The organism is Plesiomonas sp. ISS29, from assembly GCF_056522795.1.
Window position 1 is genome coordinate 1,441,789 of the sequence record NZ_JAWRZQ010000001.1, and the last position, 230,686, is coordinate 1,672,474.

Genomic DNA, 230,686 nt, shown 5'->3' on the forward strand with positions numbered 1-230,686 from the left:
AACCGCTGCGCGATATTGAACAACAACTAGAACTGCAATTAGTTGACATGCTGGTGACACTGACCGAAGAGGTGACTCGCTGCGAAGTCACACAAAATCCGGCGGTACTGCTAGATACAGTGCGTCAGGCTATTGCAGCCCTGCCGATTGCCGCAGAACAACCGTTGATTATGTTGCATCCTGATGATTTGCATTGGGTAGAGTCATTATATGGTGCACAAGCAATTAGCGAACGCGGCTGGCGTTTACGGGCAAAACCAACTTTACAACGTGGCGATATTCAGGTCAGAGAGCATGTTTCGCAGGTTGAATTTCGTATGCAAGATCGCCTTGCTGCGGTGATCAGCCAATTCCGCCATACCAATCATGCACATGTTGAACCGGTCGCACAGGCGGTGCAAAACCGGCTGGCAACCCTGCCTGCCGTATCGCCGGAACAGGCTTTGTCTGAGACTGATCTTGGTACGGGTACCCATATTGATGGGAATAATGAAATAAGACCAGAGTCAGCAGAACCTGAGTCTGTTTCGTTATCAGAACCCGATCTTCGTACAACTGATGAGCCGTTGTATGCATGAAAACGGCTAACTCTGCTTCAGAATTGAACCCACCTGCTACCTATTTGCCACCGAGTTTGCCCGTATCGGCATTACAACAGCGTCTGTCTGCCTACCAATTACGCGGCTTAAGCACTCGTGCGGTTGCAGCCGGAAAGCTGGTACGGGTTGTTGGGTTGACACTCGAAGCTGTGGGTTGCCGCGCTTCGGTTGGTAGCCTGTGCATGATAGAGACCCTCAGCGGTGAAATGGAAGCCGAAGTGGTCGGTTTTAGTGATGAAACCCTATTTTTGATGCCGACCGAACCCTTGACCGGTGTACTGCCGGGCGCACGGGTAACACCCATTATCAGCAAACAAGGTATTCCGGTCGGCCCAGAATTGCTAGGGCGGATTATCGATGGCGTTGGTCGGCCGCTCGATGGGCTTGGCCCATTGCGCTGTCAGCAGAGTGCCGATTTTTCTGCCGCGCCGATTAACCCACTACAGCGCAAACCAATTCACGATGTGCTTGATGTCGGCATTAAAGCCATCAACAGCATGCTGACGGTTGGAAAAGGCCAGCGGATTGGTTTGTTTGCCGGATCAGGTGTGGGTAAATCGGTCACATTAGGCATGATGACACGTGGTACAACCGCCCAAGTTGTGGTGGTGGGGCTGATTGGTGAACGTGGCCGTGAAGTGCGTGAGTTCATCGAAGAGATCCTCGGTGATGAGGGGCGACAACGTGCCGTGGTGATTGCCGCGCCTGCCGACTCCTCGCCGTTAATGCGGCTAAAAGGCTGCCAGACGGCGTTAACCGTGGCGGAGTATTTTCGCGATCAGGGGCAGGATGTGCTGCTGCTGATGGATTCACTGACCCGTTTTGCTCAGGCGCAGCGTGAGATAGCCCTGTCGGTGGGTGAGCCGCCGGCGACCAAAGGTTATCCGCCGTCGGTCTTTGCCAAACTGCCCGCACTGGTCGAGCGGGCGGGTAATGGCGCAGATGGGCAAGGTTCGATCACCGCATTTTTCACCGTTCTCAGTGAGGGTGATGATCTGCAAGACCCGATTGCCGATGCCTCGCGCGCTATCCTTGATGGCCATATTGTGCTGTCGCGCCAGCTTGCCGATGCTGGGCACTATCCGGCCATCGATGTGGAGCGCTCGGTCAGCCGGGTGATGCCGTCTATCACCAGTGATGAGCATCAACTGATGGCGCGTGCGGTCCGACAGATTTGTGCTACCTACAACCGGAATCAGGATCTGATCGCTATCGGTGCTTATCAGCGCGGGAATGATCCGCGTGTCGATCAAGCTATCGATATCAAACCGAAGGTGGATGAGTATCTGCAGCAGCGTATGAAAGAGGTCTGCCCGTTTGATGAGTCGGTCAGCCAGTTAAAACAGGTGCTGCTGGGGGGATAATACCGTCACAGTGCTATATAAAACCGACGCAATAAACACCTTACACGATAAATCACTCACACGATAAATAACCTGCGCAATAAATAACCGATGTTCGGCAATTGTGGCACAACAAATGCTGATGTGTGTAGATGATGTGTAGAGAGTGATATGCAGATAATGCATATCAGAGACATTCAAACACGGGGATCACGCATGCAGATCACTATGATGACGCTGCCTGTTATCAAGATACTCCGTCGGGAATGATAAAGAGAAAAGGTGACGGGATGAAAGCATTCGAGCTGTTGCTAGAGCAGGCTGAACAAAAAGAGCAGAGCGCCTCGGGTTTTTTGTCGCAAGCTCGTCAGCAACTGAGCAGCCATCTGGCGCAGATGGATATGATCCATGATTACCGTTTTGATTATTGTCAGCAACTGTCGGTACGTGGTTCAACAGGGTTAAATGCCCATGAGTACACGCATTTACAGCAATTTATCGGCCATCTTGATCAGAATCTGACTAAACAAAATTATGCCCGCCGTTCATTTGAGGAGCAGGCTGATCGGGCGCGCGATCAGTGGCTGGAAGCAAAGAAAAAGCACAAATCACTGGCGATGTTAATGGAAAAACGTGCGCTGCAAAAACAGCAAAAAGCTGCGCGTGAAGAGCAAAAACTCAATGATGAGATGGCCGAGCAATTACTGCGGCGTAAAGCGACCGCGCGCTGAGTCAATTTATTGTCACTGCGGATGTTTATTTCTTGGCGTTAACCGCCAGCCAGACCGTGATAGCGGCAGAGTATGCGGAAAAAGGAGATTTCGAGATGACGTTAAGTGCGATACCGACAGCCTCACCCTCTGTACCAGCGCAGCACTCTGCGAGCAGCAGTAACACAAAATCTGGTTCAGCGGCCTCAGCGTCGCCCGAGCGTGGGCGCGATTTCTCCGATTGCCTGAATCAGTCTGACTCAAGCGCCGTAAAGTCTTCGAGTACCAGCAATAAGCCAGCGGCAGAAAAAAATAGCGATAAAAAATCAGCCAATCCAGATACTGACAGTGCGCAGCCGGCAACGCTCAGCGCGGAAGCGGCTTTATCCCCCGAAAATACGGCAAAAACGGACTCATCGGGTAGCCAGTTTTCTGCTGAGGTAACTACGGCAGGCTCTGAGACACAAACTGCCGAGGAACAAGAGTCGGAAGGTAGCTCTGCAGCCAATAATGCCAGTGCTCTGGTAAGTGGTACGGGAGGCGGTTCTGTACTGCCTAGCAGCATGATCAATGCACAGGATGACCCGTGGTTGCAGCAGCTCGATGCTAGCCGTAAGGCTCTGCAATCACCTATTGCCAGCTCTAGCAGCCGTGGTGATACGGATACCGTAAGTAGTCAGGATACCGTCAACAGTACCGGAAAAGCCGGCGCGATGGGGCTTGTTGATCAAGCACTGGCCGCAAGTCGCAGCGCACAAGGCGTGGACGGAGATGCACAATCGACAGAGGCTTTATCTACAGAAGATCTGTCTACAAAGGCTCTATCCACCGAAAAAGAGCAGTCTGCTGACGCGCGTTCGGAAAAAATGGCATTGCGGGCTGACAGTGCTAGTAAGCTGCATACTGAAATCGATCTGGCGCGGCACAGTGCGCTGTTATTTACCGAAGATAGTCAGCAAAAATCGGCTGACCAGAGTACACATTCGGCAGATCGGTTATCACGGTTAAGCGCACTTAGCGCGATGGGAAATGAAAACGCTGTGGTTACGCTGCCTGCTCAGGGGCACGATTTACTGGCTGCATTGCGCCAGCAAAACGCAGCGTCAGCACGGATACCTGAACATGTTCAGGCCCCGAATACCCCGTTACCGCTGCGTAATTCTGAACAAAGTGCGCAGGTTTTGCATGAACAGGTACAATTCTTGCTTAACCGTAAGCTGGATAAGGTGGAAATCCGGCTTGATCCCCCTGAACTGGGTAATTTGCAGATTAAATTGCAGTTAAATCAGGATCAGGCGCAGGTCAGTATTACCGTACACAACACGCAGGCGCGTGAATTGCTGGAGCAGACACTTCCGCGTTTGCGCGAGATGCTCGCGCAGCAGGGCGTAGTGCTTGGCCAGACGCAGATACAGCAACAAGGTCAGGCACAGGATCAACAGGCGCGTGGTGGGCAGGCTGGAAGTGGTGATCAGGCAGCGCAAGCGCAGGTTTTGCATGCAACGGGTGATGCTGAAACTGAACCATTGCTACAAAAAGCGGTATCCATTTCACCTTATCAGGTTGATTACTACGCATAATTAATGATTTTGCATAGTTGAATATACGGCATTGTTGATGATTACCCGTAAATATTATTACCCGTAAATGGAGGCGTAGAGCCTTCGTCAGAACAGATCAGGATTAGAGACAATGGCAGAAAACCTTACGCTCGATGGTCAGCGTCGCGGCGGTACTCAAAAACGAAAGAAAATCATGCTGGCTGTTGTTGTTGTGATTTTGCTGGCTGCGCTGGTCGGCGGTTATTTCTATCTGTCCGATAAACCTGCCAAAGAGAGTGCATTTAAAGCCGATTTTGTTCCGGCACTGGGTACGATGGCGTTGTATGTAAACACCTCGCGCCCGTTTGTGTTTAATGTATTGGGTGAATCGCGCGATCGGTTAGTTGAGATCCGTGTTCAGCTCTTGGTACGCAATAAAACCGATCAAGCGCTGGTACAGGCTAATCTTCCGTTGATTGAGAGCCAGATCCTCACCTCATTTGCAACCGCGACCACAGAACAGTGGCGTGATCCGCGCAGCCGTGAAGCGCTGCGCGCACAAGCGCTGGCAGAGGTACGAGACTCCTTGCAAAAGCTGCTGAAAACTCCGGCAGTCGAGCAAATTTTGTTAACCAGTTATGTTATGCAGTAATTCAGTAGGGTGACCCTGTGAGCGATATCCTATCCCAAGATGAAATCGACGCGTTATTACACGGGGTTGATGATGTACCGGAAGACTCCCCGCAGCCTGTGCGCGCAGGGGGAATACAAGCTTTTGATTTCTCATCTCAAGACCGCATTGTCCGCGGACGGATGCCGACCCTTGAGCTGATCAATGAACGCTTTGCCCGCCATATGCGGATCAGCCTGTTTAACATGATGCGCCGTACGGCAGAAGTGTCGATTAATGGCGTGCAGATGCTGAAGTTTGGTGAATATGTGCACACGTTGTTTGTGCCGACCAGCCTGAATATGGTGCGTTTTCGCCCGTTAAAAGGCACGGCGCTGATCACGCTTGAAGCCCGGCTGGTTTTTATTCTGGTAGAGAACTTTTTCGGCGGAGATGGCCGTTTTCCCAGCAAAGTTGAGGGGCGTGAGTTTACCCCTGCCGAGCGCCGGATTATTCAGATGCTGCTTAAGCTGATTTTCGGTGACTACAAAGAGGCGTGGGGGCCGGTCATGGAGATCGAGTTTGAATATCTTGACTCCGAAGTTAACCCCGCGATGGCCAATATTGTCAGCCCGACCGAAGTGGTAGTGGTCAATTCATTTCATATTGAACTCGATGGTGGCGGTGGTGATATTCATATCGCGATGCCGTATTCGATGCTTGAACCGATTCGTGAATTGCTCGATGCCGGTGTTCAGGGTGATAAAAGTGATACCGATATGCGCTGGGGCAAGGCGCTGCGTGAAGAGATCATGGAGATCAACGTTGATCTGCGCGCCAAGCTACTCGATGTTGATTTGCCACTGCGCGATCTGATGAATATGCGTGCGGGTGACATTATTCCGGTGGATATGCCGGAAAACCTGCTGGTATATGTGGAAGATTTGCCAACGTTTCGCGCGAAATTAGGGCAGGCCAATGAGAATCTGGCGTTAAAAATTACCGAGCGGCTAAAACGCCCTGAGGTGATGAAAAGTGAACTCTCGTTGATCCGAGATAACGATAAATTACTTGATGAAATTGTGGTGCTAGACGATGAGTGACATGACAACAGATCAAGACCTGCTGGCCGAACAGTGGGCTAACGGGGTGGGTGATGATGCTGAGGCTAATAGCCCTATAAAGCGTGCCGAGCTGGAAGAGTTGAGTGATGATAGCCTGGCTATGAACGCCTCGGAGCGCAAACGTCTTGACAGTATTCTCGATATTCCGGTGACGATTTCGATGGAAGTTGGGCGCAGCCAGATCAGCATCCGCAATCTGCTGCAACTGAACCAAGGCTCAGTGGTTGAGTTGGAACGTATCGCCGGAGAGCCGCTCGATGTTATGGTCAATGGCATACTGATTGCTCACGGTGAAGTTGTGGTAGTGAATGATAAATTTGGTATCCGTCTGACCGATGTCATCAGCCAAACCGAACGCATCAAGAAGCTTAAATAGTCTATGTTTAGGATTTTTTACACGCCGAATCGGTCGGTGATCGTCTCTTCATGTCGGTGGCTATCGCGACGAGTGCTGTTACTCGCCGCTGTATTTACACATCCTCTGTTTGCCGCGCCCGTTGCGGCAAACTCGGCAACATTGACCTCTGCCGGTCAGCCGCCGGTGAGTATTGGCATGGCATTGCTGTCACTGCTGCTGGTACTGGCGCTGATTATCGGTCTGGGCTGGCTGGCAAAACGGCTTCGTCTGCCGTTTCACAGTAAAGGCAGTATCCAGATTGAGCAGCAACAGGCGCTGGGCCAGCGTGAACGCCTGCTGATTGTGAATGTGGAAGGGCAACGTTTGCTGATAGGCGTTACGCCGCAGAATATTTCACTGCTTAGTACCCTTAATTCAGCCGCACAGGAAAACGGACAATCGGAAAATTGTAGCGCTGCAACAAGCAGTGCTGTTGCAACCACAGCGGCAACGGCAACAATTATCCCACGCGGCGGATTTGCTCAACAACTGCGGGCAGCTATGCAAAGTCGGGTGAGTGGTACTGCACCGGCTGCCAACAGAAACGCGGCCTCAGATTCGGCAGCAACTTCTTTTCACGCCAAGCATCAAAGTGAGTCAGATGAGCGATCTTGAGTCTTCTGTTTTTCCGATCACTTTGCGCAGCACCTCTTTAGGCCATATTGCATCGCGAGCAATACCGTGGCTGTATCGCGCTTTTGCAAAGCGATTAGGCAAACCTTACTTGTTGGGGATGAGCCTATTATTTGTGGTCGTTCCGCAGGCACTGGCAAGCGCAGGCGGTGCTACGGGCATTCCGGCACTCACTATGAGCAATAATGCTGCCGGTGGCGCTGATTACTCAGTGTCACTGCAAGTGCTTATCTTAATGACGATGCTGAGTTTTTTACCGGCTATTGTCATTATGATGACCTCGTTCACCCGCATTATCGTGGTGCTCTCTATCTTGCGGCAGGCGATTGGTTTGCAGCAAAGCCCCTCGAACCAGATTTTGGTCGGCATCACCCTGTTTATGACGCTGTTTATCATGTCGCCGGTGCTGGATAAGATCAATCAGCAGGCGTTGCAGCCCTATATGCGTGAAGAGCTAACCGCGCAGCAAGCGTTGGAAGAGGCCGGTAAGCCGCTACATACTTTTATGCTGGCTCAGACTCGTGAAAGTGATCTGGCCACCTTTGTGCAAATATCAAAACAGCAGTTCAATACCCCGCAGGATGTCAGCATGACAGTGCTGATCCCCGCGTTTGTCACCAGTGAATTGAAAACCGCATTCCAGATAGGTTTTATGCTGTTTTTACCGTTTTTGATTATCGATCTGGTGGTAGCCAGTGTGCTAATGGCAATGGGGATGATGATGCTTTCGCCAATGATTGTCTCGCTGCCGTTTAAGCTGATGCTGTTTGTGCTGGTAGATGGCTGGAGTTTAGTGTTGGGCACATTAGCGGGCAGTTTTGGTCTCTGACTTCCCTCGTGGCTTGGTGTATAACCGCGTTAATCAGCGTTAATCTTCATTAGCTATCGTTCGCTCATAGCGGCTCGTTCACAACAGTTCATCAGCAGCTGTTTTTTATAACAGGGAGCACACAGTGTCACCAGAATCGTTTGTCGAGATCTTCCAACATGCTCTATTCCGAGTATTGTTGCTGGTATCTGTGATCATGGTGCCCGGATTGCTGATTGGTTTGCTGGTGGCGGTATTTCAGGCAGCCACCTCAATCAATGAGCAGACATTGAGCTTTTTGCCCCGGTTGGTCGTGACGCTGCTGGCACTGATTTTTCTTGGCCACTGGATGACCAGCCAGCTGATGGATTTCTTTTTCAGCATGATTGATGAGATCCCACGGGTGATCCGCTGATGACACTGGCGGCAGACACAGTGCTGCAATTTTGGGCGAGCTTCTTATGGCCGTTTGCCCGAATTGCCGGCATGTTGATGACGATGACCGCCATCGGTGCCGCCTTTGTTTCTGCCCGAGTCAGGCTACTGTTAGCTGTCGCCATTACCCTTGTGGCATTACCTTCTATTCCCGCTATGCCACAAGATATTGCGCTATTTAGCTTTGCTAGTGTGGTGATTACTGCGCAGCAAATTGCCATTGGTGTTGCTATTGGCATGCTCTCACAATTTGTCAGCCAGACCTTTGTGATCCTCGGGCAAATCATCAGTATGCAGTCGAGCCTTGGCTTTGCCTCAATGGTCGATCCTGCCAGCGGTCAGAGCACACCGCTGCTCGGGCAGATTTACATGATGCTGACACTGCTGGTATTTCTGACCCTCGATGGGCATTTGATCATGATAGAGATGCTGGTGCGCAGTTTTAGCACCCTGCCGGTGGGGGAGTCTGGCATTACGCCCGATGGCTACCGCCTGCTGGCACAGTGGTTTGGCACGCTCTTTTTGGGTGCGGTAAGCATGTCGTTATCGGCGATAATCTCACTGTTAACGGTCAACATTGCTATGGGGATCATGAACCGCGCCGCGCCGCAGCTCAATGTTTACAGTCTGGGTTTTGGTATCATCCTATTGTGTGGATTATTTTCATTGTGGTTTTTGCTCTCGGCATTTCCGCGCCACTACAATATCTACTGGCGGCTGGCGGTGAACGATATGTGCACTCTGCTTAACCTGTCTTGTTCGGGGGGATAACCGCATGATTTGTGCTCTTTCCCCTAGATATTTTTCTCTTTTTTATCGATTTTCTGTCGCTGTTTTTGCCTTGGGGTTCATCCGCAACATGCTGGTAAATTACCGTAAGCAGGGCTCTGATGGCCGAGTCTGACGGGCAGGAGCGCAGTGAACAGGCCTCTGAGAAACGGTTAGCCGACGCCCGCAAAAAAGGGCAAGTTGCCCGCTCGCGTGAGTTCGCCACCGTGATTGTGCTGGTCACCGGCTCTGTGGCACTGCTTTGGTTCGGACAAAAACTGGCGGTTGCGCTGGCCAACATGATGCACCGGCTGTTCAGCTTCACCCGTGATGAAGTGTTTGATGCCGATGCTCTGCTCACCATTGCCGGCAAAGCCCTGTTGTCAATTATTCCCTCTTTCAGCCTGATTTTACTGCTGTTGTTTGTGGCCTCTATTCTGGGTGCATCGCTGATTGGTGGTTTTAACGTCTCGGCAGAAGCCATGATGCCTAAGTTTAACAAACTCAACCCAATGTCGGGTTTTAAGCGCATGTTTGGGATGCAGAGCTGGGTTGAGCTGGGAAAATCTATCCTCAAAATTTTACTGCTTGGCATCACTACATGGCGTTTATTGCTTAATACACGTGATGATCTGGCGCAGCTGAGTATGGAATCCTTCCCGCAGAATATGATCCATGCGGTAGATACTCTGTTGTGGTTTGTTCTGCTGCTCAGTTGCACCCTGATTCTGGTAGCGGCAATTGATGTGCCGTATCAGCTGTGGAATCACGGGAAAAAACTGATGATGACTAAGCAAGAGCTGAAAGAGGAGTACAAAAACAGCGAAGGCAACCCGCAAATTAAGGGCCGGATTCGCCAGTTACAGCGTGAAATGGCCAACCGCCGCATGATGGGTGAAGTGCCAACCGCTGATGTTATCGTTACCAACCCCGAGCACTTCTCGGTTGCCCTGCGTTATCAGCGCGATAAAGATAAAGCGCCGGTGGTGGTGGCCAAAGGGGTGGATATGATGGCAATGAAAATCCGCGAAATTGCCAATGCGCATGATATTCCGATTGTTGCCGCGCCGCCGCTGGCACGGGCGCTGTACCATAGCGCAGAGCTGGAGCAGCCGATTCCCGACGGGCTATTTATGGCCGTTGCCCAAGTGCTGGCATACGTGTTTCAGTTGCGCCAGTATCAGGCCGGCCGAACCTTCCGCCGCCCAGTCCCTTTACCAGAAACCTTACCTATCCCTGATGATCTGCAACGCTGATATCCCTTTACCCCAAGCGTTGTTGGGTCTGACTTCTTGTGTAAGTAAAAATAGGGGATAACTCACCCCATTTCCAAGAGAGTGTGTTATCCCTCTAAGCATGTGCGCACTTAATCTGCCTCGCAAATTTTTGTGCTACATCGCCTTCCTGCTGCGATTGGCCACCTAACTACCGCGATTGGCACTTATATTGCTTTGTTACGTGATATTGACGGTATTCAGCCAAATTACTGTCACTCTGCTTTTATCATCGGTTGGTGAGGGGCGGCGTGAAAAATGCGATCAGGGCTGAGTGACCAGTGGCATGCGATCAGGTCTATTGTTCATGAGCTTCCAAGCAGCACTAGCAAAATTTCCGACAGAAAAATTACAGCGCTTACAGGGGATAGGCACACCTGCACTGGTGCTGGCAACGCTGGCGATGGTGGTATTGCCGATGCCGCCAATGCTGCTGGATATGGCTTTTACCTTTAACATCGCACTGGCGCTGGTGGTGCTGATGGTCTCGGTTTATACCTTAAAACCGGTCGACTTTGCCGCCTTCCCAACCGTGCTGCTGATTGCCACTTTGCTGCGTTTAGCACTGAACGTGGCCTCAACGCGGGTGGTGCTGCTTGAAGGGCACAATGGGCCGGAAGCCGCCGGACAAGTGATTGAATCATTTGGTAATGTGGTGATCGGCGGTAACTATGCGGTCGGTATTGTGGTGTTTGTGATTTTGATGATCATCAACTTCATGGTGGTCACCAAAGGTGCTGGGCGGATATCTGAAGTCAGCGCCCGTTTTACGCTCGATGCGATGCCCGGAAAGCAGATGGCGATTGATGCCGATTTGAATGCGGGGTTGATTGACCAAGATCAGGCGCGTATCCGCCGTGAAGAGGTTACCCGTGAGGCAGATTTCTACGGTTCGATGGACGGTGCATCAAAGTTTGTAAAAGGTGATGCTATCGCCGGGATCATGATCTTGTTTATCAACATTATCGGCGGATTTTTTATCGGCATGATGCAGCACGGGCTGTCGGTTGATGAAGCGCTGGCCATTTACACCCTGCTGACTATCGGTGATGGTCTTGTTGCTCAGATCCCCTCGCTGCTGCTGTCGATAGCTGCCGCGATTATGGTTACACGGCAAAACCGTGCCGAGAACATGGGGGATCAGCTGGTCGAGCAGATGACCGGTAACCCGAAATCACTGATGATTGCCACTGGCATTTTGTTTGTGATGGGTATCGTGCCCGGCATGCCGCATCTGGCTTTTTTGTCATTGGCACTGGTATTTGCCGGTGTGGTGTACTGGAGACTTGAGCAGCAAAAGCAGCAGGCTAAACAGGCTGAAAATACCGCCAATACCACACCCGATGCGCTGCCTGCTCCGCAAAAAGATCTCTCGTGGGATGATGTACAGCCGATTGACATTATCGGGCTTGAGGTGGGTTATCGCCTGATCCCGCTGGTTGATCGTGGCCAGAACGGTGAGTTGTTAGAACGAATTAAAGGGGTACGTAAGAAGCTATCGCAAGATCTGGGCTTTCTGCTTCCCTCGGTACATATTCGCGATAATTTGGAACTGCAACCTAGCACCTACCGCATCATGCTGATGGGTGTAAATTACGGTGAAGCTGAAATTCGCCATGATTGCGAACTGGCGATTAACCCCGGTCAGGTATTTGGCAACATTGAGGGGCAGGCCACGCGTGACCCCGCTTTTGGGCTGGAGGCAGTATGGATAACACCCGATCGTCGTGAGCACGCCCAAGCGCTTGGCTATACCGTGGTTGATGCTGCCACCGTGGTGGCCACTCATATCAGCCAGATCTTGATTAACCACGCTTCGCAGCTGATTGGTCATGAAGAGGTGCAAAATCTGCTGCAAATGCTCTCACGTAGCGCGCCGAAACTGATTGAGAACTTCTCGCCCGACACGTTACCACTCGGTACGGTGGTGAAAGTACTGCAAAACCTGCTCAGTGAAGCTATTCCGGTGCGTGATATCCGCACCATAGTTCAAACGTTAACCGAGTATGCGCCGCGCAGCCAAGATCCCGATGTATTAACTGCCGCCGTTCGTATTGCTCTGCGCCGGATGATAGTGCAAGAGATCAACGGCAACAGCCTTGAGCTGCCGGTGATCACCCTTGCTCCTGAACTGGAACAGATGTTGCATAAGACCATGCAGGCAGCAGGCGGTGATGCGGGCGGTATTGAACCCGGATTGGCCGAACGTTTACAGCAGTCAATGCTGCAGGCTGCACAAGAGCAAGAGCTGCAGGGTGAGCCGGCAGTTCTGCTTACCTCCGGGGTATTGCGCTCAACTATGGCGCGCTTTGTTAAAAATGCTATACCCAGCTTACGGGTACTCTCTTATCAGGAAGTACCGGATGATAAACAGATCCGCATTGTTAATTCAGTCGGTCGATAACGCCGTCAGGGGCCAGTGTTGAAAATCAAACGTTTTTTTGCCAAAGACATGCGTGAAGCGCTCGATCAGGTTAAAGATCATCTGGGGCCGGATGCGGTCATCATGTCGAACAAAAAAGTGGAAGGCGGTGTTGAAATTGTTGCCGCATTTGATGATGCGGTTTCACCTGCACCTGTCAGCCGTGCCGAGGAAGATGAAGCGATCAAGCGTGAGCTGGTAGTACAACTGACAGCGGCTCGTAAGCGGATTCAGGAAGAGAAGCAGAGCGGTACTTCAGCACTATCTGCGCAGCCGGCCAACCCGCTCTCTTTTTCTGCAAATGCGGAAGATAAGCCAGTTTCCTCTGCTCCGCGCAGCGGATTACGTGGTGCATCATCTTATCTACTTCCGGAAAACCGTGTAGCGTCGGCAGGCGGTACTGCGACCGGCGCTGAACCTGACAGTCATCACCAGATTGTTGAGGGCATAGCTCCCCGTACGGATGTGCAAAAACCTCCGGCTGACTCGCTCAGTGCTCTGCTTGCGCGTCAGCAACGTCAGCGTCACGATGGCATAAGCGAACAACCGCAGGCCAAGCGTCAGCCGCAAACTTCCAAGGTTCAGGCGCACAGTAGCAACTCAACCCGCTCACGCTCGCGTTCACACGAGAACCACCGTGCTATCGAACAGATGCGCGCTGAAATGTCATCGATACGCCGCTTGCTCGAACATCAGGTCTCTAATCTGATGTGGCAAGAGATGGAGCGTAAAGAGCCGGTACGTGCAATGCTGATTGACCGTTTACTGAAAATGGGCTTTCCGGCCGAACTCTCTGAGCAGTTGATCTGCTATATCCCTGAAAATACCGGTCTGGCTGAAGCCTGGTCACTGGTGTTGGCCTTGCTCGAAGAGCAGCTGACCATTTCCGAAGATGATCTGCTTAAACGCGGTGGTGTAGTTGCGCTGATTGGCCCAACCGGCGTAGGGAAAACCACCACCATTGCCAAACTCGCGGCGCTGTATGCCATGGAGTACGGTGCAGAGCATATCGCACTGGTCACTACCGATAACTACCGTATTGGCGCGCATGAACAATTGGCAACATATGGCCGTATTTTAGGCTGTCCGGTACGGATAGCTAAAGATGCCGATGAACTGGCCGCTGTACTGTATCAGTTGCGACATAAACGCTTTATTTTGCTCGATACCGCCGGTATGGGGCAGCGCGATCTGCGCTTAACCGAGCAGTTAAATACCTTGATGCAGACCCAAGGTGAGCGGATACGCAACTTTTTGGTGCTGCCAGCTACGGCACAGCGCAGCGTACTTCAAGAGACGGTAGAGCATTTTCGCCGTATTCCACTGGCCGGAACTATTCTGACCAAGCTGGATGAGAGCTTAAGTTTAGGCGAAGTGATGAGTGTCACAATTCAAAATGCTTTACCGATCAGTTATATCACCGATGGTCAGCGCGTACCGGAAGATATCCGTATCGCTAACCAGCAATATTTAGTGAATCGGGCGGCAGAATTGCTGGATAAGCACACCTCTACTCAGCATTTTTGGACGAGTGAAAGAACGGACTCTAACTCAGGCAGTAGATTTTTATGACTAACGCGGTGTTGAACGATCAAGCCAGTGGCTTGCGTAGCCTAGTACAGCCAGCCCGAACCAAAGTGATTGCCGTTACCGGCGGCAAAGGCGGGGTGGGGAAAAGCAATATCACCCTGAACATGGCAGTCGCGCTGGCACGCCAAGGGGTACGGGTCATGATTTTTGATGCCGATCTTAGCTTGGCGAATGTTGACCTGCTGCTGGGTTTGCGGGTTGGCAAGAATCTTTCGCATGTACTGGCTGGGCTTTGTGAGTTGGCCGATATCATTGTCGAAGGGCCATATGGGCTGAAAGTGATTCCGGCTTCATCTGGAACACAATCTATGACCGATCTCTCAGCCGCGCAGCATGCCGGATTAATCCGCGCTTTTAGCGCGCTGCAAGATCAGGTGGATGTGTTGCTGATTGATACCGCAGCAGGTATCTCCGACATGGTGATGAGCTTCTCGAAAGCTGCACAGGATGTGCTGATCACCGTGTGCAATGAGCCAACCTCGATTGCCGATGCCTACGCGCTGATCAAGATTTTGAACCGTCAGCACGGTATTTCACGCTTTAAAATTGTGGTGAATATGGTGCTGAGTTATCGGGAAGGGCTTGAGCTATTCAGTAAACTGAGCAGTGTCACCGAGCGTTTTCTCGATGCCAATTTAGAGCTGGTGGCCTGTATTCCGCTCGATGATCACGTGCGGCAAGCGGTACGTAAACAGCAGGTCGTTGTGGAAGCCTATCCACAATCACCGGCTGCACTAGCCCTGAACACTTTAGCAAATCGGGTTCGTACATGGCCTACGCCGAACCATCCGAACGGGCAGCTCGAGTTTTTTGTCGAACGCTTGCTGCGTCGGCCGATTAGTCTAAGGGAGGAGCGCGGTGAGTAAAACTCTTGCCTATCGCCAGTGTCAGGATCGCGATAGCGAACTGATGCGCTATGTGCCGCTGGTCAAACGCATCGCCTGCCATCTACTTGGGCGTTTGCCTGCCAGCGTATTGCTGGAAGATTTAGTGCAGGCTGGCATGATAGGCCTGCTTGAAGCGTACCAAAATTACGATGCTAGCAAAGGGGCAAGTTTTGAAACCTATGCCGGTATCCGTATTCGCGGGGCAATGCTCGATGAGATCCGTCGTGGTGACTGGATCCCCCGTTCAGTGCACCGCAACAGCCGCAGCATTACCGAAGCGATTAGCCAGCTTGAAAAGCAGCTCGGGCGTAACCCGCGCGACAGCGAAGTGGCTGACTATCTGCAGGTATCGGCTGATGTCTATCACCAGATGCTGCAGGATGTGAACGGCGGGCGGATTATCGGTTTTGATGATCTGGGCGTGCCTGAAGATATCGCTTTTGCACCGGAGGCTCGCCATCAAGACTTGCCTTTTCAGGGCGTTGAAGAGGGGAATTTCCAGCAAGCGCTGGCCGATGCTATTCGCACACTCCCTGAGCGCGAAGCCCTGATTTTGTCACTTTATTATGATGAAGAGCTGAATTTAAAAGAGATCGGCGCGGTACTGGGAGTCAGTGAATCCCGTATCAGCCAGATTCTCAGCCAGACGATGCACCGTTTACGTGCCAAATTACAGGCATGGTCAACAGTGTAAATTCCACCCTATTTAGCCAGTAAAACCTCACCGGAGGCTCCTTTGGACAAAGAGATAAAAATCCTGATCGTTGACGACTTCTCCACGATGAGACGCATCATTAAAAATCTGTTGCGCGATTTAGGATTCAACAACACACATGAAGCGGATGACGGCACATCGGCATTACCGATGCTGCGTGGTGGCAATTTTGACTTTGTGGTGACCGACTGGAATATGCCCGGCATGCAGGGGATTGACCTGCTAAAAGTGATCCGCGCTGATGAAGATTTATGTCATTTACCGGTGATGATGGTCACCGCAGAAGCCAAGCGTGAGCAGATCATTGAAGCGGCGCAAGCGGGTGTAAACGGTTATATCGTTAAGCCGTTTACCGCTGCAACACTGAAAGAGAAACTCGACAAAATTTTTGTACGGATGCAGTAACGCTGCGGATGCACAGTGACAGCGCCATAAAACGGAAGAGATCAATGATCACCCTTGAACAAGCCCGAGAATTGGTGAGTTTACTTGAAGCTGGCCAGCAAGATGAGGCTAACCAGGTTCTCACCACGCTGGCCGCCAATAACTATAACACCCTGTTTAACGAAATCGGAAAAGTGACCCGCGTGCTACACAGTGGGCTGTCTGAATTTAAGCTTGACCCGCGTTTAAATCAGCTGACACAGCAGGAGTTGCCTGATGCACAAGGCCGCCTGAACTATGTGGTCAGCATGACAGAGAGTGCGGCAAACCGCACCATGGATGCGGTTGATGCTGCGTTTCCGATTGCAGATGGTCTGGCACAACAGATTGAAGCTATTTTACCGGTCTGGCAGAAACTGTTTAACCGTGAAATGGAGTTGGGCGAGTTTAAAACGCTCTGTATCGAACTTGATACCTTTCTAAAACTGACCCAGCAACAGAGTGATCAGCTGCGCACGCAACTGACTGAAATCCTGATGTCGCAAGACTTTCAAGACTTGACCGGTCAGATTATCCGCCGCGTGACAGGGCTGGTGGGCGAAGTTGAGCAGCACCTGATCACCATCATGAAATCGTTCGGTATGCCGGAAAACGAGCAACACGAAGAGATCACCCGTGAAAAAGCGATCAGTGCCGAAGGGCCGATTCATGATCGTGAAAAGCGCAGTGATGTGGTGCAAAACCAAGATGATGTTGACGATCTGCTCTCTAGCTTAGGATTTTAACTACCAAGCCGCCCCGCGTCTGCGCCATGTTCAGGAGTAAGTGATGAGTTTTGAATTAGATGAAGAGATCCTGCACGATTTTCTGATTGAAGCCGGTGAAATTATTGAACGGTTATCAGAACAATTGGTTGAGCTTGAGCAACAACCCAATGATAAAGAGCTGCTCAATGCTATCTTTCGCGGATTTCATACCGTGAAAGGGGGTGCCGGTTTTCTTTCATTAACCGCATTGGTTGATACCTGTCACGGCGCAGAAAATGTGTTTGACGTGCTGCGTAACGGCAAGCGCAGTATTGACTCCAATCTGATGGATGTCATTTTACTGGCACTTGATACCGTGGTCGCCCAGTTTCAGCAGATTCAGCAAGGCGATGAACCTGAGCCTGCCGCTCCGGCATTGCTGCATGAATTGCATCAGCTGTGTGATCCTGAATCCACCCTTGATGTTGAGATTGCTGCGAGTGCGCAGTCTGCAATAAAAACAGAGCTATATGCCGTATCGGCTGACAATACCCGTCATATAGCCGCCGCGAGCTTATCACCCGCGAACTCATCCAATACCAGCACATCTCATGGGAGTGCGGGTGGTCTACTGGCTGATCGTCAGTTTGGGTTGGATGATATCTCTGATGATGAGTTTGAAAGCCTGCTTGATGTGCTGCACGGTGTTGGGCAATCGCCAACACCTGATGCGCTTGGTAACCTCGTAGCCAGTTCTGCCGAGTCTGATGTCATAACATCAGCCGGAAAAAAAGCAAGCCCAGCACCTGTCGTGCCAACATTTCAGCCAGACACTGCATCAACAAGCAGTGCTAACGGTTCAGAAAGCGAAGGCATTTCAGATGATGAATTTGAGCGCTTGCTTGATGATCTACACGGTGTAGGTCAAGCGCCAAACAATATTGCAGTGCCCGCTGTTGCACCTAAATCAGCAACAGAATCTAATGCGATTTCCGATGATGAATTTGAGAGTCTGCTTGATGATCTGCACGGCATAGGTAAAGGGCCGGTGCTGGGTGGGGTAGTTGCAAAAGCATCCGAATCGGCACATCCGCTACCGGCAGCAGCACACAGCGAACCGGCTCATATCGTAGAGGTTCATGCTGCCGTACCTACCGCTATCGTGCAATCTTCCGGCAACAGCGTGCCGCCTCAGGCGGTTAAAAATGCTACCGCAGCCGAAACAACACTGCGGGTTGATACCAAAACACTCGACGAAATCATGAACATGGTGGGTGAGCTGGTACTGGTGCGCAATCGTCTGGTGAGTTTGGGGCTGAATAGCGAAGATGAAGAGATGGCAAAAGCCTGCGCCAACCTTGACGTGGTCACGGCTGATCTGCAAGGCGCGGTAATGAAAACCCGCATGCAGCCCATCCGTAAAGTTTTTGGTCGCTTCCCACGCGTGGTGCGCGATCTGGCTCGCAGCCTGAAAAAAGAGGTACAGCTTGAACTGAGCGGTGAAGATACTGATTTGGATAAAAATCTGGTTGAGGCACTGGCCGATCCGCTGGTCCATCTGGTACGCAACGCCGTTGATCACGGCATTGAAATGCCTGATGTTCGTCAGCAGGCGGGTAAGCCGGCACAAGGCTCAGTACGTCTTTCCGCCTCGCAAGAGGGGGATCATATCCTGCTGATTATCGAAGATGATGGCGCGGGAATGGATGCCAACAAACTGCGCAGCATCGCGGTCAATCGCGGCATGATGGATGAAGAGACTGCAGCACGGCTGAGTGATAGCGAAGCTTATGCCCTGATTTTTGCCCCCGGTTTCTCAACTAAAAAAGAGATCTCCGATATCTCGGGGCGCGGTGTTGGGATGGATGTGGTGAAAACCAGTATCACCAAACTCAACGGCGCAATTCATATCGATTCCGAACAAGGGCGCGGTACACGCTTAGAAATCAAAGTGCCACTGACGCTGGCTATTTTGCCGACCCTGATGGTAGGCGTTGCCGAACAGACATTTGCACTGCCGTTGGCCTGTGTGAATGAGATATTCCACCTTGATCTGCGCCGCACCAATAAAGTTGATGGGCAGTTGACCACCATAGTGCGGAATAAAGCCATTCCGTTGTTTTATCTGCAAGACTGGTTGGACAAAACACAGAGCAGCGAACCAAGACCGCAATTTGGCCATGTCGTCATTGTCCAGATAGCACATCAGCGAATTGGCTTTGTGGTCGATACCTTGATTGGTCAGGAAGAGGTGGTGATCAAAGCACTCGACAAGCTGCTACAGGGTACGCCGGGTATGGCGGGAGCTACCATCACCAGTGATGGTGGTATTGCTCTGATCCTCGATGTTCCCGGTCTGCTGAAACACTATACCGGCCGATAATCATGATGGCGGTCGCGGTTCAGGCCGATACCGCCAATAAGCATAAAAGATGCCGGCAAGGTTGCCCGACAGAGAATAATAAGTAGAGGCATAATGAGTATCAAAGTGTTGGTGGTGGATGACTCGGTATTTTTTCGCCGTCGTGTGAGTGAGATCCTCAACAGTCATCCGCGAATAGAGGTGATTGATACCGCAAGCAATGGCCGTGACGCGCTTGAGAAAGTGCAGCAATTGAAGCCCGACGTGATCACCATGGATATCGAAATGCCGGTGATGAACGGTATTGATGCTGCGCGCGCTATTATGCGTGTCAGCCCAACCCCGATATTGATGTTCTCTTCGCTGACCCACGAAGGGGCAAAAGCGACACTTGATGCGCTTGATGCCGGTGCGGCTGACTTTTTGCCGAAAAAATTTGAGGATATTGCCCGTGATCGGGAAGAGGCCGTCGCGGTGCTGCAACAGCGGGTGATCTCGATTGCCCGTCGTCGGCGTTTGCCTGCGCAACGCCCGGCTGCAGCATCAACCGCTCCGGCAGTGAATTCGGCGCGTACGCCATTTGGCGCGGGTCAGAAACCGTCTGTTGGGGCTGCGGGGGCTGCATCATCACTTGCCGGTACCGTAGGCGGACAGGTTGCCCAAGGTAGCACGGCACGTGGAGTACTATCGGTGCCACATTCGCCGCGCAGTAATGCTCACCCGCGTCGCAGCGGCAAAAGTTATCAATTACTGGCAATTGGCACATCAACCGGCGGGCCGGTGGCATTGCAAAATTTGCTGACCCAGTTTCCGGCCAACTTTGCACAGCCTATTTTACTGATTCAGCATATGCCGGCCACGTTTACTGCCGCGTTTGCTGCCCGCTTAAATAACCTGTGTCAAATCAGTGTCAAAGAGGCCGCTGATGGCGATCTGTTGCAGGCTGGTGTGGCTTATCTGGCTCCAGGTGGTAAGCAAATGGTGCTTGATGGCCGCCCAGGGTCTATGCGTATTCGTATTCTCGAAGGTGGCGAACGCATGAATTACAAGCCTTGCGTTGATATCACCTTTGCATCTTGTGCGCGCCAATATAAAGACAAAGTTTTGGCCGTGGTACTGACCGGTATGGGTGCTGATGGGCGTGATGGCGCAATGTTGTTGCACGCACAAGGTGCAACCCTCTGGGCGCAAGATGAAGAGAGTTGTGTGGTATACGGTATGCCGCAAGCAATAGTTAAAGCCGGTATTGCCAGCGAAATTTTGCCGCTGAGTAAAATAGGCCCGTATATTTTAACGGAAATGGGCGCAGTTTAGCCTGCTTACCGTCATCGAGCCTCTCTCTTAAGTGATTCACTACATCTTAAGAGAGCGGTATATTTAAGAGATTAGTACACCCTACTTTATTACTCAGGGCGCCGATTTTTCTCGCATCCCGAAATAAAAAAATAGTAAGAAAACAGGTTGAGGAACCGAACATGAGCCACATCAAAACGATGGAATCAGGCAGTCAGCGCGATCAGGTATTGCAGTGGGTGACCTTCAAGTTGGGGGATGAAACCTTCGGCGTGAATGTAATGCAGGTGCGTGAAGTGCTGCGTTACAGCGAAATTGCTCCGGTACCGGGTGCACCGGCCTATGTGCTGGGCATCATTAACCTGCGTGGCAATGTGGTGACGGTGATTGATACTCGTGCCCGTTTTGGTTTATACCCGAATGTGATTACTGACAATACCCGTATTGTGATCATTGAAACCGAACAACAGGTGATCGGTATTCTGGTAGATAGCGTGGCAGAAGTGGTCTATCTGCGCACCTCTGAAATTGATAAAACGCCAAGTGTTGGTACTGATGAGAGTTCGCGCTTTATTCAGGGTGTATCGAACCGTGAAGGTGAGCTGCTGATTTTGGTTGATTTAAATAAACTGCTGACCCACGATGAGTGGGATGATCTGAGCGGTTTATAATGACTATCGTAATCATAGCGCTGCTTAGCGTACAGGGCGTTATTCTGCTGGGTTTACTGTGGGGGTCATGGCGTTTACGCCAGCAACACCAGTTAACTCTGCGGCGCGTTGAAGCCAGTGAAGTACTGCTAAAAGCAGCCAGACGCCAGTTTGAAACCATGGATAAAACGCTTGAAGAGCTGCGTGGTGGCTATATTGGCTTAGGCAACGAACTGCATCAGCTAGCGGATAAGCAAGAGCGCTTTACTCAAAAGCTGACTGAAGTCACTTACGCTGATCCTGAACAGCGCTTATACAGCCGTGCCACTAAACTGGCTGAAATGGGTGCGGGGCTGGAGGAGCTGATGAGTGAGTGTGAGCTGCCAAAAGCGGAAGCGGAACTGTTGCTGAACTTGCAGCGCCAAATCAAAGAGCGCCGTGGATAGACGCTACCACCATGCCGACACAAAGTCACATCAAGATAAATGGCCACAGATGATCCTGCTTGCGCTGGATCATCTTTCCTCGCATTTTTACCCTCAAAGGGGATAAAGCGCATAATTTGCGCTTGAATTCGTTTCCCGTTCACGTAAGAATTCACGCTAACTTGCTGAAGTTACTAGCTTTTTAATAACTAGAAAGAGTTATTGTGTTGTATGCCAAAACACAGTAATAGCAAGTGTTGAAATAACCGATTGTGCTACTGATTGTGTTATTATTGTGTATTCTTTATCAATGTGTTTACAAAAGCCATGCTGGAAGCCTGTGAATTAAGCTGTATCCGGGGCGAGCAGTTGCTGTTTTCCGGACTCAATTTCACTGTAACACCGGGAGAACTGGTACAGATCGAAGGCCCTAACGGTGTCGGAAAAACCAGCTTGCTGCGTATTCTGGCGGGTCTTTCACATTCCGCATCCGGTGTGGTGCGCTGGCAAGGTGAGTCAATTACCCGCACCCGCGAAACCTATCATCAAAATTTACTTTATCTTGGCCATCAAGCCGGTATCAAACCAGAGCTGAGCGCGTGGGAGAATCTGGCGTTTTACCACAAAATTAACTTTGCGCAGGCAGGGGCGTCGGCCGATGACATCTCACCGGCACTGCCGGATATCACCTCTGATGACCTGTTTGAGATCCTTGCCCTTGTCGGGCTGGCGGGGCGTGAAGATCTGCCGGTTTGGCAGCTCTCTGCTGGGCAACAACGCCGTGTCGCATTAGCCCGTTTGTGGCTAACATCCTGCCGATTATGGATTCTAGACGAACCGCTGACCGCGATTGACCGCCACGGCGTACAGGTGCTGACTCGCCTGTTTGAGCAGCATGCAGAGAAAGGCGGTATCGTCCTGCTGACCACCCATCAAGAGATGCTTACCCAACGTTCAACCTTACTGCGTAAAATCAGGCTGCAAGCACTGACGGAGTGTGCTGACCAATATCAGATACAGGCACAGGCTCAAACATCAGGAGAGAAGCACGCATGATTTTCACTGATATTATCCGTCGTGAGTTGCATATCGCCATGCGCCGCAGAGCCGACATCGTCAACCCACTGTGGTTTTTCCTGATGGTGATCACCTTGTTTCCGTTGGGTATCGGCCCCGAGCCTGCGGTGCTGATGCGCATTGCACCCGGTATTATCTGGGTTGCTGCACTGCTCTCGGCCCTGCTTTCACTCGAACGGCTGTTTCGGGATGATTTTCTTGACGGCTCGCTCGAACAGATGATGCTACTACCGATTCCCTTACCGCTTGTGGTGCTGGCCAAGGTGTGTGCTCACTGGTTACTGACCGGGTTACCCCTGCTGCTGCTCTCACCGCTGGCCGCACTGCTACTTTCGCTCGATACCGCCACATGGCGGGCGATGGCCCTGACACTGCTGCTGGGTACGCCAACACTGAGCCTGTTGGGAGCCATCGGGGTTGCGCTGACAGTCGGCCTGCGCAAAGGCGGTGTACTGCTCAGTTTATTACTGTTGCCGCTGTTTGTGCCGGTACTGATTTTTGCCACCTCGGCGATAGATACCGCCAGTATGCAGCTGCCGATTAACGGCCAACTGGCTATTCTTGGCGCAATACTTGCCGCGACCCTGACGTTTTCGCCTTTTGCGACCGCGGCAGCATTACGCATTAGTGTTAACTGATTTACGTTGATTTACCGGTGCAAATTTGCAGACTGTGGAAAGCAAAATGTGAATTGATGGAAGGCCATGTATCCTCACGGTGGCCGACACATATATGTACCTCTATTTGAATGATTTTTCTGAACAATGTTTTTAAGTAATGTATCTAAATAATATTTCTGAACCGGTTTTTTAGACCATTTTTTGAATCTTTTTTTTGAACCATTTTGTGAGCAAGGGTACCTAGAATGTGGAAATGGTTACACCCGCTGGCTAAACCTGAAGTGCTGTATCGCCTGTGCGGTAGGCTGTTACCCTGGTGTGGCGCGGCAACTGTGCTAACACTGCTGCCCGGTATTATCTGGGGGCTGGCTTTTGCTCCGGCTGATTATCAACAGGGTGACAGTTTTCGGATTATGTATATCCATGTTCCGGCTGCAATTTGGTCAATGGGCGTGTATGCCAGCATGGCTGTCGCCGCATTTGTCGGGCTGGTATGGCAAATTCGGCAGTCAGATATGGCGGCAGCAGCCATGGCCCCGATTGGCGCGGTATTTACCTTTATCGCCCTGTTTACCGGTGCGGCATGGGGAAAACCCATGTGGGGTGCATGGTGGGTATGGGATGCTCGTCTCACCTCTGAGCTGGTGCTGTTGTTCCTCTACTTGGGGGTGATGGCGCTCTACAATGCTTTTGATGATCGCACACTGGCGGCGCGTGCGGCCGGTATTTTGGCGCTGGTGGGGGTGGTCAATCTGCCGATTATTCACTTCTCGGTGGAGTGGTGGAATACCCTGCATCAGGGCGCGAGCATTACCCGCATGGCAAAACCTGCTATTGATAACCGCATGTTGTGGCCATTACTGCTGTGCATCGCCGGATTTTTGTTTTTCTTTATTACGCTAACGCTGATGCGTTTGCGCAATGCCCTGTTACAGCGCGATAGCCAGCGCCCGTGGGTACATGCACTGGCACATTCACAGGCGTATTCACAAGTACATTCAGATTCACAGCCATCTGCTGGCGTAACCGACAAGGAGTGTTGAGATGACCCCTGCCTTTAGCTCATTGGCTGACTTTTTTGCGATGGGAGGGTACAGCTTTTATGTCTGGCTCTCGTTTGGTCTGACCGCACTGTGCATGGCCGGCTTGTGGTTTAGCAGTTGGCGTGAACGCCGAATTATTTTACGTGATGTGTTGCAGCGTAGTGCGCGAGCGCGTCGTATGCAGCAAGCTCACCCACGGGAGAACCAGTTATGAATCCACGCCGTAAAACGCGCTTATACATTATCTTGGCTGTGGTGCTGGGCATCTCATTAACCACTGCGCTGGTGCTGTATGCGTTGCGCCAAAATATCGATCTTTTTTACACCCCAACCGAACTGGTACAAGGAAAAGGGGCTGATCACCGCAAACCGGAAGTCGGGCAGCGCTTGCGTATCGGTGGCCTTGTCGTGCCAGGTTCGATAAAGCGTGATCCTGAATCACTGAAAGTCTCTTTTAAGGTGATCGATATCGGCCCGATGGTTACGGTTGAATTTGAGGGCATTTTGCCTGATCTGTTTCGTGAAGGGCAGGGCATCGTGGCACACGGCACATTGAAAGATGCGACCACTATTTCAGCCTTTGAAGTACTGGCCAAGCATGACGAGAACTATATGCCACCGGAAGTTGCAGAAGCGATGCAAAAAGGCGGACACCAGCCAGCCACGGCTGCGCCGCAACAAACCGCGCCACAACAGCGAAGTCAACAACAAACTAGCTCACAGCAAAGCAGCGGGGAAGTGAAATGATCCCTGAGATTGGTAACTACGCTCTGAGTCTGGCGCTGGCTGTCTCACTGCTGTTGAGTGTCTACCCGCTGATCGGTGCATCGCGACAAGATACTCGCCTGATGGCTGTCTCTCGGCCACTGGCTTGGGCGCTGTTTGCAACGGTTGGGATCTCGTTTCTTTGCCTGACCTATGCCTTTATCTACAACGATTTTACTGTGGCTTATGTAGCGAATAACTCCAACAGCCAGTTGCCTATCTATTACCGGATCTCTGCGGTATGGGGGTCGCACGAAGGCTCACTGCTGCTGTGGGTGATGCTGCTGGCCGGCTGGACAGCCGCCGTAGCACGCTTTAGCCGACAAATGCCGGCCGATGCGGTAGCCCGCGTGTTAGCGGTGATGGGCATGATCAATGCCGGATTTTTGCTGTTTATCATCATTACCTCTAACCCGTTTACCCGCACACTGCCGTATTTCCCCACTGACGGGCGCGATCTTAACCCGCTGTTGCAGGATATCGGGCTGATTTTCCATCCGCCGTTACTGTATATGGGCTATGTCGGTTTCTCGGTGGCCTTTGCCTTTGCCATTGCCTCACTGATGACCGGGCGTTTAGATACCGCATGGGCGCGCTGGTCACGCCCGTGGACACAAGCGGCGTGGGTTTTCCTGACAGTAGGCATCGTACTGGGCTCATGGTGGGCTTACTATGAGCTGGGTTGGGGCGGCTGGTGGTTCTGGGATCCGGTTGAAAACGCCTCATTTATGCCGTGGCTGGCAGGCACAGCGCTGATGCACTCACTGGCGGCTACCGAAAAACGCGGTACGTTTAAAGCATGGACAGTGCTGCTGGCCATCAGTGCATTTTCGTTAAGCCTACTGGGCACATTTTTGGTGCGCTCTGGCGTGCTGGTTTCCGTGCATGCGTTTGCCTCTGATCCGGCTCGTGGCATGTTTATTCTCGGCTATTTGGTGCTGGTGATCGGTAGCTCATTGCTGTTGTATGCCATCAAGGGCGGGCAGGTGCGCAGCCGTGTACGCAACGAGCTCTATTCTCGGGAGAGTTTCCTGCTCGGCAATAACGTTATGCTGGTGGCCGCACTGATTGTGGTGCTGATTGGCACTTTGTTCCCGCTGGTGCATAAACAACTGGGTTTGGGCAGTATCTCAATTGGTGCGCCGTTCTTCGATACTCTGTTTACTTGGCTGATGGCACCGTTTGCCCTGTTGCTGGGTGTCGGGCCGCTGGTACGCTGGCGCAGAGATGAGCCTTCCGCGCATATCAAACGGCTGATGATAGCCCTGCTGATCACCTTGGCTGCCTCTGTTGCACTGCCGGCTCTGATGATGGATCAGATTAAAGCGATGACCGTTGTCGGCCTGCTGATGTCGGTCTGGGTGATTGTTTTGACGCTGATGGAGCTGCACGAACGTGCAACCCATCGCCACCGCTTTTGGGTTGGGTTGACCAAGTTACCGCGCAGCCATTGGGGAATGGTGCTTGGCCATCTGGGGCTTGCTGTTACCGTGATCGGCATTGCGTTTACCCAAAACTACAGTGTTGAGCGCGATGTACGCATGGTTGCGGGGCAATCCATTGATATTGGTCAGTATCACTTTACCTTTGAAGGGGTGCGTGATGTTAAAGGCCCGAACTACGAAAGTGCTCGCGGTACGCTGCGAGTCTCTGAAAATGGCAAACAAGTGGCCACACTGCATGCTGAAAAACGGTTTTATCCAGTCACTCGCGCGGTGATGACAGAAGCGGGTATTGATGCGGGGATTACCCGTGATCTGTATGCCGCTCTGGGTGAAGATTTGGGTGATGGTGCGTGGGCGGTGCGGGTTTATTACAAACCGTTTATTCGTTGGATCTGGTTTGGCGGCCTGTTTATGGCACTTGGTGGCGTGCTCTGTATGCTTGATCCGCGTTATCGCTTGCGTAAATCGGCATCAGCCAGCAGCGCGTCAGCAAAAAGTGAGGCTGAATAATGAAACGTAACCTGCTGTATATCCCCCTTGTTCTGTTTTTAGCTGTTGTGGTGGCGTTTTTAGTGCAGTTGATTCGCAATGCTGGCGGAGAAGACCCGACCACCTTGGAATCAGCCCTGGTAGGGAAACCGGTGCCTGAATTTACACTTGAGTCACTCAATCAGCCGGGTAAAGAGTACGATCGCAGCCTGTTTGTGACTGGTCAGCCGATGCTGCTCAATGTGTGGGCAACCTGGTGCCCAACCTGCTATGCCGAACATAAGTACCTGAATCAACTGGCCGCAAACGGTGTACGGATCATTGGTCTTAATTATAAGGATGACCGCAGCAAAGCGGTAAAATGGCTGAATGATTTGGGCAACCCTTATCAGTACAGTTTGTTTGATGGTAGTGGTTTGCTAGGAATGGATTTGGGTGTATACGGCGCGCCAGAAACTTTTGTGATCGATGGGAAAGGCATTGTGCGTTACCGCCATGTGGGTGATGTGAATGAACAGGTCTGGCAGAGCACCTTAAAACCGTTGTATGAAAAATTACAGGAAAAGCAATCATGATCTTGCGCAACATGTCGCGCCGGAAGTTAGGCTTTAGTGGCCGATTTATTGCGCAGTGCAGCGCATTACTTGCCGGATTAGTGCTGGCTGGCAGCGTATGGGCAACGGTAGATACGTTTGAATTTAGCAGCCCACAGCAAGAGCAAGAGTACCGCAGCCTGACAGAAATGTTGCGCTGCCCAAAATGTCAGAACAATAACATTGCCGACTCAACCGCCATTATCGCAACGGATATGCGGCAAAAAGTGTATGAGTTACAGCAAAAAGGCTACAGCAAAGATCAAATCGTACAATATATGGTTGATCGCTATGGTAATTTTGTCACCTATGACCCACCGCTAACCCCCGCAACCCTGATTTTGTGGGTAGCGCCGCTTTTGTTTGTGCTGGTAGGGGCGGGTGTGATTGTCGCACGTAGCCGTAATGGTCGCCTGCGCCACAAGCGTGCTAGCGTGCAGGGGGCTGAGAATAACGGCTCAAAAGATCATGAGGCTCAGAGTATTGATTTAGTGATACTGAGCGCAGAAGAGCAGGCGCGATTGGACGATCTGTTAAAACCGGTTGCCGCAAAAAAGGATGAATCATGATGCTATTTTGGATGACAGCCGCACTGTTATTGCTGCTGGTTTGTTTGGCATTTGTGTTGCCGGTGTTCAGACAACACCGCCATATCGACAACACTTCGCGTGATGCACTAAATAAAGCTTACTTCAATGATCGTTTACGTGAGCTAGACAGTGATGATGATCAGGGGCTGCTGCCACAGCGTCAGGAGATGGTTAGCGAGCTGCAACAAACGCTACTAGATGATATTCCGCTAGCCAGTGCCACGCCTGCCGTACCATTAAGCCGTTGGGTACTGCTGCCCGGTGTGCTGATACTGGCGGGGCTGAGTGTTGGTTTGTATTGGGGATCAGGCGCATATTCTGAGGTAAGTGCATGGCAGCAGGTAGCGAACAATCTGCCGGCACTGTCAAAACGGGTAATGGAAGAGGATAAAAACCCGCTAACACAAGAGGAACTCACTCAGTTTGCACTGGCGCTGCGTACCCGTTTGCAGCAAGAGCCGGATGATGCACAAGGCTGGCTTTTATTGGGGCGTGTTGGTTTGGCGCTGGGCGATGCCTCAATGGCCACTCACTCACTGGCAAAAGCTAATACTCTTAGCCCGAATGACCCTAATACGCAGCTAAGCTATGCACAAGCCCTGATTTTATCAACGGATGAGCAAGATAACCAGCAAGGTCGCAGCCTGTTGGCTGATGTACTACGTGCTGATCATACCAATATTCAGGCACTCAGTTTACTGGCATTTAGCGCTTATGAACGCGGTGATTATCCACAAGCCATCAGTGCGTGGAAAATTATGCTAAAATTATTGCCAGAAGGTGATAGCCGGATCACAGTAGTGCAACGCAGTATGGCGCAAGCCGAGCAACAGATCAGTGCGCCGAAGACCTCGGTGAGCGTGAATGTGGCTATTTCACCGCAAGCACAAGCGGTTCTGTCAGAAGCAAAAGTGCTCTACGTGTCAGCGTTAGAAGCGGGTTCACCGATTCCGGTTGCCGCTAAGCAGATACCGATTAGCCGTTTTCCATTACAGGTGACTCTAAGCGGCGCTGATGCGATGATAGCAGACCGCCCACTTAGCGAAATAAAGAATCTGGTGGTGCGTGCGCGTTTATCGCTTGACGGGCAGGCAATGCCGCAATCAGGTGATTGGTATGGCGAAAGCCAGCCGCTGGTTTTTGATGGTCAGGCGCAGGTTAATATCACCATTGATAAACAGAAACCTTAATAACGAATTTAATGTGGGCTGATGTTCACTCAATGGAACAACATGGATAACAAAATCGCGCTTAGTTTGCTTTTGGCCACCAGTTTATTGGCTGGTTGTTCAACAACGGCTGAAAAAGCCGACGCCACAAAAGCAAATACACAGGCAACAGACTCAAATTCAGAGATTAATGATCCGTTTGAGGGGTTTAACCGCACAATGTGGAATTTCAACTACACGGTGCTTGATCCCTATTTTTTACGTCCGGTTGCTGTGGGGTGGGATAGCATTCCAAAACCCGTGACAGCAGGGGTACGTAATATGCTCAGTAACCTTGATGAGCCAGCCAGTGCGGTAAACTATTTGCTGCAGGGAAAACCCAAGAAGGCAATTATCCATTTCAACCGTTTCTGGATTAACAGCACCTTTGGTTTGCTCGGGTTAGTTGATGTTGCCACGCCAGCCGGATTACCAAAACAAGATCAGCGTGAGTTTGGCCATGTGCTGGGGCATTACGGTGTGGGATATGGCCCGTATGTCATGGTCCCTGCTTATGGGCCGTTTACACCGCGTCAGGATCTCGGGGGTATTGTTGACTCAACGTACGTACCGCTGGCATTGCTGACGCCGTGGGGTTCACTGGCAAAATGGGCTATTGAAGGGGTAGATACCCGTGCGCGCTCATTGAACAAAGATGCTTTGTTGAAGAACTCGTCAGATTCGTACATTCTGATCCGTGATGCTTATTTCCAGCATCAAGACTTTATTGTTAATGATGGCCATGCATCGCAAAAAGAGAATCCGAATGCAAAAGAGCTCAGCGATGTGCTCGATGAAATTGATTAATTTTTGCATTCGTTACTAATCGGTAAGCTGAAAAATGCAGAGATACCGATAGGTACTCACCGATAAATAGATACTCACCGATAAAAAGGCGCTGATCTTAGATCAGCGCCTTTTGTTTAGATAGTTTGTTGAGCGTGCTTCTATTTAGACGTACTTCTATTTAGATTAAAGCAGCTCTATCGGGGCATTAACTCATCAGGGGTATATATCCCATCAAAAAACGTACGACAACTGAACACCCGTCAGCCAGATATCACCGTTCGCCTGACCGATAAAACTTTCTTTGATTTGATGTTCACTCGGGTCAGTAATATGGCTACGCGGCTCACTCACATCCGCTTTTTTACCCATAATGTAGGTCAGACCCAGATCAACGGTCATCGCGGGTGTTACTGCATAACCTACACCGGTACTGAGCCAGTAGCGGTCAGTTTCTGGAATACTCAGTGTACGGTTGGCATCGTTTACTGCAGCTCTATCGTAGGCAACACCGGCACGCCAAGTGGTTTGCTGATCCATCTTCCATGTTGTACCCACCGCTAAACGGTAGGTATCGCGCCAGTTCTCAATTTTTACCGTATCACTGCCGATACCATCAATATTTGCTACCAGAGAAGCGAACTTACTCCACTGTGTCCAGTTGATGCTTGAGTGAATCGCCCATTGTGCATTGAGTGCGTGAACGGCGGCCAGCTCAGCGGTTGCTGGCAGTGTTAGCGGCAAAACACCAGCATGCTTTTCGTTCGGATTATGATCATTTGAATACATTAATCCACTAGCATGCCCAGTTAAATCCAGCTTTACTTCTGACCGATAGCTTGCGCCAATACGGGTTTGCTCTGTCGGCTGCCATACTGCGCCCACATTCCATGCAAAGTCATGATCATCACCTTCCATGTATTTTAAGCTAGTGCCTCTTGCTGGTATTACTATTGGCGTATTTTTATTAGGGATAATTGTTGTTTTATCTGGGAAATAGCCGGGGATTGTCGCGCCAATAGAACCTTCACCGGTGATATAACGAATACCCGCACCTAACTGCCACTGATCATTGAGCTTATAGGCAATATTGGGGTTAATTTCTACAGTGGTGACAGATGTGTGATTACCAAACTGCGTTGCGGCAAAACCACTTTCAACATCAGTGGAAAGGCCATAGTTAGAGTTAATCGCTAGCCCAGCATACCAGCGATCATTTAGCGGCATAGCAAAATAGGCATTCGGAACCCAAGCATCACCGGCAACATTATTGGCGCGGGTTGCAAACTGTTGTGATTGCCCTGAAATGGGATCTGGGAATGAAGTTGCAGTGCCTTCAAGTGTGATATCGGGTTTGACATAAATCGCACCGGCAGAGAGTTGTGGTGCGGTAAATTGTGTCAGTAATGCGGGGTTTCGTGTCTGTGCCGACGCATTATCTGCCATTGCCGCTTCACCGGCAAATGCCCGCCCTAAACCTGTTGCCGAGTATTCAGCTAATTGAAAACCGGCGGCCTGCGCATGCAAAATAAACCCGGTAGAGAGTGCACCACTGATAAATCGTGTAATTATTTTATGTTTCATTTAAGTTTTGTTTAGATTAAGTATGAAAGCGGACAAAAAAAGCATGGTAAAGGCTTGATGAGGGAATACAAAGCTGTAGTGCAGCAGGGTATTATATTAAACATAAATGCTAAAAATTCTATTTTAACGATATTTAATACTGCTTAATTAGGGAGTTAGTCATACTCCGAAACAGTTTCAGCGTACAACTGTTTTTCATGCTGTACGCTGAAACTGATTGATATTAAAGCGTTTATTATTTGATTGGATAGATGACTAAAAAGCATATTTACTGTGAAGAGAGAAGAGAATAAAAAAGCCCTGCTCAGAGTGAGCAGGGCTGATATTATGTTAACTGTTACCACATTCTTGAATGATTTAGGCTTAAATTAACTCAGATATTGATTAGTCTGGTTTAATTAGAAGCTGTAGTTCATACCAATGCTGTACAGGTAGGCGTCGCCTTTTGCTTCGAAAGCGGCAACGTTATCTTCTTTGAAGCTAGCGCCACGGCCATTCAAGTAAGCAAAACCAGCATCCACACTCATATTGCTGTCAAACGCATAGGTTGTACCCAGCGTGTACCAGATACGGTCTTGGTCAGGAATAGAGATTGACGGGTGCTTGTTTGAGGCTTTCTCGTCGTACGCAAAACCGGCACGGAAAGTCCACTCAGGGCTGTGGTAATAAGTACCACCTACAGAGTAACGGTATGCAGTTTCAAAGCTTTCATTTTTCTGTAAGCAAACACCTTTAGCACAGCTATCACTGGTTGCTTTTAGCTCTTCAAACGCATTCCAGCCAGTGCGCATTACGCCATAGCTCAGTGCAAATTGTGGGCTTAAACGGCTGTAACCAGAAATTTCCCAGATATCAGGCAAATCAACTTTCAGGTTAGCATCAACATCTTTTCCGCTTGTTCCACCTAGAACAGCAGGTAACTGACTGCTATATGTACCATCAAAGTCTAGTTTTACTTTTGAACGATAAGTTAATGCTAAGCGGTTAGCTTCATTAATTTCCCACATCGCACCAATATTCCAACCAAAGGCCCAAGTATCACCTTTTAGGTTGGCAATTTCAGTTGATGGTTTTTGTTGGATTAATGCACCTGCATGGCGCACTAACTTAGCATCAGCATAAACTGCATTTAGACCTAAGCCAAAGCTAAATTGTTGGTTCAAGCGGTATGCTGCGCTCAGGTTGGCGTTGATGGTCGTCAGGTCAGTTTTACCACCAAACATCCCTGCACTGTAATCAGTTGGGAACTCAGTGGCCAAACCATAGTTAGAGAACAGAGAACCACCAAGTGCCCACTGCTCATTGATTGGGTAAATTACTGCGCCAAATGGAACGACTGCAGTTGGTGCAATATCTTTTGCACTTGAATTTGGAATAGTTTTACCGGTTACATCAACCGCTGGGTCAATGTAGGTAAAGCCACCGGAGATAGCCGGTGCATCAAACATCATCATGGCAGCAGGGTTACGGATAACCACGGCAGCGTTGTCAGCAACAGCACCTTCACCGGCAAAAGCACGACCCAGGCCTGCGGCCGAGTGCTCACCGACTTGATAACCTGCTGCGCTGGCTTGAGCTGATAGCAGTGCCACTGTCGTTGCTAATACAGATTTTTTTAACAAGCTCTTCTTATTCATATTACAGATTCTCTGTCTGTGATTATTATGTGCGGTCCCACCTTCATGGTGAGTTGCGCCGAATTGTAGGGGCTTACTGACAGGTCTGAAATCAGACCAGTGGTCAATATAGGCCTAAAATAACTTTTTGTTAACACTGTTTTGTGTGGATACAGAATAAATTTACTCTCTGAGCGTATAAATAGACCGCTTTTGGACTCAGATTTTGTTAGGTGTAAAAATAAAAACAATATAAAACAGCTGTTTACATTTTTATTTTATATTAGTTTAAAAAAATGAGCGATCTATCGCACGTTTTTGGAATTTTTTTGAAAAATATCGGTCAACAAACCCTGTTTTTAACATTTCGATTACCTGTTTGCGCGTATTCTTGATCTCAATAAGTTGTATCAACAATTACAGTTGGGCGGGCTGGCTGAGCCGTGTATGATTAATCCATACCTTTATCAAGGTTTTGGCTGTTTGATTGATTTGGCTTACAAGAGGACCTATTAATGTCTAACGAAAATATCTGTCGCGTACAAGAAACCGCAGCCTGCTGCTGTGTTGATGTGGGTACTATTTTGGATAATACCGATTGTACGGCCAAGGTTGAGCAACAATTTGCTACCCGTGCCGATGCTGAGGCATTTTTAGCGAAACTGACTAAAAAAGCGCGCGATATCGAGTCTGATGCGTGTGAAATCACCAGCTCGTTGACAGATAATGCCGAAGGTGCACAGCTTAACGCTGATTTCACTTTCTCTTGTCAGGCTGAAACCATGATTTTCCAACTGGCACTACGCTAAGTTAGCTGTTTATCGTTAATGTGCTATCGTGTATACGCCGTAGTTGATTTAGATAGATATACATAATAGAAAAAGCCGCCATCGCCTTTATTGTATTACAGGCTCTCTGGCGGCTTTTTTATTGGTGTGGATACGGTTTTTGTCTTTTTGTATCCTAATTACGCAATTTTCTCGTTACTCGATTTTAAAGTTAATTTGTGGGTAATCATCATGCTTGCGTGTTTTGTTGGTCGGCGCATTGGCGGTTGGCGGTGCATCAGCACGCCGGATCCCGCGAATACGGTAGAGTAACTGGCGCAGCGGCGCACTGTCCCACGCGGTTGCGTTGCCTTTACTGTTTGGGTTATCGGTGCTGCGCTTGAGCTTGGTTAGCTCTCTATCTATTGCATCACCGTTTGGCAGTTCGGCAAAATGGGTGAATTTTCTTCCCGGCCAGCGCAGGCGTGCCCACTGGCTGAATGCACGGGTGATCTGTGCCGGATCATGCTGGTTCAGTGCATACTCTAGCTCTTGCCACGCTTTATCTTCCGGTTCGGGTTCATTAGGCATCATCAGCGAAAGCTTACTCAGCTCATTACGCAAGTTCCGTTTCTGGCTCATGTGCCAGTAGATAAAGCCGCCAGTGAGTAACACCGCAAACAGTGCCAGATAGCCGAAAATATTGGCATAGTTCTCTTTGGGTTTGACCATCGGGACTACCGGCTGGCTCAGTGCTGGGTTGATGCTGATATTCAGTGGCTGGGCAGCCAGTACTGCATTTTCAGCTTTCTCGGTCTGGGTATTCCACCAGCTAATCGTGATCTCCGGCAGGGTGACTGCTGCAGTGCGTTTTGGCATCAGAATGTGGCGGATCTCTAGCTCGGTCTCATCATTGAGCGTGCGTCGCTGTTCAACCGGCTGGGCATGTAAACTCAGTTCATTCGGATACACAATGGCCGGCATCACTAGGGGTTTATTGCCTAACCCGCGTGCGCGCAGACGAATGGTTCTGGTCAGCGGTTCGCCTACTTTGGCGGCAGATGGCTGCGGAAACCAAGTCTCTTCCAGCGTCACTTTTTCAGCTGGAAGCCAGTTATTACGCAAATCTTTGGGCAGAGCTTTGATATTTAAGATAACCGGCAGTGATTCAGCATAACTGTTGAGCGGCGGCTGCCGTAGGCTGCTGCCGCGTACCGTGCCCCGAAAGCGAATGCTGCCGATGGTGACATTTTCACTGTCGGTGGCAGTAATTTGATAGCGGCGGCTGATGATCTGATAACGGTTGCCATCACGCATTAAGCTCCACGCCCGATCTTGCCCTATCTGCCGCAATGTTCCGCCGCTGATATCGGGTGTTGAGAGCACGCCATCAAGCAGCTCACTGGCCAGCTCAAGGTCGACATCCAGATAAACGGCTTCGTCGGGATAAGCAATCGGTTTTGAGAGGCGAGTGCTCAGCACTGCCTGATCAAGCGTAATAACCGGCTCAGGTTCAGGAGCTGGCTGTGGCGGCTCTTCAGGGGCGGCGGCTGGCGGTGTAATGGTTAATGTCAGTGGTTGGCTTGAGACATTATCAATGGTGAGCGCGGGGATCTCATAACGGCCAGCCTGATCGTGTAACAGGGTGGTTTTCCACTGTGTCTGTGCCGGATTTTTTTTATCCGCCGGAATTTGGTTGTATTCGGTATTGCCAATGACAAAAGACTGACCAAACAGCGGGGAGAGATCCAGCGCATCATTGGGCAGCGTATCGTCAGCACTGACGGTTAAAGTAAAAGGCTTTCCCTGCTCAACGGGGTCATTATCAATACTGATATTGAGTGTGTTTAGCGCTATTGCTTGCGGGCTAAGCGCCGCACAGCATAAAGCAATGCTTAGGGTAAGCGGAGTAAAGAGACGCGAGTGAAATCGGCGCAACGTATCGCGTGTCATCAGCATAGTGGTGATCTTTTCCAACAGAGAGTGAAATAACCGTAGGTGGCACGTTAATGCAGAAAGTAAATGCAATAACTGTGCCTTATCTGTGTGGCTTTGTAGTGTGTAGCTTTGTGGCCATTACTACGGTTGATGTGTAGTCAACAAAACAATTCAAAGCACAGCCTAAAGCACAGTCAAAAAAATGGCAGCAGAGTCAGATTATTGGTGTGTGGGTATGTGTGGTTATTCTTGTATCGGGATCTGCAAGTTCTTGTGGCCAAATATCAAACACAACCGTTAACCTCCTGCCGGAAAAACGTGCCAATAATCACTCAAACACTTGTTTGAAAAATGTGAACAAGAGGTTACACTCAAGGTATTCAGGTCAGACCAGACCGGTATTTATCCCCCGTGAATCTTCAGGAAGGAGTACACATGAAAGCGGCGCAAAATCTTACCACCCGTAACGGGGAACGCATTGCTGTGGTGGCGGGGTTACGAACACCGTTTGCCCGCCAAGCAAGTGCATTTCATGGTGTGCCAGCGCTGGATTTAGGGAAGCTGGTGGTGAATGAGTTAGTACTCAGAACGGGGATTGACCCTGCATTAATTGATCAACTGGTTTTTGGCCAAGTAGTGCAAATGCCGGAAGCGCCGAATATTGCTCGTGAAATTGTACTGGGCACGGGAATGAGTGTGCATACCGATGCTTACAGTGTTTCACGCGCTTGCGCGACCAGTTTTCAGGCGGTGGCCAATATCACCGAAAGTATTGTGTGTGGCCATACGCAGGTAGGTATTGCCGGAGGCGCTGACTCATCATCTGTACTGCCGATTGGGGTATCAAAGACGCTTGCGCGGGCCTTGGTTGATCTGAATAAAGCCCGTTCACTGAGCCAGCGGTTGAAGGTGATCAGCCGTTTACGTTTGCGGGATTTAATGCCAGTTCCTCCGGCAGTAGCCGAATATTCAACTGGCCTTTCAATGGGGCAAACTGCCGAGCAGATGGCAAAAACCTACGGTATTAGCCGACAGGCGCAGGATGAGCTGGCGCTGCGTTCGCACCAGCGTGCGGCACAGGCGTGGGAGCAGGGGCTGCTTGATGATGAGGTGATGACTGCATATGTCGCGCCGTATAAAGCGCCGTTTGCAAAGGATAATAACATTCGTCACGATGCTACACTGGCCGGTTATGCCAAGTTGCGCCCTGCATTTGATCGCAAACACGGCAGTGTCACCGCCGCGAACAGTACGCCGCTGACCGATGGTGCTGCCGCTGTGATGCTGATGTCAGAAGGGCAGGCAAAAGCGTTGGGGCTGACACCACTGGGTTATATTCGTAGCTATGCGTTTGCCGCGATTGATGTGTGGCAGGATATGCTGATGGGCCCGTCGTATGCAACACCGCTAGCGCTTGATCGCGCGGGGATAACGCTGGCTGATTTAACCTTAATTGATATGCATGAAGCCTTTGCTGCCCAAACACTGGCGAACGTGCAGATGTTTGCCAGCCAGAAATTTGCGCAGGAAAAGTTAGGCCGCAGTCAGGCTATTGGCGAAATTGATATGGATAAGTTTAATGTGCTGGGCGGATCGCTGGCGTATGGCCACCCGTTTGCTGCCACCGGTGCTCGGATGATCACCCAAACGCTGCGCGAGCTGCAGCGTCGTGGTGGTGGTTTGGCGTTAAATACCGCATGTGCGGCCGGTGGGCTGGGCGCCGCAATGATATTGGAGAGTGAATAATGACAACGCAAAGCGCATTTTCAGTCACCGTTAGGGATGATGGCATCGCGGTACTGACTATTGATGTTCCCAACGAGAGCATGAATACCCTGAAGGCCGAGTTTGGTCAGCAAATTCGAGCTATTTTACAGCAACTACAACAACCCTCAGATCTGGCGCAACCCGCGGTAAAAGGGCTAGTACTGATCTCAGGTAAACCCGACTCGTTTATTGCCGGTGCCGATATCAATATGCTGGCGGCTTGCCGTAACAGCGCTGAAGCACAGCAACTTTCGCGTGAAGGGCATGCGATTATGGCCGAGCTGGCCGCCCTGCCGTTTACGGTGGTTGCAGCAATTCACGGCGCTTGTTTGGGCGGCGGGCTTGAGTTGGCACTGGCCTGCCATGCGCGGGTCTGTTCGCTGAGTGATAAAACTGTGCTCGGTCTGCCGGAAGTGCAGCTAGGGTTACTGCCCGGTTCTGGTGGAACACAGCGTTTACCCGCGTTAGTGGGTGTGGCAAAAGCGCTTGATCTGATGCTCACAGGGCGGCAGGTGCGTGCCAAACAAGCCCTCAAAATGGGGCTGGTGGATGATGCGGTGGCGGCTACCGTACTGCTTGATGTTGCAGCAGCGCTGGCATTGAAACCCAAACCCACTCGCGTGCACCCAAACGGTAAAATGGGTTGGTTAATGGATGGTAACCGCATTGGGCGCAATATTATTCTGACGCAGGCACTCAAACAAACGCTGAATAAAACCCGCGGAAACTACCCTGCGCCAGAGCGGATTATTGATGTGGTGCGTATCGGCCAGACTGATGGGTTTGATGCCGGATTAGACGCAGAAGCGCGCCATTTTGGTGAGCTTGTGATGACTCCGGAATCGGCTGCTCTGCGCTCGATTTTCTTTGCCACCACCGAGATGAAAAAAGAGTCGGGTGCTGACGCGCAAGCGCGACCACTCCAGAATATAGGTATTTTGGGTGGCGGGCTGATGGGCGGTGGTATCGCGTTTGTGACTGCCACCAAAGCGGCGTTGCCGGTGCGGATAAAAGATGTTGCCGAAACGGGGATTAATCACGCGCTGCGCTACAGTTTTGATCTGCTTAATAAGCGGGTGAAAAAGCGGATTTTGCTACGATCCCAAATGCAAAAACAGATGCTGATGCTTAGCGGTGGTTTGGATTATACCGCTTATCAGCATCATGATCTGGTAGTTGAAGCGGTATTTGAAGATTTGAATCTGAAGCAAAAAATGGTGCAGGATATTGAGCAGAACTGCAAACCTGAAACCATTTTTGCCTCGAATACCTCATCACTGCCGATTCACCAGATTGCTGCTCATGCACAGCGGCCGGAAAATGTGATCGGCCTGCACTATTTTAGCCCGGTAGACAAAATGCCGCTCGTTGAGGTGATCCCGCATGCCGGTACATCGGCAGAAACGGTAGCCACAACGGTGGCGTTTGCCAAAATGCAGGGCAAAACGCCGATTGTAGTGGCCGATAAAGCCGGTTTTTATGTTAACCGCATTTTAGCCCCGTATATGAATGAGGCGGCGCGCTGCCTGCTGGCGGGCGAAGCGATTGAGCATATTGATGCTGCGTTGCTCGATTTTGGTTTTCCGGTTGGCCCGATTACGCTGCTTGATGAGGTTGGCATTGATGTAGGCGCTAAGATATCGCCGATTCTTGAGCGGGAGTTAGGTGAGCGTTTTGCTGCGCCAGAAGCGTTCACCGCCTTACTGGGTGATGATCGCAAAGGGCGTAAAAATGGCCGCGGGTTCTATCTGTATAACAGTAAAAAGAAGCTGTATCGCCTAAAAGGGCAAGAGAAAAAAGAGCCGGATAACAATGTCTATAAAGTGCTGGGGGTTCAGCCAAACTCATCACTTGATCCACAAGCACTGGCCGACCGTTGTGTGTTGATGATGCTTAATGAAGCGGCCCGCTGTCTGGATGAGGGCATAATTCGCAGTCCGCGCGATGGTGATATCGGCGCGATTTTTGGTATCGGTTTTCCACCGTTTTTGGGTGGGCCATTCCGTTACATGGATCGCATTGGGGCTGTACAATTGGTGCAGCAACTTCAAGAACATGCGAAGCGCTTTGGCCAACGTTTTGAACCTTGCAATGCGCTATTGCAACGTGCTGAAACTAATGCGAAATTCTATCCACAATAACAATATAACCTCCTTATGTAATCACTCCTCTTAACCAGCCGTCAGGCTGGTTTTTTTATGCGTTCAACACCCTCGCTTGGCGGTATGTTATCCTGCGTGGTATACCAACGGAAAAATATAAACTGATTGAGTGAACGTTATTATGCAAATTTGGGTTGATGCGGATGCCTGTCCGAAAGTGATTAAAGAGATCTTATTTCGAGCCGCTGACAGGGTCGGGGTGCAGGTAACCTTGGTGGCCAACCAACCTCTTGGCATTCCACCCTCTAAATTTGTGCAAGCGGTACAGGTGAGTGCTGGGTTTGATGTGGCTGATAACGAAATTGTGCGCCGTGTAGAAGAGGGGGACTTGGTGATTACCGCTGATATTCCACTGGCATCAGAAGTGATCGAGAAAAAAGGCATCGCCCTGAATCCGCGCGGTGAGCGGTATACCACTGAGAATATCCGGCAGCGCCTGAATATGCGCGATTTTATGGATACTCTGCGCTCCAGCGGTATCCAGACTGGTGGCCCTGCGGCACTTAATCAGCGTGATCGGCAGGCGTTTGCCAATGAGCTCGATCGCTGGCTTCTGGCATTCCAGCGTAGCCAAAAAACGGCGCGATAAGCTCACGTACTCACTGTTCTACTGAGATTACGCAACTGAAGCCAAACCACACAGGCTACACCACTTATGCGGGCTATTTATCAGTAGTGCCGTAAAACCCCGTCCTTTATGGCGGGGAGAATGTCAATGTGCCGCGTATTAGCACTTAGCATCAGTGATGATATGTCACGCCAGATGCAGCTTTTGGCTGGCTAATAAAAATGCTTGTGGATCGGTGATCCAGTGCCCGATATTCAGCCTCTCCTGATTCAGATGCGCCTCACCGTGGCTGCATAGAATCAACCTATCTGCCGTGCGTGGGCGCAGCATCTCGATAATAAAGCGGATAACATCCGCCCGCCGCACCTGAGTTAGCTCTTTCGCAATACGCTGGCGCTGATCAAAGGCCCAATCTTTATTCCCGATACTGACCCATGCCCGTTGTGCGCGGGTACGCAGGTTGGTATCGGGTTCGGTGATTTGTGCCAGTAACCCGTTTTTGCTGGCTTGCCACTGCGCTTCACTCAGCTCGAGCAGTACGAGCGGAAACTCATTAATAAACTCATCAACCGATTCAAGCAGATGCGTTGGCCCAGCCACCGGTGATTGAACATAAAAAATCAGCCCCGGAAAACGGTTGAGCGGCAGGTTGCCTGATCCCAGCATATAACCGAGCTGTTGGCGTGTGCGCAGCTCATGGAAGAAGGTAGCCGACATTAAGTGGTTGGCAAAAATCGACAACATAATATCTTTCGGCGCACAGTGATCAGCCTGATAATAGACCAGCAGTGCCGAGTCTTGGTGCGGGCAGTCATACTGGCGCATCAGGGTGCTGCGCCCCTGAATGCTGACCAGTTGGCGCAAGGTCTCCGCCCCTGAATTGTTGGTGGTTAGTAGGGCATCGGTCAGTTGTTTACCCAGTGCTTTGGCTTGCTCTGCCGGCCAGTCACCGTAGACCAGCATTTCGATATGCACCTGTGAAAACATCTGCTCAACAAAGGCGGGCAGTTCACTGAGCGTCACTGTTTCAAGTGCCGGAAGCAGTTTCTCATACGGCGGATTATTCGGCTGCAGTAAACCGGTCAGTTGATTAAACAGCTGTGAAATCGGTTTATCTTCGGCCACATTGCGCCAGTTTCGCAACAGTTGTTCCCGAATAGTATCAAAGCGTGCCTGCGTGAACTCACGGTGGGTAAAGCGGTGCAAAATGGTGGCCAGCAACAGCGGCTGTTTGGCACTGAAACCAGAAAGATGCAGCGTAACGCCGCCCTGATGAGCATAAATATTGTAGCCGATACCGGCCAGCTCTGCGGGGTAGGTCTCTTCGGTCAGTGAATCAATGAGCATTTCAACACACAAACGGGTCAGCGCCACATGGCGTGCAGAGCTGACTGCATTAAGGCTATCGATAGCGATATACAGATGCCCTTTAGGCAGATGAAACTCCGGCTCTTGGCAGTGCCACAAGCGAAAACCGCTGCTGTCACTCAGCAATTGTGGATGTGGCATGGCATTTTCCAGCGTTTGCGGCTGTAAATGCTCGATAAGATACGGGTTGGGTTCGGGCAGATAGAGCGCACTGTTGTGCACGGGCTGATCGCGTAACTGTTGCCAGTGCGCAATCCATTCTGCTGGCAGCGGTGTCACCGAGTAGGGGGTAAAATACCACTGAGCCTGTTTATCGGTGCTGACTTCTGGTGCAATCAGAGTTACGCGGCAGCGGGTCGGCTGCATCAGATCAAGGAAATGGCTAATTTGCTCGGCATCGAATTGTTGCATCATATAATCGCCAGAAATCAGATCTTCGGCGGAATAGACAAACATATTCATAACCAAATGGCTGACCAGATCAATCGGTTTGCACGGCTCTTGAAAGTGAAACGCCGCATCGAGTACGGTGCGCTTTTCGGCATAGCGCCAAGCGTGTAACCCTTGCTGCGCTATCAGCGATAAATACGAAAATACTGCGCCGATAATCGCTTGAACCTGGTCAACCCCTTGGGGGGTAAGCAGCACGCTGACTGTGAAATCTTTAAAATTTGCGCCGCTGATCCCACCGCCTGCTGACAGTGTATTCACCCAGCCCTGCTGTTTTAGCCAAGATAATAGGCTGCCTTGCCCCTCATAACCCAGTAAGTGGGCAATAAATGAAAGTGGTTTTTGCGGATACAAAGCATCGACATTAGGAAGAGGCAAGGTCAGCGTCAGCTTACGCATCTCTTTTTTGGGCTCAATCTGAATCAGGGTTTGCAGATCTTCAGGCCGGTACAGTGGCGGTAATGCGGTTTCTGGTGGATAAAAAAGCTGATCAGGCTGGGCTGTGATCTCTGAAATAGCCGTTGAATCTGGAATCGCCGAAAAGTAGGTTTCAACCCAGCTCTGCAACTGCGCCAGAGAGTGCGGCCCGATTACCGCAAGGCACATCCGTGATGCCTGATAGTGGGTGCGGTAAAAGGCCAGCAGATCATCACGTACCGTGCTGTTTTCACGGTCGGCCAGCGTATCTTCCGAACCGACCGAGAATTTGGCAAACGGATGATCCGGATTTACTGTCTCTTTATGCACCTGATACAAGCGGCGCACATCATCATTAATCTTTAATTTGTATTCTGCATCAATGGCCTGACGCTCTTTATCCACTAATTCTGGGTGAAACAGTGGAGCGGTAAAAAATTGAGCAAAGCGATCAAGCCCTTCGGTAAAAAAATCTGCCGAGATATCAAAAAAATAGCTGGTATGCTCAGTGCCTGTCCACGCATTGTTGCTGCCGCCGTGACGATTGATAAACTGCTGGAAATCGCCCGCGTGCGGATAGGCTTCTGTCCCTAAAAAAAGCATGTGCTCAAGGAAGTGAGCCATACCTTGACGATCAAGCGGATCATCAAAATGCCCCGTTTGTACTGACAATGCCGCCGCTGCACGTGCAGTAGATGCATCATGAATCAGCAATACCCGTAGTTTGTTGGATAAAATTAGAGAGCGATATTGTTTATGATCATTGGGGCTTTGGTGCACGGCAGTGCCTCGGTCAGTCAAATAAAATATAAGGAGTATCGCAACACGCGTAAAATCATGCAGGGGCTGCGCTGTACAGACGATTATCATGTGTATTTTTGTATACAGCGTGTTCACATTATGGTGCGTGAGCAGACAGTGTGCAATTTTCTTTCTGCGCTTTTTATTGAGGTTGTTGGGGCAATATATCCCAAATTATTTATCGGTATAGCAAAGATGCAGCTTAGGTTTACAGCCAGACTTGCGAGGGGCTATTGGCTAAAACACAGGGTTTATCGGGTATTGTAGGGCAGAAAAAGGGATGAATACCCTATTGCGCAACATGCGGTGAGTATCACGTTCATCGGCTCAGGCGTTTAGTTCTTAGACATATTCAGGCACAATATCATCTTTAGGCTTAACGATTCATGATCGCGTAACAGGTTTGTTCTACTGCTTATCCTGTTGCGGCATGCCGTGCATCATCTCAATGCAGCAATGGAAAAATTGCGGTTCGCTTTTTTCCGGCGAGTGAGTTTGCCTTCGGATAAACCGATTAAAACAGAAGATTACAGTTATTATGCAAGTATTTATTATGCGACACGGTGAGGCTGGTCATCAGGCCGCTACCGACGCCCAGCGAGCACTGACACCGCGCGGACGTGAAGAGTCCCAATTGGTTGCAACATGGCTGGCCGCACAATATAGCAAGATAACCGAGGTGGATACCGCCGGCATTGAGCGTGCGCTTGTCAGCCCCTATCTACGCGCGCAGCAAACCTTTGATGTGGTAAAGCCGTTGCTTCCGGTGATTAAAGAAACGGAAATCTGGGATGCTCTAACACCCGATTGTAACCCACGAACGGTAGCCGATTACCTTACCGCACTGGCGGCCAGCGGCCTGAGCAGTGTGCTGGTGGTTTCACACCTGCCACTGGTGGGCTATCTGGTGGCTGATCTGTGTACTGGAGAAGTTCCGCCGATGTTTGCCACCTCTGGGCTGGCACATCTGCAGATTGATGCCAGCACCGGTCAGGGAAAACTGCTGCGTCTGATACAGCCAAGCCAGCTTTTGTAGGTGGTGCAGGCTTAAAAGAGGGAGTAACCTGCACGTGCCACCTTGTATGTTTACCGTGCGGTGCGGTTACTCCACCACATCCAGCAATACCAACAGCGCCGCATCACCGCCCCACTCTTTGGGGGCTTGATAAAACGCCCTCACTTCCGGATGCTGTGCCAGCCACAACGGGGATTGCCGCTTCAACACATGGCGGCCATAGCCGTGCATTACACAGGCACAGGAAACATGTTCACGCCGACAAGCTGCCAGCAGCGCGCCCAGCTCTTTTTTTGCCTCTTCCTGCGTTAATCCATGCAGATCAAGAAACAACTCGGGTGTAAAATCACCGCGCCGTAACTGCTTGAGCTCATAATGGCTTACATCCGCCCTGACATAGCGGACTGGCCCGTCGTGCTCAATCAGTGGCTGGAACTCGTCAGAGAAGTAGAAGCTGGCATCTTTTTGCTCCTGACGTAGGCGAATTTGCGCACGTTCAGGGCGCTGAATGCGTGGCGGGATTATGGTATCCTGCACAATCTTTTTCGCCCCTTGTATGGCTTCTTTAAACAAGGTGCAATCGTCTTCGGACAACGTATTTTTTTTCTTCATGTGATATCGGGTCAGTATCAGTCATTAATTATATAGTGAAACTACCACGAGATTATCACGTTGCGAGGTTTTACACGTGGATAAGATTTTTATTGATGAAGCCGTCAATGAGCTGCATACCGTACAAGATATGCTGCGCTGGACAGTCAGCCGCTTCAATGCTGCCGGTATTTATTATGGTCACGGTACTGATAATCCGTGGGATGAAGCGCTGTCATTAGTGCTGCCAACCCTCTATCTGCCGTTGGATTTACCGCAAGAAATGCGTAACTGCCGCTTGATCCCAAGTGAGCGCCATCGCGTTATCGAACGTGTTGTGCGCCGTATCAATGAGCGTATTCCGGTAGCGTATATCACCAACAGCGCTTGGTTTTGTGGCATGGAATTCTATGTGGATGAGCGGGTATTAGTGCCACGTTCACCGATTGGCGAGCTGATCCAGAATCGTTTTGCCGGCTTATTACCACGTGAGCCAAAGCGTATTTTGGATATGTGCACTGGTAGCGGCTGTATCGCCATTGCTTGTGCCGCACAATTTCCTGATGCAGAGGTTGATGCTGTAGATATTTCACCGGATGCACTATCCGTTGCCGAGCATAATATCTACGAACACGGCTTAGAGCAGCAGGTTACGCCGATTCGCTCTGATGTTTTCCGTGATCTGCCGCAAGATAAATATGATCTGATCGTTACCAACCCGCCGTATGTTGATGCCGAAGATATTGCCGATATGCCTGATGAATATCGCCATGAGCCAGAGATTGGTCTGGCATCGGGCCGCGACGGGCTGAAACTGACCAAACGCATTCTGGCTTGTGCACCGGATTATCTGAGTGATGACGGTGTGCTGATCTGTGAAGTGGGCAACAGCATGATCCATTTAGAAGCACAGTATCCGGATGTGCCATTCACGTGGTTAGAGTTTGAACACGGTGGTTTAGGTGTCTTTATGCTGACGCGTCAGCAGATTGTCGATCACTACCACCATTTTGCGATTTACCGAGACTAATCGGCGCAATCTGACTGAAAATGTGAAATTTCCGAACGGGTAGCCTTGAGCTGCCCGTTTTTATTGCGCATTATCAGGGAAGGTAAAAACGCAAAAAATAAAGCGTAAAACACCAAAACAGCACAAGAACCCCAATAATAACGATGAATATAAAACGGATGGACTGATGGCAGGGAACAGTATCGGACAACTTTTCCGGGTGACGACCTTTGGTGAATCACACGGCATAGCATTAGGGTGTATTGTAGATGGCGTGCCGCCGAATATCAGCCTGACCGAGGCCGATTTACAGCATGATCTGGATCGCCGTCGCCCCGGAACGTCACGCTATACGACACAGCGCCGAGAACCGGATGCGGTGAAAATTCTCTCGGGTGTTTTTGAGGGAAAAACCACCGGCACGAGCATTGGGCTGTTAATCGAAAATACCGATCAGCGCTCGCAAGATTATTCGGCGATTAAAGAGCAGTTCCGCCCCGGTCATGCCGATTATACCTATCATCAAAAATATGGCCTACGTGATTACCGCGGTGGTGGCCGCTCGTCTGCCCGCGAAACCGCGATGCGTGTCGCTGCCGGTGCGATTGCTAAGAAATATCTACAACAACAGTTTGGTGTGCAGGTGCGCGGTTATTTATCCCAAATGGGGGATATTGCGCTTGATCTGGTTGATTGGCAGCAGGTTGAGCAGAACCCCTTCTTTTGCCCTGATCCCGCAAAGTTAGAGGCTTTAGATGCACTGATCCGTGATCTGAAAAAAGAGGGTGACTCGGTCGGCGCAAAAGTCACGGTAATTGCCGAACATGTGCCGGTTGGCTTGGGTGAGCCGGTTTTTGATCGTTTGGATGCCGATTTAGCCCACGCACTGATGAGCATTAATGCGGTGAAAGGGGTCGAGATTGGCGATGGCTTTGCCGTAGTCAGCCAGCGTGGTAGCGAGCACCGTGATGAGATCACTCCGCAGGGTTTTTTGAGCAACCATGCGGGCGGTATTCTGGGCGGGATCAGCAGCGGCCAGCCGATTGTGGCGCATTTGGCTCTGAAACCGACCTCTAGCATTACCATTGCGGGGCGCTCGATCAACACGCAAGGCGAGGCGATTGAGGTGGTGACGAAAGGGCGGCACGACCCTTGTGTTGGCCTTCGCGCCGTGCCGATTGCCGAGGCGATGATGGCGATTGTGCTGCTTGATCACCTGCTGCGCCATCGCGCGCAGTGTGCCAATGTGCAGACTTCCACACCTGCATGGTCAGTATGAACAGAGGCAAGCATCGGGTAATCACGCCGCTGTGCATGGCTGCGGCGTTGGCCTGTTTTACTTCGGCGGTTGCCGCCTCGCCGTGGAGCCAGTTCACCGCACCGGTACGCGGCACGCCGCAGGCTATTGGTGGGTACGCTAATGGCTGTGTGGTTGGTGCTATGCCTTTGCCGTTATCGGGCAAGGGGTATGAGGTGATCAGAACCGAGCGATTGCGTTATTTCGGGCATCCGGAGCTGATCCGCTTTGTGACACGGCTGGCCGAGCGCAGTCAGCAGGCTGGTCTGGATAATTTTTGGGTCGGCGATATGGCAATGCCGGTGGGCGGGCGCTTTAACTCTGGCCATGCCAGCCACCAAAACGGGCTGGATGTGGATATCTGGCTGCGTTTTAGTCAGGGAAAACTGAGCGCTAAGCAAAGACAAAATCCAGCCGCTGTCAGTTTGGTGGATTTCTCTGCCAGAAAAATTAAACCCGCATTGTGGGAAGCGGACTATGCGCGTTTAGTTGAATTGGCGGCAACTGATCCGAAAGTAGCACGTATTTTTGTTAATCCGGCGATAAAAAAGCAGTTGTGCGAAACGGCTCAGGCTGCCGGTGATACCCGTTGGTTGCACAAAGTGCGGCCATGGGGCGGGCACGATTATCACATGCATGTTAGGCTTGATTGCCCACCGGGTTCTGCTGGGTGCCAAGCACAGCTACCGCCTCCGGCCGGAGATGGCTGCGGACAAGAGCTGACCGATTGGCTGCGCCCGCCACCGCCGGTAAAACCGAGCCACCCCAAAAAGCCTTCTTTACCGAAAGCTCCGCCAGTTATGCCTGCGGCATGTCAGGCTTTATTGCCTTAGTGGGGTGTTTCCCCAAAACAGTGTTTAAGAGATAACAAGATACAAAAAACGGCCGGTACAGCATGCACTGTTCCGGCCGTTTTTTACTGCCATCGACCTAGGGTATTTGATGGCGGTTAATGGTCATCGTATCAATGTATTAATGTATCAATGTATGCGGAATGACACCGCGATTATACGTAGAAAATCAGTGAGTACAGGGTGGTAACCACCAGTGCGCCGAGCATTGGAATGGCGGTTCGTTTGACCAGATCAAACGGTGATACCCCTGCTGCGCCGGCAACGGCGACAATCACGCCGGTAATTGGGGAGATGGTGCGGCCAATACCGGCAGCTAACTGCATTGGCAGCAGCATGGAAACAGCATGGATACCCACTTTACCGGCAATATCCGGCACCATGGCGGCAAATGAGAAGAAAGGCGCGTTACCTGAACCCATCAGGAATGCCGCAACAGTAATAATCACCACCATGAGCAGCACCAAGAAAACCGGCGAGACATTGGATGCAATCGCCCCGTGGATCACCATATCCAAAATGCCGATAGCTTTCAGGCCGTGCGCCAGTGTTTGGCCAGCAATAATCAGGCTGACAACGCGCGCAAAAGCCTTACCCATAGCATCAAAGAACACCAGTATATCTTTGAAGACTTTTTTACCGCCAAAACGCACAGTTTCGACAGCCATAGCCACCGCAAAGCTGATTAGCATGGCGGTAACAACATCAATTTTAACTGTTGAGATGATCATTTTGCTGAATGTGAAAATCAGGATCAGCGGGATCATTGGGAACAGGGCATACCACAGTGGCGGAGTGCTGAGGGTTTGTTCGGTATTTTCAGTTTCTTCATAGGCAACCGGATTTTTCGCTTCGCGCATATCAAACCAGCGCTGTACTACCATATGTAAAACGGCAATGGTCAGCATTCCGGCAATAGCCACAGGGCCTTGATAGGTCAGGAAGTATTCGGTGACCGGCATCTCAGCAATTTTAGATGCCAGATTAACGTTACCCGATGCTGGGCCAAGATCAAGACATGCGGTGGTGGCGATGACTGCCGCCGCAGACATGCGGCTGACACCTAAATTGATCATGATAGGGTACATGGTTACCATCAGTAACAGACCCAAACCCGCCGCACTTGGAATAAAGATATTCAGCAACTGGCCTAAGATATAGCCCATCGCCATCACTAAATATGGGTTACGAATGATTGAAAGCGGGCGGGTTGAAATCGCCACCAGTGCGCGGGATGCACCGATATGATCCATATACTTAGCAAAACCACCCACGGCCATGATAATCAGACCCAGATCAGCAACGGTGCTGCCCATCATCCCTTTGATGTAATAGAAAATATCGAGCCAGACAGAGCCGCTTGATTTCGCTTCAGGGAGTGGTGTTCCTACGCCAAGTAAAATAGCAGACGCTAATAAAATAATACCCGCTATAAAAAGAACCATTTGTGGATTATATTTCTTAACAATCAGATAACCGGTTGCAAATACAACAACCAAACTGATGAGAGCTACCATATAGGATATCCTTGTAACAAAAATGATATATGCCGCCATTAAGTACAACGTAATAATAGCGAAACATTGGCATGTATTAATCTACGTTAGGCTGAGCTTGTAATAAAAATTCGTTTAGGTACGGTATATGCTCAGCATAATCTGGTTATTTTAAGAGCGGTGACTTTCGCATAAATAGATAAATAAGGTCAATCACTCACACTCAGGTTACGTGAAGTTGATCTGCATGGTGGTTATTAAAAAGGGGCTGGTCACAAAACCGCGCCAAGTTGATATGAATTAAGGCTCTTATAGTTATTAACTAAATGATAAATTGTGTGATATTTATCAGGGAGATATACGTATTTATAAAGCATGTTTATTTATATTTTTGTTTCTATTTATAATGTGTATTTAATGTGGCATGTTAAGTTAATGTAGAATGCTGTATTTTGTGTGATTAATTCATTATGTTCTTATTTCATAAAAATGGTTTTATATTTTACAATATAAATCATTTTAATTAACTTTAAATAAAGAACCCACCCTCAACCCTATTCTATAAATCACCACAATAAATCAGACCGTTTTATTTATTGCCGTGAGTGGCCGTATGCAGCCCGCAGAAATAGTCATAAATGATATATAACATGCGATCCAGTTCCTTTGTTGGGGTTTCATTACGCGCTAAAATAGCGATCTTGCCCCAGAAATAGAAGTAAGGATGCCAGTTGGAATTCGGGTTTTCGGTTGAAATTATCGCATTGTTGTTTGCGGCGGCCATGCTGTCAGGGTTTATTGATGCCATCGCCGGTGGTGGTGGGTTGATTACCGTTCCAGCACTGCTGGCAGCAGGGTTGCCGCCGGCCATGGCACTGGGGACGAATAAATTACAAGGAACAGGGGGCTCATTTTCTGCCAGCTGGTATTTTATCCGGCAGGGGGCGGTAAAATTAACCGATATCAAGTTTATGATTGGTTGCACCTTTATCGGCTCGGTATTGGGTACTCTGTTGGTGCAAACCATTGATACATCAATGCTACGGCAGGTATTACCTTTTCTAATTGTTGCGGTCGGGCTCTATTTTCTGCTAACCCCGACACTGGGCGCTACCGACAGGCATAGCCGACTTTCGTATGTGGCATTTGGTTTAACGGCAGGTTTTAGCGTTGGCTTTTATGATGGTTTTTTTGGCCCGGGAACAGGCTCATTTTTTGCCGTAGCCTTTGTTACGCTGCTTGGGTTTAATTTAGCTAAAGCCACTGCACACACAAAAGTGCTCAACTGCACATCAAACATCGCTTCGTTACTGTTTTTTGCGCTGGGTGGAAAGGTGGTGTGGAGCATTGGGTTGGTGATGATGGCGGGGCAATTTATTGGTGCCCGTTTGGGAGCTGGCATGGTGATGACTCGCGGGCAAAAGCTGATCCGCCCGATGATTGTGACAGTTTCAGTATTGATGACCGGAAAAATGCTGTTTGACAGCCATGGCGCGCAGTTTTCACTGTGGTTTAGTTCGCTGATGAGTTAGTTAGCTAACGGGCTAATAAGTGAGTGATGAGTTATTCATCATTAATGACAAATAAGAAAGGCCGGATTAATCAATCTTCGGCCTTTCTTATTTTTGCTTGCACTGTACTTGTACTGTATTTGTGGCTACCTATATTTATCCATTACGTTTTTCATATGGAAATTTAATGATCTTCTGTCTGCTGGTAGTTAAATACCGGCAAGCCGAGTGAAAAGTGCATTGCCAATAAACGTGCGGCAAATCCGGCAACCAAGGTGATCAGGGTGACACTGTTTTGATCTAAACCCAAATACGGTAAGCCGATATATAAAATGCCCGACGCAAAAGAGATCCCCGCATACAGCTCTTTTTGAAACACCAGCGGGATCTGATTACAGAGCAAATCACGCAATACGCCGCCAAATGCACCGGTGATCACAGCAGCAATAACCGCAATAATCGGCCCGTGATTCATATCCAGTGCAACCTGTGCGCCGATGATCGAAAAAACAATGAGGCCCAGTGCATCGAGCACCAAAAACACCTTACGCAGGTGTTTCATTACCGGTGAAATCCATACCGTTAAAATAGCGGCACACGCCACGATAACAATATAGTGCGGGTGTTTGACCCAGCCTAGCGGGAAGTGCCCTAGCAGCATATCGCGGATAGACCCACCACCAATAGCGGTAACACTGGCGATAATAATCACCCCAAACAGATCCATCTTGCGGCGGCCAGCAGCCAGAGCACCGGTCATCGCTTCTGCCGTGATCCCGATTAAATATAAAATAGTGAGCAGCATAAAAGAGTGTCGCCATGCATGAAAATAGACCAATGTAGCACTTCACCGATATGTTTTTACTAATCGATAGACAACATACCGAACCCTTACTACGCTATTTTACGACGAAATTGCTCTTTTTTCGCATTAGTAATTCTTATTTATTTTATGTTTTTTGCATATTGGCAGCGTACTGAAAAATAAGTGTAAAGCTAATAAAATATATGTGATTTAGCGCATATTTTCCGGCTAAAGCAATGATCCTGTGGAGAGGGAAGATCACCAGCTGGTAATATTTGTGCTACAAATTATCAGGATACAGATAAATTACTGTTCCGGTAAACAGTGATAATATGCTCTCATACCGTGGAATTGGCCGCGTAACCCCCTATACAGTATGAGAACAACAGGCATGAGCGTTGAGATTGTTGAATTTGAAAACCAGATATTAGCCCTAATTGATAACATGGTTGAACAGGCTACTGATGATGAGTTATTTGCCGGTGGCTATTTACGCGGGCACATTACGCTGGCGGCGGCACAAGCTGATCTGGCAGGTGAAAACACGCTTGCGGCACTGGCTACCTGTGTTGATGCTAGCCTTGATGCAGCTATTGCTAATGGTGAACTCTCGCCACCCGATCAAGGGTTAGTACGCGGGTTATGGGCTGGTTTGTTACAGCAAATTAAGCCATAACTACCTTAACGCAGTATTTACTTTATTGATTCTGGCCGGAAATACCATACGGATATTTCCGGTTTTTATTATTGTTGATTGATTACAGTTGATTGATCAAAGTCGCTCTGAAAAAGCACCGGTAATAAACAGCTATTTTAATAAATAGCACTTTTAACAAATAGTCTCCACCTTGAATAATATCGGCGTGAAATTTTCGCATGCTGTTCCTATTTATCAATTAAATTAATTTATTTTTTCTCTTTGCTATTTATACCGGCAGTTGAGTTACCTTTGGTTTAAGTCTTTGGGTATATATTCCTTTTTATGTGCTTATTTTTTCGGCTTTATTGATAAATTCAACCATTATTTATTAATGGGCTACAGAAATGGAAAACTGAAAAATTGACGCAAAACAGGCCTATACAGATCTATAGCATGCTCAATGTTAATAAAAATAGTTTTTTGTTGAACACTGTTTTAGTGTGTAGTATTAAAGCAGTGTATATAAAAAAGGAGTCAATATGCGTTTATCACATTCACGGGTGCTTGTACCATTGGCTGCGCTGATGGGTTCATTTTTAGCATTGGCTGCCGATTCACCGTCTGCGGAGAGCAAAAAAATGCCAACAACAGAAGTTGCAGCGGCCGCAACCCCGGCTGGCGCACGTCAGTCAGTGCTTTCCCCTGAGTTAATTAAAAAAGTCGGCAGTGCCGTTGATGCAGACACTGCGCGCTTAACGGGTATTTTTAAAGACATTCACCAGCACCCTGAAATTGCTTTTACAGAACAACGCACTGCCGCCATCGTCAGTAAAGAGCTAAAAGCGCTGGGTTTTGAGGTTACTGAAGGGATTGGTAAAACCGGTGTTGTGGGCGTGCTGAAAAACGGTAATGGCCCAACGGTGTGGTATCGCGCAGATATGGATGCCAACGCGGTGCGCGAAGAGACTGGCTTACCGTATGCCGCAACTCAGAAACAACGTTTAGCCGATGGCACAGAGGTGGATGCCATGCACGCCTGCGGACACGATGCGCACACCACATGGCTGCTCGGCACGGCAAAAGCCTTGGTTGACCTGAAAAATGAGTGGTCGGGTACATTGGTCGTCTACGCTCAACCGGCAGAAGAGCTGGGTACCGGTGCACAGGCTATGGTGCAAGATAAGCTTTGGGAGCGAGGTTTTCCGAAACCTGATTATGCATTTGGCGCACATACCGCGCCAGGGCCGGTGGGTGTGGTAGCAAATGCCCCCGGCGTGCGGATGGCCGGTGTTGACCAGCTTGATATCCTGTTTCAGGGCGTAGGTGGCCACGGTTCAACCCCGCAAATGACCATAGATCCGGTTGTTATGGCTTCACAGGCAGTGCTGGCGTATCAAACCATTATTAGCCGCAATATTGACCCGCAAGCGGCTGCGGTGCTGTCAGTAGGCTCTATTGTGACAGGCCGTGATAATAATGTGATCCCAAATACGGCAGAGCTAAAACTGAATCTGCGCTGGTTTACACCTGAAATTCGTGATCAATTGATCAAACGTATTGATGAAGTAAACAGAGGTATTGCTATCTCTGCCGGTGTTCCGGAAGATAAAATGCCGACTCGCACCATGAAAGGTAATGCCGGCCCGGTTGTTAATAATGCGGCACTGGTTGAAAAAATTAATCCAGAACTTGAACAATTACTGGGGAAAGGAAAGCTGATTGAGCAGTTCCCTGCGGTGATGGGTTCAGAAGATTTTCAAGAAGCCTTCAAAGGGCTTGATGTTCCGTACTCTTACATGCTCATTGGTGTAGCGCCGCCGGATCTGTTTGCTGCGGCCCGCGCCAAAGGCATGCCATTCCCGTACTCAAATCACAACCCAGATTTCTTTGTTGATTTGGCTGCTATACCGCTCGGTGCAAAAGTGAATACTGTTACTGCATTGGCTATTTTTGGCAAAAAATAGCGGTAACATCCCCTTTTAAAAAAGGGAAAAGTTAAGGTGAATTTAACGCCAGCCTGATTGTTCAGGCTGGCGTTTTTGTTTTTGCACGGTGCATTCACCTTGTTGCAAAAACTGGAAAACTATATTCATTTTCTCGCCTTGCCATCTATCGTTACGCTGCTTAATCTTAAAAAGATATTGATATAAAACAGCGGTATTGGGAAAGGTAAATCCTTTTGTTTATTTAATACCGTTTTTCTTTTTGGTATAGCGTTGTGGGGAATAGCAATAATGTCACTGCGTTCTTTTTTCAGGATAGGGCGGTTTCTGGTCTTAATTCCTTTGCTGAGCAGTACCTCTGTTTATGCAGCAGGGCAAGCACATTTATTGTTTCATATGGGGTTAGGTGCTAACGGGCAGTTTTTTGTTGGCGGAACAATCCAAAATAAAGGTGATACGCCAATTACCTCCGGTTATGTTACGGTTCTGGCACTGGCGGAAAACTGTGCTCCGCAAAAAACCTATACTATTGATTATTCGGTGATAGAACCAAATCAGAAAATTGAATTTAGAGTGCCGGTTTCTGGGCATTTAGCCGGTTATCGTTTAGTCGGGTTTAATGCGTTTGATGATATGGGGTTTGAATTACCAGCGGTTGATGAAACGCACGAGATCATTAAACAGCGCGAGCCAGAAGAGCGAAGTAAATGCTTACTAAATAGGGATAAAGCTCCTACTGCCGAACCTACCATTACGCAGTAAGGTGTGATTAAGGTTTGCAGCAAAGTACCGTGTTATCACAGATGTAATAGCAGCCACATTCTTTATTTCGAAAAATCCGTTATTTCGAAAAATGCGGCTGTTATCGTTTATCCTTGGGTTAATTTCCGTTATTCAGTTGCTTTTATTTAGCCGCTGTTATGCAGGTTATTCTTGTCATAGTAGCCTTGTTTATTTTATTACCCGTTTTTGTTCCTGTTTTTATTTCCATCGTTAATCGTTATATCTGCTTTTTTGGTGCTCTGATCACCCATCACAATCGGTTTGCCTTTTAACAGTTTGCGTATCCAATAACGGTTCGGATTCAGCGCCTGTAGAATATCCTCTGCCAGTGGCAGGGGTTCACCGCTCATTTGCGCGGCCAGCAGTTCGGCCAGCAGTGGCGCACTGGTTAAACCGCGTGAGCCAAGAGCTGCAAGCACAAACAGATCTGGGTGATACGGCGCTGGCGCGATAGCCTCAGGGCTTTGGCACAGCTGCTGTTGTAAATCAGCGTACTGGCTGAGTGTTGCAGAATAATCAGGTACAGCGCCCATCATCGGGAAGTGATCGCGGGTTGCACAGCGGATTGCGGCACGCGCCTTGTCACCGGTTTGTATCTGTTTAGCCCACACCGCATTGGGTAAACTGCGCTGCAACTTAGCCAGATTCTCCTGCTGATCGGCGGCCCGTAACGCGGTATCGGTATCACTGCGCCCGTAAGTTGCCCCTAAGCAGTGGTGGTGTGAATTATCACCATCGGTTATCGGTGTCAGATCGGCTGGCGTTAAATAGCCTTCGTAGCATAATACCGTGCGCAGTGTCGAAAGTGCCGGATGTGCCGGCATATGTGATACCTGCCCGCGCACCGAGGATAAAGGTAAGTGCTCACTTTGGCTGTAATCCGTTACGCGATGGCCATTGGCCAATACAACCACCGCATGCGGATAGGATATCTTGTGGGTTTCCTCAGTTTCTGAGGTTTCCGGAACACCGGATAGTACCCAGTGATTATCAGCACGCGCCAGCGCGGTAATATTCTGCTGATAATGTATGGTCAGCCCCTGCTGTTCAAGGTGATCGAGCACATTTTGGGTCAGTTGTGCCGGATACAGCCAGCCACCCTGCGGGTACTCTGCTGCAGTACAGTTGACTTCTACCCCTGCACGCTGGTTGGCACTCTCTGTAGTGTGAGCGCAAACTAACTCTGTGGGCCACGGCGTACCGCCTGATGTATCAAACAATGCATTTAGCTTTGTGCTACTGTGGTTGTCATAACCTAGCTGTAACACACCGCACCACTGATGATCAAAGGCCACACCTGTGGCGGCCAGCGCATCATATTGCTGGCGCGCAAAAGTGAATGCATGCGCAAAAAAGCGTGCCAGTGCATTTTTCTCGCCATTGAGCAGCGGATACAGCGCCCCCTGACGATTTCCCGACGCGCCTTGCGCGGCTTTTGCATCGGCGCAATACAGGGTGACTTGCGCGCCACGCAGCATCAGAGCATGTGCCAGCAGCGCGCTGGCAATTCCGCCACCGATAATGGCAACATCCTGCAACTGGCTGGCTTTGGGGCGTGCATAGCAGGCTGAAATTGGCGCTGTCGGTATGTTGTCTGATAATTTGCATAACAATCTGTCGGCAACATATCCGTGCAGCATTTCGCGTTTATGTGCAAAGCCTTTGCGCCGCACTACCTTAAAACCGGCCGCTTGCAGCCCCCGGCGCACAAAGCCTGCGGCAGTAAAGGTTGCAAATGTGCCCGAATCACGGGTCAGCCGTACCATATGTTCAAACAGGGTTTGCTGCCACATATCGGGGTTTTTTGACGGCGCAAAACCATCTAAAAACCATGCATCAACACTGCGCTGATAACTTTGGTTTAGTGCCGGCAGAGTCTGGTTGATATCGCCAAACCATAAATCGAGCACCACAGAACCTTGATCAAGCAGTATTCGCTGACAACCGGAAAGGGGAAGCGGCCAGTGCTGATGTAATTCACCGCACAGATCGGCCAACTGCGGCCATGACTGGTGCGCCAATTGCAGATCAGAGATTGATAACGGAAACTTCTCAAAACTGATAAAATGCAGACGTTTTAATGCGGAATGTGGGTTTTCAGTCTTGAATTGACGAAAAGCCTGCCATACTGTCAGAAAATTAAGGCCCGTACCAAAACCGGTTTCAGCAATAATAAAAGCATGCGCCGCATGTGAATGCCAGCGATCGGGTAGCTGATTTCCGTCTAGAAAGACATATTGCGTCTCTTCCAACCCGTTATCGTTGGAAAAATAGACATCACCAAATTCAGATGATACAGGTGTACCTTGTTCATTAAAATGCAGAGTTGCCTGTTGAATCAAAGAGTTGTTCACTGTAAGTAAACTCAAAAATGGAACTTGACGGTATTGTAACAGCACCGACCACTCGACAAAATGTGGAAAGCTGACCACTTCTCGACAACAAAACCGTTAAACTTTGGCCAATTGCAAAGCGTTAAGGATGTTTTAGGCATGAAAAGAGCCGTAATTACAGGATTCGGAATCGTTTCCAGCATCGGGAATAATAAAGCAGAAGTTCTGGATTCGTTGAAAGCCGGTCGCTCTGGTATCACTTTCTCCGAAACGCTGCGTGACATGAATATGCGCAGTCAGGTTTGGGGCGACATCAAACTGGATCTCACCGGCCTGATTGATCGCAAAGTGTACCGCTTTATGAGCGATGCTTCCGCATTTGCTTATCTTTCAATGCAAGAAGCGATTACTGATGCCGGTTTGAGTGATGAACAGGTCTCTAATGATCGTACCGGCTTGGTTGTCGGTACCGGTGGTGGTTCGCCACGCAATCAAATTGCTGCCGCTGATGCTATGCGTTCACGCGGTCTGCGTGGTGTTGGCCCGTATATGGTGCCAAAAACCATGACCTCGGGTGTGTCAGCTTGCTTGGCAACGCCGTTTAAAATCCGTGGTATCAACTACTCTATTAGCTCGGCATGTGCTACATCAGCACACTGTATTGGCCATGCGGTTGAGCAGATCCAACTGGGTAAACAAGATATCGTGTTTGCCGGTGGTGGCGAAGAGCTTGACTGGTCAATGGCGATGGAATTTGACGCTATGGGCGCACTGTCAACCAAATATAACGAAACACCGGAACTGGCTTCCCGTACTTATGATGCTGGCCGTGATGGTTTTGTTATCTCTGGCGGCGGTGGCATGGTTGTAGTCGAAGAGCTTGAGCATGCGCTGGCGCGTGGTGCGAAAATTTATGCTGAAATTGTCGGCTACGGTGCAACATCAGATGGTTACGACATGGTCGCACCGTCAGGTGAGGGCGCAGTACGTTGTATGAAGATGGCGATGCACGGCGTTGATACCCCAATTGATTACATCAATACCCACGGCACATCTACTCCGGTGGGGGATGTGAAAGAGCTGGGCGCAATTCAAGAGATGTTTGCTGGCGATACTTGCCCAGCCATTTCCGCAACCAAAGCGATGACCGGCCATGCGCTGGGTGCGGCGGGTGTGCATGAAGCCATTTACAGCCTGCTGATGATGGAGCACAGCTTCATTGCACCAAGCATCAACATTGATCAGCTTGATGAGCAAGCCGCAGGGCTGAACATCATCACCGAAACTACCGAACGTGAGCTGACTACCGTTATGTCAAACAGCTTCGGTTTTGGTGGCACCAACGCCACACTGGTGATGCGTAAATTTAAGCAGTAATTATTTTACTGCTGCTCTTATAACTGTTACGTCGTATATGCGCGTTATCATGCTGTCAGTAAGCCATCAATAAAATGGCATGATAACCGAAAATATCAGCCTTATACGGCGGGTATTATATATTGAATCGCATACGCTGGATAAATAGCCTGAGTTTCTCAGGCTATTTTTTTGCCCTATTTTTCTCTGCATCTTACTCATGTAGCGCTATTATCAATAGCCTTGGCATAGAGTTGCTCGATATACTGCCGTTTTCGCTTGTCACTTTTGCCTTGTTTACCCGATGTTGTCGTTAGGATTATCTATGTTGCGTGCTTTAGCTTACCAGTGCCCTCTTTGTCACCAACCCTTGGCACAAAAAACGGTGCAAAATAGCCAGCAGTGGTGCTGTGCTAATCACCACCAGTTTGATTGTGCCAAAGAGGGTTATGTCAATTTAATGCCGGTACAGCATAAACGCTCGAAAAATCCCGGAGATAACAAAGAGATGATGCAGGCACGCCGCGCATTTTTAGATGCCGGATATTATCAGCCGTTGCGCGATAAAGTGGCTTCTCTGTTGGTTGATACATTGCTGGCAGATAAACAGCCGCAAGATCGGGCGTTAACGCTATTGGATATCGGTTGTGGCGAAGGGTATTACACTTCCGCATTTGCTGATGCGCTCTCTTTACACGCGGCTGGGGCTGACTCAGCCGATCCGGCCACCGATGCCTCTTTATCCACCCGTGTCATTGGGTTGGATATCTCGAAAGTGGCAATCCGTTATGCGGCCAAGCGCTATCCGCAGTGCGATTTTTGTGTTGCTTCCAGCCAGCGTTTGCCGTTTAACGATCAGAGCCTTGATGCGGTGGTACGTATTTATGCCCCTTGTAATGCCGCAGAGCTGGCACGTACCCTCAAAGCGGGTGGCATTGTGATTACCGTTTCACCGGCTCCGCGCCATTTGTATCAACTCAAAGAGCAGGTTTATGGTGATGTGGTGCTGCACCCGTGTGCAGATGAACACCTTGACGGCTTTACACTGGTTGAAGATCTACGGTTATCGTACCCGATGATGCTCAGTGGTTCAGCAGCCGAGGCCTTGCTACAGATGACGCCGTTTGCCTGGCGTGCGGCTGAATCTGTGTGGGAATTTTTACGGGCTCAGGATCAATTTTCCTGTGAAACTGATTTTGCTGTACGCGTGCACCGCCGTGACAGCGCGCTTTGTGATTAAACTCACATCAAAGCCGATCCTCTGCTACAATCCCCCCCCTGTGGTACGCCTCGGTCTGTACCTCTTGTTGGCGTAGGCAATTTGCCGCGCCCTGATAATGAACTCAGCAGGAGACCGACCCGCAATAATTGTGGGAAGCTGAGTTCGGGAGCATAATTTTTATGTCTGTTGAAAACATGGAATCATTTGATTCTCTTGGCCTGTGCGATGAATTGTTACGCGCAGTTGCTGAACAGGGTTATAGCCAGCCCACCCCGATTCAGCGTCAGGCCATTCCGGTGGTGCTGCAAGGCCGCGATATTATGGCCAGCGCCCAAACGGGAACAGGCAAAACAGCAGGTTTTACCCTGCCTTTATTGCAGCAATTAAGCACGCAGCCGCAGCCTAAAGGGCGTCGTCCTGTGCGGGCTCTGATTTTAACCCCAACACGTGAGCTGGCCGCTCAGGTGTGGGAGAACGTACGCGAGTACAGTAAATATCTGCCAATCCGTTCACTGGTTGTGTTCGGCGGCGTGAGCATCAACCCGCAGATGATGAAACTGCGTAGTGGTGTTGATGTACTGGTGGCCACACCGGGCCGTTTGCTCGATCTGGTACAGCAAAATGCGGTATCACTAGCAAAAGTTGAAACGCTGGTGCTGGATGAAGCTGATCGTATGCTCGATATGGGCTTTATCCATGATATTCGTAAAGTTTTAGCTTACCTGCCAAACAAGCGTCAGAACCTGCTGTTCTCAGCTACATTTTCTGATGACATTAAAGGTCTGGCCGATAAGTTACTGAAAAATCCGCAGCTGATTGAAGTGGCTCGCCGTAATACCGCTTCCGAGCAGGTTGAGCAGCGCGTGCATTTAGTTGATCGTAAGCGTAAGCGTGAACTTTTGTCGTATCTGATTGGAAAAGATCAGTGGCGTCAGGTGCTGGTATTTACCCGTACCAAGCATGGCGCAAACCATCTTTCTGAGCAGCTTGAGCGCGATGGTATAACCTCGGCCGCTATTCACGGTAATAAGAGCCAAGGTGCGCGTACCCGTGCGCTGGATGATTTTAAATCCGGTAAAGTGCGTGTGCTGGTTGCAACTGATATTGCCGCACGTGGTCTGGATATTGATCAGCTGCCGTATGTGGTGAACTTTGAGTTGCCAAACGTGGCGGAAGATTATGTGCACCGTATTGGCCGTACTGGCCGTGCCGGTTGTGAAGGTTTGGCATTGTCGCTGGTTTGTGTTGATGAACACAAATTGCTGCGCGATATCGAACGTTTGCTCAAGCGTGAGATTCCAAAGCAGGCGATTGATGGTTTTGAGCCTGATCCTTCTATTCGTGCCGAACCGATTGCCAATGGCCGTCAAGGTAATGGTCGCGGTCGTAGCGGTGGTCAGGGTCAGGGCAATGGCCGTGGTCGTAGCGGTGCAGCACCGCGCCGTGAAGGTAATTCAGAATCACGCAGCAGTGGCCCGTACTCTCAAGGCCCGTATGGTAATGAAGGCCGTCCGCGCCGTGATCGTGATGCTTCAGCGTCTGATCGTCGCCCAAATAGCGGTCAGCCACGTCGCCGTCCGTCAAACTAAGCGTATGCAGCGTCAGTGATATCTCACTGATTCTGTGATACAAAAAAACCGCCGCAGTGTAAGCTGTCGGCGGTTTTTTATTGGCTATGGGTTATGGATTATTGATATTCATTCCGTTTCATATCTATCAAGCACTACCCAATAATGGCATGCGGCAAATAGCGGGAGAGATCTTGGGTGATCAGCGAGGCATCTTCGCGGATCGCAATCCCTGCAGGTTGATCATCAATCAGCCAACTGCCAATCAGGGTATAGTTATCGGCAAATTTCGGCAGTGGGTGATAGGCCTGATAGATCATGCCTTCATCACCATACGGGCCATCAACCTGATACACCGTTTGGTTGTTCTGCACAACGCTGATATTTGCCCCTTCACGGGAAAATAGCGGTTTGACCACGTAATCTGTCAGCGCTGACTTGGCCGGATCATCGGCAAAATACGAGGCCAGCAGGTTTGGATGATGTGGAAACAGCTTCCACAGCATTGGCAGCAGTGCTTTATTCGAGATAATCGATTTCCACATCGGCTCTAGCCAGTTCACCTGCGCGCTGTGCAGATGTTCGGCGTAGCCTTCGCGCATCATAAATTCCCACGGGTAGAGTTTGAACATCCACTCGATAATCTGATCATCACTGTCGGTAAAGCGGCCATTTTCACCCAGCCCAATCTCTTCGATAAACACAAATTTGGTGTTTAGCCCAGCTTCTTTGGCGCAGTCTTCCAGATATTGCACGGTACCGCGATCTTCTTCGGTATCCTGACAGCAGGTAAAGTGCAGGGTATGCGGGCTACTCGGTGCAAGCTGATGAAACCGCTGAACCAATGCATCTTGTACTCGATTAAATTGATCGCTATCACGCCGCAACTGGCCGCGATCAACATTATCTTCTAACCATAACCACTGCCAGAACGCAGTTTCAAACAGTGAGGTTGGGGTATCGGCGTTATTTTCGTACAGCTTAGCGGGTGATTGGCCGTCATAGGCCAGATCAAGCCGCGAATAGAGGCTGGGATCCCGCCTGTGCCACGAGTCTGCAACCTGTTGCCAGAGTGGCTGGAGGATTTGAAAGCGGCGCAGCAGGGCTTCATCACGCACCACCTGATCAACCACCTCAAGGCACATCTGGTGAAGTTCTTGGGTGGGTTGCTCCAAATCCTCTTCAATTTGTTGCAGACTAAATTGGTAGTAGGCGGTTTCATCCCAGTAGGGTTCGCCATACATGGTGTGAAAACCAAAACCAAATTCGGCGGCCTGTTGTCGCCAGTTTGGCCGCTCTTTACAAGGAATTCGAAACATTATCCCCCCCAGCTGCGGCTGGAGCTGCTGCTTTTTCCTGATGAGTAAGAGCGTGAGCTCTCTTTACTGCCCCAGTTTGATTTAGCTTCAACCGTTGATCCAAATCCACCACGTGAAATGGTGCGGGTGGTCGCGGGTTTTGATTTCAGCGCATTATTGTCGAGTACAACGCGGCTGTTATTGCCGGCTTTGCCATAACTGTAGCCGTCTGCTGTTGTCCAAGAGCCGTAGTTACGATTATTGGGGTTTTTTGGGGTAAATACTGGCACATTGCTGTAACTTGGTCGGCCACTGTTCATCATTTTGCCGAACATATAGCCTGCCATCATTGGCATAAACCAGTTTGTACCGGGTGATTGTATGCACTGCCCAGCACCAAACTCGGCATTACAATCGGCTGCTGAGTTATATTTAGGGGCAGTTTTTGCTGCTTCTGCCAGTGCATTTTGGTATGCGCTCTGGCACTCAGCGGCAAGTTCTGGGTTTTGGTTGATGCAATCAGAGAGATTTTTAAACACTTCCGCTGAAATTTGCGGTTGTGCTTCTTCGCCGCACCCTGCCAGCACCAAACCGGCAACCGCTACTGAGAGCGGTGCAAGGTTAAACGGTCGCCAACTTTTGCGTAGTTTTTCCCGCAGAATTGTCTGGCTGCGTTTCATTCTGCTCTCCTTTAATAAGTCATGCAGGCTGCGTTAAGCAAACCGACAGAGATAGACATACTCGCCATTAATATTGCCGCGCCGATTTCATTATTGGTGATGCGTTCGGCAAAGCTGGGCATAAAGCCAAAGCGAACAATCAGGAAGGCTATCACCTGTGCCAGCATGGCCACTATGCCCCAGACGATAAAATCAAACACGCTGACAGAGTTACTGGCGGCACTGGCAATCGCCAAGCTGTAGCCGATAAATGCACCTGACAGGGTAATCGCTGCGGCAACATTTTTCTCTTCTTTGACTAGCGTCCACTCATCATAAGGGGTGATTTTTACGTAAACCCACTTGAACAGCATCAGCATAAACAGGGATGCAAAAAAGTAGAGAGCAAATGATCCTAATCCTGACAATAGTGACACAGAGTCCTCCTTGGCATGGCGTTAATATAGAGTTGTGGTGCACAGTGTATGGCATACAGGGTATACCGGTCTTAAATTACACTAAAATCAGTGGCGGTAAGGTTGATTCCGGTGCTGATGATTAAGGCGCGCTCCTGATCGTTAAAGATTTGTTTCTCTTCTGCTGAGATCATCACAAACTCATCAACACTGTCATTGGCTTGGCGCTGATACAGCATCACAAATTGATCGGTTTCGGCCGGAAATTGTGTGCCAGCACTCCAGGTTTTTTCTGTCATCGCAACTGGGCGTTCATTATGCCAAACTTTGTCAAACTGCTCACCTTCAAGCTGCCATGTAGATTTTACTATCTCTTGTGCCAGTGTTTGATCCCACTTGGTTTGCGTATCAATGGCGCAGGTTTCGTAAAAATACCACAGCTTGACATCAACCACATCGCTGTCTTGTGTTCCGCCTTGTTGCAGCACCTGGACAAAGCCATCGTCATCGGTGTAGAAGCGCAGTAGGCGGCTGTTATTATCTAGCTGAACTTCGCCTACGGCCTGAATAATCTGGCTGCGTGCTGCGCCTTCAAAAATGACATGCGGTTCAATCAGGCGCAGAGCCAAATCATCAAATTCAATTGCGCCACCTAAGCGTAAACCCAGCACCTCGGGCGCACTTGGCGCAGCAGAAACCGGAGGCGTTTTTTTCTTAAACCAGTCAAACATACTATGGTTTCCTGACAGGTAAATATAGTCAAAAGCCCAGACGGTGCACGGCACTGACTGGGCTTGAGTTAGCAAGATGAGAGCGTATTAGTTGCCGTTTTTACGCGCCATAATACGGGCTAATTCATCTTTTGCCGAGCTAGTAGGCGCGCCACCGATACCGGCTTGTTTAAGTTTAGCCTGCAGTGCATCGCCACTGTCTTGAGCATGTTGCTCGCTGGCCGCTTCCAGTTTTGCCTGCTGCTCTGCTTGCTTTTGTTTGATGCGATCGAGCGATTCTACTGCGGTGCGCATTTTAGAGTTTGCACCCACATTACGGGCAGAAACAGAAGCCTGTGCTTTTTGCACGGTTTCAGTGGCTTTGACCATATCAACTTGTTGTTCAAGCTGGCGCAGTTTCTCTTTTGCCTGCGTGATATTGGTGCGCAGAGTAGTTTCTGAGTTGCCAAACTGGTCAAGATACTGCTGTTCGCTCTCTTGCTCACTGCGCAGTTTGCTGACACGCTCTGCGCACTCAAGCGCCAGCGTCTCTTCACCTTTTTCCATTGCAGTCAGCGCATGTTGCTCGTATTCATTAATACTTTGCTCAAGTGTTTGTATTTTTTGCTCGGCCAGTTTGCGTTTTGCAACAATAGTGATCAGTGCGTTATCTGATTGGCGTAACTCATCTTTTGCTTCACGGATCTCTTGATCCAAAATACGTAAAGCTTGGCTGTCGGCAATGCTCTCTGCCGTTTCGTTCACGCCACCTTTTACTGCGGTAAATAACTTCTTCCAGATACTCATTGTTGTTTTCTCACTTCAAATAATCGTCATAAAGGTCAATAAACGCCGCAATGTTGCGGAACAAGGTGGCAATCTCAGCATCGATATTTTCATAAGAGGAGTGAGATGAAAGCGCACCGAATGCCATATAATACTCAGCGTTATTAATGGTGCTGATGGCAATGGTTGATAATGGGAACAGTTGGTGTGTACGCAGTATTGTCGCATTCAGACCAGCAATATCAGCCACCTGTTCAGTGCTAAACAGCAAGCTTTCAACTAAAATTTGCTCGCCAGAGATAGCCAGATACGCTTCCAACCCTTCATCATTGCGGATTAACAGCGTGTCAGCATGTGCTTCAACATCCCAGCCAGTATGTGCACTCAGGCGTTGTTGTAAATCAGCGTATTGCCATTGCATCGTTGAGATCCTTACCGGTTATGTGCGTTCATCCATCTAAAAATCTATTCCACTATGGCTATTTGGGTTGGGCTAATTTATTTGCCAATGATGCTCAGTGGGATAGGCTCTGCGTACTTTATTTGTTTTACCTGTGCGGTGTTTTGCTTATGTTGTGGCAAATTCACCAATATCTTTCTGTATGACACTGATATGGTGGCGCAGTTCAGGTATATCAACCATTTCTATATGACGATTTTGCATAACGAAGCTATCGTCAAGAGAGTTGATATTTATATTTGCGGTGTAATCTGTACGTACATGGTGACATTCTGCTTTTTACTTGCGTATTTTTCAGTGTGATATGCTAAAAATACGTAAATTAATGACATTAACTACCCAGATGATTATCTGATGATATTCATTGCGAAACGATAGCCATCGGCTTTCACTCAATGCTATGGAGTGTTTTTGTGAACAGTACTTTCGTGAACGATGTTTGTATAAATAGTGCTTGTCTAAGCAGTGCTAGTATGAACGATACAGTAAAAAATTCGCCGCTTAATATTGTTGTAGATGAAAACATGCCGTATGCGCGTGAGCTGTTCGGGCAGATTGGGCGGGTGAATCCAGTCACCGGTCGGCCAATGCCAACTGAGGTGTTGGCTAACGCTGATGCACTGATGGTGCGCTCTGTCACTCACGTTAATCAGGCATTGTTGCAAAATACTGCAGTGGGGTTTGTTGGCACGGCGACCGCCGGTTTTGATCATGTGGATACCGCATGGCTGGCCGAGGCCGGTATTGGCTTTTCATCGGCGCCCGGTTGTAATGCGGTTGGGGTGGTGGAGTATGTGATCTCTGCACTGCTGATACAGGCTGAACAGTCAGGCTTTTTACTGCAAGATAAAACCGTGGGTATTATCGGTGTCGGGAATGTTGGCTCGCGTTTATATCAGCGTTTGCAGGCGTTGGGCGTGAGTACGTTGTTGTGCGATCCGCCGCGCGCAGAGCGTGAAGGTGCGGCAGAGTTTGTTAGTTTTGAGCATATTGTTGCCAATGCTGATGTGCTGACTTTTCACACCCCGCTGGTTAAAGCAGGGGCTTATCCGACACGGCATCTGGTCAATGCCGAGGTGTTGGCCGCGCTGCCCGACGGCTGCATACTGATTAATGCAGCCCGCGGTGCGGTGGTGGATAACCATGCACTGCTAAAAGCCATGCAGCAGGGAAAAAAACTGCATCTTATTATGGATGTGTGGGAAAATGAGCCACAGATGTTACTTCCTTTGCTGCCGTTTGTTGATATTGCCACACCGCATATTGCCGGTTATAGCCTTGAAGGTAAGGCCCGCGGTACAGCGCAAGTGTTTGATGCGTTTTGCCAGCATATCGGCCATCAGCCGCGGGCCGATTTACAGACCCTATTACCCCCGCCGGATATTGCACAGGTACAGGTGCAGGGCGAAATTGATCAGGCTTTGCTGACGCGGTTAGCGCATTTAGTCTACGATGTCCGGCGTGACGATGCGCCTTTGCGGCGCGGTGCGGCTCTCACCGGTGAGTTTGACCGTTTACGTAAACACTATCCCGAGCGGCGCGAATGGTCATCGCTGACGGTCTGTTGCGATAATCCGCAGAGTGCACAATTTCTGTGCAATATCGGGTTCTCGGCCTGCGTTGCCGAAAAATAGCCGTGACCATCAGGCCGCAGCATCGTATCATGATCGATCGTTGATCTCCTTTAATTGGGGTCAATCAGGGTATAATCGAATATCAAAAGTAAGCGCAAGCCGCGGAGAACAGCATGAACGAAGGTTGGAATATCGCCATACTAGGCGCGACGGGAGCGGTAGGTGAAGCACTACTGACATTGTTGGGTGAGAGTGAATTCCCTGTAGGTCAGATTTACCCGTTAGTCAGCCGCGCCGGTGATGCCGATACCGTGCTGTTTAAAGGCAAGAATATCGCCTTGCAATCGGCTGATGAGTTTGACTGGGCTGATGCACAACTGGCCTTTTTTGTTGCCTCAGCAGAGGCCAGCGAGCGCTATGCTGAGCAAGCGGCTGATGCCGGTTGTCTGGTCATTGACAGCAGCGGTTTGTTTGCCCTTGATCCGTCAGTGCCGTTGGTTGTGCCGTCAGTGAACCCGCATGTGCTGGCTGAATTTCGTAACCGCAATATTGTCGCGGTAGCCAGCGCGCCGGTATGCCAGTTGCTAACCGCAGTCAATCCGCTGATTGAAACCGGTGCGCTACAACGCCTGAGTGTGACCAATCTGCAATCAGCCTCTGCGCTGGGCAAGCATGCGGTGGCTGATTTGGCGGGGCAGGCAACACGTTTGCTGAACGGGTACCCGGTAGAAAAATCTATTTTCCCGAAACAATTGGCGTTTAATATGCTACCAAGTGCGGCTCGTGTTGATAGCGAAGGCTTTGCACAAGAAGAGCGCCGTCTGGTTGATGAAACCCGCAAAGTTTTGCAGGATGATATGCTACCTATCGTTGCGCAGTGCGTACAATCCCCAGTTTTTTACGGCAATGCCCAGTCAGTGACCGTAGAGACAGACTTTCCGCTGAATACGCACACCTGTGCTGATCTGCTGCGTGACAGTGCCGATTTAACACTGTTGGAAGAGGGGGATTTCCCTACTCAAGTTAGTGATGCCAGCGGTGTTCCTCATCTGAGTATCGGCTGTTTGCGTAATGACTACGGTTTACCGCAGGCCGTACAATTTTGGTCAGTAGCCGATAATGTTCAGTTTGGTGGCGCTATGATGGCCCTGCAAACCGCAGAGCGCCTGATAAATGAATACCTGTAACTAAGATATACGGGTATTTACGTGGGAATAAACCAACCCGCGGCGTACAGAAAACCTGAAACAGACACTGTGCCGGAAGTTAATGCTTCCGGCATATTTTTTGCTTGTTATCCGGCAAGCGTTGGGGGAAATGCCAAAATATAGGCTAACTTGCTCACAGGTAGCGCAATTTGCTGACAAAAACGGCAATTGTGCGGCATACCGTATGGCCATTTTTAACCAACATAGATTTTGATGCGAGAGGGTATCGGTTGTGACCACCACGAAAATAGCGCGGTTTATTGCAATAGCGGTTTTATCCGGCACTGTCATGCCGGCAGGCGCTTATCAAATGCCGGTTGTCGGGCCGGACAGTGAGCCGCTTGCTGCAACATCAGCGCCTTCACGGCTGACACAGCCGGCGCCGATTCCGCACACTACCCGTACCCGCACTCCGGCAACTTACGGGCCGACTCGAAACAACGAAACACTGTGGTCAATTGCCAGCCGAGTACGACCGTCAAATAAGGTTTCGGTACAGCAAACCATCGGTGCATTGTATCGACTCAATCCGTCGGCTTTTGAGAACAATAACCTGCACGGGCTACAGCCCGGCAGTCGGCTGCGTATTCCAACGCTAGAGCAAGTGCGTGCCGAACGTACCTCAGTTATCAACTCACGCTTAGATCGTGAAAAACCGTTGTGGGAAGCCTACACCCGTAACCAAAATCAACCACAGCAGGATGTGAAAACAGCGCCCAACACCGCTGTACCAACAAACACGGCGGATTCGAAAGCTCTCATACCTGCGGTTACAGCACCCGCAGCAGCGCCGACAGTAACAACTCCTGCGATAACTGCCGATAAACCGGCCGGAAATCTTGCTGATCGTTATCAGCAGGCTAATACCGGAGCCTTAACCACCGGAGCATTAACCACAGCCACAGCAGCAGCCAGTACCACTGAAAAAAACACCATAACCCCGGTAACCACATCACCAGATGTGTCAGTATCTGAGGTTTCTGCTGCAAAAACATCAGCGCCTGAATTGCAACCATCTAAAGTGCAATCATCTGAAGTGCAATCATCTTTAGCGGCAGAGCAAACCCAAACATCGGCGGATGTCCAAACACCAAACAACACAGTAGCGGATATAAAAAACGTCGGACAAAGCAGTGCTAGTGCAGTCATTCCACTGACCGTAGCAGCCAGTATGGCAACCCGCACACTGGAGAACCCATCAGATAGCCAAGCGGCCAGTGGCAATACAACTACGTCATCGGAACAGAATACTCAGCCTAACAGCGCAGGTAGCAGCCCAGAAGAGCAACTCAAGCACCTGCGTCAGCACCTTGTGGAGTCCAATGCGGAAATCACCTTGCTGGCTGAAAAAAACCTGAAACTGAACAATCAGGTCAGCGCCCTGAGTATTGAGATGAAATCCTTACAGGCTACACTGGCCGAAGAGCAGCATTTCCGTCAGGACGCAGCAACTCGGCTAACGCAGGCCGATCTACAGGCAAAGCAGCTGGCTGAGTTACAGGTTAAATACGATATGCTCGAGTCATCATCAGCATCCTTGACTCATCAGATGGCTAAAAGCTGGCCGGTTGCAATCGCCGTGGGCGTGATCCCGCCGACTATCATCGGTTTCTTACTGTGGGTCTTGTATCGGGTTCGTCAGCGTAAGCAGCAGGATATGCTGTCACAAGCATTTGAAGAGCATCAGAGTAAAAACATACTGCACCCTGACAGCGTTAATTTATTGGCGGAAGAGACTCCGGATCTGAACCGTTCGGATGATCTGCTGATAGATCCAGACTGGAATGCGATTACTGCCTCTGAATTGAACGAACCGAATAGCTCTGATGCTAGCACTACCACGGCAGACAAACCGTCAGCCGACACTCATGTTGAAAGTAAGACGGAAAGTCAGCCTAACTCTGACACTGAAACGCATACCGTATTGCTTGATGATACTTTCACTGTTTCTGTGCCTGATATTGCATTAACTAAAGCCGATGCGCAGACCTTGCCGGAACCGCCATCACTGTTTGCGGGGCTAGATGAGTCTATCTATTCACCTTCTTCCTCACAGCAGGATACCGATCTCCTGTCATCAGAAACAGCAGAGCCGTCAGAGGCTCGGCTGGCACCGGCCAAGACGAATAAGCTTGATGTGGAATCAGAGAGTGTTTCTTTCCCTGAATCGACCTTTGCATCGGCAATGTTAGCGCCGAAAGCGCAGGAAAGCGCGGCAGAGAGTCAGACAAACCACGAGAGTCAGGAGCTGGCTTCGCTGGTTGACAATGATTTAGCGCACGGCGATATGCTCGGTGGTGAGCAAAATCTTGATCTGGGGGATGATATCGTGAATGCCATGTTATCGACTCCAACACGTCAACACGGCTCACCGCTGGATCTTGATGACGATGTACATCTGCTGGCTGACATCGATGATAATACCGATTCGGTATTACTGCTTAGCGATGAAGAGTTGTTTGAGTCAGCCCAGCCGTTGCAACCTGAGGCAGTTAGCCTGATTGCGCAGTCGGCATCCGATGCTCTGCCTGATTATCAATCTGATACTCTGCCCGAGTCTCGGCCCGAGGCTGTTACCGCGCCGGTACAAGCACCTGCCACTGCCAAAACAGCTGATTTTGTTGAGGCTCAAACTCATCTTCATGCTGCTGCGACAGAATCGAATATAAATATCACAGACACAGCAGCAAAAACAGAGGCAGATACTGCGCCAACGTTGGTAATCAATGAACCTGCCGCTGCTATTCCCGCCAAAACACCGTTGTTTGATCTGCCGGATATGACTGAGGCCGATTTTGATCTCTCAACTCCGCTGCTTTCACAGGCCGAGCACTGGTCTATGCCGCTGCCGCCAGAGCCACAGTCAGAGCATGAGGATTGGGAGGCACAGCCGCATCTGATGACCGATCAGTTATCTCCTGAAGAGCGCGACGGTGTCACGCAACCTTTTGTTCGTGCGCTGCATCCGCGTCAGCCTGCCGCTGAGAGTGTAAACAGCGATGATGATATGACCGATGATCTGGTCGGCAAGCTGATTTTAGCGCGCGCTTATCTGGATATTGATGATCCTGAAGGCGCGGTTGCACTGCTCAATGAGGTGATAGCAGAGGGCTCTGAGAGCCAGCAACAGCAGGCGCAAAAAATGCTGCAGGAAGCTACACCGGTATAACCGGATTATTAGGAAAGTATTCTGCGCTTAACTCCGCGCTTTTATCCCGCACAATACCGGCTTTATGGTTTGGGCGGTTTAAGCGCGGAAAATAAACGTTAGAAACTGATCATGCGGTGGCTACAGGCCGCCGCTTTTTGTTTATAATCGCACGTTTTATTGTCGTGAAGGGTAAGTTGACCATGCGTATTGCACTGGGCATTGAATACGATGGAAGCCGTTATTGCGGCTGGCAGCGTCAGCAAGAAGTTGACAGTGTGCAGGGGCGTTTAGAAAAAGCACTGTCAAAAGTGGCAAACCATCCGGTGAATGTCTTTTGTGCAGGACGCACAGACTCAGGTGTGCACGGTACGGGGCAAGTGGTGCATTTTGATACAGACTCGGTTCGTAAAGATGCGGCATGGACATTAGGCGTGAACGCCAATCTGCCTGATGATATTGCCGTGCGCTGGGCCACCGAAGTGTCGGAAGAGTTTCACGCGCGTTTTAGCGCCACCGCACGCCGCTATCGTTACATTATTTATAATTACGGCTATCGCCCGGCTATTTTACGCCATGGCGTGACACATTATCACCACCCGCTTGATGTCGAAAAAATGCAGCGCGCGGGGCAGTATCTGCTCGGTGAGCACGATTTTACCTCATTCCGAGCGTTGCAGTGCCAGTCTCATTCACCATGGCGCACCATTGAGCACCTCAATATCACCCGTCAGGGGCATTATGTGATTGTGGATGTAAAAGCAAATGCCTTTTTGCACCATATGGTGCGAAATATTGTCGGCAGTTTGCTGGAAGTGGGCGCGGGGCATCAGCCAGAAGCGTGGGTTGACAGCGTGCTGGCGGCCAAAGATCGCCGTATTGCTGCGGCAACGGCAAAAGCTGACGGATTGTATCTGGTGGCGGTAGATTATCCGGCGCAATTTGCCTTGCCAAAGCCGATGCTTGGGCCACTGTTTATTACCGACTGATATTTACTGATGCAAGCTGGCTGAGAGTATACTGGCAGAACCTCTTTCAGCCGTTATTGCGTACCGCTGTTATCCCGTTGTGAGCGGGTTCGGCCGATTTGAGTGTTAAAACGGATTTCTCACGGATTTTTCAAGGATGTGAAGCCATGGCGCTGTTAAGTTCACTGATCGATTTTATCCTGCACATTGATGTGCATCTGACCATGCTAGTGGCGCAATATGGCCTGTGGATTTACGGTATTCTATTTTTAATTATTTTTTGTGAAACTGGGCTGGTTGTTACCCCATTTTTACCCGGTGATTCACTGCTGTTTGTAGCAGGAACACTGGCGGCAACCGGCCAGATGGATGCGCATTTGCTGGTGGTTTTACTGATTATTGCCGCGATTGCCGGTGATGCACTTAACTACAGTATCGGGCGTTTATTTGGTGAACGTTTGTTCAGTAACCCGCATTCACGTTTATTCAAACGTCAGCATCTTGAACGTACTCAGCAGTTTTATGCACGTCACGGGGGGAAGACCATTATTTTTGCCCGTTTCGTGCCTATTGTGCGCACGTTTGCTCCGTTTGTAGCCGGTATGGGCCATATGCACTACCGACATTTTGCCCTGTTTAATATGATTGGTGGTATCGTGTGGGTTACGGGGTTTGTTTATGCCGGTTACTATTTTGGCAATATCCCTGTGATTAAAAAAAATCTTGAGTTATTGATTTTAGGGATCATTTTTGTTTCGGTGCTGCCCGGTATTATTGAGTTTTGGCGGCAGCGTCGCCGTGATTCATCGGAAATTGTATCGAAATAGAGTAAAAACTCAGCGTCACATGAATTGGCAGGCTGGTCGGGTATGACCAGTTTTTTATCCACAGCGTGAATCTGATGTGGTTTAATGTGCGGTATTTCCTGAGCTTACACTGCTGCAGGCGGTGCTGTTAAAACACAAGGTTGAAAGGTCATCCATGAGCTGGATCGAGCGTATTATTAACAAAACAAATATCGTCTCCTCGCGCAAGGCAAGTATTCCAGAGGGAGTATGGACCAAATGTGATGGCTGCGAACAAGTTTTGTACCGTGCTGAACTGGAACGGAATCTGGAAGTGTGCCCGAAATGTGGCCACCACATGCGTATCACTGCCCGTCGTCGGTTGTTAAGTTTTCTTGATGAAGGCACCGGTGTTGAGTTTGCCGAAGAGCTAGAGCCGAAAGATATTCTGAAGTTCAAAGACTCTAAACGATATAAAGATAGACTGAGCGCCGCACAAAAAGAGACCGGTGAAAAAGATGCACTGATCGTCATGCAGGGTGCGCTGATGGGCATGCCGGTTGTAGCAGCCGCTTTTGAGTTCTCTTTTATGGGCGGATCAATGGCTTCGGTGGTGGGCGCTCGTTTTGTGCGTGCCGTAGATAAAGCCATTGAGCTGAATTCGCCGCTGATTTGCTTCTCTGCCAGTGGTGGTGCGCGTATGCAAGAAGCGCTGTTCTCACTGATGCAAATGGCAAAAACCAGTGCCGCGTTGGCTCGCCTGAGTCAAAAAGGGCTGCCGTTTATTTCGGTACTGACCGATCCGACCATGGGCGGTGTGTCTGCCAGCTTGGCGATGCTGGGCGATATCAACATTGGTGAGCCTAAAGCGCTGATCGGTTTTGCCGGCCCGCGGGTGATTGAGCAAACTGTGCGTGAAACCCTGCCATCAGGCTTCCAGCGCAGTGAGTTTTTGCTGGAAAAGGGCGCGATTGACATGATCATTCCGCGTCTGGAAATGCGCCAGCGTCTGGCCGGTTTACTGGCTAAGATGACTTTGCAACCGTCACCGCTGGTTGTTCCGGCACAGCGCCCGGCTGAAGAGGCTGTTGCGGTTGAAACCGAGACAGACACGCTGTCAGCCAAGCTAGATACCGACGAAAAATAACCTATTTATTGCGGGTCAGCGTGCTTTAGGCTGCTGACCCGCAGTTGTCGTCTTTGGCTGTATTGATATCGGTCACGGCATGTGGAAACACGCGTGAGAACATGACTACACGATAACAGCCGCGCAGGGAAAATGCGCGCTAGGTAGATGTATGATGAAGACTCTGACTCCTCCCCAAGCCACGTCGCCTCTTGCTACGTGGCTTTCTTATCTTGAAAACCTCCACAATACGACTATTGATCTGGGGCTGGCCCGCACTCAGCAGGTTGCCACCGTGCTGGGCATTACCAAACCGGCACCAACAGTGATTACGGTAGCGGGTACGAACGGCAAGGGGACAACCTGCCGGATGCTGGAAGTGATCCTAATGCAGGCCGGATACCGTGTGGGAGTGTACTCCTCCCCGCATCTGCTACGTTATACCGAGCGGGTACGCATACAGGGAGATGAGCTGAGCGAGCAGCTGCACAGTGCCGCGTTTAGCGTTATTGAGTTGGGGCGTGGTGCAACATCGCTAACCTATTTTGAATTTAGTACCCTGTCGGCATTAAAACTGTTTACCGATGCTGCGCTGGATGTCGTCATTCTGGAAGTGGGGCTGGGCGGGCGTCTGGATGCTACCAACATTGTCGACAGTGATGTGGCGGTCATTACCAGTATCGACCTTGATCATACCGACTGGCTGGGCAACTCTCGTGAAAGTATAGGCCGTGAAAAAGCCGGTATTTTCCGAGCAAATTGCCCTGCCGTGGTGGGCGAGCCGGATATGCCTCAATCTATCGCACACACAGCAGAGAATCTTGGTACAACACTTTATCGTGTCGGCACTGAGTGGGCATATCAGCTATCAGATGCAGAAAATCCATCAACATGGTGCTGGCAGTGTGGTGATATGCACCGCAATAATCTGCCGTTGCCTCAAATTCCGCTGCCAAATGCGGCCAGTGCGTTGACCGCATTACACCTGAGCGGGCTACAAGTCAGTGACGATGCCATTTACCAAGGGCTGCTACAGGCAGCATTGCCGGGGCGTTTTCAGCAGGTGATGCAAAACCCAACCGTTATTTTAGATGTGGCACATAACCCGCATGCGGCACGCTATTTGGCCACCCGTCTGCAAGAGCGCAGCGCTAATCCGGCACAGGGGCAGGTGTATGCGGTGGTGGGTATGCTGGCAGATAAAGATGCCGCTGGCGCTTTACAGGTTCTGTATCCCCATATTGATCATTGGCTTTGTGCTACGTTGGCAGGGCCGCGCGGTCAGCAGGGGCGTGATTTAGCGGCTATTTTATCGCAGATTGCTGTTAATCATGCAGACTCACCGAGTCAAAATATGGCGCTGGTGGCTGATGACAACCAGAATGCAGCAACAAGTGCTGATATACAGGCGTTTGATTCAGTGACTAAAGCATGGCGTGCCGTATTAACGCGCGCACAGCCACAAGATTTGGTGATAGTCTTTGGCTCGTTTTACACTGTGGCAGACGTGATGGAAGCAATCAGCGCCAAGCCGACACATCAGCTAGCACACAAGGAGGGCTAAGGTGGCAAGTCAATTTCAAAATCGTTTAGTCGGTGCCGTGGTATTAGTTGCACTGGGTGTCATTATTTTGCCCGATGTTTTAGACAGCCAGAAAAAGCACCAAGAGGATTTTGCGGCTATCCCTCTGAAACCAACAGAACAAGAGGCGGGTAATAGGCCTGATTTGCCGCCGGCAATTTCACAGCCATTACAACCGTTAACACCTGCTGAGCCTGATTTGCCAGAAACTGTTGATCCAATGCAGTCAGAGCAAGAAAATAGCTCGGTACCAACGGCGGTAGCACCACCAAAATTGGCACAAACCACTACCGCAAAAACACCGGAAGTGAATAAACCTGTGCCAGCAAAGCCGGTGGCGAGTAAACCGATCATTCCACCAGTAGTTACACCAACTGAAGTAGCAAAACAACCGGAAAAAACCAAGCCAGAGGCTGCGCCAAGTGGTAAAGCATACGTGGTTCAGTTGGGGGCGTTAAAAAATGCTGATAAGGTCAATGAGCTGCTCGGTAAGCTACGTGCCGGCGGGTATAAAGCGTACAGTCAGCCTTCACCAGCGGCTGCTGGGCAATTAAACCGGATCTATGTCGGGCCTGATACCAGTAAAGAAAAACTTCTTTTCGCACTGGATGATATGCAGCGGCTGACCGGTCTGCGCGGGCAGGTTCGGGGATTTGATCCGTTACGCCACTAGTTATTTTTGGCGTGAAATTTATATACGCAAACGTTTCCTTTTTTTGTTAGAATGCGCGCAACAGACGCGTCAGGATAAAATATGGTCTGGGTAGATTACGCAATTTTGGGTGTTATTGGTTTCTCGTCACTGGTGAGTTTGGTGCGCGGTTTTGTCCGTGAGGCACTCTCGTTAGTGACATGGGTAGTGGCTTTTTTTGTGGCGAGCCATTTTTACCCTGAATTAGCGAAGTACTTTACACAATTTCAAGACCCCATGTTGCGCAATGGAACCGCTATTGCCGCGCTGTTTGTCGCTACACTTATTGCCGGATCAGTGATCAATTATGTGATCGGTCAGCTTGTTGAGAAAACCGGTTTATCAGGTACAGACAGAGTATTGGGGATCTGCTTTGGTGCGCTACGTGGCGTATTGATTATTGCAGCCATTTTATTCTTCCTTGATTCATTTACTGGCTTCTCAAAAACTGAATGGTGGCAACAATCTGTGTTGATCCCGCAATTTGGTACCGTCATCCAATGGTTTTTTGAATACCTAAAAGGTTCGTCCAGCTTCCTGCCCAAATTGCCGATATAGCGCTATGCGGGCACTTGTAGAGGAAATAGAGGAAACATGTGCGGTATTGTCGGTATGGTCGGTTTCACCCCGGTCAATCAATCCATCTATGATGCGCTAACGTTGTTGCAGCATCGTGGTCAAGATGCCGCAGGCATCGTCACCATTGATAGCCAAAACGCGTTTCGGCTGCGAAAAGCAAATGGATTGGTCAAGGATGTATTCGAGGCGCGGCATATGCTGCGGCTGCAAGGCAATGTGGGGATAGGGCATGTGCGCTATCCTACCGCCGGCAGCTCCAGTGCTTCTGAAGCGCAACCTTTCTATGTTAACTCTCCTTTTGGTATCTCTTTGGCGCACAACGGTAATCTTACCAATGCCATTGAGCTAAAAAGTAAACTCTTCCAAGTTGCCCGCCGCCACGTTAACACCACTTCTGATTCTGAAGTGTTGCTTAATATTCTGGCCAATGAACTCAACCGTTTTGATCATTATCCGCTGACTCAAGATGATGTGTTTGCCGCGGTGAGTGCCCTGCATAAATTGGTGCGTGGTGCGTATGCCTGTGTTGCCATGATTATCGGTAACGGAATGCTGGCGTTTCGTGATCCTAACGGTATTCGCCCTCTTGTGCTTGGCAAGAGGTTGCTCGATGACGGTCGGCTTGAGTACATGGTTGCATCAGAAACGGTGGCGCTTGATGCGGTAGGTTTTGAATTTGTGCGTGATGTTGCTCCAGGCGAAGCCATTTACATCACCTTTGATGGTGAGCTTTACACCCAGCAGTGTGCTGAAAATCCACGCACTTGCCCGTGTATTTTTGAGTTCGTCTATTTTGCCCGCCCGGATTCGTTCATTGATAAAGTTTCGGTCTACAGCGCCCGAGTCCACATGGGGCAGCGTTTGGGTGAGAAAATTGCCCGTGAGTGGCAGGATTTGGATATCGATGTGGTTATTCCGATTCCTGAAACTTCATGCGATATCGCCCTTGAAATTGCGCGGATTTTAGATAAACCGTATCGTCAGGGTTATGTGAAAAACCGCTACGTTGGCCGAACCTTTATCATGCCTGAACAGCAACTGCGTCGTCAGTCGGTGCGCCGTAAGCTCAATGCGATTAAATCTGAGTTTCGCGGTAAAAATGTGCTGTTGGTGGATGACTCGATTGTTCGTGGCACAACATCAGAGCAGATTGTGGAAATGGCCCGTGAAGCTGGTGCGAAGAAGGTCTATTTTGCTTCTGCCGCTCCTGAAATTCGCTTCCCGAACGTGTATGGCATTGATATGCCAAGCCCACATGAGCTGATAGCGTACGGGCGTGAAGTACCCGAAATTGCCCGTATGATTGGTGCTGATGCACTGATTTTTCAGGATTTAACTGATCTTGTTGCTGCAGTACAAGAAGAGAACCCTGAGATCAAAGAGTTTGAAACCTCGGTATTTAACGGTATTTATATCACTCAAGATGTTAATCAGGGCTATTTAGAGTACCTTGACTCTTTGCGTAATGATGATGCAAAAGCACAATTACAAATGAATACCTCAAGTTTAGATCTGCACAACGAACGCTGATCTTAGTGTGTCGTTAATGGTTTTAAAAATGCTTTAAAGTAGATGTTAAAGAAGACTTTAAAGCTAACCTGAGGGTAAAAACCTGTCATTGAGCGCCATCGCAGTAAGGCTGTGTGGCCGTCATGGCAGGTTTTTTTATCGCTGTTATTGATACGTTTTGATTATTACTGCTATATGTTAGAAATTCTTGTGTGCTAGAAGTCATCGAATCGGCTGTGGTATAAACAGACTCTTTTCCCAGAAAAAGTATACTCTGTATGCCCACATCTTACTTATCGTCAACACTGTTGCTAACTTCCGAAATAGTATCTGATACAGAATTTGTAGCAGAGAATGCCACTGTTGAACTTGCAGTAGCTAATTATCTTGCTACACATCAGGTATTGGCTTTATCGGTACAAGATCAGCAAGGGCTTTGGAGTGCGCCAGTTTATTATGCGGCTAGTTCAGGGGCTCGGCTGATTTTTCTTTCACGCTTAGAGAGCCGGCATGCACAGGCGGTATTACAAAATCCGCGTGTGGCGTTGAGTATTTATACCGACAGTTGCCAGTGGAATAAAATCCAAGGTTTACAAGGTGTGGGGAGTGTCAGGCTGCTTGAACAGGCTGAACTTGAGTCAGCCAAGGCGCAGTATCTAAAGCGTTTTAACTTTATTTTGCAAGATGAAAAACTGCTGCAGTCAATGGCTAAAGTTAGCTGGTTTATGTTGGATATTGAGCAGCTTTTTTGGCTGGATAATCAGGCGGGGTTAGGTCAGCGAACGGCCATTAATGTCAATTCACCGGAGTACCAACAGGCATGGAACGGACACGCTTAATTGTCGGAATATCAGGTGCAAGTGGGGCGATTTACGGCATTCGTTTGCTTGAGGTTCTGCAACAGTTACCAGACATTGAAACCCATCTGATCATCAGTCAGGCTGCCCGAAGAACGCTCGATCTTGAAACTGATTACAGTTTACGTCAGGTGACAGAACTTGCCGATGTATACCATGATGTACGCAACATTGCAGCATCGGTTTCATCGGGATCATTTCGTACTTGCGGTATGGTGATATTGCCTTGTTCGATCAAAACGTTATCCGGCATTGTGCACAGTTATGCCGATGATCTCTTGGTTCGTGCGGCCGATGTGGTGCTAAAAGAGCGGCGTCGCTTGTTGCTGGCAGTAAGAGAAACACCGCTGCATCTTGGGCATTTACGTATGATGACACAAGCGGCCGAATTGGGCGCGGTGATCATGCCACCGGTTCCGGCGTTTTATCATCGGCCACAAACGATACAAGATCTGGTCGATCAGACTGTAAACCGCGTGCTGGATCAATTTGATATCCGTCTACCGGCTGATCTATTTACCCGTTGGAGCACGCCAGAGTCGTGAAGTATTCTCTGAACATGAAATCAATTATGTGATCGCAACCGTTTGCTGTGGTTTTTTAAACAAGGAATCTTTACTATTAGCGCTGCTGTAAATGCCTGAGAGTAAACAGCCTGTACCGGCATCATCCCTTACATTGAAAATCTGTTTTTTTATCTGCGTGCTAATGTCTATTTAAGGAATCGGTTCATGTCGACGAACGCTCCGTCACCGCGAAAAACCTCTGTGAATATCGCCCCTGTGTCTGGCTTTGACCGCTATTTTTCGATTACTGCACGTGGCAGTTCAGTCCGCCAAGAGCTGATTGCCGGTGTGACTACCTTTCTTGCTATGGTGTACTCCATCATTGTTGTACCCAATATGCTGGGTGCAGCTGGTTTTAATCAGGGTGCGGTGTTTATGGCAACCTGTTTGGTTGCTGCATTTGGCTCGATTTTGATGGGCCTGTGGGCTCGCCTACCTATGGCCATCGGCTGTGCTATTTCACTTACCGCCTTTACGGCATTTAGCTTGGTGCTGGGCCAGAACATCAGCATTCCTGTTGCTTTAGGGGCTATTTTCTGGATGGGTATCCTGTTTACGCTGATTAGCGTGACCGGTATTCGTCAGTGGATTTTGCGCAACTTACCAACTGGCATTGCGCACGGTACGGGAATTGGTATTGGCCTGTTTTTACTGTTGATTGCCGCAGACAGTGTCAAATTAGTGGTCAAAAATACACAAGCTGGCTTGCCTGTACAGTTTGGGGTATTTACATCCTTTCCTGTCATTATGTCATTACTAGGTTTAGCTGCTATTTTTGGTCTGGAGCGTCGCAAAGTGCCCGGCGGTATTTTAATGGTGATTGTAGCTATTTCCGCACTGGGGCTGGCGTTTGACCCGAATGTGAAATTTAACGGCTTTTTTGCGATGCCAAATCTGTCATCTGACAGCGGCTTTTTGTTTGGTCAGATGGATATCATGGGCGCACTTTCGCCTATTATTCTGCCGACTGTACTGGCACTGGTAATGACTGCAGTTTTTGATGCTACCGGTACGATTCGTGCGCTGGCAGGGCAGGCTAATTTGCTGGATAAAGACGGGCAGATTATCAGCGGTGGTAAAGCGCTGACGGCAGATTCGGTCAGTAGCATCTTCTCTAGCTTTGTTGGCGCATCTCCGGCGGCAGTATACATTGAATCAGCAGCAGGTACGGCAGCGGGTGGGAAAACAGGCCTGACTGCCACCGTGGTTGGCGTGCTGTTTTTGCTGATGGTATTCCTCTCTCCACTGAGTTATCTGGTACCTGCTTATGCAACTGCACCGGCATTAATGTACGTAGGTCTGCTGATGCTGAGTAATGTCGCCAAACTTGATTTTGATGACTACGTTGATGCACTGTCCGGCTTGTTATGTGCGGTGTTTATTGTTCTTACCTGTAATATTGTTACTGGCATTATGCTCGGCTTCTCTGCGCTGGTGGTTGGTCGTATTGTTGCCGGCGAGTTTAAAAAGCTTAATATTGGTACGGTGATTATTGCTGTGGCACTGGTTGTCTTTTATGCCGGTGGTTGGGCAATCTGATTTAATCTGATTTAATCTGATTAATCGGCAGGCTGGTGATTAAAATCACTGGCCTGCTAGTATAAGACATTAAGTGATTTTATTTGTTTGATACCTTAAAGTTGATCGTGAGAGTGATACTGGGAAAACAAAAAAATCTATATTTTTGATGTGGAATATCTTTTAATTAAAAAAAGGGGAGTAGCAGATTGCTATTCCCCTTTTTAGTATGGGTTTTCATAGGTAATAAAATAACGAGGTATTTTGATATGATAACTATTTTTTAGCGTTTAACGCTCTGTATTCATCTTCTGTATATTTAAACAGTCGAGACAAGAGGTCTTTGCTGATCAAAAAAATTAAAATAGGTGGGATAAAGACCATTAATAACACACTGATTCTTGCAACCCAAAATGGGAGCTGAAAATTAAAAATCAACGCAAAAGTCATCCACTTAACACTATCCCAAGCATCGATCAGTAAAGATTCGCTACCTGATGGTTTCATCAGACCTAGCATTAACACCACCAGTAAAAAGGCGGTAACGCTAGAGATAGCAGGAATCCAATACTTTCTCACAAGATATCCTTGGCTTTATTAAATGTCACCAGTTGCGAATTTTAACCTGAATAACGCACAGATAGCTAAACATTTCTTTCAAAATGTTTCAATCAATGTTTTTTGTTACATACAGAGAAAATGCAACATGATATGTTTTCCTTACAATATACAGTGTAATAAAGAATATGAAGTCTTGTAAATATATAAAATGTTTCTTTTTTATCAGCAGGTTAATGGTTATTTTACCTTTATGTATATATCGGTACTTGCGGTATAGTCTCTTTACTTGAGGCTGAGTCATCACCATGTAACAGATAACCCTACCATCGCACTATATTGAGACTCATTGTCACTAAATGTCTGCTGGTATCTGATTTTTGTGTAGACTTGAGTGTGGGCACTAAGATGGCTATCGAGCCCAGCACCGAGTTGCCAGTAGTCTGAATCCATATTTTGCTTTAGCCCGTCACTGTCTGTCACTAACTGCGCATTGTTATTCATTTTTTTAATATAATTTGCCGAGAAATAAGGGCGATAATTAATGTCTTTATTAATGCTGATGCTGTCAGAATAAAAGGCACTGCCTAACCTTAGTTGCCCAGTTTGGGTATTTTCTTTCGATACACCAATATAACTGTCAGCAATGCTATTTACGTGGTTAAATTGATAGATAGCCTGTGCCTGTGGCTCTATATGGAAATGTTTTGCAATAAGAAATGATTTTCCGTACTCCATAGATAACAGTAGTGATGCCGCATGTTGTGTTTGGCTATTTTCTGCTTTTGCCGAGTAGTTGTTTTTATATTTAATCCCTTTTCCGACAATATCAATATAATCATTTTGGCTGAGATAGCGTGTGTAATAAGCACCTATGCCGATTGCATCTACATTAACTTTTCCGGCAAATTGACCATCAATACGCTTTTCATCATAGGTTTTATTGTGTGCATGGCCGACTTCAAAGGTAACACCGGCATAAACTGGTTCGGCAACATCACTTTCATGTTTTAAATCATACCCAATCTGGTAAAAGTTGGTATAAGAGGTGAAGTCGAATCGGTAATTGTTGGTTTGTGTTTTATTGGTAAATGCCCGTGACCACATACGCTGTGAATTTTTATTTGTTGGTTGAGGTTCAATGGCATTACCGGTTCGCTCATGCAGCGTTCCGATGGAAAGATAGCCGTAGTTTTGGTCAAGATAAGTTGCTAGCAGGTAACCGGGTACTGCCGGACGATAGCTTGGTGTGTGGTCAGCATTTGAGTTATTGCCAGGCTGAGTAACCGGCGGCGTTAATGGTGGTTTTGATGGATCGGGTGTTGGTTTTACATCAGGTTCTGCCGGTTTTACAGGGATCTCATTTTGCAGATAGATATCATTACCGTGGCGGTGGAGTAAATACTCATACACACCCGCATAGACAGGAGCGCCTAGCGCATAATTGGCGGTGTTTTCATTATTTGCTTGAATAATATTGATACCATCATCACGGGTATAAGCACCTTGTCCACCAAGATTGTGCACATAAATTTTATAATTACCGCTGATATTATCTGCCGTGATTTTTGCTGTGTTTGAGTGATCACTGCCTAAAGTAGTGTCAAATAGTATTGTACCGTTGCCCGACAGTGTTTGAGTATGTAATGTTGGATAATAGGTACTGTTTTGCGTGAAGATAAGATCACCATCATCAAGGTGTGTGGTATCTATGCTGGAATTACCATTGAGCAATAATTGGCTTTTCCCTGACACATTGGCTTGAGTCAAATTCTGTGTATTTCCTGAGAACTCTGATTGATTAGTGAGATTGAGAATTGCAGTACTATTTTTGCTATTAACAATATTACCGGCTAGCAGTGTTTGATTATCGGCATTGAGAGTGACAGTGGTGGGTTTAGCCGATGAGGCGCTGCTAATATCCATTAATCCGCCGATAGCATTGGTGGCATAATCACCTTGCATATTAATGATACTATTTCCGCCGGTAGCTTGAATCAGTGCGCCGGTTGATTTCATCGTATTGCCAGATGAATTAATCACTGATACACCATTGTGGATAAAGTAGACATGATTGTTATCACCACTGCCAACCATAGAGCTGTTCTGGATATTTATGGTTGATTTTCCGGCCAGATCTATGGCGCTGGAGTTTACACCGTGGGTGTTAATGATATTTACCGTATTTTCCTGAGTGATATTGAGATTACCTGAATTAACTTTAAAGGCATCACTGCGATCGCCATACGTATCAATAAAAAGATTATTCAGGGCCGTTGTTGCACCGGACGAGGTATTCACAGCAGCGCTGCCTTTACCCTGTGTGGTGATCGTGGTGTCATTGAAATAGCCACTACTTTGATTGGTTTGATCAATGCCGTACGAAAGTGAACCTTGGGTATGAATAGTTAGTGCCGTTGAGGTGATGCTTGCCCCTTTTTCGGCACTGTAAATACCGTGGGAAGTATTCCCTTGCGTGTTTACGCTAGTATTGTTGAGTGCAGCAGACGATCCGCTATTAATTGAGCTGATTCCGTTTGAATTACTGTTCTTCGTGGTGACTGAGAGGTTACTTGCCTTAATGTTACCCTGACTGGCAGATAATGCGCCGTAAGAGTTACTGCCTTCGGCAATAATGTTGACATTATCAAGCTCGATTAATGAACCACTATTTTCAGCACTGATACCATAAGATCCTGAGCCATGGGTCTGAATGGTGCCATTTTTGAAAACCGCATGCCCTTGATTCATAACCCGGATACCCAGCGCGTTATCCCCCTCAGTGGTAATTGATTTCCCATCAGACATTAACGTGCTGTTTGGGCCATTGACAGCAACACCGTATTCATTATGGGTTTCAATGTTATTAGATAAGTTAACATTTTGACCATTAGTGATATTGACGGTTGATGTAATGGGCGCGGCAATAGCCTGAGAGATAGAAAGTGCGATCAGCGATAAGGCCAAATAGGTGTGGTTTATCATAAAATAAGTTCGGTAGTGGTGTTTTTGTTATTTGAACATTTTATTGAACCTCCTTTTATGTTGAACTGTATCAATTAATCTGTTTAATTATTGATAACATACTGTTTTAAAAGAGAATAACATAGCTAACTTGATACAGAATTCATTACTTAGACATAATTGACAATATCTGGATTTCTTCTGTGGTATTTTTAACCGTAATGAGCGAGTTTTCTTCATACTGCTGTATGATTATTTGAGGCTGTAATAAACACAAAAAAGTAAGAAGGTGGGGTATGAGCAAAAAAATTGAAATGAACAGAGGCACGATTAACGATAACGCTCTAAAAGCACTGGTCACCAGCCCGGTTTTTAAAGCAAAAGTAGAGCGTAATAAAAAAGGCAAAGGCGCTTATCAGCGTAAAGAAAAATCAGGTAAAGGTTGGGAGGCCAACCGTAAGTTACGTTAGTTAAACGTACTTTACGATTGGCTTTCTGCTTTTTAAAACAAGCTGTTAGAATTAAAAACCTCAAAAGTACAGATATTATGCTGTTGCCATCACGAATTCTTTGTGTCCGGTATACGGGTTTGGCTGCTCATTTTGAATGCTAAAACCGTGTTTTTTGTATAAACGAACAGCATCAAAATTCTCAGCGTATACCGTCAGTGTGAGGGTCTCTAGCTGCTGTTTTGCGTGCGCTAAAAGCTCAGTACCGATACCTGCATTCTGATACTGCGGGTCAACAAACAGAGCGGCAAGCTGGCCATCGGCTAGGCTGTAAAACCCTTTAATTTCACCTTCATCAGCATAAACCCACGTCATAGCATTGGGTAAGTATTGTGTGCGCATACTGTCTATTTTGCTGTGCCAATAGTGGGGCTCTACAAAGTCATGTGCATCAATTGATGCGGTAAGCCATACATTGAGGAGCGTATCCATATCTGTTTCAGTAAATAATCTGATCATTATTGTGCATCCTTTATGGGTAAGCTTATTGGCAGTGTAGCAAGCAAAATTGTGGTTTGGCTGTGATGTATATCCCGCAACTTAATCGATTCAGCTTTTTCTTAGGCCAATCTGGAATAACAGTATGAAAAAGGGTATGAAATGCTCATGTTTGCGGGTTAAAACGGTGCGAATTTTTAGTTAAACTTGGTACGGTGAGCATCATATGCTGATGCTCACCGTTAAGAACATATTTAGCGAAGCCTTTGCTGTGCCCAGTGAATACCAGATGCGTATTCAGCCGGTAATAGTGCAGCTACACTGCCTAAAGCGGCCTGAAGTTCAAAAGAGTCAGGGTGGGCGAGATTCAGATGTCCGAGTTTACGGCCTTCGCGTACCGATTTACCGTACCAATGCAACTGTATCAGTGGAACAGAGAGCCAGTGCAGGGTAAGCGGTGTACCGATAATATTAATCATTACCGCAGGGCTGGGTACTACCGGAGTATGTAATGGCCAGCCGAGCAGTGCCCGCAAATGCAGTTCGAACTGGCTGATAGATGCACCCGCTTGTGTCCAGTGGCCGCTGTTGTGTACGCGCGGTGCTAACTCATTAACCAGCAGTTTACCGTCAACAATAAAGCACTCCATCGCCATGACACCCACATAATCAAGGCTTTCCATCAGGCTGCCGAGCATGTGTTCTGCCTGATGCTGAAGTGCCGTATCTGGCTCAGGTAACGCAACACTGGCACGCAGAATACCATTTTCATGCAGATTATGGGTCAGCGGATAGAATACCTGTGTACCATCGCGCCCGCGGGCGCCGACCAGTGACACTTCACCATCAAACGGGATCATCTGCTCAACAATACACTCACCATACATCTCGGCAGGAATGCTGTGCTGATCATCGGTGTGCATAACACGCCACTGGCCGCGCCCGTCGTAGCCGCCTTTGCGCCGTTTTACGATCACCTTTTCACCCAGTTGGGCAAAAATATCGGGCCATTGTGTGGCGCTGTTGAGTGCCAGCCACGGTGAGGTTGCTAGATCCAGCTGATCAATACGCTGTTTTTGTGTGAAGCGATCGGCTAATAGCGGAAAGGTATCACGATTGATAAAACCGGCATGCTGCGAAAATTGGCGCGTTAGCGCAGTATCCGGCCACTGCTCAATTTCAGCAGAGATAATCGCATTTTCCGGCAGGAAGGGGGGTGTATCCTCGAACCCATAAGGGGTCACTGTGATATCCATCACCTCACCCGCTTGGCGCAGCATATCGCCTAGCTGTCCGTCTCCTAATACCCAAACTGAACTCATGCCTGCTCCCTCGGGTCTGGATTATTGAGTACGGTATCGGTTTGTTCATCGCGCCATGCGCCGAGACGTTGGCGAATGCCTTCATCATGTAATGACAGAATTTGTGCTGCAAGCAGGCCCGCATTGGCCGCACCTGCAGCCCCAATTGCTAAGGTCGCAACGGGGATCCCTTTTGGCATCTGGACGATAGAGAGCAGGCTATCCATGCCGTTGAGTGCGGCACTTTTTACCGGTACACCCAGTACGGGTAACAAAGTTTTGGCGGCCAGCATTCCCGGTAAATGTGCAGCGCCACCGGCACCGGCGATAATCACCTCAAAGCCTTGTGCTGCGGCAGTGGCAGCAAAGCTGATCAGCTTATCGGGCGTACGGTGAGCAGAAATCACTTCAGCGTGAAAAGGGATATCCAGTGCAGAGAGCATCTCTGCGGCAGCCTGCATGGTTGCCCAATCGCTTTTCGAACCCATAACAACGGCGACTTTGGGTTGCATAGTGGGTGAACTCCTGTAATAGCTGTGGGAATGACGGTAGCGGTAGTAGTTATCGGTTAACATGGATATCTACACCGTGTTGCAGGTAGCAAGAATATCATGAACCCCCTGCAAGGAAAACGTTTGCGTTTAGGGCGCATAGCTGTTTTAACACACTGTTGCGTTGGTAGGATTAGGTTTTAAAAAGATAACTCGTATAATAAACTTTCACTGGAATGATAATAACAACAGATGACGAGAATGAGCGAAGAGAGTACAGCGCAGTTTGCGGATATCCGCCCTTATCATGATAACGAAGTGGCACCCGTATTGGCCAATATTCTGCATAATGATGAGTTTATCAATGCAATTTGTCAGTTTCGTTTCCCAAAAATAACACGTTGGTGTGGTTGGCTTTTAAAGCCTGCTGTGCGTTATTTTTTGCAACAACGGGTCAGCAGTATTCGCTCTGTACGGGCGTTTCAGGAGCAAGTTGAAAGCTATATGCAGCGTATGATCAACACCACAACAGACGGTGTTACTTACAGCGGATTAGAGCATCTAGAAGCAGATAAAGCCTATCTGTTTATTTCAAATCACCGTGACATTGCCATGGATCCGGCGCTGGTCAACTGGGGGCTGTTCCACCATGGTCGTGATACGGTCAGAATTGCCATTGGCGATAATTTGCTGCGCAAGCAATATGCCTCAGACATCATGCGGTTGAATAAAAGTTTTATCGTCAAACGCTCGGCCAAAGGCGTGCGTGAGATGATGGCAGCGTTTACCGAGCTGTCGGCTTATATCCGCCACTCGCTGGATGAAAATCAGTCTATCTGGATAGCGCAGAAAGAGGGGCGTGCAAAAGATGGCAATGATCAAACCGATCCGGCAATCCTAAAAATGTTCTATATGAACGGTAAAAAGCAGAAAATTGATATGGCAGAGTATTTTGCCTCGCTAAATATCGTTCCTGTGGCTATCTCATATGAATATGATGCCGGTGAAGTGCAAAAAGCGGCAGAGCTGGCACAAAAGGCACGCGGTGAAGCCTACGTGAAGTCAGAGTTTGAAGATCTCGACAGTATCGTAAAAGGCATTGTTGGTTATAAAGGGCGGGTACATGTTGCATTCGGGCCGATTATGCAAGAGAGCATAACATCAGCCGAAGCACTCGCAACATGGATCGATCAGCATATCACTGAGCAGTATCATCTGTTTCCGTCGAACCTTTTAGCCGCAGGATTCACTGAAGGGGTTAGCGAGCAAAAACAGCGTGAGTTTAGTGATCGTATGCAGGCTGTGCCTGCCGAGCTGCGTGAGCGAGTTATGCAAAGTTATGCGCTTCCTGCACAAAAACAGCGCTTACAACTACAACAGACGGTAATAACAAACGGTAGTTGAATAACCGTGTAATGCCACACTGTAGTCTGTTGTTGTGGTTTGTTGGTGCAATAATTGATTGTTCTGTGCTAGGAGGTTGGGCATCTGTTTGCCCAACCCTTAGTGACCAGATTGCTGTTTACCAAATGGCAGGGTTTTCATTGAAATACCCTCAGCACTAACCCGTAATACAGACCCCTGCTGATACCAGTCGCCCAGTACGATACGTTCCCCCAAAAGAGGCTGTTCGGCAGTAGAACCTTGTAGTTGTAGCGAGTGAACTGCTGGGCGGTGAGTGTGCCCGTGGATCAGCCGTTGGATCTGATGGTGTTGCATCACCGTCAGCACCGTTTCTGCGTTTACATCCATGATATCTTGGCTCTTTTGCTGATTGTGCTGGGCACTTTTACTGCGCAAACGGGTGCCGATATTACGCCGCCAGCGCAGAGGAAGCAGGCGAAACAGCTGTTGCAGCCATGGTTGATGTACGCGTTGGCGGTATTTTTGGTAGGCCACATCATCAGTACAAAGGGTGTCACCGTGCATGATAAGTGTCGGTGTGCCGTACAGATTAACCACATACTCGGAAGGAAGCAGTGTCATTTTGCACTGGCGTGCAAAGCGTTTTCCCAGCAGGAAATCACGATTACCGTGGATAAAGTAGCAGGGTACACCTTGCTGATGTAACCGCATCAGCGCGTTGGCTACAGTCTGTTGTAATGCCGTATTGTCATCATCACCAATCCAGAACTCGAATAGATCTCCCAGAATATACAGTGCGTCAGCCGCAGGTGCTTGCTGTTGTAAAAAGGTGAGCAAACAGGCGGTAATTTCTGGGTGATCTTCACTCAGGTGCAGATCAGCAATAAACAGCGTTGTCGGTGCGATAGGGGTCATCTCCGGTAATCAGCAGGAATATGGGGTAAGCGTACGCGATAAAGTATAAAATAAACAAAGGGATGAAGAGCATCCCTTTGTACTTAGCTGAATTTTATACCTGTATACACAGAGTGCAGGGAGCACTTATTACCGTTAAGTTTCCCAAAATATTTTTTGAGGCTTATCAAGCTATTAGCGCTTTAAGGTATAGTTAATGGCTTACTCGCTGACAGTAACTTTGTTGATCAGTACGTCATCACGCGGCACATCTTGGTGATAACCGAAAGTGCCAGTAGAAACACTTTTGATTTTATCAACCACATCCATACCTTCAACCACTTCTGCAAACACGCAGTAACCCCAACCATCACGGCTCTCTGAACGGAAGTTCAGGAAATCGTTGTCAGCAACGTTGATGAAGAACTGAGAAGAGGCTGAGTGTGGATCCATGGTCCGTGCCATTGCAACGGTACCACGCTTATTCTTCAGACCATTGTTAGCTTCATTTTTGATGCTAGCTTTAGTGGTTTTTTCATTCATGCCAGGCTCCATGCCGCCGCCCTGCACCATAAAACCATCAATCACACGGTGGAAAATGGTGTTGTCGTAAAAACCTTCACGGCAATAGTCTTCGAAGTTCTTTGCAGTTACCGGTGCTTGCTCGTGGTTCAGTTGTAGAACGATATCACCGTGGTTAGTGTGTAGTGTGATCATGAAAACCATCCTAAAGTAAGGTAAAAAAGTTATGCAATAACGCCGTGCTTTACTGCGTAACTGGTTAGGTACTATACCTGATGCCGGAACATAGGCTCAGCTTAGGCGCTGATTGTACCGAAAGCCGCTGTTTGGGCAAATGAAAGAGCAATCAATTACGGGGAAATTATTGTCTATATGTATCAATGAACGGTGATTTCCCTTAGGTATGCTTGCATTAGTTGCATTTTATCGGTTCAATATCCGCTTCTGATTATCAGTTTTGGTTATCATTCTACAGGCTAACTTGGTACTACACGATGCTGAAGATTTACAACACGCTGACAAGACAAAAAGAAGAATTTAAACCTATTCATGCGGGAAAGGTTGGCATGTATGTCTGTGGAGTAACCATTTATGATTTATGTCATATCGGTCATGGCCGTACCTTTGTTGCATTTGATGTTGTCACGCGCTATTTACGCTATTTGGGCTATGACTTGACATTCGTACGCAATATTACTGATGTTGATGACAAAATCATCAAACGTGCGGCTGAAAATGGTGAAACCTGTGATCAGCTGACCGAGCGCTTGATAGGTGAGATGCACGCTGATTTTGATGCTCTGAATATGAAGCGCCCAGATCTTGAGCCGCGCGCCACTCAGCACATCACTGAAATTATTGAACTGGTACAGCGGCTGCTTGATCGTGGCCACGCTTATGTTGCCAGTAATGGTGATGTGATGTTTTCGGTAGATACTTTCCATGATTACGGAAAATTATCCCGTCAGGATGTTGAGCAGTTACAAGCGGGTGCGCGTGTTGATATTGATGAGGCAAAACGCAATCCGGTTGATTTTGTGTTGTGGAAAATGTCAAAACCGGGCGAACCTACCTGGCAATCGCCATGGGGAGCAGGCCGTCCAGGCTGGCATATCGAGTGTTCGGCGATGAACAGCAAACAACTAGGTGAGCATTTTGATATTCATGGCGGTGGTTCAGATCTAATGTTCCCGCATCATGAAAATGAAATTGCACAGTCTTGCTGTGCGCACGATACCCCTTACGTTAATTACTGGATGCACTCCGGTATGGTGATGGTTGATCGTGAAAAAATGTCCAAATCACTTGGCAACTTCTTTACTATTCGTGATGTATTACAGCATTATGATGCGGAAAGTGTGCGTTATTTTCTGATGTCAGGCCACTATCGCAGCCAGCTAAATTACAGCGAAGAGAATTTAAATCAGGCACGCACGGCACTTGAGCGTTTATATACCGCATTACGTGGTGTTGATAATATGGCGTTACCGGCAGGTGGAGAGGCTTTTGTCGCTCGTTTCCGCGCAGCAATGGATGATGATTTTAATACACCAGAGGCTTATTCCGTGCTGTTTGATATGGCGCGTGATATTAACCGCCTGAAAACAACCGACATGGCAGCAGCTAGTGCACTGGCTGCTGAATTGCGGCAACTGGGTGATGTTCTTGGCCTGTTGCAGCAAGATTCAGCGCTATTTTTGCAGGGTAATACTCAGGCAGATAATGGTGATGAAGTGGCTGAGATTGAATCGCTAATCAAACAGCGTAATGATGCGCGCGCTAGTAAAGACTGGCCCGCTGCAGATGCTGCACGTAATCGCCTGACTGAGATGGGCATTGTACTGGAAGATGGTGCGCAAGGCACAACCTGGCGCAGAGCGTAACAGGCTTCATTTATAGGTAGACGATTTTTTTTGTTGTTATACCTACAGTTTTAAAATAAGCGGGAGTTTGACTCCCGCTTATTTTTTAATGAAAAAGGGATTCTCTTATCTTTTTTTAGGAAGCTCTGCTCCGCAAAATTTGCAGTTTAGCGCATCGGCATCATGCCCCGTTCGGTGGCAGTGATCACAGCGTAACCTGTCTTTGTTTTTCTGTAACTCTTCGGTGAGTTGTGCGGTTAAAATGCCGGTTGGAACCGCAATAATCGAATAACCAATTAAAATCACCAGTGAGGCAATCACTCGCCCGAGTGGCGTGTGCGGCACAAGATCGCCATATCCTACCGTTGTTAGCGTAACAATGGCCCAGTAGATCCCCATCGGGATACTGGTAAAGCCATTTTGCGGCCCTTCCACAACAAACATAATGCTGCCAAACAGGCAAACCATTAGCCCGACCGCACCAAAAAAAACCAGCACTTTACGGTGAGTTTGCATCAGACAGCGCCAGAGCAAATTGGCCTCTGACATATACCGAACTAATTTGAGGATGCGAAATAGCCGGAACATACGCAGCAGACGCAGCATTAAGGTGTACTCTAACCCTGGGAAGAGCAAAGAGAGATAGACCGGAAGGATGGACAACAGATCGACCATGCCATAAAAACTGCCTGCATAACGCAGAGGTTTAGGGGAGCAATACAGCCGCAGCAGATATTCTAAACTAAAAATGATACTGAACCCGATTTCACACCAGATAAACCACGAATACCAGTATGATTGCTTAGTCAGCGTTGAACCTATGATGAGTACTGCAACACTCAGAAGCACTGAGAATAGCAGCACCAGCTCAACGGCACGGCCGGAACGCCGCTGAGTATTAAACACGACATTATATAAGCGATGGCGGTATTTTCTGGGCGCTAAATGATGGCTATCCGGTGAAGAGGGTGGGTGCTGTAAAGATGAGTGTTCAGGCATAAAAGTAGCTCGTACTGGCTGCGTGCTTGTTATTGATAGGATACAACACTACTTGATGCCGGAAACGGCGGGCTAATGCAAATTAACCCGCACGAACAGCTAAATTTATACCCAAAAGAGTAGTTAATCGTGATATTTTTCACATGCTAGCAGTGTATTTTGCATCAGGGTTGCGACAGTCATCGGGCCAACACCACCAGGAACTGGAGTGATCCACGCTGCATGCTCTTGCGCGCTTGCAAAATCGACATCACCAACCACTTTTCCATCAGCTCGGCGGTTTATACCAACATCAATAACTACCGCGCCTGGTTTAATCCAATCACCCGGAATAAAGTGCGGTTTACCCACGGCAACAACCAGCAAGTCTGCGCGGCGTACGTGGCTTTCCAAATCGCGGGTAAAGCGGTGAGTCGTAGTCACTGTACATCCGGCGAGCAGCAGTTCAAGTGACATCGGGCGGCCAACAATATTCGATGCGCCAACTACAACCGCTTCCATCCCGTAGGTATCAATTCCGCTATGTTCAATCAGCGTCATGATCCCCCCCGGTGTACAAGGGCGTAGTGTTGGAATGCGCTGGCACAGCCTGCCTATTGTGTAGGGATGAAAACCATCAACATCTTTATTCGGATGAATTCGCTCAATGACTTGCGTAGTATCAATATGCTCAGGTAGCGGCAGTTGGACTAAAATACCATCAATATCAGAGGCCTGATTTAGGGTATCGATTAAATCCAGCAAATCAGCTTGCGGTGTATTCACCGGTAAATCATACGATCGGGAAACAAAACCAACCTCTTCGCAGGCTTTACGTTTTGAGCCTACATAGATTTGTGAGGCGGGATCTTGTCCTACCAGCACAACGGCCAGACCGGGAGCGCGTTTTCCCTGCGCGATACGTTGTTGTACTTGTTGCGCTACGGTTGTACGAACTTGTTGCGCAATCGTTTTCCCGTCAATAATCATTGCAGTCATCAGACAAGCGATCCCCTACAAATTTTCGGAGTGCATATTGTGTCAGAAACCAGTAAGGGTGTCAGTAGGCATCACACAGGAAAATAGTCGCCTAAAAAGAGTATTATTGCTGTGATTTTGAGCGTTTGAAGCTATTGATGCTAAAAACATTTTGACTCGTTAGCACATCTCAGTATAATTCAAAGCCTATCGAGTCAGGTGTTCGATTATTAATACGTGACAACAGTCGGTGAGTAGCGCAGCCCGGTAGCGCAACTGGTTTGGGACCAGTGGGTCGGAGGTTCGAATCCTCTCTCACCGACCACTATTCAATAGTGAGTGCACCCTTAGCTCAGTTGGATAGAGCAACGGCCTTCTAAGCCGTGGGTCACAGGTTCGAATCCTGTAGGGTGCGCCATTGAATATCAATATTTCATTTTTAGTGAGTTATTGAGCGTTGATAATAGCGTAATTGTGATAGAAAAAATCTCTATGGTGGCTGTAGCTCAGTTGGTAGAGTCCTGGATTGTGATTCCAGTTGTCGTGGGTTCGAGCCCCATCAGCCACCCCATTCATTTATACTCTAGACGTATTCCTCTCAAGCAAACTCTTTTTATTTCATCATTATCTATTTATTCTAAAATTTCCTGACTTCTTTGGTCGTTATTTTTATTATCAGTGGTTGTTGCAAATCGGTACTTCAATTGTCAACAATTTGTTATTGTATAAATTAGACCAGTGTCTTGTTAATGACATCGTTAATTAATTTATTGATATCCTCTTTTTTTGACCGTTCGTTAATCATAATCATTTGATTGTGTACAAGTTCATCATTTGCAATGATGAAAAAAGACAGGCTGTTGTTCATCATCAGGATGTTTATTGTGCTCGGCTTTTGTTTTGTTCTTTTAATTTTAGTTTGGATAATGTGCTTTAAATCTGATGTGAGTGTTGGCTTATCCGACGATATAGTTAACATGTTGTCAGTATATATTTCGGGTGGTGTTTGGCTTATTTTTTTCTGCAACTTAGCGTTGTGATGTATTTTTATTAAGCACAGTGTTAATACAACCAACAGGCTAAATGTGATCTGCAACAATGTTGTTTTATGTTTATCATAATTAACATGTCTATGTGTAGTGATTTGTTCTTTTTTATCACTAGGCTCTATTTCTATATGGCTATTACGTGGGTTATTTACCAACGATTGACTTGTTAATACAACATCACGATGGTCTGATGGCTTTAAATTATTTCTTTCAGATGAAATAATCGTAACTGCATCCGCATCAAGTTTATAACCTGTCTTTGAAATTGTTTTCAACCACTTTTGTTCTTTGCCGTTATCCCCAATCAATGATCTAATATTACTGATTGCTTGAGTAATAGAGCTTTCTGCAACTATTTTTCCCGGCCAGCACTTTTCAAGTAAGTATTCTTTTGATAGCACAGTTCCTGCATTACTTGCTAATTCAAGTAATGTCATGAAATCATGTTTCCCAATTTTAAACTCTTTATTTGACTCAGTGTCTAATAATAACGTTTTATCTGAGTTTATGAGAATACTTCGTACTTGATAAGTTTTCATTATTATACAATACCGAATCAGGAAACATATTGTTTCAAATTCTATATAAATCTATATGAAAATCCAGAGTTAAATTGAAATTTTACTTAATTATTAATAAGTGACTCTGTGGTTTATATTTTAATTGTTCGTTTTGTATCTTTAATTCGTTTTTTCTTATATTCAAATTATTGTTTTTATTTAATTTAGATGTAGGTAATCGATTGCTTTGTTTTGTTTGATATTCAAAAGGTAGACTTACTCTCAGCTACTCGTATTTGGAATATATCTTTTAAAAATATGATTAAGAGCCTCGTTAAGATGTTTATTTATAACAGGTTGTTTTTATCGGTGGGTATCCACTGGCTATTACTATCAATACGTTGATTCTCTTTACGTGTTTAATCGTTAACAAACAAGTAAAAAAGGGTTATAGAGTGCAGGGGTAACGATGTTCATTGTCAAACTTAGTAAGTTAAGAGCTGTGATTAACAGCAGATAAAATGCCAACACATCATTATTGGATTTGTTTACTCAAAAATAAACGTTTTTTTATAATGCCTATTTATGCATTAATTATTTGGTATTGTATAGATAGCGTTATAAAGCTAAATGGATAAGTATTTGGGAAGTAAAAAATTAACGTGGCACGCCGTTTGAGCGATGCCACGGGTGTCAAGGACACCTTCGCTTGCTGCCGGGAGAGTGATGTGGACATCACTCTCTCTGATAAAATGGTCTTTCAGTTATGATGAATGCGTAAATGAGGTGACACTACGCGTCAACAGGCCTTTGTTATAGCATTCTAGTATCTATCAATTAACTTAATTATTGCGGATATGTGACTTAATGTTAAATTATGCGAGACAGATTGCATAATCAATGCGTTGAAATGTTACTTATCTTGGCTAATTTGTTGAGTATGCTGTTAAGAGCGGGGAAATGTTGATCCGTAGCAAAAAAAGCTTGCTATAAAACACGTAGAATAATGATAATGATAATCTATCTTATTTAAGCGTTGGCGATTGTAATGAAGACACTGGCTGATTTGAGTGTGGGCGATAAAGCGCGAGTGATGAATATGCAGCGCTTAGATCGTCCACTACGTAAAAAACTGATGGTTTTAGGGGTTCTTCCTTCAAGTGAAATCAGTGTGGTACGTTTTGCCCCACTCGGAGACCCTTTACAGATTGAAATTTGTGGTGTGAATATTGCTCTGCGTTTAACGATAGCCGCGGGTATTGATGTTGAGGTGTTGGCATGAATTTTTCCTTATTAACGGTAGGGAACCCTAACAGCGGTAAAACCTCCTTATTTAATGGCTTAACCGGTGCTCGGCAGCAAGTAGGTAACTGGAGTGGGGTTACTGTCGAGAAGAAAGTTGGGTCATGCAGTGTGGGTGAGCATAAACTGCAAATTACCGATCTGCCCGGCGTGTATGCATTATCTGGTGATAATGTAGATAGCGGTAAAGATGAACAACTGGCAACAATTGTGGTTGAGTCTATTCCTGCTGATGTCATTTTAAATATTGTGGATGCCTCCGCATTAGAGCGTAGTTTATATCTGACACTGCAACTGATTGAAACCGGCCGCCCTGTTGTTGTGGTGGTGAATAAAACCGATGCACTTGAACGTAATCGTCAGCAATTGAATGTTCCTCTATTATCTCAAATGCTCGGATGCCCAGTTTTTGCTATTTCGGCTCATAATCAGCGCCAAGTAAACCGTTTTCGCAGCGAATTGGCTGAATTGTTAGCTCAAGGGGTTAAACCGTCAGCCTTAAAGCTTGATTATGGTTCGGGTATTGAATCTGTTCTTAGTGATCTTGAAGTTTTATGCCCGCTTAATGAGCAGGCAAGTACCCGCTCATTGGCTTTACGTTTACTGGAAAGAGATCGTCTGGTTGAAAAACGGTTAGGTGCTGAACAACAAGATATTGCGAATCAAAAAATTGTGTTGTTAGAAAGTCAGGTTGATACTGATTTACAAATCGCAGATGTGCGCTACAGCTTTATTCATGCGCTATGCCAGAAAGCACGTAAACACGTTGGTATTGTTAGCCATAAAACCAGTGAAAGAATTGATAAGATGGTTTTAAACCGGTATCTCGGTTTGCCGATTTTCTTATTGGTGATGTACCTGATGTTTATGTTTTCGATTAAGGTGGGCAGTTCTTTTATCGATTTCTTTGATATTTCGGTGGGTGCTCTGTTAGTTGAAGGAACACATCATCTTTTTGATGGTGTACTGCCGGTTTGGTTAGTGACACTGTTGGCTGATGGTTTTGGTGCCGGTATTCAAACGGTGACAACTTTTATTCCGGTGATCGGTTGTCTATATCTGTTTATGGCTGTGCTGGAAGGCTCAGGATATATGGCACGTGCTGCATTTGTGCTGGATAAGCTGATGCAAAAAATTGGTTTGCCTGGGCGCTCGTTTGTCCCTTTGGTCATTGGTTTTGGCTGTAATGTGCCAGCTATTATGGCTACCCGTACATTAACACAAGAGCGTGAGCGTTTATTAACGGTCATGATGACACCATTTATGTCTTGTGGAGCGCGTTTACCGGTTTATGCGCTGTTTGCTACAGCATTTTTCCCACATTCCGCCCAGAACATTGTTTTTGCGCTGTATCTTGTTGGGATTTTGATTGCAGTTTTCACCGGTTTGTTGCTGCGTAATACGTTGTTACCGGGTAGCAGTGAAAGTTTTGTGATGGATTTGCCAGATTATGAGTGGCCAACGCTGCGTAATATTGTTTTGAAAACATGGCAAAAACTGAAAAACTTTGTTTTTGGTGCTGGTAAAACCATTGTGATTGTTGTGGCGGCGCTTGGCTTTTTTAACTCGCTGGGTGTTGATGGATCATTTGGTAACCAAAATACTGAACATTCCATTCTGGCTCAGGTAGCTAAGAAAGTGACGCCGGTATTGGCACCAATTGGAGTGGAAAAAGATAACTGGCCTGCCACTGTCGGAATTATTACCGGTATTTTTGCTAAGGAAGCGGTAGTAGGCACATTAAATGCGCTTTATAGCGGTGAAACTACAGCCGATAGCAGTGAATACAATTTCTTTGCTTCATTTAAAGAGGCATTGCTGACAATTCCTGAAAACTTGTTGAATATTAATATGGCTGATCCACTGGATATTAATGTAGGTGATACCACTGACCGTGCCGCTGCTGCAGAAGCGCAAGAAGTTAATGCATCAACATTTGATAAGCTAGCGCAGAACTTCTCTGGCCCAGCAGCAGCCTTTAGTTATCTGTTATTTGTGCTGCTATATACCCCTTGTGTTGCTGCTATGGGGGCATTTGTACGGGAGGTAGGGCGCAACTGGGCACTGTTTGTTGCTGGTTGGACTATGCTCTTGGCATATGTTGTGGGCACATGGTTTTATCAGATTATGCATTTTTCAGTGCATCCGGCAGAGAGTATTTTGTGGCTCAGTATTACCGGTGGCCTGCTGCTCGCTGTTATGATTGTATTGCGTATTATGGGTAAAAATCAGCAACCGCGTGAGGTTAAATTAGCATGATTTTACAGACGTTACGTGAAACGTTGCAGACTCAAGGGCGTGCTACTCGCCGTGATCTGGCCAAGCAGTTTTCGACCAGTGAAGATGGCATTGATGCCATGTTACAGGTATGGCTCCGCAAAGGTCGGATAGCAAAAGAGACACAGTGTGTTTGCAGCGGTGGTTGTTGTGGCGCAAGTGAAGAGGTCTATTATCGCTGGCTTGAGGCTGACGGTATTTCTGTGGTGGTTAAGCACTGATCCGGATTTTTGGGCCGTTTTAACGGCCATGGGTAGTCAATCTAGTTAATATAAAAACGCCAACGAAGGGGAACCCCGTTGGCGTTTTTTATTGCCCTAGCCGAGTTTATTTCGTACTGGTGTTTTTTATTTGGCGGGTACAAAATCAGTCAGCTGGTTTAATTTTACAAGTAACCCAGAGCTAGCTTGTGTTTGTTCATCAGCACTGCGTAGTTTACTGGTTAAATTTCCCCAGATAGGTGCAGGCCAGACCGCATCTTGCTGGAAACGGGCAACATGGTGAATGTGCAGTTGAGAAACCATATTACCAATAGCAGCAATATTCAGTTTATCGGGTGTGTATATTTGTTCCATGATTCGTGCAATAGCACTCGACTCTTGCATCAGTTGCATCTGCTCTGAATCAGTCAGGTGATGAATTTCTTTGATATTATTTCGTCTGGGAACAAGAATAAGCCAAGGAACATTGCTGTCTTTACTCAATAACACCTGACATAACGGAAAAAAACCTAATGTAGTGGTGTCGGCGGCGAGTCGGTGGTGAAGTAAAAAATCTGAATGTGGCAGCATTGCTATTTTATTCCTTAACGGGAAAAGACCTGTATGAGCATAGCAAGTTTACGCCCTGAGTTCTGCCTTGTTTGGGCTGGTTATCGGAGGATGAGAGCCTGTAACTTGTCAGGCCTCCTGCACCTATTGCTAAGGATTATTTACTCAGCATTATTGATTGAGTTGCCACTCTTCTAGTGGCATTGGACGGCCAAAGTAGTACCCCTGCGCTTTTTGAGCGCCCAATTGTGCCAGGCGAGCAGCCTCTTGTGCATTTTCAACACCTTCGGCCACTAAAGGAACTTGGCAGCTGATAGCTAGCTGAATAACCGAGTTAATCACACGATCACTGCCTGCACTGTTGAGTAATCCGCTGACAAATGTTCGGTCTATCTTCAGACAATCAAAGGTTAACCGGTGCAGATGAGATAGGCTCGAATAGCCGCTGCCAAAATCATCTAAGGCAATTTTCACCCCAATTTTACGCAATATATGCAGTCGGTCTTCAATAAAATTAAAGTTTTCAATCAGCATTGACTCGGTTAACTCTAAAGTTAGGTTGGCGGGTTTTAATCCACTGTGTATCAACGCTTTTTTTACGACCGCAATAAAATCAGTCTGGATTATCTGTCGTACAGAGATATTGACGTGTAATTCAAAATCCTCAGGCCACTGTTTATCTCTGATGTTATCAGCAATGGCTTTACAGCCGTGCATCAATGCCCATGCTCCAATCGGTAAGATTAAACCTGATTGTTCAGCGATGGGAATAAATTGATCAGGGCTGACTACCCCAAGCGATGCGGAGTGCCAGCGTAGTAAAACCTCAGCGCCCAGGGTTTTTCCAGACTTGAGATCGACAATCGGCTGATAATGCAGATATAGCTCATTATTTTCTAATGCGCTGTTTAAATGCGTGAGGATTTGTGTCGATAAGCCGACATTATCGGCAAGTGTTTTATCATAGATAACACCGGTATTTTCACCGTTTTTCTTCGCGGCTAAACGTGCAATGTTTGCTTGTATATAGGCATCGGCTAACTGATTGGTAGCAAAAGGCTTAATGACACAGCCAATATTGGTTGTTATCAATACATCATCATTATTGAGTTGGAATGACTCAGTAAAGAGTGCTAGATAGCGTTGTAAGCTTGAATCAATCACCGGCTGAGCATCAACGTAGACTAACATGAAGCCATTGTCAGAGCTTTTTACTACTAATATTTTATCTGACAAACTACCGGCAAAGGCAGACAACCGCTGGCCAACAACACGGTATAAGGCATTCAGGCTCTCATCCCCCATACTGTTTTTAATTGCATCAATATTATTAAGGCTAAGCAACAGCAGACCTTGCAGCACATTATTTTCTGGTGGCAAGTGGGTATTTAACCACTGCTTTAATCCCGTTTTATTGAGTAAACTAGTGTTTTGGTCGTGCTCGATAAAATACTGCTGTTGGTTAAAGGCATTTGATAGAGAGCTGGACATATCATTGAATGCATCGTTTAGCCGTCTGATCTCTTTAAGCTCAAAGCGCTCTTGTTTGACAGGTTGCCATTGCTGTTTGGTCAGTAAACGTGCTGTTTTAGCTACATTCATGATAGGGGTGGTGATTTTTGATAGCGCAACCCATGTTAATGTTACACCAACGGCAAAAATGGCGATAATCCACAGTAGGGTTTCTTTTCGGTCTTCGTATAGACTACCGACAACCTCACTCTCTGGCATGATAACAGCTACTTTCCAGTCATCGAGTTTAATTTCTTGCCCTACCTCCATCATGCGCAGGAAGTAAGTGTTTCCTTTGACTTTAAAGGTATATGAGCCAGATTTTTTTTGATCGATAAAAAGGGCGGTAGCTTTTACCCGCGGATCTTCACTGGTGTTAGGGGTTAATAAGTTGGGCGCTTCCATCGAGGAGAAATCGATAATATTACTCTGCTTTTTGGTTTGTTCATCTGTTGAGTGTGAAATTATTTGGTTGTCTTTGTTTAAGATTAATATGATCGAGTTATCTATTTTGGCTGTTGTTTTTAGGTATTGATTAAATCCGCTTAATTTAATATCTGAGGTGACAATACCAACGAACTGATTTTTTTTGTCATAGGCCGGTGTTGAATATGACACTGTGATACCACGGTGTGCGTCATAATCTTGGTAGGCATTACTCCACAACGATTTTTTCTGGGCGGCGCTCTCTCTGTACCAAGGGCGGGTACGAGGGTCGTAGTTTTTAAACTGATTCAGAATCGGTGACTGTATACTAAGATCAGTAAAAAAACGCAGTTCACCTTGCGTGTTTTGATCTTTTAGCGTGAGAGTGTATTTATTTTTCACTATTTCACGGCTGATACCCACATAATTACCATCATAGGTACCTATTGCGACAAAGCTCAGTTGTGGTGTATCTGGAAAAAGATTATGGATAGTGTTGTAGAGTGGCGGGGTGAATGCGGTTAAGTTCTGAGTGTTAATACGGTTCGCTGATTGGATACTCATTGCAATAACGGTATTCGCTTGCAGCGGTGCTTTCAGGTAATTAGCCAGATCTTCACTGACGAGCTGTGCGCGTATTGATGCTATTTTTTCGCTTAGATCTTTGATCATATCACTTTCACTACGGTACTGTATTAGCATTGATATGCCGAGAATCGCACTGATTGCGATAAAAAACAGTAGGGTAACAACCAGTTTTAATGATAGAGAACCGGATAGCTTCATGGGTTATATACAGACCTGATAAGCGATTATTGAGTGATTTCAATAACACAGCGGATACTAATAAAATTAAATGCTAAATATACTGTGCAGTGGATAAACTATGATCTATATCATTACTCAGTATTAATTATTTTTAGGTATAGAACTCAACCATAGGTTGAAAATGATACAGGTTGTATTATAACTGCAAAGCTGTACATTAGCGTAATTATTATCAATAGAAAATGAAAGCTGTAAAGAAAATTTATAAAATAGATGCTTCTATATGAGATTTTCTTGATCTTTTCAGGGGTTTTAGGGAAAACAATTAGCCGTATATAAAGCATGACGGCTAATTGTGGTATTACACATAAATTACTTAATAGCTATATGTTTTGGCTATTAAGATTTTACGACTGCAGTTTCAACAATCATGTCTAAAATCCAGCGCTTGGAAGAAGCATCTGCGGCAGGGTTAGCAACATCGAACTCTTTAATCCGCAGGCGGTAAGACATACCCGGCTCTGGTTCAAACCCTTCGATTGTGCCGTAGTAGTTGCTCCATGGCGCATCTTTAGTTTCACGAATTTGCAGGCACTCTTGTTGTGCAACCCCGGTACAGGTTTTACGCTCGGCAGCAACATAGATAAATTTGGTGATACCCTCTGCCATAGCCGGTTGTTGGGTGAACTGATACTGAGCTTTTCCGTTGCTAAGTGTCAGTGTGTTACCCGCTACTTTAACGGTAGGCTTGCTGTTTAGCAGCGCTGTGAAGGCTTGCTCACGCTGCATGGCTTCTGGCAGGCACATCATCATCGTTGCAGCCATGCCTTTAACCACTAGGTGGCCATTTTCAATCGTTGCCATGCCCATCATACGGTTACAACCGGCAAATGCGGCCATACGGCCATCTTTCATTTCGAATGTTGTGGGTTTGATATCCGCAGATACGCCGGTTTGCTGCCAATTCCCTTCAATATTAGGGGCGGTTGATACTGTGCTACAACCAGTAAGAAGGGCGCTAGCAGTAAGCAGAGCTAAGGCATGAGTACGCATAAAAGGTGACACTCCCAAAGAAATTTACACCGATGGTATGGATTTTATTCCTACCATCATGGCTTTTTAGTGATTACAGTAAGTATTACTTTAGTTAAAAGTAGCAATAAATCAGTTAGATTTCAGCCTTTATTGGCATAATCAGAATTGTCTGTTGACGTTTGATTTCGATATTTTACAGATAATGCTGAGATCTATGGCAAATGTGTTGTCTGTTTTTTGTGCATTTATCAACATGGTAATTGCAAAATTACAGATCCTCCCTATTATAGATCGGTTTTTATTGATGCCGGAATTCGCATGACTCGTGAAAAAAAAGCCGCAGGGCATGTACCAAAGTTTACTTTATCGATGCTGCATCCACGCTATTGGCTGGTGTGGTGTGGGTTGCTGATAGTGGCTCTGCTGGCATTTTTGCCGCACAAACTGCGTGATAGCTTGGCAGGCCATATTGGCCGTTTTGCCGGGCAGAAAGCAAAAAAGCAGCGCCGCAGAACCGAGATTAACTTGCAGTACTGTTTTCCTCAGTTATCGGATGCAGAGCGAGATACCTTGGTTGATGATACGTTTGCTACTGCCGCGCAAGTTATGTTGGCGATGGCGGAGCTGGCGATTCGTAGTAAAGATTTTCTTGATTCGCGTACCCGCTTTATCGGCTTTGAACATGTTGATGCAGTGAAAGCGAGTGGGCGAAACATAATTTTCATGGTACCGCATGCATGGGCGATTGATTTTCCCGGTATTATCATGGCATCGAAAGGCATGCCGATTGCGGCGATGTTTAATCCGCACCGTAATGCGCTGGTTGATTGGATCTGGAACAGTGTTCGGTTGCGTTTTGGCGGGCGTTTACATACACGACAAGATGGCATTAAGGCGTTTTTAAGCTCAGTTCGCCAAGGATATTGCGGCTATTACTTACCCGATCAGGATCATGGAGCAGAAAAAAGTGAGTTTGTTGATTTTTTCAGCACTTACAAAGCAACCTTGCCAGGGCTGAGTAAGATGATGAAAGTCTGTAATGCTGCCGTGATCCCGTTATTACCGGTCTATAATAGCAAAGACGGACTATTTGAAATGCACATTCACCCTGCAATGGATGATTTGCAAGAGGCTGATGATGTCACCGCCGCGCGCCGTATGAATGAAGAGATTGAGCAATTAGTCACACCCAACCCAGAACAGTATATTTGGCTATTGAAGTTACTGAAAACCCGCAAAGTGGGGGATCGCAGCCCCTATGAAGACGAAGGGTTGTAATCTGGATATCTGGAAAAAAGTAGTCTATTCACCCACTAAGGCAGCGAGTAAAGCAGTAAACTAAAAGACTGCTTTCACCTTGTGGGTGTTGAATTAACAATTATGTTTATTACGATATATTTATGATGACGCAGCACTTTTCAAGGCATCTTTTTGCTTTTGTACTTTTTATTTCGTGCTCTTCAGTTTTTTCAGCAGAGCCAGTTGATATTTCAGTGTCTGGGTTGCAGGCTATCGCCTCTGTAAAGTTACATACAAAAGCGGTTACTGAGACAAAAATTCCAGTGTATGCACAAATAGCAGGCCATGAAATTCCGGTGCTGACCTTAAATGAAGGGCAGGATGTTGATATTAATACCGTTGACAATAATGGCTATCATATTAGTTTTGGTAATGCTTCAGCTACTATTCGACAGGCAGATTTAAATATAGTAAAGAAAGATAAAATTGATAGTCTATTAGACACCATGTTACTGCAAGAAAAACACGAGCAACATCAAGCATATGACAATATCATTACTAAATCTGTTGTGCCGATATATAATGAAATATCGTATAAGCCTACGGTTTTCGCCTATTTAAATGATAATTTGCGTTATCCTTTTGTAGATAAAATAGAAGATAGCAATAATATCGCATGGTATGTGATTAATATTGCCGGACAAGTAAAGTATATAAAAGCCACTGATGTTGAACTTGATAGCGGAATTGCTGTACTGACCTTTCACCATATTTTGACTAATCAAGAGAATAAACTGTTTCGTCATACTTCAACAACCACCTCAGATGTTGCATTTAGTAATCAAATGGCCTATTTAAAACAGGCTGGCTACCAGACTATCAGCATGGAATTGCTTGAGGTATATATCAAAGGGCAAAATAACTTACCTGCCAGAGTCGTTGTATTAACATTTGATGATGGTTTGAAATCAGTCTATAAATATGCTTATCCGATTTTAAAAAACTATAAATTCAATGCTGTTTCTTTTATTATCTCCTCACGAATTAAATATTTCCCTCAGCAGTGGGATGCTAATTCACTGCAGTTTTTGAGTTTTCAGGAAATTGATGCGATGCAGGATGTATTTGAAATAGAGTCGCATACACATTTTATGCATAAACGCGTAGCATCAAAACATCCTATACTGCTGTCAAAGTCATACCACAATATTTATCGGGATTTCGTACGTTCAAAGAAAGTCTTAGCTAAATATAATTATCATGTTGATTATTTATCATATCCCTTTGGTGGCTATAATAAACTGGCAATTAAAGCAGCAGAAGAGGCTGGTTATCGCTTAGCGGTGACGACCGAGCAAGGAAAAGTAAAACCGAATGATAACCCCTACACGCTAAAAAGGTTGTATGTTTTCCGAACCGATCCGGTACAGGTTTTTGCCGATAAAATTCGTAATTAATTCTTGCGGTAAATAACCATAGCACTTAATACAAACGTGCAATAAAAGTACACAATAAAAAAGCCACGATATTTTCGTGGCTTTTTTGTCAGATAAATAGGCTATATTTTAAGTATATATTTTTGCGGATTATTCAACACGCAGAATACGGCAGGTATTAGTGCTGCCGATTGCGCCCATATCATCACCCTGAGTGACCATAACTAGATCGCCAGCCATCAAAAAGCCTTTATCTTTTAGGATAGAGACAGCTTCTTGTGCTGCATCGTGGCCCGAGGTATGGGTATCAAAGAATACCGGAGTCACACCACGGTACAGCGCTGCCAGATTCAGGGTTGTTTCATGGCGAGACATGGCAAAAATTGGCTTACCGGAGCTGATGCGTGACATCATCAGTGCAGTACGGCCAGACTCGGTCATGGCGATAATGGCGGTAACGCCCTGCAGGTGGTTGGCTGCATACATGGTTGACATCGCAATGGTCTCTTCAACATTGTCGAAGGTGCGATCCATACGGTGATTAGAGACATTGATGCTTGGCATCTTCTCTGCACCTAAGCACACGCGCGCCATTGCCGCGACAGTTTCAGCCGGATACTGGCCTGCTGCCGTTTCGGCTGACAGCATGACAGCATCAGTGCCATCGAGTACGGCGTTGGCAACGTCCATCACTTCGGCACGGGTTGGCATTGGGTTGGTGATCATCGATTCCATCATCTGGGTTGCGGTGATCACTGAGCGGTTCAGGCTGCGTGCGCGGCGGATCAGTTTTTTCTGTACGCCAACTAGCTCTGGATCGCCAATCTCAACACCCAAATCACCACGGGCAACCATGACAACATCAGAGGCAAGGATTACATCATCCATGGCTTCATCAGTGGCAACTGCTTCGGCACGTTCAACTTTGGCAACAATTTTGGCATAACAACCGGCATCACGAGCCAAACGGCGCGCGTAGTTCAGATCTTCCCCTGTACGTGGGAAAGAGACTGCCAGAAAATCAACGTTGATTTTAGCTGCGGTAATGATGTCGGCTTTATCTTTCTCGGTAAGGGCTTCTGCAGACAGACCACCACCAAGCTTGTTGATGCCTTTATTGTTCGATAGTGGGCCACCAACGGTGACTTCGGTGAACACTTTTAGCCCTTGAACTTCTAGCACTTTCAGCTGTACACGGCCATCATCGAGCAGCAGGATATCGCCCGGAACAACATCATTTGGTAGACCTTTGTAGTCAATACCCACTTGTTCTTTATCGCCTTCACCTTTTGGCAATTCGGCATCTAACAGGAACTTATCGCCTACATTTAAGAAGATTTTTCCCTCTTTAAATGTAGATACACGAATTTTAGGGCCTTGGAGATCGCCTAAAATCGCAACATGTTTACCCAGTTTAGCCGCCAGTTCACGTACTTTATTTGCACGCGCAAGGTGGTCTTCTGCAGTGCCGTGAGAGAAGTTTAGACGAACAACGTTAGCACCGGCGGCAATGATTTTTTCAAGATTATTGTCGCGGTCAGTTGCGGGGCCGAGTGTGGTAACGATTTTGGTTCTTCTGAGCCTTCTGGACATGGATAACTCCGTTAAATAGTCGCTATACGGTGTGCCGAATGCGGCAAAGTGCATCGTGATAGTGAACAGAAATGCAATAATGCAAACGCGCAGCGTTACCCTATTTTCAGGGCGCGACTGTGCGGTAATCTTGTACAAAATAGTCTGCGTATTATCGCACTTTCGATGAAACCTGCATTAGTTGTTTCATGCTATTTGTGTGTGATAATGGCATTTTTTATGAATAATCATTCAGCGGACTCTAGTTATATCAGGCTTATGCCCCTTTTTCAAAGCGCGAGTCACGCAGGGCCTCTTTTACCCGTTTGAGATTATCACGGAATTTAGCGCCACGGCGCAATGTAAAGCCGGTAGCGAGCACATCTATCAAGGTCAGCTGTGCAATGCGCGAGGCCATCGGCATGTAGACATCGGTATCTTCTGGTACATCGAGTGTCAGGGCCAGTGAGGCTTCGCGGGCTAGCGGTGAGCCTTCAGAGGTAATCGCGATAACGGTGGCTTCATTTTCACGGGCCAGCTGGGCTATCTCGACCAGACTTTTGGTTCTGCCTGTGTGTGATATCAGCACGATGACATCATTTTCGCCGACATTCATGCAGCTCATGCGTTGCATGACAATGTCATCAAACCAGATGACCGGCACATTGAAGCGGAAAAACTTGTTCATGGCATCATGGGCCACGGCGGCAGATGATCCTAAACCAAAAAATGAAATTTTCTTGGCCTGAGTGAGCAGATCAACGGCCCGGTTTACCGCATTCGGGTCTAAGCTGTTTTTGGCGACTTCCAGACTGGCCATGGTCGATTCAAAAATTTTCGCGGTATAGGCTTCTGCCGCATCATCCTCTTCCACATTACGGTTTACGTAAGGTGTGCCGTTGGCCAAACTCTGGGCTAAGTGCAGTTTAAAGTCAGGAAAACCTTTGGTATCTAAGCGGCGACAAAAACGGTTTACGGTAGGTTCACTGACATCAGCCACTTTGGCTAAGGTAGCAATACTCGAGTGGATGGCTGTTTGCGGCGAGGCAAGAATGACTTCAGCAACTTTTCGTTCTGATTTGCTAAAGTGCTCTAGGCTTTTCTGGATTTTGTCCAGTGTGTTCATGCGAATACCACGTCATGTTTTAATGTTACGAAAATCCCTGTATCTCTCAATAAAAAAAGGGAGAGTATGTTGGAAATATACTACCAGAGGCAGCCACTTCACAGCGAGTCAGCGCATGAATGTTCGTATTATTTCGTCAGAATATGATTGAGGTCTAAAAATAGGGTTGATTGTATGAGTAGCTAACTGGCAGGGTATTTTCAGATGATTCACTTATTCATTCGCGTGATATTAGCGTATTTCCCTTGAATTCGTTTCCTGCGTAAAATAAGTTGCTTGGTAAGGTATAGTAAAAAATAACGCCACTGGCAACAACCGGTTTGAGGACGACATAATGGTATCAAAAGCACAAGCCTGTGATCTGGTTCTGTTCGGAACGAAAGGGGATCTGGCACGTCGTAAACTACTGCCTTCTTTGTATCAATTGGAGAAAGCAGGGCTGTTGCACCAAGACTCGCGCATTATTGGCGTTGGCCGTGCGGAGTGGACACAAGAAGAGTACGTTGATTTTGTTCACAGCGCGCTGATGACCTTCCAAAAAGAGGCGGTTGATCCTGCGGTGTGGGGCACATTAAGCCAGCGCCTGCATTTTTGTAATTTAGATGTGAATAACGAAGCTGACTTTGCGCAGCTGGCTGCACTGGAAGACAGTGTGGAACGTGTCATGCTGAACTATTTTGCGATGCCACCCATGACTTATCCGGCAATTTGCCGAGGTTTGGCGTCGGTAGGGTTAAACCGCCAGCCTAACCGTGTGGTGATGGAAAAGCCGATTGGCACGAGTCTGGCTTCATCCCAAATTATTAATGATGGTGTGGCTGAGTTTTTTGATGAGTCACAGGTGTACCGCATTGACCACTATCTGGGCAAAGAGACGGTTCTAAATTTGCTGGCATTGCGCTTTGCTAACTCCATTTTTGCTTCTAAGTGGGATAACCGCACGATTGACCATGTGCAGATTACCATTGCCGAAGAAGTGGGGATTGAAGGGCGCTGGGGCTATTTTGATAAAGCAGGACAGATGCGCGATATGGTGCAAAACCATCTGTTGCAGATCTTAACCATGATTGCGATGTCGCCACCTGTTGATCTGACCTCTGACCGTATTCGTGATGAAAAAGTCAAAGTTCTGCGCGCTCTGCGCCGTATTGATCACACCAACGTGAATGAAAAAACGGTACGTGGCCAGTATACGGCAGGCTTTGTACAGGGGCAGAAAGTACCGGGTTATCTGGAAGAAGAGGGCGCAAATAAGAGCAGTGCGACCGAGTCTTTTGTCTCTATTCGTGTGGATATTGATAACTGGCGCTGGGCAGGTGTTCCGTTTTATCTGCGCACTGGCAAGCGTTTACCGGCGAAATGTTCTGAAATTGTGGTGTATTTCAAAAATCCTCCACTGAACTTATTTAGCGATTCGTATAAAGATCTTCCGCCAAACAAATTGACCATTCGCTTGCAGCCTGACGAGGGTATTGAAATTCAGATCCTTAATAAAGTGCCGGGTCTGGATCATAAGCACCGTTTACAAACGACGAAACTGGATCTGAGCTTTAGTGATACGTTCAGCGAAGAGCATATTGCTGATGCGTATGAGCGTTTGCTGCTAGAGGCCATGCGCGGTATTCAGGCGCTGTTTGTTCGCCGTGATGAGGTGGAAGAGGCGTGGAAATGGGCCGATTCAATTATTCAGGCATGGGCGGCGGATAATGAGCCACCAAAACCGTATCAGGCCGGAACGTGGGGGCCAGTAGCCTCTATTGCGATGATCGCCCGTGATGGCCGCTCATGGAGTGAATACGCGTAAAGCCCTATTTTTATTGGGGGGTGACACTTTTACAGTATCAACATTACGGTGAAGCCAATCGATTAAACCAATGTATGTGTGATACGGCAAAGGTAAAGGTGTCACCAAGCTTTACGCTTCGTGACTGTTTTACGCTTAAATCGTCAGTAATAAGGATTTACTATGCTTACCACTGTACCGCAATGGTGTGAATTTTCCTCGGCAGAGGCGCTGAATCAGCAGTTGGCTGCACGTATTGTTGAAGGGTTACAACAGGGCATTGCTAAACGCGGTGCTGCTAGTTTAGTGGTATCAGGTGGGCGTACGCCAACGGGGTTGTTCCGTGCATTAACGCAGGTTGATATTGATTGGTCTTGTGTGTTTATCACGCTGGCTGATGAGCGCTGGGTAGATGAGCATGATGAGGCCAGTAATGAAAAATTGGTTAAAGCACATCTGTTGCAGGGCTATGCGGCGGCGGCTACGTTTTGCGGGTTAAAGAATGCCTGTGCTACGCCGTTTGAAGGCGCTGATCTGGCGGCTGAACGTTTAGCCGGTTTCCCACGCCCATTTGATGCGGTGATTTTGGGTATGGGGGATGATGGGCATACCGCTTCACTGTTCCCGGGGGCTGACAATCTGGCAGCAGCGCTGGCGATGGATTCAGGCAAAGTTTGTATGGGAATGACACCGTTAACCGCGCCATTAGATCGTATTACGTTGACGCTTCCTGCACTGCTGAATAGCCGTCAGATTTATGTGCATGTAGTCGGAGAGAGCAAGCGCAGTGTGTATGATGCGGCCATGCAGGGCTCTGATGTGAATGCGATGCCGGTGCGAGCAATATTGGCACAAACGCAGACTCCGGTATCGGTATTCTGGGCTGCATAAATGAAATGCAGGTGCGCTTGTCTATCAGGTAGGTTTGTTGTGTTTAGATGTTGTGTAGGCATGAAAAAACAGCAACGTTGCACGCAGGTTTGTGCTTATTCCAACGCGTTTTAGAGTGTTATTGAGGGATAAGAGTATGGATAACAAGAAAATCTCGGTTATCGGTTTGGGCTGGTTAGGCATGCCGCTGGCTATGCATTTGCAGTCGGCCGGTTATGCGGTAGTGGGCAGTAAAACAACGGCGGACGGTGTGGCGGCGGCGCAGCTCAGTGGTATTGAAAGCTACTTGCTCAACCTTAACCCGCAGATTGAGTGTGATGATACTGATCTGGATACACTGCTGAATGTTGACACTATGGTCGTGAATATTCCGCCTGGCCGTAAAAATTACCGTGCACAGTTTTATCTTGAAGCCATACAGAACTGGGTTGACAGCGCACTGGCTAATCAAGTTAAGCATCTGATTTTTATCAGTTCTACCTCGGTGTATGGCAAGGCATCGGGTGAGGTGGATGAGTCATCGGGTTGCTATCCGGAAACCGGCTCTGCACGTGAACTGTATGAGCTGGAACTCTGGCTGCATGGCCTGCCTAATATACGGATAGATGTGCTGCGCTGTGCGGGGCTGGTGGGCCCTGATCGGCATCCAGGGCGTTTTTTGGCCGGAAAGCAAAATCTGCCGGAGGGCGCGCAGGGTGTGAATCTGGTGCATCTTGATGACTGCATTACGGCCATTTCACGGCTGATTGAGTGCCGTTTACCGGAAGGGCAAACTTACAACTTGTGCGCGCCTGAGCATCCGGTTCGTTCGGCATTTTATCCGCAGATAGCCAAAAATCTGGGGCTTGATGCACCCACTTTTCTACCTGATCTGGCTGGCCGCTCGCGGATTATCAATGGCAATAAAATCTGCCGTGAGCAGGGGTTTTCGTATCATTATCCAGATCCGTTTACCATGTTGTTTTAAATCATGCTGTTTTAAATTATGCGATGTTAAGCAGCAGCTTACTGACAGATATGATTTGAGATAATACCGTGTGCGGTAAGTTATGTGTACGAAAGAAAAAATCCCCAGATCTTCAATACAAAGATTTGGGGATTTTTTTAGGATATAACCCTATTTTTGTGGTGCTTGCAGAGAGCGCACCGTATTACCGCTTATACAGCAATAATACATCAGGATTACAGTAGGCTAGCCCACAAGTCATACTCATCAGCGTGATCAACGCTAACACGCAAGATATCACCGGCTTTTACATCAGTTACACCGTTGAGATAGACTGCGCCATCAATTTCCGGTGCATCGGCCATGCTGCGAGCAACCGCACCTTCTTCGTCAACCTCATCGACAATGACCATGATTTCACGGCCAATTTTGCTTTGCAGGCGTTGAGCTGAGATCTCTTGTTGCAGCTGCATGAAGCGATTCCAGCGATCTTCTTTGATCTCTTCAGGCACTTGATCGGGCAACTCATTGGCGGTTGCACCCTCTACCGGGCTGTATTTAAAGCAGCCGGCACGGTCGATTTGTGCTTCACGCAGGAAATCGAGCAGCAAGGTGAAATCCTCTTCGGTTTCACCCGGGAAGCCGACGATAAAGGTTGAGCGCAGAGTTAGCTCTGGGCAGATCTCGCGCCAGCGTTTGATACGTTCAAGTGTACGCTCTACCGAACCTGGGCGTTTCATCAGTTTTAGCACTTTCGGGCTGGCATGCTGGAGTGGGATATCCAGATAAGGCAGGATTTTCCCTTCCGCCATCAATGGGATCACATCATCAACATGCGGGTACGGGTAAACATAGTGCAAACGTACCCAAACACCCAGTTTAGCCAGTTGCTCACACAAAGAGAGCATGCTGGTTTTCACCGGCTGGCCATTCCAAAAACCAGTACGGTGTTTAACATCAACGCCATATGCCGACGTATCTTGCGAGATCACAAGGATCTCTTTTACACCGGCTTCCACCAAACGTTTTGCTTCATCGAGTACCGCACCAATCTGGCGGCTCTCTAAATCACCGCGCATAGACGGAATGATGCAGAACGTACAACGGTGATTACACCCTTCTGATATTTTCAGATACGCGTAATGGCGTGGTGTTAGCTTGACACCGGTTTCAGGCACAAGGCTGGTGAACGGGTCATGCTCAGGTTTTGGCACATATTTGTGCACGTGGCTAAGCACCTGCTCGTAACTGTGCGGGCCACTGATTTCAAGCACTTTTGGATGAACTTCGCGGATCTGATCCTGCTTTGCACCCAGACAGCCGGTAACAATGACCTTGCCGTTTTCGTTTAAGGCTTCACCGATTGCCTCAAGAGACTCTTGAACGGCGCTGTCGATAAAACCACAGGTGTTTACAATCACCATGTCCGCATCTTCATAGCTAGGAACAACGTGATAACCTTCAGTGCGCAGTTCGGTCAGAATACGCTCAGAGTCGACCAAATTTTTCGGGCAGCCCAGTGATACAAAACCAATACGTTTTTCGCTCATAGTACCTGTTCAAAAACTCATCAAAAAATGGGCGCGATTATAGCGTTAAGCGGCATAACAAGCTACTTAAACGCGATAGTGATCTGTTTATTCATCGGCAGTGGTCTGTTTATTATCTGTTTTGACTGAACAACTGCCGGCAGTGACTTGGTTTTTACCGTGGGTTTTTGAGATATATAGCGCCATATCGGCTTGTTGAAAGACCTCATCAAAACTGCTGCCTGCGTAGGCGATACATGTACCTAATGATACTGTAATCGAATGTTTTCCGATTGGCTGATCAGCAATGGCCTGCCGTACGCTCTCGGCCCGTGTATTGACTGCACTTTCATTAGTGGTATAGACAATCAACACAAACTCTTCGCCACCCCAGCGGATCAGTAAATCATCTTGACGAGCACTGTTTTTTATCCGTCCGGCAACCGCTTTTAATACCTGATCACCGGCGTGATGCCCATAGGTATCATTAATTTTTTTGAAGTTATCAATATCAATAATAATTACGCTATACCGCTGTTTAAGATTTTTTTGCTTGGATAAAAAATAGTGTCGATTGTGTAGTTTTGTTAGGTTATCAGTAAAAGCTGAGTGTTTAACTCGTTGATATGAAGAGAATAAAATCGTGAGGAAAGAGCCTATAAGTAGACTGTACAGTACATTGAATAATGTACTGATGGAGATAATTGAATAGTCTAAATAGTATTTTTCTTGATTACACAAAATATTCAGTTCGAACCCTGAATGACTTAAATGTAAGGCTGAGTTATGTTTGTTATTGAATAAGTCGATTCTATTTTGAATGTATAAAGGGTCTAAGTCTGCAACAACAACAGCTACTAATGTGTCTTTGAAAAAAATAGGCATGAAAATACTTTGCATTTTATGCATAGAATAACTTTCAGTGTATATCTCTGATGATCTTATATCACAAGTAAGGAAGCTATCATCAAATGTATTGGGCAGATTGTATTCACTGATGACTTTAACACCGCGTGGATCTTGTATTGCATTATCTATAATTTGTTGATAATACGGCTTGTAAGGTAAAAAATAGCCATAATCACCATTTTTTTGAATCAGTGATAATAATATGATTTTATCATTACTTTCTTTTTTTAATAGTGAATTAACCTTTTGCAAGGCAGTTTGTAAAATTGGGATTTCAGCATTATCGTTTAAAATTATTAGTCGCTCATCATTATTATCGTTACTGTTTCTTTTTATTTCAATTTCTTTTGCTAACTGGGCACTAACAAAATCAGCATTAGCATATAAAACCTTTAGTTTTCTTATTGCTGCATACATATGCATATATGAGGTGTTGATCTCGCTATACAGCTGATGCATATAGTAAATATTTTTTTCTCTTTGAGATAGATAGAAAAAAAGATTACTAAGTGTAAATATAATAATGAAAAATGGAATACGATAACTATTCATATAAATTGTCTTAACATGTTATGTAGGAAGCGTTTTATTTTTAGCATTTTATATGTACACATAGTACACGTATACTTATGTGATGGGAATCATGTTTTAAATATGCATTATTATTAATATGAGGTTAATAATTTCGCTAAAGAAATACCTTTATTAAGGTAAATTTATAACATATGCAGGATGAAAAGAAAAAACCCCGATAACGAAAAACATTGTATCGTTATCGGGTTACCTTCTAGGAAGAGGGTATCAAAGAAAAAGCAGTGGCATAAGTTCAGACTACAGGCCTTCCAGTAAGTTTCATCTGCGCTGTATAATTTTTAAAATTTTTTTAGCAAGCCGCTTACTCAGTTGTTGACTGAGCCTGCCTGTACTTCCTCACATTAAACCTCTTTTTACTGCCTTGGTTGCACAGATTACACATTGAGTGTTGTGTACCAAAGCTATCAGTCTACCTGCATATAGTTATGAGCCTGTCTGCCTACAGGCCGAGAGAGTGCTCTTGGGAGGTATCTTTTTGTTGTTACTGAGGAGGGCTTTACTTTTTGTCAAACAACTGTTTTGCAATGTTGACTATTATGTTAACGAGATGTACATTTCAAACATCCGTTTAATATGAGTGTATGACTATGATCGCCAAGCCTGACACCAAAGCCCGAATTCTTGATGCCGCTGAGCGATTGTTTGCTGAGCAGGGGTTTAATGATACTTCTCTACGCACCATTACCGCAGAGGCCGATGTTAACTTAGCCTCGGTAAATTACCATTTTGGCTCGAAAAAAGAGCTAATTCGGGCGGTACTTGAGCGTTACCTTGAAGTTTTTATGCCCGCTGTTGCCCGTGAGCTGCAAAAGGTGCTCGATGCGGAAGCCGTTCCTCAATTAGACGAGGTTTTTCAGGCATTTAAAGCGCCGTTGTTGCAGCTTACCGAGTTACGCCCTGAAGGGTCAACGCTGTTTATTCAGCTGCTCGGGCGTGGTTATACCGATGTGCAGGGGCATTTACGCTGGTTTATCACCACCCGTTATGGCAACACGCTGGCGCTGTTTACCTCTGCAGTACAGCGCGCCAACCCAGAGTTGAATGATGCAGAGCTGTTTTGGCGCTTGCACTTTACGCTGGGAACTGTGGTGTTTGCGATGGTTTCAAATGTGGCTTTGCGTGAAATTGCGCTCTCTGATTTTGGCCAGCAGATTCAGATCAGTGACCTGATAGACAAAATTATTCCTTATTTGGCCGGCGGCGTTGCCGCGCCGAGTTATCACTCAGAAACATTGCATCAAGTATTACATCAACCTGTGCGTAAAGTGGCGGCCGGAAGCGGTGCCTGAACCTACCCTATACCTGTGATAAAGGACGAACATCATGACCAGTCTGCGCCAGCGTTACCTCTCCGGCCCAGCGTTTAAGGTATTTAAGCGAATTCTACCGCCCCTTTCGGCTACTGAACGTGAAGCTATGGAAGCCGGTACGGTCTGGTGGGAAGGCGATCTGTTCCGTGGAAAACCAAACTGGGATAAGTTGCACTCACTGCCAAAACCGGTATTGACCGCAGAAGAGCAAGCCTTTATGGATAATCAGGTTGAAACTCTGCTAAATATGCTGGATGACTACCAGATTGTGCATGAGCTTAATGATCTGCCAAAAGAGGTGTGGGATTACCTCAAGCAAGAGCGTTTCTTCTCGTTAATTATCTCTAAAGAGTTTGGTGGCCGTGCATTTAGTGCGCTGGCCAACTCAACCATTGTGACCAAAATTGCCAGCAAAAGTACCACTGCTGCGGTTACCGTGATGGTACCAAACTCGTTAGGCCCCGGTGAGCTGTTATCCCATTACGGTACGGAAGAGCAAAAACAGCGCTGGTTACCCGGTTTGGCCGATGGCCGCGAGATCCCCTGCTTTGCATTAACCGGCCCAGAAGCGGGCTCCGATGCAGGCAGTATCCCCGATAAAGGTGTGGTATGCCGTGGCCTGCATGAGGGCCGTGAAGTGTTGGGTATCCGGCTGAACTGGAACAAGCGTTACATTACGCTTGCACCAGTGGCTACCGTGTTAGGGCTGGCATTTAAGCTGCATGATCCCGATGGCTTGCTGGGGGATAAAGAGGATATTGGTATTACCTGTGCGCTGATCCCGACCAATCATCCGGGCGTAGATGTAGGCGCGCGCCATATCCCGATGAATCTGGCTTTTATGAATGGCCCAACATGGGGTAAAGATGTTTTTATTCCGCTAGATTGGATTATCGGCGGGGCGGAGTATGCCGGTAAAGGCTGGCGTATGCTGGTTGAGTGCCTCTCGGCCGGCCGCGGTATTTCGCTGCCTGCACTGGGTACAGCAATTGGCCACTTAACCACCCGCACGACCGGTGCATATTCGTATGTGCGTAAACAATTTGGTATGTCTATCGGGCGTTTCGAAGGGGTGGCAGAGGCGATGGGGCGGATTGGCGGATTGACTTATCTGCTCGAGGCATCACGTACTTTGACAACCACAGCGCTCGATACTGGCGAGATCCCGGGCATTGTCACTGCTATTGCAAAATATCACATGACAGAAATCGGCCGTAAGCTGTTGAACGATTCGATGGATGTGCATGCAGGGCGGGCCATTCAGCTGGGTGAAATGAACTATCTGGGGCACCACTATTTTGGTATTCCGGTGGCGATTACCGTTGAAGGCGCAAATATTCTGACGCGTAACCTGATGATTTTCGGGCAAGGCGCAACGCGCTGTCACCCATTTGTATTGGGCGAGATGGAAGCAGCTGCAAATCCAGATGAGGCGGCGGGGCTACAGGCATTTGATGATCTGCTGTTTAAACATATCGGGTTTGGTGTCAGTAACTTTTTCTTAACGTTCTGGCAGGGGATTACAGCAGGTAAATTCAGTGCTGCACCGGATGCTAGCCCGCTGAAAAGTTACTATAAGCAGCTTAGCCGTATGAGCCGCGCGCTGGCATTAACCGCAGATATGGCGATGTTGGTGTTGGGCGGTGATTTGAAGCGCAAAGAGATGCTCTCGGCACGGCTCGGTGATGTGCTGAGTAACCTGTATCTGGCCTCAGCGGTGCTGAAACGCTATGAACAAGAGGGGCGTTTGAAAGAGGATCTACCGCTGGCGGAGTATGGCCTGCAATATTGTCTGTATGAGTGTGGTAAAGCTTTTGACAGCTTCTTCCAAAACTTCCCGAACCGGGTGGTTGCTGGGTTACTGCGCACGGCAGTTTTCCCGTATGGTGTGAGCTACAAACCGGTGAGTGATGAGATTGCGCTGACTATCGCTAAGCTAATTATGATCCCTGGCGCGCAGCGTGATCGCTTAACGAAGTTGTGTTTTGTCGGTCAAGATGCTGATGAGGCCATTAATATTGTTGAATCGGCGTTTCAGGCGATGTATGCCGCACGTGGCATTGAGAAAAAACTGGCCGAAGCACAGCGTTCAGGCACGTTACCGCGCAAAGTAGCACTAGAGGCATTAATCACCGCGGGTCTGCAAAAAGGGGTGATTAATGATGCAGAAGCGAAGCAGATGCGTGAAGCCGATGAGCTGCGCAGCCGTGCGGTACAGGTTGACCATGTTGATGGCCCGCACCCTAATCCAGCTCGTGCCGTACGTGAAGAGGCTGCATAACTCTGATCTGTTGACTTCGTAGATGTAGGCAGATGTAGGTATAGGAAAGCAAAAAAAGAAAAAGCCCATCGAAAGATGGGCTTTTCTATCTGACGTTAATCTTAATATCTTAAATATCAGTGCCAAAAGACCACAATCAGTGAACCTGCTAGTGTCAGCAATACGTTGGCAATTGCATACGTACCGGCATAACCTAGCGCCGGAATATTACTGCGAGAGAGTGAGTTAATCACTTCCATGGCCGGTGCTAGTGTACGTGCACCCATGATTGCACCAAACAGCATGGCACGGTTCATTTTCAGGATATACGCGCCAAACAAGTAGGCGATAATGACCGGCCCGAGACTGACCAGCAAGCCGCCAAAGATCATCTGCAACCCGATATTATCTACTTCATTATTTAGCCCGCTACCGGCACTTAAGCCGACCCCGACCATAAAAACCATCAGGCCAAACTCTTTGGTCATGGTCAGCGCGCCTTGCGGCACATAACCGAAGGTAGGGTGGTTGGCGCGTAAAAAGCCGAGCATAATACCGGAAAACAGCAAACCGGCAGCATTACCAAAACTGAAGCTGAACTGGCTAAACTGGAAGGTGACTTGGCCGACCATCAGGCCAATGATAAAGAAGCTGCAAAATGCCAGCAGATCGGCCACTTGGCTATGAATTGAGATAAACCCGACGCGATCGGCTAAGCCGCGTACCCGTCTGGCATCACCGCTGACATGCAGCACATCACCTTTATTGAGCACGATAGTGTCGTCAATGGGCATCTCAATTTGGCTGCGAACGATACGGTTCAAAAAGCAGCCCTGATCGGTCAGGCGCAGGTGCGAAAGGCGCTTGCCGACGACGCTGTCATTTTTTACCACAATCTCTTCAGTAACCACCCGCAGATCAAGCAGATCACGGTCAAATACCTCTTTCCCCTCACGAAAGCTGGGGTTAAGACGGGCATGGCTGTCAGGATAACCCACGAGTGCTATCTCATCACCAATTTGTAATACTGCATCACCGTCGGGGCTGGCTAGAATACCGTTGCGGCGGATACGTTCGATATAGCAACCGGTTTGGCGATAAATACCTAACTCGCGTAAGTTTTTACCGCCACTCCATTCGACCAGTTCTGGGCCAACACGGTAGGCTCGGATAATCGGCAGGTACACTTTACGCTGGCTGTCTGGGTCTAAACCGCGTTCGCGGGCAATCTCTTGCGCACTGGTCACCAAATCCTGTCGCTGTAATTTAGGCAGATAACGCGCAGCAAGGATCAAACTGACCAAACCCACCAGATAAGTTAGCGCATAACCCAAACTTAAATTACTCAGAGCCGTCTGCACTAACTCAGGGTTGGTGATATTGTGTGAACCACTGAGCAGTGATTCCCGTGCACCAACCAGTACCGGTGTTGAGGTCATCGAACCGGCCAGCAAACCGGCGGTTAATCCGATATCCCACCCGAGCCACCGTCCTAAGCTAAAGGCAATACAAAGCGCACTGATGACCAATACCAGCGCCAATAGCAGATAGTTTTTACCGTCGCGAAAGAAAATCGCAAAAAAGTTTGGCCCAGCTTCAATGCCCACGCAGAAAATGAACAACATAAAACCCAGACTGAGGGCTTCGGCATTCAGCGTAAAATGCATCTGTCCGAGCAGTAAGGAGACAACGAGCACCCCGATAGAGTTACCCAGTTGGATCGATCCAAAACGTAGCTTGCCCAGACATAGTCCGAGAGCGAGTACGACAAACAAAAGCAGTATGTCATTTCCATTGAGCAATGCTGATACGTCGATATTCACAATGTTGATTCTGTGGCCAAATTAAGTGGAGAAATACATATCAGCAAACAGTGATATATTTGCTGATACAAGAGAAGACATGTACCCATTTAAATGTAAACGTAATGTTTTAAAAATGATGAGATTATTTGACAATATAATTTCAATGTAATGATAAACATTATGCACACACCGTATTTTACATCTAACTTTTTTGGATTTCCTACTTATTTGGCTATAAGTCTTGATGTATCACCCGATTTAATGGTTTTCTAATTAGATACGCTGATTTTTTATAGACACTGATTAGCTGGGTAAATGTCGAAAGGAGTCGACGAATGCAAAAATGGAATTGGAATATTGCCATTATTGGCGGCGCACTGTTTTGTATTATTTTTTTCTTTCAGGGTTTGCCATATCCGCTGAAACAAACATCAGGGCATACGGGGTTACTATTTTTTATGATCCCCGGCGTGGTGTCGGCATATCTTTCACGTCGTGAAGGCTTGTTGCATGCGCTACTAGGTACACTGCTGGCACTGCCGGTGTGTATTGTGATTCGCTTGGCGGCACTCTCTTCGTATGAGCGTTTTGTTGATCTGGTGGTGTACTTTTTGGGCGCAGCCTTTTGGTGCGGGCTGGGTACACTGCTCTATATCTTTGGTTCCCGTATTTTACAATACTATAAACTGCGTATGCGTCAGCAACACCACAGCCATGGGCATTAGTTAAAGGCAATAGCGATGTGTTGCATAGCGTATTTTGAGCTGTAATATTTGGCTCATTATCAATAAGGTTTATCATGGATAAAAAAGAGAAGCGCAGCATGCAACGTCTGGCTTCTCTTGTTCGTATGCGGTTCTTAGCTTTTTTATGTATTAAAAAATACACCGGCTATTTATGTCTGTAACGCGTTTACATGGTACATGGCATAACGACACATAGCGTAAAGCGACATAACATGAAAAGACCTTGGAAATTTATTCGCTATACAGGCTCAAATGCTCTTTTGCGTACGCTTCAAAATCAGTGCAGCCGCCGATATGCTCCTGATCGATAAAAATCTGTGGAACAGTAGCAACAGGCTTACCGACTGTTTTTTCCAGATCTTCTTTTGAGATCCCTTCGGCATGGATATCAATGTAACGGAAGCGGAAATCGTCACGTTCTGCGCTCAATTTCTCAGCCAACTCTTTTGCGCGGACACAGTAAGGGCAACCAGGACGACCAAAAATCACTACAAACATACACACTCCTGTTTGTGACTAGGATGAGCCACACCAACGTAACGTTTTAATGAACAAGTAATAACTGACTCTAAGCCAGAGAATACACTGACTAAAAATAGGGTCAAAATCGACTCTTACTACTATGATCTATTCTTAGTACTATGCCAGTGCATCGAAATTTAATAAAATAGAGCATACCTGTTAATTTAATAGTTTTTACCTATTAATTTTAGCCGGTTATGATCCGTTCTGCCGTGTTAACGGCACGTGCAGGCGTTAATCATCGTTCACAATAAAAGGAATGCTTAATGAAGGATTCACTTATTGCCCTGATGCTGGTGGCGCTTCCTGTTGCAGCGTTTGCCTCTTTGAGTATGAATCTGCATCAACAAGGCCGCGAGCCAATGAGCCAGTTTCAGTTGCAACCTGAACCTGTTTCTGACCACGCTCAACGCGGTGATCCTGTTGTTCGAGCAAGCAGCTATCGCTGATTATAGCGTGGTTTGTAGCATCTATTGCAGCAGGCGTTATTGATATAACAGACAGATGAGTGTGTAACGTAACACCGTAAATGCGTTGCCTTACACATTTATCTGCATCCTGTATCTGTATTTCACCTCTGCGTATCACCGTTACCCGCCAGCATATTTAGTCATCGAGTTTGGCAATATCGGCTGACTTTCCGCTGAGTACCTGCAGTAAATCTTCCGGTGCTAGTTCAATATCCAAACCGCGTTTTCCGCCGGAAACTAAAATTGTTGTAAACTGCTCTGCACCGCTGTCGAGCACAGTAGGCAGGCGTTTTTTCTGGCCCAACGGGCTGATCCCGCCCACCAGATAACCGGTAGTTCGCTGTGCAATAGCAACATCAGCCATATCCGCTTTTTTTGCCCCCAACGCTTTGGCTACTTTTTTTAAATCCAACATACCCGCCACCGGTACAATCGCTACAGCCAGATTCTTTGCATCCCCATTGAGGCTAACCAGCAAGGTTTTATAGACACGCTGAGGGTCAATTCCCAGCAGTGTTGCGGCTTCCTCACCAAAATGGGTGTTATCGGGGTCATGTTCGTAGGGGTGTAATTCAAACGAGATATGCTGTTTTTTCAACAGAACAACGGCGGGAGTCATGGTTTAACCTATTCAAATAATAAACATAATATTGTAAACAAGTATACTTTAGAGCGCAGCAACTTCATTGTTGGAAATACCTGTGCAGGAATGTGCAAGAAATAGTGCACAGGTGTAATTTATTTTCCTAATATTAGTATGCGCTATTTAATTTTGCGCTTACTGACCACGCCATTTAAGCGTTACCTCGGCAATACGCTGACCAAACAGGCGGGCTGTTTTTAGATCTCCTGGCAACGGCCCTTCTTCAGGGCTAGCATCTGCCGGTGACTGTGCCATTGCACCAGAAAATGAGCCAATATAGTTGATATCATTGCGCTCAGCCGCTTTGGTGTTAGAAGGCATTAAACCGGTACCTACCCAAATCATACTGTGTTGCATGGCCAGAGTGAAAAAATAGTGCAGCGTTGAGTGTTTATCACCATTCATGGTGGCTGAATTGGTAAACCCTGCGGCAATTTTATCTTTCCATTTTTGGGTAAACCACGGGCGAGAACTGGCATCAGCGAATTTTTTAAACTGCCACGATGCCATTCCCATATAAGTAGGTGAGCCAAACACAATGGCATCGGCCTCTTCTAACTGGCTGAACGCATCGTCAGGTAGATCACCTTGGCTGTCAATTTGATACAGTGCAGCATCAACCCCTTGTACCGAATTTAGGCCGGCAAATACCGCTTCGGCCTGTTTTTGTGTGTGGCCATACCCACTGTGATAAACCACGGCAACTTTACACATGAATAACTCCTTATTTCGGTAATAATTATCGCTGATATGAAGGGTGTAATTCATACAACATAAACGTTAGCACAAGATAATAAAAAGCCGAGCTTATTGGGGGATAAAGAGGATTCATGTCTACTGTTATCCCGTATTGGCTCTTCCTCATGCCGTTCAAAGTATGTCTTCGTGCAAATCTATTTGTTACGTTTCATATCATTAATAGAGTAAAGCGCTAAAGTGACAGGAAATCACACCGATAATTGCAACACAATGTATAATTTTGTGTGCTGCCATACTGTAATGGGTATGATGAAAAAAGAGTGCATTAACAAAACAGATTGTTATCATTGTTTGCTCGTTTCTATTTTTTCCGTTTTGCATTGCTGGGCAAAATGGTCATCTCTGAAATAAGAAGCATTAACAGTAAATAGGCCTCATTCACTGGCGTGTAGGATAAAAACATCATGGATTCTGATATAGCACTGCGGCAACCTCTGTTGCTTTTAGTGGATGATTCACGGGCATCACGTTTGCTGTTAGCCTCTATTTTGAAAAGTTTCGGGCAAATTATTCATGCCAGTAGTGGTGAGCAGGCACTCTTATTTGCCAGAGAATCTATTCCTGATCTAATTTTGTTGGATATTGAAATGCCTGAACAAAGTGGTATTGATGTCTGCCAGCAACTGCAATCAGACCCTTTAACACAGGATATTCCGATTATTTTTGTTACCGGTACGCATGATCCTTACAAAGAGGTTGAGGGGTTGGCGGTGGGTGCTGTTGATTTTATTTATAAGCCTTATCATGCAGCAATTATTCGAGCGCGTGTCAGTACCCAGTTGAAATTAAAACGTTTATCAGATCAGTTACGGTAATTGGTTAATCTTGACGGGCTGACTGGATTATATAACCGCCGTGCATTTGATAATCGGCTTGCCATTGAATTACCGCGCCATTTTCGCAGTCAACAGCCGTTAGGTTTGGTAATGATCGATGTTGATCACTTTAAAGCCTATAACGATGGTTATGGCCATTTAGCCGGTGATCAGTGCTTAAAAGCCATTGCTCGCTGTTTACAGCAGAGTGCCCGGCGGGCCGGTGATATGGTCTGCCGTTACGGCGGAGAGGAGTTTGCGATTATTTTACCTGCAGTAACCGCAGAGACGCTGCGTGAATATGGGCAGTGGTTATGTGGGCAGATCAGCGCGTTACAGTTGCCACATGCGCACTCTGCCACATCACAATATGTGACGATAAGCGCTGGGATCACCGCAACCGATCAAGCTTGTTTGTCGGCCGATACCCTGATTGCTCAGGCCGATCAGGCGTTGTATTACGCAAAAACACACGGCCGTAACCAGTCAGCCAGTTATCTTCAGCTGGAAAATGCAGGGGAGAAATAACCTCGGTAGGTTATTTCTCCCCTGAAGGGGCTGTTATCAACGGGCGCTACAGGCCATACCCTGCCGCTATTGCTACTTGTTGCAGTAATAAGCCGTTATAAATAGCGCATCTCAAGATGACGGCGGAAATAGGCTGTGTTTAGCGTTTCACCGGTGGCTTGCTGGATCAGCGCATCAGTTGTAAAGCGGCTACCCTGCTGCCAAATAGTCTGTTTTAGCCAGCCAAACAGTGCACTCAAGTCACCGTTGGCAATTTGTGCATCCAGATCAGGGCAGGCTTGGTGTGCATGATGAAAAAGCTGTGCGGCATACATAGCGCCAAGGCTGTAAGTTGGAAAGTAGCCAAAAGAGCCATCTGTCCAGTGAATATCCTGCATGCAGCCATCTTTGAAATTACCGGCTGTGCTCAGCCCCAGATAAGCCTGCATTTTTTCATCCCACAGCGCTGGAATATCGTCAACCTCGATATCCCCTTCGATTAGCGCACGTTCTATTTCGTAGCGCAAAATCACATGTGCCGGATAACTCACCTCATCGGCATCGACACGAATAAAACCCTGTTTTACCCGCATATTTAGGGCCAGAAAGTTATCGCGGACAAAGGCGGGTTGATCGCCAAATTGTTGTTGTACCTGCGGTAATATATGGCTTAAAAATGCCGGAGAGCGTGCCAGTTGCATCTCAAACAACAGGCTTTGTGACTCATGAATCGCCGTTGATCGGGCCTGAGCAACCGGCTGACCAAGTAAATGGCGCGGTAAGTTTTGTTCATACCGCGCATGGCCGGTTTCGTGAATAATCCCCATCAGCGCGGGTAGAAAATCACTCTCGGTGTAGCGGGTGGTGATCCGAACATCTTCCGGTACACCACCACAAAATGGGTGGGCGCTGACATCAACACGGCCTGCGTTAAAATCGAACCCGAGCAACTGCATGATTTTTAAACCGACTTCACGCTGTGCCTGCGGGTTAAACGGGCCTTGCGGCATAATGATCGGGTTCTGAGCCTGTTTTACCAAAACCTGCTGCAACAAGGCCGGTAGCCACTGTTTCAGATCGCCAAAAATAGTGTCTAACTGCTGGCTGGTCATGCCCGGCTCATACAGATCAAGCAGTGCATCGTATCGTGATTTTCCGGTGGCGGCGGCTCGAATTTGTGCCTCTTCACGAGAGAGCTTAACCACTTCCTTTAAATTAGCGGCAAAACCGTGCCAATCATTGGCCGGTCGCTGGGTTCGCCATGCGTGTTCACAGCGCGCTCCTGCCAATGATTTTTTCTCGACCAACTCGGCCGGTAATACTGAGGCAGCAAGCCAATTGCGCCGCATCTCCCGCAAATTTGCTCGTTGTGTATCGTTCAGTGTTTCCTGTTCGGCATGTGTCAGCCATTCGCCAACCTGAGAGGCTGTCAGGGTTTCATGCATCAATACATCTAGCTCGGCCAACGCTTCAGAGCGTGCGGTATTTCCCTTATCTGGCATCATGGTGTGTTGATCCCAGCCGCATATCGCGTTGAGATGAGCAAAGCGGTGTAGGCGGGTAAATACCGCTTCAGCATTCTGGTATGCCGTTGTCATTATTGTTATTCCTTCAGATTTTAAGCGGGATAAAACACGATAACTGCCCGTGCTTAAACGCACGCAGAGGCTTAATACAAGATAAAATCATGCTATGGTATAACACATTAAGCAACCCTTGAGGATAGAGCAGAATGGCAAATGTAAAGGGAACCGTGATCGGGCTAAGTTTGGCTGCAATTGCGGTTGCGGGGGGTCTTCAATACTACACGGCATACACCTTTGATCAGCAATTAGCACAGGTAAAAACGCAATTGCAGGATAATAAATCCGTTACGATCACCGAAATATCACGCACATTATTCAGCCGTAACATCAATGTTAAGTGGGTGGTTGAACCACAGGCTATGGAAGCTGACCAAGCCTCTGCTGTCGGGCCGATTGAAATTGTTGCTGACAATGCGGTGACTTTATGGCCACTACACATTCAGGCCGACACCCGCCTACTGTCTGAAGGTGTGGTAGCTGAAATTGAAAAGCTCAGCGGTAAACCGTTGCCATTTTCCATGCACTCATCCTATACACTGGGCAGCACTGTTAACAGTGAGTTCTCTTTAGGGCTGGTGGAAGCCAAAGATGCGGGTAATCACATTACACTGCAACCGGCTGCTGGCACTGTCACGTTTAATCCACAGCAAGCAACATTAGCATGGAACAGCCAGTGGCAGGGTGGTGAGTTAGTCAGTACCGAAGGCACAACATTTACGGTAGGGGCGATAGACGCACAAGCCTCACAACAACAGAAAGACGGTTTGTGGTTTGGTACGAACAATATTGCTATTAAATCTATCAATAGCCAGACACCACAAGGCCAGATGTCGGTCAGTGATATGAAAGTGCTCACTGATCAGAAAAACAGCGGTGACAACCTCGATTTTAGTTTAGATGTTACATTGGGTGAATATGCTCTGCAAAAGCCGACACACTTTTCGGTGAGTGATGTCGTGCTCAATACCACAGTTACTGGGTTGAATAAGCAAGCGTTACAGCGCGCAGCCAGTAAAACGGAGATGACAGAAGAGCAAGCTCAGAAAGTCTTACTTGAGTTACTGGGAAAAGGCGTGACGTTTTCAATCAATAAACTCAGTGCCAAGATTGGTGAGGGTGCGCTTGAAGGCAAAGGTGTTATGCAGCTTCCTGCTGATCGTGCAACCCCGATAGACTGGGATGCACTGCTTTTACCACTGACTGCTGATGCGCAACTGAGTGTTGATGAGAAAGTCTTTATGAAGCAGCCACAGATGTTGCTGATGTTACTGCAATTCTCTAGTCAAGGCTGGGTAACGCAAGCTGATGGCAAACTTAATACTGCGGTGACCATTCACGACGGCATGCTGTCGGTTAACGGTAATGAAGTGACGCAGCTGTTCTGATTTCCATTCAAAAATGATTTATAGCTTTACCTGCGCACCTTACGGTATCAATGCATACTGAGGTGCGTTTTTTATGGCTGTTCTCAAGCTGTGCGCCGTTATATTTATTGACGATATTAAAATGTCAATTGACTATAGACAGAATAAAAAAATAGATTAAAAGCGGATTTTAAATAAAAGACGTTTATTTGGAAGATAAAAACGAAAGGATTTAACAAAGAAAAGATTTAAGCAGGATTAGAACCCAAAGTGGCGGAGGAGGTGAGATTCGAACTCACGAACGCTTTCGCGTCGCCGGTTTTCAAGACCGGTGCCTTCAACCGCTCGGCCACCCCTCCACTTGGGTTGAGAGAACTATAGCTATGTTAGGGGGGGATGTAAAGACGATATTGTTCGTTTGCGCACTAATTCAACAGTTTAGGTGTTATTTGCGCATTACATAAACAGTTAGATTGTTTTTTATTCAGCGGCCAGTATTGATAAAACGCAGTAAATATTGGCTGGTACAATAAGCACTTATTACATAACACAGCTTACATCATCGTTCTTATGACACTAGCTATTATCTTTCGGTGAGATAGCAGTCAAAAACTGAGCATTGCAGTGTGTGTACAGGCGTATTTACGTATCTTGCCAGTATTTCATTTGGTTTCTTCCGGTTTTTTTTGCCTGATACAGGGCTTTATCCACCATATTTAACATTATCTCTGCCGTTTCATTAGAAGGCGTGAGTGAAACCACACCAATGCTGACAGTGACAATATTGCCGGTATCGGGGGACATATTGTGTGCCCACTGTTGTTGCCTGACCTTCAGGCATAAAAAATCCCCGTATTTGCGAATTTCAGCCTCATTGGTATTGGGTAGCACAACCGCAAACTCCTCTCCGCCATACCGATAGACGCGTTCGGCTGCTCGGCGGGTTGTTGATTTAAGCGTATTTGCCAATCGCTTTAGGCACTGATCGCCCTCTAAATGGCCGTAAAAATCGTTGTAGAGCTTAAAATGGTCAACATCAAGCAGGGCAAGACCCAAAGGTTGGTTGGTTCGGGCGTGGCGGCGAATTTCATTATCCAGATCGCAGTTTAGCGCTCGCCGATTATACACTTCGGTTAACCCATCAAGGTTAACTTGTTGGCGCAACATATCCGCTTGTCTTTTCAACGTTAACTGAATATTGACCCGTGTTTTCACTACCGTAGCATTGAACGGTTTTGTGATGAAATCAACCGCACCACTTTTTAACGCCTCAATTTCTTCAGCCGGATTTTTGTATTTAGTGATAAAAATAACCGTAATATCACGCGTCAGAGGATCTTGTTTGAGCATTTTGCAGGTGTCAAAACCACAAATACCCGGCATTTCGATATCGAGAACAATCAAGTCTGGCTGTTTTTCGCGGGCCAGATTGACCGCAGTTAGCCCATCCATAGACACAATAATTTCTGCCTGACTTGACAATATCGTACTCAACAACATTAACGTGGTACGGGAATCATCAACCAACAAAATTCGTGGGATAAACCGAGTGTCTTGAAATGGCATAGGTGTCGGGCCTTTTAGTCTCAATCATCATGGCATAATTATAGTAAGGTTAACCTGTTATGGCGTTATCTGTTATGAAAGTAAGATGATGAAAATTCAATAATAAAATATATAGTCTAAATAGTGGCTGTTGAGTAGTAGAAAGTAGCGATCTACCCTATTTTTTTATCTTTTTTGATCCATATCGTAAGTGAATATCCATACAAATATTTTTGTGATCAACTAGGCAAAAAAAGCCAACAGAAAGAAAACTGTCGGCTTACCGATTAAAAATCGGGTTTACGCAGGGGTTTTGCAGGTATGGAATATATCTAGTGTAGGCTTATACTCTTTTGTTTTAATGCCCATAATGCCTAAAATAGAGTGAATTAAGTTATCTTGTGAAATTCCATTGGAGGCTGCCTCTTTTTTCAGACAAGAAATATTTAATAGTTTCTCTTTGCGGAATCCATCAGAGAACCAGGTTATTAACGGGACGGTTGTCTGTACTGATGGCGCAAGCTCATACGGTGTACCATGTAAATACAGTTCGTTCTCACCTAATGATTCACCATGGTCTGATAAATAGATCAGTGCTGTATTATATTGTGAACTTAATAGGATGAGCTTTTTAATGATTTCAGACAGAACGTAGTCAGTGTATAAAATCGTATTATTGTATGTGTTTAACAATTCCTCATTACTGCAGTTTTCAATATCACTGCGTGGACAATCAGGCGTGAAATAGCGGTGTGATGGTGGATAGCGTAAATAATAGGTTGGCCCGTGGCTACCAATAAGATGGAAGGTTAATACGCTGTCGGTTTTACCTTTTCGCTCAAGCTGTGTAATGTCTTGATCAAATGTCTCTAAAAATACGCCATCATAGCAGGTTGAACCATTGCATTGCGGATCATTGGCTGTCGGGTTAATCATTCCATGCGGAATTCTGTCACATACACCTTTGCATCCGCCATCGTTATCTTTCCATAATAGTGATATACCGGCATGCTGTAATATATCGAGTAAGCCATCTTGATTACGTGCTTGCTGTTCACTGTAATCCTTTCTACTCATAGTTGAGAACATACAGGGCACTGAGACTGCTGTTGCGGTGCCACAAGATCGGACATGTTGAAATGAGATAACGCCTAAATTTTGAGTATATTGATTTGTAGGCTGTGAATAACCATTTAACTGGTAGTTTTGGCTACGTGCAGTCTCCCCGACAACCAAAACTAACAGTGTTGGTTTATCTTCGTGAGGCTTTGCTGTATTAACGGCATCTGCACCCAACAATTTATAGGGTTCATAGGTTGTAAAATACCGTGCTTTAATATATTTATAACTGCTATCTATATAATAGCTTGGAATAATATATTTTTTTAGCTCGGCATTATTCCTTCCAACTGAGGCATAATCTTTATAAAAGAAAAACCCAATAATTATTAATGCGATAACAGATATTAGCATTGATGTTAAACGCAGTAATGCTGATGTCAGCCCGTGCGCAGGGTATTTTACGTTTGTTTTGATAATAAGTATTGACGGCAATATGCCAAGAAGTAAAAGCCAAATAGCAAAAGAGAAGTTTAAGTAGGATGAAGCCTCACTAACATCAGTTTCTACAATGTTTTGAATCATATCGGGTGTAAACATTACACCATATTTTGTGGTGGCATAAGATACAACAGATGAAATAAGGGTAAGAACAACAAAAAAAGGCTTAAAGATTAACTTCCAGTTAAATAGATTAAACAAAAAGTTAATGGCAAACAAAAGTACCAGTGGTATTGAAATAATAAAGAAGGTATTGACGATAGGCAATGCCTGAAAAATAGCTGTAAATTTCACATAAATAGGGTAGTTAAGAACCACAGCATAATACAAACTTAAGAGTAGAGTTAGGCGAAATACACCCATTTGCCATGATAAAGAGATCTTTTTTTTATTCATTAGACTTAGGTTCGGCCAATCAAAAAAGAGAGGATGAATACATAAATTATTCAATGTATTCAAGTATGCAGATTCGGATGTATGAACAAGACTCCATGTAGTATTAGCTTGTTCTTACACTGAATAGACTAAACAGTATAGTAATAGAAAGAAGGGATAGGCGGTAACACTCTGATTTGGCTTTCGAACAGTAAATTGTGTTGAGATATTTCTAGCTATCGATCTAAGTAACACATTGTATATTAACGTGTTTTTTCAATAGAATAGTGCTTGGTATTACGCTTAATGCTTTATCGGCTGTGAGGGGGGCGATGTAATATTTATGGCCAAAGGTAGGCTTGCTGATGACGCTGATATCTATGTGATAATCAGTAATAAAAAAGCAGCACGATAGACGTGCTGCTTAGGAAGCATTACACAGTTATCACTTTTTGTAGTGAGTAGCCATGTTGTCCAGACGCTGGTTAGCGCGGGTAGCTTCTGCTTTAGCATCTTGAACGTCGGTACGAATAGAACCTACGTCAGTTGCCAGTTGGTCAACTTTGGTGTTCAGATCTGCAACGCTTTGCTCCAGCTTGCTAGTGTTCGCACAACCAGCCAGTAGAGTAGAGCTCAACACGATGGTACCAAGAATTAATTTGGTCTTGTTCATTATAGACTCCCTGTAAACACATACTTGATCTAGATTCAAGCCTAAACAAGTATTACTCAAATTTTGAACTTTAGAAGTTTTTTTTTCATGAAAAAACAGAAATTCCCCGAAAGATTGAACAACCTCTCAAGGTTTATAGTATTTGTTGATAGCTTAATTTATTTTTGGGATAATAAAAGGTTTTAACTTGTTGATATATATTGATGTTATTTTAATGCACTAAAAATGTGCAGTGTCAAGATGAATCGAGATTAAGCACATTTTTATAACGTCTTACCTACTCAGACTCTGTCTTTTACGCAAAGTTCGCTATTGCAGCAAAAAAGACAAAATAAGTAAAAGAGGGATATTCAACCCTGCCGATCACGTTTTTATGTAAATGTAGGCTTTAAAACGATTAAGGCTGATAGTCAGGGCTGAACGTTACGTTAGGCCGCGGTTAGCGCAGTGCGAAGTGAATAACATATAGGGAAGGCAGTTCAGGGTAAATATCACGAATCACTTGTTTGAGCTCGGGGAGTGTCATATTTTCTTGCTGCGCATGTGTTTCATTCAGTTCTGTGAAATCTATCGGTACAATAGAGAGCACTTCTAGCTGGCAAAAATGCTCTTGCTCTGGATTTGTGTACACCTCAAGGTGCTGCCCGATATGTAATAATTTGGCTTCTGCCGCATCACGGATAGTGATTGTTTTTTGTCCAGCTAGAATATCATCTTTAAAACGGGTATAAAAAGTGAACGCATTGGTGTTCGGCACGATCATTCCCCTATATATGGTTATGATTAATTAAAGTAACAGAATAAACCATTATAGTGCTGAGGTTGTGTGCTATCCCCAATTTTTATCGATGTAAACAGACACACAAAATAGAATAGTGTTATTTTCAAAGGTTTTGCATGATTTCACATCGATTGGGGTGTTTTTTCACCACTTAAGTCAAAGAAATAAAATAAGTTATTGACCGTTTGGCCAGATTTCCGTATATTTCGCCCCGTCCGCTGCTGATGACTACACGAAATCACAACGGCACAAAATTTGGTGAGGTGTCCGAGAGGCTGAAGGAGCACGCCTGGAAAGTGTGTATACGGCAACGTATCGAGGGTTCGAATCCCTCCCTCACCGCCATATTCTAAGAACCCCGCGCATTAATTTGTGCGGGGTTTTTGCTATATACGATATTCTCTGGATGAAATTGTTAATATGGCCGTTGCATTTATTCAGTATTGAGTTCGCCGAGCTTCGGTTATTGATGGTGACTTACCACTCCGTGAATTCCTCACTTTCCCCGCCTGACATAATGATTTCGCTCATCCATTTCTGCATTTCTGTTTGTAAATTGACGTATCCTAGCAGAAGGCTAGTCAGTCCAGCAGACTCCCCACTATCTTGTTCTACCTGAGCTAATCCTGCCTGTAATAGCGCCAGTTTTTGTTCCAAGGTGATCCCTGGAAATTCAGATAATAACTTTTCTACTTCGGCGGCATAGGCTTTGATATCGCCTACGTCACTGGAGTTTACAGGGGGAAGTGTGGCTAATTCCTGCAAAAAAATTGCCTGCCATTCATCCATGTTGTCAACCCCACTCGTGGCTGGTGGCACGGCTTCGCTACGTTGTGAGGCTTGCATTGCCAACCGTGCTAGCGGCTGCAATTGATCATCCGTCGGAAAGGGATCGGGGAGGGAATATGCTACGGCCGTTATTGAGCTCATGGGTTGCTCCTTGAGTTGGTATCTGTCTGTGGCAGGCATTGCTGCTCTAGGGTTTCTATCAACTGGCGTACCGCTTGTTCTGAAAGATGGCGACATTCATCGGGTAGAGTATTTAGGTTGTGACGTAGCTGAAGACTGGCCTGTTCGACAAAATCAGCCGGGGCAAATTCAGCCATTTGTTGCCCGCAGCGCAGAATAAAGCGCGGGTCATCGTGGTAGTCGATCTCTATCCGGTTATCCCACTGTTCGTTGAGCAGTGCCATTAGGCGGCCACGCATCGGTTTTGCTGAGCGGGGCAGCAAGAGACGTAATGATGCTTGCTGGCGAGGCTGATCACGCAACCACTCATCCAGCAGCAGCAACAGCGTGTCTGGGTGATCCACTGCCGCGCTCAGCAGGGCTCGGCTATGAGATTCCAACTGCTGATACCAGTGGCTGGACTGACTTTGCCACTTGCCCATATAGCTGGCTGTGTGGCTTAGAGCGGTCAGCATGCCGGCTTCATAGCCCTGACGAAATGCCTCTTGGCGTATGACTTCAGCTTCCTGTTCGGCGTGACGGATCAGCGTGGAGGCTCGTTGACGAGCCTCCTTTTCCAGTCGATCGGCACGGGCGGCCTGACGCAAACCGGTACGCTGAAAGATGACACCGTCAACTGACATCTCGGGGGAGGGGGTGGGGATTTCTCTGGGCATGTTGTAAAGCCAAGGTTAGTAACAATGGGTCGGCCCGAGCCGGTAACGGAGGCAACCGGTCTAGCTCGGGAGTGAATAACAGCGGTAGCCGTTGCACTAGTGCGCACGGCAGGGTCTCTGACCATGCCAGCAGCTGGCTATAACCGGCATGCAGCAAGGAGAGGTGGGTGCAACTGGAGGTTGAGGGTTGATCCAGTGCGCTTGGCAAATTGATGGCCGCAAAATGACGTGCCCATGTGGGCAGTTGGAGCCAGCCTCCCTGCCGGGCCAGTTGTGCTTTCTGGCTATGGCAGCCTAGTAGATAGGCAGTTTGTGGCAATCGCCACCAATGGTGTAGCCAGAGGCGTTGCTGCCAATCCGATGTTATGGGCAGATCGTTTGCATCGAGTTGATAGATCGCCAGCGCCAGTTCGTTAGCGACTGCGCGCGCACTTGCCGGCTGCAGTAAGCGTGCCGCTAGACTGAGCCGGCGTGGGTGCAGGTAAGACAAGGGATCAAACAACACACGTTGCGATGATGGTAATGGACTGTGCAGTGGGGGGATGGCAGTCATAGCGCTATTGCCCGCTATCATTAGTCGTACCAGATAACGGCTTAGGGGTATTGCGTCGTTGCCAGAGCCAGCCAGCCGCACCAGCTAGCAGGATGAGCAAAGTTAAGGCGAGCACAGTTAGTGACCAGTTATCTTGTACTTGCCCTGAGGGAGAAACAGGCGCTTGCTGCTGGGTCTCTTGACGACGGGAGAGCACCACTGAAATGTTTTCGTACTCGATATCCGAGAAGCTGTTTTTCAGAAAGCGCTTGATGTCGTTCAGGGTCTGCGAAGGATCTATTTCGCGGTCATAGACGGCCAGCGCCGAGAGATGAGTCGGTTTGGCTGAACGGCTGTTTTCACCCGAATCTACATCATAGCTAACGTGGACTCGGGCGGAGAGAATGCCGTCGATGGTTTGCAATGACTGCTCCAGCCGCTGTTCGATGGCGGAATAGAGGCGGGCTTTCTCGGCTCGTGGCGAGGATACCAGCGAGTCGGTCGGGAACATGTCGGAGATTTCCATTCGTGGGCGAGAGGGCAGGTTGTATGTTTTCAGCCAGTCGACCGCGGCGGCGAAGTCCGGTTGGGCTACGCCGATGCTATAACCCTCTTTACCTCGATCCTGCTTGCTAGCTTCAATATTGTTGCGTTGCAAGACGGCAATCACCTCATTGGCCTGCTGTTGATCCAGCCCCTTGAGTAGATCCTGCTGCTGACAGGCGGTTAGGGTGAGCATCATAGCTGCCGCCAGTAATACCCGGCGCATCATGAGCGTAACAACGTTTCCACGGCACCTACCGCTTTGCGGGTCAGGGTGCTGATCATGGAAACGTCCAAGTTGTAGTTGGCGGTGCGCTGCTGCAGTTCAAACAATACGGCGGGATCACTGAGCTCTGCCGGACGATCCAATTGACTGAGAATGTTGGTTTGCTCTTGGCCGATACGGACTGCGCTTTGGGAAAATGCCTCAATCAAGCGATCATCAAGAGAGACAATTTGACCCTCGTTGCCGGTGATATCCAGATAATTGGATAGGGCTGAAATAGAATACATGTATGTGCTCCTATTGTTGCCGATCTTTGTGGCCGGCAACGGAAATAGTTAACGGAAGTTCTGGATAATTGCGGCGTCGATGTCCTTGAATACCTTGACCGTGTTGGATTGTGCGTTCCGGTAAAGGTTGTACTCGGACAAGCGGCTCTGATACTCGGCTAGCACCTGAGGGTCGGAGGGATTTTCTGACAGTGCATTCAGGGCTGCCTCTAGCTCGTTTTGTATCTCTTCAGTACCGGTATCGAACATGCTGGACAGACTACTAAGAGTCATGTCATTAAGGCTCCACGTCATAAAAAAGTTCTCAGTAAGTTAAAGGGGTTTGGGGAAATACCAGTGACCGGGTGTCATTTTGACGTAGCCCTGGCCACCATATTTGAAAGACTTGCCTTTGAGCCAGTCATCTTTCAATTCGATTGCAAACTGCACATAACGGGTGCCCCACTGTCGGTAGTAATCCTCGACAAAGCGTTGTGCTCGCAACAGTTCACCATCGTTCAGCGCGCCTTCGATCAGGAAGGTGACACCGCCGGAACGATCGCTACGGCGGTAAGGCAGTGCTTGCCGGATCAGACCGTTTTCGGCGCTACTGACAGCAAGATTGTCATCGACCATCTGCAACAGTAGCTGATCAGCATAAGGCAGTTGTTCAGTCAGTTGCTTGAGCAGAGTTTGCCGCTGCGGCTCACTTAGTTTGGTTCGTTGACGGCTGATCCAGAGTTGCGGTTTTCGCGGGTTATCCAGTTGCAAGCGATAATAAGCTAGCTCGGGATAGTTATTGGCTAGCCAACGGGCAATGCGTTCATTTTCCTGCTGCGGACTGATGACCGTGGCTGGATCGCGATAGTCACCGCGTGCCAACACTTGTTTGGCCCAAGAACGGTCACGCTCGTTGTTGGCGCTTACATACAAAAGGCCATTACGACCAGGGAGCACCTGAAAACGAGTGGCTTCATTGCCCAGCAGAGAGGACAGCTCTCGGCTCTGGCGCTGCTGGCTGTAAAGTTGCCAGTAGTATCCAGATATCAGCAATGTCAGTAGCAAGCCGATGAAAATGACGATAGCCGTTTTGTTGCGCAGTGGTATTGTTCTTGTCGGGGTTGGCTCTGCTGTCGGGTATGAGAGTACGGCGTTTGCCCACGCTTCCTGTATCGGACGAACGGCCAGCATCAGGCTGCCGACGCTAAAGGGTTCATTAAACACGATATTATGCTCAGGGGCGGCGTTGCTACCGAGCTCACGCAGTGTCAGCTGGGCCTTGTTTTCCGGAGTCAACATGATCTCGAAGTTGATGCCGCCGCTGGCGAGCGGAATGTAGAGGGAATCCGCAGGAAAGTCGGCAGGGGCTTCTGCCGGCATCAATGCTTCTGCATCACCCACTAGAAACAGGGTTCTGGGAGTTGATAGTTGATACTCGCAACCGCACAGGGGGCCGTTGAGCAGGCGAACCGCAAAGCTGTGCGGCGTGCCACAAAGGAGATCGTTAGTTGTCATAGGGTCCGTGATGGCATTGATGCGATATTTATCTGCACTTTATTGCAGGGGCAAAGTTACTTCCTGATGGAAAACTGATGGGCAGCATGAGAGAAATCTGCGCAGCCCCCTAGCGGGGCTACGCTTACGCGCTAATGTTGCCGCGTTGTTTCAATCGGGCTGTCAGTTCTTCCATTAGGTTATTCATGCCAGGTGGCATGTGTGGCTTGATCATTACGCGGCGAGAGTCACGCTCGGCAAGGATTTCCTGGCGGTCGGTAGCAATCACTTCTCTCCACTGCCGAGGGCCTTGGGATATGTTGGGTTCAGCTTGTGGCATCGGTGGCGGTGGTGGTGGTGGGATGATTCCTGGCGCGATTGATTGATTGGTACGATTTGGGGGTGGAGTTATCTTTTTAAGGAGTTCATTGGCATTTTCCTGTCGCTGGATTCGTGGTTTGACAGGGGCTGGAGCTCCTGATGCCACCTTGTTGAGGACATTTAGGAAGTTCTGGCGTTGCTCAGGCTTCATTTGCTGAAACCGTTGCATCACGGTATTGGGGCGTAATGGACGACGAAGGGGGGCCGTTTGTAGGTCTGTATTCCTCGCAGTAAGAAATGCTTTTGCCAGTCTCTGTACCTGGGAGGGGGGAGGATAGCTACTGGTGACAGATGAGATCCTAGATTGCATGGTGGCGGTCATAGAAATCATGATGAGTGCTCCATTAATAAAAAATGTTAGTTATTGATTGCTATTGATAATTATTGATAGTTGTTATGGGGATCGTAGCTTTTGATAGCGTACCAATATCTGCTTGGCGTAACGCATACGCAGCGCTTGCCGTTCTGGTGCAGTGCCTGCGTTATAGGCTCCTACGGCTTCCCATGAGTAGCCGTAGCGGTTCATCATGTCGGCCAGAATTGAGGCGCCAACGATGACGGAAATACAGGGCTCATTGAGTAGTCGTTGCTCGCTGATTCCGAGTCGTGTGAGATGGGGCAGGTGCCCGGAGTTAATTTGCATCAAGCCAAGGTCACGGCTGCCATCCCGATTATGGCCGATGGCTTTGGGATTCAGTGCCGACTCTTGTTGGGCAATAGCCATCAGCAGTGATGGGTCTATCTTGAACATAGCCCCTGCGTGCTGCCAGCAATCGGCGCGCACAGTGCCGGCTAGCACCAATGCCAGCAATATGACCCACCGAGCCTTCATGCCATTGAGCCCTTTGAACACTGTAGGTCCGCAACAACGCCCTGGCTGGCTTGGCGCAGTAGCTGCTGGTTAGATGAGGTGAATTGTAGCTGAGCGTTACGGTCATCGAGATAGGTCAACGAGCTGTCAAATTTGATGGGCTCAGACTTGGACTGGCTATTCTGCTGCACGCCTGCCAGATGCTTGCTCAGCATGCCGGCCAACCACTGTTGTAACTGAGTCAACGACTGATCTGCTGTCAGCGTCAGGGTATCGTGATGCAACAAACGGTGCCTTTCGGCTTCAACAAGCTCTACCCTTACTTGCCAGCCGTCGTTATGGGGCTGGGTTTGTCCCGCCAGATAGTAATCAGGGCGCAAGTTATCTATTAAGGCAATGATCTGCATTGCATCGTGGCACTGGTGGGTGATAGCTGCGGGCAGGACCGCCAGCCTAGTATCGGTGTGGAGCGCCAACCCCTCGACCAAGGAGTCGTGCAGGCTGCTGCTATTGAGTGTCTCATGGGTACGAAACGGTAAGATTGCCAGCGTACTGTGATGGGTATGAGCGGTTTGCCGATTCATGTTGGTCACCGGACGACAGAAGCGGTAGCCCTTGCCATAGGTGGTCTCAATGTAACGGTTAGCCTTATTTTCCTGCAATATACGGCGAAGCGCGTAAATACAGCGTGTAAGTGACTCTTCGTTGACGTCTTGATTCGGCCATACTCGGTTGAGCAGCGCTTCTTTGGTGACTAGTTCACCGGCACTTTCAAGCAGGTTGATAAGTACCGCCAGCTCCTTTGGTGGCAGTTGTAGCTGTTGCTGTGGACTGATGAGTATTCCATCCGAATGCAAGATGAAATCCCCGAAGACAAACTGTCTGCAAGTGATAGCATTTATATGCATTGTCATTTATTGTTTCTCATTTGAGAGTTAAATTTATTTAGGGTGTGGTACTGATTGATATGTACGATTACACTTGTTGCGATTGATAGTACGCCGTCATGCTCAATAAATAAAAATGAAAAAACATGAATAAATTTAGAGTGTAGGTCTAAATTATTTTTTTTGTTTTTTATAATTCCTTGTCATTTTTCAAGTTGTATTCTTTCGATGCACTAAGCCATTTTTACGCGGTGATTAATTGTGGGGAATAAAGAATTTTTAAACCACTTAATCCATTTTTTCTAAAATATATCGCTAAAGATCAGTTTCTCAATGTTTTTTGAAAGTACTAATCATCTTTTAAAGTGATTGTTTATTGGCGACTCCTTGGGTATTAGCGGGGGCTGCACTAATTTTCATTTTTTTCACAAAATATGTTAAGAACAACGGAATCGATAACTAGGTTGATGTTCGAATCAATGAACGGTTCTTGAAATGCCATTAATGCTGGTTAAGGGCGTTTTTTAAAAGTTCTCCAAATTAAAATCTGGAATCATTACCTTTGTTATTAATATTTCAGGTGTTCGGCAATATTTACGCATTTAATATAAAGAGAAATAAAGTGCTAGTAAATTCTATAAGAAATCAACCCGTAGCATCTTTGGATGCTATGCAAAAAAAACGGTTAGAACTATACGAATTAAAGAAAAACCTTTCGAATAAGATCTCTGGTGTTAGAAATACCGTAACTGAAAAAAATAAAGCTATTGCTGCGTGTAAAAGTGCTACTGCAGGCAATAAAAAATTACTTAATACTCTTCAGTCTGTGTCAGAAAAATATGGTAAGAATGCTACCGTACGTTTGAAAAATAGTTATTTCAAAATAAGTCAGGGGAGCAGTTTTGTTAAAAATATGTTTTATGGTGGCCGTTATCAGGCTGAACGTAAAGCTGCAGTTAACAAGATAGGTGCTGAAGAGAGCTCCGTATCTGCCCGACAAGTGATAACAACATTACAGACAAGAATTAATAGTGACTTAGATAAGGTTGATGCATTAAAGAAAGATGTCCGCATACTGTCCGAGAAAATTAATGGATACAATAAAGGAATCGAGGATATAGATAGAAAAATACGCCCGTTACAGGAAATTATAACTAATGTGGAAAAAGCCGATAAAAAAAACCATAAGACTCGAGAAGATTTTTCCATGATCTATCAGAGCAATGCAGGATGTAAAGCACTCAATGTTGAGGCGCGTCATCAGTTTGGCAATGCTTCCATGGAGGGGCAAGTGAAAGGGAGTGAAGTTGTTGAAGAGTACCGCGATCGTCATGGCTATGAGATTTTTAGCCGAGGCAATAAAGAACTTGAATCAACGATTAAGATAAATTGTAGTAATCTTAGAGAACTCGTGAAAACGGGTGCCGAAGCATGGTACATCCCAACAGGAAAAAATATAACAACTCACCGCGGGCAAGGAATTACATTGAATGGGATTAATAAACTGTACTCGACATTTAAGAGAGATCTGGAAAATAAAACGGTAACGACGTATAGCCTTGGTCAATTCTTCTCTACATCCACATATAAAAATGTTGCCGAAGATTTTGCAAAACGTAGTCAGGACAAACTAAAAGTCATATTTCAGGTGAAAGGTAATAGTGGTAACCGATTATCCGTTCCAGGAGGTTTGTCGTTTGAAAATAAGGAGGGCGAAGTACTGTACTCTCCTCTGGCAAATTTCCAAGTTACAGCCGTATCCAAAGATCTATCGGGCATTTACCATATCAGCTTAAAAGAAGTCCCGAAGGTTAACGGAGCGGAGATTCTACCCTATCAATGAATAGGGTACGTTGGTTAACGTGCAAAATTTCTGCCATAAGACAGTGATTTAAATAGCTGTTATTAAATGAATAAATCATAGAACCACGGTGAAGTATTCAATTTACTCTCTTCCCTATTCCGCTCTAACTGACATGCAACATAAAAAGGGAGGCATTATGCCTCCCTTTTTCTTTCTCCTCTAAACCTCGCAGGCTGGCGCTCAAATACTTTAATTGACCTAATTTTTGGTAGCGGAAGAACTCTTTTGTGTCGAACTGTGAGTTATCCCATCAGATTTGCATCAGGATGTTACTGCTCTTGTCATCGATACTCAGAAACACATTTATACCAGCTAGGAAGGTATTGACTGATGACCGACAGCGATATGTTACAGCCACAAGTAAGGTTGTGCGCCGGCGAGAATCATAGCGTTATTGGCTTGGAGGCCTGGTTGCTGAGCACTCAGACAGGGGAGTCTATAACTCTGGATTTTGTGGTTCACGGCACTCACTCGTCGGTCACGATAGCTGCCGGTTGGCAGGGATTCCTACTTATAGATCGGGCAGAGGTGACGGTGCAATCGGATTGTCTCTTCTGGCCGGTCAGGGTGGATTGGCTGGTAAAGTTGCTGGCCTTTATTGATGATGCGAAAGAAGTCAATCAGCCTGCGGGCGAGTTTTGTTGGGCAATGTTGCCGCAGGCGTCGTTATCCATTGGCCAACAGCGGCGACATTACGAGTACTGGTTTTTGCAACAGGCGTTGAACCCGGTTCCCGAATTTGCACAGGCGCTGACCTTACTGCGTGGCACCGAAAGTTATTGGTTGGTTCGCTTTCTGCTGGCCCAGTCGGTATACGGTGATAAGTTGAAAGATCTGGGGGATCGCTACGGGGTCTCCAATTCTCACTTTCGGCGTTTATGCAGACAAGCTTTGGGGGGCACGGCCAAATCTGAATTGCGGGGCTGGCGAATGGCGCGATCGCTACTCGATGTGGTCGAGCGGGAGGGAACTCTGACTGAGGTTGCTCTCAAACACGGTTACTCCTCTTCATCCCATTTTTCTAATGAAATACGTCAGCTGCTCGGTGTGTCACCACGCGGCTTAACCAACATAATCATTCAACAGGCAAGCAAATGAATCGAAGAAACTTGTGCATCCTGCTGCTGAGTGCATCGCTATGGACGCACGTTGATGCTTTGGCTGCTCCCGGTGAGCTGGCGCGTAATAATGAAGACGCTGGTTATATCGCTAAAAAGGATAGCTTGCGCTCGTTTTTCGATGCGATTTCCTCGCGGTTGAACAAGCCGGTCATCGTGAGCAAGTTGGCTGCCCGCAAGCAGGTGAGTGGCGAATTCGGGCTAGGTGATCCGCAAGAGTTGTTGGCGCGGATTAGCCAGCAGTTGGGGTTGATTTGGTATCACGATGGTCAGGCTATCTATGTCTATGACGCCAGTGAAAGTCGCAATGCGGTAGTGTCGCTCAACAATGCCTCGCTCAATTCGTTCAATAACTTTCTGCGCAAGTCCGGACTCTACGATCGTCGCTATCCGCTGCGGGCACTGGACAGTAATAGAGTGTTTTATGTTTCCGGCCCACCTGTGTTTGTTGATCTGGTGGTTAATGCTGCGGCTATGCTCGACAAGCACAGTAACAATGTGAGTCTGGGCAAGCAACGAATTGGCGTGATCCGGCTCAACAATACTTTTGTTAGTGACCGCAGCTATGCCATGCGGGATCAGAAAATGGTGGTACCCGGCATCGGCACAGTGATCGAGCGGTTGCTGGCGGACGAAAGTGAGCCTTTGCAGCAACTGAAAGGGGAAGCACCGGCGATGCCAACCTTATCCTCTGACAATGGCCAGCCCTATCAGGCCGGGATCACTTTGCCTGAGGCGCTCAAGCAGGATGCCGCGGCTGGAAATATCAAAGTAATGGCCTATCCGGATACTAACAGTTTGCTGGTCAAAGGAACGGCGGAGCAGGTGCGTTTTATTGAAAACCTGGTCACTGAACTGGATGTGGCAAAGCGCCATGTAGAGTTGTCGCTCTGGATCATCGACATGAACAGGCAAGATCTGGATCAAATGGGAGTCAGCTGGAGTGGGCAAATAACGGTAGGTGATAGCCTTGGTGCTAGCATCAACCAGAATGGTTCAGTCAGTACTCTAGACGGTAACCGCTTTATTGCCTCGGTGATGGCGCTGGCGCAGAAGGATCGTGCAAATGTGGTTTCCCGTCCTGTGGTGCTGACTCAGGAGAATGTTCCAGCCCTATTCGATAACAGCCGTACTTTTTATGCTCGGCTGGTGGGTGAACGTAACGCAAGCCTAGAGCATGTCACTTACGGCACCATGGTGAGCGTGTTGCCGCGATTCTCCAGCAATGACGAGATCGAGATGGCGCTGAATATCGAAGATGGTCACGCAATTGACAGCTCAAGTAAGTCTGATGATACCCAAGACGTGCTTCCGCTAGTGGCACGCACTCTGATTAGCACTGTGGCCAGAGTACCGCAGGGAAAGAGCCTGCTGCTTGGTGGTTATACCGTTGATTCAAATGAGAAAAAAATAGGCAAGATTCCCTTGTTGGGGGATTTACCGCTAGTTGGCGGACTATTTCGCTATAACGTCGATAGCCAGACCAATAATGCCCGGGTATTTCTGATCCAGCCGCGCGAGATCAGCAGTCCACTCGAGCGTGATGCGGGTGGTTTAGTGGGCTCTATTACCAGCGAACAAGGTCTGAGCCCTGAGCCAACGCAACAGCAATTACGCAATGTCCTAGACAGCAACAACGGTAAATCGCCGGTAACCTCCTCTTCACCCGGTTATACGCAGCCGGATCGTCGGTTTGGGAACTCCTCTCGTGGAAATTAGTGCGGTTACTTCCCCGCGTTTGCCCAAGCAGCAAGCTAAGTCGGATGTCCGGCACGATACTCAGCGCCAGAGTGAAGCGCGTCAGAGTGAAGCGTTGCAGGCGGATGATCTCAATCCGGCCGCCGCAGTCGAAAAATTTGCGCAATCCACCGATGAGATGTCGGTAGCACTGACCCTGTTCCGCAACCGCCGTGACTACGAGAAGAAACTGGGTTTGGATTTGGCAGACAGTTTCGAGCGGGTTCTGGATGAGGATGTGCTACCGAAGGTACAACAGATCCTGAATATCGTGAAAGCACACGGTGCCAGAACTGAAGCTTTGCTCCAACAGTTGCGTTCCCTTTTCCCTGATGACAGCGATCTTGTGTTGGTGCTACGTGCGTTGTTGCGTCGTCGCAAGCTTGATGAGGTAGTACGCAAGCGGTTGCAGGATCTGCTTAAGCAGGTGGAGGATAGCAGCGAGCCACGTCAGCTCAAGGCGGGTATTAATTGTGCACTCAAGGCCCGTTTATTTGGCAAGGCGATGTCGTTGAGCCCTGGCTTGCTGCGGGCGAGTTATCGTGCCTTTCTGACAAGTGAAGAGCATGAGGTGGATCTCTACGCTGATTGGATCGGCAGTTACGGCTATGAGCGACGGGCACTCGTGCTCGATTTTATTGAAGGCTCGTTGATTGCTGATACAGACTCGATTGATGCCAGTTGTTCTAGGCTGGAGTTTGGCAACTTGCTAGGGCGTCTATCCCAGCTCAAGTTGCTGCGTTCCGCTGATAGCCTATTTGTCGGCACCTTGCTGGCGAGCCCCCTAGTCTGTGGCTTCAACCCCCGTGAAGAGAGTTGGTTGTTACTGCTGTTGTCGATGCTGCGCTATCCGCAGGAGCTGGATCAGCTATTGGCTGAAACGGTTGGCGAAAGTGCCCTGCTCAGATGCCACCGAGATCGTTCCGCGTTGCTCTTTTCCCTGTATAAGGCCAGCAAAAGCTTGCCATTGGCACTGTTTATTGATGAGAGCTGGTTTGAGCTGGTGTTGGATGCTTTGCGCGAGATGGCAGGTATTGCCTATCAACACGAACTCTTAGAGGGGCGACGTGAGCTGGGATTAGCTCAGCCAAAAGCGGATGACAGCCTGTTACAACCTTTCGATTTTCATCAATAACATGGAATAACTGCCGGTGTTTAACTCATTTTTGAACGGTGTGCGCTCGCGACCCGAACTGCTTATTTTAATGTTGATGGTGATGATCATTGCGATGCTGATTATCCCATTGCCCACTGTTTTGGTCGACTTTTTGATCGGTCTTAATATCGTGCTGTCGGTCTTGGTTTTCATGGCCTCCTTCTATATCGATCGGATTCTCAGTTTTTCGACCTTTCCTTCGGTGTTACTGATCACCACCTTGTTCCGGCTGGCGCTATCTATTAGCACCAGTCGGCTGATCTTGATTGAAGCGGATGCGGGGGAAATCATCGCCACCTTCGGTCAGTTCGTTATCGGAGACAGTCTGGCGGTAGGTTTTGTTGTTTTCTCTATCGTGACCATCGTGCAGTTTATCGTGATCACCAAGGGCTCGGAGCGGGTAGCAGAAGTTGCCGCTCGCTTCTCTCTGGATGGCATGCCCGGCAAACAGATGAGCATTGATGCTGATCTCAAGGCTGGCATCATAAATGCGGACGGTGCCCGCGAACGGCGCAGTATTCTGGAACGGGAAAGTCAGCTTTACGGCTCTTTTGATGGTGCGATGAAGTTCATCAAGGGGGATGCCATTGCAGGCATCATCATCATCTTTGTTAATTTCATCGGCGGGATTTCGGTCGGTATGTCCCAGCATGGCATGGACCTTTCCACCGCGCTATCTACCTACACCATGCTCACCATTGGTGATGGTTTAGTGGCTCAGATCCCAGCACTGCTGATTTCCATCAGTGCTGGTTTGATTGTCACCCGGGTTAATGGCGACAGTGACAACATGGGGCGCAACATAATGACCCAGTTGTTAGGAAATCCCTTTGTGCTACTGGTGACCGCGGGTATGGCAGTAGCGTTCGGCATGCTGCCCGGCTTTCCTCTGCCGGTATTTCTGATTCTGGCGTGTGCCCTAAGCGGGCTCTTTTACCTTAGACACCGCGAAAGTCAGCGTATAGCAACAGGGCAGTCGACCGGTTCTGCTAGCCATGCCAGCGAGGACGGGACCGAACAGAGCAGCGGCTTGGGTCTTATCGGTGATCTGGACAAGGTCGCCGCCGAAACCGTGCCCCTGATCCTGCTGTTGCCAGCGTCACGACGGGCGGCGCTAGAGCAGGTACAACTTGCCGAGCGGTTGCGTAGTCAGTTTTTTATCGACTACGGCGTGCGCCTGCCGCAGCTTTTACTGCGTGACAGCGCACAAATGGCCGACAACCGAGTTGCGATATTGATCAACGAAATTCGCGCAGAAGAGTTTGAACTTCACTTCGATTTGATACGGGTCGTCAACTACAACGAGGAAGTGGAAGTGATGGGTTTGCAGCCGGTTTTTAGCATGCAGGGTAGCAGTCTCTGCGCCTGGGTGAAACCGTCCGAGGGGGAGAAACTGGCCAGCCTCGGTTACCAGTTGCGACCGGCCCAAGACGAGCTCTATCAGACCTTAGCCGCCTTACTAGCTCGTCATGTGCAGGAGTTTTTTGGGGTGCAGGAGACCAAGAACATGCTGGATCAGCTAGAGAATAAGTATCCCGACCTGCTGAAAGAGGTGCTACGCCATGCCACGGTGCAGCGCATATCCGAAGTGGTACAGAGACTGTTGGCCGAGCGCATCTCGGTACGCAATATGAAGCTGGTGATGGAGTCTCTGGCGCAGTGGGCGCCACGGGAGAAAGATGTGCTCAATCTGGTGGAGCACCTGCGTGGATCTTTGGCTCGCTATATCTGCCACCGGTTTTCTGTTGACGGTGAATTGCGGGTGGTGATGCTCTCTGCTGAGCTAGAGGAGATGATCCGTAAAGGCATTCGCCAGACCTCAACGGGGGCTTTTCTAAATCTAGAGCCGGCAGTATCGGATGAAGTGATGGACCGCTTTTCGCTAGGGCTTGAGGGGTTAAACATTGCTCATAAGGACATTGTGTTGCTCACATCAGTAGATGTACGCCGCTTTATCAAAAAATTGATCGAAACCCGCTTCCGTGATCTGGAGGTGTTGTCGTTCGGTGAGATTGCCGACAGTGTGTCTGTCAACGTCATTACAACCATCTGAGGATTTAATCCATGTATGTACCCGATATCAGCTTACTGGTTCAGGATGCACTCAAACTCTGTGGCTGTGACCCCTCTCTGATCGGAGAGCTGGATAGTCACTCCACTATTGAGCTGGATCTGCGTGATATGCCCAGCATCTACGTCACGTTGCAGAATGATGAGGTGTGGCTCTGGTCACGGTTAGCTGAATACAACGAAATGGCGCTGGGCCAGCGTGCGGGAGATATTTTGTTCGCACTGATTCGTGGCTGTGACTACGCACGAGGCGGCCAGTTGCAACTGGCAGAGGCCGATGGATTTCTCGAATTGAAGGCGATGGTGCATCCGGATCATCTAATGGATGCTGAGCGTTTTTCCGAGGCCTTGAACGGTTACTTCGACGATCTGGAGCAATTTAGCGAGTCGCTGCTGCGATGAGAGCGCAACGACTATTGCGTCGGCTGGCTTATCCGCAGCGGCTATCCGGCCCAATCCTAGAGGCAGCGTTGCCCGATGTGGTGATTGGCGAACTGTGTGAAATCCATCGTAGTTGGCAGAAGCGTGAAGTCGTCGCACGTGCCCAGGTTGTCGGCTTTCAGGGTGAGCGTGCGGTGCTCAGCCTGATCGGTAATGGCCGCGGTCTGTCACGGGAGGTGGTCTTGCAGCCAACCGGTTGTTCTCTTTCTGCCTGGGTCGGCGATGCCTGCCTCGGTTCAGTATTGGATCCAACAGGTCAGGTCGTGGAGCGCTTTTCCCCGGTCAGCGGCCCTGCGGGGGAGATGCGGATGATAGATGCCGATCCGCCCTCCTATTCGGCAAGAGAGGGGATTCGCGACCCGCTGGAAACCGGTGTGCGTGCCATTGACGGCCTGCTGACCTGCGGCGTTGGCCAGCGGATCGGCATCTTCGCATCCGCAGGGTGCGGTAAAACTATGCTGATGCACATGCTGACAGAGCATGGGAATGCGGATGTCTTCGTGATAGGGCTGATTGGCGAGCGGGGACGTGAAGTGACCGAGTTTGCCGAAGTGCTGCGCAACTCCACCAAGCGCGATCGCTGCGTGCTGGTATTTGCCACCTCGGATTTCCCTTCGGTGGATCGTTGCAACGCGGCGTTGCTGGCGACCACGGTGGCTGAGTATTTCCGCGATCAAGGCAAAAGGGTGGTGCTATTTGTCGACTCCATGACCCGTTATGCCCGCGCCTTGCGCGATGTGGCGCTTGCCGCAGGCGAGCCTCCGGCCCGCCGTGGTTATCCGGCCTCGGTGTTCGACAGCCTACCCAGATTGCTGGAACGGCCGGGAGCTGCGATCGGCGGCGGCAGTATAACCGCCTTTTACACCGTCTTGCTGGAGGGGGATGACGAACCCGATCCGCTGGCGGACGAGATCCGCTCGATTCTAGATGGTCACATCTACCTGAACCGCAAACTAGCAGGACAAGGGCACTATCCGGCGATTGATGTGCTTAAAAGTGCCAGCCGGGTGGCAGGTCAGGTTACCACTGCGGAGCAGCAGCAACGAGCAGCAGGTATTCGCACTCTTATGACGCGTCTGGAAGAGTTGCAACTTTTTATTGATCTTGGTGAATACCGGCCGGGGGAGAATGCTGACAACGACAGGGTTATGCGTCTACGGGCTCCGCTCATCAGTTGGTTGCGTCAACCGATTACTGAATTTACCCCCTTTGATGACACCCAGCTGAGTATGAATGAATTACTCCGCTAGCATTCGAGCCCTGCTGCAGCGCTGTGCTATCGGTCAGCAGCGTTGTGAGGCTGAGCTGGCCAAGCTGGCGCACCGTGACCGCGTGTTGCAAAAGGAACAGGAAGCACTGCATGAGCAGCGCGAAGGGCTGCAGCAGTTAATTCTGGTTCAGCGCCCAGCTGGCCACATGGCCAGTGCCGAACTGTTTGCTTTGCAGCGCAAGCAGGCGGTGCTGCGGCGTCAGCAACTCAACCTCTCGTTGCAGCTGGGTGAGCTGGTGGTGCAGCGGGAAGAGGTTATGCAGTTACGAACAGAGCAGCAGGAGCGGCATGCCCACTGGTTGCGCAAGGAAGATAAATACCAACGCTGGGCCAAATCCGAAGCAAGACGCAACAGGTTGCGCATGCAGGCAAGGGATGAGGCTGAACTTGAAGAGAGGATGAAATGGAAGTAATGAACCCGGTGATCCCTGTGGCACCCCCTGCTGCGATAACCACTGCTGATGGCGTTTCTGGCGTGGTGGAGGAGTTTACCCGCGCCTTGGAACCGTTGAAAAAAAAGCCGCGGCAGGATGAGGAGCCTCTGGACGGATCTATGTTGCTAGTACATCCCCTGATCCCCCGACAACTCTCGCAGCTGAACGGAGTGTCCCGTCACCTTCTGACGAGCCGTGCCAACGGGCTGGCGGCTGAGGCCACCAGCCGGATTGTGCAAGGGGATCTGTTTGAGCGTCTACAAGGCGCTGTGTTGCTAATACAGAATGAAAAGGGAGATGCCGCTACGCGCTCGCTTGAGCTGGCCGCTCTGCAGCCGTTGCTCTCTGCGTCGGAAAGTACTGCACAGAAGACAGCGCAGCAGATGCAGGAGAAGGCGGTGCTGTCGCTTGCCGTTATGCGTTCGGATGAAACGGCCGAACGGATAGCGAGTAGTAAGGGGCGTTCATTGGCTGACGTAGGGGCGGCGCAGTCGCTCGTCTTTCTGCAAGGCGGCGCTAGGGCTGAACCGATGCGATCACCTGTGGCCACCGAGTCAGCCCTCCCGCAGCGGATGACACAGTACAGCGCGGCTCCCGAGTTGCAGCAGAGCTCACCGAGTAGCAGTGCTAATAGTGATCTGGTCTACCGCTTTCAGCGCTGGGGGGGGGATCACGCCGTGATGATCCAGCCGCAAATGGGGGGCGGTTTGCAGTTGAGTTCGTCCGATGCGCTGGTTCATCAACGGCTCGATGAACATTGGCTCGCTGGCAACCCACAACAGTGGCAGCTTTCCCGTGATGGCGATGAGCAGCAACAGCGCAATACGCCTGCCCACCAAGACGAGGATGAGGAGGCATGATGCTGAAGCTGCGACGCATTGATAGCAGGCAGCGAGCGCTGGAAAGTACCGCCAAGCGTTGGCGCGCCAGTGGGCTGGATGTTGAGCTGATTCCCCCCAAGCGGGAGGGAGTCTGGGTCTCTGTTACCGCGAGCGAGGCAGGATGGTCTGGCTGGCTGCAACCCACTAGCTGGTTGGCACAAGTAGCCCCGCAATGGGCGGGGCTGGCCAGTTCGGTCAGGACTGATCAACTGGCTGCCCAGTGGCTGGCGGCAACAGAGCAACCGCTGACCCTGCCGCTGGCAGAGCTGACAACCTCCCGCCTACACGTGGGCATGCCAGTGGGGAGTGAGTCCCTTCCATCTAATCCCTTGCTGCGGTTGATGACCGCAGAGGGGCCACTCTGGTTGGCACAGGTGCCTGCATCTGGACCGGCTCGTCTCGCATTGCCGGCCGTGCGCTGGCCACTGCGTTGGGTGAAAGGGGAGAGTCTGGTTCGCGCAAAGACATTACGTCAAGTCGGACCGGGTGATGTGTTGCTTATTTGCGATCAGCTGGCCGAGGTGCGTTGTCACCAGATGCGGCTGGCACATTTTCATACTTATGATGAGGGGATGATGATGACATGGAATGAAGAACAGGAGTATGTAGATCAGGAGTACTCAGCTCAGGAGAATGCCGAGTTGCCGACTCAGGATTTAGGTCAGTTACCGGTGCGACTAGAGTTTGTTTTGCACCAACGCATGCTCTCACTGGACGAGCTGCAAATGCTGGCCGCCGGGGGCTTGCTACAGTTGCCTGCTGGGGCTGAACAGCGGGTAGAGGTGCGCGCCAACGGGGTCTTGCTCGGGCGTGGCGAACTGGTGCAGATAGAAGATGCGCTGGGTGTGGAGATCGCCGAGTGGTTAGGTGGAACCACTGATGTCAAATGATATATCGATGATCGCGGTGCTGGCGTTCTCGACGCTGCTACCGTTCCTGATCGCCTCTGGTACCTGTTTTATCAAGTTCTCTATCGTGTTTGTGATGGTGCGTAATGCGCTGGGTCTGCAGCAGGTGCCCTCAAACATGACGCTCAATGGCATAGCCCTGATACTGTCTATGTACGTGATGCAACCTGTGATGCAGGAAGCCTATAGCTACTACAAGCAGGAGCAGGTGAGCTTTAGCAATGCCGAAGCGGTCACCGAATTTGTCGAAAATGGGCTGGAGAGTTATCGCGGTTACTTGGGCAAGTATTCCGAGCCCGATCTGGTGGCATTCTTTGAACAGGTACAGCGTCAGCGTGAGGAGCGTGAGAATGGTATTGCCGAGAAAAATGAGCGTCCATCCCTATTTTCCCTGCTGCCTGCCTATGCCCTCAGTGAGATCAAAAGTGCCTTCAAGATAGGCTTTTATCTCTACCTGCCTTTCGTGGTGGTGGACCTAGTAATCTCCAGCATTTTGCTGGCACTGGGGATGATGATGATGAGCCCAGTTACCATTTCGGTGCCGATCAAACTGGTGCTTTTTGTGGCGCTAGATGGCTGGAGTTTGCTCTCCAAGGGGATGGTTCTGCAATATCTGGAGCTGGTCAGCTAATGCCTGCAGCAAGAGGAATGAGTGATGAATGATCTGGTGTTTGCAGGCAACAAGGCGATGTATCTGGTGCTGCAGATGGCAGCCTGGCCCATTATAGTTGCCACCGTGATCGGGCTGTTGGTGGGTCTGTTCCAAACAGTGACCCAGTTGCAGGAGCAGACTCTGCCGTTTGGTATCAAGTTGTTTGGCGTTAGCGCCTGCCTGTTTTTGCTGTCGGGTTGGTATGGCGAGACACTTTTGTTGTTTGGTCGTGAAGTCATGCGGCTGGCACTGGCACCGGGGTGACAGATGCCATTTGCCCTCTTTTTTGATCTCCACGGCTGGATCGGTTCGGCTGCGCTGGCGTTTGCCAGAGTCGCCCCAATCTTTTTCATCCTGCCCTTTCTCAATAGCAGCGTACTGTCCGGTGTGGCACGTATTTCAGTCACTATGCTGGTGGCTGTGGCGTTGTGGCCTCATGCCTCGGCAGTATTGCCTCCCTTCGATACGTTTAACTATCTTGCGCTGATTGCTAGCGAGGTGATAGTGGGGTTGCTGCTGGGGTGCTTGCTGGCATGGCCGTTCTGGGTATTTCACGCGCTGGGTTGCATCATCGATAACCAGCGCGGTGCCACCCTCAGTAGCAGTATTGACCCAGCTAACGGGGTCGATACTTCCGAGCTGGCCAACTTTTTTAACCTGTTTGCCAGCGTAGTCTATCTTCAAGCCGGCGGGCTTGAACTGATGCTAGAGGTACTTACCACCAGTTATCAGTTGTGTGATCCGCTGGGTGGGTGCAGGCCGCCGCTAGACCCGGTACTGGGGCTGCTCAACCAGATCATCAGTAAGGCGATTGTGCTGGCCAGCCCCGTGGTAGCGGCGCTGCTGCTTTCCGAAATGGTGCTAGGGTTGCTCTCTCGTTTTGCCCCGCAAATGAACGCCTTTGCCGTGTCGTTAACGGTGAAAAGTGGCGTCGCGATAGCGATCTTGCTGCTCTATTTCTCCCCTATATTGCCGGATGTGGTCTTGCAATTGTCATTGCAGCCCGACACCTTGCCGCGCTGGTTAGGTGTGATGAAGGAGCTTTGAGATGTCGAATAAGACCGAACAACCCACCCAGAAACGGTTACAGGATGCGGCCAAGAAAGGGCAATCGTTCAAGAGCCGCGATCTGATTGTCGCCTGTCTGATGCTGTGCGGGGTGGCCTATGTGCTCTCGTTCGGTTCGCTGGTGGAGTTGATGGGGGTGTTTCGTCAGGCCATCGCGGGTGGCTTTAATCAAGATTTGCGTGGCTATGCCCACGGCGTGTTGTGGTTAGGGCTGACCTTAATGCTGCCCATCCTGTTGCTTTGTATTGTTGCATCGGTGCTGCCGACTCTGCTGCAGAGCGGATTCGTGCTGGCCAGCGAAGCATTGAAATTCAACTTGTCGGCCCTCAACCCTGTTAATGGTTTCAAAAAACTGTTTAGCCTGAGGACAGTGAAAGATGCAATCAAGGCGGTGCTCTATTTGGGGTGTTTTGTGGTGGCACTGCTGGTGGTTTGGAATAACCACAAGGGGCTGCTGTTTGCCCAGTTGTATGGTTCACCGCTTGATGTCGCGGTGATTTGGCGAGAACTGCTGATGTCGCTGGTGCTAACTTGCCTAGGCTGCATCGTCATAGTGCTGCTGTTAGATGCCATCGCCGAATACTTCCTGTTCATGAAAGATATGAAGATGGAGAAGCACGAAGTTAAACGGGAGAACAAGGAGCAGGATGGTAACCCTGAAATGAAGTCCCGTCGCCGTGAATTACATATGGAGATCCTCTCCGAGCAGGTGAAATCTGACATCGAAAACTCTCGCTTGATCATCGCTAACCCAACTCACATCACGGTGGGTATCTACTTCAAACCAGAAATCTTACCAATCCCTTTTATCTCAGTGCTAGAGACCAACCAGCGAGCTCTGGCCGTGCGGAGATATGCCGAAAAAGTGGGGGTGCCGGTGGTGCGGGATATCGCCCTAGCTCGCCGTATTTACCGCAGTCACCGTCGTTACTCGTTTGTTGATTTGCAAGAGGTGGATGAAGTGCTGCGCTTGCTGGTCTGGTTGGAACAAGTGGAACAAGCGGGAGTATGAGTTTGGCGCTCACCATTAGCGGGGATCAGTAGCAGTAAACGTGAGCTGTGTAATGAATGATGAGTGTAATGAGCGATTTGTGAATGCTTAGCAGCGGCAGCTGCGGTTGAATAACAACATTGGAGAAGGGCAACCTTCTTCGCATCAAGCCAGCTCTGCCGGGGTGGTGAGAGTGACTAGGAGATGTTTGATGAGCCCTCAAGACAATGTCAACGAAGAGCAAGTTGCGGAGATGATTTGGGCAGCGGTAAACGAAGGGGCAACCCTGAAAGATGTGCATGGCATTCCACAGGAGATGATGGAGGGGCTGTACGCGCATGCTTACGATTTTTACAACAAAGGACGACTTGACGAAGCTGAAACATTTTTCCGCTTTCTTTGCATTTACGACTTCTACAATCCTGATTACATCATGGGCCTTGCCGCCGTATACCAGCTTAAGAAGCAATTTCAAAAGGCTGCTGATCTGTATGCGGTTGCCTTTGCTCTTGGCAAAAATGACTATCGGCCGGTGCTGTTTACCGGACAGTGTCAATTGCTGATGCGCAAAGCTAACCAAGCTCGCCAATGTTTCGAGCTGGTATGCAAGCAGAGCGGGGATGAAGAGCTGCGTGCCAAGGCACAAGCTTATCTGGATTCGTTATCGCAGGAAAACGCCAAGTCACCTGAGCAGCAAAATGAGCAGCAAAAGGAGTCAGTATGAGTCAAATCACAGGAACTGGTGCACGAAGACCTCTTGATCTTGCCACGTTATTGCAAGGAGGGGAGCAGGTTAGCGGAAACTTTGTCAAAGCCGCACAAACCTCTGCAGAAGCCTTGTTTGCTTTGCAGGCAGCACAAGGAGATGGCGTTGCCAAATCGGACGGAGGGTTGGCAACACCGAGCCTGACCCCTCCCACTCCTCGGGCAGAGCAAACATTGGACAATGGTGGCCAGTTAACGCTGTTGTTGGGCCAATTACTTGGTTTGTTGGGTGATGTGTCGCTTAACCAGTTCGCCAGTCGTATTGCCACCTGGCAAGCGATGATGGCATCACAGGTAGCGATGGGGCTGCAGTTATCCAGTGAATTAGAAGAGGCCATTGCCGAAGCCGAAGCAGCTACCGAGGCCTATAAGCAGGCTATTGGCGAATTGGGCAGCGCCACTGCAGCACTTAAAGCCGCCGAGAGCAAGCTGGCCGAGGCGCAGGCCAAACTGGCGCAGCTTTCGCCAGATGATCCGGGTTACGCCAATGCTCAGGCTGAGTGTCAGCAGGCTGAGGCCGAAGTGTCCAGTGCGCAGACACGAGTGAACCAAGCCGAGCAGAAAGCGAAAGCCGCCCATGCCAATGCCACAGATAAGATGGCCAAAGCTGATGCACTGTTGAGCCAGACTCAGCAGTTATCTAGTACCAACCAGAGCGTGAGTCAGCAGCAGGAAAGTCACCTGAGTAATGTGGCGCAGTTGACTATGCTGATGGCGATGTTTGTGGAGCTAGTAGGCAAGAATAACGAAGAGAGCCTCAAGAGTGATATGGCGCTCTTTCAGACGATGCAAGTGGGTCGTCAAGCTGAAATGGAAAAGAAATCTGCCGAATATCAGGAAGAGGTTCGCAAAGCAGAAGAACTTAACCGCACCATGGGGTGTATTGGCAAGATTCTAGGCGCTTTGGTGACCGTGGTCAGCTTGGCTGCTGCTGCCTTCACGGGTGGCGCTAGTCTGGCGGTGGCTGCGGTGGGGCTCGCTTTGATGGCGACAGATCAAGTGGTCAAGGCGACCACCGGAGTCTCTTTTATCGAAGAAGCACTCAAACCGTTAATGGAGAACATCCTTAAACCACTGATGGATATGATTGGTAAAGCTATCTCCAGCGCATTGCAAAGTTTTGGTGTCGATAAGCAGCAGGCTGAGATGATCGGCGCCATCGTGGGGGCGGTACTGGCAGCGATCGCGATGGTGGCCATTATAGTGGCGGTAGCTGTGGTTGGTAAGAGTGCGGCGAGTAAGTTGGGCGGAGCTCTCAGCAAAACTTTTCAAAATCTCATCAAAAAAATCGCACCAGATCTGCTCAAGAATATGGCCAAGAATACGACCAAGAATACCATCAAAAATACCAGTAAAGATTTGATGGAGGAGGGGGTCGAACGTCTTGGCAAGAAGGCTATGGCCAAGGAAATGATCAGCAATACCCTCAATAAAGTGGTGATTGGAGGGCAGATTGTTCAGTCAGGCACTCAGGCTGGCGGTAGTGTGGCACAAGGTGTATTTCTCAAGAATGCCAGCGATGCTATGGCTGATTTTACTTTGGCACAGGCCGAGATGACCCAGATTCAATTGTGGTTGCAGCAAGCGGTGGAGGCTTTTGCTAGCACCCAGAAAATCACGCAACAACTGATGGTCGCCATGTCCACCGCTCAGCAACAAAGTGATGAAGCAGGTCGCTTCGTATTGCGCCATAGCCGCGCCTAATTTTAAGGATAATAAATATGGAAATTCTTGCTAGTGCACGCCAGCCTCGTCTTGCTATGTTGGATTTGCAAGCAGATCCCGCTATTACCGGTCAAAAAGAGGTTATTTCTGCAGATCAGCTCGATGCAATTTTGCGTCTGGTAGCAGGTGAAGGCGGTAAAACTCAGGCTACCTCGCGGCAAAATAAACCCGAACTTACAGCCCCCCGTGGTCTGTTAACGCCACAAGATACAGGCGTATTGGGTAGCTGGTTGGAAAGTTTGCGTCTTGATAGCACGTTTTCCGGTAGTGTCGATACCCTTTATAGTCAAGTGGAGCAAGCTGCAACGAAAGAGCTATCTCTGCGTAGTGACGAACAGCATGATTCTGGCTTCGATATCAGTGGCTATTCCAACCGAATGACCGCTCTGTTGGTTCAAGCCATCGTACTGATGTCATCTTTGCGTACCGCCGATACTGAGCTGAGCACTAAGTTGTCACTGGTGGCATTCGATGCAGTGGAATTTGCTGCTGCCGCGATGGTACGCGAAGGGATGGCTGCACTCTCCTCATCGATATCCGGTGCAGCATTCCAGTTTGCGGTGACAGGGATTGGCGCTAAAACGAGTCTTAATGGCTTGAAAGAGCAGAGTAATGCCCTGAAGTTAAACGGCATGAAAGTAAACAATACGACCAAGGAGCTCGGGGGCATGCAGGATGCACTCAAGCGGCCCAATGTGGCATCTATGGGCCCGAAAGCAGACAGCCTGAATAAGGTAGATCTTAAACCGAATGCGCAGGTCAAACCGGGTACAGCGGGAACGGATAGCGTGGATAATCTGCGTCCGGCAGTGGCCAATCCGGTCTCTGGCGAGACGTCGGTGTATGATCTGTCGCCTAGCAATAAGCAGCTTTCGAAAGAGCATACCGCTGCGTTGGGTAGTCCTAGTAACGGGCTTTCAGCTCAGCAAATGGATGAGTCAATAGCACTGGAAAGAAACAAACTCTCTGGTCAAGGCACGTTCGCGGTCGGCCAGGCGATTCAGAATAGTTCCGCTGCAGTGAATTCGATGGCGATGGCTGGCGGTACGTTTGCTGCTTCACTGGAGCGTTCGGATCAACAGATTAGTCAAGCCAGCAGCAGAGTGGCGGATAATGCTTCCCAAGAAACTCGTGAAAGCAGTCGTAAATCCGACACCATCATTCAGGAGCTGATCCGGATGGTCGATGCGGTTAACCAATCAAGAAGTGCGGCAATGGGCGCGATTGCCGGCAATATTCGAGCCTAACTCTTTGCTCTGACGGAAAGTATCTATCCCATACCGCCTGGCTTTGTCAGGCGGATTTTCTGTTCGGAATTCAAGTAAAGAGAGCCTGCTGTGCCTTGCGGGGCTCTTTTGGCAACCTTTTTTGGAGACATTATGACAACCACCGTGACCACACCGCTTTCCTTTCAGCCTGTCCGGCTACCTAGCGAAACAGCAAGTCAAGCCACTGAGTCTAAGCAGGTGGCCGACTTCTCAGAGTTACCCCTGCATTCGGTATTTGCCGATGAGCAACGCCTACTGGGAGCTCAGGCCAAGATCAAACAGATACAAGCTGCTCAGGGCGAGATCAAACAGCAGGAATCCAGCTTGGCTGAGAGGATCGCTACTGGCAATCCGGCCACTCCTAAGTTAGATACCTTCCTGCAGGATCTTCGCGACGATCGCAAGATCAATGTCAATTCTCTGTCACGTGAGTTGCAGGGCCTCTCTGCGATTAAACTGCCGTTAGCAGACACTTCCCGCTTGGCGTTGCAGCAGGGATTGCAGGCATTTCCACAGGCTCGTACCAGTCCTGAGGAAGGGATGGAGGGGTCTAAAATGATCTCCGATAGCGATCTGTGGGATCAGATTGCCGAAGATATAGGCGATATCAATGACAACTATCTGGGGGTCTATGAGGATGTTGTCGCTCTTTATACCGAATTTTATCAGGCTTTTAGTGAAATACTGAGCCAGATGGGCGGCTGGATCACTCCAGGTTCTGATGGTAACTCGGTGACTTTCAACTCTGCAGCATTGAAGGTGGCTTTAGAGAAATTAATGGCTGATTTTGAGGATAAGCCACTGTTTTCAGGGACACCTGAAGAGGCAAAGGCGTGGGCAGAAGAGTTGGGATTACCTGAGAGTTGTGTGGTGGGCGGTGATGTATTCATTGATATGAGCCCGATCCAGAACATGATTGATAACCTGCCACCGAGTGGAGAGATAAACAACGCTGCCTTTCAGGCCTGGCAATCTGGTTTCAAAGCGCAAGAAGAGAACCTGAAAAATACCCTGCAAACCCTGACCCAGAAATACAGCAATGCCAACTCGCTGTTTGACAATCTGGTCAAGGTATTGAGTAGCACCATCAGCAGTTGTACTGAAACGTGCAAATCCTTCTTACAGGGCTAAAGAGGAGATCAGTATGCCAGGTAGTATTACACCACGTGTATCCCCTAGTTTGGTAAGAAGCGCAAGTCACAGCATGGTTCCTTTGACTCCTTTGGCTAGTCAGGTTAAGGGCTGCAGGAATGGAATCTCTGCCACAGAACCACGGCTTGCCCATCGTTCGGATGCGGGTGACCTGATGGTCAACTTCAGCATTATCCATGCAAGGGAGGCCAGAGATGCACTATTTGCCAACGGGGCTGACGCACAAGGGGCTTCCGCACTTTTTTTAAAGTCGGGTAACCGCTATGCAAAGGAGGAGATTACCCAGTTTGCCAAGGTTTATCACCAACTCAAACAGCAGAAGCTGTCGCCGGAGGATAGCAAGCAGCTAGATACTCTGGCGGAAAAATATGTCAAGAAAATGGTCAATGACGGGCTAGGCAGCAAATCCGGTTTTGGCCCTTGGGCGCAAAAAACGAATAAATGTTATCAGCAACGGAGCAAGCTGGAAAATTCATTAGCTGAAATTGCCAAAAAGGTGTGTGGCGATGAATATAACCGTTTGGCTGATACCCTGTTACCAGAGGTGACCCAGTTTATCCTCTCCTCGATTGAGACAGAGCTAGGTAGACCCCTAGAAGAGGGCTCGTTCAAGACAGTAATGGATTTGATCGATAATAGAGCCAAACAAGCTTGGGAAAGTCTGCGAGGTTATCGTACGGAACTACTGCAAGGGCAAGGGGCTGGGGTTGGTAAGCTATCTCGGGATCTCGACACCGTCGCTATCTTGCCCGAGTTGTTGCGCAAGCTGTTGCCTGCGATCGCCGAACAGCTGAAACAGGATGGATCACAACCCGATCCCGGTATCAATCCGCGGCCGTCAGATAAGCCAGCACAGCCATCAGATGATGATGCAAAGCAACCACAACCTTCCCGTTCTGCTGCAGACCCTAACCATCCAGGGATAACGATCAGCTACGGGGATACGCATAATCACTATGATCACAGTGTTAAGTCTTATGATCACAGTGTTAAGTCTTATGATAACAGTGATCATCGCCACTACAACTTTCCTGCCGGTGCAGGTCAGCCTAGGTCAGTAAGTACTGCAGCGGAGGCTAACGCGTGGGGTGGCCTAGATCGTGGTGCAGCCGATGAAATGGTGAATCAGACTTCAGCATTAAAATATGTGCTGGAGAATGTGCGAGTTGTTGATTTTAAAACGGAAGTTGCCAGATCAGAGCCGACTCATCGGTTGCAGCCTGAAATCGCTAGCCTCAAAGGTTCTAATAAAGATAATTTAAACGATGCTGCCCGCCAAGTGGCCAGTGCGTTAACCGAATTGATTGAAACAGCTAAACCCTCTGCTGGAGCAACATCTGCAAGTCGATCCTCCTTGGTAACAGAAACTGTTACGGATAGTGGCTTTCCTGATTTAGCTTTTTCCTCCAAATTAAATACCGAATCCTTACACTCTAAGGTTCTTAGCCATAAAAATGGCTTAAACGATGCTGCCCGCCAAGTGGCTAGTGCGTTAACCGAATTGATTGAAACAGCTAAACCCTCTGCTGGAGCAACATCTGCAAGTCGATCGTCCTTGGTAATAGAAACTGTTACGGATAGTGGCTCCCCTGATTTAGCCTTGTCCTCCAAACTAAATACCGAATCTTTACAGCCCCCCAATATTAACGGGAACTTGAATACCGGAGCTAATAAGCCAACTCGGAATGAGAGTTTTGCCAGGCAGGTAGACTGGGATCGGTTGCGTTTAAAAGGCCAACTGCAAACGTTGCTGAATGAAAATGTTCTGAGGAGCAGTGATTTCCAATATGGCGATAAGGCAGCTTGGGAGCTGATACATGTTGCACGGGGTGTGCTTACCTCAGCCCCAACCCTACCTGTTACACAGCGGACAGCCTATGATCGTTGGTTGAATCAGATATTGCCAAACAAGACAACTGACCAAGCTAACTTGCCGTTAGGACAGGATCAGTTATCCAGGTTGTCCGAGTTATTAAAGCACCCTGATATTGCTCAGCTTCGACCTAGACTGGAATCGTTTGTGAAGCAGATGCTTCGCGTAACTAATCTGGAAGCATACTCTGAGCGTCCAGTGATCCGCGCATTACTCGATGGGTTGGATGTGGGCACAGAGAAGGCAGTTGCCACCCCGGTAGCTGAACGGCAACTAGCAACAGCACAAGCCTTAAACGATGCCGCCCGCCAAGTGGCCAGTGCGTTAACGGGGTTGATTGAAACAGCCAAACCCTCAGCAGTCGCTACATCTGCAAGTCGTCCCACCGAGATTACATCAACTACCACTAAGAGCACCTTATCGGATTTGGCTGCGCCCTCCGCTCAAAAGTCATTGAACGGAAAACTGGGGGATGAGTTGTCAATCGGTCCTGCCAGTCAGCAACCAGCGGTTGTCTTGAAAGATGGCGCTTCGGCTTCGGTCACTGTGGGATCAAAAATAAAGGATACTGTGCCACACCAATCGGTGAAGAAACAAGAAAGCGTACCCACCAACGCTCGGTCAGATTGGTCAGGATTGCGGTTCGAAAGTGTATTGCCAAGCCGCTTGAACGGGACAACCTTGCGTGATCAGGCTAGCGCGCAGCGCGAACTTTTGCGTGGCTTGCGTATGCTTATGCAACCCGGGGCAGGCGTTCCTTTAGCTATGCGCCGAGCGTTCGAAGCCTTGCGTGATAACGTGCTACCAAACAATCCGTTAGTATGCGCCGACCATTTGAAACGTCTGGAAACTGATGATGACACTGCCGGCTATCAACCATTGGGTGAGTTGAGTAAGCTAATGAAGGATGAACACTTTGGTTTCCAGTCGCAACGAGCACAAGCCGTACAGTTTGCTAGCAGACTAATCAGAAATACGGATCTGTTAAAAGGGAAACCCCACGCAATGATCAACCAGTTGTTAGAAGGGATAGGGATCACGAGTGACAAAGCCAAACGTTTACAAATGTCCTCAGTAGCTCCGCAGAACAGCAGGGTGGTATTGACCGAGCTTGGCGCTTTAACGCGCGATTTGCTCACAAGACCGCTTGAAAAAAACAAAGGAACACGTTGATGCAGCCTACCCTTGAGCAAAAAGTGATTACTGTGCTGCAGTGCAGTCTTATGATAGATGATCGTCCGGTAACACTCGATTCTCTATTGGTTGATTTGAGTGTTGATTCATTGGCACTGTTCGATATGATATTGATTCTAGGGGATGTGTTTGAAATTGATATAGAGATAGACTATCTGGTGGGGGTTCACACTGTCGCGGATCTGTGTCAGATGTTGTATCGTCATCTGCCCCAAACCTCTGCAGAGGTTTAAATCCATTTTTGTGGTTGTGGCCACTGATTAGATTTGCCTATTAGCCTCTAAATCTCAGTTCTGAATAGTGAATTACTTGAAAAAGAGAACTCAGTCCAATTTGTGCTATCTGATTAGTCACCAAATAAAAAAGTGTATAGGAGCTGGAGAAATACTCGGTTGTTAAACCGTAAGACAGTTTTAATTTCAGATAACTGCGTATAATTACCACAATACTCATACGAATCCAGCCATAATTGGTTCGTATGAGTATTTCAATAGATATTAATGAATATACATTGCAATAAATCTATCTCTATTTTTATCGTTTAAAATAAAACTTAGAACACATAATTTTTATAAAGGATGTTTTTAATGCAAGTCTTTAGCAAGCGCTAAGCCTATTCTATCAGTCAACCAGTAGTTTGTATGATTATCACAGATTGAATGCGTGAGCGTTTTTTGATATTTTTTTTACGGTCATAAACAATAGAATCCCCCATCTTCCTTTAAAATATGCGGGTTACAATGGTTGATTCTATTAAATTTAATAATTTTAGCAGCAGAGCATTTTTTTTACCTGACAGTAGTACGGATAAAAAAAATAAAAATATTATCGCCTTAAACTTCAGCAGCATCAGATCAGATAGAGGTATATCGCCCTCAAAATCTGAAGTTTTGTTTACTGGAAAAGAAAAACGCTTTGACGTAGATGTCAAAAGCAAAATTGAGCAAAATGGGGGTAAGGCGTACTCTATAGGTGATATTATTAACTTTAAAAATCAAGTTATTGACATTGCTAGGATGGCTCTTGGCAACACCAACCCTGCTTTAAACCAAATTAATAATACAATCAAACTCCCTGACATCACAGCGGTGAATTGCGACATGCCGGCGTTGCACAAAGACGTTTATATGGCAAAGCAAATGGAAAATATTGTTATTGACCATCTTGCCTATGATTTAAAAAACAGCAATAACCTCTCTATGAGTGAGGCTCGTCCGGTAGCGGCTGAGATTTATAAAAAAGCTCGCGTCGACTATCTCAATAACCGCCCGTGGACGACGATTGAAAAAAAATTCGTCCAAAACAACAATGAGTATATCAGCCTGCAGCGGCCAGCAGCAGAAATGAAAAAAGGCGATCATGATATTTTCCCTACCTCTTATAACGGTAAGGGGGTCAACTGTTGGGATACAAGTAATACACGACATGCCAGTAATCTCTGGAGCTCAACGGTAAGCGTAAAAACTGAGGATGGTAAGGAAAAAAAGCTGTTTAGCGGTATACGCCATGGTGTGCTTTCCCCTATGGGGATAAAAGACCCGCAGGAGCGACATGTTGGGGCGGTGAACAGAGCAAAAGAGGTTGTTAGTGCTGCGCTTTTTAGCAAACCTGCTCTTCTTGAGCGTGCTTTAAGTGGAGAAGTCGTGCCTCTTCGGTTGGTATCAACATCGCTACTCACTCCGACAGGTTTATTCGGCGGAGAAGATATCATGCTTCGCGATCAAATCCAGGCCTGGCAGGCATTGAATAAATCAGGCTCGCCGCTTGAGCTGGATATAAAAGATACCAGTGGTAACCTGTGTAAGGTTCAAATTTTCTTTGAAGCGGCGGCCTTCAATTTTGGGGTCAATGAGCTGTCACTTAAATTTGGCCTTGGCAATAAAACATCAGATAGCTATAACCATCCGGCCTTACAACAATTATTAGGTAAAGATTTAAAGCCAGGATCCGAACCCGGTGGCTGGGTTGGGGAGTATTTGTCAAAAAATCCGAGTAATGCATGGCTGGTAAAAGAGCTTAGCCATCAAATTAAAACGATATGGAAAAATAAATCACATCATCATGATAACGGAGAGCCTTACAAACTCGCTCAACGAGTGACCATGCTGGCTAATGAAATTAACAGCGTTCCTTGCTGGAATTGTAAAAGCGGTAAAGATCGTACCGGTATGTTGGATGTGGAAATAAAGCGGGAAGCGATCTCTTTACATCAGAGTAATTCTCTCAGTAAACCGGGCAGCTCTCTCGATCAAAACGGAAAATGGTTGCTTAAACAAGTACTCCTTAACTCTGGTAATCTTGAAGTTCAGGCCCAAAATACCGGTTTAGCAGGAAATAAAGTTATTAAGGACGTAGGTATACCATTGATGAACTTATCTTATAACACAGGTCGTATCGGCGATAATAAGGCCTGGGAGCGGTCCAAGTACATGTCTGAATTTGTCGTTTCATAGGGTTGCTATGTATTCTTTACTTTCACGTTTATATGAAACACTTGGATTGGATTATCCTGAAGACGACGCGATGCTGGTCGTGGACGATGACCTACACATCTATTTTAACGAGTCATCAGAAGGACTTGAAATGTCGTGTCCTTTTTTGCCGTTGCCACAGGATACGGCAATTCTGCAACGCGCTTTACAGCTGAGCTATTCCGGTCCAGTTATTTTTGGCACAGATGCCGACAATACCACACTGATTGCAGCGACCCGTCTTCCTGCTGATAGCATGGACGATTCTCTTGTCGCAGGAATGGAGCTGCTTATTCATAGCGTCAGGCAGTTTTAGTTGACCATTACAGAGCCGCCAACACAATCGTCATGTTAATTAAGATGGCAAAGTAAAAATCACCATGTTTAGTGATGATATGATAATTGATAACAAAACGCTAAAAACTGAGTCTGCGGATATGAAGGTATTAAATATTGGCGCATAGCGGGTTTAATTTAACCAAACAAAAAGGCATTCATGATGAATGCCTTTTTATCGGTAATTTTCCTGTAACGCCTTAGATGCGTATTTTTATCTTCAGAGCATTAGCAATTATCTCTGATGTAAAATAACGCAGATCATCACACATTAAACAGGAAGTTCATGATATCGCCATCTTTAACGATATAATCTTTACCTTCAGCACGCATTTTACCGGCTTCTTTAGCGCCTTGTTCACCACGATACTGAATAAAATCATTAAACGCGATAGTTTGTGCGCGAATAAAGCCTTTTTCAAAATCAGTGTGGATTTTACCTGCTGCTTGTGGCGCTGTATCACCCACAGAAATAGTCCATGCGCGCACTTCTTTCACACCCGCGGTGAAGTAGGTTTGCAGGTTCAGTAGCTCATAACCGGCACGAATCACACGGTTCAGGCCCGGCTCTTCAATACCTAGCTCGGCCATGAACTCTGCTTTATCTTCCTCTTCCAGCTCGGCGATATCCGCTTCAATAGCCGCGCAGACAGCAACCACGACAGAGCCTTCGGCAACGGCAATTTCGCGCACTTTATCCAGATATGGATTATTTTCAAAACCATCTTCATTGACATTGGCAATGTACATGGTTGGTTTAAGCGTCAGGAAGCTGAGGTACTTGATCGCCGCTTTTTCTTCGTTGCTTAAATCAAGTGTACGCAGCATCTGGGCATTTTCCAGATGTGGCAGACACTTGGTCAGCACTTCCTGCTCCAGTTTCGCGTCTTTATCACCACCTTTAGCACGCTTTTGCACGCGCTGTAGTGCACGTTCACACGCTTCAAGGTCTGACAGAGCAAGTTCGGTATTGATAACATCAATATCATCTGCTGGGTCAACTTGACCTGCAACGTGGATGATGTTGTCGTTCTCAAAACAGCGGACTACGTGGCCGATAGCTTCGGTTTCACGGATATTAGCCAAAAACTGGTTGCCCAGACCTTCACCTTTTGACGCACCCTTAACCAAACCGGCAATGTCGACAAATTCCATAGTGGTTGGTACGGTGCGCTGAGGGTTGATGATCTCAGCGAGCTGATCAAGGCGCGGATCAGGCATAGGAACAACGCCTGTATTCGGCTCAATGGTGCAGAACGGGAAGTTAGCTGCTTCGATACCCGCTTTGGTCAGGGCGTTGAACAGGGTAGATTTACCAACGTTTGGCAGACCCACAATGCCGCATTTGAATCCCATGATGTAATTACCTTCTACACTCAAAATATCATGCACAAAAAGGTGCAATTCAAACTCTGTATTATACCACAGCTTTGGTGGTAGTTTTGTATCCTACAATATTGCGGTGACGATGAACGGCACAGCGCTATTTGTTGGCTTTAAAGCTGTGCAGTCGGTTCATTGCTGCCAGCATATCATTTTGTAACAGCACCTCTGTGCAGCGTACTGCTTCATCAATGGCATCATCAATTAACGTTTGTTCTGCTGCTTGTGGTCGGCCCAGCACAAAACCGGTGACTTTATTTTTATCTCCCGGATGACCAATGCCAAGGCGTAATCGGTGAAAGTTGGGGTTGTTACCCAGCTTGCTGGCGATATCTTTCAGACCATTATGGCCGCCGTTACCGCCGCCAAGTTTAAATTTGGCCACGCCAGGAGGCAGATCGAGCTCATCATGCGCGACCAAAATTTCATCGGGGTTGATGCGATAAAAACTGGCCATGGCTGCAACGGCTTTGCCGCTTAAATTCATAAACGTGGTGGGTACAAGCAAGCGGACATCGTGCCCGTGCAGTTGCAGACGGCCGGTATAACCAAAAAATTTCGCCTCTTCTTTCATGCTGCAATTGTAACGGCGGCACAACAGATCAACATACCATGCCCCTGCATTGTGGCGGGTTGCGGCATATTCAGCGCCGGGATTGGCAAGGCCAACCACCAGTTTAATCGTACTCATGGCATTCTCATGGTTAACAATAAGGGAAAAGAGATTTTGCGGGATAACCGAAAATACCGTGCATTTTAACCTTGTCGCGGCAGAATAACAAAAGGCACCGTTGAAGGTGCCTTTGTGTGATGCTCTGCAATGGCCGTTAGGCTTGGATATTGGGCAAATTAATGCTCAAACATCGCAGAAATTGACTCTTCATTGCTGATGCGGCGAATCGCTTCGGCCAGCATGCCTGAAAGTGTCAGTACGCGGACTTTATCCAGCGCTTTGAACTCAGGTGTCAGAGGAATGCTGTCAGTGACAACCACTTCATCAATCATCGAGTTTTTGATGTTTTCAAGCGCAGTACCAGAGAATACCGGATGTGTTGCATAAGCAAACACACGTTTTGCGCCGCGCTCTTTCAGCGCTTCTGCCGCTTTACACAGTGTGCCGCCGGTATCGATCATGTCATCAACCAGGATGCAGTCACGGCCATTAACATCACCGATGATGTGCATAACCTGAGAGACGTTTGCACGTGGGCGGCGCTTATCAATGATAGCCATATCGGTATCATTGAGCAGTTTTGCGATAGCGCGTGCACGCACAACACCACCGATATCCGGAGATACGACCACTGGGCTGGCCAGATTCTTAGACAGGATATCTTCCAGCAACACAGGGCTACCGAAAACGTTATCAACCGGGACGTCAAAGAAGCCTTGGATTTGCTCGGCGTGCAGATCTACAGTCAGAACACGGTCAACACCGACGTTAGACAGGAAATCGGCCACGACTTTCGCGGTGATAGGTACACGCGCAGAACGTACACGACGATCCTGACGGGCGTAACCAAAGTAAGGGATAACCGCAGTAATACGACCTGCCGAAGCACGGCGCAGTGCGTCAACCATAACGACCAATTCCATCAAGTTGTCATTGGTCGGCGCACAGGTTGATTGGATGATGAAAATATCACCACCACGCACGTTTTCGTTAATTTGTACACATACTTCGCCGTCACTAAAACGACTCACAGTAGCGTCGCCAAGAGAGATGTACAAACGGTCAGCGATGCGTTGTGCCAGTTCCGGCGTTGCGTTACCAGCAAAAAGCTTCATGTCGGGCACGAGAAGAACCTCAGGCTTGCGTCAGGATACGGAGGTGAATCTGGCGGTTTGTCTAGAACCTCGTTTATACGGTGTTCTAGGTGGATGAGCCGTTCAGATTCGATCAGTGAATCATTACTAATGCTAATGGGGTCAGCCATTAACCTTTTACTTTATTTACTCACAGGTGCGGGTGATGTATCGGCAAAAAACATGCCTGCTTGCATCAGCGGCGAAACATTCATGCCTTTGGCGACAAAACCGTGCAAACCCTCAGGAGCGATATTCAGAACGTTACGCGCTTTTGCTTCAGAATCAAATTCAGCAAAGACACACGCACCGGTTCCGGTTAGTCGAGTCGGTGCGTATTGTAACAGCCAAGAAATAAGGTGTTCAACCTCACGAAAACGTTTTCTTGCCACATTTTCGCAATCGTTTTCGTAGGGGGTGTTCATTAGGGTATTCAGATCGCGTTTTGGTGTGTTGCGGGTGAGACTTGGATCACTGAAAATTGCGGCAGTCGGTATACTGATTTCAGGATGAATCACGGTGTACCATTTCTCTTCAGGGCTGCAATCATAAAGTTGCTCACCCACACCTTCAGCAAATGCCGCATGCCCGTGTACAAAAACTGGAACATCAGCGCCAAGTTGTAAGCCAAGTTGTTCCAGCTCAGCCCGTGAGCAGCCGGTTTTCCACAAATGATTTAACGCTACCAAGGTGGTTGCCGCATTTGATGATCCACCACCAAGCCCGCCGCCCATCGGCAATATTTTTTGCAATTCAATATCAGCGCCGAGTGTACAGCCGGTATGCAGCTGCAACAGGCGTGCGGCACGAACAATTAAATTGTCTTCGTGCGGGACATGGTCAATCGCCGGAGTGAGGTAAATTTGCCTATCGTTACGGCAACTGAACCACAGGGTGTCACCGTAGTCTAGAAACTGGAACAGGGTTTGCAGATCGTGGTATCCGTCGGCACGCTGGCCGTTGATATACAGAAATAAATTTAATTTGGCCGGAGAGGGGCACTGTAAGCGCAAATCCGGCGAACTCTCAGAGTATCCAGTCATCAATCTTGAGTCTGATCCGTTGATTTCCCTGTAAAAGCTCCATATCGGCAGGCAGCACAGGTTGTGTTTGCAGGTCATAGCGCTTGTAGTGCATGGTCCATTCGCCGGTTGGCGTGGCATGTTGCAACTGGTTGATGCGCTGATCCGTTAACGTGTAAGTATCTCCTGCACCGGGTATGCCCAAAATCCAGTGGCGCAGGTTATCAACGGGGATTTGCATACCGGTGAGCCGGGCAATCAGTTCAGCGCCGTCTGGCCCTGAATAGAGTTTACCGTCGCCATCTTTGAGCTGGGTGCTGTTAGGCTGCCCGATAATCTCAAGTGCGGTATTTCCCAAAGGATTGAGCAGTAACAGACGATAATGCTGAGCATCGGTCTGTTGCAAGAAAAAACGGGCCGACTGGCGACGTTCCGGGGTAATGTAGGCAAATGCCCCGCGCACTTGATAGCGCTGCAATTTCTCTAACTGTGCGACATGCTCAGCCCAGCTGATCGATGGTTGCGTGCCTACCGGCGGAGGGGTCACACAGGCTGTTAACAGCAGTGTTATCGCCACAGGAAGCAATCGTGTATAAAAAGATTTATGCATGATTGTCATAAAAAGTCAGTCAGGCGTGCAGTATAACGAAATTTGTGTTTTCAGACTAGCCATTCATGCCGCTTTGCGTATACACAAGGTGTGATTGCTTTAATTGATCCGCGTCATCAAGTAGAATAGCCACCATAATTTTCAGTGTATTATAAACTTGGTTTGACTAACTTGGCATGAGCTTGCTTGCTCTCGGAATTAATCATAAAACGGCCCCTGTCTCACTGCGTGAAAAAGTGGCGTTCTCTCCGGAAAAAATGGAGCCAGCTCATCAGAGTTTGGCTGCGCACCCTGCTGTGCGCAGTGTCGTCATTTTATCTACCTGTAACCGTACTGAGCTGTATTTAAGCCTGAATAACACTATCGAAAACAGTTCTGAGGCCGCCGCACAGTTAACTGCATGGTTGTGTGAGTTTCACCAAATCTCTGCCGAGCAAGTTAAAGAGTGCCTCTATTTCCACTATGAACAACAGGCAGTGACCCATTTAATGCGTGTTGCTTGTGGCTTGGATTCGCTGGTGCTGGGTGAGCCGCAAATTTTGGGGCAGGTTAAACAGGCCTATGCACAAGCCAAAGCACAGTTATCCCCTGATCTTGATCGCTTGTTCCAAAAAACATTTTCGGTAGCCAAACGGGTGCGCACCGAAACGGAGATTGGCAGCAGTGCGGTATCGGTAGCATTTGCGGCCTGCACACTGGCAAGGCAAATTTTTGAGCACCTATCCACCCTGACAGTATTGCTTGTGGGGGCCGGAGAGACGATTGAGCTGGTGGCGCGCCATTTAAAAGAGCACGGCGTGCAGCGTTTGATGATAGCAAACCGTACCCGTGAACGGGCACAAGCGCTGGCTGATGAAGTGCAGGCTGAGGTGCTTACGCTGCCGCAGATCCCCGAGCATTTGATGTATGCCGATATTGTGATCAGTTCAACGGCCAGCCCGCTGCCAATTATCGGCAAAGGAATGGTTGAAAGCGCGTTAAAAGCTCGCCGACATCAACCGATGTTATTTGTAGATATTGCCGTTCCACGTGATATTGAAGAAGAGGTAGGCAATTTATACGATGCCTATCTTTACACGGTAGATGATCTGCACGCGATTATTGAGCGGAATCTGGCGCTGCGCAAAGCGGCGGCAGTGGAAGCTGAAGATATTGTGAAGGAAGATACTGCGCTGTTCATGCAGTGGTTGCGTTCACAAACGGCAGTAGATTCTATTCGTGAATATCGTTCGCAAGCTGAGTTAACAAGGCAGGCATTGCTGGAAAAAGCACTGTTGGCACTGCGTAATGGTGCTGATGCTGAAGATATTTTGGTCGAGTTTGGAAATAAACTGACCAACCGCTTAATTCATGCTCCCACCCGAGCGCTGCAAAGTGCGGCCAGACAGGGTGATTTGGAGCGTTTGGCCATATTGCGTAGCAGCCTTGGGCTGGACGTATAAAGACCGTTTTCTTACGTATTCTTACGGGATAATTTTTTCCTATGAAGCCTTCTATTGTTGCCAAGTTAGAGGCGCTGCTTGAGCGCCACGAAGAAGTTCAGGCGATGCTCGGTGAGCCGAGTGTTATTGCCGATCAAAACCGTTTTCGCGCATTGTCAAAAGAGTATGCTCAGCTGACCGATGTTACTACTTGTTTTCGTGCCTGGATGCAGGCGCAAGAAGATCTAATCACTGCACAAGAGTTGCTTGATGATCCAGAAATGCGTGATATGGCGCAAGATGAGATTGGCGAAGCGAAAACCGTTATCGAAACGCTGGAACAAGATTTACAACTGTTGCTGCTGCCCAAAGATCCGAATGATGAGCGCAATTGCTATTTAGAGATCCGCGCCGGGGCGGGCGGAGATGAAGCGGCTATTTTTGCCGGTGATTTGTTCCGCATGTACAGCCGTTTTGCAGAAACGCGCCGCTGGCGGGTAGAAGTGATCAGTTTTAATGATGGCGAGCACGGTGGCTATAAAGAGATGATTGCCAAGATCTCGGGCGAGGGTGTTTACGGTGTGCTGAAGTTTGAGTCGGGCGGCCACCGTGTGCAACGCGTTCCGGCTACCGAGTCACAGGGGCGTATTCACACGTCGGCCTGTACCATTGCAATTTTACCGGAAGTTCCCGAGGCGGAGCTGGCTGAGATTAACCCGTCTGATCTAAAAATTGATACTTTCCGTTCATCAGGCGCGGGTGGGCAGCACGTAAACACCACCGATTCAGCCATCCGGATTACACACTTACCCACCGGTATTGTGGTTGAGTGTCAGGATGAGCGTTCACAGCATAAAAATAAAGCCAAAGCCTTGTCGGTATTAGTATCACGTATTCGTGCTGCCGAAGAGGAAAAACGTCATCAGGAAGAGGCGTCAACCCGCCGTAACCTGCTGGGGTCGGGTGATCGTTCGGATCGTATCCGTACTTATAACTACCCGCAAAGCCGCGTTACCGATCACCGCATTAACTTAACCTTGTATCGCTTGGAAGAGGCGATGGAAGGTAAATTAGAGATGCTAATTCAGCCGATCGTACAGGAATATCAGGCCGATCAGTTGGCAGCGCTATCAGATCAGGAGTGATCGGGGTGATGAGAACCGATCAGTGGCTGGCACAGGCGGGTGAGCGTTTGGCAAAAGCGGGCAGTGAAAGCCCGTACCGTGACGCGCAAGTGCTGTTTTGCCATGTCACTGGAAAAACCCGCAGCTATATACTGGCATTTCCCGAATATCTGCTTTCGGAAGAGTACTTGCAGGCGCTGGCATTGTTGCTTGAGCGCCGGTTACAAGGTGAGCCGGTGGCGTATATCGTAGGGGAGCGTGAGTTTTGGTCACTACCGTTGGAAGTTTCTGCCGCAACCTTGATCCCGCGTCCGGATACCGAGCGTTTGGTGGAAGTGGCGCTGACATTATTGCCTGACTCCCCGTGTGCGCTGTTAGATTTGGGCACGGGTACGGGCGCGATTGCCTTAGCCCTAGCCAGTGAACGGCCCGATTGCCAAGTATTGGGGGTTGATTTACACCCTGATGCCGTGACATTGGCTGCCCGTAATGCTGAGCGGTTACAGATCCGCAATGCCCGGTTTGCACAGGGTAGCTGGTTTACACCGGTTCGTGAGGCTTTAGATACACAGTTTGCGCTGATTGCCAGTAACCCGCCTTATATTGATGTCGCTGATCCGCATCTTGTGCAGGGCGATGTGCGCTTTGAGCCGCGCAGTGCCTTGGTTGCTCAAGAGTCAGGGTTGGCCGATATTCGTACCATCGCAACCGGTGCGCGGGAGTATCTGATTAGCGGAGGCTGGCTGATTGTGGAACACGGTTGGCAACAAGCGGCAGCAGTACAACAGATATTTCAGCAAGCCGGTTATCATTTTGTACGTTCAGAACAAGACTATGGCGGCAATGATCGTGTCACCTTAGGGTGCTGGTCTTAGCTATGTCACCACAAATGATACTGATTGACAGCTATTGATTATCCCATTTTTACCGTAAGGTTTACGAAAAGGAACTCGTTATGTACATGTTTCTCAAGCACCTGCATATGACTACGCTGGCGATTTCGGTCAGTTTGCTGGTGCTGCGTTTTATTTGGAGCCTATGTGGTGCGAAAGTGATGCAGCAGCGCTGGGTCAAAATTGTTCCGCATATTAATGATACTGTGCTGCTACTTAGCGGCGCCGGTTTGATGGTAGTGACCGGATTTTACCCGTTCACGCCACATACAGTCTGGATGTCGGAGAAACTGCTGGGTGTGGTGATCTATATTCTGCTCGGCTTTGTTGCATTGAAAGAAGGTAAGAATAAAGTTATCCGCCTGTTTGCGCTATTAGGTGCACTGGGCTGGATCTGGCTGATAGCACAACTGGCCATCACCAAAACACCATTATGGTTTAGTTAATTGGTTTAGTGACTTCGCTGAGAATACCATGTCGTTTGATTTTGAAGAGCACCCGTTAGTCGACAGTTTTACATGGCTGGGTGCGCAGATTTTTCCTGATTTTTCTGCTGACACTGTGCAGAGTGAGTTAGAGCAACTGCGTCAGCAGGTGCAATCAGTGCAGCATGTTGCGCTTGGTTTACCGCGTTTATTGGCACTGATCCATACTGTTTATACCGAATGCCAGTTTTCCGGTGATTATCAGACATTCTATCACTCAGATAATTTACGCCTTGATCGGGTTTTGCAAAAACGGCAGGGCGGGCCGGTGATGCTGGGTGCACTCTTGTTGCATTTGGCTGCCGATTTGGAGTTACCCCTGTATCCGGTAGTGTTTCCTACCCAGTTCTTGCTACGTGCGGAATTTGATGATGCCACCTTATTTATCAACCCGTTTAACGGTGAAATTGTTAGCGAGCATATTCTGACCGCATGGCTGAAAGGGCATGAAGGCCCGTTTGCGGTATTGCAGGATGAAGACTTGGATATCACCGAGCATGCACAAGTAGCGATGCGCTTGTTAGATGCACTCAAAGGTGCGCTGCTGCATGAAAAACAGGGTGTGCTTGCCTTAAAAGCCAGTACCTTATTGCTGGAATACAACCCTGATGATCCGTATGAGATACGTGATCGAGGGCTGATTTTTGCAGCACTTGAGTGCAATCAGGCTGCACTGGATGATTTAAGCTATTTTGTTAAGCAGTGTCCGAAAGATCCGGTGATTAATCTGGTGCGTGAACAAATCCGCTCGATTCCCACACCAACACTGACACTGCACTGAATTCACCCCTACTGAGGAAGGTTAAGGGCATGCAACAGAAGAATGTACGCATCGGTAATATTGATGTCGCGAACGATAAACCGTTTGTCCTGTTTGGTGGAATGAACGTACTGGAATCACGTGATATGGCCATGCGCGTGTGCGAGCATTACGTAGAAGTGACCAATAAACTGGGCATTCCTTACGTTTTTAAGGCTTCGTTTGATAAAGCTAACCGTTCATCTATTCACTCTTACCGTGGCCCCGGTCTGGATGAGGGGATGAAGATTTTCCAAGAGCTAAAGCAGACATTTGGCGTGAAGATTATCACTGATGTGCATACTGAAGCGCAGTGCCAGCCAGTTGCTGATGTGGTCGATGTTATCCAGCTTCCTGCATTTCTTGCCCGCCAAACCGATTTGGTGGAAGCAATGGCACGCACTGGTGCCGTGATTAATGTCAAAAAGCCGCAGTTTTTAAGCCCTGGCCAGATGGGTAATATTGTCGATAAGTTTGCCGAGTGCGGTAATGATCAGATTATTTTGTGTGATCGCGGCAGTAATTTTGGCTACGACAACCTTGTCGTTGATATGCTCGGCTTTAACGTCATGAAGCAAGTTTCTCATGGCAGCCCAGTCATTTTTGATGTGACTCATGCACTGCAATGCCGTGATCCGTTTGGCGCTGCATCAGGTGGTCGTCGTGATCAGGTGGCTGAGTTAGCGCGCTCTGGTATTGCGGTCGGGATTGCCGGTCTGTTCTTGGAATCTCACCCTGATCCGGTAAATGCTAAGTGTGATGGCCCATCGGCACTGCCGCTGGCTAAACTAGAGCCGTTTTTGCAGCAGCTTAAGGCTATCGATGATCTGGTGAAGAATTTCCCAGTACTTGATACAACTTGCTAAATATTGATATAGCGCGGCATTGCGTGCTGCGATATAAAAAAGCCCCGACAGTGTATTTAACTGTCGGGGCTTTTTATTACCTGTTTTTATTCTATTTTTGCTTATCGTATTGCGGTTTTGCTGTGCTTAGAACTTAGAACAAGTATTACAGTACAAAACGGCTGACTTCTTGGCGTAACTGATAAGCTAATTCGCTCAGTTGTGCAGCTTGACTAGCTGCATCATGCGCCTCTTGTGCTAAATCATTGGAGGCTTCTTTGATTGACTCTGTATTACGGGTGATCTCTTCGGTCACCGCACTTTGCTCTTCTGCTGCAGTCGCTATGTGGGCGGCCATATCGTTAATCACTGTAACCACATCATTGATCTGTACCAGATTACCCCCGGCAGCATCCGCATCATGCACACTGGTTTCAGCCAGATGGCTGCTGCCTGACATAATATCAACTGCCTTGCGGGTGGATAACTGCAACTGATTGATCATTGACTCAATCTCTTCCGTTGAGGTGTGGGTACGCTGTGAAAGCATCCGCACTTCATCGGCAACAACCGCAAAACCACGTCCCTGATCGCCGGCACGGGCCGCTTCAATAGCGGCATTGAGTGCCAGCAAATTGGTCTGTTCAGCAATTGAGCGAATGGTCATCATAATAGAGCTGATGCTGGCTGCATGGGTGTTTAAATCATCAATCACACCGGTAGCAACGCTAACTTCTTCGGCCAGTTTACGGATCGAATTCTGGCTCTGCTCTACTTGCTGATGGCCTTGCTTACACGTTGAAACGGCACTACCTGCTTCGTGTGCGGCTTTATCGGCGCTGGCAGCAATTTCATGGGTAGCGGCTGACATTTCAGTTACTGCCGTCGCAACCATGACAATTTCACCCTGTTGCATATGAATGCGCTGGGTTCGCTCTTCGGCACTGGCCGCGCTGTGAGTTGCCTGATTATTCAGGTTGTCTGCAATATCGCGCATTTGCAGCAAGATCTTCTGTAGCCGCTCGACAAAACGGTTAAAGTTCTTGGCTAATTTACCCACCTCATCATCAGTGCGTGGGGTAATACGCACTGTCAGGTCACCTTCACCATCAGCAATCTCTGCTAATGCAGAAGAGACTGCATTAAGATCGCGGAATAGATAGTTCATCAACAACATGAGGAAGACAGCAGTGATAAGCGTCAGAATAAATGAGATGCTCAGCAAAAGATTGCGCGTATTTTGGTAGTCTGCCATCTCGGTTTGCTGATCAAGCATAAAGCCTAATACTAAATGAGTATTAGCCACTTTAGTTAGATCAAGCCATTTAGCTTGTTGCTCGAAATCAAGGTCGAAGAGTTGACCTTGAGTCGATAAGTTGTCAAGCAGTGCAGGTGTAAACATCTTATTCAGGCTGCTCAGTGGTTTCATGATCATCTGTGTATTTTCATACGCAATAATCGTACCTTGCGGAGTCATTAGCAGGCTTTGGGTATTTTTACCCACTTCTAACCGCATAATGGTCTCCTGCAGCTGCTTCAACGTTATATCAGCGCCCAGCACACCAATCAGAGTGCCGTTATGTTGTACCGGCAGAGAAAAGGTGACCACAACTTCACCGGTAACGGGATCTGTATATGGCTTTGAAACGACAAGTGTATTTTGGCTTACAGCATCTTGATACCAGTTACGGGAGCGGGGGTCAAAGTTATTGTCATCCCGCTCGGGGCGTGAGCTCATCATGCTACCTTGTGCGTTGCCAAAGTAGATGTCATCAAAGTCAGCACTGATTCGAGCCTGAACTAGGTGTGGCATCAGAGTAACGGCATCAGAAACAAATGGAATCACTCCCTTCATTTGCATCACCTTGTTCTCTTGCCAAGTTACGATTTCACTGGCAATAGCTGCGCTGGTTGAATCAATACGGCTTCGAATACCGCTTTGTGTCTGATTGTACAACCTTTCCGATGCTTGCCATGTCAAAGTACCCGCAACCAGCAACACAGAAAAAAGGCTTATCCCAATAATTTTCTGTTTTAACGTCAAAGCAAAAGAGAGAGACATAACTACAAAAACTCCAGATATCCAGCTATATAGAAGTTTATCGGCAGCATTTTATAATCGTTGAGCCTTGTTGGGTATTAATCATGGCACATATGACAATTAGTTTATTAATAGTTGTTTCATGCAGAGTCGTTTATGGATTTTTAGCTGTTTAGACGTCCAGATGTTTACAACTCTATGCGTCTCAACGTAAAATTACGTCAGACACTTAATCACCCTGACGTTGCGGGTTTCTATGACAGATAATAAGAACAATCTTCCATCGCGCTCTTTTTTAGCTTTGCTTCCACTGCTGGTTTTTCTTGCTATTTATATCGGTGCTGGGGTTTATCATACCTTGATAGGCACCGAATTTGCGTTTTACCAACTGCCTGCACCGGTCGCTATTTTACCGGCAATTGTACTTTCGCTGCTGCTGGCGAAAGAGTCATTGAACAGCGCTATTGGCCGCTTTATTAATGGCGCGGGTCATCCTGATATTATTGCTATGTGCCTGATTTATTTGTTAGCAGGCGCATTTTCAACCGTAGCCAAGGCAACCGGTGGGGTTGATGCTGCGGTAGGGCTGGGGCTTTCGGTGCTGCCGAGCTGGGCACTGTTGCCGGGTTTGTTCCTCATCTCTGCGGTTATCTCCACGGCAATGGGCACATCAATGGGAACCATTGCGGCACTCTCTCCGGTTGCATTGGGCATCGCACAAGCTACCGGTATCTCGCTGCCGCTGATGGCGGGCGTTGTGCTTTCTGGGGCAATGTTTGGTGATAACATGTCGATCATCTCCGATACCACTATTGCGGCAACCCGTTCGCAGGGTTGTGCCATGCGCGATAAACTCAAAGAGAATTTCCGCATTGCTCTGCCTGCTGCCTGTGCCACCTTACTGCTGTTCTTTTTCCTTACGCGGGCAACAGATGTTCCTGCTGTTGCGCCGTTTTCATGGGTGCTGGCGCTGCCTTATCTGGTTATTTTGGCACTGGCGCTTTCAGGTCTGAATGTCTTTGTTGTTCTCACTGTTGGCATAGTGTGCGCCGGGCTAATGGGCTTTGGTGCAACAGACACCTACAATATCAGCGGTTTTGCCCGTGATATTTACCAAGGTTTCAGCGCAATGCAGGAGATTTTCCTGTTATCAATGCTGATTGGCGGTTTGAGTGAGCTGATGAAACGTCAGGGTGGGTTGGCATTTTTAGCACATCATATCCAGACGCTGATTGAGCATTTAAACCGTAATGGCAAGCCTCATAGCCGTGCGGGTGAGCTGGGTATTGCTCTGCTGGTGGCGCTGACCAATTGCTGCACGGCAAATAACACCGTTGCAATTATTGTTAGCGGAAGTGTGGCTCGCACACTGGCTGAAGAGAATAATATTGCGCCGCGCCGAGCCGCCAGCGTGCTAGATATCTACTCCTGCGTGGTGCAGGGTTTATTGCCTTACGGCGCGCAAGCCCTGCTGCTGGCCTCAAGCTTTAAACTTTCACCGCTGGATGTGGTTACCCATGCATGGTACTGCATGGCTCTTGCCATCAGCGCACTATTCTTTATCTGGTTACGCCCAGTAAAAATGCAACCTTCTCAGGTTAAGTAGTATTTATCCCCAATAAGTTGCGTTTCATCCCATCAACGCACTCTTCTCTATCGGCCTTGCAGAGTATTCTGCAGGCCTTTTTTATGCATTAAGATCCTAAAAAAACATTATTTTGTGGGATAAAGACATCAAAACTTGCGCTGATTAACAAATTACTGTTTTCACTGAGGCCTTGTACAGCACAAAAAATTAGACTAGTACGCAGTTTATTCGTGGAATATCCATAAATAAGCACTCAGTATCAGTAGTTATGCATTAAAGTGCATATAAATAGCGTAATTCAAGAAGGCCGATATCATGATGTTCCCTCTTCCTCATAAAATAGCTGTTTGTAGCCTTGCTGTTTCATTTGCTTTAAGCGCCGGCGTTGTGCAAGCGCAACCGTGGGAAAAAGACAAAACCTATAATCTCACTATTTTGCACACCAATGATCACCATGGCCATTTCTGGAAAAATGAGCAGGGTGAATACGGTTTGGCGGCGCAAAAAACGCTAGTAGAGCAGATTCGCAAAGAGGTTGAGGCTGCGGGTGGCTCGGTATTGCTGCTCTCTGGTGGCGATGTCAATACCGGCGTACCTGAATCAGATTTACAACATGCTGAGCCTGATTTTCGTGGTATGTCAATGATCGGTTACGATGCTATGGCATTAGGCAACCATGAGTTTGATCGCCCGTTAAGTGTTCTGCGCAAACAAGAGCAATGGGCGACATTCCCGTTGCTTTCTGCCAATATTTATGATGAAAAAAGCGGTGAGCGTCTGTTTAAACCGTATGCCTTGTTTGATAAGCAGGGGATTAAAATTGCTGTTATCGGCTTAACCACCGAGGATACACAAAAAATCGGCAACCCTGAATATCTCAAAGGTACGCTGTTTAAAGATCCAAAAATTGAAGCGAAAAATGTCATTGCGCAGCTTAAGCAAAATGAAAAACCAGATGTCATTATTGCGGCCACACACATGGGCCATTATCAAAACGCACAACATGGCTCAAATGCGCCGGGTGATGTTGAGCTAGCGCGCTCGTTGCCTGCTGGTGATTTAAACATGATTGTTGGCGGGCACTCACAAAATCCGGTTTGTATGGAAGCGGTTAATGACCGTAATGACAGCTATATTCCGGGAGCAGAATGTAAGCCAGATCAGCAAAATGGCACGTGGATTGTTCAGGCGCACGAGTGGGGTAAATACGTTGGCCGTGCTGATTATCAGTTTAAAAATGGTGAGCTACAGCTAGTCAGTTATAACCTTATTCCAGTGAACTTAAAGCAGAAAATAAAGCGTGATGATGGCAAATCAGATTACGTGTTGTACAGCACGCCAATAGCAGAAGATAGCGATATGCTGGCGCTGCTGACACCATTCCAAGAGAAGGGTCAGGCTGAGCTGGGCATTAAAATTGGTGAAGTTGACCAAAAACTCGAAGGTGATCGCAGCGTTGTGCGTTTTAAGCAGACTAACCTTGGCCAATTGATTGCCAAATCACATATGGAACGTGTGAATGCCGATTTTGGTGTGATGAACTCAGGGGGCGTTCGTGACTCTATTGAGCCGGGTGATATTTCCTACAAAGATGTATTAAAAGTGCAGCCGTTTGGTAATATTGTTAGCTATGTTGACATGAAAGGCCGCGATATTATTGATTATCTGAATGTTGTGGCAACCAAAAAAGTTGACTCTGGGGCATACGCACAGTTTGCCAATATTGCAATGGTTGTTGAAAACGGTAAAGTACACGATGTAAAAATTGCCGGTAAGCCCATTGATATGAATAAGTCATACCGTTTTACTGTACCTAGCTTTAATGCTGCGGGTGGCGATGGCTACCCGAATATTGCAGGAAATGCAGGTTATGTTAATACTGGGTTTGTTGATGCTGAGGTACTAAAAGATTATATCGCGAAGAAATCACCTCTCAAAGCAACTCAGTTTGCACCCAATAGCGATGTTATTTACAAATAACGAGGTCTTAGAGAAATAAAAAAATCCGCGTTAATGTGATTGAACCATTAGCGCGGATTAATATACACGGTAATTAATGTCTTTAATAATACGCGGTACGTTTACAGTGATATGAACTGTATGCACAGTGCTTTATTAAAGAGATGCCATGTTCTATCTGTAATTAATTGAAAAGTGCTCTATATAGAAACCGTTTTCATTACTGACATCACTTTATTTGCATAACCTAATGCACGAGAGTCATCCCATGAGTGGTAACGGCCAATACCTAGCTTCATATTATCAGGTGATGAAGCCATTGCATGTTTGAGTATTTCAGCCCCGACACGTAAGTTTACTTGTGGATTAAACAGATCTGCCGGTGTATCAACGCGTGAGCCGTGCCAGCCTAAGTTAACCTGCATAGCCCCCACATCAAGATTCTTTTTATTGGTTGAGCTAATCAGTTTGGTCAGCGTTTTTTCAGCTTCTTGTTTTGATTCTAAGTAGTAGGGCTTACCATTTTTATTGATAACATAAGGCCATGGTTTTGCTTCACTGCCTTTGAGCATAGATGACTCAACTACCGCAATAGAATAGAGTAACTTTGGATTCAAGCCATATTCATTGGCGACATTCACAAAATCATCTTTTGTCAGACCGTTGATGGATGATGCAAATACACTGGATGAAAAAAAAGATGATGCGGCAATTAAAGCGGCGATCAATATGGTGATAGTACGTTTAAAACCCATGGTTCAATCCTCATTATAAAATTAAACGAATAGATTCATCCTTAAAAATACTATTAGTTATATTGGGTGGTTGATTGCCTATTTGTCTGTTGTTAGTTCTACGGTGCTATTATGACAGTGGTGTGTCTATAATATAATGTGTGTATGACGTTTCAGTTTCTATACGAATAATAGATAAAGATTACAGTATTTATTTGTGGGTATATACCGATGATGATTCATGACTAAAGTAACGGATAATGATTAAATACCTCACTGTTTTAGTCAATATAATATGATTCTCTCAATATTACCTGAATGAATTACCGTCGTGTAATGGCGTGGTATTGCTCAAAATCTGTACTGATTATACGGCTGAAATCACATTAAGCAAATTATTCTATTTTTGGCTTTATTACTGACAATAAGTTTAAATTTGTCTTATTTGATATTATCAATTACGAATAATTATTTTTATTTGTGATGGAATGCTTATTTATTGATCAGTGAATGATCATTTTTGCTTTTTCTATGTGCTTTTTATCACGATAAATTAATTATAAATTAACATTTATGGGTGGTTTTATGTGATCTAGATCAATAAAAATAGCCTATTTATTTATGAAAACACTTCGAATGGGTTTAGTGATGCAGCGTGTATGGGGTGATGATTAACATCAACAATAATACCGCGTTATGCAGCGTGATACGCGCTAATTACTTAATAACCTGCATGTTTTTTTATCAGTAAGACAAATCGTAATATTCAACTTGTTAATAGAGTGTGCTTTTTATCCTAAAATCGATTTTCTGTTGTGTTTTGATTGAATTCATCACCCATTGGGTCTTATGATTTGAAGTATGCAGCAACAATACGGCAATCCGTCATTATGGATAAATCTGAAAGAAAACCAGTGTTACCGTGGCCACTGGTGTTGAGTGAGATTCTTGGCTTTATTGCCCTTGTGTTGGGGTATTTCGAGATAAAACAAAATACTCTGCTGCCGGCATTTTTTGATGCTCAAGAGCAGGGTGTGGTATTAATTATTATCGGCGTGTTGCTGATGTTACCGGCAGGTCTGTATCTGGTATCAGGCTGGTTTAGTCAGGTTGATCAGTGGGTTAAACCCCATTTTAATCACTCATCAGCTGAAGAGCGTAAAAAAAATCGTAAGGAAACCGACAATGACACCGACCATTGATCTCATCTTAGCGCACCGCTCTATCCGTAAGTTTACCGATCATACATTGAGCACTGAGCAACTGAATGCAATTATTGATGCCGCGCGCGCTGCGTCAACATCGAGCTTTTTGCAGATGGTCAGCATTATCCGAGTGACTGATACAGCATTGCGTCAACAGCTGGTGAGCTTGTCGGGTGAGCAACAATATGTCGCGCAAGCGCCTGAGTTTCTGGTTTTTTGTGCTGACTTTAATCGCCATCAGCAGATTTACCCTGATGCTCAGCTCGGGTTTGCAGAGCAGCTACTCACGGGGGCGATAGATTCGGCACTGATGGGGCAAAATGCACTGTTGGCAGCAGAATCACTCGGGTTAGGTGGTGTATTTATTGGCGGATTGCGTAACCATATACAGGGTGTTACTGATGCACTGCAACTGCCAAAGCAGGTGATCCCGCTGTTTGGTTTGTGTCTTGGCTATCCAGCACAAGATCCACAGCGTAAACCTCGCTTGCCGCAAACCATTATGCTGCATACCAACCATTATCAGCCGATCGATCCGGCGGCACTGCAAGCTTATGATGCTGAGATTGAAGCTTACTACCGTGCGCGGGGCAGTAATATCAAATTGCAGAATTGGAGCCAGCATGTGGAAGCTACACTGAGCAAAGAGACTCGCCCGTTTATGCTCGACTATCTGCATGCACAGGGTTGGATCACGCGTTAAATCATGAAAATAGCGATTCTTTCACGTGATGAGCGTCTGTACTCTAGCCAGCGTTTACTGCATGCCGCGCAACAGCGTGGTATTGATGCCGAGGTGATAGATCCTCTGCGCTGCCATCTTCACCTTCGTACTGATGGCGCTGCGTTAGAATTACCGTCGCTGGACGTGCATTATGCCGGTAAGCCGTTAGCTGTTTTTGATGCGGTGATCCCGCGGATTGGGCCGGCCACGGCATTTTACGGCAGCAGTATTGTGCGGCAGTTTGAGCTGGCGGGAAGCTATATCCTAAATGGCTCTGCGGCTATTTGTTGCGCGCGAGATAAACTACATAGTTTGCAATGTTTAGCCGCCAGCGGTGTGGCCGTGCCTTCAACCTGCTTTGCACATGGCGCGGAAGATATTTCTACCGCGATACAGCAGTTGGGGCATGCTCCGTTAGTGATCAAACAAATCGAAGGTTCACAGGGGATCGGCGTGGTGCTGGCTGAAAGTGATGCGGCAGCAGAGAGTATGGCTGATGCTTTTCGGGGTTTACAGGCCAATATAGTGCTACAAGAGTACATTGCCGAGTCACAGGGCATGGATATCCGTTGTTTTGTAATCGGTAATCGCGTGGTGGCGGCCATGAAGCGGCAGGCCAAAGCCGGTGAGTTTCGCTCTAATTTACACCGTGGCGGCTCGGCAGAGGCGGTTGAACTCTCGGTGGCTGAACAGGAGATAGCCGTACGCGCGACACAGGCTATCGGGTTGCATGTCGCCGGTGTTGATATTCTGCGTTCAGCACGCGGTCCGCTGGTGATGGAAGTTAATGCCTCGCCCGGTATTGAAGGCATTGAGCGCTGTACCGGCATTGATCTGGCCACACTGATGATAGAGTATGTTGAGCAGCAGTTATGGGCGTTACAGTGCTCGCGTGCCAAAAGAATAAATCACTCGCATTGTATTACACCGAGCGGAATTGATTAAATTCAGCGTGGTAGTGAAAACCACCGTGTTCTAGTTTTTCACAGAGCGCAGCTGCATCAATTTCATACGCCTGAGCCAGTTCATAAATATTGTCGAACTCATTACGTAACTTCATATTTACGATGCTAAACAGCATATTGCTGTCCATTTGTGCAAAACGGGTAAGATCCATACCGACTCCTTCATACCAACAAAACACACGCTCTGTTTTTCAATTATAGCGTTATCTTCACATATACCAATTTTTAGCATATATACAGCAACACCGACACTGTATATCGTATATAAATCTTTTTATCAGAGAATTGCCTAACTGATAAATAAAGCATAGATGCTGATAAGGAATTTTCGAATATAAAATAGCTAAAAGGTGAGGGCCATCAAGGCTGAGTACGAAATCAGACCATTAAAGATAGATAAATAGGGGCTGATTCCGTAAGCTATCCCAATGATAATCACAACAATAAGCGTTGTATGAGCACACTACCGGTTTCCGAACTTGCTGTTCCCGATCTTGATCTGTTGAAACAGTGGCTAACCCAATTGGGCATTGATTATTTTGAGTGCGAATCGTGCTTAGCACTGCATTTGCCGCATATGCAAAATATCAATGGCATTTTTGATGCAAAAATTGATCTGCTTGAACAGCATATTTTAGTGTTCTCATCTGCATCTGAAGTTCGGCCAACCGGCTTGTTGCCACTGGTTGCCGAGTTGAGTGAGATTAATGCGCAGTACTCGCTGATTAATGGCTTTGTTGATGTGCAAGACGATAATCTGCCTAAACTTATCATTACGCATTCACTGACTGCTGCTGCGGGTATTACTACCGCTCAATTGCTTGTTTTTATTAAGCAAACAGAAGAGCAAATTGAGCAGTTTATTGATGTAGTGAAACGCAAAGGCTATCTGTTCTTTCCTGAAGAAGATGAGATCTCTGATCAGGATAAAATCCTGCACTGATAACCAGATACCGGAAGTGTGATTTCGCTTCCGGATAGTCTTTTTTTTCTCGTAAATAGAAATAATAAAGATTAAAAATCAATTAATTATCTCTTCATCTCTCTGTATCACTCACTGAGTATCGGCTCTTTTATTGCCAACTTACGTTCGCCTTTCCCTGCGATAACCTGCTGTATAAGTGCTCTTATATCCCTACATTTCACTACAAACTGTCTATTTTTCAACAGGTGATCAAGTAATTACGGTTATTTATCTTTGATGCTGTTGTTTTCAGGCTACGTTCTGGTCTTAACATTCATACAGCGTTATTCTAACAACTGCTGTTTTTATGTGTATTCAATGTGGTCAGTTGAGCAGGGAGGCTCTCGGTGATGGGATTTATCGCTAAAAATAATACATGTGCATGGGCAAAAACTGCCTTAACGGCCCTGTTGTTAACGGTTTCTGCTGCACATGCAGAAGATAAAACGCTACATGTCTACAACTGGTCAGACTATATCGCCCCTGATACCTTGGCAAATTTCCAAAAAAGTCAGGGGATTAAAGTTGTTTACGATGTCTTTGATTCTAATGAAGTGCTCGAAGGTAAACTGATGGCCGGCAGCACGGGCTTTGATGTTGTCGTGCCTTCAGCGAGTTTTCTTGAGCGCCAAATTAAAGCCGGTGTTTTTAAGCCTCTGGATAAAACCAAGCTGCCTAATTATGCCAACCTTGACCCTGAACTGCTTAAAATGCTGACTAAGCATGATCCTGATAATACCTATGGTGTACCTTATTTGTGGGCAACCACCGGCATTGGTTACAACATTGATAAAGTGAAAGCGGCATTGGGGGAAGATGCACCAGTAGACAGTTGGGATCTGATTTTTAAACCGGAAAATCTGGCCAAACTCAAAACCTGTGGCGTTGCTTTTTTAGATGCCCCAAGTGAAGTGTATGCCACCGTACTGAATTATTTAGGAAAAGACCCTAACAGCACCAATCCGAAAGAGTATTCAGGGGAAGCGACGGATTTGCTGCTAAAGCTGCGGCCAAATATTACCTACTTCCACTCATCACAATACATCAATGATCTGGCAAACGGTGATATTTGCGTCACTATCGGCTGGGCGGGGGATGTGAAGCAGGCCGCCAATCGCGCGAAAGAGGCTAAGAATGGTGTGAACATTGGTTATAGCATTCCAAAACAGGGCGCTCTGGCCTTTTTTGATATGTTAGCGATTCCGGCAGATGCCAAAAATACCGATGAAGCCTATAGCTTTATTAACTATCTGCTGCAACCCGATGTTATCGCCTCGGTGACCGATACCGTGTACTACGCCAATGGTAATGCTAAATCAACACCGCTGGTTCAAGCCGATATTCGTAACGATCAAGGCATTTACCCATCAGCAGAGGCGCGTAATAAGTTATTTACCCTGACAGTGAAAGATCCGAAAGTTGACCGTGTAATTACCCGTTCTTGGACTCGGGTAAAAAGTGGCACATAAGCAGTAATTTTCCACGGTTTAATTTGAAACCAGTATTAAATCGAGGCAAATACGTTTGCTAGAGAGTTAACTGATGAATCGACATGCCCGCGATCTGGGTATGTCGCTATCTTGTGGCTAGTTAGCATGATTAGCTTGCTTAGTGCGCAAAAATTCCGGATTACCCGATATTTTGCCGTTACACACTGTGTTGATAATGGATTATTAACGGTTTTTTGCAGTATGAGGAGAACCCTTCCAGTGAAAGAGACCATGTCACGCCCTCAGATAAAAGCCCTAAAACTGAAAACCCCCTTACTTGAGATCCGTAATCTGACCAAATCTTTTGACGGCACATTTGCCGTTGATGATGTTGATTTGACCATCTACAAAGGTGAAATTTTTGCCCTGTTAGGGGCATCAGGGTGCGGTAAATCAACGCTTTTACGTATGTTGGCCGGTTTTGAAACCCCAACCAGTGGGCAGATTTTTATCGACGGGCAGGATTTATCGGCCGTACCACCCTATAAACGGCCGATTAATATGATGTTTCAGTCATACGCACTGTTCCCGCACATGACAGTAGAACAGAATATTGCGTTTGGTTTGAAGCAAGACAAAATGCCAAAACACGAGATAGCCAAACGTGTGGCAGAAATGCTCGATTTGGTACACATGCGTGAGTTTGCGGCGCGCAAGCCACATCAGCTTTCCGGTGGGCAACGTCAGCGGGTTGCATTGGCTCGTAGTCTGGCCAAGCGGCCAAAATTATTGTTGCTTGATGAGCCGATGGGCGCACTGGATAAAAAACTGCGTGATCAGATGCAGCTGGAAGTGGTTGATATTTTAGAGCGAGTCGGGGCAACCTGCGTGATGGTGACGCATGATCAGGAAGAGGCCATGACCATGGCCGGACGCATTGCAATTATGAACCGCGGGAAATTCGTGCAAATCGGTGAACCCGAAGAGGTCTACGAGTACCCGAACAGCCGCTTTAGTGCCGAGTTTATCGGCAGTATTAACGTGTTTGAGTGCATGCTGCAAGAAGAGAGTGATGAACACTACATAGTGCGCAGCCCGGGTTTAATGCACCCGCTGAAAGTGGAACAAGAGGTGAAAATTACCGCCGATGTGCCGGTGATGGTTGCACTGCGGCCGGAGAAGATCGCGCTGTGTGATGATGTGCCTGAAGATGGTTGTAACTTTGCGGTGGGTGAAGTGGTCAACATTGCCTATCTGGGAGACCTCTCTATCTATCATGTGCGCCTGCACAGCGGCATGATATTGATCGCCCAATTGCAAAATGACTGCCGCTATCGTCGGGGAATGCCGACATGGGGCGATGAAGTCCGCCTGTTCTGGAATGCCGACAGCGGCGTTGTACTGACCGCCTGATTGAGGAGTCAAGGATGAGACACTATCTATCACGGCAATATCTAATTCAGAAAGGGATCAGCGGTCGTCAGGGGATTATTGCCGCCCCTTATCTCTGGTTGCTGATCTTTTTTCTGATCCCCTTTTTGATCGTTTTTAAGATAAGTTTTGCCGAGATGCAGGTGGCGATTCCGCCATACACTGATCTGCTAAGTTGGCTGGATGGCAAACTGACGCTGAGCCTGAATCTGGCCAATTACAGCTATCTGGTGGAAGACCCGCTGTATGTTGATGCCTATCTGCACTCACTGCGCATTGCTGCGGTATCGACCATTATCTGCTTGCTGATGGGCTACCCGATAGCGTGGGCTATCGTACACAGCACGCCATCTACACGAAATATCTTGCTGCTATTGATTGTGCTGCCCTCTTGGACATCATTTTTAATTCGGGTTTATGCGTGGATCGGGTTGCTGAAAAATAACGGTATTATCAATAACTTCCTGTTATGGACTGGTATTATTGATCAACCGTTACCGATGTTGCATACCGATTTTGCCGTGTACATCGGTATTGTGTATGCCTATCTGCCGTTTATGATTTTGCCTTTATATACTGCGCTGCAAAAAGTGGATTATTCACTGGTTGAGGCCGCTTCTGATTTGGGTGCTCGCCCGTTTAAAACCTTCTTTTCGGTGATATTACCGCTGACAAAAGGCGGCATTATTGCCGGTTCAATGTTGGTCTTTATTCCGGCGGTGGGGGAGTTTGTGATCCCTGAGCTGTTGGGTGGGCCTGACAGTATTATGATCGGGCGGGTGATGTGGCAGGAGTTCTTTAATAACCGAGACTGGCCGGTTGCCTCTGCCGTGGCCATTGTCATGTTGCTGATCCTAGCCTTGCCGATTATGTGGTTTCATAAACACCAGAATCAGGAGATGCACTGATGAACAGCGTTCCTGTCATTAAAAGCCGTTGGAAAGCCGTGATTCTGACCATCGGCCTGACTTTTTTGTATGCGCCGATGCTGATGCTGGTGATTTACTCATTCAATAGCTCGCGCTTAGTCACGGTTTGGGCCGGTTGGTCAACCAAATGGTACGGAGAGCTGTTTGCTGATCAGGCGATGATGGATGCTGTTTGGCTAAGCCTGACCATCGCCACGGCTGCTGCATCTGCGGCGGTGATACTGGGTACGATGGCCGCTTTTGTGATGACCCGTTTCCGGCGTTTTACCGGCCAGACATCATTTGCATTTATGCTGACAGCACCGCTGGTGATGCCAGAAGTGATCACCGGTTTATCACTGCTGCTACTGTTTGTGGCAATGAGCCAGTGGCTTGGCTGGCCAGAGCAACGTGGTGCAATGACTATTTGGCTGGCACATGTCACCTTTTGTACCTCGTATGTTGCCGTTGTGGTCAGTGCCCGTTTACGCGATCTTGACCGCTCACTGGAAGAGGCGGCGATGGATCTGGGCGCACCTCCGCTGAAGGTCTTTTTCATCATTACCGTGCCATTGATCATTCCGGCATTGGTATCAGGCTGGTTGCTGGCGTTTACCTTATCACTCGATACATTGGTGATCTCCAGTTTTGTCTCTGGCCCGAGCTCTACTACATTACCGATGATGGTTTTTTCCAGTGTCCGCATGGGGGTTAGCCCGAAAATCAATGCATTGGCCACTCTGATTATTCTGGCCGTCGGGGTGCTGGGGATGATCTCATGGTGGCTGATGGCGCGCGCTGAAAAGCGTCAGCGTTTAGAGCAGTTACAGTGATAGGTGGTAGTGAGCGACAGTTTGAGTGACAGCTCATAGTAGTTGAGTTGAAGACAACCTCTTAGCGTAAACAAAGAGAGATCTCTTAAAGTAGGGATCTCTCTTGAAGCTTTACGGTCAGTAACATTGTTGTCTGCTCTTTGCAGCAAGTACAATGAGGGGGTAGAATCCTGCCCCTCATTGTACTTGCTGTAACTTGATTGAGGTTTTCATGTTCTGTGCGCATTTTCAGGCCGGCGAATGTCGTTCGTGTCATTGGCTAGATAAGCCCTATACCGAGCAACTGGCACTTAAACAGCAGGCGCTGGAAACACTGTTTTCTGCTATTCCGGTACAACAGTGGTTACCTGCGGTGCGCAGTGCTGAACAGGCCTTTCGCAACAAAGCTAAAATGGTGGTCAGCGGTGCGGTCGAGCGCCCGATTTTGGGTATCGTCAATGCCGACGGTATAGCGGTTGATTTGTCGGATTGTCCGCTGTATAACGCCGATTTTAAGGCGCTGTTTCCGGCAATAAAACAGTTTATTGGCCGTGCCGGTTTAACGCCGTATAACGTTGCTCGTCGGCGCGGTGAGTTAAAGTTTATCCTGCTAACACAAAGTGCGGCGAATGGTGAGTTTATGCTGCGTTTTGTGGTTAAATCAGACCAAAAACTAGCGTTGATCCGCCGTGAGTTGCCGTGGCTACAAGCGCAGTTGCCGCAATTGCGGGTGATCTCGGTGAATATTCAGCCGGTACACATGGCGATTTTAGAGGGTGAGCAAGAGATTATGCTGACCGATGATCACAGCCTGTCTGAGCAGTTCAACCATGTTCCGCTCTCTATCCGCCCGCGCAGTTTTTTCCAGACCAATCCGCAGATTGCGGCACGGTTATATGCCACTGCCCGCGATTGGGTGCAGGCATTGCCGGTCAATTCACTGTGGGATCTGTTCTGTGGCGTTGGCGGATTTGGCTTGCACTGTGCAACCCCTGAGATGAAACTTACTGGAATAGAGATCTCATCCGAGGCGATTGACTGCGCGCGTGCTTCTGCGAAACAACTGGGTTTATCTGATGTTCACTTTCAGGCACTCGATTCTAGTGCTTTTGCATGCAATCATCAGAGTGATCAAGAAGATCTCCATCAGGTAGATCATGGTGTACATCATAAAGAGTGGCAAAGTGAAGCCGGCGATGAAAGTGATCGCGTAAAAAACCGTGAAAATGTTCCAGATCTGGTATTGGTTAACCCGCCACGTCGGGGTATCGGGCAGGCATTATGCGATTATCTGGCAACCATGGGGCCCGATTATATTGTGTACTCTAGCTGCAATGCCAATACTATGGCAGAAGATATTGTGCGTTTAAACAGTGGGGCGCAGCAGTATCAGGTCGAAAAAATGCAGTTATTTGATATGTTTCCGCATACGGCTCACTATGAAGTTATTGGTTTACTTAAGCGGGTTTGATATCGGCTATGTGACCGGAAAAAAAGCCCGTTAGGGCTTTTCATGCCAGCTGATACCTTCGAGCGTTAACAGGGCGGTTTTAATGGGTAACCCGCCGCTGTATCCGGTAAGTGAGCGATCTTTTCCCAGCACCCGATGGCACGGAATAATAATAGCCAGCGGGTTTGCACCAATAGCGCCGCCAACGGCACGTACAGCCTTCGGATTACCGATACTCTTTGCCACTGCCCCATAACTTGATATTTGTGCATACGGAATAGCCAGCAGTTGTTGCCAGACTTGTTGTTGGAACGGCGTGCCGACAGGTGCTAGTAGCAGGCGGTCAGGGGAAGGCGCAAGGCCAGCAAAATAGTCATTGAGAAAGTCAGTAGCCAATTGCAGTGGCCTGATGGTCTCTTGCTGCCATAGCGGGTTAACACTCTGCTGTTCACTTGGCAGGTATAAGTGGCGTAAACCGTGGCGGTCGGCAACCAGTAGCAGCTCACCGAGTGGTGAAATATAATTGACGTAGTACATCTGAGCGGTCTCTTCAGGGTATCAACGTCTTAACTTAGCGCGATTTTGGCAGATGACTGAACCGACCTGTCAGTAAATTAACAGGCCGGTTGAGTGTGTAGCTTGATCATGGTGCAGCCCAATCACCCTAAAAAGCGGGTAAGATCAGGTTATCAGATTAGATAAAACGTTGTGCGACAGCTTCAGGCTCTAACTCATCGCCTTCAAGATCTGAGTTCCAGTTTAGGCCTAGCAGAACGCCATCTTCAGCCAGTGTTAACAACCACTCATTGGCAAACAAATTAAGCGGAATAGCGGTTGGAACAAATTCAGCCCACTCGTCATCGCAATGTACACGAGCATCGGCTTCATTCGACCAAAATGGCATGACTTCACCATCTTCAAACTGGCTTGACTCCATAGAGAGCCAATTTACTTCATCTTGGCACAAACCCCATACTTGTCCGGTCTGCTGGCTTTGTGCAACAAACAGATCAATGTTAGCTTGCAGATCTTGTCCTAACTGGCTCATGGGCGCTCTCACTTTTTAAAAGGGAATTTCTGTGCTTATGGTAGCAGAAATTGGGGTGAGTGTAGCCCTTCATCAGGCGATACCTTGCCATCAGCATCGTTACCGTTGCTCAAATGCCAGCATCCGCTTTTCAAGTGCCCGCATTGACAGTGTCAACACACCGTTAACCGCTAGATAAATCACGCCAGCCATGCCGAAAACAGCCAGTGTATCGTAAGTTTGCGCATTGAGTTGCTGCGCATAACCCATGATATCCATAATCGTAATGGTGCTAGCCAGTGATGTGCCTTTAAAGATCAAAACCACTTCATTGGAGTAGGAAGGCAGAGCCCGTTTTAGTGCAAAGGGGAGTAAAATACGTAGAGTTTGCCGACGATTCATTCCCAGTGCGCTACACGCTTGCCACTGTCCGGCGGGAATGGCTTTTACCGCACCATAAAACAGCAGTGTGGAGTATGCCGCGCTGTTGAGCGCTAAGGCTATCATGGCACAAAACCAAGGTTCAGAGAGCAGCGGCCAAAGCGCGCTGTTACGCAGAGCATCAAACTGCCCCGGGCCGTAATAGATCAGGAATATCTGGATCAGTAATGGTGTTCCAGTAAATAGCGCCAGATAGCCTTTGGTCAGCCAGCGTAACGGGCGGTTATTACCGGCCATCACCAGTGTGAACAGCACAGCCAGTGTAAAACCAATCAGCAGCGCGCACACAGTCAGTGATAAGCTGGTTTGCAGCCCTTGCATCAGGGTTGGAAAGTAGCTCCACATCAGGCAGCACTCCTCTCAAAGCGGGTAACGTAGCGATCAAGACGCTGCAATAAGAACTGGCTGATTAAGGTAATCACCAAGTACAACACTGCCGCCGCTGCAAACCATGTAAATGGCTGCCACGTTGAGGTGGCAATGGTTTGTGCCTGACGCATTAACTCATTCACGCCGATAAGGGAAACCAGCGCGGTATCTTTAAGCAGCACCAGCCACTGATTACCTAACCCCGGCAGAGCATGTCGCCAAACTTGCGGTAAAATCAGGCGGGTAAAAATACTCCACGGGCGCATACCCAGTGCCGCACCTGATTCCCACTGTCCGGCTGAAATGGCTTTGAGTGCTCCGCGTAAGGTTTGTGAGGCATACGAGGCAAATATAATGGCCAATGCCACCGCACCACACCAAAATGGGCTGAGATCCACATAATTGTCAGTGATCAAAAACAGCACTTGGGTTGAGCCAAAATAGATGAACAGTACCACTAGTATTTCGGGCAAGCCGCGTAATACGGTGATAAGCGTACTGGCGGGGATACTGACCACTTTCCAGCGTGATGATTCGAGCACGGCAAAAATAAGCGCCAGCAACAGGCCGATGACCAGTGAGGCAAGCGCCAGGCCGATAGTCATACCGGCCGCCATGCAAAGGAGTTGTAGAAATTCGTTTCCCGCCATCGTCTCTTATTTAAACCACTTGTTGTAGAGGGATTGATAAGTACCGTTGGCATGCAAGGTATCAAGTGCTGTATTAAGCTGTGTGAGCAGTGCGGTGTTGCCTTTATTAACCGCAATGCCAAAACCCTGACCAAAATAGGCTTTATCAGTCACCGGCTGGCCGACAGGAGCCAGTTTGTTGTCTTGTTTCAGCCACTCAGCGATAACCGCGGTATCACCAAATACTGTGTCAACTCGGCCATTTTTCATATCAATTACCGCATTTTGATAGCTGCCATAAGGCACGGCTTTCAGATCTTTCATCTGCTCATTGATATAGGTTTGGTGTGTTGAACCGTTTTGTACGCCCACTTTTTTATCTTTCAGCGCGCTAACGTCGGCAAATTTACCTTTCTGGCTGATAAAAATGGCCGCGTTATCGTAGTAAGGTTTGGTGAAATCAACCTGCTTTAGGCGATCATCGGTAATGTCCATGGCTGAAATAGCGGCATCGTAACGGCGAAATTTCAGGCCGGGGATCAGGCTGTCAAATGCCTGATTGCTAAATGTACACTCCGCTTTGAGTTCGGCACATAAGGCTTTAGCCAAATCCACATCAAAACCGACAATTTCATTTTTTTCGTTGGTCGATTCAAAAGGTGGGTAGGTGGCTTCCATGGCAAAACGGATCGTTTCTGTCGCCAGTGCTGAGGTGCTGAATCCTGCGCATACGCTGCTAGTTAACAGGGCAGCCGTCAGTAATTTTTTCATGGTGAACTCCTTGTAGACAGAAAATAAAATAGACTCAGTGTGACAAATATCCCGCAAATTCAGCTGTTTTTGGTGCAGAGAAACAGTGTGCATCACCCTGTTCTATAATGTGGCCCTGCTCCATATAAATCACCCGACTGGCAACTTTTTTGGCTACTTCAACTTCATGCGTGACAATAACTTGTGTAATGCCAGTTTGCGCCAACTCTTTAATAATCGAAACCACTTGTGCGGTAATTTCAGGGTCAAGCGCTGCGGTAGGCTCATCAAACAGTAGCACTTGGGGCTCCATCATCAGAGCGCGGGCAATTGCAACTCGTTGTTGTTGCCCGCCAGAAAGGTGCAGGGGATAACGGCTGGCATACGGCGTTAAGCGCAGGCGCGCTAATAACGTATCTGCGCGCTGCTGTGCTTGCTCTTTGCTTAAGCCTAAAACTCGGCAGGGGGCTTCGGTTAGATTTTCTAACACGGTCAGGTGTGGCCACAAATTATATTGTTGAAACACCATGCCCACATTTTGCCGTAACTCGCGCACGGCTTTACTGTCGGGCGCTTTTGTCAGTTCAAACTGATGCCCGGCAATCTGTAGTGTGCCGTTGCGCGGTACTTCCAGCAGATTTAATGCCCGCAGTAGAGAGCTTTTGCCTGCACCACTAGGGCCAAGCAGCACGAGCGTTTCACCTTGCGGGCAGTTGAAGCTGATGTTGTGCAATGCCTGATGATCACCGTAAAAACAATTTACGTCAGTTAATTGAATACTCATGCGCTTTTTATGAATAATGGGTAATTAATCTGATAGTAAATAGATTTACATAACTATGCAATACATAATTATGCAGTAAATTATTATGTATAGGTGGTAATTACCGTAAGGCAAGTACAGGCTGCACTAGCCCTTGTTTACTTGTTTCAAGCCTCTGCTGTACCAGCGTTATCCTACTGTTTATCTTATGGGTTATCTTACGCTCTGTTATCTTATTCATTGTTATTTTAACTATTTTTATTATCTATGGATAAACAGCAAATAGCCTTTTGTCTAGATACAGTATTGAGCATGCTATTGAGCGATAATAGAGTACTGATGTTATCCAGCCAGCGGTACACTCTGCTACAAGGTATGACGGGGTTTTATCACCATAAGGTTATCTGAACATTGATGCTTTTAGTGCATAAAAATCATTCTTTAGTGCATAAAAGGTGATTTTTTTGTAGTGTGCAAAGGTGAGCGGTATATTGCAGGAGTCAAAGCTATGAGCTATGAGCTATGAGAGGAAGTAGTAAAAGCGATAAATACCGCGCAAATACGTAAATAACATACTCAGTGTGCTCATTATGCGCGAACACTGAGTATGTTGGCAGATGATCGGTTACCGCATATCAACGCTGGCGTTCACGCAGGCGTTTGATGACATCACGCAACTGTAAATCTTGATCTTGCAGTAAAACCATCAGGTGATAGAGCAAATCTGCTGATTCATTGATTAACTCATTTTTATCACCGGCAACCGCAGCGAGTGCGGTTTCAACGCCTTCTTCACCCACTTTTTGCGCAATACGTTTCGTGCCTTTGGCATATAAACGTGCGGTATATGATGTTTCTGGATCAACCGTTTTCCGCGCCATTAATTGCGCTTCAAGTTTGCTGAGGAAAATGAGATCCGGTTCAACTGCGACATCTTCAAAACAGCTATCGGTACCCAGATGGCAGGTAGCTCCGTGCGGTTCAGCTAAAATCAGCAGCGTATCGTTATCGCAATCAATGGCCATTTTGGTCGCCCACAGGATATGGCCTGAGGTTTCACCTTTTGTCCATAAACGTTGCTTGGTGCGCGAGAAAAAGGTGACCTGTTTCGTTTCCAGCGTTTTCTCTAACGCCTCTTGATTAAGGTAACCCAGCATTAATACCTGACCATTTTGAGCATGCTGGACGATGGCTGGGAGCAGCCCGTTTACTTTCTCCCAGTTAATATTTGCGCGTTGCTGTTCAGTTAGCACAATCTGATCTCCACACCTTGTTTGAAGAGGTACTCTTTGAGATCACCAATATTGATGATCTGTTTATGGAATACTGATGCAGCCAGCGCTCCGTCAATATCCGCATCGCGGAATGCCTCAAGAAAATGCTCATTACGCCCCGCACCGCCGGAAGCGATTAACGGAACACGGCACACCTCTCTCACTTGTTGCAACTGGCGAATGTCATAACCGCGTCGGACACCGTCTTGATTCATCATGTTAAGTACAATCTCACCTGCACCACGTTGCTGAACCTCGTTAACCCAGTCTAGCGTATGCCACGCGGTTGCGCGGGTTCGAGCTTCATCTCCGGTAAATTGATAGACCTGATAGCTGTTGCTGGCCTCGTCGTACCAAGTATCAATGCCTACCACGATACACTGCACACCAAAGCGATCGGCCAGCCGTGTAATCAATGTAGGGTCAGCCAGTGCTGGTGAGTTGATTGAAATCTTATCGGCTCCGAAGGCAAGAATCTGTGCGGCATCTTCCGCGGTGCGAATTCCACCGGCAACACTGAAAGGAATATCGATCACTTCTGCGACTTTTGACACCCAACTTTTATCAACGGTACGCCCATCAGAAGAGGCGGTGATATCGTAGAACACCAGTTCATCGGCACCCTCTGCGGCGTAGCGCTGTGCCAGCGGGACGATATCGCCAATAATTTCGTGATTGCGAAACTGCACGCCTTTGACCACTTGCCCGTTGCGCACATCCAAACAGGGAATTATCCGTTTTGCCAGCATGCAATCGCCTCCTCAGTGTTGAATTTGCCTTCGAGTAAGGCGCGCCCGACAATGACACCGGTTACACCGCTGCCGCGCAGAGCACGAATGTCGGCCAGTGATCCGATTCCGCCGGAAGATTGAAACGCGATGTATGGAAAACGTGCCGCCAGTTCACGGTATAAGCGAACGTTTGATCCTGACAGCGTGCCGTCACGCGAGATATCGGTGCACAGCACGTGCTTGAGCCCAACGGTTTGGTACTCTTCAAGCAAGGTTTCAATGGCGATACCCGAGTCGTGTTGCCAGCCGCTGATGGCAACACGCTTGACCTCATCACTGCCGATACGAACATCAAGTGCTAGCACCAGCCGTTCAGGGCCGAACAGTGAGAACCAGCGTTTCACTTCAGTGACATTGCGTACCGCAGTTGAACCTATTACAACGCGTGCTGCCCCTGCTGCCAGTAAATCGGCAACATCCTGTTCAGTGCGGATACCACCTCCAATCTGAACATTAGCCGGTGTTGCGGCAATTAGCTTGGCAATTAACGCCAACTGGCGCTGACTGGTGTCTTTTGCACCGGTCAGGTCGACCAGATGCAGCCATTGTGCCCCCGCTTGCTGATAGGTTTGCAGGCGTTCAGCAGGGTCGGTGTGATATTCGGTTTTGTGGTCATAATCACCCTGTAATAGGCGCACGACTTTGCCATCGATCAGATCCAGTGCGGGAATAATCATCCTTGTTACATCTCCAGAAAGTTTTTCAGTAACTGGGCACCGGCTTTACCGGATCGTTCAGGGTGAAACTGCACACCGTAAAAATTATCTTGTTGTACTGCCGCAGAAAAGGCTTCACCGTAATGACACTGAGCAATCGTGTGGTTACTGATCTGCATCGCATAACTGTGAACAAAGTAAAAATATTCGCCATCGGCTATATTGTTAAACAGACGGTGACCCGCTTTGGGATACACACGATTCCAACCCATATGAGGCAGTGGCAGGCCAAAATCGGTCATTTGCAAAACTGAGGTATCAGGGATCACGCCGAGGGTATCGGTATTACCCTCTTCGCAATATTCGGCCATTAGTTGCATGCCTAGGCAGATCCCTAATACCGGTTGGGTGCAGGCTTTGATCAGCGCGATCAGGTTGCGATCATACAGCTGTTCCATGGCAGCACTGGCCGTACCCACACCGGGCAGCAGCAGTTTATCGGCAGTGAGGATCACATCGGCTTCTTTACTGATAACCGGGTGGTAGCCGAGTTTTTGCACCGCAAAATAGACTGAGGCGAGGTTGGCACAGCCAGTATCGATAATCACCACATGAGTTTGTGGAGTCTGTTGTGGCATCTACAAAACTCCTTTTGAGCTTGGCAGTGCATCACCCTGCATGTGAATGGCCTGACGCAGTGTACGGCCAAACGCTTTGAACAGGCTCTCTACCATGTGGTGGCTATTTTTGCCTTTGGTTTTTAGGTGCAAGGTGCAGCCTAGGCTGTCGGTGAGTGAACGGAAAAAGTGCTGCACCATTTCAGTACTCAGATCCCCGACCTGATCACGGTTAAAATCAGCTTTGAATTTCAAGTAAGGGCGGCCGGAGAGATCGAGCGCGCAACGCGCCAGACACTCATCCATCGGCAGCACAAACCCAAACCGGCCGATACCACGTTTGTTACCGAGTGCTTGTCGTAGCGCCTGCCCGAGTGCTAACGCGGTATCTTCAATGGTGTGGTGATCATCAATGTGCAAATCGCCGCTGACGGCAATATTCATGCGAAAACCACCATGGGTGGCAATTTGATCAAGCATGTGGTCGAAAAAGCCCAATCCGGTGCTGATCTGGTTTTCACCGTTCTCATCCAACCACACCTGTACGCTAATATCGGTTTCACGTGTAATACGGCTGACACTGGCAGTACGGGCAGGAAAGCTCAGGCGCTGAACAATCATCGGCCAATTCGTATTATCAGGATGATAGAGAATGCCGTTAATGCCCATATTTTCAGCAAGTTTTAGATCGGTTTGTCTGTCGCCAATCACAAAGGAGTGCGCATGATCAATGCTGCCCGATTCCATGTAGCGCTTGACCAGCCCGAGTTTCGGTTTCCGGCAGGTGCAGTTGTCGTGCTCAAAATGCGGGCAGATTAAAATATCAGCAAAATCAATACCCTGAGAGCTGAAAACATCAAGCATGGCATTGTGTGGCAGGTCAAAATCAGCCTGTGGCAGGCTGTCTGTACCTAAACCGTCTTGATTGGTGATCATCACCAGCGTGTAACCCTGCCTTTGCAGTGCTAACAGTGCCGGAATAACGCCCGCTTCGAGTTTGAGTTTATCAAGACGGTCAACCTGAAAATCTTCCGGTGGCTCTTTAATCAGCGTGCCATCGCGATCAATAAACAGATAATTACGTGTCATTGCACTCTGTTTGTGGGATTGCGCATAGCGCGTAGTTTCTGCTGCGTGACGCACTCTTTTTTTCACTGCATGCCTCCTTGCTGGCAACGCATCTCATCAGATAAAGGCATCGCGTTGATGACATTCAGCGTGTGCTGACACTCTTCACGTGTGCCGATTGAGATGCGTAGACAGTTATACAAACCGGGTTGTTTTCCTTGATCTCTGACGATAATGCCTTGATCCCACAAATTTTTGAATACTTTCTCACCGTTATGGAAGCGAACCGTGATCCAGTTGCTTTCACTGGGGTAGACAGTGTCGCATAGCGGGCTTTTTTGCAGTTCATTACCGAGCCATGTGCGGGTTGCACGCAGGGTATCGACATTGCGTTGCATGGCGGCAATGCCTTGTTCGCTCAGCGCTTGTGCGGCAATATCGGCAACCGGCAGTGGCAGCGGATAGGGCGCAATCACTTTTAATAGCAAACGAATAATTTCGGGGGATGAGAGCGCAAAGCCGCAGCGTAATCCTGCCAGAGCGAAGGCTTTTGACAGGGTGCGCAAAATCACCAGATTCGGGTACTGTTGCAGCAACGGTACACAACTGTGCTGCGGACAAAACTCGATATAGGCTTCATCAATCACCACAATGGCTTTTCCGGCAGTGAGTTGCAGCAGCGCGTGCAAGTCTTGTTGTTGTAGCAAGTTGCCGGTCGGGTTGTTCGGGCTGCAGACAAAGACCACTTTGACCTGATCAAGTGCAGCAGCGATAGCCGGAAGATCGAGCTGCCAGTTTGCGGTACTGGGTACGATTTTTCGTGCGATACCGAGCGTTTCGGCGCTGACCGTATACATTCCGTAGGTAGGCGGGCAAAACATCACCGCATCGCGTGCTGGCTCACAAAAGGCGCGGATCACTAGCTCTATCGCTTCATCTGCCCCACGGCTGACCAGCACTTGTTCGGGCATTAGGTCGGCATAGGCCGCGTAGCGGGTAATCACGCTTTCCGGCTGGCACTCCGGATAACGGTTGAGCTTTTGTGTGGTCAACTGATAGTCAGGCGCGATGGGGTATTCATTGGCATTTAACCAGACATCACCACGCCCCCCGATACGGCGAGCCGACAGATACGGGGTTAGTTTGCGCACGTTGTCGCGTGCCAGCGTATCGGCGTTAAATGCAGAGCTAGACTCGTTAGAAGGCAATGTTGCATCCGTTGCATTCAATGATGGAGAGTTTTTCATGCATCAACTCCTTGTTTTTGCATCGGTGAACACTGGCCCGCTTGCAGAGCCTTGACCCGAATACTGACGGCCAATCGGTGTGCTTCGAGTTTTTCAGCGCGCGCCATCATCTCTACGGTCGGGGCGAGCGTGAGCAGGCCTTCGGGGGTGATCTCCTGTACCGTCATGCGCTTCATAAAATCGGCTAAACCGAGGCTGGAGTAAGTGCGCGTGTACCCGTAAGTCGGCAGCACATGGTTAGTACCAGAGGCGTAATCACCGGCGGATTCCGGAGTCCATGCGCCCAAAAAAATCGATCCGGCATTGTGCAGTTGAGGCAGTAAGCTGCGCGGTTGCGCGGTTTGTACAATTAGGTGCTCTGGCCCGTAGCGGTTGCTCAGTGCCACCGCCTCGTTCAGATCTGTCGTCACAATTAAACGGCTCTCTTGCAGAGCTTGGGTGGCGATAGACGCTCGCGGTAGCAGTGCCAGTTGGCGTTCAACTTCATCGGCAACCTGTTGTGCCAGCGGTTGGCTAGGGGTGACCAGTATCACCTGAGAATCCGGCCCGTGCTCGGCCTGTGACAACAAGTCACTGGCAATAAACGCAGGGTTGGCCTCACTGTCAGCAATCACCAGAACTTCCGAAGGGCCAGCCGGCATATCCATGGCCGCACCATTAAAGTCTTGGCTGACCTGCTTTTTCGCCTCGGTGACATATGCATTACCCGGCCCAAAAATTTTATCTGCTTTGGGGATAGACTCCGTACCGTAGGCCATGGCAGCAATGGCTTGTGCGCCGCCAACATTGAATATTTGCGTGATCCCGCACAGGGCTGCAACATATAAAATTTCATCCGCAATCGGCGGCGGTGAGCAGAGTACAACCTGCTCGCATCCAGCAATACGTGCGGGAATGCCCAGCATCAGTGTGGTAGACAGCAGCGGCGCTGAGCCGCCGGGAATATATAAACCCACCGCACGGATTGGACGGGTGATCACTTCGCAGCGCACGCCCGCTTGTGTTTCAATATCCACCGGCAGCGGTTGTTGGGCTTCGTGAAAAACGGCGATATTGGCATAAGCCTGCTTTAGTGCCTGTTTCATGTCATCGGGTAAACGGGCACTTGCTGCCTCAATTTCTGATGGGCTGACCTGCAAGTTTGTAGGGCGATAGCGGTCAAAACGCTCGGTTAAGGTGAGTAATGCCTGATCGCCGCCTGCACGCACGCTCTCTATAATAGTGCGAACTTGAGCACTGATTTCATCTGATTCACTGATAGCCGGTCGGGTAAGTAAACGGTTTTGTTCTTTACGGCCTAGCTCGGTGCTACCGAGTGCTGCCCAGTCAATAATCTGCATGGCCGTTACTCCATCATCTTTTCAATTGGCAGCACCAAAATTGAACTTGCACCCAAACTTTTGAGCTGCTCCATGGTCTCCCAGAACAGGGTTTCGGTGCTGACCATGTGCATCGCTACGCGGTGTTTTTCATTGGCCAGTGGCAGCACGGTCGGGCGTTCAGCGCCGGGCAGCAAGGCGATAATCTCTTCGAGCTGCTCAGTTGGGGCATGCAGCATGATGTATTTCGACTCACGTGCTTGAATCACCCCCTGCATACGGGTTAGTAGCCGGTTAATGAGCTGCTGTTTTTCATCGGGCATCTCACCGGCGCGCTGAATCAGTGCCGCTTTTGAACGATAGATCACTTCAGCTTCACGCAGACCGTTGGCTTCAAGTGTTGCACCGGTAGAGACCAGATCACAAATTGCATCAGCAAGGCCAGCACGTGGCGCAACCTCAACAGAGCCATTTAACAGACAGCTTTTAAAGGGAATGCCTTTCTCATCCATATAACGTTTGAGTAAGTTCGGGTATGAGGTGGCAATTCGGGCATTGGTCAGTGAATCGGGGGCGTTATATGCGTGGTCAAATGGCACAGCCAGAGATAAGCGGCAACTGCCAAAATCCAGTCGGCGCAGGGTCTGGTATTGCGGATTTTCACCGCGTGCTTGGCGACCAAGCAGCTCCTCTTCCAGTACGTTTTCACCGATAATGCCTAGATCAACCACGCCATCCATCACCAGACCGGGAATATCATCATCACGGACACGCAGAATATCGATAGGCATATTTTCGGCAAATGCGATCAGGCGCTGCTGTTGCAAATTGATTTTGACACCGCAACGGGCCAGCAGCTCGCGTGAGTCATCACTCAGGCGGCCGGATTTCTGCATAGCAATGCGCAGTCGGTTATTGTTTAGCATGGCAAATTCCTTGTTTTGTCGATTCTGAAAGTGTGCGAATTCTGTGTTTTTGAACTCTTCACGATCCTAAAAATCAAGATCTTAAAATCACGATTTTAAAAATGGATATTCGATTCGTTACGTCTTCCGTTGACGTTTTGCCTGTTAGCGCATGATATGCTGCGTTACACAGTAAAAAGCCCCCGGAGTAAGATCTTCCGAGGGCTCTGATTGGTTCTGACTGTCCACCGGAAGATCTCGTTGAGTGTCTTCCACGGAACATCGCCTGAAAGACTACTCAGGGTGATGATGGTGGTGATGGCTAATACGCAGTGCGCTACGTGCAGCCGATGTTACAGTCATTGAATTCATGGATAATATCTCAACAATACACGATGATTATCTGTTCATATTGATTTCAACTTAACCAAAGCCGCGTTTAAAAGCAACTGTAAAATAACACTTTCAGTACAATCTTTGTGTTGGGTTTTATGTTGGGCATGCGGGATGATTCGCGCAATGGCAGATCACATTGGCTGTATTGATATACAGTTGGCATAATTGCACGTTGGAATATCAAAATAATGGGTAATAGGCTGCGGTGTGATAGATAAATATTTTGCGGATAATGGTGCGCTGGCACAGGCTATCAAGGGTTTTAAAGCGCGTGAACCGCAGCGACAAATGGCCGATGCGGTCGCCAATGCTATTTTGCAAAGTACATCACTCGTGGTTGAGGCCGGCACGGGCACAGGGAAAACCTATGCGTATTTAGTGCCGGCACTGGCGGCAAAACGCAAAACAATTATCTCTACCGGATCAAAAAACCTCCAAGATCAGCTGTATAGCCGTGATTTACCCACTATTCAGCATGCACTGAATTTCACCGGAAAAATTGCGCTGCTCAAAGGGCGATCAAACTATGTCTGTTTAGACAGGCTTGATCGCCAGATGGCAGAAAGCCATATCACTGATACCGGAACGCTAGCCGATTTAGTGCGGGTGCGCAGTTGGTCTTCATCCAGCGAAAGTGGTGATCTGAGCGATTGTGATGTGGTGGCCGAAGATAGCCCTGTATTGCCGCTGATTACTAGTACCAATGAGACTTGTTTAGGCACAGAGTGCCCGCTGTATAAAGAGTGTTATGTGGTAAAAGCGCGCCGCAAAGCACTGGAAGCGGATGTAGTGGTGGTAAATCATCACCTTTTTTTGGCCGATATGGTCGTCAAAGAGACCGGCTTTGGTGAGCTAATTCCCGAAGCGGAAGTAATTATTTTTGATGAAGCGCACCAGCTGCCTGATATTGCCAGCCAATATTTTGGGCAGTCATTAACCTCGCGGCAGTTGCTTGATTTGGGCAAAGATATGCTGCTGGGGTATCACATAGAAGTGCGAGATATTGCGCAGTTAAGTAAGGTGGCTGATCGTCTGACACAAACTGCACAGGATTTATGTGTTGTGCTCTGTGGTGGCAATGCCCGTGGTAACTGGCGCGATATGCTGCGTAATCCGCTGGTACAGGGGGCTTTGGCACGGCTGAATGATGCGCTAGATTTTGCTGCCGAAGTGCTGCGTTTAGTGGTAGGGCGCTCTAAATTGCTCGATGCTGCTTTTGAGCGGGCAGAACTGTTTCGCGCCCGCCTCAAACGGTTAATGGATACTGATATCAGCGGCTATAGCTACTGGTATGAGTGCGGAAGCCGTCATTTCAGCTTGAATTTAACCCCGCTCAGTGTAGCGGATAAATTCAGTGAACAGATGCAATCACACCCTGCGGCGTGGATTTTCACCTCGGCTACGTTGGCCGTGGGTGACAGTTTTGATCACTATTGCCAGCGTTTAGGGCTGGGTGAAACCCGCCAGATGACCTTAAACAGCCCGTTTGACTATTCACAACAAGCCCTGCTGTGTGTGCCGCGTTTTCTGCCAGAAGCCAATCGCCCGTATACTGCAGATCGGCTGGTCAGCCTGCTAACACCGGTGATTGAGGCCAGCCGTGGTCGCTGTTTTTTCTTGTGTACCTCACATCAGATGATGCGTGATCTGGCCGAGCGTTTTCGTGCTTGCTTAACGTTACCGGTACTGGTGCAGGGTGAAACCGGCAAGCAAAAATTGTTGCAGCAATTTGTCGAGCAGGGGGATGCATTGCTGGTGGCAACGGGCAGTTTCTGGGAAGGGGTAGATGTGCGTGGGCAGGCACTGTCGTGTGTCATTATCGATAAATTACCCTTTACTGCACCGGATGATCCGTTGCTAAAAGCGCGTATGGAAGACAACAAGCTCAAAGGCGGTGAACCCTTTAATGATGTGCAGTTACCCGATGCCGTCATCACCTTAAAACAGGGTGTCGGGCGGCTGATCCGTGATACTGACGATCGGGGTGTTATTGTTATTTGTGATCCGCGTTTGGTTGCAAAACCGTACGGGCAAACCTTTCTTGAGAGTTTACCCCCGCTGCCGCGCACCCGTGATATTGCGCGTGTGATTGAGTTTTTGCACCAGATTAGCCCGTAATCAACGGGTTTGGCGCTATTTATGCTATCATTGGCGGTTTAGCTTATTCTTTATTCGTTATTAATCCGAGGTTTGGATGTCAACCCGAATTCTGGCATTAGATACTGCTACCGAAGCCTGCTCTGCCGCACTCTGGGTAGAGGGTCAGATACACAGCGTTACTGAGATCTGCCCGCGTGAGCACACGCAGCGTATTTTACCCATGGTTCAGCAGATGCTGGCTGAAGGTGGTGTTTCCCTGCAACAGCTTGATGCCATTGCATTCGGGCGCGGGCCGGGCAGTTTTACCGGTGTGCGCATCGGCATTGGTATTGCACAAGGCCTTGCTCTGGGTGCAGATCTGCCGATGATCGGTGTTTCCAACCTGTTGGCTATGGCTGAGGGGGCACACCGCGTGCACCAACATACTCAGGTATTGGCCGCTATTGATGCACGAATGAATGAAGTCTACTGGGGTCAGTATCAGCGTACTGCCGATGGCCAGTGGCAACTTTTGGGTGAAGAGCAGGTACTGACCCCCGATGTGGTTGATACTCAATTGGTCAGCGCTGCGGGAGTCTGGGCTAAAGTGGGTACCGGTTTTGAAACATACCCAAATTTGGCAGCCAACAGCCCTCTTAACCTGATAGGTAGTGATGTTTTACTGCCAGAGGCGCAAGATATGCTGCCATATGCACTACGTTGCTTAGCTAATGGCCTAACAACCGCCGTTGAAAATACCGTTCCTGTCTATTTGCGCAATAACGTGGCATGGAAAAAACTCCCCGGTCGTGAATAATCGTTTTACCGTAGAGAACGTCTATTACTTATACACTTAACGTTAGCGTAAACGTTAAGTGATCTCTTGCATGATTTTTCATACAGATAAACAGATGTTTGAAAAAGTAGTGTTAATTTATTGTTAATGTCAGGTTTGCCCTGTAGAGTAGTGCTTGTCGTTAGAGCATTTATCCTATAGCAACCGGATTATGTTGCGTAAAGCTAGCCCGGGGTCTCCTCCTGAGGCATGGCATACAACTATATTTGTGAGGAGACTTACCGTGGAAAAGGTCTGGCTTTCTAGTTACCCTGCTGATGTTCCAGCTGAAATTAATCCTGATCAATACTCATCTCTGGTCGACTTGTTTGAGCAGGCCATACACCGTTATGCCGATCAGCCCGCTTTCGTTAACATGGGGCAGGTGATGACATTCCGTAAGCTTGAAGAGAGCAGTCGGGCATTTGCTGCTTACTTGCAAAATACCCTCAAGCTGCAAAAAGGTGACCGTGTTGCCTTGATGATGCCGAATCTGTTGCAGTACCCGATAGCCCTGTTTGGTGTATTGCGCGCGGGTATGATTGCCGTTAACGTAAACCCACTGTATACCCCACGAGAGCTTGAGCATCAGCTCAATGACAGCGGCGCTAAAGCCATTGTGATTGTTTCAAACTTTGCGCATACCCTAGAAAAAGTGGTGTATCAGACACCGATTAAGCATGTCATTTTAACCCGTATGGGTGACCAGTTGCCGATGGCAAAAGGGACGCTGGTGAACTTCGTTGTGAAGTACATCAAAAAAATGGTGCCAAAATATAATCTGCCTGATGCCATTTCATTCCGTGCAGCACTGCGAAAAGGGCGCTTCCAGCAGTATGTAAAACCGGAAATTGTCTGTGATGATATCGCCTTTTTGCAATATACCGGGGGTACTACCGGCGTATCGAAAGGAGCAATGCTGACTCACCGCAATATGGTTTCTAACGTCTTACAGGCAAAAGCGGGTTATTCACCGATTCTGGAAGAGGGCCGTGAGCGCGTTGTTACCGCTCTGCCGCTGTATCATGTGTTTGCGTTGACAGTAAACTGCCTACTGTTTTTAGAGATGGGCGGCAAGAATCTGTTGATTACCAATCCGCGCGATATTCCGGGGTTTGTTAAAGAGCTGGCGCGTTACGACGCTACTGCTATTACCGGCGTTAACACACTGTTTAATGCGCTGATCCACAATGAAGATTTCCGTGAAATTAATTTTTCTGCCCTACGGTTAACCGTAGGTGGCGGCATGTCGGTGCAACGGGCTGTTGCCGAGCAGTGGCAAAAACTGACCGGAACCAAGTTACTTGAAGGCTATGGCCTGACAGAGTGCTCACCGCTGGTGGCCGGCTGCCCATATAACCTCAAAGGGTATAACGGTGCTATCGGTTTACCTGTACCTTCAACCGACATCAAACTGGTTGATGATGATGGGCACGAGGTGCAAGACGGTGAAGCTGGCGAGTTGTGGGTCAAAGGCCCGCAAGTTATGCTGGGTTATTGGCAGCGCCCTGAAGCAACGGCCGAGATATTGAAAGAGGGCTGGTTGGCGACTGGTGATGTTGTGCGCATTGACAACGAAGGCTTCATGCGGATTGTTGATCGCAAAAAAGATATGATCCTCGTCTCAGGGTTTAACGTCTACCCGAATGAGATCGAAGATGTGGTGGCACATCATCCAAAAGTGCTGGAAGTGGCAGCGGTTGGTGTGCCGAGCGAAGCGTCGGGTGAAGCGGTTAAGATCTGCGTGGTGAAAAAAGATCCGTCATTGACGCGTGATGAGTTAATCGCGTATTGTCGGAAAAATCTCACCGGCTATAAGTGCCCGAAAATCGTTGAGTTTAGGGATGAACTGCCAAAAACCAACGTGGGCAAGATCCTTCGTCGGGCGTTGCGCGAAGAGGCACAAACTCTATCAACAGTATCCGTTGATGATGAGCCAGAGCAGGCCAAAGCCTCGTAATTTGTGCTGATGTAATACTCGTTTAGCTTGAAACGCCGGCAGTTGCCGGCGTTTCTGTTGTCAATATCCGTGAATGACACCGGTCTGAGGGTATAGCCACAGACAAGTGTATTGATATATATAAACATGCTCTAATGGATTCTTGCCAAGATATACTAAGGTTACAAAAGCCCTATTTAGGGCGGTCTCTTTAGGTATTTCGAAAGCGCCTTTGTCTGATGTCCATGCGGCAACGGGCATTCAAGAAGACATAGCATAGTGGAAGAGAATATTGTTGTGGATTACCGATTAATAACTACTGATGCCGATCTGCTTGAGGTTTGCCAGCGTGCAGCAACTTGTGATCTGGTTGCCATTGATACCGAATTTGTGCGTACACGCACCCTCTATCCACAGCTTGGCTTAGTGCAGCTGTTTGATGGGCAGCATGTTTCCTTGATCGATCCGCTGGCGATGTCAGATTTGACACCACTGCGTGATTTGCTGGTTAATCCGGCAATCACCAAAGTGTTACATGCCTGCGGTGAAGATCTTGAGGTTTTTCAGCACTATTTGGGGGTAATGCCAACACCTATGCTGGATACACAGATCATGGCTGCGTTTCTTGGCCACCGTATTTCAACCGGCTTTGCCGCATTGGTGGCTGAGTATCAGGGTGTCGAGCTGGATAAAGGCGAATCACGTACCGACTGGCTGGCTCGCCCGTTAACAGAAAAGCAGTGTCACTATGCCGCTGCCGATGTTTATTATTTGCTGCCGATGTTTAAAACGCTGCTGGAAAAAGTGCAGCAGAGCGGGCATATGGGCGCAGTACAAGCTGAGTGTTTGCAGGCGGTATGGCGTCGTAGCCAAATTACCCAGCCAGAGCTTGCTTATCGCGATATCAGTAATGCATGGCAGCTGTATCCGCGTCAGCTAGCCTGTTTACGTTTGCTGGCAAAATGGCGGATTGAAGAGGCTCAGCGCCGTGATTTGGCACTCAACTTTGTGGTTAAAGAGCTGAGTTTATGGAAAGTTGCCCGTTATCTTCCGCAGACCATGAGTGATTTAAATCACCTTGAGCTGGAAAATCCGGCAATTCGTTTTCATGGCCGTACGATGTTACAAATGGTTGATCAGGCTAAAAAGCTGCCTGAAAGTGAATGCCCTGCAGCACTGAGCCGTTTGGTAGATAACCCAGAGTACAAAGCAACACTTAAAGAGATCAAAGCGTTTATTGGTACTCTGGAAACGGAAACCGGTTTAAGCAGTGAACTGCTGGCATCACGCCGTCAAATTCACCAATTACTGAGTTTTGCATGGAAATCAACAGAGCATGTTGACTGTGCGAAAAGTGATCAGGATCTACCTGAATTACTGTCAGGATGGCGCGGAGAGTTGATGGGCGAGCGTTTACAGAAATTATTGAGTAAGTCAGCGTAAACTGACTCACTCAACGGATGCGTAGAAGAGCTTTTTAATTAAAAATACGGTAATTAAGGGCTCTTTTTCGCATCATCCTCTGGCAGAGTGACATTCAATTCAAGTATTGAAATATCGTCGCCCTTTTGCTCCAGTTGCACGGTGACATGTTCTGGATCAATCTGAATATATTTACAAATCACGGCGAGAATATCTTGCTTCAATGCCGGTAAGTAGTGAGGCTCACTGTCTCCACGTCGACGTTCAGCAACAATAATCTGCAAACGCTCTTTCGCGATGCTTGCTGTCTGCTTTTTATGCGACAGGAAAAAGTCTAGGAGCGCCATAATTTATCCCCCAAACAATCGCTTTAAAAACCCTTTCTTCTCTTCGTCAAGGAAACGGAAAGGACACTCATTTCCCAAAAGGCGCTCAACGGTATCTAAGTAGGCTTGGCCTGCTTCAGAGTCTTTATCAAGGATAACAGGTTCACCTTGGTTCGACGCTCGCAATACGGAAGGGCTTTCAGGAATAACACCAACCAGTGGAATACGCAAAATCTCTTCAACATCTTGCACACTCAGCATATCACCACGGGTTACCCGCTCAGGGCAGTAACGCGTCAGCAGCAGATGCTCTTTAATCGGCTCAAGACTCTGCTCTGAACGACGTGATTTCGAGGATAAGATCCCCAAAATACGGTCAGAATCTCGGACAGATGAAACTTCAGGGTTAGTTGTGACAATGGCTTCATCAGCAAAATAGAGTGCCATTAGTGCACCGGTTTCAATACCGGCCGGTGAGTCACACAACACATAGTCAAAACCCATGCTGTCGAGTTCATTTAATACTTTTTCTACGCCTTCACGGGTCAGCGCATCTTTATCACGGGTTTGTGAGGCGGGCAAAATAAACAGGTTTTCAACCCGCTTATCTTTAATTAACGCCTGATTCAGGCTGGCATCACCTTGAATCACATTCACAAAATCGTATACCACACGGCGTTCGCAACCCATGATCAGGTCAAGGTTACGCAGGCCGATATCAAAATCAATAACAACGGTTTTTTTGCCCTTCAATGCTAAACCAGTGGCAATGGCCGCGCTTGAAGTTGTTTTACCAACGCCCCCTTTCCCAGAGGTTACAACGATGATACGTGCCATGAGGGGTTCCTTGTCAAAAAGAGCCTATTTCAAAGAGCTTCAAAATGAATATTATCTTCTCGTAACGTAATGCGAGTTGCCTTTTGCCACACCGAAGAGGGGATCTGATCACTCAGCGCATATTGCCCTGATAACGACACCAGCTCAGCTTGCAAATTCAGGCAAAAAATACTGCCATCGGTTCGGCCATCCGCACCGGCAATTGCGCGCCCGCGCATTACGCCGTAAATATGAATATGGCCGTCAGCAATTAATTCCGCCCCCGGGCTTACATGACTATTGACGATAAGATCACAATTTTTCGCATAAATTTGCTGCCCAGATCGTACCGGAGTGTTAATTACCTTCGTATGCGTAATAACGGGTGCGACAGGAGCAGGTTGTTCCGGTTTTGGCTCTTTTATCTTACCTTCACTCAGAATAGGCAACCCAGCGCGTCGAACGCTCTCTTTTTGTTGACTATCAGTGCAGCCGCTTACGCCGACTAAAAATAATCCGGCTTCACGAATCGCACGTTTTAGAAATTTAAAATCTGCTGATTCAGTAAGATTTGCCACATTTAATACCACAGGCGCACCTTGAAAAAAGGCGGGTGCTTGCCGCACTTTTTCTAAAAGCATTTGCTTAATTTGGTTTTGATCTGTGCTGTGCAAATGGACAACAGTGAGGGTGAAATTCCCCCCTTTCAGATCTACAGGGTATTGTGACATAAATTGGTTTCGCTTCTCCTGCGCGTCCTAGCTATATTAGGCATGACAAGAATATAAATCGTTTATCTTAACATGTTATAGTTACAACACGGCTTACGCAAGAAAACATAAGGGATTCCGTCGAGATGTGGTGCGCAATCTACAAAAGTATTAAACGTGAAGAGACCTATTTATTCCTAGAGAAAAGAGATGATTTTTCACGGGTTCCGGCTGAATTACTACAAGGCTTTGGAACGCCACAATTAGTTATGCTTTTTCCCTTAAACGGCTCACGAAAATTAGTTCATACCGATGTGAATAAAATGAAAACCGTGCTGGCAGAGCAGGGTTTTTATTTACAACTTCCTCCGCCAAAAGAGAATTTATTAAAACAACATCGTGCGGAGTTTCAAGCAAAAGTAACACCTGATACAAAATAGTTGCAAACAGCTGATTGCGGCTTATTAACAAGCATAACAAAATGGCGATAACACGGGCATCAAAGGGTTAGGCGTGTTTATTGTGATGATAATGTGGTGATAAACAGAGTATAAAAAATGAAGCTTTCATTACTTTCACTCATCGGTATGAGTCTTTTATTAACCGGCTGCGCTTCGGGGCAGTCTGCCCGTTCTGTTCCTGTGCAAACTGAGCAAGCCGCAGCACTGGCAACCTTTCGAGCAGATCGTACACCGGCTGACTTTGCCGAGTTTATTCAGCATCTCAAGCAACATGCACTTGCTCAGGGTATTGCTCCGGCAACGGTAGAGCAAGGTTTTACGGATGTGTATTTTTTAGAGCGCGCAGTGAAGGCCGACAGAGGCCAGCCTGAGTTTAAGTTAACGTTAGACCAGTATCTGCAAAAAAGCCTGACCCAGAGTAAAATCCAAAAGGGGCGCGAGATGTATCAGCGCTACCACTCACAACTGATGCCGATTGCAGCAAAATACGGTGTACAACCACAGTATATTATTGCGTTGTGGGGCACTGAGAGCAGTTTTGGGCGCTTTACCGGTAAAGAGAATGTGATCTCTGCATTGTCAACACTGGCTTTTGAAGGCCGCCGAGAGGTCTTTTTTACTAAACAGGTGATGGCAGCTCTGCAAATTCAGCAAGAGGGGCATATCTCTCCGACCTTGATGAAAGGCTCGTGGGCCGGTGCGATGGGGCAGTGTCAGTTTATGCCGACCTCTTTTTTGACTTATGCCGCTGACGGTGATGGTGATGGGCATAAAGATATTTGGAACAACGTACTAGATGTGTTTGCATCAACTGCCAATTATCTCTCAACCGAAGGGTGGAATGATCAGCTAAGCTGGGGTGAGAAAGTAGAACTTCCTGCTGGTTTTAACCGTGAGCTTGCCGGTACGAAAACCGCACAGGGTAAAACGGTAAAACAGTGGCAGGCATTGGGTGTGAGTATACCTAATGGGGGTTCTCTACCGCATTTAACCGAGCAGGCATGGTTGGTGTTACCCGATGATATTAACGGTCAGTCTCTGCTGGTATATAACAATTACCGAACACTGATGCACTGGAATCGCTCTTACTATTTTGCAACCAGTGTGGGTATGCTGGCAGATGCGATTGTTACGCCATAGATTGTTGCGCCATAAATTGTTGCGCCATAAATATCGCCACTATTATGGGCAGGCCTAAAGCACATTATTATTGCGTAAAGGGCTACAGCTAAGGAGGGTTGTCTATGTATCAACATACTGATTGGCAGGGAAAGCCGCTTGCTATTCCCATAGGAAAAGTGGTGTGTGTCGGGCTAAATTATGCTGACCATGTTAAAGAGATGGGCAGCGCACGAGCTGCTGAACCAGTGCTGTTTTTAAAACCGGATACTGCGCTATGTAATTTACGCCTGCCGGTTGTATTACCGGTAGGGTTCGGTGAGGTACACCATGAAGCAGAAGTTGCGGTGCTCATTGGTACGCCATTGCAAAATGCCACTATAGAACAGGTTGCTGATGCCATTTGGGGTTACGGGATCGGGTTAGATCTGACGCTGCGAACCTTACAGGCTGAGTGTAAAAAAGCAGGTCGTCCGTGGGAGAAGGCCAAAGCCTTTGACGGCTCTTGTCCGGTATCCGGTTTTGTTCCTGCCGCAGAGGTTCATAACCGGCAGGATCTGCCTTTTTCGCTGACCGTCAACGATCAGGTTTGTCAGCAGGGAAATACGGCAAATATGCTGACGCCTATGCTTGAGTTGATCAGCTATATGAGCCGCTTTTTTACCCTGAAAGCCGGTGATATTATTTTGACCGGAACGCCGGAAGGGGTTGGCCCATTGTGCCCAGATGATCAATTATTGCTGATACTGGCGGGAAAAGAGCTTCGTACATCAGCGCAAGAGAGAAAAAGATAACAATCCGTCTGCTAATTAACGGTGGCCTAAAAAAATGCCTGTTCAGATTGAGTGCTGAACAGGCATTGTTGTTTTTGTACCCGCTTTCCTAAAAACAGTAGTTATCAGGAAAGCGGCAGTGGGTTATGCCCCCGCTTTTTTACCCGCAGGTTTTTTTGCGCGGGCAGCCCCTTTACTTTGTGTGTGATGACCACTATTGCTGTGGTTATGGGCACTTTTCCCACTCTTTCCCGCTACACGCTTATCTGCACGTTTTTGTGCTGATGGGGCATGCGTTGATTGTGTATGAGTAGATGCGGTTGATTGAGTTGCCGCCTGTTCTGCGGCTCGTCGCCCTTGACGGTTGGTTGGTTTTGCCCGAGAGGCTGCTGGAGTACTGGCTTTAGGTTGATCTCTATTTACACTGTTACCCTGAGTATTGTTTACCGGTGTTTTTTTACCATTAGGTTTCACCGATTGGGCTTTTGCCGTAGAGCTAGCGGTGCTGTTAGCATGCGCTTTTGCGTGCGGAGTTTGAGGTTTTCCTGTGCGTCCGGCCTCTTTTTGCTGGCCGTTACTACGCTGGTGAGTGATATCACTGTGTTTGGTCAGCGCAGCACGCGTGCCTTTTTTCATGCTGTCAGCATGCTGAATTTCGCGTGCCGAGGCGGGCGGAATAAGGTGTTGAGGGCCAGTACCAATCAGACGCATCAGCCCCATATCACGCAAAGCCTGACGGATCATCGGCCAGCCAGCCTGATCATGATAACGCAGCAGGGCTTTATGTAGGCGGCGTTGACGCTCCCCGCGTGCTACTACAATATCCTCACTCTTGTAATCAACTTTACCCAGCGGGTTTTTACCGGAGTGATACATAGTGGTGGCATTGGCCAGCGGTGATGGATAGAAATTTTGTACTTGATCAAGCCGGAACTTGTTCTTTTTCAGCCACAATGCCAGATTCACCATGTCTTCATCACGCGTACCGGGGTGAGCCGAGATAAAATACGGGATCAAATATTGCTCTTTTCCGGCCTCTTTAGAGTACTGTTCAAACAGCTCTTTAAAGCGATAATAAGAGCCCATACCCGGTTTCATCATCTTAGAAAGCGGGCCTTCTTCGGTGTGTTCCGGTGCAATTTTGAGATAACCGCCAACATGGTATTTGGCCAACTCTTTGACATAACGCGGATCTTCTACTGCCAGATCATAGCGTACACCTGATGCGATCAGGATCTTCTTAATCCCCTTGAGGTCACGCGCCCGACGATACAGCTTAATGGTCGGCTCATGGTTAGTATCCATGTGCTGACAAATATCAGGGTAGACGCAAGAGGCGCGGCGGCAGGTTTGCTCGGCACGCGGGCTTTGACAGCGCAGCATATACATATTGGCTGTCGGCCCGCCCAAGTCAGAGATAACACCGGTAAAGCCCGGGACTTTATCGCGGATCTCTTCAATTTCAGAGATAATAGAGTCTTCTGAGCGGCTTTGAATAATCCGGCCTTCGTGTTCGGTAATCGAACAGAATGAGCAACCACCGTAGCAACCACGCATGATGTTGATTGAGAAACGGATCATGTCATAGGCCGGTATTTTTGCTTTGCCGTATGAAGGGTGTGGAATACGCTGGTAAGGTAAACCAAAGACACCGTCCATCTCTTCGGTTGTCAGCGGAATGGCCGGCGGGTTGATCCACACATAGCGGTCGGCATGTTTTTGCATCAGCGCACGGGCACAACCTGGGTTGGTCTCGTGGTGCAAAATGCGTGATGTATGCGCATACAGCACTTTATCATTTTTTACTTTTTCGTAGGAAGGCAGCAAAATATAGGTCTTTTCCCACGGTTTCGGACGCGGGGGCTGCACAACAATCGCTTTTGCCGTGTTCTGTTTTTCCGCATTTGCCTTCGTAACATCGGATTTTGCAGAATCAGCATCCGTTGCACAGGGGGCATCTTCCATATACGGGTTAGGGATAGGGTCAATGTGGCCGGGTTGATCAATGCGGGTTGAATCAACACCTTTCCAGTCGAATAACGCCTCTTTACGCATAACCGCAGAGCCGCGAATATCCTGCATATTTTCAACTGTTTCACCGGCAGCAAAGCGGTGGGCAATTTCAATCAGCGGGCGTTCGGCGTTGCCGTAAATCAGAATATCGGCTTTCGAATCAACCAATACCGAGCGGCGAACATTGTCTGACCAGTAATCATAATGTGCGATACGGCGTAGACTAGCCTCAATTCCACCAATCACGACAGGGGCTTCTTTGTAGGCCTCTTTGCAGCGTTGGGTGTAGACTAAGACAGCACGGTCGGGGCGTTTGCCGCCTACGTTATCGGGAGTGTAGGCATCATCGTGGCGCAATTTTCGATCAGCGGTATAGCGGTTGATCATGGAATCCATATTACCGGCAGTGACACCGTAAAACAGATTCGGTTTGCCCAACTTCATGAAGTCATTTTTATTTGTCCAGTCGGGCTGTGCAATAATACCGACACGGAAACCCTGAGCCTCTAGCATACGGCCGATAATGGCCATACCAAAACTTGGGTGGTCGACATAGGCATCACCGGTCACGATAATAATGTCACAGCTATCCCAGCCTAGTTGATCCATCTCCGCACGGGACATGGGCAGGAAAGGGGCTGTGCCATAACATTCTGCCCAGTAACGTGGGTAAGAAAAGAGGCTGCGCTCCGGCTGGATCAGGCTTGTACTCATGTGGCTTATCGCTCCGGTTAGTCAACGGCGTATACTACAAAGAAAGCGCGCGATTATACTCTTTCTGTTCGTATCGTGCGAATAAGCTTTTATACTGGGTGATATTAACGCGTGTAAAAAACACCTTTGGTGTGCTCCTGATACGATGGGCACCGTTTTTTCACGTGAGTTTAGCGGCCTTTATTTTACGCTTTTGAAAACATCATGCGCCGCCGTTTTGGGGGTGCGAACCTTTTAAGTGAAGTATTTAACTCTATGACTGAACACGCATTTTGGCAAACCAAAACCCTTGATCAAATGAGCGACAGCGAATGGGAAGCGTTGTGCGATGGCTGCGGACAGTGCTGCTTACACAAGCTCATTGATGCCGATACTGATGAGCTGTACTACACCAACGTTGCCTGTGATCAGCTCGATTTACAAAGTTGCCAGTGTCGTAACTATGAGAACCGGTTTGAGTTTGAGCCTGATTGCATCAAACTCACGCGTGACAATATGCACAGCTTTGAGTGGCTGCCAGCAACATGTGCTTATCGTTTAATTGATGAAGGCAAATCACTACCACAGTGGCATCCGCTGGTATCGGGTAACCGGGAAACCATGCATAAAGCTGGTGTTTCTGTACGTGACCAGTGTGTTTATGAAATTGATGTGGTTGACTGGGAAGAGCACATAATGAATAAGCCCAAGCATGTGCGATAAAATGACATAAGTAATAAGGGAAAGTAAATAATCCGGCCATGTGGATAATTCAGTGATGGGAATTATCAGGTGATACCAATAACATCGGCACGGTTCTTCCCCGTATTTGTGACCACAGTTGAATGATCAACAGTAAAGATGAAACATAACCAGTGTCAGAGTCCCGTTTTATGATGTTAAAGCCACACGATCAGTTTCAGGTGACACCGGCAGAAATGGCGGTAGGGCGTGTTATTTTAGCGCCAATGGAAGGGGTGCTTGACCCGTTACTGCGTGATTTACTGACGCGAATCAACGCCTATGATCTGTGTGTGACTGAGTTTGTGCGCGTGGTTGATGCACTGCTGCCTGAGCATCTGTTCTATCGCTTATGCCCTGAGTTGCATAGTGGCGGGTTGACGCCATCAGGCACGCCAGTTCGGGTTCAACTGCTTGGCCAATCGCCTGAGTGGTTGGCTGAAAATGCAGCCCGTGCGGTAGCACTTGGCTCACAGGGGGTTGATTTAAACTGCGGCTGCCCTTCGAAGAAAGTCAACGGAAGTGACGGTGGAGCGTCACTGCTCAAAGACCCTGACTTAATCTACCGGGCGGCCAAAGCCATGCGTGATGCCGTACCCAGAGATATGCCGGTGACGGTAAAAGTTCGTTTAGGCTGGGATAGTACCGATCACAGCATGGAAATTGCCGATGCCGTACAGCAGGCAGGGGCAACGGAAATTGCGGTTCATGGCCGGACAAAGGCCGACGGCTATAAGGCAGATAAAATTAATTGGCCGGCAATTGGTATTTTGCGCCAGCGTTTGAAAATTCCGGTGATTGCCAACGGTGAAATTACCGATTATGCCTCGGCACTGCGTTGCCGTGAGCTCACTGGCTGTACGGATTTGATGCTGGGCAGGGGTGCACTGAATGTGCCAAATTTAGCGAATGTGGTGAAATATAACCATCCTCCGCGAGTCTGGGCCGAGGTGGTTGAGCTGTTGCTGGCATACACGGCGCTGGAAAAAAACGGCGATAAAGGTTTTTATCACTCAGCGCGTATTAAGCAGTGGTTCAGTTATTTACGCAAGCAATATGCTGAGGCTGATGCGTTGTTTGCGCAGATACGAACTTTGCAACGGGTTGATGAAATGGTCGCGGTGCTTTCTGCTTCACAGAAACAGGAAAAATCGGTTTAATCCGTTTAATCATTAGCTCGTGATGCAGTGGTTATCTACTCTGTAAGGTTTATGATTTTTTATTTCCCTGCTTCTTGTTTTTTAACGGTAACATGGCCAGATAAATAAACCGGATAACTCAATAAAAAACAGGCTGTAGTCACAGCCTGTTTTTTTGTTAATTATGTAGCTCATCTAAAGAGAGTCAGCAGGTGAATCAACCCGCTAATCTTACCGCCACAGTGAACGTTTTTCCTTCCCAAGCAATAGCCCTAATGCGATGAGAACCGACACAATCAGGTAGGCGGCAAAGATAAATACTAGCCAGCCGGGCATGGTGATATTCAGAAAATGCCACTGATCTTGCGCGCAATCACCGTAAGCTTCAAAAATGCCGGGAACCCACTTATTCAGCGGTAGCCAGCTAGGAAAGCGCACCATAAAATCACAGGTTTGAAACGGTGATGGGTTAACCTGAAGTTGATTATGCTCCCATGCCAGCATAATACCCTGCCATGCGCTGTACATCCAAAGTACAATAGCTGACCAGCGAAACACTGGGTTTTTCGGGTTACACAAGCCAAGCAGTGCCGCACCGACAATACCAAACAGCGCAACTCTCTCATAAATACAGAGAACACACGGTTCTAGCTTCAGGATATGTTGAAAATAAAGCGCAGTTAACTCAAGCCCCGTGGCGGTTAGTAGCATAAGAAACCACGATAAGCGAGTTGTAGAGAAGCGGTAAAGAGTATCCCACATAATGCTTTAATAGATCCCTGTTATTCAGATAGAGCGTAACGTTTGCATTATTGCAGTTTACACATAAAAAAGGCTCTGGAAATAGAGCCTCATAAGAAAATATTATATTACAGCTTGTATTGTTATGCTGTTAGTGCGCTGCCGGAAGTGCATTCACATTGAGCAGTGCGGTATTTGCTTCGTTCGATAACCAGTGCCACTGATAGAAAAGATCAGTCATTGGCTGTAGGGTAAACTCGACGCAAAATAGCCCAACTAGCGTTAGTACAATGGTATAAGGCAGCGCCATAATCACCATTCGCCCATAAGATAAGCGCAGCAGCGGTGCAAGTGTTGAGGTGAGCAGAAATAAAAAGGCGGCTTGCCCGTTCGGGGTGGCAACCGAGGGTAAATTGGTACCGGTATTAATTGCCACTGCCAGCAATTCGAACTGTTTCAGGCTTAATGCGCCATTCATCAATGCGGTTTTTGCTTCGTTGATATATACCGTACCGACAAACACGTTATCTGATACGGAAGACAACAGGCCGTTAAACAGATAAAACAGCGTCAGCTGGTGGGAAGGGGATGCCTGTAGTACAAAATCAATAATCGGTTTAAAAAGCTGTTGATCAATGATAACGGAAACTACGGCAAAAAATACGGTCAGCAGGGCGGTAAACGGCAGAGACTCTTCAAAGGCTTTACCCAGTGAATGCTCATCAGTAATGCCACAAAATGCCGTTGCCATGATAATCACGGATAACCCGATTAACCCTACCGCCGCAAGGTGCAATGCTAAGCCGACAATCAGCCAGATGCCGATCAGCGCTTGTACCCACAGTTTTACCGTTTCTTGCTTGGTTCGGCGGGTATCTTGTTGATGATCAAAATCGAGCAAAATCTGGCGAACACTGCTTGGCAATTGATCGCCGTAACCGAATATTTTAAAACGCTCAACCAGATAACAAGTGAACATTCCGCAGATAAATACCGGTACAGTTACCGGTGACATGCGCAGTAAAAACTCGGCAAAATTCCAGCCGGCACGGTCAGCAATGATCAGATTCTGGGGTTCACCCACCATGGTCATCACACCGCCGAGTGCAGTACCAATGGCGGCATGCATCATCAGGCTGCGTAAAAACGCCCGGAAATTGTCCAGATCCTGCTTACGCTTTTCGTCATTGAGTTTACTGTCATTGCTGCTGTCGTGCTCATCGGCCACACCCTCACCCGAGGCGACTTTGTGGTAGATAGAGTAAAAACCGACCGAAACACTAATAACAACGGCCACCACAGTTAACGCGTCAAGAAATGCGGATAAAAATGCGGCAACAAAACAAAAAGCCAGTGAGAGGGTAGTTTTTGATTCAATTTTAAGCAGCAGTTTTGTAAATACAAACAGCAAGAGCTGCTTCATAAAGTAGATACCTGCCACCATAAAAATCAGCAGCAACAGCACTTCAATATTTGCCACCAACTCATGTTTCACATGCTCGGGGCTAGTCATGCCAATGGCAATCGCCTCAATTGCCAGCAAACCGCCCGGTTGAAGTGGGTAGCATTTGAGTGCCATGGCAAGGGTAAAGATAAATTCTGCGATCAGTGTCCAACCGGCTACAAACGGGTCAACAAAAAAGAACAGTATTGGGTTGATGATCAGGAAACAGATAATGGCCAGTTTGTACCAATCCGGCGATTTTCCTAAGAAATTTCTAAGAAACGCGCGGGAGAACGTGATTTCCATGAGTATTTTCTCGTTATCAAGGCTGTGACGTAAAGTGTCTGAGACAAAATGTCTGTAACGTATATTGTAGGATGTTAGCAGAATGACAAATTGATATAGCTCAGTCTAGCGCTGTATAACAATAAAACATAAACAAAACATATTGTTGCACATGGCGATAAGGTAAATAAGTTGTGCGTTATTTTGTAATGAATCGTGAGTAAAATACTGTTTTTTGAACTTAATCGCGGTATTTAAAATGAATCAGTGATGCATGTAGATCATATGATTAATAGTGAATAATTTCACTAAATGGGTCTTTCAACATATTTACGATAATTTGCCACTGTTATTCAGTATACTGCCGAGTTTTAATGTGTGTTATAGCTATTACATTTGCGGTCATCTGGTATGATGAGCTCAAGCAAAAGATAAAATAAATAGATGGATAACGAATACCATGGTAATTAAGGCGCAAAGCCCCGCCGGATTCGCAGAAGAGTACATCGTTGAAAGCATTTGGAATAACCGTTTTCCACCCGGATCTATTTTACCGGCGGAACGTGAGCTGTCAGAGCTGATAGGTGTAACCCGAACCACACTGCGCGAAGTATTGCAACGTCTGGCCCGTGATGGCTGGTTAACCATCCAGCATGGTAAGCCGACAAAAGTGAATAATTTCTGGGAAACGTCAGGGTTGAATATCCTTGAAACGTTGGCCCGACTCGATCATGACAGTGTTCCTCAGCTGATTGATAATTTGCTGTCAGCCCGTACCAATATCTCCTCGATTTATATTCGTGGTGCACTGCGTAACAGCCCTGAGCGTGCGTTATCACTGTTGCACGAAATCACCGCTATTGATGATACGGCAGAAGCTTATACTGATCTGGATTACCGTGTTTTTCAGGGGCTGGCGTTTGCATCCGGCAACCCTATTTATGGCCTGATCCTTAATGGCTTGAAAGGCCTATACTCACGGGTTGGCCTGTATTATTTCTCGAATCCTGATGCCCGTAAACTGGCTGCTGATTTTTATACTCAACTGGCTGCCATGTGCGAGAACAAGCAATTTGACACTATTTTTGCGCTTGTCCGCCAATACGGTATTGATAGTGGTTTAATCTGGCATGGCATGCGTGAAAATATCCCTGAGGATATTGCCGATCATCGCCGTTAATCGCTGATTTAGCCACATTGAGTTCAAATCTATATGAAACGGCATGTGTAGACATGCCGTTTGGGTTTTTTGCCGCGTACTCACTAAATCTGAAAACTACTGTCACCGGCTCTTGGTGGGCAACGTTCAATTAACTCAGCTTTTCCTTCGGCATTAACCTCTTCCAGATAAACATCAAACCCCCACAACCGATAGATATGTTTCATCACCTCTTTACGGCTTTTTGCCAGTGGCACGCGATCATGCATAACATGCCGTAACGTAAGTGAACGATCACCGCGCAGTGCCACATTCCAGACCTGAACGTTTGGCTCTAAATTACTCAGGTTGTACTGTGTAGAGAGTGCTTCGCGGATTTTCCGATACCCTTCATCATTGTGGATCGCGGGGATCTCAAGATAATTATTTCGATCATTATCCAGTACCGAGAAAAACCGGAAATCACGGATCAGTTTTGGCGATAAAAACTGGCTGATGAAGCTCTCATCTTTAAAGTTACTCATGGCAAAGTGTAGTGTTTTAAGCCAATCACTTCCGGCAATATCTGGGAACCAGCGTCTGTCCTCTTCGGTTGGCTCTTGGCAAATCCGTTTTATATCCTGAAACATAGCAAAACCAAGGGCATACGGGTTAATACCACTGTAATACTTACTGTTGTAAGGCGGCTGATAAACCACATTGGTATGGCTGTGCAGAAACTCAAACATGAAGCGGTCGGTCAGTTTTCCCTCATCATATAAATGGTTAAGAATGCTGTAGTGCCAAAAGGTGGCCCAGCCTTCGTTCATCACCTGCGTTTGCTTTTGCGGGTAGAAGTATTGGCTGACTTTGCGCACAATCCGTACAATTTCACGCTGCCATGGCTCTAAAAGCGGGGCATTTTTTTCGATAAAATAGAGCAGGTTCTCTTCCGGTTCAGGCGGGAAACGGATTTGGGTTAATTCGCTGTCTTTTTCTTTACGGGGGATCGTGCGCCACAGCTCATTGACCTGACTTTGAAGATACTCCTCACGGTTTTTTTGCCGCATTTTCTCCTCTTGCAGCGATATTTTTTGCGGCCGCTTGTAGCGGTCAACCCCGTAGTTCATCAGTGCATGGCAGGAGTCGAGGATTTTTTCCACCTCATCAACCCCATATTTCTCTTCGCAATCACTGATGTAGTGCTTGGCAAACAGTAAGTAATCGACAATTGAACCGGCATCTGTCCACGATTTGAACAGATAGTTATTTTTAAAAAACGAATTATGTCCATAGCTGGCATGTGCAATCACCAGAGCCTGCATCGTGATGGTGTTCTCTTCCATCAGATAGGCAATACAGGGGTTGGAGTTGATCACAATTTCATATGCCAACCCCATGTGGCCATGTTTGTAATTTCGCTCGGTTTCAATAAATTTACGGCCAAATGACCAGTGGCTGTAGTTGATGGGCATGCCAATGCTGGAGTAGGCATCCATCATCTGTTCGGCGGTGATAATCTCTATCTGATTGGGGTAGGTGCTTAAATGGTAGAGTTTTGCTACCCGATCAATCTCTTGGTGATATTGCTCAAGCAGAGCGAAAGTCCAGTCAGGGCCATCGCTCAGTGGTGTTTCATGGCCAATATGCGGCGGATGTGGCGCAGTGATGTGCTGTATTGTGCTGTCGTTGCTTTCCATCTTGCATCCTCCTTATGCCGCTTGCTTGCGGAACAGCTCGCGGAATACCGGATAGATATCTTCTACGCCCCGAATATGTTGCAGCGTAAAGTTCGAGAACTGCGCATGCAGGGTTTCATATTCACGCCACAAAGTCTGGTGTGCCCGCCGTGTTATTTCGATATAGCTGTAGTAGCGGACAAACGGCAGAATTTTCTCCTGCAACAGTTCGCGGCAATGTGGTGAATCATCGGCCCAGTTATCGCCGTCAGAGGCTTGTGCGGCATAAATATTCCACAGCGAAGCGGGATAGCGTTTTTCCATGATCTCTTGCATCAGTTTTAGTGCACTAGAAACAATGGTGCCACCGGTCTCTTGTGAGTAGAAAAACTCATGTTCATCAACCTCTTTTGCCTGTGTATGGTGGCGGATGTAGACCACTTCTACGTTTTTGTAAGTACGGGATAAGAACAGATACAGCAGAATATAGAAGCGTTTGGCCATATCTTTGGTGGCTTGATCCATTGAACCGGACACATCCATCAAGCAAAACATAACCGCTTGGCTGGAAGGTTCAGGGCGGCGCTCATAGTTTTTGTAGCGCAGATCAAAGGTATCAATAAAAGGCACTTGCTTAATTTTACGGCGCAACTCGGTAATTTCGGTTTTGATCTCATCCTCTTCGAGCAGGCGGGCTGGCTCACTGTTTTGCAACAGAGTGAGCTGTTGCTCAAGCTCACGCACTTGCCCGCGCTTGGCGGCTGTCATTGCGGTACGGCGCGCGAGTGAGTTGCGCAAAGAACGAATAATACTGATGTTGGCCGGTACACCGTTGGCGGTAAATCCGGCGCGGTGTACTTTGTATTCGACCAGCCGGTTGAGCTGGTTTTTTTGTAAGTTGGGCAGTTCTAAATCTTCAAACAGCAGATCAAGATATTCATCTTTGGATATTTGAAAGACAAACTCATCACTGCCTTCGCCGTCAGCGCTGGCTTGACCTTCACCGCTGCCATTACCGCCTGCACCTCCCTGTGGGCGATCAATATGATCGCCCGCAACGAACTGATCATTTCCCGGGTGCACCCGCTGGTGCACACCGCCTTTTCCCTGATGTAAAAAGGGCTCGGTAATATCTTTTGCGGGAATCGAGATGGATTCTCCGCTGTTGACATCTGTCACCGAGCGTTTATTGACCGCATCTGAAATCGCCTCTTTAATTTGCGATTTATGTCTGCGTAAAAAACGCTGCCGGTTAACCATGCTCTTGTTTTTGCCGTTAAGGCGGCGATCGATAAAATGTGCCATATTTCCCCCAAATCAGTTAGCCCGTTTTTAGGATGATTTACGCACACGTAAGTACCATTCACACAACAAGCGCACTTGCTTTTTGGTGTAGCCTTTTTCCATCATCCGGTGAACAAAATCGTCGTGCTTTTTCTGCTCTTCGGTGGATGTTTTGGTATTAAATGAGATAACTGGCAGCAACTCTTCGGTATTGGAGAACATTTTTTTCTCGATAACCGTGCGCAGTTTTTCATAGCTGGTCCAGTTCGGGTTGCGGCCACCATTGTGTGCTCTAGCCCGCAAGACAAAGTTCACAATTTCATTACGGAAATCTTTCGGGTTGCTGATACCGGCGGGTTTTTCAATTTTTTCTAGTTCTGAATTGAGGGCTGAACGATCAAATAATTGTCCGGTTTCCGGATCGCGATACTCTTGATCCTGAATCCAGAAATCAGCGTATACCACGTAGCGATCAAAAATATTTTGGCCGTATTCAGAGTACGACTCTAAATACGCGGTTTGGATCTCTTTCCCGATAAACTCAACATATTTGGGGATCAAATAACCTTTCAGATGTTCGACATACTTCTCTGCAATCTCTTGCGGGAACTGCTCACGCTCAATTTGTTGCTCAAGCACATAGAACAAGTGCACCGGGTTGGCGGCAACTTCACTGTGATCAAAGTTGAATACGCGAGACAAAATCTTAAAGGCAAAACGGGTGGATAAGCCGTTCATTCCTTCATCAACACCACCATAATCGCGGTACTCTTGGTAAGATTTTGCTTTTGGATCAGTATCTTTCAGGCTTTCCCCATCATAAACACGCATTTTTGAGTATAAGCTGGAGTTTTCTGTCTCTTTCATGCGTGATAGAACGGTAAAGCGAGCTAATGTTTCCAATGTTCCTGGTGCGCAAGGAGCATTAGCCAGCTCACTGTTGCGAAGAAGTTTGTCATAAATACGCATTTCATCGGAAACACGCAGGCAGTACGGTACTTTTACAATGTAGACTCGGTCGAGAAAGGCTTCATTATTTTTGTTATTTCTAAATTGTACCCACTCTGATTCGTTTGAGTGAGCCAGAATAATGCCTTCAAACGGCAGGGCTGAAAGGCCTTCAGTGCCGTTGTAGTTGCCTTCTTGTGTTGCAGTTAACAGTGGGTGTAGCACCTTAATGGGTGCTTTAAACATCTCAACGAATTCCATTAAGCCTTGGTTGGCACGGCATAATGAACCTGAATAGCTGTAGGCATCGGGGTCATGCTGGGCAAAATGCTCAAGCTGACGAATATCAACTTTACCGACGAGTGCCGAAATATCCTGATTGTTCTCATCGCCTGGCTCTGTTTTAGCGATAGCCACCTGATCCAAAATAGAAGGGCGGACTTTAACCACTTTGAAACGAGTGATATCACCGCCAAATTCGTGCAGGCGTTTTGCCGCCCAAGGCGACATGATATTGCGTAGATAGCGCTTAGGAATGCCGTACTCTTCATCTAAAATTCGCCCGTCTTCGTTAACATCAAACAGGCAGAAAGGGTGATCGTTGACTGGGCTGCGTACGCCGTTTGCGGTTAATACATAGATAGGGCTGCGCTGCATAAGGCTTTTTAAGCGCTCTGCCAGTGATGATTTACCGCCCCCTACTGGGCCTAACAAATACAGGATCTGTTTTTTCTCTTCCAGACCTTGGGCGGCATGCTTGAGGTAAGAGACAATCTGCTCGATTGACTCTTCCATCCCATAAAACTCTTCAAAGGCTGGATAACGGGCAATGACACGGTTGGAAAATAGGCGTGATAAACGAGAGTCAGTGGATGTATCAATCATCACAGGTTCACCGACGGCCATCAGTAAGCGCTCTGCAGCATTGGCATAGGCGGTGTGGTCATTACGGCAGATATTCAGAAACTCTTGCAGTGTAAATTCTTCGTCTTTCGCGGCTTCGTAACGCTCACGGTAGTGATCGAAAATAGTCATGGCAATACCCCCTGAAGGATGGATACGAGATGGAACGCTTTTGATTCGCTCGATACGCTATTTTTACGTTCCTGAAATTAAGCTTAGTCGGGTCTGCGGGAATGTCATGTAAATAACGCCAAGTTTTTTAACGAAATTTTAACTTTGGTGTGTATGGCCATGAAACAGAGATGATCGATAGGTGTGTTGATGCATAGCTGGCGGTATGCCGTTGATAACGGTGTGTACGTTTTTGCTGGCCAGAAAACGAATAATTTTCGGTTTGGCTTAGTGATAAGGATAATAGCGGGAGTAAAAAACAAAAGGCGGCTAACCGCCTTAATCAATCAGAGCACTACCCCCCCAGTAGGCTGGGGTAATCATGTTGTGCCGTATCAGCCGATATTATGCAATACGGATATGCGCACTGAGCGTGTGGCTATGTTGCGGCGTTACGGTGACAGGCTGGTTGGTGATGGCAGTTTCTACACAGACCATGGTCAGATAAGCGTCATCATTCATATCGGCCATGTTTCGAGCGCCTTCACGCCATGGAGTCCATGCGACCACACTATTATTGCCTTGATGCTCTACGGTAATAACGCGCTGTGCGGCATCATGAATAAATGAGATATTTTCGGCAGCAGTGTAAATGCGATCTACTGGGCCATCGAGCAGTAAAACTGGTGCATTCACAACTTGTTGGCCGTGGTTTAGGCTGTCAATGTAATCATTACCTAACCCTTCAACACTGGTTTTATTAATATTATCAACGGCAAAGTAAGTGTGTAGAGCACCGGTCAGATTAATGGCTTCACTGCTTTGGCTGTGCAACATGATATTGAGTGTTGCGCCAATTTCCAGTGTGAGTGATAGGGTAAACGGGTGTGGCCAGTAAGCATCGGTTTCAGCGGTATCACTCAAGGTTAGGGTTAGCTGCTGTATGTCGGCTGACTCTTGATATTGCTGTAATTGCCACGGTAAGTTACGGGCAAAACCGTGCGCTGGTTGTGCGGTACGGCCAAACCATGGCCAGCAAACAGGGATACCCCCGCGCAGGGCTTTTCCGGCGATAAACTGGGCTTTTTCACTCAGCCAGATAACCGGTTTTTGATCTCGTGGTTGCCAGAGCAGTAGTTGCGCGCCTTGCAAACTGATCACCGCTTGTGCTTGCGGATGATCAATCACCAACACATCGAGCTCTTCTTTACGGCGTAATGTT

General features: G+C 47.9%; 207 protein-coding genes, 5 tRNA genes, 3 pseudogenes and 1 other annotated feature (2 of these 216 running past the window's edge). Of the genes and pseudogenes, 131 read left to right on the plus strand and 84 right to left on the minus strand.

Going from position 1 to position 230,686, the window contains the following annotated elements; genetic code table 11:
* From AC1HDJ_RS06415 to AC1HDJ_RS06570, 32 genes are all read left to right on the plus strand, one after another.
* Window positions 1-578 carry the 3' portion of a flagellar assembly protein FliH gene (locus tag AC1HDJ_RS06415; protein ID WP_479534328.1) on the plus strand. The gene continues 418 nt to the left of window position 1, outside the view, so only the last 578 of its 996 coding nucleotides appear in the window; its start codon lies off the left edge, out of view; the stop codon is at window positions 576-578.
* Window positions 575-1,963 (plus strand): flagellar protein export ATPase FliI, encoded by a 1,389-nt coding sequence (gene fliI, locus AC1HDJ_RS06420; protein WP_479534330.1) that lies wholly within the window; start codon window positions 575-577, stop codon window positions 1,961-1,963. The genes AC1HDJ_RS06415 and fliI overlap by 4 nt, the downstream gene beginning before the upstream one ends.
* 269 nt (window positions 1,964-2,232) lie before the next feature.
* The gene (gene fliJ / locus AC1HDJ_RS06425; protein ID WP_479534332.1) at window positions 2,233-2,673 is read left to right on the plus strand and encodes a flagellar export protein FliJ; all 441 of its coding nucleotides are present in this window, start codon (window positions 2,233-2,235) and stop codon (window positions 2,671-2,673) included.
* Between the two features lie 32 nt (window positions 2,674-2,705).
* Window positions 2,706-4,232, plus strand: a complete 1,527-nt coding sequence (locus tag AC1HDJ_RS06430) for a flagellar hook-length control protein FliK (RefSeq protein WP_479534334.1) — start codon at window positions 2,706-2,708, stop codon at window positions 4,230-4,232.
* Window positions 4,233-4,344: 112 nt separating this feature from the next.
* The gene (locus AC1HDJ_RS06435; RefSeq protein ID WP_479534336.1) at window positions 4,345-4,845 is read left to right on the plus strand and encodes a flagellar basal body-associated FliL family protein; all 501 of its coding nucleotides are present in this window, start codon (window positions 4,345-4,347) and stop codon (window positions 4,843-4,845) included.
* A gap of 17 nt (window positions 4,846-4,862) precedes the next feature.
* Complete coding sequence (gene fliM, locus AC1HDJ_RS06440; RefSeq protein WP_438621574.1) at window positions 4,863-5,906, plus strand: flagellar motor switch protein FliM; 1,044 nt, start codon at window positions 4,863-4,865, stop codon at window positions 5,904-5,906.
* A 1-nt stretch (window position 5,907) separates the two neighbouring features.
* Window positions 5,908-6,303, plus strand: coding sequence for a flagellar motor switch protein FliN (fliN, locus tag AC1HDJ_RS06445; RefSeq protein WP_479534338.1), 396 nt, complete (start codon window positions 5,908-5,910; stop codon window positions 6,301-6,303).
* A 72-nt stretch (window positions 6,304-6,375) separates the two neighbouring features.
* Window positions 6,376-6,939 (plus strand): flagellar biosynthetic protein FliO, encoded by a 564-nt coding sequence (gene fliO / locus AC1HDJ_RS06450; protein ID WP_479534340.1) that lies wholly within the window; start codon window positions 6,376-6,378, stop codon window positions 6,937-6,939.
* A gap of 118 nt (window positions 6,940-7,057) precedes the next feature.
* Entirely contained in the window at window positions 7,058-7,786 is a 729-nt protein-coding gene (gene fliP, locus AC1HDJ_RS06455) for a flagellar type III secretion system pore protein FliP (RefSeq protein WP_479537026.1), read from the plus strand.
* Between the two features lie 124 nt (window positions 7,787-7,910).
* Window positions 7,911-8,180, plus strand: coding sequence for a flagellar biosynthesis protein FliQ (gene fliQ / locus AC1HDJ_RS06460; protein ID WP_479534342.1), 270 nt, complete (start codon window positions 7,911-7,913; stop codon window positions 8,178-8,180).
* The gene (gene fliR, locus AC1HDJ_RS06465; RefSeq protein ID WP_479534344.1) at window positions 8,180-8,971 is read left to right on the plus strand and encodes a flagellar biosynthetic protein FliR; all 792 of its coding nucleotides are present in this window, start codon (window positions 8,180-8,182) and stop codon (window positions 8,969-8,971) included. The genes fliQ and fliR overlap by 1 nt, the downstream gene beginning before the upstream one ends.
* Before the next feature lie 119 nt (window positions 8,972-9,090).
* Window positions 9,091-10,224 (plus strand): flagellar biosynthesis protein FlhB, encoded by a 1,134-nt coding sequence (flhB, locus tag AC1HDJ_RS06470; RefSeq protein ID WP_479534346.1) that lies wholly within the window; start codon window positions 9,091-9,093, stop codon window positions 10,222-10,224.
* Window positions 10,225-10,549: 325 nt separating this feature from the next.
* Entirely contained in the window at window positions 10,550-12,646 is a 2,097-nt protein-coding gene (flhA, locus tag AC1HDJ_RS06475) for a flagellar biosynthesis protein FlhA (RefSeq protein WP_479540339.1), read from the plus strand.
* An 18-nt stretch (window positions 12,647-12,664) separates the two neighbouring features.
* Window positions 12,665-14,236, plus strand: coding sequence for a flagellar biosynthesis protein FlhF (gene flhF / locus AC1HDJ_RS06480; protein ID WP_479534350.1), 1,572 nt, complete (start codon window positions 12,665-12,667; stop codon window positions 14,234-14,236).
* Window positions 14,233-15,120, plus strand: a complete 888-nt coding sequence (locus AC1HDJ_RS06485) for a MinD/ParA family protein (RefSeq protein ID WP_479534352.1) — start codon at window positions 14,233-14,235, stop codon at window positions 15,118-15,120. The genes flhF and AC1HDJ_RS06485 overlap by 4 nt, the downstream gene beginning before the upstream one ends.
* Complete coding sequence (locus tag AC1HDJ_RS06490) at window positions 15,113-15,835, plus strand: RNA polymerase sigma factor FliA (RefSeq protein ID WP_479534354.1); 723 nt, start codon at window positions 15,113-15,115, stop codon at window positions 15,833-15,835. The genes AC1HDJ_RS06485 and AC1HDJ_RS06490 overlap by 8 nt, the downstream gene beginning before the upstream one ends.
* 42 nt (window positions 15,836-15,877) lie before the next feature.
* Complete coding sequence (cheY, locus tag AC1HDJ_RS06495) at window positions 15,878-16,261, plus strand: chemotaxis response regulator CheY (RefSeq protein WP_479534356.1); 384 nt, start codon at window positions 15,878-15,880, stop codon at window positions 16,259-16,261.
* A gap of 44 nt (window positions 16,262-16,305) precedes the next feature.
* Window positions 16,306-17,025, plus strand: a complete 720-nt coding sequence (locus AC1HDJ_RS06500; RefSeq protein ID WP_479534358.1) for a protein phosphatase CheZ — start codon at window positions 16,306-16,308, stop codon at window positions 17,023-17,025.
* Window positions 17,026-17,068: 43 nt separating this feature from the next.
* On the plus strand, window positions 17,069-19,369 hold the full coding sequence (locus AC1HDJ_RS06505; protein ID WP_479534360.1) for a chemotaxis protein CheA: 2,301 nt from the start codon (window positions 17,069-17,071) through the stop codon (window positions 19,367-19,369).
* A 93-nt stretch (window positions 19,370-19,462) separates the two neighbouring features.
* Window positions 19,463-20,662 (plus strand): protein-glutamate methylesterase/protein-glutamine glutaminase, encoded by a 1,200-nt coding sequence (locus AC1HDJ_RS06510; RefSeq protein ID WP_479534362.1) that lies wholly within the window; start codon window positions 19,463-19,465, stop codon window positions 20,660-20,662.
* Between the two features lie 161 nt (window positions 20,663-20,823).
* Window positions 20,824-21,312 carry a chemotaxis protein CheW gene (locus AC1HDJ_RS06515; RefSeq protein ID WP_479534363.1) on the plus strand — a complete coding sequence of 163 codons (489 nt, stop codon included), beginning with the start codon at window positions 20,824-20,826 and terminating at the stop codon, window positions 21,310-21,312.
* Complete coding sequence (locus AC1HDJ_RS06520; protein ID WP_479534365.1) at window positions 21,312-21,737, plus strand: DUF2802 domain-containing protein; 426 nt, start codon at window positions 21,312-21,314, stop codon at window positions 21,735-21,737. The genes AC1HDJ_RS06515 and AC1HDJ_RS06520 overlap by 1 nt, the downstream gene beginning before the upstream one ends.
* A gap of 306 nt (window positions 21,738-22,043) precedes the next feature.
* Window positions 22,044-22,772: a cytochrome c biogenesis heme-transporting ATPase CcmA gene (ccmA, locus tag AC1HDJ_RS06525; RefSeq protein ID WP_479534367.1), complete on the plus strand. Its 729-nt coding sequence runs from the start codon at window positions 22,044-22,046 to the stop codon at window positions 22,770-22,772.
* Complete coding sequence (gene ccmB, locus AC1HDJ_RS06530) at window positions 22,769-23,431, plus strand: heme exporter protein CcmB (protein WP_479534369.1); 663 nt, start codon at window positions 22,769-22,771, stop codon at window positions 23,429-23,431. Before ccmA ends, ccmB begins: the two co-directional genes overlap by 4 nt.
* Before the next feature lie 227 nt (window positions 23,432-23,658).
* A complete protein-coding gene (locus AC1HDJ_RS06535; RefSeq protein WP_479534371.1) occupies window positions 23,659-24,456 on the plus strand; it encodes a heme ABC transporter permease in 798 nt (265 codons plus the stop codon).
* A gap of 1 nt (window position 24,457) precedes the next feature.
* Entirely contained in the window at window positions 24,458-24,670 is a 213-nt protein-coding gene (ccmD, locus tag AC1HDJ_RS06540) for a heme exporter protein CcmD (protein WP_479534373.1), read from the plus strand.
* Entirely contained in the window at window positions 24,667-25,203 is a 537-nt protein-coding gene (gene ccmE, locus AC1HDJ_RS06545; protein WP_479534375.1) for a cytochrome c maturation protein CcmE, read from the plus strand. The genes ccmD and ccmE overlap by 4 nt, the downstream gene beginning before the upstream one ends.
* Window positions 25,200-27,176: a heme lyase CcmF/NrfE family subunit gene (locus AC1HDJ_RS06550; protein WP_479534377.1), complete on the plus strand. Its 1,977-nt coding sequence runs from the start codon at window positions 25,200-25,202 to the stop codon at window positions 27,174-27,176. Before ccmE ends, AC1HDJ_RS06550 begins: the two co-directional genes overlap by 4 nt.
* Window positions 27,176-27,730, plus strand: a complete 555-nt coding sequence (locus tag AC1HDJ_RS06555) for a DsbE family thiol:disulfide interchange protein (RefSeq protein WP_479534379.1) — start codon at window positions 27,176-27,178, stop codon at window positions 27,728-27,730. Before AC1HDJ_RS06550 ends, AC1HDJ_RS06555 begins: the two co-directional genes overlap by 1 nt.
* A gap of 11 nt (window positions 27,731-27,741) precedes the next feature.
* Complete coding sequence (locus AC1HDJ_RS06560) at window positions 27,742-28,317, plus strand: cytochrome c-type biogenesis protein (RefSeq protein ID WP_479537028.1); 576 nt, start codon at window positions 27,742-27,744, stop codon at window positions 28,315-28,317.
* On the plus strand, window positions 28,314-29,528 hold the full coding sequence (ccmI, locus tag AC1HDJ_RS06565; RefSeq protein ID WP_479534381.1) for a c-type cytochrome biogenesis protein CcmI: 1,215 nt from the start codon (window positions 28,314-28,316) through the stop codon (window positions 29,526-29,528). The genes AC1HDJ_RS06560 and ccmI overlap by 4 nt, the downstream gene beginning before the upstream one ends.
* Window positions 29,529-29,570: 42 nt before the next feature.
* Window positions 29,571-30,353, plus strand: a complete 783-nt coding sequence (locus tag AC1HDJ_RS06570; RefSeq protein ID WP_479534383.1) for an MlaA family lipoprotein — start codon at window positions 29,571-29,573, stop codon at window positions 30,351-30,353.
* 213 nt (window positions 30,354-30,566) lie between these two features.
* Here the strand turns inward: AC1HDJ_RS06570 and AC1HDJ_RS06575 are convergent, their stop codons facing one another.
* Complete coding sequence (locus tag AC1HDJ_RS06575) at window positions 30,567-31,916, minus strand: outer membrane protein transport protein (protein WP_479534385.1); 1,350 nt, start codon at window positions 31,914-31,916, stop codon at window positions 30,567-30,569.
* 398 nt (window positions 31,917-32,314) lie between these two features.
* Window positions 32,315-33,553 carry an outer membrane protein transport protein gene (locus AC1HDJ_RS06580; protein ID WP_479534387.1) on the minus strand — a complete coding sequence of 413 codons (1,239 nt, stop codon included), beginning with the start codon at window positions 33,551-33,553 and terminating at the stop codon, window positions 32,315-32,317.
* A gap of 494 nt (window positions 33,554-34,047) precedes the next feature.
* Between AC1HDJ_RS06580 and AC1HDJ_RS06585 the strand changes: the two genes are divergently transcribed.
* Complete coding sequence (locus tag AC1HDJ_RS06585) at window positions 34,048-34,341, plus strand: YfcZ/YiiS family protein (RefSeq protein WP_438621601.1); 294 nt, start codon at window positions 34,048-34,050, stop codon at window positions 34,339-34,341.
* A gap of 174 nt (window positions 34,342-34,515) precedes the next feature.
* On the opposite strand, the gene AC1HDJ_RS06590 is transcribed toward AC1HDJ_RS06585, so the two are convergent.
* Window positions 34,516-36,258: a BatD family protein gene (locus AC1HDJ_RS06590; RefSeq protein ID WP_479534390.1), complete on the minus strand. Its 1,743-nt coding sequence runs from the start codon at window positions 36,256-36,258 to the stop codon at window positions 34,516-34,518.
* Window positions 36,259-36,672: 414 nt separating this feature from the next.
* On the opposite strand from AC1HDJ_RS06590, the gene fadI reads away from it, so the two are divergent.
* The 3 genes from fadI (at window position 36,673) to AC1HDJ_RS06605 (ending at window position 40,755) form a co-directional block, all read left to right on the plus strand.
* Window positions 36,673-37,983, plus strand: coding sequence for an acetyl-CoA C-acyltransferase FadI (fadI, locus tag AC1HDJ_RS06595; RefSeq protein ID WP_438645282.1), 1,311 nt, complete (start codon window positions 36,673-36,675; stop codon window positions 37,981-37,983).
* The gene (gene fadJ / locus AC1HDJ_RS06600) at window positions 37,983-40,145 is read left to right on the plus strand and encodes a fatty acid oxidation complex subunit alpha FadJ (RefSeq protein WP_479534392.1); all 2,163 of its coding nucleotides are present in this window, start codon (window positions 37,983-37,985) and stop codon (window positions 40,143-40,145) included. The genes fadI and fadJ overlap by 1 nt, the downstream gene beginning before the upstream one ends.
* Window positions 40,146-40,287: 142 nt before the next feature.
* Window positions 40,288-40,755, plus strand: a complete 468-nt coding sequence (locus tag AC1HDJ_RS06605) for a YaiI/YqxD family protein (protein ID WP_479534394.1) — start codon at window positions 40,288-40,290, stop codon at window positions 40,753-40,755.
* Between the two features lie 165 nt (window positions 40,756-40,920).
* Here AC1HDJ_RS06605 and AC1HDJ_RS06610 read toward each other — a convergent pair whose 3' ends face one another.
* On the minus strand, window positions 40,921-43,749 hold the full coding sequence (locus tag AC1HDJ_RS06610; protein ID WP_479534396.1) for an insulinase family protein: 2,829 nt from the start codon (window positions 43,747-43,749) through the stop codon (window positions 40,921-40,923).
* Between the two features lie 559 nt (window positions 43,750-44,308).
* On the opposite strand from AC1HDJ_RS06610, the gene sixA reads away from it, so the two are divergent.
* Window positions 44,309-44,806 (plus strand): phosphohistidine phosphatase SixA, encoded by a 498-nt coding sequence (sixA, locus tag AC1HDJ_RS06615; protein WP_479534398.1) that lies wholly within the window; start codon window positions 44,309-44,311, stop codon window positions 44,804-44,806.
* A gap of 66 nt (window positions 44,807-44,872) precedes the next feature.
* Here the strand turns inward: sixA and smrB are convergent, their stop codons facing one another.
* The gene (gene smrB / locus AC1HDJ_RS06620; protein ID WP_438621610.1) at window positions 44,873-45,397 is read right to left on the minus strand and encodes an endonuclease SmrB; all 525 of its coding nucleotides are present in this window, start codon (window positions 45,395-45,397) and stop codon (window positions 44,873-44,875) included.
* Window positions 45,398-45,473: 76 nt separating this feature from the next.
* Between smrB and prmB the strand changes: the two genes are divergently transcribed.
* From prmB to mepA, 3 genes are all read left to right on the plus strand, one after another.
* Window positions 45,474-46,406 (plus strand): 50S ribosomal protein L3 N(5)-glutamine methyltransferase, encoded by a 933-nt coding sequence (gene prmB, locus AC1HDJ_RS06625; protein ID WP_479534400.1) that lies wholly within the window; start codon window positions 45,474-45,476, stop codon window positions 46,404-46,406.
* A 166-nt stretch (window positions 46,407-46,572) separates the two neighbouring features.
* Window positions 46,573-47,664: a chorismate synthase gene (gene aroC, locus AC1HDJ_RS06630; RefSeq protein ID WP_479537633.1), complete on the plus strand. Its 1,092-nt coding sequence runs from the start codon at window positions 46,573-46,575 to the stop codon at window positions 47,662-47,664.
* Window positions 47,661-48,515 carry a penicillin-insensitive murein endopeptidase gene (mepA, locus tag AC1HDJ_RS06635; RefSeq protein ID WP_479534405.1) on the plus strand — a complete coding sequence of 285 codons (855 nt, stop codon included), beginning with the start codon at window positions 47,661-47,663 and terminating at the stop codon, window positions 48,513-48,515. Before aroC ends, mepA begins: the two co-directional genes overlap by 4 nt.
* Window positions 48,516-48,688: 173 nt before the next feature.
* Here mepA and dcuC read toward each other — a convergent pair whose 3' ends face one another.
* Entirely contained in the window at window positions 48,689-50,050 is a 1,362-nt protein-coding gene (dcuC, locus tag AC1HDJ_RS06640) for a C4-dicarboxylate transporter DcuC (protein ID WP_479534407.1), read from the minus strand.
* A 710-nt stretch (window positions 50,051-50,760) separates the two neighbouring features.
* Between dcuC and AC1HDJ_RS06645 the strand changes: the two genes are divergently transcribed.
* Window positions 50,761-51,561, plus strand: coding sequence for a TSUP family transporter (locus tag AC1HDJ_RS06645; RefSeq protein ID WP_479534409.1), 801 nt, complete (start codon window positions 50,761-50,763; stop codon window positions 51,559-51,561).
* A gap of 163 nt (window positions 51,562-51,724) precedes the next feature.
* On the opposite strand, the gene AC1HDJ_RS06650 is transcribed toward AC1HDJ_RS06645, so the two are convergent.
* A complete protein-coding gene (locus tag AC1HDJ_RS06650; protein WP_479534411.1) occupies window positions 51,725-52,345 on the minus strand; it encodes a trimeric intracellular cation channel family protein in 621 nt (206 codons plus the stop codon).
* Window positions 52,346-52,736: 391 nt separating this feature from the next.
* Here AC1HDJ_RS06650 and AC1HDJ_RS06655 point away from each other — a divergent pair, with 391 nt between their 5' ends.
* The 3 genes from AC1HDJ_RS06655 to AC1HDJ_RS06665 all read left to right on the plus strand — a co-directional run bounded on the left by AC1HDJ_RS06655 (window position 52,737) and on the right by AC1HDJ_RS06665 (window position 55,690).
* Window positions 52,737-53,021: a YfcL family protein gene (locus AC1HDJ_RS06655; protein ID WP_479534413.1), complete on the plus strand. Its 285-nt coding sequence runs from the start codon at window positions 52,737-52,739 to the stop codon at window positions 53,019-53,021.
* Window positions 53,022-53,524: 503 nt separating this feature from the next.
* Window positions 53,525-54,949 carry an amidohydrolase gene (locus tag AC1HDJ_RS06660; RefSeq protein WP_479534415.1) on the plus strand — a complete coding sequence of 475 codons (1,425 nt, stop codon included), beginning with the start codon at window positions 53,525-53,527 and terminating at the stop codon, window positions 54,947-54,949.
* Window positions 54,950-55,219: 270 nt separating this feature from the next.
* Window positions 55,220-55,690: a membrane-associated Zn-dependent protease 1 gene (locus AC1HDJ_RS06665; protein ID WP_479534417.1), complete on the plus strand. Its 471-nt coding sequence runs from the start codon at window positions 55,220-55,222 to the stop codon at window positions 55,688-55,690.
* 197 nt (window positions 55,691-55,887) lie between these two features.
* Here AC1HDJ_RS06665 and mnmC read toward each other — a convergent pair whose 3' ends face one another.
* On the minus strand, window positions 55,888-58,065 hold the full coding sequence (mnmC, locus tag AC1HDJ_RS06670; protein WP_479537030.1) for a bifunctional tRNA (5-methylaminomethyl-2-thiouridine)(34)-methyltransferase MnmC2/FAD-dependent 5-carboxymethylaminomethyl-2-thiouridine(34) oxidoreductase MnmC1: 2,178 nt from the start codon (window positions 58,063-58,065) through the stop codon (window positions 55,888-55,890).
* A gap of 138 nt (window positions 58,066-58,203) precedes the next feature.
* On the opposite strand from mnmC, the gene fabB reads away from it, so the two are divergent.
* The 3 genes from fabB to rhlE all read left to right on the plus strand — a co-directional run bounded on the left by fabB (window position 58,204) and on the right by rhlE (window position 62,211).
* Window positions 58,204-59,421 carry a beta-ketoacyl-ACP synthase I gene (gene fabB / locus AC1HDJ_RS06675; RefSeq protein WP_479534419.1) on the plus strand — a complete coding sequence of 406 codons (1,218 nt, stop codon included), beginning with the start codon at window positions 58,204-58,206 and terminating at the stop codon, window positions 59,419-59,421.
* 304 nt (window positions 59,422-59,725) lie between these two features.
* Window positions 59,726-60,640 (plus strand): 23S rRNA (guanine(745)-N(1))-methyltransferase, encoded by a 915-nt coding sequence (rlmA, locus tag AC1HDJ_RS06680; RefSeq protein ID WP_479534421.1) that lies wholly within the window; start codon window positions 59,726-59,728, stop codon window positions 60,638-60,640.
* A gap of 161 nt (window positions 60,641-60,801) precedes the next feature.
* Entirely contained in the window at window positions 60,802-62,211 is a 1,410-nt protein-coding gene (rhlE, locus tag AC1HDJ_RS06685) for an ATP-dependent RNA helicase RhlE (protein WP_438621624.1), read from the plus strand.
* 134 nt (window positions 62,212-62,345) lie between these two features.
* Here rhlE and AC1HDJ_RS06690 read toward each other — a convergent pair whose 3' ends face one another.
* The 6 genes from AC1HDJ_RS06690 to AC1HDJ_RS06715 form a co-directional block, all read right to left on the minus strand.
* A complete protein-coding gene (locus AC1HDJ_RS06690) occupies window positions 62,346-63,509 on the minus strand; it encodes a glutathionylspermidine synthase family protein (protein ID WP_479534423.1) in 1,164 nt (387 codons plus the stop codon).
* Complete coding sequence (locus tag AC1HDJ_RS06695) at window positions 63,509-64,168, minus strand: DUF1190 family protein (RefSeq protein WP_479534425.1); 660 nt, start codon at window positions 64,166-64,168, stop codon at window positions 63,509-63,511. The genes AC1HDJ_RS06690 and AC1HDJ_RS06695 overlap by 1 nt, the downstream gene beginning before the upstream one ends.
* 11 nt (window positions 64,169-64,179) lie before the next feature.
* Complete coding sequence (locus tag AC1HDJ_RS06700; protein WP_479534427.1) at window positions 64,180-64,584, minus strand: DUF350 domain-containing protein; 405 nt, start codon at window positions 64,582-64,584, stop codon at window positions 64,180-64,182.
* A 71-nt stretch (window positions 64,585-64,655) separates the two neighbouring features.
* Window positions 64,656-65,294, minus strand: a complete 639-nt coding sequence (locus AC1HDJ_RS06705; RefSeq protein WP_479534429.1) for a YjfK family protein — start codon at window positions 65,292-65,294, stop codon at window positions 64,656-64,658.
* Between the two features lie 87 nt (window positions 65,295-65,381).
* Window positions 65,382-66,080 (minus strand): PspA/IM30 family protein, encoded by a 699-nt coding sequence (locus AC1HDJ_RS06710; protein ID WP_479534431.1) that lies wholly within the window; start codon window positions 66,078-66,080, stop codon window positions 65,382-65,384.
* A gap of 10 nt (window positions 66,081-66,090) precedes the next feature.
* Window positions 66,091-66,480, minus strand: coding sequence for a DUF2170 family protein (locus tag AC1HDJ_RS06715; protein WP_479534433.1), 390 nt, complete (start codon window positions 66,478-66,480; stop codon window positions 66,091-66,093).
* Window positions 66,481-66,992: 512 nt separating this feature from the next.
* On the opposite strand from AC1HDJ_RS06715, the gene pdxB reads away from it, so the two are divergent.
* From pdxB to AC1HDJ_RS06780, 13 genes are all read left to right on the plus strand, one after another.
* Window positions 66,993-68,153, plus strand: a complete 1,161-nt coding sequence (gene pdxB / locus AC1HDJ_RS06720) for a 4-phosphoerythronate dehydrogenase PdxB (RefSeq protein WP_479534435.1) — start codon at window positions 66,993-66,995, stop codon at window positions 68,151-68,153.
* A gap of 113 nt (window positions 68,154-68,266) precedes the next feature.
* Window positions 68,267-69,280: an aspartate-semialdehyde dehydrogenase gene (locus AC1HDJ_RS06725; protein ID WP_479534437.1), complete on the plus strand. Its 1,014-nt coding sequence runs from the start codon at window positions 68,267-68,269 to the stop codon at window positions 69,278-69,280.
* Between the two features lie 253 nt (window positions 69,281-69,533).
* The gene (locus AC1HDJ_RS06730) at window positions 69,534-72,470 is read left to right on the plus strand and encodes a FimV/HubP family polar landmark protein (protein WP_479534439.1); all 2,937 of its coding nucleotides are present in this window, start codon (window positions 69,534-69,536) and stop codon (window positions 72,468-72,470) included.
* A gap of 182 nt (window positions 72,471-72,652) precedes the next feature.
* Window positions 72,653-73,438 (plus strand): tRNA pseudouridine(38-40) synthase TruA, encoded by a 786-nt coding sequence (truA, locus tag AC1HDJ_RS06735; RefSeq protein ID WP_479537032.1) that lies wholly within the window; start codon window positions 72,653-72,655, stop codon window positions 73,436-73,438.
* Window positions 73,439-73,584: 146 nt separating this feature from the next.
* On the plus strand, window positions 73,585-74,244 hold the full coding sequence (locus AC1HDJ_RS06740; protein WP_479534441.1) for a DedA family protein: 660 nt from the start codon (window positions 73,585-73,587) through the stop codon (window positions 74,242-74,244).
* Between the two features lie 154 nt (window positions 74,245-74,398).
* Window positions 74,399-75,349 carry an acetyl-CoA carboxylase, carboxyltransferase subunit beta gene (accD, locus tag AC1HDJ_RS06745; protein WP_479534443.1) on the plus strand — a complete coding sequence of 317 codons (951 nt, stop codon included), beginning with the start codon at window positions 74,399-74,401 and terminating at the stop codon, window positions 75,347-75,349.
* Between the two features lie 154 nt (window positions 75,350-75,503).
* Window positions 75,504-76,892, plus strand: coding sequence for a bifunctional tetrahydrofolate synthase/dihydrofolate synthase (gene folC / locus AC1HDJ_RS06750; protein ID WP_479537034.1), 1,389 nt, complete (start codon window positions 75,504-75,506; stop codon window positions 76,890-76,892).
* A gap of 1 nt (window position 76,893) precedes the next feature.
* The gene (gene dedD / locus AC1HDJ_RS06755; protein ID WP_479534445.1) at window positions 76,894-77,583 is read left to right on the plus strand and encodes a cell division protein DedD; all 690 of its coding nucleotides are present in this window, start codon (window positions 76,894-76,896) and stop codon (window positions 77,581-77,583) included.
* Between the two features lie 81 nt (window positions 77,584-77,664).
* On the plus strand, window positions 77,665-78,159 hold the full coding sequence (cvpA, locus tag AC1HDJ_RS06760) for a colicin V production protein (protein ID WP_479534447.1): 495 nt from the start codon (window positions 77,665-77,667) through the stop codon (window positions 78,157-78,159).
* A 36-nt stretch (window positions 78,160-78,195) separates the two neighbouring features.
* A complete protein-coding gene (purF, locus tag AC1HDJ_RS06765) occupies window positions 78,196-79,710 on the plus strand; it encodes an amidophosphoribosyltransferase (protein ID WP_479534449.1) in 1,515 nt (504 codons plus the stop codon).
* Between the two features lie 257 nt (window positions 79,711-79,967).
* A complete protein-coding gene (locus AC1HDJ_RS06770) occupies window positions 79,968-80,528 on the plus strand; it encodes a pyridoxamine 5'-phosphate oxidase family protein (RefSeq protein ID WP_479534451.1) in 561 nt (186 codons plus the stop codon).
* Window positions 80,510-81,091 carry a UbiX family flavin prenyltransferase gene (locus tag AC1HDJ_RS06775; RefSeq protein WP_479534453.1) on the plus strand — a complete coding sequence of 194 codons (582 nt, stop codon included), beginning with the start codon at window positions 80,510-80,512 and terminating at the stop codon, window positions 81,089-81,091. The genes AC1HDJ_RS06770 and AC1HDJ_RS06775 overlap by 19 nt, the downstream gene beginning before the upstream one ends.
* Window positions 81,092-81,277: 186 nt before the next feature.
* Window positions 81,278-82,651 carry an NCS2 family permease gene (locus AC1HDJ_RS06780; RefSeq protein WP_479534455.1) on the plus strand — a complete coding sequence of 458 codons (1,374 nt, stop codon included), beginning with the start codon at window positions 81,278-81,280 and terminating at the stop codon, window positions 82,649-82,651.
* 255 nt (window positions 82,652-82,906) lie between these two features.
* Here AC1HDJ_RS06780 and AC1HDJ_RS06785 read toward each other — a convergent pair whose 3' ends face one another.
* Window positions 82,907-83,209 carry a hypothetical protein gene (locus AC1HDJ_RS06785; RefSeq protein ID WP_479534457.1) on the minus strand — a complete coding sequence of 101 codons (303 nt, stop codon included), beginning with the start codon at window positions 83,207-83,209 and terminating at the stop codon, window positions 82,907-82,909.
* Between the two features lie 282 nt (window positions 83,210-83,491).
* Complete coding sequence (locus AC1HDJ_RS06790) at window positions 83,492-86,173, minus strand: autotransporter family protein (RefSeq protein WP_479534459.1); 2,682 nt, start codon at window positions 86,171-86,173, stop codon at window positions 83,492-83,494.
* 275 nt (window positions 86,174-86,448) lie between these two features.
* Between AC1HDJ_RS06790 and arfA the strand changes: the two genes are divergently transcribed.
* On the plus strand, window positions 86,449-86,622 hold the full coding sequence (arfA, locus tag AC1HDJ_RS06795; RefSeq protein ID WP_479534461.1) for an alternative ribosome rescue factor ArfA: 174 nt from the start codon (window positions 86,449-86,451) through the stop codon (window positions 86,620-86,622).
* Between the two features lie 75 nt (window positions 86,623-86,697).
* On the opposite strand, the gene AC1HDJ_RS06800 is transcribed toward arfA, so the two are convergent.
* The 3 genes from AC1HDJ_RS06800 to purE form a co-directional block, all read right to left on the minus strand.
* Window positions 86,698-87,120 (minus strand): N-acetyltransferase, encoded by a 423-nt coding sequence (locus AC1HDJ_RS06800; protein WP_479534463.1) that lies wholly within the window; start codon window positions 87,118-87,120, stop codon window positions 86,698-86,700.
* 233 nt (window positions 87,121-87,353) lie between these two features.
* Window positions 87,354-88,421, minus strand: coding sequence for a 5-(carboxyamino)imidazole ribonucleotide synthase (gene purK / locus AC1HDJ_RS06805; protein WP_479534465.1), 1,068 nt, complete (start codon window positions 88,419-88,421; stop codon window positions 87,354-87,356).
* On the minus strand, window positions 88,418-88,912 hold the full coding sequence (gene purE, locus AC1HDJ_RS06810; protein WP_479534467.1) for a 5-(carboxyamino)imidazole ribonucleotide mutase: 495 nt from the start codon (window positions 88,910-88,912) through the stop codon (window positions 88,418-88,420). Before purE ends, purK begins: the two co-directional genes overlap by 4 nt.
* 240 nt (window positions 88,913-89,152) lie before the next feature.
* On the opposite strand from purE, the gene AC1HDJ_RS06815 reads away from it, so the two are divergent.
* Complete coding sequence (locus tag AC1HDJ_RS06815) at window positions 89,153-90,295, plus strand: 1-acyl-sn-glycerol-3-phosphate acyltransferase (RefSeq protein WP_479534469.1); 1,143 nt, start codon at window positions 89,153-89,155, stop codon at window positions 90,293-90,295.
* 99 nt (window positions 90,296-90,394) lie between these two features.
* On the opposite strand, the gene lpxH is transcribed toward AC1HDJ_RS06815, so the two are convergent.
* Together lpxH and ppiB are read right to left on the minus strand one after the other, a co-directional pair.
* Window positions 90,395-91,171: a UDP-2,3-diacylglucosamine diphosphatase gene (lpxH, locus tag AC1HDJ_RS06820; protein WP_479534472.1), complete on the minus strand. Its 777-nt coding sequence runs from the start codon at window positions 91,169-91,171 to the stop codon at window positions 90,395-90,397.
* A gap of 201 nt (window positions 91,172-91,372) precedes the next feature.
* Window positions 91,373-91,867, minus strand: a complete 495-nt coding sequence (ppiB, locus tag AC1HDJ_RS06825; RefSeq protein ID WP_479534474.1) for a peptidylprolyl isomerase B — start codon at window positions 91,865-91,867, stop codon at window positions 91,373-91,375.
* Window positions 91,868-92,166: 299 nt separating this feature from the next.
* Between ppiB and cysS the strand changes: the two genes are divergently transcribed.
* Window positions 92,167-93,555, plus strand: coding sequence for a cysteine--tRNA ligase (gene cysS, locus AC1HDJ_RS06830; protein ID WP_479534476.1), 1,389 nt, complete (start codon window positions 92,167-92,169; stop codon window positions 93,553-93,555).
* A 105-nt stretch (window positions 93,556-93,660) separates the two neighbouring features.
* On the opposite strand, the gene AC1HDJ_RS06835 is transcribed toward cysS, so the two are convergent.
* Both AC1HDJ_RS06835 and folD read right to left on the minus strand, forming a co-directional pair.
* Window positions 93,661-94,533 (minus strand): ion transporter, encoded by an 873-nt coding sequence (locus tag AC1HDJ_RS06835; RefSeq protein ID WP_479534478.1) that lies wholly within the window; start codon window positions 94,531-94,533, stop codon window positions 93,661-93,663.
* A 123-nt stretch (window positions 94,534-94,656) separates the two neighbouring features.
* Window positions 94,657-95,511, minus strand: a complete 855-nt coding sequence (gene folD / locus AC1HDJ_RS06840) for a bifunctional methylenetetrahydrofolate dehydrogenase/methenyltetrahydrofolate cyclohydrolase FolD (protein WP_479534480.1) — start codon at window positions 95,509-95,511, stop codon at window positions 94,657-94,659.
* Window positions 95,512-95,738: 227 nt separating this feature from the next.
* Between folD and AC1HDJ_RS06845 the strand changes: the two genes are divergently transcribed.
* The 3 genes from AC1HDJ_RS06845 to AC1HDJ_RS06855 all read left to right on the plus strand — a co-directional run bounded on the left by AC1HDJ_RS06845 (window position 95,739) and on the right by AC1HDJ_RS06855 (window position 96,061).
* A tRNA-Pro gene (locus AC1HDJ_RS06845) sits at window positions 95,739-95,815 on the plus strand.
* A gap of 16 nt (window positions 95,816-95,831) precedes the next feature.
* A tRNA-Arg gene (locus AC1HDJ_RS06850) sits at window positions 95,832-95,908 on the plus strand.
* A 77-nt stretch (window positions 95,909-95,985) separates the two neighbouring features.
* A tRNA-His gene (locus AC1HDJ_RS06855) sits at window positions 95,986-96,061 on the plus strand.
* 159 nt (window positions 96,062-96,220) lie between these two features.
* Here AC1HDJ_RS06855 and AC1HDJ_RS06860 read toward each other — a convergent pair.
* Complete coding sequence (locus AC1HDJ_RS06860; protein ID WP_479534482.1) at window positions 96,221-97,078, minus strand: winged helix-turn-helix domain-containing protein; 858 nt, start codon at window positions 97,076-97,078, stop codon at window positions 96,221-96,223.
* A 1,009-nt stretch (window positions 97,079-98,087) separates the two neighbouring features.
* Here AC1HDJ_RS06860 and AC1HDJ_RS06865 point away from each other — a divergent pair.
* Genes AC1HDJ_RS06865 through AC1HDJ_RS06875 form a run of 3 tightly spaced genes read left to right on the plus strand, consistent with a single transcriptional unit; the run spans window position 98,088 to window position 100,839 of the window.
* On the plus strand, window positions 98,088-98,321 hold the full coding sequence (locus tag AC1HDJ_RS06865; protein WP_438621654.1) for a FeoA family protein: 234 nt from the start codon (window positions 98,088-98,090) through the stop codon (window positions 98,319-98,321).
* On the plus strand, window positions 98,318-100,600 hold the full coding sequence (gene feoB, locus AC1HDJ_RS06870) for a Fe(2+) transporter permease subunit FeoB (protein WP_479534485.1): 2,283 nt from the start codon (window positions 98,318-98,320) through the stop codon (window positions 100,598-100,600). Before AC1HDJ_RS06865 ends, feoB begins: the two co-directional genes overlap by 4 nt.
* Window positions 100,597-100,839: a FeoC-like transcriptional regulator gene (locus tag AC1HDJ_RS06875; protein ID WP_479534487.1), complete on the plus strand. Its 243-nt coding sequence runs from the start codon at window positions 100,597-100,599 to the stop codon at window positions 100,837-100,839. Before feoB ends, AC1HDJ_RS06875 begins: the two co-directional genes overlap by 4 nt.
* Before the next feature lie 126 nt (window positions 100,840-100,965).
* On the opposite strand, the gene AC1HDJ_RS06880 is transcribed toward AC1HDJ_RS06875, so the two are convergent.
* The 3 genes from AC1HDJ_RS06880 to AC1HDJ_RS06890 all read right to left on the minus strand — a co-directional run bounded on the left by AC1HDJ_RS06880 (window position 100,966) and on the right by AC1HDJ_RS06890 (window position 105,147).
* Window positions 100,966-101,409 (minus strand): HIT domain-containing protein, encoded by a 444-nt coding sequence (locus AC1HDJ_RS06880; RefSeq protein ID WP_479534489.1) that lies wholly within the window; start codon window positions 101,407-101,409, stop codon window positions 100,966-100,968.
* Window positions 101,410-101,559: 150 nt separating this feature from the next.
* Entirely contained in the window at window positions 101,560-104,112 is a 2,553-nt protein-coding gene (locus AC1HDJ_RS06885; RefSeq protein WP_479537635.1) for a bifunctional diguanylate cyclase/phosphodiesterase, read from the minus strand.
* Window positions 104,113-104,493: 381 nt separating this feature from the next.
* Window positions 104,494-105,147 carry a DUF4377 domain-containing protein gene (locus tag AC1HDJ_RS06890; RefSeq protein WP_479534493.1) on the minus strand — a complete coding sequence of 218 codons (654 nt, stop codon included), beginning with the start codon at window positions 105,145-105,147 and terminating at the stop codon, window positions 104,494-104,496.
* Between the two features lie 300 nt (window positions 105,148-105,447).
* On the opposite strand from AC1HDJ_RS06890, the gene lpxM reads away from it, so the two are divergent.
* Window positions 105,448-106,407: a lauroyl-Kdo(2)-lipid IV(A) myristoyltransferase gene (gene lpxM, locus AC1HDJ_RS06895; RefSeq protein WP_479534495.1), complete on the plus strand. Its 960-nt coding sequence runs from the start codon at window positions 105,448-105,450 to the stop codon at window positions 106,405-106,407.
* A 122-nt stretch (window positions 106,408-106,529) separates the two neighbouring features.
* Window positions 106,530-107,825 (plus strand): polysaccharide deacetylase family protein, encoded by a 1,296-nt coding sequence (locus AC1HDJ_RS06900; protein ID WP_479534497.1) that lies wholly within the window; start codon window positions 106,530-106,532, stop codon window positions 107,823-107,825.
* Window positions 107,826-107,954: 129 nt separating this feature from the next.
* Here AC1HDJ_RS06900 and pyk read toward each other — a convergent pair whose 3' ends face one another.
* The gene (gene pyk / locus AC1HDJ_RS06905; RefSeq protein WP_438621662.1) at window positions 107,955-109,397 is read right to left on the minus strand and encodes a pyruvate kinase; all 1,443 of its coding nucleotides are present in this window, start codon (window positions 109,395-109,397) and stop codon (window positions 107,955-107,957) included.
* Window positions 109,398-109,653: 256 nt separating this feature from the next.
* Complete coding sequence (locus AC1HDJ_RS06910; protein ID WP_438621663.1) at window positions 109,654-110,502, minus strand: MurR/RpiR family transcriptional regulator; 849 nt, start codon at window positions 110,500-110,502, stop codon at window positions 109,654-109,656.
* 334 nt (window positions 110,503-110,836) lie between these two features.
* Between AC1HDJ_RS06910 and zwf the strand changes: the two genes are divergently transcribed.
* The 3 genes from zwf to AC1HDJ_RS06925 all read left to right on the plus strand — a co-directional run bounded on the left by zwf (window position 110,837) and on the right by AC1HDJ_RS06925 (window position 114,143).
* Window positions 110,837-112,306 carry a glucose-6-phosphate dehydrogenase gene (gene zwf / locus AC1HDJ_RS06915; RefSeq protein WP_479534500.1) on the plus strand — a complete coding sequence of 490 codons (1,470 nt, stop codon included), beginning with the start codon at window positions 110,837-110,839 and terminating at the stop codon, window positions 112,304-112,306.
* Window positions 112,307-112,468: 162 nt separating this feature from the next.
* On the plus strand, window positions 112,469-113,176 hold the full coding sequence (gene pgl / locus AC1HDJ_RS06920; RefSeq protein ID WP_479534502.1) for a 6-phosphogluconolactonase: 708 nt from the start codon (window positions 112,469-112,471) through the stop codon (window positions 113,174-113,176).
* A 136-nt stretch (window positions 113,177-113,312) separates the two neighbouring features.
* Window positions 113,313-114,143, plus strand: coding sequence for an SDR family oxidoreductase (locus AC1HDJ_RS06925; protein ID WP_479534504.1), 831 nt, complete (start codon window positions 113,313-113,315; stop codon window positions 114,141-114,143).
* A 215-nt stretch (window positions 114,144-114,358) separates the two neighbouring features.
* On the opposite strand, the gene rimO is transcribed toward AC1HDJ_RS06925, so the two are convergent.
* Together rimO and AC1HDJ_RS06935 are read right to left on the minus strand one after the other, a co-directional pair.
* On the minus strand, window positions 114,359-115,672 hold the full coding sequence (rimO, locus tag AC1HDJ_RS06930) for a 30S ribosomal protein S12 methylthiotransferase RimO (RefSeq protein WP_479534506.1): 1,314 nt from the start codon (window positions 115,670-115,672) through the stop codon (window positions 114,359-114,361).
* 87 nt (window positions 115,673-115,759) lie between these two features.
* Window positions 115,760-117,112 carry a GGDEF domain-containing protein gene (locus AC1HDJ_RS06935; protein ID WP_479534508.1) on the minus strand — a complete coding sequence of 451 codons (1,353 nt, stop codon included), beginning with the start codon at window positions 117,110-117,112 and terminating at the stop codon, window positions 115,760-115,762.
* Between the two features lie 623 nt (window positions 117,113-117,735).
* Between AC1HDJ_RS06935 and psrA the strand changes: the two genes are divergently transcribed.
* Both psrA and AC1HDJ_RS06945 read left to right on the plus strand, forming a co-directional pair.
* On the plus strand, window positions 117,736-118,443 hold the full coding sequence (psrA, locus tag AC1HDJ_RS06940; protein WP_479534511.1) for a TetR family transcriptional repressor PsrA: 708 nt from the start codon (window positions 117,736-117,738) through the stop codon (window positions 118,441-118,443).
* Between the two features lie 34 nt (window positions 118,444-118,477).
* On the plus strand, window positions 118,478-120,745 hold the full coding sequence (locus AC1HDJ_RS06945) for an acyl-CoA dehydrogenase (RefSeq protein ID WP_479534513.1): 2,268 nt from the start codon (window positions 118,478-118,480) through the stop codon (window positions 120,743-120,745).
* A 116-nt stretch (window positions 120,746-120,861) separates the two neighbouring features.
* On the opposite strand, the gene AC1HDJ_RS06950 is transcribed toward AC1HDJ_RS06945, so the two are convergent.
* Window positions 120,862-122,547 (minus strand): aspartate:alanine antiporter, encoded by a 1,686-nt coding sequence (locus AC1HDJ_RS06950; protein ID WP_479534515.1) that lies wholly within the window; start codon window positions 122,545-122,547, stop codon window positions 120,862-120,864.
* Window positions 122,548-122,864: 317 nt separating this feature from the next.
* Here AC1HDJ_RS06950 and ybjM point away from each other — a divergent pair, with 317 nt between their 5' ends.
* Window positions 122,865-123,254 (plus strand): inner membrane protein YbjM, encoded by a 390-nt coding sequence (gene ybjM, locus AC1HDJ_RS06955; RefSeq protein ID WP_479534517.1) that lies wholly within the window; start codon window positions 122,865-122,867, stop codon window positions 123,252-123,254.
* A gap of 252 nt (window positions 123,255-123,506) precedes the next feature.
* Here ybjM and AC1HDJ_RS06960 read toward each other — a convergent pair whose 3' ends face one another.
* Window positions 123,507-123,773, minus strand: a complete 267-nt coding sequence (locus AC1HDJ_RS06960) for a GrxA family glutaredoxin (protein WP_438623916.1) — start codon at window positions 123,771-123,773, stop codon at window positions 123,507-123,509.
* A gap of 290 nt (window positions 123,774-124,063) precedes the next feature.
* Here AC1HDJ_RS06960 and AC1HDJ_RS06965 point away from each other — a divergent pair, with 290 nt between their 5' ends.
* A complete protein-coding gene (locus AC1HDJ_RS06965) occupies window positions 124,064-124,246 on the plus strand; it encodes a hypothetical protein (RefSeq protein WP_479534519.1) in 183 nt (60 codons plus the stop codon).
* A 157-nt stretch (window positions 124,247-124,403) separates the two neighbouring features.
* Here the strand turns inward: AC1HDJ_RS06965 and ybaK are convergent, their stop codons facing one another.
* Both ybaK and AC1HDJ_RS06975 read right to left on the minus strand, forming a co-directional pair.
* Window positions 124,404-124,886, minus strand: coding sequence for a Cys-tRNA(Pro)/Cys-tRNA(Cys) deacylase YbaK (gene ybaK / locus AC1HDJ_RS06970; protein ID WP_479534521.1), 483 nt, complete (start codon window positions 124,884-124,886; stop codon window positions 124,404-124,406).
* 159 nt (window positions 124,887-125,045) lie between these two features.
* Complete coding sequence (locus tag AC1HDJ_RS06975) at window positions 125,046-125,624, minus strand: flavodoxin family protein (RefSeq protein WP_479534523.1); 579 nt, start codon at window positions 125,622-125,624, stop codon at window positions 125,046-125,048.
* 449 nt (window positions 125,625-126,073) lie between these two features.
* Here AC1HDJ_RS06975 and AC1HDJ_RS06980 point away from each other — a divergent pair, with 449 nt between their 5' ends.
* Together AC1HDJ_RS06980 and AC1HDJ_RS06985 are read left to right on the plus strand one after the other, a co-directional pair.
* Window positions 126,074-126,484 (plus strand): response regulator, encoded by a 411-nt coding sequence (locus tag AC1HDJ_RS06980; RefSeq protein WP_479534525.1) that lies wholly within the window; start codon window positions 126,074-126,076, stop codon window positions 126,482-126,484.
* Window positions 126,485-127,012, plus strand: coding sequence for a GGDEF domain-containing protein (locus AC1HDJ_RS06985; RefSeq protein WP_479534527.1), 528 nt, complete (start codon window positions 126,485-126,487; stop codon window positions 127,010-127,012).
* A 95-nt stretch (window positions 127,013-127,107) separates the two neighbouring features.
* Here the strand turns inward: AC1HDJ_RS06985 and AC1HDJ_RS06990 are convergent, their stop codons facing one another.
* Window positions 127,108-128,589 (minus strand): carboxypeptidase M32, encoded by a 1,482-nt coding sequence (locus AC1HDJ_RS06990; protein WP_479534529.1) that lies wholly within the window; start codon window positions 128,587-128,589, stop codon window positions 127,108-127,110.
* A gap of 134 nt (window positions 128,590-128,723) precedes the next feature.
* Here AC1HDJ_RS06990 and AC1HDJ_RS06995 point away from each other — a divergent pair, with 134 nt between their 5' ends.
* Window positions 128,724-129,962, plus strand: a complete 1,239-nt coding sequence (locus AC1HDJ_RS06995) for a DUF945 family protein (protein ID WP_479534531.1) — start codon at window positions 128,724-128,726, stop codon at window positions 129,960-129,962.
* 250 nt (window positions 129,963-130,212) lie between these two features.
* Here AC1HDJ_RS06995 and AC1HDJ_RS07000 read toward each other — a convergent pair.
* The 5 genes from AC1HDJ_RS07000 to yqfB all read right to left on the minus strand — a co-directional run bounded on the left by AC1HDJ_RS07000 (window position 130,213) and on the right by yqfB (window position 134,851).
* Window positions 130,213-130,300, minus strand: a tRNA-Ser gene (locus AC1HDJ_RS07000).
* Window positions 130,301-130,583: 283 nt separating this feature from the next.
* Window positions 130,584-131,507 (minus strand): GGDEF domain-containing response regulator, encoded by a 924-nt coding sequence (locus AC1HDJ_RS07005; protein ID WP_479534533.1) that lies wholly within the window; start codon window positions 131,505-131,507, stop codon window positions 130,584-130,586.
* A gap of 279 nt (window positions 131,508-131,786) precedes the next feature.
* Entirely contained in the window at window positions 131,787-133,442 is a 1,656-nt protein-coding gene (locus tag AC1HDJ_RS07010) for a phosphoethanolamine transferase (RefSeq protein WP_479534536.1), read from the minus strand.
* A gap of 424 nt (window positions 133,443-133,866) precedes the next feature.
* Entirely contained in the window at window positions 133,867-134,094 is a 228-nt protein-coding gene (locus AC1HDJ_RS07015; protein ID WP_479534538.1) for an LPP leucine zipper domain-containing protein, read from the minus strand.
* Window positions 134,095-134,533: 439 nt separating this feature from the next.
* Window positions 134,534-134,851, minus strand: coding sequence for a N(4)-acetylcytidine aminohydrolase (gene yqfB / locus AC1HDJ_RS07020; RefSeq protein ID WP_479534540.1), 318 nt, complete (start codon window positions 134,849-134,851; stop codon window positions 134,534-134,536).
* 281 nt (window positions 134,852-135,132) lie between these two features.
* Here yqfB and AC1HDJ_RS07025 point away from each other — a divergent pair.
* Window positions 135,133-135,220: transfer RNA gene (locus tag AC1HDJ_RS07025), tRNA-Ser, on the plus strand.
* A 132-nt stretch (window positions 135,221-135,352) separates the two neighbouring features.
* On the opposite strand, the gene AC1HDJ_RS07030 is transcribed toward AC1HDJ_RS07025, so the two are convergent.
* From AC1HDJ_RS07030 to AC1HDJ_RS07080, 11 genes and pseudogenes are all read right to left on the minus strand, one after another.
* A complete protein-coding gene (locus AC1HDJ_RS07030) occupies window positions 135,353-135,805 on the minus strand; it encodes a hypothetical protein (protein ID WP_479534543.1) in 453 nt (150 codons plus the stop codon).
* Window positions 135,802-136,500, minus strand: coding sequence for a type III secretion system linker protein OrgB (locus AC1HDJ_RS07035; protein WP_479534545.1), 699 nt, complete (start codon window positions 136,498-136,500; stop codon window positions 135,802-135,804). Before AC1HDJ_RS07035 ends, AC1HDJ_RS07030 begins: the two co-directional genes overlap by 4 nt.
* Window positions 136,457-137,053, minus strand: coding sequence for a type III secretion apparatus protein OrgA/MxiK (locus AC1HDJ_RS07040; protein ID WP_479534547.1), 597 nt, complete (start codon window positions 137,051-137,053; stop codon window positions 136,457-136,459). The genes AC1HDJ_RS07035 and AC1HDJ_RS07040 overlap by 44 nt, the downstream gene beginning before the upstream one ends.
* A gap of 4 nt (window positions 137,054-137,057) precedes the next feature.
* Window positions 137,058-137,804 (minus strand): EscJ/YscJ/HrcJ family type III secretion inner membrane ring protein, encoded by a 747-nt coding sequence (locus tag AC1HDJ_RS07045; protein ID WP_479534549.1) that lies wholly within the window; start codon window positions 137,802-137,804, stop codon window positions 137,058-137,060.
* Window positions 137,801-137,881: pseudogene (gene sctI, locus AC1HDJ_RS07050) on the minus strand (type III secretion system inner rod subunit SctI); the annotation flags it as partial. The pseudogene sctI (AC1HDJ_RS07050) and the gene AC1HDJ_RS07045, both read right to left, overlap by 4 nt.
* Window positions 137,864-138,088: pseudogene (sctI, locus tag AC1HDJ_RS07055) on the minus strand (type III secretion system inner rod subunit SctI); the annotation flags it as partial. The pseudogenes sctI (AC1HDJ_RS07055) and sctI (AC1HDJ_RS07050), both read right to left, overlap by 18 nt.
* 48 nt (window positions 138,089-138,136) lie before the next feature.
* Window positions 138,137-138,361, minus strand: coding sequence for a type III secretion system needle complex protein (locus tag AC1HDJ_RS07060; protein WP_479534551.1), 225 nt, complete (start codon window positions 138,359-138,361; stop codon window positions 138,137-138,139).
* 39 nt (window positions 138,362-138,400) lie between these two features.
* Window positions 138,401-139,582 (minus strand): PrgH/EprH family type III secretion apparatus protein, encoded by a 1,182-nt coding sequence (locus AC1HDJ_RS07065; protein WP_479534553.1) that lies wholly within the window; start codon window positions 139,580-139,582, stop codon window positions 138,401-138,403.
* Between the two features lie 124 nt (window positions 139,583-139,706).
* Entirely contained in the window at window positions 139,707-140,093 is a 387-nt protein-coding gene (locus AC1HDJ_RS07070) for a hypothetical protein (protein WP_479534555.1), read from the minus strand.
* 243 nt (window positions 140,094-140,336) lie between these two features.
* Window positions 140,337-140,774 (minus strand): type III secretion system invasion protein IagB, encoded by a 438-nt coding sequence (iagB, locus tag AC1HDJ_RS07075; RefSeq protein ID WP_479534557.1) that lies wholly within the window; start codon window positions 140,772-140,774, stop codon window positions 140,337-140,339.
* On the minus strand, window positions 140,771-141,667 hold the full coding sequence (locus AC1HDJ_RS07080; protein WP_479534559.1) for a winged helix-turn-helix domain-containing protein: 897 nt from the start codon (window positions 141,665-141,667) through the stop codon (window positions 140,771-140,773). The genes iagB and AC1HDJ_RS07080 overlap by 4 nt, the downstream gene beginning before the upstream one ends.
* 535 nt (window positions 141,668-142,202) lie before the next feature.
* Between AC1HDJ_RS07080 and AC1HDJ_RS07085 the strand changes: the two genes are divergently transcribed.
* The 22 genes from AC1HDJ_RS07085 to AC1HDJ_RS07190 all read left to right on the plus strand — a co-directional run bounded on the left by AC1HDJ_RS07085 (window position 142,203) and on the right by AC1HDJ_RS07190 (window position 166,994).
* The gene (locus AC1HDJ_RS07085) at window positions 142,203-143,483 is read left to right on the plus strand and encodes an ADP-ribosyltransferase domain-containing protein (protein WP_479534561.1); all 1,281 of its coding nucleotides are present in this window, start codon (window positions 142,203-142,205) and stop codon (window positions 143,481-143,483) included.
* A gap of 555 nt (window positions 143,484-144,038) precedes the next feature.
* Window positions 144,039-144,602 carry a helix-turn-helix domain-containing protein gene (locus AC1HDJ_RS07090; RefSeq protein WP_479534563.1) on the plus strand — a complete coding sequence of 188 codons (564 nt, stop codon included), beginning with the start codon at window positions 144,039-144,041 and terminating at the stop codon, window positions 144,600-144,602.
* Entirely contained in the window at window positions 144,599-146,341 is a 1,743-nt protein-coding gene (gene sctC, locus AC1HDJ_RS07095) for a type III secretion system outer membrane ring subunit SctC (RefSeq protein WP_479534565.1), read from the plus strand. Before AC1HDJ_RS07090 ends, sctC begins: the two co-directional genes overlap by 4 nt.
* Complete coding sequence (gene sctW, locus AC1HDJ_RS07100) at window positions 146,331-147,494, plus strand: type III secretion system gatekeeper subunit SctW (protein ID WP_479534567.1); 1,164 nt, start codon at window positions 146,331-146,333, stop codon at window positions 147,492-147,494. Before sctC ends, sctW begins: the two co-directional genes overlap by 11 nt.
* A gap of 16 nt (window positions 147,495-147,510) precedes the next feature.
* A complete protein-coding gene (locus tag AC1HDJ_RS07105) occupies window positions 147,511-149,568 on the plus strand; it encodes an EscV/YscV/HrcV family type III secretion system export apparatus protein (RefSeq protein ID WP_479534569.1) in 2,058 nt (685 codons plus the stop codon).
* Between the two features lie 11 nt (window positions 149,569-149,579).
* On the plus strand, window positions 149,580-149,987 hold the full coding sequence (spaK, locus tag AC1HDJ_RS07110; protein ID WP_479534571.1) for an SPI-1 type III secretion system chaperone SpaK: 408 nt from the start codon (window positions 149,580-149,582) through the stop codon (window positions 149,985-149,987).
* Window positions 149,984-151,276 (plus strand): type III secretion system ATPase SctN, encoded by a 1,293-nt coding sequence (gene sctN / locus AC1HDJ_RS07115; protein ID WP_479534573.1) that lies wholly within the window; start codon window positions 149,984-149,986, stop codon window positions 151,274-151,276. The genes spaK and sctN overlap by 4 nt, the downstream gene beginning before the upstream one ends.
* The gene (locus AC1HDJ_RS07120; protein WP_479534575.1) at window positions 151,260-151,709 is read left to right on the plus strand and encodes a hypothetical protein; all 450 of its coding nucleotides are present in this window, start codon (window positions 151,260-151,262) and stop codon (window positions 151,707-151,709) included. Before sctN ends, AC1HDJ_RS07120 begins: the two co-directional genes overlap by 17 nt.
* Before the next feature lie 191 nt (window positions 151,710-151,900).
* On the plus strand, window positions 151,901-152,590 hold the full coding sequence (locus tag AC1HDJ_RS07125; protein WP_479534577.1) for a SpaN/EivJ family type III secretion system needle length determinant: 690 nt from the start codon (window positions 151,901-151,903) through the stop codon (window positions 152,588-152,590).
* A complete protein-coding gene (locus AC1HDJ_RS07130; protein WP_479534579.1) occupies window positions 152,587-153,501 on the plus strand; it encodes a YscQ/HrcQ family type III secretion apparatus protein in 915 nt (304 codons plus the stop codon). The genes AC1HDJ_RS07125 and AC1HDJ_RS07130 overlap by 4 nt, the downstream gene beginning before the upstream one ends.
* Window positions 153,491-154,150, plus strand: a complete 660-nt coding sequence (locus AC1HDJ_RS07135) for an EscR/YscR/HrcR family type III secretion system export apparatus protein (RefSeq protein WP_479534581.1) — start codon at window positions 153,491-153,493, stop codon at window positions 154,148-154,150. The genes AC1HDJ_RS07130 and AC1HDJ_RS07135 overlap by 11 nt, the downstream gene beginning before the upstream one ends.
* A gap of 24 nt (window positions 154,151-154,174) precedes the next feature.
* The gene (locus tag AC1HDJ_RS07140) at window positions 154,175-154,435 is read left to right on the plus strand and encodes an EscS/YscS/HrcS family type III secretion system export apparatus protein (protein WP_479534583.1); all 261 of its coding nucleotides are present in this window, start codon (window positions 154,175-154,177) and stop codon (window positions 154,433-154,435) included.
* A 3-nt stretch (window positions 154,436-154,438) separates the two neighbouring features.
* Window positions 154,439-155,218 (plus strand): type III secretion system export apparatus subunit SctT, encoded by a 780-nt coding sequence (gene sctT / locus AC1HDJ_RS07145; RefSeq protein WP_479534585.1) that lies wholly within the window; start codon window positions 154,439-154,441, stop codon window positions 155,216-155,218.
* A 1-nt stretch (window position 155,219) separates the two neighbouring features.
* Window positions 155,220-156,251 carry an EscU/YscU/HrcU family type III secretion system export apparatus switch protein gene (locus AC1HDJ_RS07150; protein ID WP_479534587.1) on the plus strand — a complete coding sequence of 344 codons (1,032 nt, stop codon included), beginning with the start codon at window positions 155,220-155,222 and terminating at the stop codon, window positions 156,249-156,251.
* 190 nt (window positions 156,252-156,441) lie between these two features.
* A complete protein-coding gene (gene sicA / locus AC1HDJ_RS07155) occupies window positions 156,442-156,954 on the plus strand; it encodes a type III secretion system translocator chaperone SicA (protein WP_479534589.1) in 513 nt (170 codons plus the stop codon).
* Complete coding sequence (sctE, locus tag AC1HDJ_RS07160) at window positions 156,951-158,699, plus strand: type III secretion system translocon subunit SseC family protein (protein WP_479534591.1); 1,749 nt, start codon at window positions 156,951-156,953, stop codon at window positions 158,697-158,699. Before sicA ends, sctE begins: the two co-directional genes overlap by 4 nt.
* A 17-nt stretch (window positions 158,700-158,716) precedes the next feature.
* Window positions 158,717-159,967 carry an IpaC/SipC family type III secretion system effector gene (locus AC1HDJ_RS07165; RefSeq protein ID WP_479534593.1) on the plus strand — a complete coding sequence of 417 codons (1,251 nt, stop codon included), beginning with the start codon at window positions 158,717-158,719 and terminating at the stop codon, window positions 159,965-159,967.
* A 132-nt stretch (window positions 159,968-160,099) separates the two neighbouring features.
* Window positions 160,100-161,119 (plus strand): type III secretion system needle tip protein SctA, encoded by a 1,020-nt coding sequence (gene sctA, locus AC1HDJ_RS07170; RefSeq protein WP_479534595.1) that lies wholly within the window; start codon window positions 160,100-160,102, stop codon window positions 161,117-161,119.
* A 13-nt stretch (window positions 161,120-161,132) separates the two neighbouring features.
* Window positions 161,133-164,186, plus strand: coding sequence for a hypothetical protein (locus AC1HDJ_RS07175; protein ID WP_479534597.1), 3,054 nt, complete (start codon window positions 161,133-161,135; stop codon window positions 164,184-164,186).
* Window positions 164,186-164,440, plus strand: coding sequence for a phosphopantetheine-binding protein (locus AC1HDJ_RS07180; RefSeq protein ID WP_479534599.1), 255 nt, complete (start codon window positions 164,186-164,188; stop codon window positions 164,438-164,440). The genes AC1HDJ_RS07175 and AC1HDJ_RS07180 overlap by 1 nt, the downstream gene beginning before the upstream one ends.
* 507 nt (window positions 164,441-164,947) lie before the next feature.
* A complete protein-coding gene (locus tag AC1HDJ_RS07185; RefSeq protein WP_479534601.1) occupies window positions 164,948-166,660 on the plus strand; it encodes an inositol phosphate phosphatase SopB in 1,713 nt (570 codons plus the stop codon).
* A 7-nt stretch (window positions 166,661-166,667) separates the two neighbouring features.
* Window positions 166,668-166,994, plus strand: a complete 327-nt coding sequence (locus AC1HDJ_RS07190; protein WP_479534603.1) for a type III secretion chaperone protein SigE — start codon at window positions 166,668-166,670, stop codon at window positions 166,992-166,994.
* Between the two features lie 284 nt (window positions 166,995-167,278).
* Here AC1HDJ_RS07190 and ychF read toward each other — a convergent pair whose 3' ends face one another.
* From ychF to lolB, 5 genes are all read right to left on the minus strand, one after another.
* The gene (gene ychF, locus AC1HDJ_RS07195; protein ID WP_479534605.1) at window positions 167,279-168,370 is read right to left on the minus strand and encodes a redox-regulated ATPase YchF; all 1,092 of its coding nucleotides are present in this window, start codon (window positions 168,368-168,370) and stop codon (window positions 167,279-167,281) included.
* 127 nt (window positions 168,371-168,497) lie between these two features.
* On the minus strand, window positions 168,498-169,088 hold the full coding sequence (pth, locus tag AC1HDJ_RS07200; RefSeq protein ID WP_438622865.1) for an aminoacyl-tRNA hydrolase: 591 nt from the start codon (window positions 169,086-169,088) through the stop codon (window positions 168,498-168,500).
* Between the two features lie 158 nt (window positions 169,089-169,246).
* A complete protein-coding gene (locus AC1HDJ_RS07205; protein WP_479534608.1) occupies window positions 169,247-170,194 on the minus strand; it encodes a ribose-phosphate pyrophosphokinase in 948 nt (315 codons plus the stop codon).
* Window positions 170,195-170,346: 152 nt separating this feature from the next.
* Window positions 170,347-171,246: a 4-(cytidine 5'-diphospho)-2-C-methyl-D-erythritol kinase gene (ispE, locus tag AC1HDJ_RS07210; RefSeq protein ID WP_479534610.1), complete on the minus strand. Its 900-nt coding sequence runs from the start codon at window positions 171,244-171,246 to the stop codon at window positions 170,347-170,349.
* Window positions 171,230-171,844 carry a lipoprotein insertase outer membrane protein LolB gene (gene lolB / locus AC1HDJ_RS07215; protein ID WP_479534612.1) on the minus strand — a complete coding sequence of 205 codons (615 nt, stop codon included), beginning with the start codon at window positions 171,842-171,844 and terminating at the stop codon, window positions 171,230-171,232. The genes ispE and lolB overlap by 17 nt, the downstream gene beginning before the upstream one ends.
* Window positions 171,845-172,011: 167 nt before the next feature.
* On the opposite strand from lolB, the gene hemA reads away from it, so the two are divergent.
* The 6 genes from hemA (at window position 172,012) to kdsA (ending at window position 177,423) form a co-directional block, all read left to right on the plus strand.
* Window positions 172,012-173,277, plus strand: coding sequence for a glutamyl-tRNA reductase (gene hemA / locus AC1HDJ_RS07220; protein WP_479534614.1), 1,266 nt, complete (start codon window positions 172,012-172,014; stop codon window positions 173,275-173,277).
* Window positions 173,278-173,318: 41 nt separating this feature from the next.
* Complete coding sequence (prfA, locus tag AC1HDJ_RS07225) at window positions 173,319-174,401, plus strand: peptide chain release factor 1 (protein ID WP_479534616.1); 1,083 nt, start codon at window positions 173,319-173,321, stop codon at window positions 174,399-174,401.
* A gap of 8 nt (window positions 174,402-174,409) precedes the next feature.
* Window positions 174,410-175,255 (plus strand): peptide chain release factor N(5)-glutamine methyltransferase, encoded by an 846-nt coding sequence (prmC, locus tag AC1HDJ_RS07230; RefSeq protein WP_479537037.1) that lies wholly within the window; start codon window positions 174,410-174,412, stop codon window positions 175,253-175,255.
* Window positions 175,256-175,335: 80 nt separating this feature from the next.
* Window positions 175,336-175,719: a SirB2 family protein gene (locus tag AC1HDJ_RS07235; protein WP_479534618.1), complete on the plus strand. Its 384-nt coding sequence runs from the start codon at window positions 175,336-175,338 to the stop codon at window positions 175,717-175,719.
* A 28-nt stretch (window positions 175,720-175,747) separates the two neighbouring features.
* Window positions 175,748-176,539, plus strand: a complete 792-nt coding sequence (locus AC1HDJ_RS07240) for a transglutaminase family protein (RefSeq protein WP_479534620.1) — start codon at window positions 175,748-175,750, stop codon at window positions 176,537-176,539.
* A 29-nt stretch (window positions 176,540-176,568) separates the two neighbouring features.
* Window positions 176,569-177,423: a 3-deoxy-8-phosphooctulonate synthase gene (kdsA, locus tag AC1HDJ_RS07245; protein ID WP_438628896.1), complete on the plus strand. Its 855-nt coding sequence runs from the start codon at window positions 176,569-176,571 to the stop codon at window positions 177,421-177,423.
* A 145-nt stretch (window positions 177,424-177,568) separates the two neighbouring features.
* Here the strand turns inward: kdsA and AC1HDJ_RS07250 are convergent, their stop codons facing one another.
* The gene (locus AC1HDJ_RS07250; RefSeq protein ID WP_479534622.1) at window positions 177,569-179,464 is read right to left on the minus strand and encodes a methyl-accepting chemotaxis protein; all 1,896 of its coding nucleotides are present in this window, start codon (window positions 179,462-179,464) and stop codon (window positions 177,569-177,571) included.
* A 235-nt stretch (window positions 179,465-179,699) separates the two neighbouring features.
* Here AC1HDJ_RS07250 and AC1HDJ_RS07255 point away from each other — a divergent pair, with 235 nt between their 5' ends.
* Complete coding sequence (locus tag AC1HDJ_RS07255; protein WP_479534624.1) at window positions 179,700-181,049, plus strand: Na+/H+ antiporter NhaC family protein; 1,350 nt, start codon at window positions 179,700-179,702, stop codon at window positions 181,047-181,049.
* A gap of 297 nt (window positions 181,050-181,346) precedes the next feature.
* Window positions 181,347-183,011 (plus strand): bifunctional UDP-sugar hydrolase/5'-nucleotidase UshA, encoded by a 1,665-nt coding sequence (gene ushA, locus AC1HDJ_RS07260; protein WP_479534626.1) that lies wholly within the window; start codon window positions 181,347-181,349, stop codon window positions 183,009-183,011.
* A 179-nt stretch (window positions 183,012-183,190) separates the two neighbouring features.
* On the opposite strand, the gene AC1HDJ_RS07265 is transcribed toward ushA, so the two are convergent.
* Window positions 183,191-183,745, minus strand: a complete 555-nt coding sequence (locus AC1HDJ_RS07265; protein ID WP_479534628.1) for a lytic transglycosylase domain-containing protein — start codon at window positions 183,743-183,745, stop codon at window positions 183,191-183,193.
* Between the two features lie 869 nt (window positions 183,746-184,614).
* On the opposite strand from AC1HDJ_RS07265, the gene AC1HDJ_RS07270 reads away from it, so the two are divergent.
* The 3 genes from AC1HDJ_RS07270 to rimK are packed head-to-tail and all read left to right on the plus strand — an operon-like array spanning window position 184,615 to window position 186,598.
* A complete protein-coding gene (locus AC1HDJ_RS07270; RefSeq protein WP_479534630.1) occupies window positions 184,615-184,926 on the plus strand; it encodes a DUF1418 family protein in 312 nt (103 codons plus the stop codon).
* Window positions 184,910-185,632, plus strand: coding sequence for an oxygen-insensitive NADPH nitroreductase (gene nfsA / locus AC1HDJ_RS07275; RefSeq protein ID WP_479534632.1), 723 nt, complete (start codon window positions 184,910-184,912; stop codon window positions 185,630-185,632). The genes AC1HDJ_RS07270 and nfsA overlap by 17 nt, the downstream gene beginning before the upstream one ends.
* A gap of 3 nt (window positions 185,633-185,635) precedes the next feature.
* Complete coding sequence (rimK, locus tag AC1HDJ_RS07280; RefSeq protein ID WP_479534634.1) at window positions 185,636-186,598, plus strand: 30S ribosomal protein S6--L-glutamate ligase; 963 nt, start codon at window positions 185,636-185,638, stop codon at window positions 186,596-186,598.
* Here rimK and AC1HDJ_RS07285 read toward each other — a convergent pair.
* The gene (locus AC1HDJ_RS07285) at window positions 186,576-186,770 is read right to left on the minus strand and encodes a DUF4250 domain-containing protein (protein ID WP_438622928.1); all 195 of its coding nucleotides are present in this window, start codon (window positions 186,768-186,770) and stop codon (window positions 186,576-186,578) included. The two genes, rimK and AC1HDJ_RS07285, sit on opposite strands and share 23 nt — an antisense overlap.
* A 302-nt stretch (window positions 186,771-187,072) precedes the next feature.
* Between AC1HDJ_RS07285 and AC1HDJ_RS07290 the strand changes: the two genes are divergently transcribed.
* From AC1HDJ_RS07290 to rlmC, 6 genes and pseudogenes are all read left to right on the plus strand, one after another.
* Complete coding sequence (locus AC1HDJ_RS07290) at window positions 187,073-187,561, plus strand: type III secretion system chaperone family protein (RefSeq protein WP_479534637.1); 489 nt, start codon at window positions 187,073-187,075, stop codon at window positions 187,559-187,561.
* Between the two features lie 371 nt (window positions 187,562-187,932).
* Window positions 187,933-189,051: a spermidine/putrescine ABC transporter substrate-binding protein PotF gene (gene potF, locus AC1HDJ_RS07295; RefSeq protein ID WP_479537038.1), complete on the plus strand. Its 1,119-nt coding sequence runs from the start codon at window positions 187,933-187,935 to the stop codon at window positions 189,049-189,051.
* Between the two features lie 252 nt (window positions 189,052-189,303).
* A complete protein-coding gene (gene potG / locus AC1HDJ_RS07300; RefSeq protein WP_479537040.1) occupies window positions 189,304-190,425 on the plus strand; it encodes a putrescine ABC transporter ATP-binding subunit PotG in 1,122 nt (373 codons plus the stop codon).
* 62 nt (window positions 190,426-190,487) lie between these two features.
* A pseudogene (gene potH, locus AC1HDJ_RS07305) lies at window positions 190,488-191,351 on the plus strand (putrescine ABC transporter permease PotH); the annotation flags it as partial.
* Complete coding sequence (potI, locus tag AC1HDJ_RS07310; RefSeq protein ID WP_479534639.1) at window positions 191,351-192,184, plus strand: putrescine ABC transporter permease PotI; 834 nt, start codon at window positions 191,351-191,353, stop codon at window positions 192,182-192,184. The pseudogene potH and the gene potI, both read left to right, overlap by 1 nt.
* A 211-nt stretch (window positions 192,185-192,395) precedes the next feature.
* On the plus strand, window positions 192,396-193,634 hold the full coding sequence (gene rlmC / locus AC1HDJ_RS07315) for a 23S rRNA (uracil(747)-C(5))-methyltransferase RlmC (protein ID WP_479534641.1): 1,239 nt from the start codon (window positions 192,396-192,398) through the stop codon (window positions 193,632-193,634).
* A 30-nt stretch (window positions 193,635-193,664) separates the two neighbouring features.
* On the opposite strand, the gene AC1HDJ_RS07320 is transcribed toward rlmC, so the two are convergent.
* The 14 genes from AC1HDJ_RS07320 to hisG form a co-directional block, all read right to left on the minus strand.
* On the minus strand, window positions 193,665-194,150 hold the full coding sequence (locus AC1HDJ_RS07320) for a methylated-DNA--[protein]-cysteine S-methyltransferase (RefSeq protein ID WP_479534643.1): 486 nt from the start codon (window positions 194,148-194,150) through the stop codon (window positions 193,665-193,667).
* 157 nt (window positions 194,151-194,307) lie between these two features.
* Entirely contained in the window at window positions 194,308-194,661 is a 354-nt protein-coding gene (locus AC1HDJ_RS07325; protein WP_479534645.1) for a DUF2750 domain-containing protein, read from the minus strand.
* Between the two features lie 99 nt (window positions 194,662-194,760).
* A complete protein-coding gene (artM, locus tag AC1HDJ_RS07330) occupies window positions 194,761-195,426 on the minus strand; it encodes an arginine ABC transporter permease ArtM (protein WP_479534647.1) in 666 nt (221 codons plus the stop codon).
* Complete coding sequence (gene artQ / locus AC1HDJ_RS07335; protein ID WP_479534649.1) at window positions 195,426-196,100, minus strand: arginine ABC transporter permease ArtQ; 675 nt, start codon at window positions 196,098-196,100, stop codon at window positions 195,426-195,428. Before artQ ends, artM begins: the two co-directional genes overlap by 1 nt.
* Before the next feature lie 6 nt (window positions 196,101-196,106).
* The gene (gene artJ, locus AC1HDJ_RS07340; RefSeq protein ID WP_479534651.1) at window positions 196,107-196,850 is read right to left on the minus strand and encodes an arginine ABC transporter substrate-binding protein; all 744 of its coding nucleotides are present in this window, start codon (window positions 196,848-196,850) and stop codon (window positions 196,107-196,109) included.
* A gap of 34 nt (window positions 196,851-196,884) precedes the next feature.
* On the minus strand, window positions 196,885-197,613 hold the full coding sequence (artP, locus tag AC1HDJ_RS07345; protein WP_479534653.1) for an arginine ABC transporter ATP-binding protein ArtP: 729 nt from the start codon (window positions 197,611-197,613) through the stop codon (window positions 196,885-196,887).
* 614 nt (window positions 197,614-198,227) lie between these two features.
* Window positions 198,228-198,845: a bifunctional phosphoribosyl-AMP cyclohydrolase/phosphoribosyl-ATP diphosphatase HisIE gene (gene hisIE, locus AC1HDJ_RS07350; protein ID WP_438643928.1), complete on the minus strand. Its 618-nt coding sequence runs from the start codon at window positions 198,843-198,845 to the stop codon at window positions 198,228-198,230.
* Window positions 198,839-199,615, minus strand: coding sequence for an imidazole glycerol phosphate synthase subunit HisF (hisF, locus tag AC1HDJ_RS07355; protein ID WP_479534656.1), 777 nt, complete (start codon window positions 199,613-199,615; stop codon window positions 198,839-198,841). Before hisF ends, hisIE begins: the two co-directional genes overlap by 7 nt.
* Window positions 199,597-200,334: a 1-(5-phosphoribosyl)-5-[(5-phosphoribosylamino)methylideneamino]imidazole-4-carboxamide isomerase gene (gene hisA / locus AC1HDJ_RS07360; protein ID WP_479534658.1), complete on the minus strand. Its 738-nt coding sequence runs from the start codon at window positions 200,332-200,334 to the stop codon at window positions 199,597-199,599. Before hisA ends, hisF begins: the two co-directional genes overlap by 19 nt.
* A gap of 5 nt (window positions 200,335-200,339) precedes the next feature.
* A complete protein-coding gene (gene hisH / locus AC1HDJ_RS07365) occupies window positions 200,340-200,951 on the minus strand; it encodes an imidazole glycerol phosphate synthase subunit HisH (protein ID WP_479534660.1) in 612 nt (203 codons plus the stop codon).
* Complete coding sequence (hisB, locus tag AC1HDJ_RS07370; RefSeq protein ID WP_479537042.1) at window positions 200,952-202,019, minus strand: bifunctional histidinol-phosphatase/imidazoleglycerol-phosphate dehydratase HisB; 1,068 nt, start codon at window positions 202,017-202,019, stop codon at window positions 200,952-200,954.
* 62 nt (window positions 202,020-202,081) lie between these two features.
* Window positions 202,082-203,245: a histidinol-phosphate transaminase gene (gene hisC / locus AC1HDJ_RS07375; RefSeq protein WP_479534662.1), complete on the minus strand. Its 1,164-nt coding sequence runs from the start codon at window positions 203,243-203,245 to the stop codon at window positions 202,082-202,084.
* Window positions 203,242-204,585, minus strand: a complete 1,344-nt coding sequence (gene hisD / locus AC1HDJ_RS07380) for a histidinol dehydrogenase (RefSeq protein ID WP_479534664.1) — start codon at window positions 204,583-204,585, stop codon at window positions 203,242-203,244. The genes hisC and hisD overlap by 4 nt, the downstream gene beginning before the upstream one ends.
* Before the next feature lie 5 nt (window positions 204,586-204,590).
* A complete protein-coding gene (gene hisG / locus AC1HDJ_RS07385; RefSeq protein ID WP_438643373.1) occupies window positions 204,591-205,490 on the minus strand; it encodes an ATP phosphoribosyltransferase in 900 nt (299 codons plus the stop codon).
* A 170-nt stretch (window positions 205,491-205,660) separates the two neighbouring features.
* Window positions 205,661-205,788 (minus strand) — a sequence feature (His leader region).
* A gap of 284 nt (window positions 205,789-206,072) precedes the next feature.
* On the opposite strand from hisG, the gene AC1HDJ_RS07390 reads away from it, so the two are divergent.
* The 4 genes from AC1HDJ_RS07390 (at window position 206,073) to rnd (ending at window position 212,161) form a co-directional block, all read left to right on the plus strand.
* Window positions 206,073-207,983: an ATP-dependent DNA helicase gene (locus AC1HDJ_RS07390; RefSeq protein WP_479534666.1), complete on the plus strand. Its 1,911-nt coding sequence runs from the start codon at window positions 206,073-206,075 to the stop codon at window positions 207,981-207,983.
* A 76-nt stretch (window positions 207,984-208,059) separates the two neighbouring features.
* Window positions 208,060-208,761: a tRNA (adenosine(37)-N6)-threonylcarbamoyltransferase complex dimerization subunit type 1 TsaB gene (gene tsaB, locus AC1HDJ_RS07395; protein WP_479534668.1), complete on the plus strand. Its 702-nt coding sequence runs from the start codon at window positions 208,060-208,062 to the stop codon at window positions 208,759-208,761.
* Between the two features lie 262 nt (window positions 208,762-209,023).
* Entirely contained in the window at window positions 209,024-210,739 is a 1,716-nt protein-coding gene (gene fadD, locus AC1HDJ_RS07400) for a long-chain-fatty-acid--CoA ligase FadD (RefSeq protein ID WP_479534670.1), read from the plus strand.
* 276 nt (window positions 210,740-211,015) lie between these two features.
* The gene (gene rnd, locus AC1HDJ_RS07405; protein WP_479537044.1) at window positions 211,016-212,161 is read left to right on the plus strand and encodes a ribonuclease D; all 1,146 of its coding nucleotides are present in this window, start codon (window positions 211,016-211,018) and stop codon (window positions 212,159-212,161) included.
* Between the two features lie 53 nt (window positions 212,162-212,214).
* Here rnd and minE read toward each other — a convergent pair whose 3' ends face one another.
* From minE to minC, 3 genes are read right to left on the minus strand one after another with little or no spacing between them, the layout of a single operon-like run.
* Window positions 212,215-212,487: a cell division topological specificity factor MinE gene (minE, locus tag AC1HDJ_RS07410; protein ID WP_438622949.1), complete on the minus strand. Its 273-nt coding sequence runs from the start codon at window positions 212,485-212,487 to the stop codon at window positions 212,215-212,217.
* 3 nt (window positions 212,488-212,490) lie between these two features.
* Window positions 212,491-213,303: a septum site-determining protein MinD gene (minD, locus tag AC1HDJ_RS07415; protein WP_438622950.1), complete on the minus strand. Its 813-nt coding sequence runs from the start codon at window positions 213,301-213,303 to the stop codon at window positions 212,491-212,493.
* Window positions 213,304-213,332: 29 nt separating this feature from the next.
* A complete protein-coding gene (gene minC, locus AC1HDJ_RS07420; protein WP_438622951.1) occupies window positions 213,333-214,013 on the minus strand; it encodes a septum site-determining protein MinC in 681 nt (226 codons plus the stop codon).
* 125 nt (window positions 214,014-214,138) lie between these two features.
* On the opposite strand from minC, the gene AC1HDJ_RS07425 reads away from it, so the two are divergent.
* From AC1HDJ_RS07425 to AC1HDJ_RS07435, 3 genes are all read left to right on the plus strand, one after another.
* Window positions 214,139-214,432 (plus strand): YcgL domain-containing protein, encoded by a 294-nt coding sequence (locus AC1HDJ_RS07425; protein ID WP_438622952.1) that lies wholly within the window; start codon window positions 214,139-214,141, stop codon window positions 214,430-214,432.
* Window positions 214,433-214,549: 117 nt separating this feature from the next.
* Window positions 214,550-215,593 (plus strand): lytic murein transglycosylase, encoded by a 1,044-nt coding sequence (locus AC1HDJ_RS07430; RefSeq protein ID WP_479534674.1) that lies wholly within the window; start codon window positions 214,550-214,552, stop codon window positions 215,591-215,593.
* Between the two features lie 104 nt (window positions 215,594-215,697).
* Window positions 215,698-216,366: a fumarylacetoacetate hydrolase family protein gene (locus AC1HDJ_RS07435; RefSeq protein ID WP_479534676.1), complete on the plus strand. Its 669-nt coding sequence runs from the start codon at window positions 215,698-215,700 to the stop codon at window positions 216,364-216,366.
* A gap of 123 nt (window positions 216,367-216,489) precedes the next feature.
* On the opposite strand, the gene AC1HDJ_RS07440 is transcribed toward AC1HDJ_RS07435, so the two are convergent.
* Window positions 216,490-219,072, minus strand: a complete 2,583-nt coding sequence (locus tag AC1HDJ_RS07440) for a YgiQ family radical SAM protein (protein WP_479534678.1) — start codon at window positions 219,070-219,072, stop codon at window positions 216,490-216,492.
* A 255-nt stretch (window positions 219,073-219,327) separates the two neighbouring features.
* Here AC1HDJ_RS07440 and AC1HDJ_RS07445 point away from each other — a divergent pair, with 255 nt between their 5' ends.
* Both AC1HDJ_RS07445 and dusC read left to right on the plus strand, forming a co-directional pair.
* On the plus strand, window positions 219,328-219,774 hold the full coding sequence (locus AC1HDJ_RS07445) for a YcgN family cysteine cluster protein (protein ID WP_479534679.1): 447 nt from the start codon (window positions 219,328-219,330) through the stop codon (window positions 219,772-219,774).
* A gap of 215 nt (window positions 219,775-219,989) precedes the next feature.
* Window positions 219,990-220,952 (plus strand): tRNA dihydrouridine(16) synthase DusC, encoded by a 963-nt coding sequence (dusC, locus tag AC1HDJ_RS07450; RefSeq protein ID WP_479540342.1) that lies wholly within the window; start codon window positions 219,990-219,992, stop codon window positions 220,950-220,952.
* A gap of 210 nt (window positions 220,953-221,162) precedes the next feature.
* On the opposite strand, the gene dsbB is transcribed toward dusC, so the two are convergent.
* Complete coding sequence (gene dsbB / locus AC1HDJ_RS07455) at window positions 221,163-221,693, minus strand: disulfide bond formation protein DsbB (RefSeq protein ID WP_479534683.1); 531 nt, start codon at window positions 221,691-221,693, stop codon at window positions 221,163-221,165.
* 130 nt (window positions 221,694-221,823) lie between these two features.
* On the minus strand, window positions 221,824-223,422 hold the full coding sequence (nhaB, locus tag AC1HDJ_RS07460; protein ID WP_479534685.1) for a Na(+)/H(+) antiporter NhaB: 1,599 nt from the start codon (window positions 223,420-223,422) through the stop codon (window positions 221,824-221,826).
* A 439-nt stretch (window positions 223,423-223,861) separates the two neighbouring features.
* Between nhaB and fadR the strand changes: the two genes are divergently transcribed.
* Complete coding sequence (fadR, locus tag AC1HDJ_RS07465) at window positions 223,862-224,581, plus strand: fatty acid metabolism transcriptional regulator FadR (protein ID WP_479534687.1); 720 nt, start codon at window positions 223,862-223,864, stop codon at window positions 224,579-224,581.
* A gap of 83 nt (window positions 224,582-224,664) precedes the next feature.
* Here the strand turns inward: fadR and AC1HDJ_RS07470 are convergent, their stop codons facing one another.
* The 4 genes from AC1HDJ_RS07470 to AC1HDJ_RS07485 all read right to left on the minus strand — a co-directional run.
* The gene (locus AC1HDJ_RS07470) at window positions 224,665-226,239 is read right to left on the minus strand and encodes a SpoVR family protein (RefSeq protein WP_479534689.1); all 1,575 of its coding nucleotides are present in this window, start codon (window positions 226,237-226,239) and stop codon (window positions 224,665-224,667) included.
* Between the two features lie 12 nt (window positions 226,240-226,251).
* A complete protein-coding gene (locus AC1HDJ_RS07475; RefSeq protein ID WP_479534691.1) occupies window positions 226,252-227,523 on the minus strand; it encodes a YeaH/YhbH family protein in 1,272 nt (423 codons plus the stop codon).
* Between the two features lie 27 nt (window positions 227,524-227,550).
* On the minus strand, window positions 227,551-229,485 hold the full coding sequence (locus AC1HDJ_RS07480) for a PrkA family serine protein kinase (protein ID WP_479534693.1): 1,935 nt from the start codon (window positions 229,483-229,485) through the stop codon (window positions 227,551-227,553).
* Between the two features lie 384 nt (window positions 229,486-229,869).
* On the minus strand, window positions 229,870-230,686 hold the 3' portion of the coding sequence (locus AC1HDJ_RS07485; protein ID WP_479534695.1) for a D-hexose-6-phosphate mutarotase. 50 nt of this gene lie beyond the right edge of the window; only the last 817 of its 867 coding nucleotides appear in the window; its start codon lies beyond the right edge, outside the window — the gene reads right to left on this strand; its stop codon occupies window positions 229,870-229,872.

Excerpts from the sequence above, each read along its gene's own strand:
- AC1HDJ_RS06835 (WP_479534478.1), bottom strand. The coding sequence starts at position 94,533 with ATGCCTGAACACTCATCTTTACAGCACCCACCCTCTTCACCGGATAGC.
- AC1HDJ_RS07290 (WP_479534637.1), top strand. The coding sequence starts at position 187,073 with ATGAGCACACTACCGGTTTCCGAACTTGCTGTTCCCGATCTTGATCTG.
- AC1HDJ_RS07185 (WP_479534601.1), top strand. The coding sequence starts at position 164,948 with ATGGTTGATTCTATTAAATTTAATAATTTTAGCAGCAGAGCATTTTTT.
- AC1HDJ_RS07325 (WP_479534645.1), bottom strand. The coding sequence starts at position 194,661 with ATGAGCCAGTTAGGACAAGATCTGCAAGCTAACATTGATCTGTTTGTT.
- potF (WP_479537038.1), top strand. The coding sequence starts at position 187,933 with ATGGGATTTATCGCTAAAAATAATACATGTGCATGGGCAAAAACTGCC.
- AC1HDJ_RS06605 (WP_479534394.1), top strand. The coding sequence starts at position 40,288 with ATGCAAATTTGGGTTGATGCGGATGCCTGTCCGAAAGTGATTAAAGAG.
- minD (WP_438622950.1), bottom strand. The coding sequence starts at position 213,303 with ATGGCACGTATCATCGTTGTAACCTCTGGGAAAGGGGGCGTTGGTAAA.
- accD (WP_479534443.1), top strand. The coding sequence starts at position 74,399 with ATGAGCTGGATCGAGCGTATTATTAACAAAACAAATATCGTCTCCTCG.
- AC1HDJ_RS06515 (WP_479534363.1), top strand. The coding sequence starts at position 20,824 with ATGAGCCACATCAAAACGATGGAATCAGGCAGTCAGCGCGATCAGGTA.
- AC1HDJ_RS06910 (WP_438621663.1), bottom strand. The coding sequence starts at position 110,502 with ATGAACACACTGGACAAAATCCAGAAAAGCCTAGAGCACTTTAGCAAA.
- flhA (WP_479540339.1), top strand. The coding sequence starts at position 10,550 with ATGAGCTTCCAAGCAGCACTAGCAAAATTTCCGACAGAAAAATTACAG.
- lolB (WP_479534612.1), bottom strand. The coding sequence starts at position 171,844 with ATGACAATCATGCATAAATCTTTTTATACACGATTGCTTCCTGTGGCG.
- AC1HDJ_RS07150 (WP_479534587.1), top strand. The coding sequence starts at position 155,220 with ATGTCGAATAAGACCGAACAACCCACCCAGAAACGGTTACAGGATGCG.
- AC1HDJ_RS07180 (WP_479534599.1), top strand. The coding sequence starts at position 164,186 with ATGCAGCCTACCCTTGAGCAAAAAGTGATTACTGTGCTGCAGTGCAGT.
- hisB (WP_479537042.1), bottom strand. The coding sequence starts at position 202,019 with ATGACACGTAATTATCTGTTTATTGATCGCGATGGCACGCTGATTAAA.
- AC1HDJ_RS07045 (WP_479534549.1), bottom strand. The coding sequence starts at position 137,804 with ATGATGCGCCGGGTATTACTGGCGGCAGCTATGATGCTCACCCTAACC.
- AC1HDJ_RS07255 (WP_479534624.1), top strand. The coding sequence starts at position 179,700 with ATGACAGATAATAAGAACAATCTTCCATCGCGCTCTTTTTTAGCTTTG.
- iagB (WP_479534557.1), bottom strand. The coding sequence starts at position 140,774 with ATGAAGGCTCGGTGGGTCATATTGCTGGCATTGGTGCTAGCCGGCACT.
- AC1HDJ_RS06570 (WP_479534383.1), top strand. The coding sequence starts at position 29,571 with ATGGATAACAAAATCGCGCTTAGTTTGCTTTTGGCCACCAGTTTATTG.
- AC1HDJ_RS06995 (WP_479534531.1), top strand. The coding sequence starts at position 128,724 with ATGGCAAATGTAAAGGGAACCGTGATCGGGCTAAGTTTGGCTGCAATT.
- sctA (WP_479534595.1), top strand. The coding sequence starts at position 160,100 with ATGACAACCACCGTGACCACACCGCTTTCCTTTCAGCCTGTCCGGCTA.
- rimO (WP_479534506.1), bottom strand. The coding sequence starts at position 115,672 with ATGAGCGAAAAACGTATTGGTTTTGTATCACTGGGCTGCCCGAAAAAT.
- AC1HDJ_RS07440 (WP_479534678.1), bottom strand. The coding sequence starts at position 219,072 with ATGAGTACAAGCCTGATCCAGCCGGAGCGCAGCCTCTTTTCTTACCCA.
- AC1HDJ_RS06655 (WP_479534413.1), top strand. The coding sequence starts at position 52,737 with ATGAGCGTTGAGATTGTTGAATTTGAAAACCAGATATTAGCCCTAATT.
- AC1HDJ_RS06800 (WP_479534463.1), bottom strand. The coding sequence starts at position 87,120 with ATGATCAGATTATTTACTGAAACAGATATGGATACGCTCCTCAATGTA.
- nhaB (WP_479534685.1), bottom strand. The coding sequence starts at position 223,422 with ATGGAAATCACGTTCTCCCGCGCGTTTCTTAGAAATTTCTTAGGAAAA.
- ccmI (WP_479534381.1), top strand. The coding sequence starts at position 28,314 with ATGATGCTATTTTGGATGACAGCCGCACTGTTATTGCTGCTGGTTTGT.
- AC1HDJ_RS07130 (WP_479534579.1), top strand. The coding sequence starts at position 152,587 with ATGATGCTGAAGCTGCGACGCATTGATAGCAGGCAGCGAGCGCTGGAA.
- AC1HDJ_RS06935 (WP_479534508.1), bottom strand. The coding sequence starts at position 117,112 with ATGAATAGTTATCGTATTCCATTTTTCATTATTATATTTACACTTAGT.
- dsbB (WP_479534683.1), bottom strand. The coding sequence starts at position 221,693 with ATGTGGGATACTCTTTACCGCTTCTCTACAACTCGCTTATCGTGGTTT.
- AC1HDJ_RS07190 (WP_479534603.1), top strand. The coding sequence starts at position 166,668 with ATGTATTCTTTACTTTCACGTTTATATGAAACACTTGGATTGGATTAT.
- AC1HDJ_RS06775 (WP_479534453.1), top strand. The coding sequence starts at position 80,510 with ATGGAACGGACACGCTTAATTGTCGGAATATCAGGTGCAAGTGGGGCG.
- fadI (WP_438645282.1), top strand. The coding sequence starts at position 36,673 with ATGAAAGCGGCGCAAAATCTTACCACCCGTAACGGGGAACGCATTGCT.
- AC1HDJ_RS07080 (WP_479534559.1), bottom strand. The coding sequence starts at position 141,667 with ATGACAATGCATATAAATGCTATCACTTGCAGACAGTTTGTCTTCGGG.
- flhB (WP_479534346.1), top strand. The coding sequence starts at position 9,091 with ATGGCCGAGTCTGACGGGCAGGAGCGCAGTGAACAGGCCTCTGAGAAA.
- AC1HDJ_RS07135 (WP_479534581.1), top strand. The coding sequence starts at position 153,491 with ATGTCAAATGATATATCGATGATCGCGGTGCTGGCGTTCTCGACGCTG.
- folC (WP_479537034.1), top strand. The coding sequence starts at position 75,504 with ATGAAGACTCTGACTCCTCCCCAAGCCACGTCGCCTCTTGCTACGTGG.
- hisH (WP_479534660.1), bottom strand. The coding sequence starts at position 200,951 with ATGCCACAACAGACTCCACAAACTCATGTGGTGATTATCGATACTGGC.
- AC1HDJ_RS06705 (WP_479534429.1), bottom strand. The coding sequence starts at position 65,294 with ATGTTTGACTGGTTTAAGAAAAAAACGCCTCCGGTTTCTGCTGCGCCA.
- AC1HDJ_RS06550 (WP_479534377.1), top strand. The coding sequence starts at position 25,200 with ATGATCCCTGAGATTGGTAACTACGCTCTGAGTCTGGCGCTGGCTGTC.
- artJ (WP_479534651.1), bottom strand. The coding sequence starts at position 196,850 with ATGAAAAAATTACTGACGGCTGCCCTGTTAACTAGCAGCGTATGCGCA.
- cysS (WP_479534476.1), top strand. The coding sequence starts at position 92,167 with ATGCTGAAGATTTACAACACGCTGACAAGACAAAAAGAAGAATTTAAA.
- AC1HDJ_RS07270 (WP_479534630.1), top strand. The coding sequence starts at position 184,615 with ATGGATAAATCTGAAAGAAAACCAGTGTTACCGTGGCCACTGGTGTTG.
- ccmE (WP_479534375.1), top strand. The coding sequence starts at position 24,667 with ATGAATCCACGCCGTAAAACGCGCTTATACATTATCTTGGCTGTGGTG.
- lpxM (WP_479534495.1), top strand. The coding sequence starts at position 105,448 with ATGACTCGTGAAAAAAAAGCCGCAGGGCATGTACCAAAGTTTACTTTA.
- ispE (WP_479534610.1), bottom strand. The coding sequence starts at position 171,246 with ATGACTGGATACTCTGAGAGTTCGCCGGATTTGCGCTTACAGTGCCCC.
- sctN (WP_479534573.1), top strand. The coding sequence starts at position 149,984 with ATGAGAGCGCAACGACTATTGCGTCGGCTGGCTTATCCGCAGCGGCTA.
- AC1HDJ_RS06690 (WP_479534423.1), bottom strand. The coding sequence starts at position 63,509 with ATGTTTCGAATTCCTTGTAAAGAGCGGCCAAACTGGCGACAACAGGCC.
- AC1HDJ_RS06925 (WP_479534504.1), top strand. The coding sequence starts at position 113,313 with ATGGATAACAAGAAAATCTCGGTTATCGGTTTGGGCTGGTTAGGCATG.
- AC1HDJ_RS06505 (WP_479534360.1), top strand. The coding sequence starts at position 17,069 with ATGAGTTTTGAATTAGATGAAGAGATCCTGCACGATTTTCTGATTGAA.
- AC1HDJ_RS06880 (WP_479534489.1), bottom strand. The coding sequence starts at position 101,409 with ATGCTGCCACATTCAGATTTTTTACTTCACCACCGACTCGCCGCCGAC.
- dusC (WP_479540342.1), top strand. The coding sequence starts at position 219,990 with ATGGCGGTAGGGCGTGTTATTTTAGCGCCAATGGAAGGGGTGCTTGAC.
- AC1HDJ_RS06660 (WP_479534415.1), top strand. The coding sequence starts at position 53,525 with ATGCGTTTATCACATTCACGGGTGCTTGTACCATTGGCTGCGCTGATG.
- smrB (WP_438621610.1), bottom strand. The coding sequence starts at position 45,397 with ATGAAGAAAAAAAATACGTTGTCCGAAGACGATTGCACCTTGTTTAAA.
- AC1HDJ_RS07165 (WP_479534593.1), top strand. The coding sequence starts at position 158,717 with ATGGAAATTCTTGCTAGTGCACGCCAGCCTCGTCTTGCTATGTTGGAT.
- fliR (WP_479534344.1), top strand. The coding sequence starts at position 8,180 with ATGACACTGGCGGCAGACACAGTGCTGCAATTTTGGGCGAGCTTCTTA.
- AC1HDJ_RS06945 (WP_479534513.1), top strand. The coding sequence starts at position 118,478 with ATGACCAGTCTGCGCCAGCGTTACCTCTCCGGCCCAGCGTTTAAGGTA.
- hisG (WP_438643373.1), bottom strand. The coding sequence starts at position 205,490 with ATGCTAAACAATAACCGACTGCGCATTGCTATGCAGAAATCCGGCCGC.
- AC1HDJ_RS07285 (WP_438622928.1), bottom strand. The coding sequence starts at position 186,770 with ATGGATCTTACCCGTTTTGCACAAATGGACAGCAATATGCTGTTTAGC.
- AC1HDJ_RS06500 (WP_479534358.1), top strand. The coding sequence starts at position 16,306 with ATGATCACCCTTGAACAAGCCCGAGAATTGGTGAGTTTACTTGAAGCT.
- pgl (WP_479534502.1), top strand. The coding sequence starts at position 112,469 with ATGCTTACCACTGTACCGCAATGGTGTGAATTTTCCTCGGCAGAGGCG.
- AC1HDJ_RS06715 (WP_479534433.1), bottom strand. The coding sequence starts at position 66,480 with ATGCAATGGCAATACGCTGATTTACAACAACGCCTGAGTGCACATACT.
- AC1HDJ_RS06590 (WP_479534390.1), bottom strand. The coding sequence starts at position 36,258 with ATGCTGATGACACGCGATACGTTGCGCCGATTTCACTCGCGTCTCTTT.
- pth (WP_438622865.1), bottom strand. The coding sequence starts at position 169,088 with ATGAGTACGATTAAACTGGTGGTTGGCCTTGCCAATCCCGGCGCTGAA.
- AC1HDJ_RS06875 (WP_479534487.1), top strand. The coding sequence starts at position 100,597 with ATGATTTTACAGACGTTACGTGAAACGTTGCAGACTCAAGGGCGTGCT.
- AC1HDJ_RS06865 (WP_438621654.1), top strand. The coding sequence starts at position 98,088 with ATGAAGACACTGGCTGATTTGAGTGTGGGCGATAAAGCGCGAGTGATG.
- artM (WP_479534647.1), bottom strand. The coding sequence starts at position 195,426 with ATGTGGAGCTACTTTCCAACCCTGATGCAAGGGCTGCAAACCAGCTTA.
- AC1HDJ_RS07265 (WP_479534628.1), bottom strand. The coding sequence starts at position 183,745 with ATGGGTTTTAAACGTACTATCACCATATTGATCGCCGCTTTAATTGCC.
- sctE (WP_479534591.1), top strand. The coding sequence starts at position 156,951 with ATGAGTCAAATCACAGGAACTGGTGCACGAAGACCTCTTGATCTTGCC.
- fliJ (WP_479534332.1), top strand. The coding sequence starts at position 2,233 with ATGAAAGCATTCGAGCTGTTGCTAGAGCAGGCTGAACAAAAAGAGCAG.
- sixA (WP_479534398.1), top strand. The coding sequence starts at position 44,309 with ATGCAAGTATTTATTATGCGACACGGTGAGGCTGGTCATCAGGCCGCT.
- AC1HDJ_RS06860 (WP_479534482.1), bottom strand. The coding sequence starts at position 97,078 with ATGAAAACTTATCAAGTACGAAGTATTCTCATAAACTCAGATAAAACG.
- fliP (WP_479537026.1), top strand. The coding sequence starts at position 7,058 with ATGAGCCTATTATTTGTGGTCGTTCCGCAGGCACTGGCAAGCGCAGGC.
- hisF (WP_479534656.1), bottom strand. The coding sequence starts at position 199,615 with ATGCTGGCAAAACGGATAATTCCCTGTTTGGATGTGCGCAACGGGCAA.
- ccmD (WP_479534373.1), top strand. The coding sequence starts at position 24,458 with ATGACCCCTGCCTTTAGCTCATTGGCTGACTTTTTTGCGATGGGAGGG.
- AC1HDJ_RS07070 (WP_479534555.1), bottom strand. The coding sequence starts at position 140,093 with ATGAAGCCTGAGCAACGCCAGAACTTCCTAAATGTCCTCAACAAGGTG.
- dcuC (WP_479534407.1), bottom strand. The coding sequence starts at position 50,050 with ATGGTAGCTCTCATCAGTTTGGTTGTTGTATTTGCAACCGGTTATCTG.
- AC1HDJ_RS06520 (WP_479534365.1), top strand. The coding sequence starts at position 21,312 with ATGACTATCGTAATCATAGCGCTGCTTAGCGTACAGGGCGTTATTCTG.
- potG (WP_479537040.1), top strand. The coding sequence starts at position 189,304 with ATGTCACGCCCTCAGATAAAAGCCCTAAAACTGAAAACCCCCTTACTT.
- zwf (WP_479534500.1), top strand. The coding sequence starts at position 110,837 with ATGGTATCAAAAGCACAAGCCTGTGATCTGGTTCTGTTCGGAACGAAA.
- sicA (WP_479534589.1), top strand. The coding sequence starts at position 156,442 with ATGAGCCCTCAAGACAATGTCAACGAAGAGCAAGTTGCGGAGATGATT.
- truA (WP_479537032.1), top strand. The coding sequence starts at position 72,653 with ATGCGTATTGCACTGGGCATTGAATACGATGGAAGCCGTTATTGCGGC.
- AC1HDJ_RS07445 (WP_479534679.1), top strand. The coding sequence starts at position 219,328 with ATGACTGAACACGCATTTTGGCAAACCAAAACCCTTGATCAAATGAGC.
- AC1HDJ_RS06770 (WP_479534451.1), top strand. The coding sequence starts at position 79,968 with ATGCCCACATCTTACTTATCGTCAACACTGTTGCTAACTTCCGAAATA.
- minC (WP_438622951.1), bottom strand. The coding sequence starts at position 214,013 with ATGTCACAATACCCTGTAGATCTGAAAGGGGGGAATTTCACCCTCACT.
- AC1HDJ_RS06980 (WP_479534525.1), top strand. The coding sequence starts at position 126,074 with ATGGATTCTGATATAGCACTGCGGCAACCTCTGTTGCTTTTAGTGGAT.
- fadR (WP_479534687.1), top strand. The coding sequence starts at position 223,862 with ATGGTAATTAAGGCGCAAAGCCCCGCCGGATTCGCAGAAGAGTACATC.
- AC1HDJ_RS06575 (WP_479534385.1), bottom strand. The coding sequence starts at position 31,916 with ATGAAACATAAAATAATTACACGATTTATCAGTGGTGCACTCTCTACC.
- AC1HDJ_RS07425 (WP_438622952.1), top strand. The coding sequence starts at position 214,139 with ATGTGGTGCGCAATCTACAAAAGTATTAAACGTGAAGAGACCTATTTA.
- sctT (WP_479534585.1), top strand. The coding sequence starts at position 154,439 with ATGCCATTTGCCCTCTTTTTTGATCTCCACGGCTGGATCGGTTCGGCT.
- AC1HDJ_RS06780 (WP_479534455.1), top strand. The coding sequence starts at position 81,278 with ATGTCGACGAACGCTCCGTCACCGCGAAAAACCTCTGTGAATATCGCC.
- feoB (WP_479534485.1), top strand. The coding sequence starts at position 98,318 with ATGAATTTTTCCTTATTAACGGTAGGGAACCCTAACAGCGGTAAAACC.
- pyk (WP_438621662.1), bottom strand. The coding sequence starts at position 109,397 with ATGTCCAGAAGGCTCAGAAGAACCAAAATCGTTACCACACTCGGCCCC.
- AC1HDJ_RS06960 (WP_438623916.1), bottom strand. The coding sequence starts at position 123,773 with ATGTTTGTAGTGATTTTTGGTCGTCCTGGTTGCCCTTACTGTGTCCGC.
- spaK (WP_479534571.1), top strand. The coding sequence starts at position 149,580 with ATGTATGTACCCGATATCAGCTTACTGGTTCAGGATGCACTCAAACTC.
- AC1HDJ_RS06965 (WP_479534519.1), top strand. The coding sequence starts at position 124,064 with ATGAAGGATTCACTTATTGCCCTGATGCTGGTGGCGCTTCCTGTTGCA.
- ppiB (WP_479534474.1), bottom strand. The coding sequence starts at position 91,867 with ATGATCACACTACACACTAACCACGGTGATATCGTTCTACAACTGAAC.
- AC1HDJ_RS06710 (WP_479534431.1), bottom strand. The coding sequence starts at position 66,080 with ATGAGTATCTGGAAGAAGTTATTTACCGCAGTAAAAGGTGGCGTGAAC.
- AC1HDJ_RS06510 (WP_479534362.1), top strand. The coding sequence starts at position 19,463 with ATGAGTATCAAAGTGTTGGTGGTGGATGACTCGGTATTTTTTCGCCGT.
- AC1HDJ_RS06435 (WP_479534336.1), top strand. The coding sequence starts at position 4,345 with ATGGCAGAAAACCTTACGCTCGATGGTCAGCGTCGCGGCGGTACTCAA.
- AC1HDJ_RS07235 (WP_479534618.1), top strand. The coding sequence starts at position 175,336 with ATGTACATGTTTCTCAAGCACCTGCATATGACTACGCTGGCGATTTCG.
- AC1HDJ_RS06665 (WP_479534417.1), top strand. The coding sequence starts at position 55,220 with ATGTCACTGCGTTCTTTTTTCAGGATAGGGCGGTTTCTGGTCTTAATT.
- AC1HDJ_RS06560 (WP_479537028.1), top strand. The coding sequence starts at position 27,742 with ATGTCGCGCCGGAAGTTAGGCTTTAGTGGCCGATTTATTGCGCAGTGC.
- AC1HDJ_RS06650 (WP_479534411.1), bottom strand. The coding sequence starts at position 52,345 with ATGCTGCTCACTATTTTATATTTAATCGGGATCACGGCAGAAGCGATG.
- ccmA (WP_479534367.1), top strand. The coding sequence starts at position 22,044 with ATGCTGGAAGCCTGTGAATTAAGCTGTATCCGGGGCGAGCAGTTGCTG.
- purK (WP_479534465.1), bottom strand. The coding sequence starts at position 88,421 with ATGAGTTCAGTTTGGGTATTAGGAGACGGACAGCTAGGCGATATGCTG.
- hisC (WP_479534662.1), bottom strand. The coding sequence starts at position 203,245 with ATGAAAAACTCTCCATCATTGAATGCAACGGATGCAACATTGCCTTCT.
- fadJ (WP_479534392.1), top strand. The coding sequence starts at position 37,983 with ATGACAACGCAAAGCGCATTTTCAGTCACCGTTAGGGATGATGGCATC.
- psrA (WP_479534511.1), top strand. The coding sequence starts at position 117,736 with ATGACTATGATCGCCAAGCCTGACACCAAAGCCCGAATTCTTGATGCC.
- AC1HDJ_RS07035 (WP_479534545.1), bottom strand. The coding sequence starts at position 136,500 with ATGCCCAGAGAAATCCCCACCCCCTCCCCCGAGATGTCAGTTGACGGT.
- AC1HDJ_RS07120 (WP_479534575.1), top strand. The coding sequence starts at position 151,260 with ATGAATTACTCCGCTAGCATTCGAGCCCTGCTGCAGCGCTGTGCTATC.
- AC1HDJ_RS06890 (WP_479534493.1), bottom strand. The coding sequence starts at position 105,147 with ATGCGTACTCATGCCTTAGCTCTGCTTACTGCTAGCGCCCTTCTTACT.
- AC1HDJ_RS06695 (WP_479534425.1), bottom strand. The coding sequence starts at position 64,168 with ATGAAACGCAGCCAGACAATTCTGCGGGAAAAACTACGCAAAAGTTGG.
- rhlE (WP_438621624.1), top strand. The coding sequence starts at position 60,802 with ATGTCTGTTGAAAACATGGAATCATTTGATTCTCTTGGCCTGTGCGAT.
- folD (WP_479534480.1), bottom strand. The coding sequence starts at position 95,511 with ATGACTGCAATGATTATTGACGGGAAAACGATTGCGCAACAAGTTCGT.
- prmC (WP_479537037.1), top strand. The coding sequence starts at position 174,410 with ATGAGAACCGATCAGTGGCTGGCACAGGCGGGTGAGCGTTTGGCAAAA.
- cvpA (WP_479534447.1), top strand. The coding sequence starts at position 77,665 with ATGGTCTGGGTAGATTACGCAATTTTGGGTGTTATTGGTTTCTCGTCA.
- artQ (WP_479534649.1), bottom strand. The coding sequence starts at position 196,100 with ATGGCGGGAAACGAATTTCTACAACTCCTTTGCATGGCGGCCGGTATG.
- AC1HDJ_RS06555 (WP_479534379.1), top strand. The coding sequence starts at position 27,176 with ATGAAACGTAACCTGCTGTATATCCCCCTTGTTCTGTTTTTAGCTGTT.
- artP (WP_479534653.1), bottom strand. The coding sequence starts at position 197,613 with ATGAGTATTCAATTAACTGACGTAAATTGTTTTTACGGTGATCATCAG.
- AC1HDJ_RS06790 (WP_479534459.1), bottom strand. The coding sequence starts at position 86,173 with ATGATAAACCACACCTATTTGGCCTTATCGCTGATCGCACTTTCTATC.
- AC1HDJ_RS07005 (WP_479534533.1), bottom strand. The coding sequence starts at position 131,507 with ATGCCATTTCAAGACACTCGGTTTATCCCACGAATTTTGTTGGTTGAT.
- tsaB (WP_479534668.1), top strand. The coding sequence starts at position 208,060 with ATGTCAACCCGAATTCTGGCATTAGATACTGCTACCGAAGCCTGCTCT.
- pdxB (WP_479534435.1), top strand. The coding sequence starts at position 66,993 with ATGAACGATACAGTAAAAAATTCGCCGCTTAATATTGTTGTAGATGAA.
- kdsA (WP_438628896.1), top strand. The coding sequence starts at position 176,569 with ATGCAACAGAAGAATGTACGCATCGGTAATATTGATGTCGCGAACGAT.
- AC1HDJ_RS07040 (WP_479534547.1), bottom strand. The coding sequence starts at position 137,053 with ATGACTGCCATCCCCCCACTGCACAGTCCATTACCATCATCGCAACGT.
- potI (WP_479534639.1), top strand. The coding sequence starts at position 191,351 with ATGAACAGCGTTCCTGTCATTAAAAGCCGTTGGAAAGCCGTGATTCTG.
- arfA (WP_479534461.1), top strand. The coding sequence starts at position 86,449 with ATGAGCAAAAAAATTGAAATGAACAGAGGCACGATTAACGATAACGCT.
- AC1HDJ_RS07030 (WP_479534543.1), bottom strand. The coding sequence starts at position 135,805 with ATGAGCTCAATAACGGCCGTAGCATATTCCCTCCCCGATCCCTTTCCG.
- AC1HDJ_RS06485 (WP_479534352.1), top strand. The coding sequence starts at position 14,233 with ATGACTAACGCGGTGTTGAACGATCAAGCCAGTGGCTTGCGTAGCCTA.
- fabB (WP_479534419.1), top strand. The coding sequence starts at position 58,204 with ATGAAAAGAGCCGTAATTACAGGATTCGGAATCGTTTCCAGCATCGGG.
- AC1HDJ_RS07015 (WP_479534538.1), bottom strand. The coding sequence starts at position 134,094 with ATGAACAAGACCAAATTAATTCTTGGTACCATCGTGTTGAGCTCTACT.
- hisD (WP_479534664.1), bottom strand. The coding sequence starts at position 204,585 with ATGCAGATTATTGACTGGGCAGCACTCGGTAGCACCGAGCTAGGCCGT.
- prfA (WP_479534616.1), top strand. The coding sequence starts at position 173,319 with ATGAAGCCTTCTATTGTTGCCAAGTTAGAGGCGCTGCTTGAGCGCCAC.
- rimK (WP_479534634.1), top strand. The coding sequence starts at position 185,636 with ATGAAAATAGCGATTCTTTCACGTGATGAGCGTCTGTACTCTAGCCAG.
- ushA (WP_479534626.1), top strand. The coding sequence starts at position 181,347 with ATGATGTTCCCTCTTCCTCATAAAATAGCTGTTTGTAGCCTTGCTGTT.
- AC1HDJ_RS06975 (WP_479534523.1), bottom strand. The coding sequence starts at position 125,624 with ATGTGTAAAGTTGCCGTGGTTTATCACAGTGGGTATGGCCACACACAA.
- hisA (WP_479534658.1), bottom strand. The coding sequence starts at position 200,334 with ATGATTATTCCCGCACTGGATCTGATCGATGGCAAAGTCGTGCGCCTA.
- AC1HDJ_RS07430 (WP_479534674.1), top strand. The coding sequence starts at position 214,550 with ATGAAGCTTTCATTACTTTCACTCATCGGTATGAGTCTTTTATTAACC.
- fliI (WP_479534330.1), top strand. The coding sequence starts at position 575 with ATGAAAACGGCTAACTCTGCTTCAGAATTGAACCCACCTGCTACCTAT.
- AC1HDJ_RS07320 (WP_479534643.1), bottom strand. The coding sequence starts at position 194,150 with ATGTACTACGTCAATTATATTTCACCACTCGGTGAGCTGCTACTGGTT.
- AC1HDJ_RS07175 (WP_479534597.1), top strand. The coding sequence starts at position 161,133 with ATGCCAGGTAGTATTACACCACGTGTATCCCCTAGTTTGGTAAGAAGC.
- AC1HDJ_RS07475 (WP_479534691.1), bottom strand. The coding sequence starts at position 227,523 with ATGGCACATTTTATCGATCGCCGCCTTAACGGCAAAAACAAGAGCATG.
- AC1HDJ_RS06990 (WP_479534529.1), bottom strand. The coding sequence starts at position 128,589 with ATGACAACGGCATACCAGAATGCTGAAGCGGTATTTACCCGCCTACAC.
- AC1HDJ_RS06900 (WP_479534497.1), top strand. The coding sequence starts at position 106,530 with ATGATGACGCAGCACTTTTCAAGGCATCTTTTTGCTTTTGTACTTTTT.
- lpxH (WP_479534472.1), bottom strand. The coding sequence starts at position 91,171 with ATGACCCCTATCGCACCGACAACGCTGTTTATTGCTGATCTGCACCTG.
- sctC (WP_479534565.1), top strand. The coding sequence starts at position 144,599 with ATGAATCGAAGAAACTTGTGCATCCTGCTGCTGAGTGCATCGCTATGG.
- ychF (WP_479534605.1), bottom strand. The coding sequence starts at position 168,370 with ATGGGATTCAAATGCGGCATTGTGGGTCTGCCAAACGTTGGTAAATCT.
- AC1HDJ_RS07065 (WP_479534553.1), bottom strand. The coding sequence starts at position 139,582 with ATGACAACTAACGATCTCCTTTGTGGCACGCCGCACAGCTTTGCGGTT.
- nfsA (WP_479534632.1), top strand. The coding sequence starts at position 184,910 with ATGACACCGACCATTGATCTCATCTTAGCGCACCGCTCTATCCGTAAG.
- ybjM (WP_479534517.1), top strand. The coding sequence starts at position 122,865 with ATGCAAAAATGGAATTGGAATATTGCCATTATTGGCGGCGCACTGTTT.
- hemA (WP_479534614.1), top strand. The coding sequence starts at position 172,012 with ATGAGCTTGCTTGCTCTCGGAATTAATCATAAAACGGCCCCTGTCTCA.
- aroC (WP_479537633.1), top strand. The coding sequence starts at position 46,573 with ATGGCAGGGAACAGTATCGGACAACTTTTCCGGGTGACGACCTTTGGT.
- AC1HDJ_RS07140 (WP_479534583.1), top strand. The coding sequence starts at position 154,175 with ATGAATGATCTGGTGTTTGCAGGCAACAAGGCGATGTATCTGGTGCTG.
- minE (WP_438622949.1), bottom strand. The coding sequence starts at position 212,487 with ATGGCGCTCCTAGACTTTTTCCTGTCGCATAAAAAGCAGACAGCAAGC.
- AC1HDJ_RS07470 (WP_479534689.1), bottom strand. The coding sequence starts at position 226,239 with ATGGAAAGCAACGACAGCACAATACAGCACATCACTGCGCCACATCCG.
- AC1HDJ_RS07435 (WP_479534676.1), top strand. The coding sequence starts at position 215,698 with ATGTATCAACATACTGATTGGCAGGGAAAGCCGCTTGCTATTCCCATA.
- AC1HDJ_RS06815 (WP_479534469.1), top strand. The coding sequence starts at position 89,153 with ATGAGCGAAGAGAGTACAGCGCAGTTTGCGGATATCCGCCCTTATCAT.
- AC1HDJ_RS07480 (WP_479534693.1), bottom strand. The coding sequence starts at position 229,485 with ATGACTATTTTCGATCACTACCGTGAGCGTTACGAAGCCGCGAAAGAC.
- purE (WP_479534467.1), bottom strand. The coding sequence starts at position 88,912 with ATGCAACCCAAAGTCGCCGTTGTTATGGGTTCGAAAAGCGATTGGGCA.
- AC1HDJ_RS07240 (WP_479534620.1), top strand. The coding sequence starts at position 175,748 with ATGTCGTTTGATTTTGAAGAGCACCCGTTAGTCGACAGTTTTACATGG.
- AC1HDJ_RS06725 (WP_479534437.1), top strand. The coding sequence starts at position 68,267 with ATGAACGAAGGTTGGAATATCGCCATACTAGGCGCGACGGGAGCGGTA.
- fliN (WP_479534338.1), top strand. The coding sequence starts at position 5,908 with ATGACAACAGATCAAGACCTGCTGGCCGAACAGTGGGCTAACGGGGTG.
- rlmA (WP_479534421.1), top strand. The coding sequence starts at position 59,726 with ATGTTGCGTGCTTTAGCTTACCAGTGCCCTCTTTGTCACCAACCCTTG.
- AC1HDJ_RS06535 (WP_479534371.1), top strand. The coding sequence starts at position 23,659 with ATGTGGAAATGGTTACACCCGCTGGCTAAACCTGAAGTGCTGTATCGC.
- AC1HDJ_RS06580 (WP_479534387.1), bottom strand. The coding sequence starts at position 33,553 with ATGAATAAGAAGAGCTTGTTAAAAAAATCTGTATTAGCAACGACAGTG.
- ccmB (WP_479534369.1), top strand. The coding sequence starts at position 22,769 with ATGATTTTCACTGATATTATCCGTCGTGAGTTGCATATCGCCATGCGC.
- purF (WP_479534449.1), top strand. The coding sequence starts at position 78,196 with ATGTGCGGTATTGTCGGTATGGTCGGTTTCACCCCGGTCAATCAATCC.
- AC1HDJ_RS07060 (WP_479534551.1), bottom strand. The coding sequence starts at position 138,361 with ATGACTCTTAGTAGTCTGTCCAGCATGTTCGATACCGGTACTGAAGAG.
- AC1HDJ_RS07010 (WP_479534536.1), bottom strand. The coding sequence starts at position 133,442 with ATGAATAAAAAAAAGATCTCTTTATCATGGCAAATGGGTGTATTTCGC.
- AC1HDJ_RS07250 (WP_479534622.1), bottom strand. The coding sequence starts at position 179,464 with ATGTCTCTCTCTTTTGCTTTGACGTTAAAACAGAAAATTATTGGGATA.
- AC1HDJ_RS06585 (WP_438621601.1), top strand. The coding sequence starts at position 34,048 with ATGTCTAACGAAAATATCTGTCGCGTACAAGAAACCGCAGCCTGCTGC.
- AC1HDJ_RS06885 (WP_479537635.1), bottom strand. The coding sequence starts at position 104,112 with ATGAAGCTATCCGGTTCTCTATCATTAAAACTGGTTGTTACCCTACTG.
- AC1HDJ_RS06740 (WP_479534441.1), top strand. The coding sequence starts at position 73,585 with ATGGCGCTGTTAAGTTCACTGATCGATTTTATCCTGCACATTGATGTG.
- rlmC (WP_479534641.1), top strand. The coding sequence starts at position 192,396 with ATGTTCTGTGCGCATTTTCAGGCCGGCGAATGTCGTTCGTGTCATTGG.
- mepA (WP_479534405.1), top strand. The coding sequence starts at position 47,661 with ATGAACAGAGGCAAGCATCGGGTAATCACGCCGCTGTGCATGGCTGCG.
- ybaK (WP_479534521.1), bottom strand. The coding sequence starts at position 124,886 with ATGACTCCCGCCGTTGTTCTGTTGAAAAAACAGCATATCTCGTTTGAA.